Origin of the sequence: Janthinobacterium aestuarii (assembly GCF_046113285.1) — a bacterium.
In the GTDB taxonomy this organism is placed as follows: Bacteria; Pseudomonadota; Gammaproteobacteria; order Burkholderiales; family Burkholderiaceae_D; genus Janthinobacterium.
Map to the genome: position 1 here is coordinate 4,921,551 of NZ_CP142524.1, position 230,686 is coordinate 5,152,236.

At 60.4% G+C, this 230,686-nt stretch carries 185 protein-coding genes and 3 tRNA genes (2 of these 188 only partly in view); 79 read left to right on the forward strand and 109 right to left on the reverse strand.

Annotated elements, in window-relative coordinates; genetic code table 11:
• On the forward strand, nt 1-1,125 hold the 3' portion of the coding sequence (locus OX462_RS22200; RefSeq protein ID WP_409027065.1) for a CHASE domain-containing protein. 723 nt of this gene lie to the left of the window's left edge; only the last 1,125 of its 1,848 coding nucleotides appear in the window; its start codon lies beyond the left edge, outside the window; the stop codon is at nt 1,123-1,125.
• 61 nt (nt 1,126-1,186) lie between these two features.
• The gene (locus tag OX462_RS22205) at nt 1,187-2,026 is read left to right on the forward strand and encodes a glycine-rich domain-containing protein (protein WP_343216245.1); all 840 of its coding nucleotides are present in this window, start codon (nt 1,187-1,189) and stop codon (nt 2,024-2,026) included.
• Between the two features lie 87 nt (nt 2,027-2,113).
• Here OX462_RS22205 and OX462_RS22210 read toward each other — a convergent pair whose 3' ends face one another.
• The 4 genes from OX462_RS22210 to OX462_RS22225 form a co-directional block, all read right to left on the reverse strand.
• Nucleotides 2,114-2,353, reverse strand: coding sequence for a hypothetical protein (locus tag OX462_RS22210; RefSeq protein WP_029496207.1), 240 nt, complete (start codon nt 2,351-2,353; stop codon nt 2,114-2,116).
• A 242-nt stretch (nt 2,354-2,595) separates the two neighbouring features.
• Complete coding sequence (locus OX462_RS22215; RefSeq protein ID WP_070221372.1) at nt 2,596-2,865, reverse strand: hypothetical protein; 270 nt, start codon at nt 2,863-2,865, stop codon at nt 2,596-2,598.
• A gap of 205 nt (nt 2,866-3,070) precedes the next feature.
• Nucleotides 3,071-3,331, reverse strand: coding sequence for a hypothetical protein (locus tag OX462_RS22220; protein WP_070221371.1), 261 nt, complete (start codon nt 3,329-3,331; stop codon nt 3,071-3,073).
• A gap of 83 nt (nt 3,332-3,414) precedes the next feature.
• Nucleotides 3,415-4,332 (reverse strand): SDR family oxidoreductase, encoded by a 918-nt coding sequence (locus tag OX462_RS22225; RefSeq protein WP_409027066.1) that lies wholly within the window; start codon nt 4,330-4,332, stop codon nt 3,415-3,417.
• Nucleotides 4,333-4,344: 12 nt separating this feature from the next.
• Between OX462_RS22225 and OX462_RS22230 the strand changes: the two genes are divergently transcribed.
• The 5 genes from OX462_RS22230 to OX462_RS22250 all read left to right on the forward strand — a co-directional run bounded on the left by OX462_RS22230 (nt 4,345) and on the right by OX462_RS22250 (nt 9,230).
• The gene (locus tag OX462_RS22230; protein ID WP_409027067.1) at nt 4,345-5,370 is read left to right on the forward strand and encodes a CDP-6-deoxy-delta-3,4-glucoseen reductase; all 1,026 of its coding nucleotides are present in this window, start codon (nt 4,345-4,347) and stop codon (nt 5,368-5,370) included.
• Between the two features lie 78 nt (nt 5,371-5,448).
• Complete coding sequence (locus OX462_RS22235; RefSeq protein ID WP_070221368.1) at nt 5,449-6,720, forward strand: MFS transporter; 1,272 nt, start codon at nt 5,449-5,451, stop codon at nt 6,718-6,720.
• Between the two features lie 38 nt (nt 6,721-6,758).
• A complete protein-coding gene (locus OX462_RS22240; protein WP_070221367.1) occupies nt 6,759-7,424 on the forward strand; it encodes a DUF1345 domain-containing protein in 666 nt (221 codons plus the stop codon).
• A 201-nt stretch (nt 7,425-7,625) separates the two neighbouring features.
• Nucleotides 7,626-8,003 (forward strand): HPF/RaiA family ribosome-associated protein, encoded by a 378-nt coding sequence (locus OX462_RS22245; RefSeq protein WP_070221366.1) that lies wholly within the window; start codon nt 7,626-7,628, stop codon nt 8,001-8,003.
• Between the two features lie 261 nt (nt 8,004-8,264).
• A complete protein-coding gene (locus tag OX462_RS22250) occupies nt 8,265-9,230 on the forward strand; it encodes a GGDEF domain-containing protein (protein ID WP_070313668.1) in 966 nt (321 codons plus the stop codon).
• A 1-nt stretch (nt 9,231) separates the two neighbouring features.
• Here the strand turns inward: OX462_RS22250 and OX462_RS22255 are convergent, their stop codons facing one another.
• Nucleotides 9,232-9,861, reverse strand: a complete 630-nt coding sequence (locus OX462_RS22255) for a DUF5610 domain-containing protein (protein WP_227742112.1) — start codon at nt 9,859-9,861, stop codon at nt 9,232-9,234.
• 158 nt (nt 9,862-10,019) lie between these two features.
• Here OX462_RS22255 and sbcB point away from each other — a divergent pair, with 158 nt between their 5' ends.
• Nucleotides 10,020-11,468, forward strand: coding sequence for an exodeoxyribonuclease I (sbcB, locus tag OX462_RS22260; protein ID WP_070313667.1), 1,449 nt, complete (start codon nt 10,020-10,022; stop codon nt 11,466-11,468).
• Nucleotides 11,469-11,612: 144 nt separating this feature from the next.
• Here sbcB and pyrF read toward each other — a convergent pair whose 3' ends face one another.
• Nucleotides 11,613-12,437, reverse strand: coding sequence for an orotidine-5'-phosphate decarboxylase (gene pyrF / locus OX462_RS22265; protein ID WP_409027068.1), 825 nt, complete (start codon nt 12,435-12,437; stop codon nt 11,613-11,615).
• A gap of 157 nt (nt 12,438-12,594) precedes the next feature.
• On the opposite strand from pyrF, the gene OX462_RS22270 reads away from it, so the two are divergent.
• The 5 genes from OX462_RS22270 (at nt 12,595) to OX462_RS22290 (ending at nt 16,373) form a co-directional block, all read left to right on the forward strand.
• Nucleotides 12,595-13,209: a LemA family protein gene (locus OX462_RS22270; protein ID WP_070221362.1), complete on the forward strand. Its 615-nt coding sequence runs from the start codon at nt 12,595-12,597 to the stop codon at nt 13,207-13,209.
• A 1-nt stretch (nt 13,210) separates the two neighbouring features.
• On the forward strand, nt 13,211-14,044 hold the full coding sequence (locus OX462_RS22275; RefSeq protein ID WP_070288586.1) for a TPM domain-containing protein: 834 nt from the start codon (nt 13,211-13,213) through the stop codon (nt 14,042-14,044).
• Nucleotides 14,044-14,565, forward strand: coding sequence for a TPM domain-containing protein (locus OX462_RS22280; protein WP_070312036.1), 522 nt, complete (start codon nt 14,044-14,046; stop codon nt 14,563-14,565). Before OX462_RS22275 ends, OX462_RS22280 begins: the two co-directional genes overlap by 1 nt.
• Before the next feature lie 87 nt (nt 14,566-14,652).
• Complete coding sequence (locus OX462_RS22285; RefSeq protein ID WP_035825332.1) at nt 14,653-15,417, forward strand: SDR family NAD(P)-dependent oxidoreductase; 765 nt, start codon at nt 14,653-14,655, stop codon at nt 15,415-15,417.
• A 542-nt stretch (nt 15,418-15,959) separates the two neighbouring features.
• Complete coding sequence (locus OX462_RS22290; RefSeq protein ID WP_070288585.1) at nt 15,960-16,373, forward strand: VanZ family protein; 414 nt, start codon at nt 15,960-15,962, stop codon at nt 16,371-16,373.
• On the opposite strand, the gene OX462_RS22295 is transcribed toward OX462_RS22290, so the two are convergent.
• A complete protein-coding gene (locus OX462_RS22295; protein ID WP_070312035.1) occupies nt 16,374-16,673 on the reverse strand; it encodes a hypothetical protein in 300 nt (99 codons plus the stop codon). It abuts the gene before it with no gap.
• Between the two features lie 264 nt (nt 16,674-16,937).
• Between OX462_RS22295 and OX462_RS22300 the strand changes: the two genes are divergently transcribed.
• A complete protein-coding gene (locus tag OX462_RS22300; RefSeq protein ID WP_139143856.1) occupies nt 16,938-17,447 on the forward strand; it encodes a hypothetical protein in 510 nt (169 codons plus the stop codon).
• Nucleotides 17,448-17,808: 361 nt separating this feature from the next.
• Here the strand turns inward: OX462_RS22300 and OX462_RS22305 are convergent, their stop codons facing one another.
• The 5 genes from OX462_RS22305 to galT form a co-directional block, all read right to left on the reverse strand.
• Entirely contained in the window at nt 17,809-21,627 is a 3,819-nt protein-coding gene (locus OX462_RS22305) for an NAD(P)-binding protein (protein WP_409027069.1), read from the reverse strand.
• 54 nt (nt 21,628-21,681) lie between these two features.
• Complete coding sequence (locus OX462_RS22310) at nt 21,682-23,418, reverse strand: glycoside hydrolase family 2 protein (RefSeq protein ID WP_070310074.1); 1,737 nt, start codon at nt 23,416-23,418, stop codon at nt 21,682-21,684.
• A 177-nt stretch (nt 23,419-23,595) separates the two neighbouring features.
• Entirely contained in the window at nt 23,596-24,663 is a 1,068-nt protein-coding gene (gene galK, locus OX462_RS22315) for a galactokinase (RefSeq protein WP_409027070.1), read from the reverse strand.
• Nucleotides 24,660-25,766, reverse strand: a complete 1,107-nt coding sequence (locus OX462_RS22320; RefSeq protein ID WP_070218144.1) for a M24 family metallopeptidase — start codon at nt 25,764-25,766, stop codon at nt 24,660-24,662. Before OX462_RS22320 ends, galK begins: the two co-directional genes overlap by 4 nt.
• Nucleotides 25,763-26,866 (reverse strand): galactose-1-phosphate uridylyltransferase, encoded by a 1,104-nt coding sequence (gene galT, locus OX462_RS22325; protein ID WP_070310067.1) that lies wholly within the window; start codon nt 26,864-26,866, stop codon nt 25,763-25,765. The genes OX462_RS22320 and galT overlap by 4 nt, the downstream gene beginning before the upstream one ends.
• Nucleotides 26,867-27,127: 261 nt before the next feature.
• On the opposite strand from galT, the gene OX462_RS22330 reads away from it, so the two are divergent.
• On the forward strand, nt 27,128-28,126 hold the full coding sequence (locus OX462_RS22330; RefSeq protein WP_409027071.1) for an LLM class flavin-dependent oxidoreductase: 999 nt from the start codon (nt 27,128-27,130) through the stop codon (nt 28,124-28,126).
• 171 nt (nt 28,127-28,297) lie between these two features.
• On the forward strand, nt 28,298-29,512 hold the full coding sequence (locus OX462_RS22335; RefSeq protein ID WP_409027072.1) for an MFS transporter: 1,215 nt from the start codon (nt 28,298-28,300) through the stop codon (nt 29,510-29,512).
• A 103-nt stretch (nt 29,513-29,615) separates the two neighbouring features.
• Here OX462_RS22335 and OX462_RS22340 read toward each other — a convergent pair whose 3' ends face one another.
• From OX462_RS22340 to OX462_RS22370, 7 genes are all read right to left on the reverse strand, one after another.
• Complete coding sequence (locus OX462_RS22340; RefSeq protein ID WP_083289991.1) at nt 29,616-30,575, reverse strand: IS110 family RNA-guided transposase; 960 nt, start codon at nt 30,573-30,575, stop codon at nt 29,616-29,618.
• 311 nt (nt 30,576-30,886) lie between these two features.
• A complete protein-coding gene (locus OX462_RS22345) occupies nt 30,887-32,500 on the reverse strand; it encodes a M28 family peptidase (RefSeq protein ID WP_409027073.1) in 1,614 nt (537 codons plus the stop codon).
• Nucleotides 32,501-32,635: 135 nt separating this feature from the next.
• Nucleotides 32,636-33,472, reverse strand: coding sequence for an HDOD domain-containing protein (locus OX462_RS22350; RefSeq protein ID WP_070218149.1), 837 nt, complete (start codon nt 33,470-33,472; stop codon nt 32,636-32,638).
• A 120-nt stretch (nt 33,473-33,592) separates the two neighbouring features.
• The gene (locus OX462_RS22355; RefSeq protein WP_070218150.1) at nt 33,593-34,678 is read right to left on the reverse strand and encodes a BMP family ABC transporter substrate-binding protein; all 1,086 of its coding nucleotides are present in this window, start codon (nt 34,676-34,678) and stop codon (nt 33,593-33,595) included.
• 21 nt (nt 34,679-34,699) lie between these two features.
• Nucleotides 34,700-35,629: an ABC transporter permease gene (locus tag OX462_RS22360; protein ID WP_070218151.1), complete on the reverse strand. Its 930-nt coding sequence runs from the start codon at nt 35,627-35,629 to the stop codon at nt 34,700-34,702.
• Complete coding sequence (locus OX462_RS22365; RefSeq protein WP_409027074.1) at nt 35,622-36,698, reverse strand: ABC transporter permease; 1,077 nt, start codon at nt 36,696-36,698, stop codon at nt 35,622-35,624. Before OX462_RS22365 ends, OX462_RS22360 begins: the two co-directional genes overlap by 8 nt.
• Nucleotides 36,691-38,205 (reverse strand): ABC transporter ATP-binding protein, encoded by a 1,515-nt coding sequence (locus tag OX462_RS22370; protein ID WP_409027075.1) that lies wholly within the window; start codon nt 38,203-38,205, stop codon nt 36,691-36,693. The genes OX462_RS22365 and OX462_RS22370 overlap by 8 nt, the downstream gene beginning before the upstream one ends.
• A 452-nt stretch (nt 38,206-38,657) precedes the next feature.
• Here OX462_RS22370 and OX462_RS22375 point away from each other — a divergent pair, with 452 nt between their 5' ends.
• The 15 genes from OX462_RS22375 (at nt 38,658) to gluQRS (ending at nt 56,319) form a co-directional block, all read left to right on the forward strand.
• Nucleotides 38,658-39,470, forward strand: coding sequence for an outer envelope protein (locus OX462_RS22375; protein ID WP_080753567.1), 813 nt, complete (start codon nt 38,658-38,660; stop codon nt 39,468-39,470).
• Between the two features lie 78 nt (nt 39,471-39,548).
• Nucleotides 39,549-41,390, forward strand: a complete 1,842-nt coding sequence (gene tssF / locus OX462_RS22380) for a type VI secretion system baseplate subunit TssF (protein WP_409027076.1) — start codon at nt 39,549-39,551, stop codon at nt 41,388-41,390.
• Nucleotides 41,354-42,394: a type VI secretion system baseplate subunit TssG gene (gene tssG / locus OX462_RS22385; RefSeq protein WP_409027077.1), complete on the forward strand. Its 1,041-nt coding sequence runs from the start codon at nt 41,354-41,356 to the stop codon at nt 42,392-42,394. The genes tssF and tssG overlap by 37 nt, the downstream gene beginning before the upstream one ends.
• Before the next feature lie 78 nt (nt 42,395-42,472).
• Nucleotides 42,473-44,614 carry a type VI secretion system Vgr family protein gene (locus OX462_RS22390; protein ID WP_409027078.1) on the forward strand — a complete coding sequence of 714 codons (2,142 nt, stop codon included), beginning with the start codon at nt 42,473-42,475 and terminating at the stop codon, nt 44,612-44,614.
• 2 nt (nt 44,615-44,616) lie between these two features.
• Nucleotides 44,617-45,915, forward strand: a complete 1,299-nt coding sequence (locus tag OX462_RS22395; protein ID WP_409027079.1) for a DUF2169 family type VI secretion system accessory protein — start codon at nt 44,617-44,619, stop codon at nt 45,913-45,915.
• Complete coding sequence (locus OX462_RS22400) at nt 45,912-50,906, forward strand: RHS repeat-associated core domain-containing protein (RefSeq protein ID WP_409027080.1); 4,995 nt, start codon at nt 45,912-45,914, stop codon at nt 50,904-50,906. Before OX462_RS22395 ends, OX462_RS22400 begins: the two co-directional genes overlap by 4 nt.
• A complete protein-coding gene (locus OX462_RS22405) occupies nt 50,907-51,362 on the forward strand; it encodes a hypothetical protein (protein ID WP_162995564.1) in 456 nt (151 codons plus the stop codon).
• 60 nt (nt 51,363-51,422) lie between these two features.
• Nucleotides 51,423-51,707, forward strand: coding sequence for a hypothetical protein (locus OX462_RS22410; protein WP_141749852.1), 285 nt, complete (start codon nt 51,423-51,425; stop codon nt 51,705-51,707).
• A 40-nt stretch (nt 51,708-51,747) separates the two neighbouring features.
• The gene (locus OX462_RS22415) at nt 51,748-52,353 is read left to right on the forward strand and encodes a hypothetical protein (RefSeq protein ID WP_141749851.1); all 606 of its coding nucleotides are present in this window, start codon (nt 51,748-51,750) and stop codon (nt 52,351-52,353) included.
• A gap of 77 nt (nt 52,354-52,430) precedes the next feature.
• Nucleotides 52,431-52,907: a hypothetical protein gene (locus tag OX462_RS22420; RefSeq protein ID WP_141749850.1), complete on the forward strand. Its 477-nt coding sequence runs from the start codon at nt 52,431-52,433 to the stop codon at nt 52,905-52,907.
• A gap of 14 nt (nt 52,908-52,921) precedes the next feature.
• Complete coding sequence (locus OX462_RS22425; RefSeq protein ID WP_141749849.1) at nt 52,922-53,242, forward strand: hypothetical protein; 321 nt, start codon at nt 52,922-52,924, stop codon at nt 53,240-53,242.
• The gene (locus tag OX462_RS22430; RefSeq protein WP_141749848.1) at nt 53,226-53,645 is read left to right on the forward strand and encodes a hypothetical protein; all 420 of its coding nucleotides are present in this window, start codon (nt 53,226-53,228) and stop codon (nt 53,643-53,645) included. The genes OX462_RS22425 and OX462_RS22430 overlap by 17 nt, the downstream gene beginning before the upstream one ends.
• Nucleotides 53,646-53,702: 57 nt before the next feature.
• Complete coding sequence (locus tag OX462_RS22435) at nt 53,703-53,903, forward strand: hypothetical protein (protein ID WP_071650130.1); 201 nt, start codon at nt 53,703-53,705, stop codon at nt 53,901-53,903.
• A gap of 508 nt (nt 53,904-54,411) precedes the next feature.
• On the forward strand, nt 54,412-55,263 hold the full coding sequence (locus OX462_RS22440) for a hypothetical protein (RefSeq protein ID WP_409027081.1): 852 nt from the start codon (nt 54,412-54,414) through the stop codon (nt 55,261-55,263).
• Between the two features lie 126 nt (nt 55,264-55,389).
• Nucleotides 55,390-56,319: a tRNA glutamyl-Q(34) synthetase GluQRS gene (gene gluQRS, locus OX462_RS22445; protein WP_409027082.1), complete on the forward strand. Its 930-nt coding sequence runs from the start codon at nt 55,390-55,392 to the stop codon at nt 56,317-56,319.
• A gap of 137 nt (nt 56,320-56,456) precedes the next feature.
• Here gluQRS and OX462_RS22450 read toward each other — a convergent pair whose 3' ends face one another.
• Together OX462_RS22450 and OX462_RS22455 are read right to left on the reverse strand one after the other, a co-directional pair.
• Nucleotides 56,457-58,688 (reverse strand): TonB-dependent receptor, encoded by a 2,232-nt coding sequence (locus OX462_RS22450; protein WP_070218161.1) that lies wholly within the window; start codon nt 58,686-58,688, stop codon nt 56,457-56,459.
• 308 nt (nt 58,689-58,996) lie between these two features.
• Nucleotides 58,997-59,206, reverse strand: coding sequence for a hypothetical protein (locus OX462_RS22455; protein ID WP_070310055.1), 210 nt, complete (start codon nt 59,204-59,206; stop codon nt 58,997-58,999).
• Here OX462_RS22455 and OX462_RS22460 point away from each other — a divergent pair.
• Nucleotides 59,205-61,880 (forward strand): hybrid sensor histidine kinase/response regulator, encoded by a 2,676-nt coding sequence (locus OX462_RS22460; protein ID WP_409027083.1) that lies wholly within the window; start codon nt 59,205-59,207, stop codon nt 61,878-61,880. The genes OX462_RS22455 and OX462_RS22460 overlap by 2 nt on opposite strands.
• Nucleotides 61,873-62,766 (forward strand): class A beta-lactamase, encoded by an 894-nt coding sequence (gene bla / locus OX462_RS22465; protein WP_409027084.1) that lies wholly within the window; start codon nt 61,873-61,875, stop codon nt 62,764-62,766. Before OX462_RS22460 ends, bla begins: the two co-directional genes overlap by 8 nt.
• Here bla and OX462_RS22470 read toward each other — a convergent pair whose 3' ends face one another.
• The 13 genes from OX462_RS22470 to OX462_RS22530 form a co-directional block, all read right to left on the reverse strand.
• The gene (locus OX462_RS22470; protein ID WP_052755885.1) at nt 62,767-63,201 is read right to left on the reverse strand and encodes a DUF695 domain-containing protein; all 435 of its coding nucleotides are present in this window, start codon (nt 63,199-63,201) and stop codon (nt 62,767-62,769) included.
• A gap of 38 nt (nt 63,202-63,239) precedes the next feature.
• Nucleotides 63,240-63,899: a hypothetical protein gene (locus OX462_RS22475; RefSeq protein WP_409027085.1), complete on the reverse strand. Its 660-nt coding sequence runs from the start codon at nt 63,897-63,899 to the stop codon at nt 63,240-63,242.
• 85 nt (nt 63,900-63,984) lie between these two features.
• Complete coding sequence (locus OX462_RS22480; RefSeq protein ID WP_070218167.1) at nt 63,985-64,251, reverse strand: PAAR domain-containing protein; 267 nt, start codon at nt 64,249-64,251, stop codon at nt 63,985-63,987.
• Nucleotides 64,252-64,264: 13 nt separating this feature from the next.
• On the reverse strand, nt 64,265-65,884 hold the full coding sequence (locus tag OX462_RS22485; protein WP_409027086.1) for a type VI lipase adapter Tla3 domain-containing protein: 1,620 nt from the start codon (nt 65,882-65,884) through the stop codon (nt 64,265-64,267).
• Between the two features lie 81 nt (nt 65,885-65,965).
• Nucleotides 65,966-68,236, reverse strand: coding sequence for a Tle3 family T6SS lipase effector (locus tag OX462_RS22490; protein ID WP_409027087.1), 2,271 nt, complete (start codon nt 68,234-68,236; stop codon nt 65,966-65,968).
• 18 nt (nt 68,237-68,254) lie between these two features.
• On the reverse strand, nt 68,255-71,050 hold the full coding sequence (locus tag OX462_RS22495) for a type VI secretion system Vgr family protein (RefSeq protein WP_409027088.1): 2,796 nt from the start codon (nt 71,048-71,050) through the stop codon (nt 68,255-68,257).
• An 81-nt stretch (nt 71,051-71,131) separates the two neighbouring features.
• A complete protein-coding gene (locus OX462_RS22500; RefSeq protein WP_409027089.1) occupies nt 71,132-71,992 on the reverse strand; it encodes a hypothetical protein in 861 nt (286 codons plus the stop codon).
• A 74-nt stretch (nt 71,993-72,066) separates the two neighbouring features.
• Nucleotides 72,067-73,062, reverse strand: a complete 996-nt coding sequence (locus OX462_RS22505) for an extracellular catalytic domain type 1 short-chain-length polyhydroxyalkanoate depolymerase (protein WP_409027090.1) — start codon at nt 73,060-73,062, stop codon at nt 72,067-72,069.
• 124 nt (nt 73,063-73,186) lie between these two features.
• Nucleotides 73,187-75,391 (reverse strand): TonB-dependent receptor, encoded by a 2,205-nt coding sequence (locus OX462_RS22510; protein WP_409027091.1) that lies wholly within the window; start codon nt 75,389-75,391, stop codon nt 73,187-73,189.
• Nucleotides 75,392-75,538: 147 nt separating this feature from the next.
• Nucleotides 75,539-76,348 carry an alpha/beta fold hydrolase gene (locus tag OX462_RS22515; RefSeq protein ID WP_409027092.1) on the reverse strand — a complete coding sequence of 270 codons (810 nt, stop codon included), beginning with the start codon at nt 76,346-76,348 and terminating at the stop codon, nt 75,539-75,541.
• Between the two features lie 116 nt (nt 76,349-76,464).
• Nucleotides 76,465-77,103, reverse strand: a complete 639-nt coding sequence (locus OX462_RS22520) for a TetR/AcrR family transcriptional regulator (protein ID WP_230503576.1) — start codon at nt 77,101-77,103, stop codon at nt 76,465-76,467.
• Nucleotides 77,104-77,210: 107 nt separating this feature from the next.
• Nucleotides 77,211-78,167 carry a bifunctional helix-turn-helix transcriptional regulator/GNAT family N-acetyltransferase gene (locus tag OX462_RS22525; protein WP_409027093.1) on the reverse strand — a complete coding sequence of 319 codons (957 nt, stop codon included), beginning with the start codon at nt 78,165-78,167 and terminating at the stop codon, nt 77,211-77,213.
• Nucleotides 78,168-78,260: 93 nt separating this feature from the next.
• Nucleotides 78,261-78,695 (reverse strand): hypothetical protein, encoded by a 435-nt coding sequence (locus tag OX462_RS22530; protein ID WP_409027094.1) that lies wholly within the window; start codon nt 78,693-78,695, stop codon nt 78,261-78,263.
• Between the two features lie 129 nt (nt 78,696-78,824).
• Between OX462_RS22530 and OX462_RS22535 the strand changes: the two genes are divergently transcribed.
• A complete protein-coding gene (locus tag OX462_RS22535; protein WP_409027095.1) occupies nt 78,825-80,015 on the forward strand; it encodes an Lcl C-terminal domain-containing protein in 1,191 nt (396 codons plus the stop codon).
• Between the two features lie 56 nt (nt 80,016-80,071).
• Entirely contained in the window at nt 80,072-80,590 is a 519-nt protein-coding gene (locus OX462_RS22540) for a hypothetical protein (protein WP_409027096.1), read from the forward strand.
• A gap of 3 nt (nt 80,591-80,593) precedes the next feature.
• Here OX462_RS22540 and OX462_RS22545 read toward each other — a convergent pair whose 3' ends face one another.
• Nucleotides 80,594-81,310 (reverse strand): SDR family oxidoreductase, encoded by a 717-nt coding sequence (locus tag OX462_RS22545; RefSeq protein ID WP_409027097.1) that lies wholly within the window; start codon nt 81,308-81,310, stop codon nt 80,594-80,596.
• Nucleotides 81,311-81,462: 152 nt separating this feature from the next.
• Here OX462_RS22545 and OX462_RS22550 point away from each other — a divergent pair, with 152 nt between their 5' ends.
• The 3 genes from OX462_RS22550 to OX462_RS22560 all read left to right on the forward strand — a co-directional run bounded on the left by OX462_RS22550 (nt 81,463) and on the right by OX462_RS22560 (nt 85,362).
• Nucleotides 81,463-82,767 (forward strand): MFS transporter, encoded by a 1,305-nt coding sequence (locus tag OX462_RS22550; RefSeq protein ID WP_409027098.1) that lies wholly within the window; start codon nt 81,463-81,465, stop codon nt 82,765-82,767.
• Nucleotides 82,768-83,105: 338 nt separating this feature from the next.
• Nucleotides 83,106-84,686 carry an isocitrate lyase gene (locus OX462_RS22555; RefSeq protein ID WP_409027099.1) on the forward strand — a complete coding sequence of 527 codons (1,581 nt, stop codon included), beginning with the start codon at nt 83,106-83,108 and terminating at the stop codon, nt 84,684-84,686.
• 253 nt (nt 84,687-84,939) lie between these two features.
• A complete protein-coding gene (locus OX462_RS22560) occupies nt 84,940-85,362 on the forward strand; it encodes a type II toxin-antitoxin system HicB family antitoxin (protein ID WP_409027100.1) in 423 nt (140 codons plus the stop codon).
• Between the two features lie 89 nt (nt 85,363-85,451).
• Here OX462_RS22560 and OX462_RS22565 read toward each other — a convergent pair whose 3' ends face one another.
• The 4 genes from OX462_RS22565 to OX462_RS22580 form a co-directional block, all read right to left on the reverse strand.
• A complete protein-coding gene (locus tag OX462_RS22565) occupies nt 85,452-85,886 on the reverse strand; it encodes an STY0301 family protein (RefSeq protein ID WP_409027101.1) in 435 nt (144 codons plus the stop codon).
• 10 nt (nt 85,887-85,896) lie between these two features.
• Nucleotides 85,897-86,283 carry a BPSL0067 family protein gene (locus OX462_RS22570; protein ID WP_409027102.1) on the reverse strand — a complete coding sequence of 129 codons (387 nt, stop codon included), beginning with the start codon at nt 86,281-86,283 and terminating at the stop codon, nt 85,897-85,899.
• A 257-nt stretch (nt 86,284-86,540) separates the two neighbouring features.
• Nucleotides 86,541-87,527 carry a hypothetical protein gene (locus tag OX462_RS22575; RefSeq protein ID WP_070291185.1) on the reverse strand — a complete coding sequence of 329 codons (987 nt, stop codon included), beginning with the start codon at nt 87,525-87,527 and terminating at the stop codon, nt 86,541-86,543.
• 467 nt (nt 87,528-87,994) lie between these two features.
• Nucleotides 87,995-88,825, reverse strand: a complete 831-nt coding sequence (locus tag OX462_RS22580; RefSeq protein WP_409027103.1) for an AraC family transcriptional regulator — start codon at nt 88,823-88,825, stop codon at nt 87,995-87,997.
• A gap of 118 nt (nt 88,826-88,943) precedes the next feature.
• Between OX462_RS22580 and OX462_RS22585 the strand changes: the two genes are divergently transcribed.
• A complete protein-coding gene (locus tag OX462_RS22585; RefSeq protein ID WP_409027104.1) occupies nt 88,944-90,383 on the forward strand; it encodes an MFS transporter in 1,440 nt (479 codons plus the stop codon).
• Here the strand turns inward: OX462_RS22585 and OX462_RS22590 are convergent.
• Nucleotides 90,290-90,649, reverse strand: coding sequence for a BPSL0067 family protein (locus tag OX462_RS22590; protein WP_409027105.1), 360 nt, complete (start codon nt 90,647-90,649; stop codon nt 90,290-90,292). The two genes, OX462_RS22585 and OX462_RS22590, sit on opposite strands and share 94 nt — an antisense overlap.
• A 212-nt stretch (nt 90,650-90,861) precedes the next feature.
• On the opposite strand from OX462_RS22590, the gene OX462_RS22595 reads away from it, so the two are divergent.
• The 4 genes from OX462_RS22595 to OX462_RS22610 all read left to right on the forward strand — a co-directional run bounded on the left by OX462_RS22595 (nt 90,862) and on the right by OX462_RS22610 (nt 92,237).
• Nucleotides 90,862-91,137 carry a type II toxin-antitoxin system RelE/ParE family toxin gene (locus OX462_RS22595; RefSeq protein WP_409028774.1) on the forward strand — a complete coding sequence of 92 codons (276 nt, stop codon included), beginning with the start codon at nt 90,862-90,864 and terminating at the stop codon, nt 91,135-91,137.
• Nucleotides 91,134-91,574 carry an addiction module antidote protein gene (locus OX462_RS22600; RefSeq protein WP_409027106.1) on the forward strand — a complete coding sequence of 147 codons (441 nt, stop codon included), beginning with the start codon at nt 91,134-91,136 and terminating at the stop codon, nt 91,572-91,574. The genes OX462_RS22595 and OX462_RS22600 overlap by 4 nt, the downstream gene beginning before the upstream one ends.
• 100 nt (nt 91,575-91,674) lie before the next feature.
• Nucleotides 91,675-91,836 carry a hypothetical protein gene (locus OX462_RS22605; protein ID WP_409027107.1) on the forward strand — a complete coding sequence of 54 codons (162 nt, stop codon included), beginning with the start codon at nt 91,675-91,677 and terminating at the stop codon, nt 91,834-91,836.
• 182 nt (nt 91,837-92,018) lie between these two features.
• Entirely contained in the window at nt 92,019-92,237 is a 219-nt protein-coding gene (locus OX462_RS22610; RefSeq protein ID WP_409027108.1) for a hypothetical protein, read from the forward strand.
• Between the two features lie 451 nt (nt 92,238-92,688).
• Here the strand turns inward: OX462_RS22610 and OX462_RS22615 are convergent, their stop codons facing one another.
• From OX462_RS22615 to OX462_RS22625, 3 genes are all read right to left on the reverse strand, one after another.
• Entirely contained in the window at nt 92,689-93,612 is a 924-nt protein-coding gene (locus OX462_RS22615) for a hypothetical protein (RefSeq protein WP_409027109.1), read from the reverse strand.
• 306 nt (nt 93,613-93,918) lie between these two features.
• The gene (locus OX462_RS22620; protein ID WP_409027110.1) at nt 93,919-95,517 is read right to left on the reverse strand and encodes a DUF6119 family protein; all 1,599 of its coding nucleotides are present in this window, start codon (nt 95,515-95,517) and stop codon (nt 93,919-93,921) included.
• 404 nt (nt 95,518-95,921) lie between these two features.
• Nucleotides 95,922-97,790 carry a hypothetical protein gene (locus tag OX462_RS22625; protein ID WP_409027111.1) on the reverse strand — a complete coding sequence of 623 codons (1,869 nt, stop codon included), beginning with the start codon at nt 97,788-97,790 and terminating at the stop codon, nt 95,922-95,924.
• A gap of 1,481 nt (nt 97,791-99,271) precedes the next feature.
• Here OX462_RS22625 and OX462_RS22630 point away from each other — a divergent pair.
• Nucleotides 99,272-99,577, forward strand: coding sequence for a helix-turn-helix transcriptional regulator (locus OX462_RS22630; protein WP_409027112.1), 306 nt, complete (start codon nt 99,272-99,274; stop codon nt 99,575-99,577).
• 31 nt (nt 99,578-99,608) lie between these two features.
• Here OX462_RS22630 and OX462_RS22635 read toward each other — a convergent pair whose 3' ends face one another.
• From OX462_RS22635 to acs, 5 genes are all read right to left on the reverse strand, one after another.
• Complete coding sequence (locus OX462_RS22635; protein ID WP_409027113.1) at nt 99,609-101,987, reverse strand: NACHT domain-containing protein; 2,379 nt, start codon at nt 101,985-101,987, stop codon at nt 99,609-99,611.
• Between the two features lie 266 nt (nt 101,988-102,253).
• A complete protein-coding gene (locus OX462_RS22640; protein ID WP_409027114.1) occupies nt 102,254-102,928 on the reverse strand; it encodes an Arm DNA-binding domain-containing protein in 675 nt (224 codons plus the stop codon).
• On the reverse strand, nt 102,888-104,177 hold the full coding sequence (locus tag OX462_RS22645) for a tyrosine-type recombinase/integrase (RefSeq protein WP_409027115.1): 1,290 nt from the start codon (nt 104,175-104,177) through the stop codon (nt 102,888-102,890). Before OX462_RS22645 ends, OX462_RS22640 begins: the two co-directional genes overlap by 41 nt.
• A 221-nt stretch (nt 104,178-104,398) precedes the next feature.
• Nucleotides 104,399-104,489 (reverse strand) — tRNA-Ser (locus OX462_RS22650).
• Between the two features lie 213 nt (nt 104,490-104,702).
• Nucleotides 104,703-106,709, reverse strand: coding sequence for an acetate--CoA ligase (gene acs, locus OX462_RS22655; RefSeq protein WP_409027116.1), 2,007 nt, complete (start codon nt 106,707-106,709; stop codon nt 104,703-104,705).
• A gap of 294 nt (nt 106,710-107,003) precedes the next feature.
• On the opposite strand from acs, the gene OX462_RS22660 reads away from it, so the two are divergent.
• From OX462_RS22660 to OX462_RS22675, 4 genes are all read left to right on the forward strand, one after another.
• Complete coding sequence (locus OX462_RS22660) at nt 107,004-107,618, forward strand: YqhA family protein (RefSeq protein ID WP_070291168.1); 615 nt, start codon at nt 107,004-107,006, stop codon at nt 107,616-107,618.
• A gap of 78 nt (nt 107,619-107,696) precedes the next feature.
• A complete protein-coding gene (locus OX462_RS22665) occupies nt 107,697-109,238 on the forward strand; it encodes a fumarate hydratase (RefSeq protein ID WP_086144995.1) in 1,542 nt (513 codons plus the stop codon).
• 66 nt (nt 109,239-109,304) lie between these two features.
• Nucleotides 109,305-110,150 carry a glutamate racemase gene (gene murI, locus OX462_RS22670; RefSeq protein WP_409027117.1) on the forward strand — a complete coding sequence of 282 codons (846 nt, stop codon included), beginning with the start codon at nt 109,305-109,307 and terminating at the stop codon, nt 110,148-110,150.
• 133 nt (nt 110,151-110,283) lie between these two features.
• A tRNA-His gene (locus tag OX462_RS22675) sits at nt 110,284-110,359 on the forward strand.
• Nucleotides 110,360-110,441: 82 nt separating this feature from the next.
• Here the strand turns inward: OX462_RS22675 and OX462_RS22680 are convergent.
• The 3 genes from OX462_RS22680 to OX462_RS22690 all read right to left on the reverse strand — a co-directional run bounded on the left by OX462_RS22680 (nt 110,442) and on the right by OX462_RS22690 (nt 111,890).
• Entirely contained in the window at nt 110,442-110,897 is a 456-nt protein-coding gene (locus OX462_RS22680; protein ID WP_409027118.1) for an STY0301 family protein, read from the reverse strand.
• Between the two features lie 8 nt (nt 110,898-110,905).
• Nucleotides 110,906-111,292: a BPSL0067 family protein gene (locus OX462_RS22685; RefSeq protein ID WP_070291164.1), complete on the reverse strand. Its 387-nt coding sequence runs from the start codon at nt 111,290-111,292 to the stop codon at nt 110,906-110,908.
• A 151-nt stretch (nt 111,293-111,443) separates the two neighbouring features.
• Nucleotides 111,444-111,890, reverse strand: a complete 447-nt coding sequence (locus tag OX462_RS22690; RefSeq protein ID WP_162995554.1) for a response regulator — start codon at nt 111,888-111,890, stop codon at nt 111,444-111,446.
• A gap of 287 nt (nt 111,891-112,177) precedes the next feature.
• Here OX462_RS22690 and OX462_RS22695 point away from each other — a divergent pair, with 287 nt between their 5' ends.
• The 3 genes from OX462_RS22695 to OX462_RS22705 all read left to right on the forward strand — a co-directional run bounded on the left by OX462_RS22695 (nt 112,178) and on the right by OX462_RS22705 (nt 115,980).
• A complete protein-coding gene (locus OX462_RS22695) occupies nt 112,178-114,283 on the forward strand; it encodes a TonB-dependent receptor family protein (RefSeq protein WP_409027119.1) in 2,106 nt (701 codons plus the stop codon).
• Nucleotides 114,284-114,611: 328 nt separating this feature from the next.
• The gene (locus tag OX462_RS22700) at nt 114,612-115,271 is read left to right on the forward strand and encodes an FxDxF family PEP-CTERM protein (RefSeq protein ID WP_070218193.1); all 660 of its coding nucleotides are present in this window, start codon (nt 114,612-114,614) and stop codon (nt 115,269-115,271) included.
• Nucleotides 115,272-115,530: 259 nt separating this feature from the next.
• Nucleotides 115,531-115,980 carry a hypothetical protein gene (locus OX462_RS22705; protein ID WP_409027120.1) on the forward strand — a complete coding sequence of 150 codons (450 nt, stop codon included), beginning with the start codon at nt 115,531-115,533 and terminating at the stop codon, nt 115,978-115,980.
• A 516-nt stretch (nt 115,981-116,496) separates the two neighbouring features.
• Here OX462_RS22705 and OX462_RS22710 read toward each other — a convergent pair.
• The 20 genes from OX462_RS22710 to OX462_RS22805 all read right to left on the reverse strand — a co-directional run bounded on the left by OX462_RS22710 (nt 116,497) and on the right by OX462_RS22805 (nt 142,221).
• Complete coding sequence (locus OX462_RS22710; RefSeq protein ID WP_070311565.1) at nt 116,497-116,880, reverse strand: hypothetical protein; 384 nt, start codon at nt 116,878-116,880, stop codon at nt 116,497-116,499.
• Nucleotides 116,881-117,030: 150 nt separating this feature from the next.
• Nucleotides 117,031-117,603: a hypothetical protein gene (locus OX462_RS22715; RefSeq protein WP_409027121.1), complete on the reverse strand. Its 573-nt coding sequence runs from the start codon at nt 117,601-117,603 to the stop codon at nt 117,031-117,033.
• A 168-nt stretch (nt 117,604-117,771) separates the two neighbouring features.
• Nucleotides 117,772-118,119, reverse strand: a complete 348-nt coding sequence (locus OX462_RS22720; RefSeq protein WP_070311571.1) for an energy transducer TonB — start codon at nt 118,117-118,119, stop codon at nt 117,772-117,774.
• Nucleotides 118,120-118,179: 60 nt separating this feature from the next.
• Nucleotides 118,180-119,934 (reverse strand): methyl-accepting chemotaxis protein, encoded by a 1,755-nt coding sequence (locus OX462_RS22725; protein ID WP_070311563.1) that lies wholly within the window; start codon nt 119,932-119,934, stop codon nt 118,180-118,182.
• Between the two features lie 536 nt (nt 119,935-120,470).
• Nucleotides 120,471-120,932, reverse strand: coding sequence for a hypothetical protein (locus tag OX462_RS22730; RefSeq protein ID WP_409027122.1), 462 nt, complete (start codon nt 120,930-120,932; stop codon nt 120,471-120,473).
• Nucleotides 120,932-121,927: a tRNA dihydrouridine(20/20a) synthase DusA gene (dusA, locus tag OX462_RS22735; RefSeq protein ID WP_409027123.1), complete on the reverse strand. Its 996-nt coding sequence runs from the start codon at nt 121,925-121,927 to the stop codon at nt 120,932-120,934. The genes OX462_RS22730 and dusA overlap by 1 nt, the downstream gene beginning before the upstream one ends.
• 132 nt (nt 121,928-122,059) lie before the next feature.
• Nucleotides 122,060-123,892 carry a translational GTPase TypA gene (gene typA, locus OX462_RS22740; protein ID WP_070223676.1) on the reverse strand — a complete coding sequence of 611 codons (1,833 nt, stop codon included), beginning with the start codon at nt 123,890-123,892 and terminating at the stop codon, nt 122,060-122,062.
• Between the two features lie 254 nt (nt 123,893-124,146).
• Entirely contained in the window at nt 124,147-125,082 is a 936-nt protein-coding gene (truB, locus tag OX462_RS22745) for a tRNA pseudouridine(55) synthase TruB (protein WP_409027124.1), read from the reverse strand.
• Nucleotides 125,083-125,084: 2 nt separating this feature from the next.
• Nucleotides 125,085-125,501 carry a 30S ribosome-binding factor RbfA gene (rbfA, locus tag OX462_RS22750; protein WP_035825200.1) on the reverse strand — a complete coding sequence of 139 codons (417 nt, stop codon included), beginning with the start codon at nt 125,499-125,501 and terminating at the stop codon, nt 125,085-125,087.
• Nucleotides 125,502-125,621: 120 nt separating this feature from the next.
• Nucleotides 125,622-128,480 carry a translation initiation factor IF-2 gene (infB, locus tag OX462_RS22755; RefSeq protein WP_070291157.1) on the reverse strand — a complete coding sequence of 953 codons (2,859 nt, stop codon included), beginning with the start codon at nt 128,478-128,480 and terminating at the stop codon, nt 125,622-125,624.
• Between the two features lie 46 nt (nt 128,481-128,526).
• Complete coding sequence (gene nusA / locus OX462_RS22760; RefSeq protein WP_070222358.1) at nt 128,527-130,092, reverse strand: transcription termination factor NusA; 1,566 nt, start codon at nt 130,090-130,092, stop codon at nt 128,527-128,529.
• On the reverse strand, nt 130,089-130,577 hold the full coding sequence (gene rimP / locus OX462_RS22765) for a ribosome maturation factor RimP (protein ID WP_035828693.1): 489 nt from the start codon (nt 130,575-130,577) through the stop codon (nt 130,089-130,091). The genes nusA and rimP overlap by 4 nt, the downstream gene beginning before the upstream one ends.
• A 344-nt stretch (nt 130,578-130,921) precedes the next feature.
• Nucleotides 130,922-133,000, reverse strand: a complete 2,079-nt coding sequence (gene rluB / locus OX462_RS22770) for a 23S rRNA pseudouridine(2605) synthase RluB (protein ID WP_409027125.1) — start codon at nt 132,998-133,000, stop codon at nt 130,922-130,924.
• On the reverse strand, nt 132,993-133,787 hold the full coding sequence (gene scpB / locus OX462_RS22775; protein WP_070219235.1) for an SMC-Scp complex subunit ScpB: 795 nt from the start codon (nt 133,785-133,787) through the stop codon (nt 132,993-132,995). The genes rluB and scpB overlap by 8 nt, the downstream gene beginning before the upstream one ends.
• A gap of 414 nt (nt 133,788-134,201) precedes the next feature.
• A complete protein-coding gene (locus tag OX462_RS22780) occupies nt 134,202-135,221 on the reverse strand; it encodes a glucokinase (RefSeq protein WP_070219236.1) in 1,020 nt (339 codons plus the stop codon).
• A gap of 378 nt (nt 135,222-135,599) precedes the next feature.
• A complete protein-coding gene (locus OX462_RS22785) occupies nt 135,600-136,562 on the reverse strand; it encodes a VTT domain-containing protein (RefSeq protein WP_409027126.1) in 963 nt (320 codons plus the stop codon).
• 27 nt (nt 136,563-136,589) lie between these two features.
• A complete protein-coding gene (locus OX462_RS22790; protein ID WP_409027127.1) occupies nt 136,590-138,281 on the reverse strand; it encodes an ABC transporter ATP-binding protein in 1,692 nt (563 codons plus the stop codon).
• A 9-nt stretch (nt 138,282-138,290) separates the two neighbouring features.
• On the reverse strand, nt 138,291-139,406 hold the full coding sequence (locus tag OX462_RS22795; protein ID WP_099410271.1) for an ABC transporter permease: 1,116 nt from the start codon (nt 139,404-139,406) through the stop codon (nt 138,291-138,293).
• 9 nt (nt 139,407-139,415) lie between these two features.
• Nucleotides 139,416-140,354, reverse strand: a complete 939-nt coding sequence (locus OX462_RS22800; RefSeq protein ID WP_070219240.1) for an ABC transporter permease — start codon at nt 140,352-140,354, stop codon at nt 139,416-139,418.
• 28 nt (nt 140,355-140,382) lie between these two features.
• The gene (locus tag OX462_RS22805; protein ID WP_409027128.1) at nt 140,383-142,221 is read right to left on the reverse strand and encodes an ABC transporter substrate-binding protein; all 1,839 of its coding nucleotides are present in this window, start codon (nt 142,219-142,221) and stop codon (nt 140,383-140,385) included.
• Between the two features lie 624 nt (nt 142,222-142,845).
• Here OX462_RS22805 and OX462_RS22810 point away from each other — a divergent pair.
• From OX462_RS22810 to OX462_RS22820, 3 genes are all read left to right on the forward strand, one after another.
• Nucleotides 142,846-145,626: a TonB-dependent receptor gene (locus OX462_RS22810; RefSeq protein ID WP_409027129.1), complete on the forward strand. Its 2,781-nt coding sequence runs from the start codon at nt 142,846-142,848 to the stop codon at nt 145,624-145,626.
• 178 nt (nt 145,627-145,804) lie between these two features.
• The gene (locus tag OX462_RS22815; protein WP_409027130.1) at nt 145,805-148,483 is read left to right on the forward strand and encodes a TonB-dependent receptor; all 2,679 of its coding nucleotides are present in this window, start codon (nt 145,805-145,807) and stop codon (nt 148,481-148,483) included.
• 356 nt (nt 148,484-148,839) lie between these two features.
• Nucleotides 148,840-151,683, forward strand: coding sequence for a TonB-dependent receptor (locus OX462_RS22820; protein ID WP_409027131.1), 2,844 nt, complete (start codon nt 148,840-148,842; stop codon nt 151,681-151,683).
• A 75-nt stretch (nt 151,684-151,758) separates the two neighbouring features.
• On the opposite strand, the gene aroG is transcribed toward OX462_RS22820, so the two are convergent.
• Nucleotides 151,759-152,823 (reverse strand): 3-deoxy-7-phosphoheptulonate synthase AroG, encoded by a 1,065-nt coding sequence (gene aroG, locus OX462_RS22825; RefSeq protein ID WP_070219338.1) that lies wholly within the window; start codon nt 152,821-152,823, stop codon nt 151,759-151,761.
• Nucleotides 152,824-153,027: 204 nt separating this feature from the next.
• Between aroG and OX462_RS22830 the strand changes: the two genes are divergently transcribed.
• Nucleotides 153,028-153,213, forward strand: a complete 186-nt coding sequence (locus OX462_RS22830) for a hypothetical protein (protein WP_141750030.1) — start codon at nt 153,028-153,030, stop codon at nt 153,211-153,213.
• A 108-nt stretch (nt 153,214-153,321) separates the two neighbouring features.
• Entirely contained in the window at nt 153,322-156,162 is a 2,841-nt protein-coding gene (locus OX462_RS22835; protein ID WP_409027132.1) for a TonB-dependent receptor, read from the forward strand.
• A 153-nt stretch (nt 156,163-156,315) separates the two neighbouring features.
• Here the strand turns inward: OX462_RS22835 and OX462_RS22840 are convergent, their stop codons facing one another.
• The 4 genes from OX462_RS22840 to OX462_RS22855 form a co-directional block, all read right to left on the reverse strand.
• Nucleotides 156,316-157,275: an IS110 family RNA-guided transposase gene (locus OX462_RS22840; RefSeq protein ID WP_121668350.1), complete on the reverse strand. Its 960-nt coding sequence runs from the start codon at nt 157,273-157,275 to the stop codon at nt 156,316-156,318.
• A 298-nt stretch (nt 157,276-157,573) separates the two neighbouring features.
• Nucleotides 157,574-159,034, reverse strand: a complete 1,461-nt coding sequence (gene tldD, locus OX462_RS22845; RefSeq protein ID WP_070312787.1) for a metalloprotease TldD — start codon at nt 159,032-159,034, stop codon at nt 157,574-157,576.
• Nucleotides 159,035-159,058: 24 nt separating this feature from the next.
• A complete protein-coding gene (locus OX462_RS22850) occupies nt 159,059-159,859 on the reverse strand; it encodes a carbon-nitrogen hydrolase family protein (RefSeq protein ID WP_070291147.1) in 801 nt (266 codons plus the stop codon).
• A gap of 36 nt (nt 159,860-159,895) precedes the next feature.
• Nucleotides 159,896-164,071, reverse strand: coding sequence for a YhdP family protein (locus OX462_RS22855; RefSeq protein WP_409027133.1), 4,176 nt, complete (start codon nt 164,069-164,071; stop codon nt 159,896-159,898).
• 259 nt (nt 164,072-164,330) lie between these two features.
• Between OX462_RS22855 and glnE the strand changes: the two genes are divergently transcribed.
• The 3 genes from glnE to OX462_RS22870 all read left to right on the forward strand — a co-directional run bounded on the left by glnE (nt 164,331) and on the right by OX462_RS22870 (nt 168,485).
• Nucleotides 164,331-167,087 (forward strand): bifunctional [glutamate--ammonia ligase]-adenylyl-L-tyrosine phosphorylase/[glutamate--ammonia-ligase] adenylyltransferase, encoded by a 2,757-nt coding sequence (gene glnE, locus OX462_RS22860; protein WP_409027134.1) that lies wholly within the window; start codon nt 164,331-164,333, stop codon nt 167,085-167,087.
• Nucleotides 167,088-167,183: 96 nt separating this feature from the next.
• A complete protein-coding gene (locus tag OX462_RS22865; RefSeq protein WP_083287269.1) occupies nt 167,184-167,675 on the forward strand; it encodes a cache domain-containing protein in 492 nt (163 codons plus the stop codon).
• Nucleotides 167,676-167,702: 27 nt separating this feature from the next.
• Nucleotides 167,703-168,485, forward strand: a complete 783-nt coding sequence (locus tag OX462_RS22870; protein ID WP_409027135.1) for a YoaK family protein — start codon at nt 167,703-167,705, stop codon at nt 168,483-168,485.
• Between the two features lie 42 nt (nt 168,486-168,527).
• Here the strand turns inward: OX462_RS22870 and gap are convergent, their stop codons facing one another.
• The 3 genes from gap to OX462_RS22885 all read right to left on the reverse strand — a co-directional run bounded on the left by gap (nt 168,528) and on the right by OX462_RS22885 (nt 174,595).
• Complete coding sequence (gap, locus tag OX462_RS22875; protein ID WP_010395244.1) at nt 168,528-169,538, reverse strand: type I glyceraldehyde-3-phosphate dehydrogenase; 1,011 nt, start codon at nt 169,536-169,538, stop codon at nt 168,528-168,530.
• Nucleotides 169,539-169,614: 76 nt separating this feature from the next.
• Entirely contained in the window at nt 169,615-171,612 is a 1,998-nt protein-coding gene (tkt, locus tag OX462_RS22880; protein ID WP_070312784.1) for a transketolase, read from the reverse strand.
• Nucleotides 171,613-171,856: 244 nt separating this feature from the next.
• Nucleotides 171,857-174,595: a TonB-dependent receptor gene (locus OX462_RS22885; protein ID WP_230506616.1), complete on the reverse strand. Its 2,739-nt coding sequence runs from the start codon at nt 174,593-174,595 to the stop codon at nt 171,857-171,859.
• Between the two features lie 524 nt (nt 174,596-175,119).
• Between OX462_RS22885 and OX462_RS22890 the strand changes: the two genes are divergently transcribed.
• Nucleotides 175,120-175,845, forward strand: coding sequence for a 16S rRNA (uracil(1498)-N(3))-methyltransferase (locus OX462_RS22890; protein ID WP_070312782.1), 726 nt, complete (start codon nt 175,120-175,122; stop codon nt 175,843-175,845).
• Nucleotides 175,846-176,019: 174 nt separating this feature from the next.
• Here OX462_RS22890 and OX462_RS22895 read toward each other — a convergent pair whose 3' ends face one another.
• On the reverse strand, nt 176,020-179,019 hold the full coding sequence (locus tag OX462_RS22895; protein ID WP_083287270.1) for a TonB-dependent receptor: 3,000 nt from the start codon (nt 179,017-179,019) through the stop codon (nt 176,020-176,022).
• Between the two features lie 708 nt (nt 179,020-179,727).
• On the opposite strand from OX462_RS22895, the gene OX462_RS22900 reads away from it, so the two are divergent.
• A complete protein-coding gene (locus OX462_RS22900) occupies nt 179,728-180,036 on the forward strand; it encodes a hypothetical protein (RefSeq protein ID WP_139143724.1) in 309 nt (102 codons plus the stop codon).
• Between the two features lie 75 nt (nt 180,037-180,111).
• Nucleotides 180,112-181,743, forward strand: a complete 1,632-nt coding sequence (locus tag OX462_RS22905; protein ID WP_409027136.1) for an NAD(P)/FAD-dependent oxidoreductase — start codon at nt 180,112-180,114, stop codon at nt 181,741-181,743.
• An 86-nt stretch (nt 181,744-181,829) separates the two neighbouring features.
• Here OX462_RS22905 and OX462_RS22910 read toward each other — a convergent pair whose 3' ends face one another.
• The 7 genes from OX462_RS22910 to glnA all read right to left on the reverse strand — a co-directional run bounded on the left by OX462_RS22910 (nt 181,830) and on the right by glnA (nt 192,263).
• On the reverse strand, nt 181,830-184,646 hold the full coding sequence (locus OX462_RS22910) for a TonB-dependent receptor plug domain-containing protein (protein WP_230506618.1): 2,817 nt from the start codon (nt 184,644-184,646) through the stop codon (nt 181,830-181,832).
• A gap of 300 nt (nt 184,647-184,946) precedes the next feature.
• Nucleotides 184,947-186,320, reverse strand: a complete 1,374-nt coding sequence (locus OX462_RS22915) for a GAF domain-containing sensor histidine kinase (RefSeq protein WP_121668575.1) — start codon at nt 186,318-186,320, stop codon at nt 184,947-184,949.
• Between the two features lie 134 nt (nt 186,321-186,454).
• The gene (gene corA, locus OX462_RS22920) at nt 186,455-187,420 is read right to left on the reverse strand and encodes a magnesium/cobalt transporter CorA (protein WP_034760218.1); all 966 of its coding nucleotides are present in this window, start codon (nt 187,418-187,420) and stop codon (nt 186,455-186,457) included.
• A gap of 138 nt (nt 187,421-187,558) precedes the next feature.
• Nucleotides 187,559-189,049 carry a nitrogen regulation protein NR(I) gene (ntrC, locus tag OX462_RS22925; protein WP_409027137.1) on the reverse strand — a complete coding sequence of 497 codons (1,491 nt, stop codon included), beginning with the start codon at nt 189,047-189,049 and terminating at the stop codon, nt 187,559-187,561.
• A gap of 48 nt (nt 189,050-189,097) precedes the next feature.
• Nucleotides 189,098-190,186 (reverse strand): nitrogen regulation protein NR(II), encoded by a 1,089-nt coding sequence (gene glnL / locus OX462_RS22930; RefSeq protein WP_070219257.1) that lies wholly within the window; start codon nt 190,184-190,186, stop codon nt 189,098-189,100.
• Nucleotides 190,187-190,191: 5 nt separating this feature from the next.
• Complete coding sequence (locus tag OX462_RS22935) at nt 190,192-190,701, reverse strand: DUF4124 domain-containing protein (protein ID WP_409027138.1); 510 nt, start codon at nt 190,699-190,701, stop codon at nt 190,192-190,194.
• Nucleotides 190,702-190,847: 146 nt separating this feature from the next.
• Nucleotides 190,848-192,263, reverse strand: a complete 1,416-nt coding sequence (glnA, locus tag OX462_RS22940; RefSeq protein ID WP_070219258.1) for a type I glutamate--ammonia ligase — start codon at nt 192,261-192,263, stop codon at nt 190,848-190,850.
• A 386-nt stretch (nt 192,264-192,649) separates the two neighbouring features.
• Here glnA and OX462_RS22945 point away from each other — a divergent pair, with 386 nt between their 5' ends.
• From OX462_RS22945 to OX462_RS22955, 3 genes are all read left to right on the forward strand, one after another.
• Entirely contained in the window at nt 192,650-193,111 is a 462-nt protein-coding gene (locus OX462_RS22945; RefSeq protein ID WP_070219342.1) for a rhodanese-like domain-containing protein, read from the forward strand.
• Between the two features lie 157 nt (nt 193,112-193,268).
• On the forward strand, nt 193,269-193,619 hold the full coding sequence (locus OX462_RS22950; protein WP_409027139.1) for a type II toxin-antitoxin system RelE/ParE family toxin: 351 nt from the start codon (nt 193,269-193,271) through the stop codon (nt 193,617-193,619).
• Nucleotides 193,616-193,900 (forward strand): helix-turn-helix domain-containing protein, encoded by a 285-nt coding sequence (locus tag OX462_RS22955; protein ID WP_076569079.1) that lies wholly within the window; start codon nt 193,616-193,618, stop codon nt 193,898-193,900. The genes OX462_RS22950 and OX462_RS22955 overlap by 4 nt, the downstream gene beginning before the upstream one ends.
• A 13-nt stretch (nt 193,901-193,913) precedes the next feature.
• Here OX462_RS22955 and OX462_RS22960 read toward each other — a convergent pair whose 3' ends face one another.
• Nucleotides 193,914-195,260, reverse strand: coding sequence for a TAXI family TRAP transporter solute-binding subunit (locus tag OX462_RS22960; RefSeq protein WP_409027140.1), 1,347 nt, complete (start codon nt 195,258-195,260; stop codon nt 193,914-193,916).
• 131 nt (nt 195,261-195,391) lie between these two features.
• Between OX462_RS22960 and OX462_RS22965 the strand changes: the two genes are divergently transcribed.
• Nucleotides 195,392-195,997: a glutathione S-transferase family protein gene (locus OX462_RS22965; RefSeq protein ID WP_409027141.1), complete on the forward strand. Its 606-nt coding sequence runs from the start codon at nt 195,392-195,394 to the stop codon at nt 195,995-195,997.
• Between the two features lie 55 nt (nt 195,998-196,052).
• Here OX462_RS22965 and OX462_RS22970 read toward each other — a convergent pair whose 3' ends face one another.
• From OX462_RS22970 to OX462_RS22995, 6 genes are all read right to left on the reverse strand, one after another.
• A complete protein-coding gene (locus OX462_RS22970; RefSeq protein ID WP_409027142.1) occupies nt 196,053-199,169 on the reverse strand; it encodes a transglycosylase domain-containing protein in 3,117 nt (1,038 codons plus the stop codon).
• 364 nt (nt 199,170-199,533) lie between these two features.
• Nucleotides 199,534-200,319 carry a competence/damage-inducible protein A gene (locus OX462_RS22975; protein WP_409027143.1) on the reverse strand — a complete coding sequence of 262 codons (786 nt, stop codon included), beginning with the start codon at nt 200,317-200,319 and terminating at the stop codon, nt 199,534-199,536.
• Between the two features lie 31 nt (nt 200,320-200,350).
• Entirely contained in the window at nt 200,351-201,178 is an 828-nt protein-coding gene (locus OX462_RS22980) for an EI24 domain-containing protein (RefSeq protein ID WP_409027144.1), read from the reverse strand.
• The gene (locus OX462_RS22985; protein WP_409028775.1) at nt 201,178-202,182 is read right to left on the reverse strand and encodes a sterol desaturase family protein; all 1,005 of its coding nucleotides are present in this window, start codon (nt 202,180-202,182) and stop codon (nt 201,178-201,180) included. The genes OX462_RS22980 and OX462_RS22985 overlap by 1 nt, the downstream gene beginning before the upstream one ends.
• 32 nt (nt 202,183-202,214) lie before the next feature.
• Nucleotides 202,215-203,051 (reverse strand): polysaccharide deacetylase family protein, encoded by an 837-nt coding sequence (locus OX462_RS22990; RefSeq protein WP_409027145.1) that lies wholly within the window; start codon nt 203,049-203,051, stop codon nt 202,215-202,217.
• 11 nt (nt 203,052-203,062) lie between these two features.
• On the reverse strand, nt 203,063-204,034 hold the full coding sequence (locus OX462_RS22995; protein WP_409027146.1) for a YVTN family beta-propeller repeat protein: 972 nt from the start codon (nt 204,032-204,034) through the stop codon (nt 203,063-203,065).
• Nucleotides 204,035-204,231: 197 nt separating this feature from the next.
• On the opposite strand from OX462_RS22995, the gene OX462_RS23000 reads away from it, so the two are divergent.
• From OX462_RS23000 to OX462_RS23010, 3 genes are all read left to right on the forward strand, one after another.
• Nucleotides 204,232-204,588 carry an FKBP-type peptidyl-prolyl cis-trans isomerase gene (locus OX462_RS23000; protein WP_034760263.1) on the forward strand — a complete coding sequence of 119 codons (357 nt, stop codon included), beginning with the start codon at nt 204,232-204,234 and terminating at the stop codon, nt 204,586-204,588.
• Between the two features lie 200 nt (nt 204,589-204,788).
• Nucleotides 204,789-205,043, forward strand: coding sequence for an acyl-CoA-binding protein (locus tag OX462_RS23005; RefSeq protein ID WP_070219266.1), 255 nt, complete (start codon nt 204,789-204,791; stop codon nt 205,041-205,043).
• A gap of 47 nt (nt 205,044-205,090) precedes the next feature.
• On the forward strand, nt 205,091-205,552 hold the full coding sequence (locus OX462_RS23010) for a GNAT family N-acetyltransferase (RefSeq protein WP_409027147.1): 462 nt from the start codon (nt 205,091-205,093) through the stop codon (nt 205,550-205,552).
• A gap of 91 nt (nt 205,553-205,643) precedes the next feature.
• Here the strand turns inward: OX462_RS23010 and proX are convergent, their stop codons facing one another.
• The 4 genes from proX to OX462_RS23030 all read right to left on the reverse strand — a co-directional run bounded on the left by proX (nt 205,644) and on the right by OX462_RS23030 (nt 209,916).
• Entirely contained in the window at nt 205,644-206,702 is a 1,059-nt protein-coding gene (gene proX / locus OX462_RS23015) for a glycine betaine/L-proline ABC transporter substrate-binding protein ProX (protein WP_070219268.1), read from the reverse strand.
• 12 nt (nt 206,703-206,714) lie between these two features.
• Nucleotides 206,715-207,818: a glycine betaine/L-proline ABC transporter permease ProW gene (gene proW / locus OX462_RS23020; RefSeq protein WP_070219269.1), complete on the reverse strand. Its 1,104-nt coding sequence runs from the start codon at nt 207,816-207,818 to the stop codon at nt 206,715-206,717.
• Nucleotides 207,815-209,047 carry a glycine betaine/L-proline ABC transporter ATP-binding protein ProV gene (proV, locus tag OX462_RS23025; RefSeq protein ID WP_070219346.1) on the reverse strand — a complete coding sequence of 411 codons (1,233 nt, stop codon included), beginning with the start codon at nt 209,045-209,047 and terminating at the stop codon, nt 207,815-207,817. The genes proW and proV overlap by 4 nt, the downstream gene beginning before the upstream one ends.
• A 584-nt stretch (nt 209,048-209,631) precedes the next feature.
• The gene (locus tag OX462_RS23030; protein WP_070219270.1) at nt 209,632-209,916 is read right to left on the reverse strand and encodes a polyhydroxyalkanoic acid system family protein; all 285 of its coding nucleotides are present in this window, start codon (nt 209,914-209,916) and stop codon (nt 209,632-209,634) included.
• 217 nt (nt 209,917-210,133) lie between these two features.
• Between OX462_RS23030 and OX462_RS23035 the strand changes: the two genes are divergently transcribed.
• The 4 genes from OX462_RS23035 (at nt 210,134) to OX462_RS23050 (ending at nt 214,076) form a co-directional block, all read left to right on the forward strand.
• Nucleotides 210,134-211,531 (forward strand): gluzincin family metallopeptidase, encoded by a 1,398-nt coding sequence (locus OX462_RS23035; RefSeq protein ID WP_409027148.1) that lies wholly within the window; start codon nt 210,134-210,136, stop codon nt 211,529-211,531.
• Nucleotides 211,532-211,634: 103 nt separating this feature from the next.
• Complete coding sequence (locus OX462_RS23040) at nt 211,635-211,922, forward strand: protealysin inhibitor emfourin (protein ID WP_070219272.1); 288 nt, start codon at nt 211,635-211,637, stop codon at nt 211,920-211,922.
• Between the two features lie 331 nt (nt 211,923-212,253).
• Nucleotides 212,254-212,577, forward strand: a complete 324-nt coding sequence (gene fdxA, locus OX462_RS23045; RefSeq protein ID WP_010395176.1) for a ferredoxin FdxA — start codon at nt 212,254-212,256, stop codon at nt 212,575-212,577.
• Between the two features lie 278 nt (nt 212,578-212,855).
• On the forward strand, nt 212,856-214,076 hold the full coding sequence (locus OX462_RS23050; protein ID WP_070219273.1) for a polyhydroxyalkanoate depolymerase: 1,221 nt from the start codon (nt 212,856-212,858) through the stop codon (nt 214,074-214,076).
• Nucleotides 214,077-214,143: 67 nt separating this feature from the next.
• Here OX462_RS23050 and OX462_RS23055 read toward each other — a convergent pair whose 3' ends face one another.
• The 3 genes from OX462_RS23055 to OX462_RS23065 all read right to left on the reverse strand — a co-directional run bounded on the left by OX462_RS23055 (nt 214,144) and on the right by OX462_RS23065 (nt 218,262).
• Nucleotides 214,144-214,821, reverse strand: coding sequence for a DOPA 4,5-dioxygenase family protein (locus tag OX462_RS23055; protein ID WP_409027149.1), 678 nt, complete (start codon nt 214,819-214,821; stop codon nt 214,144-214,146).
• A 42-nt stretch (nt 214,822-214,863) separates the two neighbouring features.
• A complete protein-coding gene (locus tag OX462_RS23060) occupies nt 214,864-217,395 on the reverse strand; it encodes a TonB-dependent receptor plug domain-containing protein (protein WP_409027150.1) in 2,532 nt (843 codons plus the stop codon).
• 126 nt (nt 217,396-217,521) lie between these two features.
• Nucleotides 217,522-218,262 (reverse strand): substrate-binding periplasmic protein, encoded by a 741-nt coding sequence (locus OX462_RS23065; RefSeq protein WP_409027151.1) that lies wholly within the window; start codon nt 218,260-218,262, stop codon nt 217,522-217,524.
• Between the two features lie 357 nt (nt 218,263-218,619).
• Here OX462_RS23065 and rsxB point away from each other — a divergent pair, with 357 nt between their 5' ends.
• Entirely contained in the window at nt 218,620-219,348 is a 729-nt protein-coding gene (gene rsxB / locus OX462_RS23070; RefSeq protein WP_070219277.1) for an electron transport complex subunit RsxB, read from the forward strand.
• Nucleotides 219,345-219,992 (forward strand): endonuclease III, encoded by a 648-nt coding sequence (gene nth, locus OX462_RS23075; protein WP_409027152.1) that lies wholly within the window; start codon nt 219,345-219,347, stop codon nt 219,990-219,992. Before rsxB ends, nth begins: the two co-directional genes overlap by 4 nt.
• 126 nt (nt 219,993-220,118) lie before the next feature.
• Here nth and proB read toward each other — a convergent pair whose 3' ends face one another.
• The 5 genes from proB to rplU all read right to left on the reverse strand — a co-directional run bounded on the left by proB (nt 220,119) and on the right by rplU (nt 223,537).
• Entirely contained in the window at nt 220,119-221,237 is a 1,119-nt protein-coding gene (gene proB / locus OX462_RS23080) for a glutamate 5-kinase (RefSeq protein WP_070219279.1), read from the reverse strand.
• A gap of 27 nt (nt 221,238-221,264) precedes the next feature.
• Nucleotides 221,265-221,675 carry a hypothetical protein gene (locus OX462_RS23085; protein WP_070219280.1) on the reverse strand — a complete coding sequence of 137 codons (411 nt, stop codon included), beginning with the start codon at nt 221,673-221,675 and terminating at the stop codon, nt 221,265-221,267.
• A gap of 13 nt (nt 221,676-221,688) precedes the next feature.
• A complete protein-coding gene (gene obgE / locus OX462_RS23090; protein WP_034754647.1) occupies nt 221,689-222,798 on the reverse strand; it encodes a GTPase ObgE in 1,110 nt (369 codons plus the stop codon).
• A gap of 114 nt (nt 222,799-222,912) precedes the next feature.
• Nucleotides 222,913-223,185, reverse strand: a complete 273-nt coding sequence (gene rpmA, locus OX462_RS23095) for a 50S ribosomal protein L27 (RefSeq protein WP_070219281.1) — start codon at nt 223,183-223,185, stop codon at nt 222,913-222,915.
• Between the two features lie 40 nt (nt 223,186-223,225).
• A complete protein-coding gene (gene rplU / locus OX462_RS23100; RefSeq protein ID WP_034754730.1) occupies nt 223,226-223,537 on the reverse strand; it encodes a 50S ribosomal protein L21 in 312 nt (103 codons plus the stop codon).
• A 304-nt stretch (nt 223,538-223,841) separates the two neighbouring features.
• Between rplU and ispB the strand changes: the two genes are divergently transcribed.
• Nucleotides 223,842-224,831 carry an octaprenyl diphosphate synthase gene (ispB, locus tag OX462_RS23105; protein WP_070219282.1) on the forward strand — a complete coding sequence of 330 codons (990 nt, stop codon included), beginning with the start codon at nt 223,842-223,844 and terminating at the stop codon, nt 224,829-224,831.
• 60 nt (nt 224,832-224,891) lie between these two features.
• Here the strand turns inward: ispB and arsC are convergent, their stop codons facing one another.
• A complete protein-coding gene (gene arsC, locus OX462_RS23110; RefSeq protein ID WP_099410304.1) occupies nt 224,892-225,314 on the reverse strand; it encodes an arsenate reductase (glutaredoxin) in 423 nt (140 codons plus the stop codon).
• Nucleotides 225,311-225,679 (reverse strand): ArsR/SmtB family transcription factor, encoded by a 369-nt coding sequence (locus OX462_RS23115; RefSeq protein ID WP_227742107.1) that lies wholly within the window; start codon nt 225,677-225,679, stop codon nt 225,311-225,313. Before OX462_RS23115 ends, arsC begins: the two co-directional genes overlap by 4 nt.
• Before the next feature lie 120 nt (nt 225,680-225,799).
• On the opposite strand from OX462_RS23115, the gene OX462_RS23120 reads away from it, so the two are divergent.
• From OX462_RS23120 to OX462_RS23130, 3 genes are all read left to right on the forward strand, one after another.
• Nucleotides 225,800-227,893, forward strand: coding sequence for an AsmA family protein (locus OX462_RS23120; RefSeq protein WP_409027153.1), 2,094 nt, complete (start codon nt 225,800-225,802; stop codon nt 227,891-227,893).
• 54 nt (nt 227,894-227,947) lie between these two features.
• Nucleotides 227,948-228,024, forward strand: a tRNA-Pro gene (locus OX462_RS23125).
• A gap of 128 nt (nt 228,025-228,152) precedes the next feature.
• Entirely contained in the window at nt 228,153-229,547 is a 1,395-nt protein-coding gene (locus OX462_RS23130) for a GntP family permease (protein ID WP_409027154.1), read from the forward strand.
• A gap of 13 nt (nt 229,548-229,560) precedes the next feature.
• Here OX462_RS23130 and OX462_RS23135 read toward each other — a convergent pair whose 3' ends face one another.
• On the reverse strand, nt 229,561-230,686 hold the 3' portion of the coding sequence (locus tag OX462_RS23135; protein WP_409027155.1) for a sodium:solute symporter family protein. Its footprint extends 278 nt past the window's final position; only the last 1,126 of its 1,404 coding nucleotides appear in the window; its start codon lies off the right edge, out of view; it ends in the stop codon at nt 229,561-229,563.

Here is a 230,686-nt window from a genome sequence, read left to right on the forward strand (position 1 = left end):
ACAATGATGCGCAGCGCGCTGGCCGACATGCCGGTGCGTAACGTGCGCCTGACCCTGTTCGATATCGGCCCCCAGGCGCGCGAAGCACTGAACTTGCCGCACGACATGCGTCCCATCTTCGACAGCACGACGGCGGGCATGCATGCGCCGTGGTGGCTGCCCGGCAGTTCGGGCCGCTACCTGAGCAGCACGATGCTGATTGAACACAATGGCCGCGTCTGGCAAGCGCTGTTCAGCGTGCGCAAGAGCGACCTGTATACGCGCTTCGACGCCTTCTTGCCATGGCTGGCCCTGCTGATCGGCTTTGCCAGCGCCATGCTGCTGTACATGCTGTTCCACACGCTGGCGTCGTCGCGCCGGCGCGCCATCCAGATGGCGACGGGCATGACGGAGGAATTGCGCGCCAGCCAGATCCGCCTGCAGCTGTCGCACCAGAAACTGCGCCGGCTGGCGGCCCACGCCGACCAGATCAAGGAAGAAGAGCGCAAGCGCATCGCGCGCGAAATCCACGACGACCTGGGACAAAACCTGCTGGTGCTGCGCATCGATGCGGACATGCTGGCCTCGCGCACGCAGCGCCGCCACCCGCGCCTGAACGCGCGCGCCCGCTCGACCCTGGAGCAGATCGACGCCACCATCAAGAGCGTGCGGCAGATCATCAACGACTTGCGCCCTACCGTGCTGGACCTGGGCGTGAATGCGGCCGTCGAATGGCAGGTGGCGCAATTTCGCCAGCGCACGGGCATCGCCTGCGAAGTGCATGAAAGCCATGGCGACATTTGCCTCAGCGACCAGTGCGCGACGGCCCTGTTCCGTATCCTGCAAGAGTCGCTCAGCAATATTTCCCAGCATGCGAATGCCAGCCGCGTGCAGGTCAAGCTGGAGAAGTGCCGCGATACGGTATCGATGAGCATCAGCGACAACGGCGTGGGCGCGGCCATCGACGGGCGCAACAAGCTGGGCTCGTTTGGCCTGGTGGGCATCGAGGAACGCATCAAGTTGCTGGGCGGCACTTTCTACATCGAAAGCAGCCCCGGCGCCGGCATGAGCGTACACGTCAGCGTACCGCTGGGCGCGGACGCCACCGCGTTTCCCTACCAGGAAGAAAGCCGGGCCAGCAGTTGATCGGCGCCCGCCCGCATGAAGCAAGCTCAGCTTGCATATTTCGTAATTAGATGCAATATTGATGTTGAACAACTCAGCGCCCGCCCGCCATGGGCAGGCATTCCTCGACTACTTGCCAGGAGTACACACCCGCCGCCTTCCCTTGTTTCACCGTATTTCCCACAACGCTCTTTACAAAAGGACATTCATGGATACGAACGACAGTTTCAAAGCAATTGCCGATTTGAATTTGGACGCGATCAAGGTCAAGCTGATGCACCGGGAGTCAGGCGAAGGATGGAGCCTGGAAAAGGCAAATGCGGTGGAATTTGAATACCGCCGCTTCCTGATCCTGATGAAACAGTTTCCGGAGGAAGAAACGGCGCCACTGATGGATGTCGATACTTTCTGGCACTACCACATCCTCGACACCCTGAAATATGCGGCGGACTGCGAGCAGGTGTTCGGTTACTTCCTCCATCACTTTCCGTACATCGGCTTGCGCGGCGAAGACGACGAAGCGGCGCACCATCGCGTGGGCGAGCGCATGAAGCAGTTGTATGAGCAGACGTTCGGAGAAGATTATATCCGCGCAGAAACGGCGTATTCGGGGCGCGCCGTACAGGCGGCGTATTCGGGACGTGCGGTACAGGCAGCGTATTCGGGACGCGCGGTACAAACAGCATTTTCCAGTGCCGCGGTACAGGCCACCGCTTACTCGGGCCGGGCCGTGCAGACGGCGTTTTCCAGTGCGGCCGTGCAGGCGACGGCGTATTCGGGCCGCGCGACGGGCGCTGCCAGCACCGCGTTTTCCAGCGCGCCGGCCTCTCTGACCGCAGCGGTGGTCAAATCGTCTTCGACTGGCCTGGAACTGGGGCGCTTCTATGTCGATCGTCCGGTACTGAACCGCGACCCGCAATAGAACGGCGGAAAACAGATGTGGCTGCCGCACGCGGCAAGCCTGACTTACCCAGACGGCACCTCTCAGTTTGCCGTCTGTCAGGCGCTCTTAGGCAGCCATCAACTCGCGCAGTTCACGAATGCTGAAATCGCTGATTTCATGCATGCGGATGAGGATCGTGGCGCCGATCGGCAAGGTGTTGTGACGAATCTTGCTGATAACAGGTGGCGCCACTTCCAGAGCTCGCGACAAGGCGGCATCGTTTTTCAGTTGCAGCTTGTCGATGATCGCATCGAGGACGCGATTCGGGTTGTAGGTAGGCAAAGAAGTAATTTGTTTGAGAGACATGATCAAAAATCCGTACTTGTTGTATTAGAGCAAAAAGAAGCCGAATGCCTCTTTCGCTATAATTCAGGGTAAACACACTAAAAAGCGCCATCACTTATGCGGCTTTTACGCCACAAACAATATAATACACGCTATTGTTGATTTTTGCGTAACTTAAAGCAAAATTGTGATAATTGAAGAGAATTGACGCACTTGGAATGTGCTAGAGGATAACCCAAATCGGAAAAATTTGCTGCAAGTCATCAATTTTTACAATGAGGAACGCCGCTGCGCATGAGCCAGGCAATCGCCATGAGGGCGCCCAGGCGAGCGATTTCCGTCGATAAATGCCAGCCTTGCGCGACCACGCCGGCCGGGGTGGCCAAAAGGCAGTTGCATGAAAAATCGTCGATGCGGCACCAGGCCAGTTGCCGGCGAATTTCATCGGGCGGCGGCGGCGGCTGCAGCGCACGTTCGCGCCGGCGCATATACGCGCGGACCTGCTCCTTGCTGGGGTGACTCGTAGCTCGCATGGCTCGCTCCTGCTGACGGGAAACAGCGTCGCGCTAATTGTAGATGCCGAGCCCGCCACAAGAGCCCGGACGCGTGACGACATTGCTCACCATATCGCCAGCGCGCCATGACACGTTTGCGCTGCATCAAATGGCACGGTCCCGGCGTTGCGCCGCAGCCCGTGCTGCCCCGCGACCTGACGGCCAGAGGCACAGCACGCCATTTTTATTTCTTTTGCTGACGCACGCGCTGTTGTTGTTTTTCCTGCGTTTGCTGACGGTTCTGCTTGCGCTCGAACAGGGCGACCGCATCTTTCTTGGCTTGCTCCACGGTACGCATTTCCTCATGCGCATCGTGCGGGACAAAAAATTCGGCGTCCTGCGCCGCCACGACCAGCTTGATGGCGGCATCGTCATCGAGGTCGTACAATTCCGTCAGGACGGTGGTGACCTCGTCCAGGTATGCTTCGTAAGTGAGGGTGCTCATGCTGTCTTCCTTAAGTGAGTGGCGCAACGCGGGAACGGCGCGCTGCGCGCCGGCCCAGCAAAGTGCGCAGATAACCGGCCATTTTACCCGATGCGGCCCCCGCCGGCTGCCAGCGCCTGCAAGGCATCGGCCACGCGCGCGTAGCGCAGGCGCACGCCCAGCTCGCGCTTGATGCGCGTATTGTGCAGGCGGCGCGATTCGGACATGAACGACAGCAGCATCGGCGTGACCACTTGCCGCAGCTCGGCACGGGGCAGGCGCGGCGGGCGCGGCAGCCCAAACGTATCGGCCACGGCATCGAAATACTCGGCCATTTTGAGTTCGCTGTCATCGCTGGCGTGATACACGCGTCCCGGCTTGCCATGCCACAAGGCCCGTTCGATGATGCGCGCCAGGTCATCGGCATGGATATGGTTGGTGTACACGTCGTCATCCGCGGCCAGGGCCGGCGTGCCTTCGCGCAAACGTTTCAGGGGCAGGCGGTCTTCCGCATAGATGCCCGGCACGCGCAGGATGGCCACCGTGGCGCCGCGGCGCGCGCCCCAGCCACGCAAGACCTGTTCGGCGTCGACGCGCCGCTTCGCGCGCGCATTGGCGGGCGCCACAGGCCGCGTTTCATCGACCCAGGCGCCGCCGCAATCGCCGTACACGCCGCTGGTACTCACATACACCATGCGGGCATGCTCGGGTAAAATGGCGGCCAGATTGCGCGTGCGCCGGTCCAGCAAGCCCGACGACAGGGGCGGCGCCAGGTGCACCACGTACGGCGCCAGTCCCGCCAGCCGTTTCAGGCTGGCGCGGTCGTCGAGATTGGCCACGATGGGCACGGCGCCGGCCGCGCGCAGCTGCGCGCAGCGGGCCGGCTGGCTGGTGACGGCAAAGACGCGAAAACGCGCGCGCAGCAGGGGCAGCAGCCGCATGCCGACGTCGCCGCAACCGAGGATCAGCAGGCGCGGCAGGCACACCGGCTTGCGCAAAGAGTGCATTAACATATTTTTCATCTCAAGGATTGTATGACTTTTCAAGTTACTGTTCAGCCCAGCGGCCACCAGTTCAGCTGCGAAGCGGACGAAACCGTGCTGGCGGCGGCGATACGCGCCGGCGTGGGCTTGCCGTATGGCTGTAAAAATGGCGCCTGCGGCTCGTGCAAGGGCAAAGTGCTTGCCGGCACCGTCCAGCACAAGGCGCACCAGCAGCGCGCCCTGACGCCGGAAGAGGAAGCTGCCGGCTTTTCCCTGTTCTGCTGCGCCACCACGGAAGCCGACCTCGTCATCGAAGCGCGCGAAGTGGCGGGCAGCAGCGACTACCCGATCAAGAAAATGCCGTCGCGCGTGACCACCATCGAGAAGGTCGCCCCCGACGTCGTCGTGCTGACCCTGCAGTTGCCGGCCAGCGAGCGCCTCAACTACCGCGCCGGACAGTATATCGAAATCATGTTGCGTGACAACAAACGCCGCAGCTACAGCATGGCCAGCGCGCCCGCCGAAGGCGGTCCCGTGACCCTGCACATCCGCCACCTGCCGGGCGGCCTGTTCACCGACCAGGTGTTCGGCACGATGAAGGAGCGCGACATCCTGCGCTTCGAAGGCCCGATGGGCACCTTCTTCCTGCGCGAAGACTCCGACAAGCCCGTCGTGCTGCTGGCCTCGGGCACGGGCTTTGCCCCGCTGAAAGCCATCGTCGAGCACATGATCAGCGAGCGCTCCCCGCGCCCGATCACCCTGTACTGGGGCGGCCGCCGTCCGCACGACCTGTACATGGACGCGCTGTGCCGCCAGTGGGCCGCCGACTTGCCGCAGTTCACCTATGTGCCCGTCGTCTCGGAAGCCTTGCCGGAAGACGAATGGCGCGGCCGCACGGGCTTCGTGCACCAGGCCGTCATCGCCGACTTGCCCGACATGTCCGCATATCAGGTGTATGCCTGCGGCGCGCCCGTGATGGTCGATGCGGCCCACCGCGATTTCGTGCAATTGTGCCGGCTGCCAGCCGACGAGTTCTACGCCGACGCTTTCACGACGGAAGCCGACCTGGCCAAGTAAGCATCCAGACAGCGGGGTGCTGCTGGCGCGGCATCCGCTGCCGTCACCCGCCCCACCCCGCTGTTTCCTGGAAATGTCATGTCTCTCGCTTCTGCCGGCAACGGCTTCAGTATCCTGCGTCACCGCAACTTCGCCTGTTACCTGTCCGCCCGCGTGCTGGGCACGGTCGCCGTGCAGATGCAAAGCGTGGCCATCGGCTGGCAGGTGTACCAGATCACGGGCAGCCTGTTCGACCTGGGCCTGATCGGCCTGGCGCAGTTCGCCCCCTTCCTCGTCTTGATTTTGCCGGCCGGCCACGTGGCCGACCGCTACAACCGCCGCAACATCATCGCCTGGTGCCTGACGGCGCAGCTCGCCTGCGCGCTGGCCCTGCTGGCGTTTACGTTAAGCAATATTTCCATCGTCTGGCCCGTGTTCGCCGTGCTGGTGCTGTTCGGCAGCGCGCGCGCCTTCATGATGCCGGCCACGCAAGCCGTGCTGGTCAACATGGTGCCCACGCAACACTTCAGCCGCGCCCTCGCGCTCAGTTCGTCGAGCTCGCACGTGGCCATCATCCTGGGACCGACCTTGGGCGGCCTGCTGTATTACTTCGGCCCCAAGGTCGTGTATTTGATCTCGTCGGCCTTGCTGGTGCTGTCCGTGCTGCTGATGCGCGCCACCACGCCGGCGCCGCAAGTGGTCAAGCGCGAGCCCGTCAGCTGGCATACCTTGCTCGAAGGCTTGCGCTTCGTCTGGTCGAAACCCATCGTGCTGGGCGCCATTTCGCTCGACCTGTTCGCCGTGCTGTTCGGCGGCGCCACGGCCCTGCTGCCGGCGCTCGCGCACGACGTGCTGCATATCGGCCCCAGCGGACTGGGCTTGCTGCGCACGGCGCCGGGCGCCGGCGCCGCCCTGTGCTCGATCGCGCTGGCCCTCTTTCCCATCACGCGGCGGGTGGGCGCCTGGATGTTCGGCGGTGTGGCCGTCTTCGGCCTGGGCACCCTGGTGCTGGGCAGCACCAGCTATTTCCCGCTGGCCCTGGCGGCGCTGTTCCTGATGGGCGCCGGCGACATGGTCAGCGTCTACATTCGCCACCTGCTGGTGCAGTTCGAGACGCCGGACGAGATTCGCGGCCGTGTCAGCGCCGTCAACGCCGTCTTCATCGGCGCCTCGAACGAGCTGGGCGAATTCGAATCGGGCTTGACGGCCGGCTGGTTCGGCCTGGTGCGCGCCGTGCTCTTCGGGGGCGCCGCCACCCTGGCCGTGACGGGCGTGTGGGCCGTGCTGTTCCCCGTGCTGTCGCGCATGGACCGCTTCCCCCACCACGAAAAGGAAGCGGCCGCCAGGACGCCCACCGCGACCGCAAACTAAAGGCTAAGATGCGCTATTGCCACTGACGAACTTGCACCATGAAAATCACGCTTCCCTTGCACGGCTTCATCCGCAGCCGCCCCCACCTGAGCATGGCCACGGCCATCGGCGTGGCGGTCGGCCTGCTGTTGCCCTCTTCCTGGCAACAGATGACGCGTTTGCTGACGGCGTGGAATGTCGCCGTCTGGTTCTACCTGGCAACGATGGCCTGGATGATGATGCGCGCCAACCATCACAAGGTCAAGGTGATGGCGGCGCGCCAGGATGAGCGGGCCACCACGGTGCTGTCGGCCCTGTCCGTCGCATCCGTGATGAGCCTGGTGGCCATCGTCTCGCAACTGTCTTCGATGAAAGACATGGCGCCCGACGAGCGCGCGCTGCATTACGGCTTGACGATCCTGACACTGGTCGGTTCCTGGTTCCTCGTCGGCACCCTGTTCTGCTTCCACTATGCCCACCTGTATTACCAGGCCGACCCCGCAGTACGCCCCCTGAAGTTTCCCGACGACGAGCAAAACCCCGATTACTGGGATTTTCTGTATTTCGCCTTCACCATCGCCGTGGCCGTGCAAACGTCGGACGTTTCCGTACAGACGCGGCTGATGCGGCAGATCGTGCTGGGGCAATCCGTGCTGAGCTTTTTCTTCAACCTGGTCGTGCTGGGGCTGTCGATCAATATCGCGGCCGGCCTCATCAATGGATAAAGCTGGCGCCGGCTTGAAAAGATTCCGCGAGGAAACTTGACCTGGGTGTAGGGTTAAGCTCATCTTAATCGTGCGCACCCTCTTGAAATACTGGAAAGAGGAGTAAGATAAGTTCCATGCACAGACGTCATGTGCATGAGGCAGCAACCAGGCCGCAGCACGCCTGAGATGGGTTTTTTTTGAATTGACAGGAGTAAGCATATGCAAATCAATATTCATACCGACAGCACCATCGCCAACACCGCTGGACTGAACGAACATGTGCAATCCGTACTTGAAAGCGCACTGAGCCGCTTCCGCGACAACCTGACCCGCATCGAAGTCCATATCAGCGACACGAATGGCCCGAAAGGCGGCGCCGACGATATCCGCTGCGTCATGGAAGCACGCGTTGCTGGCTATCAACCGATTGCCGTGACCGAACAGAACGCCACCGTGCATCAATCCGTTGCCGGCGCCACCGACAAACTGAAACGCGCCATCGATAGCGCCCTGGGCCGCCTGCAAGACAGCAAGCGCCACGCCACCGGCAAGAATGCCGTGATCGATACGGCCGAAGCGGAAGAAACCGCCGAGTAACTCCCCTCCTGCAGGATTTCCAGAGACTGAGGCAGCCGTTCAAGGCTGCCTTTGCACATCTGGAGCCACCTTCCTGCGCGACAACATCCATAGTAGAACAGCAAGCATTTCAACTTATTAACACGGCAATGAAATAATTGTCGTATTTCCCACAGAAAGTGACACCAAGCAAGCCTTTGCCGTTACAGCCAAGGCCGCTTTACGCTATCATGAAGCTACCGGCCCCCTGCTCGCGCGCGCCGGCTTTTTGAAAGTGTGATTGTGGAACAGATCGGCAACTTCGGCGCTTCAGGCTGCAACATCGGCGATTTACAGCTATTTCGCGATGGGGCGGATAGCCAGACGGCCGCCATGCTGGCGCCCTGCCCCGTCATGCGCCTCGAAGCGGGCGAAGCCATTGCCGACACACAGGGCACCAGCCTGTATATCGTCTTGCGCGGTTCGCTGGCCGTGGCCGCCGACATCCACACGGGCATGGATGACGGCACCGTCAGCAAGGTCTTGCCCGGCGAAAGCGTGGGCGAACAATCGGTGCTCGATGAAGCGAGCAACCTGGCCGCCATTTCCGCCCTGGAAGAAACCGACTTGCTGGTGATCGACGCGGCCGTCGTCTGGGAATTGATCGAACAATCGAACGGCCTGGCGCGCAACCTGCTGCGGCTGCTGTCTTTCCGCATCCGCGCCGCCAACGCCCTGCTGCGCCGCCGGCAGAAACTAGGCGAGTTCTACCGCCAGATGTCGATGGTCGACAGCCTGACGGGCTTGTACAACCGCGCCTGGCTCACCGATTTATTGCCGACCATGATAGTCACGGCCCATGCCAGCGGCTCGCCGATGTCGCTGGTGATGATAGACCTCGACCATTTCAAGCGTTTCAACGACACGCACGGCCACCAGGCGGGCGACCAGGCGCTGCGCATTGCCGCGCAAGTGCTGGGCGCGGCCCTGCGGCCCACGGATTTTGCCGTGCGCTATGGTGGCGAGGAAATGATGGTGATCTTGCCCGATACCAGCGAAAACGTGGCCTTGCGGGTCGCCGAACGCTTGTGCGAACGCATGCAGCAAGCCGTCATCTTCGCCGATATGCGCAGCGCGCTGCCGCACATCACGGGTTCCTTCGGCGTGGCCAGCCTGGCGACCGGACAGGACGACGAAGCGCTGATCGCGGCGGCCGACGCAGCTTTGTATCGCGCGAAGGCCGGCGGCCGCAACCGGGTCATGCTGTAGCTCAGGCAGCCTTGCTGTCGGCCGGCTTGGCAGCATCCGGCTTGGCCGCATCATCCTTCTTGCTGCTGTGCGCAGCGATGAAATCCGCATAGCCCTTCTGCACCAGCTCATACGTCTTGTCGATATTGCCGGCGATATCGCCGTTCAGCACTTTCAAGCCGCCCAGGATGTCGCGCGCTTCCTTGAAGCCTTTTTCCATGCCGCCGCTGATGGTGTCCATGAACTTGGTCAGCGCCGTATCGTCGTCCATGCCGGGATTCTGTTTCTTGAACGCGTCAAAAAAACCCGTCGACAGCGAGACGATGCGGCTCGCCGTCGCTTCGGCGCTGTTGTCCTGCGACGCCGCGTTCTGGATCGCATCGTCGCCGTACTGGCCTTTCAGCGCTTCATTGATGTTGGTGATGGCTGTCTTGTACAGCAGCGCCAGCGGTTCGTTCTCGGAACCGATGGACACGTTCAGCGACGCCTGCATGATGGACGCGTTCAATTGCAGCTTGCTGCGGTCATTCACGCTCATTTCAGCGTTGACGCCGTCCTTTTGCTGGACTTTATCGTCCTTGCCGGCAACGCCCGGACTGACGGAAGTCACGGAAGGGGTGGAATTGCCGCCTGCGGCGATGGGAATTGACACGATAGACCTCCTTGAACGGACAATGTATGCCACCATGCGGGAAACGCGATGATGACCATCCTCTCGTGTAGTATCGGCAGGTTTTCAGAAAACTGAAGCGGCGGCTTGTTTTTAGCGGCCCGGATAACCCATTCAGCAACATTAAGTTACGACCATCAATGACTAACCAGACCTTTCTTTGGCACGACTACGAAACCTTTGGCGCCCAGCCGCGCCGCGACCGCCCGGCCCAGTTCGCCGCGATCCGCACGGATGCCGAACTCAACGAGATCGGCGAACCGATCATGTTGTATTGCCAGCCTGCAAATGATTTCCTGCCCGACCCGCAATCGTGCCTGATCACGGGCATCACGCCGCAGCAATGTCTGCAGCTGGGCGTGCCCGAACACCAGTTCGCCGCCACCATCGAAGCGGCCTTTTCGGAACCGGGCACCATCGGCGTCGGCTACAACACCATCCGTTTCGACGATGAAGTCACGCGCTTCCTGTTCTGGCGCAACCTGATCGACCCGTATGCGCGCGAATGGAAGAACCATTGCGGCCGCTGGGACATCCTCGACGTGGTGCGCATGACGCACGCGCTGCGCCCGGAAGGTATTCAATGGCCGAAGCGCGACGATGGCCAGACCAGTTTCAAACTGGAACACTTGAGCAAGGCCAATGGCCTGGCCCACGAAGCGGCACATGATGCGCTGTCCGACGTGCGCGCCACCATCGCCCTGGCACGATTGATCCGCGAAAAGCAGCCGAAACTGTTCGAATTCTGCCTGGCCCTGCACAAGAAGGACCGGGTCGCCAGCGAAATGGGCATGCACCTGGCCGCCGGCGAGCGCCAGCCCTTCCTGCACGTGTCGGGCATGTTCCCCGCCGAACGCGGTTGCCTGGGCGTCGTCTGGCCGCTGGCCACGCATCCGAGCAACAAGAACGAGATCCTCGTCTGGGATTGCGCCTACGACCCGCGCGAACTGTTCGAGCTGGACGCCGACACCATCCGCACGCGTTTGTTCACGCGCAAGGAAGCCATGCCCGAAGGGATGACGCGCCTGCCCGTGAAAAGCGTCCATTTGAACAAGTCGCCCATGCTGGTGGGCAATTTAAAGACCTTGTCGCCGGCCATGGCCGCGCAATGGGGCATCGACGTGGATGCGGCGAAGATCAACGCCCAGCTGGCCGCCGCGGCGCCGAACATGGATGCCATCTGGGCCGAAGTGTTCCAGCGCCCGGGCGCCAATACGGCCCTGGACGTGGATGAGGATTTGTACAACGGTTTCGTCAGCAACGACGACCGCCGCCTGCTCGAATCCTTGCGCCGCGAAACGCCGGCCAAGCTGGCCACGGCCCGCCCCTCGTTTGCCGACGAGCGCCTGCAGGAATTGCTGTTCCGCTACCGTGCCCGCAATTTCCCGCAAACCCTGAGCGAGGCGGAAAGCCTGCGCTGGGAACAGCACCGCGCCGCCCGATTATTCGACGGCGACGGCGGCGCCCGCACCATCGAGATGCTGTTTACGGAAATCGACGTGCTGTCGGAGTCCGTCGATGAGCGGGGGGAAGAGATTCTGGGCGAGCTGTACGATTACGCGGAGATGGTGGCGCCCATGCGCGATTAGTGGCACCTAACCAAACCTACTGCGCGTCGGTATAGGCGGCCTGCGATGCTCACCGTACTTCAGTACGGTTGCGCTTCTCGGCCACCTCTCCCTTCCGCTCGCTACGGTTTTGTCAGGCGCTGTGTGGCTAACTGTATATCATTCTTAAACCGAACGATGCGCATTGATCGCATCGCGCGTTTCGATCGCCACGCGGCGCGCCGCGTCGGCCCAGTCTTCGCCGTCCTGCGGCGTGGCGTAGATGATGGCGCGCGAGGAGCTGATCATCATGCCCATGCCGTTCGCCGTCTGGCCCGCGCCGACGGTGGCGGCGATGTCGCCGCCCTGGGCGCCGATGCCGGGCACCAGCAGCGGCATGTCGCCCACGATGGCGCGCACTTGCGCCAGCTCTTCAGGGAAGGTGGCGCCGACGACGAGCGCGCACTGGCCATTCTTGTTCCATTTCTCGGCCACCAGGCGCGCCACGCGCTGGTACAGCGGTTCGCCGTCCGTGTCGAGAAATTGCAGGTCCGAGCCGCCCGGGTTCGAGGTGCGGCACAGGATGATCACGCCGCGGTCCGACCACGCCAGGTAGGGGTCGAGCGAATCCTCGCCCATGTAGGGGTTCACGGTGACGGCGTCGGCGCCGTAGCGTTCGAACGCTTCGCGCGCGTATTGCGTGGCTGTCGCGCCGATGTCGCCCCGTTTCGCGTCGAGGATCAGCGGGATGTGCGGGTAATTTTCGCGCACGTAACGGCAGATGTCTTCCAGCTGCTTTTCCGCGCCCAGCGCGGCAAAATAGGCGATCTGCGGCTTGAAGGCGCAGGCCAGGTCGGCCGTGGCATCGATGATGCGCGTGCAAAAGGTGGTGATTCCATCGGGCAAGTCGCGCAGCTCGGCCGGCAGTTTCGCCAGGTCAGGGTCCAGGCCCACGCACAGCAGGGAATTATTGGCCGTCCACGCGGCGGATAATTTATTGATGAAATTCACGGCACACCTTCTCTATATTCAGTTGCAAACCCCGTATTGTAACGCGGCGCAGGCCAGGGAAGGCAGGCTGAGGCGGCGGCCGGCGCTTATTAAACCGACATGGCGGGCCGTTTCAGGTATATTTGCCCCACCTCCTTTACTCTGCACGGAACCCATCATGCAAATCACCAATCAATTCACCAAATGGCTGCGCCTGGCCCTGAGCGTCACCGTCCTGGCCGGCATCCTGACGGGCTGCGGCTACAACGACTTCCAGAGCAAGGACGAAGCCACCAAGGCCGCCTGGGGCGAAGTGGTCAACCAGTACCAGCGCCGCGCCGACCTGATCCCCAACCTGGTCAATACCGTCAAGGGCTATGCCACGCACGAGCGCGAAACCCTGGAAGCGGTGACCAAGGCGCGCGCCGCCGCCACCAGTTTCCAGATCACGCCCGAAGTGCTGAACGACCCGGCCGCGTTCGAGAAATTCCAGCAGGTGCAGGGACAGCTGTCGTCGGCCCTGTCGCGCCTGATGGTGGTGTCCGAGAAATACCCGGATTTGAAGGCCGACACCAGCTTCCGCGACTTGCAGTCGCAGCTGGAAGGCACGGAAAACCGCATCACCGTGGCGCGCCAGCGTTACATCGCCGCCGTGCAAGATTACAACGTGCATGCGCGCAGCTTCCCGAACAACCTGACGGCGATGATCTTCGGCTACAAGGTCAAGCCTTCGTTCACGGTGGAAAACGAAAAAGCCATTTCGACCGCGCCGACCGTCAACTTCGGCAAATAAGATGAAAGCCTGGTCTTATCTGGCGGCGCTGGCGACGGCGCTGCTGCTGTGGACAGCCTTGCCCGCCAGCGCGCAGGGCTTGCAGCCTGTGCCGCCGCTGGCGGCGCGCGTGACGGACAACGCCGGCATGCTCGATGACAAGCAGAAAGCGGCGCTGGAAGGCGTGCTGGCCGACTACGAAGCCAAGACGGGCAGCCAGATCGCCGTGCTGCTGGTCAAGAGCACGGAACCGGAAGCCATCGAGCAATACAGCATCCGCGTGACGGATGCCTGGAAGCTGGGCCGCAAGGGCGTCGATGACGGCGTGCTGCTGATGGTGGCGAAGGACAACCCATCGTCCTTGCGCCGTTTGCGCATCGAAGCGGGCCGTGGCGTGCAGGGCGTGCTGACCGATGCGCAATCGAAACGCATCCTGCAAGACGTCATCGCCCCCCATTTCAAGCAAAACGACTATTACGGCGGCCTGGTGGCCGGCATTGGCGCCATCGCTACCTTGCTGAACCAGGAGCAATTTCCCGCACCGGCGCAAAAACAGGCCCCGGCGACCGTGGAAGCGGGCGGCATGACCTTCTGGCTGCCGCTGCTGTTCTTTGGCTTTCTTGTGCTCGTGACCGTGTTCCGCTCGCGCGGCGGGCCGAACCGGCTGCAGCGCGGCAGCAACTGGTCCAGCGGCGCCACGGGCGTCGTGCTGGGCAGCATCTTGAGCCAGGCGCTGAACAACCGCGGTGGCGGCTTCGGCGGCGGTGGCGGTGGTTTTGGCGGTGGCGGTGGCGGCGGTGGTTTCGGTGGCGGCGGCGGCGGTTTTGACGGCGGCGGCGCCTCGGGAGATTGGTAATGACGAAACAACTGACATTCGGACAACGCTGCGGACGCGCTTTAAAACATTTGCGGGGCACGCCCGCGACGGCGCGCCAGGCCTTTCCTGAGCGCACCTTGAAAGCCATCGAAACGGCGATTGCCGACGGTGAAACGATGCACCGGGCGGAAGTGCGCCTGATCGTCGAAGCGGCCCTGACGCCGGGCATGGCTTACCAGGGCGTGAGCAACCGCGAGCGGGCGCGCGAACTGTTCGCCCAGTACGGCGTGTGGGATACGGAAGACAACGTTGGCGTGCTGATCTATATCAACCTGGCCGAACACCAGGTCGATATCGTGGCCGACCGCAACGTGGGCCGGCGCGTGACGCCGGAGCAGTGGCAAGCCGTGTGCCGCACCATGACCAAAGGGTTCAAGGATGGCAATTACCACGACAGCACGCTCGATGCCTTGCAGCAGCTGAATACCTTGCTGCAAAGCCACTTCCCCGCCAATGGGACGCGCGGCAACCAGTTGCCGAACGAACCCATCCTCCTCTGATTCCTGCCCAGGGATTAAAATCTGCCCATTGCCGCGCGGGCTGGTGTTCCTGGCAGCGCGGCCCCCATACCCCGCCGAGGAGCACACATGAAATTAGTCAATAAAACCGCCATCGTCACGGGCGCCACGCAAGGCATCGGCCTGGCTTGCGCCACCCGCCTGATCGCCGAAGGGGCGCAAGTGATGCTGGTCGACATCAAGGAAGAAGGCGCGCAGGCGGCGGCCGCCCTCGGCCCGCAGGCGCGCTTCTTTTGCGCCGACGTCAGCCAGAAAGCGGACGTTGATGCCATGCTGAAGGAAACCCTGGCGCAGTTCGGCCACATCGATATCCTCGTCAACAATGCGGGCGTCACGCATGCGGCCGATTTCCTCGACGTGTGCGAAGACGATTTCGACCGGGTCATGCGCATCAACCTGAAATCGATGTTCCTGTGCGGCCAGGCCGTGGCGCGCGAGATGGTCAAGCGCAACAGCGGCTGCATCATCAATATGTCCAGCGTGAATGCGGAGCTGGCGATCCCGAACCAGGTGCCATATGTGGTGTCGAAAGGCGCCATCAACCAGCTGACCAAGGTCATGGCCCTGAACCTGGCGCCGCACGGCGTGCGCGTGAACGGCATCGGGCCGGGCACCATCCTGACGGAACTGGCCAAGCAGGCAGTGCTGTCGAGCCCGCAGGCGCGCCACACGATTTTGTCGCGCACGCCGCTGGGCCGCTGCGGCGAGCCGGAAGAAGTGGCCGGCATCGCCGCCTTCCTGGCCAGCGACGACGCCACCTACATGACGGGCCAGACCATCTATGTCGATGGCGGACGCATGGCGCTCAACTACACGGTGGCCGTGAAAGAGTGAAACAGACGAGTTATATAAAAAAAGAATAATGCATATCTAAAAAGATCATTAGACACATATCGTGCGACGCAGCATAATGCACCTGTCTCCACTATTCTCCTCCAAGAAAATAGTTTTAAGCCCGCTTTCACCAGCGGGCTTTTTTTTTGCTATTGCTGCTGCAACATGGCCATTCTTGCCATTTCTCACAATCTACCCGTTGATTCTGTCTGCCGCAAAAAAATGTTGCGGCGTGTCATCAGCCCGTCATTTTCGCCCCCTATACTTGCTTCATCTGCTGTACAGGCAACCGATATGCCTGACTACAGACAGGTGTGCCGCCATGGCACACCACTCCCCTTTCATGACCGTGGCGGGCGCCGGCAAGGCGCGCGACAGGGTAAGTACCGAGCAACTCTCAACTCTTGACCCTTTCATTTGGGTTTTTGGCCCGCGCCCCCGCGGGCCTTTTTTTTTCCTGTCCGGCAAGCTCTTGCGCAAAAACACGGTGCCCCGCCACGCCCATGATATTGTGACTGCCTTTCCACCCATCCTGACGCCTCATGCCAGCAGCCTTGTCCGAACTTTGTTTTGCCGACCGCTACGAACGCCTGCGCTACCGCACGGCCCTGCTGTTGTATGTGCTGGTGATTTTGATCGGCGACATCCCCGGCGTGCGCGCGGACGTGGGCCAATATGCATCGGGCGGCGTGCTGCACTCGTTTGGCTATGGCGTGCTGGCCCTGATCCTGTTCAGCGGCACGGCCGGCGGCATGGCCCGCCGGGCGCTGCTGTCGGTGCTGATGGTGGCAGCCATGGGCGCGCTGGACGAATTCATCCAGAGTTTCCTGCCTTACCGCCATGGCGCCGTCAGCGACTGGGTGGTCGATATCACGGCCGCCACGGCCGTGGTGTTGCCGCTGTACTTCCTCTGGCCCGGCATGGCCGCCGCCGCGCTGAAGAAGGCGCGCGGCTGATCAGGGCGCCGCGCCGTCGCCGGCGCTCAGCGCCAGGGGCAACTGGCCTTGCCCGGCCGCGGCCCGGCCGGCGATGCGGCGCAAGGCCGCATGCATCTCGCGCCGGCTGTGCGCTCCCGCCGCGCGCGCCGCATCGCGCCGCATTTCCATCAACTGCTCCGACCGTGACAACCTCGTCAAGGCATGCAGGGCCTGGGTCAGCGCATGGCGGGCGCGCATATCGTTCGCCGTGCCCGGCGCACCATACACCGCAATCACCAACTCATTGATCAGCTTGACGCTAGTGGAATCGGAAGCCATTTATTCTCCTGAGATAAGCAGCGGGAAGGACAGCGGGACAGCGCTGACGCTGTGCACATTCGTACAAGAATGTCTTTTATACCAAGCTCGACAATTGAAGCGCTTGATGTATCTCAATGTGAAATAACAAGGATCGAACATCTTTCCTTCCCTGCTCTCTTACTAGCAGTAGTTACGGCCATGCCTGGCATGCGCCATTGACGCTGACCTCCGCCACACCCTGAAAACCGGGTTACCACTTTGTCAGACCAAGAGGAGAACAAGATGAGAGCAAAAAAAACCATGGCGCTGGCCGGCCTGCTGTGTACGCTGGCCGCCTGCAATTCGAATCCGAACAACACCGGCATGAGCAGTACGAATGGCCGCAGCGGTGAAAGCTACAGCAATACGGCCGGGACGGGCAGCACTTCGACCGGAACCGGGACCGGGACCAGCACCAGCAGCACGATGAGCAATGCCGGCACCGGCAGCGCCGACACGCGTACCTCCTCGGCCAATAACGCCATGAACATGGACGGCAGCCAGACGGGTGTCAGCATCGCCTCTGCCACGGTACAGTCGATCGAGCCAGTGCCGCGCGGAATGGATCAGCGCAGCGGCGACATGCAATCCGGCAGTTCCGGCACAGCGGGCAGCACCTCGGGCAATACGCAGTACCGGGTCACCCTGCGCCTGGACGACGGCAGCACACAAACCCTCATGCAAAACTCCCAGCCCAGCTACCAGATCGGCGATCACGTCAAGGTGGTCAACGGCTTGCTGCAGCGCTACTAGGCATACCGCGTCGCCATGCGCGATAGCGTCCGGGGCTGGCGTTCCGGACGCTGAACGCCAGCGCGACACCGCGCCGCCAGCGTTGTGAGACAGGCAAGGCCGGTATTTCATCCGCCTTGCCTGTTGAATTTCATCTGCCTTGCCTGTTGCCTGTTGCCTGTTGCCTGTTACCTGTTGCCTGTTGCCTGTTGCCTGTTGCCTGTTGCCTGTTGCCTGTTGCGCCTGTTGCGTGTTGCCTTTTCTTGTCTACGCCTTTCCCTGCCTTTCCCCATTTGCGCCTTTTCCCTGTTTGCGCCTTTTCCCTGTTTGCCTATCCATCCTGCGCCGGGAGCGCCGTTCCTGGCTCCCCCGGCGCAAGCGCCTATTCCACCATGCTCACCTTGCGCCGGCTGGCCGCCAGCCCGGCGATCTGTTCCGCCGCTTTTTTCCCGGCCAGGAAGGCATGGTCGGAATTGTAGTATTCCCATTCGCTGTAGCGCCCCGCCAGCACGATATCCTGCGTGGCCAGCCAGGCCTTCACCAGCGCCACATTGGCGGCCCGCGCGTGGTCGTACACGACATAGGCGTAAGGCATGTCCACCTGGTTGGCAGCCAGCAGCCGGTCGTCGTCGCGCAGCAAGCCCACGGCGATGCAATCGGCCATGCAACGGTCGATCAGGGCTTGCCCATCCAGCGGCAACGGTTTCCAGGGCGAATAACTGATCTCGCACGTCAAGCCAAAGCCGCCCGGCGCATTGCAGTGGGGGCTGGCGTTACCTTGCAGGAAAATGCGGTGGAATATCGTCTCTTCCGGGTAGTAAATCCAGTGTTTCTCGCTGATGTTTTCACGTGCCACGCCCAGGTTGACGCAGCGCACGGAAATATGCCGCAAGGCGTGCGCCGCCGCCCGTACCTGCTGCGGCGCCTGCTCGCCGCTCAGGCGCACCAGTTCCGGCAAGAGCATGGTGCTCAGCAAGTGCTGGTAGCGGAAGCGGCGGCCGTCGGCCAGCACGATTACATGCTGGCGCGGCAGGATCTGCACCACCTCGGCGTTGAGCTCCAGCTGGCCTTGCAGATGCGGCAGGAAGCCCGACATCAATGCCTGGAAACCACCGCGCAAGGGATAGCCGAAGCGGGCATTCGGGCCCATCGGCCTGGCCACCGGTTCGAGCGCGCCCTCGATGATGTCTTCCAGGTTCGGCAACGGTACCCGCCCGCCCAGCCACGACGTTTCCATCTCGGCCAGCGGTACAGTCCATAATTTCTTGTTGTAGGGAATGGCGAAATGGCGGGCGATGCCGCTGCCCCATACCTGATGGATGAACTGCTCGAAATTGAGCCCCGCCTGGGGCGGTGCCGCCACGGCATCGTGCGCCTGTTCCAGCCCCGTGCCGCCGTCGGCGCAGCAGTCTTCCACGGCGCAGGCCCCCGCCGCCGCATGGCCCGACACGGCAGGCGCCTTGCCGTAGCGCGCCTCGATGGCTCCCATGATGCATTCCTTGATGACGGCTGGCGGCAAGCCGTACAGCGCGCCCTGGAAAGGATAGCGCGTGTAGACCTGCTTGCTGTACACCCAGGCTTCGCGGTTTTGCCAGTGCAGGTTGGTGCCCAGCAAGGTGCGGTACATGTCGAGCACATAGTCATCGTTGGAAAACATGATGTGGCCCGCATGGTCGAAAGTGAACCCCCGGTCGACGATGGAGCGGCACCAGCCGCCCACCGTGGCATTTTTGTCCAGCAACAAGGTATCGGCGCCCAGGTGATAGGCGGCGCTCAAGCCCGTCGGGCCGGCACCAATGATGGCGCAGGCCACGGCTTGCGGCGCACCGGGCGGATGCAGGAGGTTGACGCCGGCGCCCGGTGCGGCAGCCTGTGCCGTGCTGACGGCGGGCACCGCCTGGCGGGCCCCCTGCGCCGGCGGCGTCGTGTCGAGCAAGTGGCGCATCTGTTCGACCGTGGCATCCCAGGAGGTACCCTCGACGATGGCGCGCATGCCGGCGGCCATGGCCGCGCGCTGCTCCGGCGTCGCGGCCAGCGCCGCCTCGCAGGCGGCAACAAAGGCATCGGGCGTGTCGGCGATGGCCACGATGCCGCCATACGGCACGGCCACGTCGGTGATCGAAGTGCTAACGATGGGCAACTGCGCCGCCATGTATTCCAGCACCTTGGTAGGACTGATGAAGCGGGTCGCCTCGTTCCGGGCGAAGGGCAGCAGGCACACGTCCCAGCCGGCCAGGAAGTGCGGCAGCGCCTGGTACGGCTGCTGGCCCAGGTAATGGATATTTTGCCGCTGCGGCAGGCTGGCCGGGTCGATCTTGAGGATGGGGCCGACGAGCACGATTTGCCAGTCGGGATGGGCATCGGCCAGCGCCGCCACCAGGGCAGGCTCGAAACGCTCGTCGATCACGCCGTAATAGCCCAGCCTGGGACGTCCGATCTCCGCTTGCGCGGGATGGCCGTTGTGGCGGTCCAGCGCCTGTTCGAAGTGCACGGTATCGACGCTGCTGGCGAAGCAATGGACGTTCGCATGGCGCGTGCGTTTCGCCTCGAACAGGCTGGGGCCGCCCGCGAACACCAGTTCGGCGCGCGCCAGCAGGGCCGTTTCGCGCTGCAGTAATTGTCGCGGAGCATTTTTGAATGCGGCCAGTTCATCCATGCAGTCATACACCACCAGGCCCGCGTGCAGGGCCGGCAGCAGCGGCAGCGCCATCGGCGTATAGAACCAGACGATGGGGTCGTCGGCGGGCGTGATCTGGGCCAGCAGCGGTTGCAGCACGGCCAGCTGGTCGTCGTGAAAGCCGGGCGCCCGCACGGCCGTGCGGGGCTGGCACACGGTCACGTTCGGCGCCGGGGTGGACAGCTCCAGCGTGCCCGGCCCGTCATGCCAAACAGGTTCCTCGATGAAGACCACGCGGTAGAACTGCGCCAGCCGCGACAGCAGCTGTTGCGGCCGCTGATACACGAAATTCCAGCGCAGGTGTGAAAAGACGATAATGGTTCGCATGTCAGTTCCTTTCTGCCCCGCCGGGGCAAACGTTGAACAAAGGTGTGCGGTCAGGCGCTGGGCCTGCCGTAGTGCCGCCGCGTAAGGCGGCGAAAGGATGCGCCGCAGCCGCTCCCCTCCCGCCTCTTCCAGGCTGACATCCCACAAGCCGCTGCGGTGCCAGTGGCTGGCATCGTCCCAGTCGGGGCGGTCGATGACGGGATAGATGCAGATACCGCGCAGGTCCGCGCCGTGCTGGACGGCCAGCGCCGCCTCGGCGGCCACGTCGCGTATCCAGGCGCCGCGCCCGCTGCCCACGTGGCTCGTTTCCGCCAGCAGCAGCGGCCGCCCATAGCGCCGCCCCACTTCCAGCAGCAGCTGGTGCAGGGGCATGCGGCGCGGCTCGCCCAGATGCCACCACAGGCGCAGGTTGCTGCCGCTTTCCCACTGGTTGCTGTGGTAGTAGTTCAGGCCGATCAAGTCCAGGTAGCGCGGCGCGCCGCCCAGTTCCGGGGACAGGCGCCCGCACAGCATGTCCCAGGCCTCGAACTGCGAGGCGCGCCAGGCGGCCGCCTGGGCGACCCAGTCCGGCCGTCCCGGCGGCGCGATCACGTGGATCAGGGGATCGCATTGCAGGAAGCGCGCATGCGGGCTGACGGCGCGGATGGCGTCGCAGCCGGCCACGGTGGCGCGCACCAGCTGCCGCTTGCCTTCGTGGCCCGCGTCCGGCCGCTGCATGTTCAGGCACTGGAACATGTGCACCGACAAACCCCAGCTGGTAAACGAGATTTCGTTGACGGGCGAATACACGGGCTTGCTGCCCGCATAGGGCGCGAGAAACTGCGCCGCCGCCCTGCAGTAGCGGGCAAAGCGCGGCACGAAGTCCGGCGAGAACAGGTCGACGTCGGGCGGCCAGCCGTAGTGGCAGAAGGTCCAGTTGACCTGCAGGCCCAGTTCCCGCGCCACGGCGGCGCGCTCCTCGATGCAGGAAAAATCGAAACGGCCGTCGCGCTCGGCCAGGCGCCAGCCTATGCTTTCGCGCACGCTGCGGATACCGAACTGGCGCAGCAGCAGGTAGTCTTCGCGCACCCTGTCCAGGTGGCCCGTGGCGCGGTTCATGTCCAGCGCCTGGCCGCCGTGCGTGACGTGGTCGGCGCCCTCGTAGCCCGCCTGCCAGTAAGTCAGAAACGGCGCTGCCGCGCCATCGGTATCGGCCATGCCTGCTCCTGTTAATGTAGGGACCAGATGAAACTTGTCAGGCCCGGCTTGCGTTCAATTGAGCCGGATATTGCGGGTGGCCGCGCTGAGCAGTTCCAGCGCGGCCTTCGGCGTTCGGTCCGCCGTCAGCAGGCCATTGGTTTCCTGGAACGTGTCGGCGAACTGCGTGTAGCAAAAGCCGCTGAACATTTGCGCCGTATTGACGACCGTCATCAGGCGCCGGTACAGGTCGAGGAAGGCCGCCTCGTTCCCCACGCGCGCATAGCCCCAGGTATCGGTTTCCCCCTGCTCCCGGTCAAAGGCGATGCCGCCAAATTCCGTGAGGACGATGGGCTGGCCCCGGTGCGGAAAACCGTCGAGCGTGAGGATGCGTCCGCCCGGGCGGCGCTGGTCGAACAAGGTGGTGCGGGCCGAATCGCTGATCGCATAGCGTGCCTGCAGGCGTTCCGGATCGCAGTCGTAATCGTGGATGCCGAGGATGTCGGTGGCCGACGCTTCCCAGCCGTCGTTGCCGATCACGGGCCGCGTGGGATCGAGCGTGCGCGTCAGGTGGTACAGCGCCTCGACGGCGTTGCGGTGGGCCTGGATGGCCGTCAGGTTGGGCACGCCCCACGATTCGTTGAACGGCACCCAGACGAGAATGCACGGGTGGCTGTAGTCGCGTTCGATCACGTCCGTCCATTCGCGCACCATGCGCGTGATGGCCTTGCCGGAAAAACGGTAAGTGGACGGCATTTCTTCCCACACCAGCAAGCCCAGGCGGTCGGCCCAGTACAGGTAGCGCGGGTCCTCGATCTTCTGGTGCTTGCGCACGCCGTTGAAACCCATGGCCTTGGCCAGTTCCACGTCGTGCCGCAAGGCCGCATCGGAAGGCGCCGCCAGCAGGGTGTCGGGCCAGTACCCCTGGTCCAGCACCAGGCGCAGCGGATACGGCCGGCCATTGAGCATGAAGCGGTCGCGGTTGATCGCCACCGAGCGCAGCGCCGTGTACGACCTGACCGTGTCGAGCAAGGCGTCGCCATGCCGCAGCGTGACTTCGGCATCGAGCAGGATGGGCCGCTCCGGGCTCCACAGCAGTTCGTTGCGCGAATCGTCGATGCCGGGATCGGACAGGGCGATCTTGCGGCTCGCTTCGTTTTCGATCAGCTTGTACTGGTCGTCGGCCAGCAGATTGTCGCCATGCCAGATGCGCACGCCCACGATGAGATCGTCGTGCAGCTCGCCCATGGCGAACACGTCGCAGCCGATTTCATAGCCCTCGAACACGGGCGTCCAGCGCAGCTTGCCGATGTAGGTGGTGGCCACGCGCTCGATCCACACGCTTTGCCAGATGCCCGTGGTGCGCGGATACCAGATGGAATGGGGCAGCAGTTGCCAGTCCTGCTTGCCGCGCGGCTTGGCCAGGTCGTGCGGATCGTCCTCGACGCGCACCGTCAGCACCTGCGGCCCGTCGGCCAGCAGGGCATGGCTGATGTTGGCAACAAACGGCGTGTGGCCTCCCTCATGCTCGGCCACCACGTGACCGTTCAGCCAGACCTTGGCATGGTAGTCGACGGCGCCGAAATGCAGCAGCACGCAGGGTCCGCCCGGCTGCAGCAGGAAGTCGCGCTGATACCAGCATATGCGGTGAAAACCGCGGTCGCCCACGCCGCTGGCCTGCGATTCCGGCGGAAACGGCACGATGATCTCGTGCGTCCAGCCGATGCCGCCGTCGGGCAGGCGGTAGCGCCGTTCATTGTCGAAGGTGAAACGCCAGGCGCCGTTCAGCGATTGCCAGTTCTCGCGCACCATCTGCGGGCGGGGATAGGCAAAGCCGCCCGCGCCAGGCAGGGCAGTACCGGCCAGGCCGTCATCCGTATGGGGTGGGGAGAGATGGTCATCGAGCATGCCAATTGGATGCATGCGGCATGGGGCAAGTTCCGCCGTATGGGGCTTGGGCGGTGATGCATGAGCAGGATCAAACCATGCTCAGTCGAGCGGAACCAGCATGCGTGCGTGGCGTCCCAAAGCGTTAAAGCGCTGTACCACCGTACGCCCCGCGCTGGCCGCGCATTGCTTGCGGCACAGGGCCACGCAAGCGCCGCCAAAACCGGCGCCCGTCAGGCGCGCGCCGTACACGGCCGACTGCGCCGACAGCAGCGCCACCAGCGCATCGAGCACCGGCAGCGATACCTCGTAATCGTCGCGCAGGCTGGCGTGCGACTGCGCCATCAGCTGGCCGAAGCGCACGGGACCATGCTGGCCGCAAGCCTGCAGCACGCGCAGGTTTTCGCTGACCACGTGGCGCGCGCGGCGGCGGTACGGCTCGGGCAAGCCTTCCACCACGGGCGGCTCGCGCACGTCGCGCAGTGCCGCCACGCCCAGCAGGCGCGCCGCCTGTTCGCACTCGGCGCGCCGCACGTTATAGGCGCTGCCGGCCAGAGTGCGCGGCACGCCGCTGTCGATGACCAGCACCTCGCTGTCATGGGGCAGCGCCAGCAGTTCATGGCGCAGGGTGCGTGCGTCGAGCAGCAGCATGTGATGTTCGTCGGCCAGACTGCATGCCATCTGGTCCATCACGCCGCAATTGACCTGCGCGTAGCGGATTTCCGCCTGCTGCCCCATCAGCGCCAGCGACACGTCATCGATCTGCAGTCCCAGCAACTGGCGCAGCGCGCGCAGCATGGCGATCTCCAGCGCGGCGCTGCTCGACAGGCCGGCGCCCGGCGGCACGTCCGAATCGATATGGCCGCGCACGGCCGGCACCGCGACGCCGCGCTCCTCGAGCAGGCGTATGCAGCCTTCCAGGTAGCGGCCAAAGCCGGGCGGTGCGGCGCTCTGGCGCTCGAAACGCACGAGTTCGTCAAGAGTGGCGGAATAGAACTGGTGATGCCCGTCGGCGGCCAGCGCCAGCATCACCCGCGTGCGCTGCGGCGTGGCGCACGGCAGCATGTAGCCATCGTTGTAGTCCGTATGCTCGCCCAGCAGGTTGACCCGTCCGGGCGCCGAGGCCGCCACCACGGGGACGGCGCCGAAATACGCGTCGGGGGTGATCATTGCACTTCCAGGGTCAGCGGACGCCGCCGTCCCTGCACCGTTGCCGCCGGCCAGTCCGGATCGCAAGTCAGGTTGTGCAGGCGCCCGCCGCTGAGCAGGAAAGTGTCTTCCACCATGCTGCCGGGCAGGCTGGGATGGAAGGCCACGGCCATGCCGTCCTTCAGGGCGATTTCCGTATGCGCGCCGGCGGCCACCTCGGGCGCGCGGTAGCCGGCGATGCCGCCCTGCCGGAATTCCTGCACCGTATCGGGCTGCCCCGCATAGGCATAGGCGCTGTCGAGCGCGTGATACACCATGCTCAGCGCATGCCCCGCCACGCAGGCATCGAGCGCCACCGCTTCGAGCGCCAGGATGGCCGCGTCGGCTTCGCCGATGCCGTCGCGCGCGGGACGGAAACGGCGCTGGCGGCTCAGGCTGGCGCACAGGCCGAAACCTTGCGCGCACAGCGCCAGCACGGCCCGTTCGCCCAGCGGCGACGCGGCGGGCGGCGCGCGCCGGTAGCGCTCGAAGCGCTCGGCGCCGGCCGCCAGGACGTACACGGCATGCAGGCCGCGCGACCACAGGGCGCGGGCGCAGGCGCCAGCCAGCTCCTGCTCGCTCCAATCGGGCCGCGCGGCGCGCAGCGCCTCGCTGGCGGCAGCGGAGGCCAGCCGCCCCACTTCGCGGTAGCGCGCCTGTTCCGGCGCCAGCAAGGGCAAGCGCTCCTCGCGCAGGGCGACGGGCAGGCAGCGCTCGTGCAGGCCGGGCCGGTCGCACAGCACGGGCCGCCCCTGCGCCGCATGCTGCACGAAATGCTCGCGCAATTCGGCCAGCCGGGGTTGCATCCACGGCGTCACTTGCCAGGTCCAGCAGCCGCGCACCTCTTCCTGGCGCAGCCGCTGCGCCTCGGCCGCATCGGTCAGGATGTAGGCCGCATCGCGCGTGACGAGCACCTCGGCACAGCCGCACTCGGCCGTCTGGCAGGTGCTGCCCGACGCGCCGGCCGTGGCCCAGGCGAACCAGTCCACGCCGCGCAGGCGCAACGCGCCGGCCTTTTCCTGTTCCAGCCAGCCACGCATCTGCGCCAGTTTGTGCGCAATTTCCAGTTCGACATTCCAGTTCATGCGATTTCCTCTGCCATTTCCCATGCCACGCGCACTTGCTGCAGCTGCCGCGCCGATTCCTCGGGCAGGGCATCCATGGCGTACATGCCGGCGGCCAGCTCGGTGCCGGCCAGATATTTGAGCCGTTCGCGCGTGCGGTACGGCGGATAAAACTGTGCGTGCAGCTGCGTTTCCGGATGCGCGCGGCCGTCCGGCGGCGCCTGGTACCAGGCCATCAGGTAAGGCATGGCGCGCTGCCACAAGCCGTCGTATTTCAGCAGCACGGTCTTGAGGGCGCGCGCCAGGTCGTCGCGCTGCAATGCCGACAAGGCCGCGAAGCTGTCCGTCTGCCGCAGCGGCATCACCCACGCTTCATACGGATAGCGGGCGCAGGCGGGCACAAAGGCGATCGCCTCCGGTCCCAGGTACAGCAGGCGCGCGCCGCCATCGGCTTCGCGCCGCGCCATGTCCACCAGCAGGGCCTGGCCATGGCTGGCGAAATATGCGTGTTCCTGCTCCAGCATGCGCGCCGGCACGGGCGGCACAAAGGGGTAGGCATAGATCTGGCCATGCGGATGGTGCAGGGTCACGCCCACTTCCGCGCCGCGGTTCTCGAACGGCAGCACGTACGCGATGCCTGGCCGGCTGGCCAGCTGTGCCGTGCGCTCCCCCCACACCTGCAGCAACAAGGCGATGTGGCCGGGCGCCAGCGTGCCCAGCGAGGCGCCGGCATCCTGCGCGAACACCACCACTTCGCAATGGCCGCGGGCGGGCGCCGTGGCGACCGTCAGGTCGGGCGGATCATGGGCATGCGGCGCCAGGGTGGGAAAGCGGTTGTCGAAGACGGCGATATCGTAGTCGCCGGCAGGCAATTCCGTCGGCTGCGCGGCATCGCGCGTGGGCGCCAGCGGGTTGTACCGGGCCGGCGGCAGGAAGGGGCGGCCCTGGCGGTAAGCCGCATACGCCACCCATTCGCCGCGCAAGGGATGCCAGCGCAAGTGCGGATTGGCCTCCTGCGGCTCGGGGAAGGGACTCGGTGCAACGCCGGCGACGACGATGGGACGCCGGCTGTACAGAGTCAGCTGGCGCCCGTCGGGCTTGGCAAGTTGCTTGCAATACATGATGTTTCGCATTCTTAAGACACGAATTCTTAAGACTGGCACTGGCAACAAAAGTTCCACAGTCTGCAAATATTTTCCAGGGTCGCTCAACACCGGTTTCCCGTCGAGACGAGTTTTTTACCGATCAGTACGCAAATTCCCGATTCGCATTATCATGTGCACAGCCTGTCATCCCTGCCGCTTTCAAGGCCGACCCTGTTGTCGTCAGGGGATAGACAAATCGTCCATTGTGATTTTCCACCACGTCCCGATATCGCTACCATGATTCCATTTTCCATACTCGACCTCGCGCCCATCGCCGAAGGCAGCAACGCCAGCCAGTCGTTCAAGAACACGCTGGACCTGGCGCAGCACGGCGAACGCTGGGGCTACAACCGCTACTGGCTGGCCGAACACCACGGCATGCCCGGCATCGCCAGCGCCGCCACGGCCGTCGTCATCGCCCATGTGGCGGCCGGCACCAAGACCATCCGCGTGGGCGCGGGCGGCGTGATGCTGCCGAACCACTCGCCGCTCGTCATCGCGGAACAGTTCGGCACGCTGGAAGCGCTGCACCCGGGCCGCATCGACCTGGGCCTGGGCCGCGCGCCCGGCTCCGACCAGACGACGGCGCGCGCCCTGCGCCGCGACCTGCAGTCCGACGCAGAACAGTTTCCGCAGGACGTGCTGGAATTGATCGACTATATGTCCGACGAGCCGCGCCAGCGCGTGCTGGCCGTGCCCGGCAAGGGCGCGAAAGTGCCTGTATGGATACTCGGGTCGAGCCTGTTCGGCGCCCAGCTGGCCGCCCACCTGGGCTTGCCGTATGCGTTCGCCTCGCACTTCGCGCCGCAGATGATGATGCAAGCCGTGGCCTATTACCGCGAACACTTCAAGCCGTCGAAGCAATTGGCAAAACCGTACGTGATGCTGGGCTTTAACGTCTTCGCCGCCGACACGGATGCCGAGGCGCACTTGCGCGCCACGTCGATGCAACAGGCATTCGTCAACCTGCGCACGGGCCGCCCGTCACGCTTGCAGCCGCCCGTGCCCGGTTACCTGGAACAGCTGGGCCCGCAGGAACGCGCCATGCTCGATTCCGTCCTGTCCTGCACGGCCATCGGCGCGCCGGACACCGTCAAGGCCAAGATGGCCGCCTTCATCGCCGAAACGGGCGCCGACGAACTGATGATCACCTCGCAGATCTTCGAGCACCAGCACCGCCTGCGCTCGTATGAAATCACGGCGCAAGTGCGTGCGGAGCTGGCGCGCGCGCAGTAACTTCACTGTCTTCCTCGGTATTTCCCCAAATACCCTTTTCCCGGCCGTCGGCAACGATCGCCGGGATTTTTTTGCTCGCGTCCAGTCACAAAATCGGCCGCGCCCGGCAAGAAATGCGCAGCCCCGCTATCATGCTGATCCAAAAGCATCATTCCAAGAAAGTTGTACCGCATGAAATCCGCACCCTCGTCCGTCGATGCCAGCACCCTGCTGAGCTCCACCCGCATCCTGTTGTTCGCCCTGTCCGCTGGCGTGCTCGTAGCCAGTCTGTACTATGTGCAGCCGCTCACGTCCATGCTGGCCGCCTCGTTTGGCGTAAGCGTGCCGCAAGCGGGCTACCTGGTCACGGCCACGCAGATCGGCTATGTGCTGGGCATCGTGTTTTTGGTCCCCCTCAGTGACGTACTGAACCGCCGCCAATTGCTGACGTGGATGCTGATTGCCAAGATCGGTGCCCTGCTGCTGGCCGCTACCAGTCAGAACATCATCGTCTTTGCCATCGCCAGCGTCCTGATGGGGATCACGGCCAGCGCCTTGATGGTGGTCACGGCCATGGTGGCGTCGTATGCGCCCGACCACAGCCGGGGCCGCATGGTGGGCACCGTCATGACTGGCTTGTTGTTGGGCATCTTGCTCGCGCGTACCGTCTCCGGTACCGTGTCGCAGATCAGCGGTGGCTGGCGCACCGTCTACGTGCTGGCCGCCATCGTCGTGGCCGCCCTGCTCGTCATGCTGCGCCGCATCCTGCCCAACGAGGCGCCGCGTGGCACGCTGCAATACGGCAAGCTGATGGCTTCCCTGGCCGACATCATCCGCCAGGAACCGTTGCTGCGCCAGCGCGCCCTGTTCTCGGGCCTGGGCCTGGGCACCTTCAGCGTGTTCTGGACGGGCCTGACCTTCCTGCTCAGCGGCGCGCCGTACCACTATTCGGAAATGCAGATCGGCCTGTTCGGCCTGGCGGGCGCCACGGGCGCCTTTGCCGCGAATACGGCGGGCCGCATGGCCGACCGCGGCTATGCGCGCCAGGCCACGTGGCTGCTGGCCGTCGCCTCGATCGCGGGCTGGGCCCTGATCGGCTTCGGCGCCCATTCGCTGGCGCTGCTGTTGATCGGTATCGTGCTGCTGGACATGGGCGTGATGGGTTTGCAAGTGACGCACCAGTCCATCATCTATAAACTGGCTCCGCATGCGCGGGCGCGGGTCACCACCGTCTTCATCGCGGGCGGCTTCATCGGCGCCTCCGCTGGCTCGGCCCTGGCCAGCGCCAGCTTCGCCGCCGGCGGCTGGCCAGCCCTGTGCACGGTCGGCGGCGCCATGCCGCTGTTGCTGCTGATCGTGTGGAGCAAGTACCGGCATACGCAGCGCAGGCTGGAACGGGCGGCTTGATCCGGCGCTGCCGGGCCAACAATGTTGTCGGGTTACGCGCTGGCGCGCTAACCCGACCTACGCACTTGCTCCAAGCGAACAGGCGTAGATACTGTTATCCCCGTCAAGCGGCGTGCAAGGCCGGATCAAATATTTTTCCCGACCTGAGCACGCCGAATGCCACGTGCACCAGCTTGCGCATCATGGCGCCGATGATCAGCTTGGGCGCTTTGCCGGCGTCACGCAGACGCTGACCGAAGCGCTTGCCCCAAGGCGTCTTATGCACTGCCACCATGGCCGGCATGTACAGTGCCTTGCGCAGGAAACTGTGGCCGACCTTCGACATGCGTGGCTTGCCACGCACGCTGGAACCTGACTCGTGCTGGCGCGGATCGAGGCCCGCAAACGCCACCGCCTGCTTGGCGCTGTCGAAGCGCTCAGGATTGGCGTAGTAGGACAGCAGCACGGGAATCGTGCGCTCGCCCAGGCCAGGGATGCTATCGAGCAATTCGCGCTTGCCGCGTAAATCCGGGTCGTCATCGATATGACGGCGGATCGCCAGGATCAGCGCCTTGATCTCGGCGTCGAGCCAGGCAATATGATCCTCGATACCCTGGCGTACCGCCGCGCGCGCCACTTCAAGCCGGTTGCTTTCCTGCTGGCGCATCGCTTGCAAGGCATCGAGGCGCAGCACCAGCGCGCGCAGCGATTGCTCGGCCGGCGATGGCGCCTGCCAGGGCTCTGGCTGGCGTTCATGGGCGAAGTCGGCGATCAGCTGTGCGTCGACCTTGTCGGTCTTGGTGCGCACCAGGCGTGAAGCGCTGAAGGCCTTGATCTGGGCCGGATTGATGACACTGACCACCATGCCAAGTCCAGCGAGATATTCGGCAACCCCTTCCCAATACGTGCCCGTCGCTTCCATGCACACCCTGGGGCTGCCGGCAGCATGCTTCAGCAGCCATGCGTGGAGCGCGGTGAATCCTTGACGGTTGTTCTCGACAACCTTGTTACGATGCTTGCCGTTGGGCAGGCGCAGCGCGCAGTCGAGCTTGGCCTTGGCAACGTCGATTCCTAAATTAAACATGCTGTGGTCCTCTTGCGATCTACCTTGCAAATGCGGGCTAACCGGCATGCCGGTGCCAAAGATACTGTCCGATCTTGACATGGAGGATGGGTAACTGGTGCGAGATCTACGGAGCTGGCTCGGGGCCTAAGGGCGGATACGGCATCCAGTTACCCGGTCTTGATATGCCTACCAAGATTTTGACAGCGGTCGATACCGTTCGCAATACCACGAACGGCATGAGGGGAATAATACAAGGTCGGATTAGCGGGGCCGCCGAGGTGCGGCGAGGCCGCGCGTAATCCGACAACGTTGTTTGCACAGACCACGTCTTATTTCGCGGCCGGCCCGCGCGCCTTGCCAAACGCATCGCCCGCCTTCCAGGCCGGCATTCTGGCCGCATTCGCCACGGCTTGCCCCAGGTTCAAGGTGAATTGCGCCTGCTGCGTCATGCCGGACAGATCCCAGCTGGCGTCGTACTCATCGGTCACCTGATGGTAGCGGGGGCCGTAGGCGGCCGCCTTGGCTTTCGACGCTGCCACGTCCTTGATGTACTCGCGTCCGCCATTGATGGAAAACGCGGGCACGCCCGCCTTGGCAAAGCTGAAATGGTCGCTGCGGAAATAGCCGCCGGCCAGGTCGGGACGCGCGGCAGCAATGTGCATGCCCATGGCTTTGGCGGTTGCCGCCGCCATCGCCCCCAGCTCCGTGCGCTCGCTGCCCTGCGCGCCGATGTCATGCGTGGCGCCCACGAAGTTCAGACTGTCAAGGTTCAGCGCGGCGGCCGTCTTGTCCAGCGGCCACAGCGGATCGGCCGCGTAGGCGGCGCTGCCCAATAGCCCCTGCTCTTCGGCCGCCACCCACAGGAAGATCTGCGTGCGTTTTGCCGGCTTTTTCACCGCTTGCTGCGCCATGGCCAGCAAGCCGGCAATGCCGGAAGCGTTGTCGACGGCGCCGTTGTAGATCGTGTCTCCAGAGTCACCTTGCTTGCCCAGGTGGTCCCAGTGGCCGCTGTAGATGACGGCTTCATCTTTCAATGTCGGGTCGGTGCCCGGCACCATGCCCGCGATATTGAATTGCTCCACCTTGCGCACGATGGACTTCATCTCGCCCGACAGCTTGGCGTTCAAGGCGACGGCCTGGAAATCCTTGTTTTCCGCTTTGACGCGCAAGGCGTCCAGATCTTGCCCGCCCGCAGCAAACAAGCGGCGCGCCGCATCTTCCGCGATCCAGCCTTGCAGAGGCGTGCCGGCCGTGCGGTCCGCCAACTGGAAGCGTTCGCTGCCGCTCCAGCTGTTCTGCACGACGCTCCAGTCGTACGAGGCCGACGGTTTCGTGTGGATCAGCAAGACGCCCGCCGCGCCCTGGCGTTTGGCTTCCTCGAATTTGTAGGTCCAGCGGCCGTAATAGGTCAGCGCCTTGCCGGCGAAGCGGTTCGGATCAAGCGCGGTCGGCTGCGGGTCGTTGACCATCATGACGACGATCTTGTTTTTGACATCGGCGCCCTTGAAATCATTCCAGCCCTCTTCCGGCGCCGTGATGCCGTAGCCGACGAAGACGAGCGGCGCGTCGAAGGTGTGGGCGGCAACGGAGTCGCCCGTGGCCCAGACCCAGTCGGGGCCGAACGCCAGCGGCACGGCCTTGCCGCCGGCCACGGCCTGCAGGCTGCTATCTTGCGGCAAGGATTTCACGCCGGCGATCTGCACGCTCTGGCGGTAACTGTTGCCGCGCACGGGTTGCAGTCCGGCCATCTGCGCCTGGGTTTCCAGGTACGCCACCGTCAGGTCGGCGCCGCGCTGGCCCGTGCCCCGGCCTTCGAGCAAATCATTGGACAGGAAGGCCAGGTGGGCGCGCAAGGGCGCTTCCTGCACCACGGGCAAACCGGTAGCGGCCTGGGCGGAAAACGCCAGCGCAGTCAAGGCCAGGGAAGAAAACAGCTTCTGCATAAGATCCTTTGGATAAGAGGAGACATTCAGTCCGGCGGATGGCCGGGCCGGCGATTGTATGCCATGGGGCAGGCGCGGCAAAATGCGGACGAAAAAAATCCCCGCGGCAAGGCGGGGATGTCGTGGCCGAGTAAATTACACGAGCAAGGCGGCCGCCAGCGATTCGATCTCTTCGGCCGATTCCTCGAGTATCGTGTGCAGAGTGCTGCCGCCGATGCCGAAGTCGATCTTCGCCGCCGCCTGGCGCCGCGCGGCGCTTTCCGGCGGGTGCAGGGGCGAGCCGACGGGCGACAGATCGTTGGCCAGCACCAGGGTCGCGCCCAGGGTGCGGGGCGGGAACGTGCTGCCGCCGTGCCACATGCCTTCCACGGCCTGCAAGACCATGTCGGGCACTTGCAGCTGGCGCAGCACGCCACGGCCGATCAGTTTTTCGCCGTATTCGATCCAGTCTTCGGTATTGTCGTCGAGCAGGCCCGGATATTCCTCGGCGCGCGACAGCAGATAAAAGCCGCCCACCTCGTGCACGATGGCGGCGAACATGGCCGTTTCCACGTCCACGTGCGTGACTTTCCGGGCGATCACCTGGCTCAGCGCGGCCACGTGGGCCGTATGTTCCCACAGCCTGGCCGCCTTGGCGCGCAATTGCGGGTCCGTGATCTGGCTGCCCAGCTGGCGCACGATGACGGATGCCACCATCGATTTCAAGGTGGCAAAGCCCAGGCGCGAAACGGCTGCGCGCACATTGGCGATTTCATTGCCGGAACGGTTGTAGGCGGCCGAGTTGGCCAATGCCACGACCCGCGCCGACAGCAGCGGCTCGGCCATGACCATGCGGGCGGCCGCTTCGATATGGCAATCGGGGTCGTCCAGCGCTTCCTGCAGCTTCAAGGTGGCCTTGACGTTGGCGGGGAACGTCAGCTCGCCCTTGCTCGCTTGCAACGCGATAATCTTGAATACTTCCAGTCTGTCCATGGGTCAATCTCCGGTACGGGCCTATTAGGCTCTGCTGTGTGGGTGGGCCGGGAACGCGCATGTATCCCCGGCCCTGCTCCCGTTTCCGGCAATATTACAGCAAGTTTATACGCAACCCTATTACTTTCCGGAAACTTTCCCTGCCACGCCTTCGACAAAATAATCCATCTTCGTCAGCGCCGCATCGTCGAGCACGCCTTTGTCCAGGCGCACCTTGCCATCGTTATCCTTGATCGGCGCGCTGAAAGGATTGAGCTTACCAGCAACCAAGTCTTTCTCGCGTGCCAATACAAACTGTTTCACGTCGGCGGGCACGGCCGCATTGATGCCTTCCAGCTTGACCATGCCATCCTTGATGCCGCCCCAGGTGCTGCTGGACTTCCACGTGCCGTCCAGCACGGCCTGCGCCTGCTTCGTGTAGTAGTCGCCCCAGTGGTGGGTGACGGCGGCCAACTGCGCCTTCGGCCCGTACTTTTTCATGTCCGAGTGGTAGGCGATCGCATACTTGCCCTTCTCTTCCGCCGCCTGCACCACAGCGGTCGAGTCCGTGTGGTGGGTGACCACGTCGGCGCCCTGGCCGATCAGGGTGATGGCCGCGTCGCGTTCCTTGCCCGGATCGAACCAGCTATTGACCCACACCACTTTCACTTCCGCCTTCGGATCGACGCTACGCATGCCGCGCGTGAAGGCGTTAACTCCCTGCAACACTTCCGGGATGGGGAATGCCGCCACGTAGCCGGCCACGTGGGTCTTGCTCATCTTGCCCGCCAATACGCCAGCCAGATAGCGGCCTTCGTAGAAACGGGCATTCGTGTTGGCCACGTTGACGGCCGTCTTGTATCCCGTCAGATGGATGAACTTCACATTAGGAAATTGTTTCGCCACTTTCAAGGTGGGATTCATGTAGCCGAACGAAGTCGTGATGACCAGCTTGCTGCCCGTTTGCGCCAGGTCGCGGATCACGCGTTCCGCATCGGCGCTCTCCGGCACGTTTTCCACAAACCTGGTGCTGATCTTGTTGCCCAGCGCCTTTTCCATCTCCTTGCGGGCCTGGTCGTGCTGGGTGGTCCAGCCCGCGTCGCCGATGGGGCTGATGTAAACAAAACCGACATTCAATGGAGCGGCGGCCGGCGCGGCGGCCATGGCAGGCATGGCGGACATCAGCGTGGCACTGCAAACGGCGGCGCATAGTAATTTCTTGGACATGGTTTTCCTTGTGGTGAGTGATTAATTTCCGGGATTGAAATTTTTCCCCAGCGAAGCGGGCATGTTGAGCTTGATGTAATTGGCATTGCTGGAAATGAGCACGAGCACAAAGATGGCTGCCAGATACGGCAGCATCGACAGCAGCTGCGACGCGACGGGCACGCCCAGCGCCTGCGCGTGGAACGTCAATATCGTGATGCCGCCGAACAAATAGGCGCCGCCCACCACGCGCGCGGGGCGCCAGGTGGCAAAGGTGGTCAGCGCGAGCGCGATCCAGCCCCGTCCCGCCACCATGCCCTCGACCCACAGCGGCGTGTACACGAGCGACAAAAACGCGCCGGCCAGGCCGCAGCAGGCGCCGCCGAACAGCACGGCCGCCAGGCGGATGCGCCGCACGGGATAGCCGAGCGCATGCGCGGACGCTGGCGACTCGCCCACGGCGCGCAGCACCAATCCTGCCCGCGTGCGGTACAGAAACCAGGCGATGGCCACGCACAGCAAGAGCGACAGATACACCATCGGATGCTGGCGGAACAGGGCCGGCCCCAGCACGGGAATGTCTTCCAATAAAGGGATGCCGAAGCGGCCGTTCTGCAGGCTGTTGCCCACATACTTCAGGCCGATGTACGTGGACGCGCCCGCGCCGAACAGCGATAAAGCCAGACCCGTCGCGTACTGGTTCGTGCCCAGCCACACGGTCAGCCAGGCAAAGAAGCCCGACAGGACCATGCTGGCGCCCGCCCCTGCCAGAAAGCCCAGGGTGGGGCTGCCCGTGTTGACGGCCACGGCAAAGCCCGTGATGGCCGACACCAGCATCATGCCTTCCGCGCCCAGGTTCACCACGCCCGCCTTTTCATTGACGAGCAGCCCCAGCGCGGCGAGCATCAGCGGCGTGCCCGCATTGATGCTGGCGGCAATCAAAGGCGCTATCGTCAGGGCCAGGTTATCCATGTTTCCTCCAGCGCAGTTTGTATTGGATCAGCACGTCGCAGGCGAGCAAGGCAAACAGCAAGATGCCCTGGAACACGCCCGTAATCGCGCTGGGCAAGCCGAGGCGCGATTGCGCCAGTTCTCCGCCGATATAAAACAGGGCCATGACGAAGCTGGAAAAAATCACGCCGACCGGATGCAGCCGCCCCACGAAGGCGACGATGATGGCGGCAAAGCCATAGCCGGGCGAGACCGTGGGCGTGAGCTGCCCCATCGGTCCCAGCACTTCGCACGCACCCGCCAAGCCCGACAGGGCGCCGCAGATCAGCAAGGACGACCACAAGGTCTTACGCGAGGAAAAGCCCGCATAGCGGGCGGCGGCCGGCGCCATGCCGCCCACGCGCAGGCGGAAGCCGGCAATGCTGCGCGACAGATACAGCCAGCCGCCCAGCGAGGCCAGCAAGGCAAACACGATACCCACGTGCAAGCGCGTGTCGCTGATCACCATCGGCAACAGCAAGCCGTCCGACAGCAGTTTCGACTGGGGAAAATTGAAGCCTTCCGGGTCGCGCAGCACGCCGTACACGAGATAGCTGAGCAGCAATTGCGCGATGTAGACGAGCATCAGCGAGACGAGGATTTCGCTGGCGTTGTAGCGGTCGCGCAGCCAGGCCACCAGGCCCGCCCACGCCATGCCGCCCGCCATGCCGGCCAGCAGGGAAATGCCGATGAGGGCCGCGCCGCCCACGCCATCGTCCAGGTACAAGGCGGCCGCGCCGCCGCAGATGGCGCCCAGGGTCAGCTGTCCTTCCGCGCCGATGTTATAGATGTTGGCGCGAAAGCAGATGGCCAGGCCGACGGCGATCAGCAGCAAAGGCGCCACCTTGATACCCAGCTCGGACCAGCCATGCGCGTCGCGCAAGGGTTCGACAAAGAACACGGCCAGGCCCGCCAAGGGATCGTGGCCCAGCGCAACAAACAGCAGCGCGCCGCACAGCACCGTGAGCAGCACGGCCAGCACGGGCGATAGCCACGACATCAGGCGCGACGGTGCAGGACGGGCTTCCAGGCGCAAGGCAAACTTAGCCATGGGCAGCCTCCTGCGGCCACAGCCCGCTCATCCATTGCCCAACGAGATCGACGCTGGCCTCGCCCACGTCCAGCGACGGTGAAATTTTTCCTTTTGCCATCACCAGCAGGCGGTCGCTGATCTCGAACAATTCATCGAGTTCTTCCGAGACGACCAGCAGCGCGCAACCGGCGTCGCGCAGCGCCAGCAATTCGGCGCGGATTTGCGCTGCCGCGCCCACGTCCACGCCCCAGGTCGGCTGCGCCACCACCAGCACCGTGGGCTCGCGCATGACTTCGCGTCCGACTATGTATTTCTGCAAGTTGCCGCCCGACAGGCTGCGCGCCAGCGCCTGCGGCCCGCCCGCCTTCACCTGGAAGCGGGCGATAATGGCGGCCGCCCGCTGCGCGATGACCTTGCGGCGCAGGAAGCCGTGGCGGATGGTGGCGGGGGTCTGCAAGCTCAATAAGACGTTGTCGGCCAGCCCCATGTCGGGCACGGCGCCGCGTCCCAGCCGCTCTTCCGGCACGAAGCCGAAGCCGAGGGCGCGCCGGCGGCCCGGCGGCAAGCGGCCGGCAGGCGTGCCGTTGAGCACGATGCTGGCGGGCGCCGCGCGCAGGTCCTCGCCCGACAGGGCAGCCAGCAATTCCTGCTGGCCATTGCCGGACACGCCAGCGATGCCGACAATTTCTCCCGCGCACACGTCGAAATGGATGTCGATCAATTGCGTGGCGAACGGATGGCTCTTCGGCAAATCCAGCTGCCGCACGCTCAGCATGGCCGCGCCGGGCGCGCGCGCGACGCGCGTGACGGCGGGCGGCTCCGCGCCGATCATCATGCGCGACAGGCTGGCCGCCGACTCTTGCGAAGGGTCGCACACGCCCGCGTTCTTGCCGGCGCGCACCACGGTGCACGTATGGCACAGGGCGCGGATCTCGTCGAGCTTGTGGCTGATGTACAGGATGCTGCAACCTTCGGCCGCCAGCTGGCGCAACGTGCCAAACAGTTTTTCCACGGCGCCCGGCGTCAGCACGGACGTCGGTTCATCGAGGATCAGCAGTTGCGGCTTGGCCAGCAAGGCGCGCACGATTTCCACGCGCTGGCATTCGCCGACGGATAGCGTGTGCACGTGGCGCTGCGGTTCCAGGTCCAGGCCGTACTGGCGCGCTGTGTCTTCGATGCGCTGGGCCAGCTCCGCCATGTTGGTGCCGGCAGGCAAGCCGAGGGCGATGTTTTCCGTGACCGTCAAAGTATCGAACAGGGAAAAGTGCTGGAACACCATGGCGATGCCCAGCGCGCGCGCGGCCGACGGGTTGGCGATCTCGACCTCGCGGCCATTCCACACGATGCGGCCGCCATCGGGCTGCACGGCGCCGTAGATGATTTTCATCAAGGTCGATTTGCCGGCGCCGTTCTCGCCGAGCACGGCGTGAATTTGTCCGGGCGCGACGGTGAGGTCGATGCCGTCATTGGCCACCACGGCCGGATAGCGCTTGCTGATGTCGTGTAATTCCAGGCGTGCCGTCATTGTTTTTTTCGTGCCTCGCTGCGGGGTCGCCGGCATCATCGCCGGTGGAAAAATTCAAGCTCTTGTCTCTATCCTATCGGCATCCGCGGCGCTTGGGGGATGGTGTGGCGGCGCGCATTTCTATTTCCACAAAAAAACAACACCTGTATACAATTTTAAAAAAAATTATCAGCTTTACAGCGGCCGCCTTGCCCCGCAAGGCTGAGAAGGTGCGATGATTATATGCAAGAACTGATAGTAAGTATGCAGATAAGACATATCGCCCAGCGCGGCACTTCTCGCATCATGGATTGAACGGCGCGCAATGCCCCACCGCAGCGCGACATGCGCGCCAGTGGGCTCCCCCCTGCGCCCAGCCATTCCCAGTTCCCGTTTTCCAACACCGCCATCAGGAGCCGAAAGTGCCAAAAACCCTACCTTGTCTGTTGCTCTGCCTCACTACCACCCTCGGCGTGGGCGCGACCGCCCAGGCTGCCGAATGGAGCGATACCGCGCTGAGCTGGCGCGCCGGCAATGACTACCGCGAGCCGTTCAACCCGGACGACATCAAGAAAAACATCTTTGCCATCACGCACGCCAGCGGCTACAAATACGGCAGCAACTTCGTCAATCTCGACTTCCTGATGTCCGACAGCAAGGACCCCGGCGCACTCGGTAAAACGTCCGGCGCGCAAGAGGCCTACCTGGTGTACCGCAACACCATCGACATCGGCAAGGTGCGCGGCAGCGACATCAAGTTCGGCCCCGTGCGCGGCGTGGGCGTGACCCTGGGCTTCGACGTCAACACGAAGAATGACGTCGGCTACAACTCACGCAAGCGCATGCTGGTGGCCGGCCCGACCCTGATGTGGGACGTGCCCGGCTTCTTCAACACCAGCCTGCTGTTGCTGCGCGAAAGCAACGCCCCCAGCGGCGCCTTCCCGCCCATCTCGCAAGTGACGGGCCGCTACACGTATAAAACGCACGCCATGCTGACGGGCGCCTGGGCCATCCCCTTGTCGCCGCTGTTCTCGTTCGAAGGCTTTTTCAACCTCATCGACTCGAAAGGCAAGGATGAAGTGGGGCGCGACACGGCCGTGGAAACAAATATCGACATGCAAGTGATGTACGACGTGGGCGCGGCTCTGGGCAGCGCCAAGAACACCTTCCGCGTGGGCCTGGAATACCAGTACTGGAAGAACAAGTTCGGCAACTCGCCCGCCACCACGGGCAACGTGGGCCAGACGGCGAAGACGCCGATGATACGCGCGGAATACCATTTCTAAGAATCATTGTTTCTCATCAACACCCACCGTCGCGCCTGATGCCAGCATGAAGCTTTCCTGCTGGCGGAGAGCGCGACCGTGGAACAACTGCTGCCGTATTATGAGCGTGAGCTGGGCCTGTTCCGCCAGTACACGCGCGAGTTTTCCAGCCGCTATCCGAAGGCGGCCGGGCGCCTGCTGATCGCCGGCGAGACGTGCGAAGACCCGCACGTCGAGCGCCTGATCCAGTCCGTCGCCCTGCTCACGGCCAGGGTCGCCAAGCGCCTCGACGACGCCTATCCGCAATTCACCCATTCCCTGCTCGACAGCCTGTACCCGCACTATCTGCGGCCCTTTCCCTCATGCTCCATCGTGCGCATCGCGGCAGACGAAGCGCCGGGCGGCGGCCAGCTGGCCCAGGTGGCACATGTGGCGCGCGGCACCGTGTTGCGCTCGCAGCCGGTGCAGGGCGTCGCCTGCAAATTTACCAGCGCGTATGACGTGACCCTGGCGCCGCTGGCTATTTCTCGCCTGCATTTTTCGCCGCTCATCGACGCGCCGCCCGGCCTGCGCCTGCCCGCCGGTGCCAGCGCCCTGCTCAGCATTCAGTTCACCAGCAGCAGCGACAACTACCGCCTGGACCAGGCCGGCTTATCCAGCCTGCGCCTGTTTGCCGATGGCGAACCGTCCGTGCGCGCGGCCCTGCTCGACGCCCTGTTCCTGCGCAGCACGGGCGCGTATGTAGCGCTGGACGAACACAGTCCGTGGCTGGCCGTCGACGGTATGCCGCTGGCGCCGGCCGGCTATGCCGACGACGATGCGCTGATCCCCGTTTCCGCCCGCTCGCACCCGGCCCTGCGCCTGCTGACCGAGTATTTCGCCTTCCCGGAAAAATTCCATTTCATCGATGTCGCCTGGTCCCTGCTGGCCGCCTTGCTGCCGAAACAGTGCCGCCAGTTCACCTTGCACCTGCCGCTCAAAGGCGTGCGCAGCGACAGCCACGAGGCGCGCCTGCTCTCCGGCGTCAGCCGCGACAACCTGCTGCCCGGCTGCACGCCCGTCGTCAACCTGTTTGCCAAGTCCGGCGTGCCGATCCGCCTCACGCACACGGAGCCCGACTACGCGCTGGTGGCCGATGCCACGCATGCGTTTGCCTACGACATCCACAGCATCGAGACCGTCACCCTGGTGCGCAAGGACGAGGCCGGCGAGCGTCTGAGCACCTTCTTGCCGCTGTATTCCACGCTGCAAGGTTCTCAGACTGAGCATGGCCAATACTGGCTGGCGCGCCGCGACGAAGCCGTGGCAGCCGTCAGCCCCGGCCATGAAATGCGCCTGAGCCTGATCGACCCGCAGTTTTCGCCGGGCAGTGCGGCCTGCGCCACCGTTTCGACGCAGCTGCTGTGCAGCAACCGCGACTTGCCCACGCAACTGCACTACGGCTTGCCCGGCGGCGACCTGCTGGCCGAGGACGTGCCCGACGGCATCCCCGCGCGCTTCCTGCGCAAGCCCACGCCCAGCATGCGTTTCCTGGCGGACACGCATTGGCGCCTGATCGCGCACCTGTCGCTCAATTACTCGAGCCTGACGCAGGCTGGCCTGGGCGACTTCCAGAAAATGCTGAGCCTGTACGACCTGCCCCGCTCGCCCACCACGCAACGGCTGATCCAGGGCATCGTCACCCTCGAGCACGGCAGCACGCGCGCGTGGATGCCAACCGTACCGTTTCCCACCCTGATGCCCGGCATCGCCATCCGCCTGGGCATTGACGAGCAAGCCTTCGTCGGCACCAGCATCTCTATTTTTGCCCAGGTGCTGCAGCGCTACTTCGCCCTGAACAGCCAGCTCAACTGCTTTAGCCAATTGACGCTGCTGTCCCATCGCAGCGGCGAGGAAATCCTACGATGCCCAGAACGCAGCGCCGACGCCACGCCAGCGTGATCCAGCAATTGCTCGACGCGCCGCAGCGCTTCGAGTGCTTCCAGGCGCTGCGCCTGCTGCTGGCCTGGCTGGCCGAACACGGCATCGATGAACACACGGCGCTGGCGAAGGTCATGCGCTTCGACAATAGCATCTCGCTGCGCTTTCCCGCCAGCCAGGTCGAGACGCTCACGACAAGCGGCATCGCCGACGCCGATGCCTTGCTGCAAGCGCTGCTGTCGGGTCATGTACACCATATCCACATCACGCCCGCCTTCATGGGCCTGCTGGGTTGCCAGGGCAGCTTGCCCAGCCACTACTCGGAGCGCATTGCCGCCCACCAGTACAGCGAACGCGAGAATAGCCCGCGCGCTTTTCTCGACCTGTTTTCCAGCCGCACCGTCGTTCTGTTTTACCAGGCCTGGCAAAAATACCGCATCGAGCAAGCCGGCCACAGCGGGGACTTCCTGACGCGCCTGCTGGCCCTGGCCGCATGCCGCCCAAGCCAGGACGAGGCCGCCGCCGGCCTGTACAGCGGCTTGCTCCAGCAGCGCAACATCTCGTCCGTCGTCATGGCGCGCATTCTCGCCGACCACTTCGGCGTGCCCTGCCATATCGACGAGGCGACGGGCGCCATGGACGTGCTGGCGCCGCGCGAACAAACGGCGCTGGGCATGGCAAACGCAGTGCTGGGCCAGCGCGCCACCGTCGGCGAGCGCTGCCGCCGGCCCGACCTGGCCGTGCGCCTGCGCCTCGGCCCGCTCACCGCGGAACAGCACGCCGGCTTCCTGCCGCGCGCCCCGGCCAGCGCGGCGCTGCGGCACATGCTGATGCTGTTCCGCCAGCCGCTCGTGCGCTACGACATCGTGCTGGTACTGCGCGCCAGCGATGTGCGGGGAATGGCGTTGACGGCCACCGGGCAAGCTGGCCTCGGCCGCAACAGTTTCCTCGGCGATGCAACAACGCCGCGCCACCGCGATGACATGCATTACGACATGCAATTGATGCCCTCACTCAACGATTGAATCTTGTTGCCGCGCAAAAACGCTTGTGTTCGCTATTGCTACAGTCGGCCAACGATTCCTAACGTGAAGCGATGCACGATGAGCCAGTTCCCCGATACGACGGCGGCATGGACGGCATTAATGGGCGACATGCAGGGCCAGCGCCTGCTGCGCCTGCACTTTCCGCATGGCGACGGCCCTGCCGGCGTCCAGTTCCTGGCCAACAGCCTGGCCGCCAGCGAAAGCCTGTCGCGCGATTTTTCCTATGTGGTGGAAGTATTGTCCGACGACGCCTACATCGCCCTCGACAAAGTGATGGGCAAGATGGTGACCATCGAACTGGTGCGCGAAGACGGCACCTTGCGCTACTTCAATGGCTATGTGTTCGAATTCCGCTTCCTGCGCACGGACGGCGGTTTTGCTTTCTATGAAATGGTGCTGGAACCATGGCTGTCGCACCTGCACTTGCGGCAAAACAATGTCGCTTTCCACGGCTTGACGGTGGCGGCGCTGACGGACAAGGTCTTCGATGACTACCTGATGCGCGACTACAAGCTGGCCGCCAGCGGCCTGGACCCCGCCATCACCTATACATGCCAGCACAACGAGAGCGACCACAACCTGCTGCACCGCCACTGGGAGCAGCTGGGATGGCACTACCGCTACGAACACCGCTTTGACGGCCACACCTTGTGGCTGTCCGACGACAGCACCACCGGCAAGCCCATCGATGGCGATCTGAGCGAAATGCCCTTCCAGCACCAGGCCGGTTCCCTGGAAGACGATGGCGTGCATCAATGGAGCACGGTGCGGCGCATGGCCCCAAACCAAATGACGGTAGCCAGCTTCAATTTCAAGAATCCGCGCAGCGCCCGCGCAAGCCGCGACTCATTGAACCGGCAAGGCGCCGTGCCCGCCCTGGAGGTATATGAAAACACGGGCAGCTACGGTTTTAAAAACATCGATGATGGCGAGCAGCTGGCCCAGCGCCGCATGGAAGAGCGCGATGCCCAGGGTCAGCTGTTCGAGGCGCAGGGCAACGACCGCACGGCGCAACCGGGACGCTGGTTCACCCTGGGCGGGCATTTCGACAGCGCAGCCAGCGAATACCTGATCCTGTCCGTGCACCACTACGCCAGCAACAACTATCAGCAGGGACACGGCGCCACCTCTCACTACAGCAACACATTCACCTGCATCGCCCGTGACATCCCCTGGCGCCCCGGCCGCAACTTCCATAGCCGCGAACCGAAGATCTACGGCGTGCAGACGGCCACCGTGGTCGGGCCGCCCGGCGAGGAAATCCACACGGATGGTTACGGACGGGTAAAGGTGCAATTCCACTGGGACCGACTCGGTACCTTCGACGACAAGAGTTCACCCTGGATACGGGTGATATCGAACTGGGCCGGCCCGAATTTCGGCCACATCAGCCTGCCCCGGGTGGGCATGGAAGTGGCCGTCCAATTTCTCGACGGTAACGTCGCCATGCCCATCATCATCGGCTGCGTCTACAACGCGCGCAACATGCCGCCATGGGAGCTACCGGCCAACAAGACGCAAAGCGGCATGCTGAGCCGCTCGTCAAAAAAAGGTTCCGCCGCGCACGCCAACGCCCTGCGCTTCGAAGACCGCAAGGATGCGGAAGAGCTGTGGCTGCATGCGGAAAAGGACCAGCGCATCGAAGTCGAGCATGACGAATCGCACTGGGTCGGCAACGACCGGCGCAAAACCGTCGACCGCGATGAAACCGTGCACGTCAAGCGCGACCGCACGGAGACGGTGGACCACGATGAAGACATCACCGTGCACAACAACCGCAGGGAGCGTGTGGACCACGACGAACACATCGACATCGGCGACAACCGCCGCGAACACGTGGGCGGCAACGAGCAGGTGCAAATCGACGGCCACCGTTCGGAACGGGTGACCCTGGCCAAGGACGAAACGATCGGCCTGGCCAAGGTGCTGACCATCGGCGCCGCTTACCAGACCACCGTCATCGGCGCCATGAACACCACCGTCGTGCTGGCGCAGGCCGAGCAGATCGGCCTGGCGAAAAGCGTCATCGTCGGCGCCGACAGCACACTCACGGCCACCGATTCGCACACGATGACGGTGGGCACGTCCAGCATCACCATCACGCCGGGACGCATTGAACTGGTTGCCGATGAAATCATCATCCGCGGCAGGTCCAAGGTGCAGATCCACGGCGACGACATCGACAATAATCCGGGCTGACGATGAACGACGCCGGCACAGCCCATTTCAACGTTCCCAACCTGCTCTTCGACAACCGCACGCCGCACGCGGCCAGCCAGTTCGACATGGTCGACCAGTTTGGCGAGGCCTTTCATGTGGTGGTGGCACGCATGGGCTACACGCTCGGCCCGTGCGGCGCCGATGGCGTGGCCAGCCTGCTGCCCATGGCGCGCCAGTCGCCGCTGGCTACGGAAGACCGGCACCTGCACGACGACACGCAGGCGGGCACCGTGCAGGAGAGCGACTTCGCGCCATACAAGCCGCGCTGCGACGTGATCGTCAATGGCGTGGCGCACGCGCCGCGCGGGCAGGCGATGCCGCAATTTCTCGTCAATTTGAAAGTACAGTCAAAAAAGAAGACCCTGATCGACAAGACCTTGCAGGTGTGCGGCGAGCGCGCCTTCCACAAGAAAGCCATCCTCACCCGCCTGGCCCAAGGCTGCGCCCGCGTCGCCACGGCGGGCTTGCTTCGGCCCAATCCGTGGCACTTGTCCACGCCGGAACCGTTCCTGCAATTGCCGCTGCACTATGCCTATGCGTATGGCGGGCAATGCCGCATCGAGGCCGACGACTGCAACGCGGCGAAGCATGATACCTGCCAGGCCAATCCGCTGGGGCGCGGCTTTGCGCGGCACTGGTACCTGGATGCGAAACAGATCAATGAGGTGCCCGCACCGCGCATCACGGATGCATCTCTACCTTGCACGGCCGCCCAGTTCTGGCAAGGCGCGGGCGCCAAAGAGCTGCCCGCGCCGGCGGGGCTGGCCGTTATCGGCCGTGGCTGGCTGCCGCGCCGCGCACTGGCCGGACACATCGTGGAAAAAGACACATGGGGTGCCGACGAAGCCCCCTTGTTACCGGAAGACTTCGATTTCGCGTACTGGAACAGCACGCCGCCCGACCAGCAATGCCCGCACCTGGCGGGACTGGAACAATTTACGCTGACCAATCTGTGCCGCCACGACCATCCGTCGGCCCGCATCGACCCGCGCGGCAACACCGTGCTGCGCTTCGCCCTGCCCCAACAAGTGATGTGCCTGCTGCTGGCGGACAAGAACGACCAGTTGCTCGTCTGGCGCCTGGCCATCGATACGGTGCTGATCGATCCTGAGGCGGCCAGCGTGGAACTGGTGTGGCGCGCCATTGTGCCGGCCGATGCGGGCCAGGTGGAGTCGCGCCTGCTGCACGTGATGGAGCCGGCGCAGATCGCACGGATAGCACTGCTGGAACAGGCCCAGGAAGCACTCGGCAAGGCGGCCGAACAAGGTAAAGACAAATGACGAATGAAACCGTCACCAAAGCCTCGCGCTTCTATTGCGTCAGCCTCAGCCCCGACATTTGCAAGACGCCCGTCGGCTCCAGCACGCCGCCTATTCCCTACAGCATCATCGGTGAATTCTCGGAAGCACAGAACGCCTCGCCCAACGTCAAGTCGCACAGCGAACCCGTCATCCTGCACCAGCGCAGCACCATTCCCACCGTCAAGGGCGACGCGGCCGGCAAGGCGGGCGGCATCAAGAGTGGCACCGTCGGCAAGCAGGTCGACACCAAGGTCGCCAGCCCCATCCACCGCGCCAACGGCGCCAGCCTGGTGCAGATGGGACGCGAAGTATGGATGAATTCGCGCAATACCGTGGGCAAGATTTACGAGCGGGGTGCGGAAGCGGCCAAGCCCGTGCTCAAGGAACTGAAGGCGGCGATACGGGAGGCGGCACACGATTACAAGGATCATGGCTCGAAGAAAATGCATGGCGCCGCCGAAGACCTGGTGGACGCGGGCGGGACCGTCCTGACAGGCAGCGCCGTGCTGGGCGTGGCTGGCGTTGGCGTGGCGGCAACGGGAGTGGGCGCCCCCGTTGCCGCCGCGATGGAAGCGGGGGCGGCAGCAGGCGCCGTTGCCGGCACGGCGACCGTTGCCAGTGGAACGGCAGTGGAAGCCTCTGCCACGGTGCTAGACCAGGCGGCCGATTACATATTGACAGGCAAGACACCAGATCTACTGAGCACCGCTGCGGACATCGGCATGAATGTCGCCGGCAACGTATTGCAGGCGGCAGTATTCAGCAAGGTTCCAGGCGGAAAAATACTGAGCAAGTTCCTGGGCAAAAAGGCGGCGCCGACCATCAACAAGGTCAAGAACAAGCTGGTCGGCAAGAAACCGGACAAGCCGCCCCAAAAATTCGACAAACCGCCCCCGAAAAACGGCGGCGACGACGGCAAGAGCCGTGGCAAGAAAGAACCGAAATCGGAGCCGCCCTCCGACTGCTGCCCGAAAGATAGCGGCCCCGCGAAAAAACCCGTCAAGGGCCGCAAGCCCGTGCATTTCGGTACGGGCCAGGAAATCCTGTACCAGACGGATTTCGCGCTCGAGCGCAGCATCCCCATCGCCTGGACGCGCTGCTACCGCTCCGGCGCCGAATGCGAAGACTGGGGCTTGCTGGGCGCACGCTGGTCCACGCCCTACACCACCAGCCTGTCGTTGAGCGACGCCGGCATCGTGTTGCACGACGACAGCGGCCGCGCCCTGCGCCTGCCTGACCTGGAAGCGGGCCAGCGGCACGATAGCCGCAAGGAAGGTTTTACGCTGACGCGCGACGGCACCGACTCCTTTACCGTGCTGTGGCGCGACGGCAGCAGCGACCGCTACGCGCGCGCTGAAGGCGGCTGGCTGCCGCACGGCTACGACGGCGTCAACGCCATGCTGGCCCCGTCCGCGCCGATTGCCACGCAGCGTTTTGCGCTCGTGCGCAGCGAAGGGCGCGATGGACGCGGCATCAGCATCGACCGTTTCATGGAGGCCAAACCGGGCGAAGTACTGCTGCGCCTGCGCAGCGACGATGGCAGCGTGCTCGAAGCCATGCGCGGCGAGACAGAACTGTCCTGCAGCATCTGCCGGGTTGACGAAGTGCTGGCGGACGGCAGCCGGCTCTGCCATGTCCGCTACGCCTATGCCAGCGAAACGGACGGTAGCCAGCCGCCCTTCGCGCCCCGCTACAACCTGGTCAGCCAGTCGAATGCCTTGGGCGACACGCGCCGCTACAGCTATCGTCACCACCTGCTCACGTCGTGCAGCAGCTACACGGGTTTTACGTACGAGCTGGAATGGATCAGCCTGGACGCGCTGCGCGCCCGCTGGCGCGGCTCGCCATTGAGCGCACAGGAACTGGCGCAGCGCCATCCCGTCACCGTGGCCAACAGCTACCAGGCGCGCGCCATCGCCACGCGCGCCCGGGATGGCAGCGAGCACACGCGCATCAATTACGTGGACAACGACACGAGCCGCGTCACGGAAAACGGCGGCGTCCTCGAATACACCTTCGACGCCAACTGGCTGGTCACCGAAGTGCGCCGCGTGATCGACGGCAAGGCAGCCTCGCTGGGCCGGCGCGAATGGGACCGCGATGGCATGCTGCTGGCCGATATCGACGCCAACGGCGCCGCCACGCGCTACGCCTACGATGCGGCCGGCAACCTGACCCGCAGCACCGATGCCAAGGGGCACAGCAGCAACATCGACTACGACGGCCAGAACCAGCCCGTCGCCTTCACGGATGCGCTGGGCAATATCACACGCCGCGAATACGATGCGGCAGGCCGCCCCGTCAGCATCACCGATGCGCTGGGCCACGTCACGCGCTACCGCTACGACCAGCGCGGCCAGCTGGTGGAACTGGTTGACGCCAGGGGCGGCAGCAAGCATTTTCAGTACAACCGCCAGGGCTGGCTGACCGCCTATACAGATTGCTCCGGCCACACCAGCGAATATGCCTACGATGCACTGGGTCGGCTGGAAACGACCCGCGATGCGCTGGGCCATGCCACCCGCTACGAGTATGACGCGCTGGGCCGGCTGATCCGCCTCACGGCGCCCGATCAAACGCGGGAACAGTATGCCTACGATGCGGACGGCAATCTGGTCTTGCACGAGGATGGCGCCGGCCAGCAGACGCGCTACCGCTACAACGGCCAGGGCTTGCCCGTGGAACGCACGGACGCCATCGGCCAGACGGTGCAGTACCGCTACGATGCCGCACTGCAACTGACGGAATTGATCAACGCCAAGGGTGAAAGCTACCGGCTCGCGTATCACACGGAAGGCTGGCTGACGTCGGAAACGGGCTTCGACGGCAAGCGCACGCAATACAGTTATGACCAGGCCGGCAACCTGAGCGCCACCGAGTGCGGCAAGCAACGCACGGAACTGCTGCGCGACGCGCTCGGTTTGTTATCAGTCAAGACCACGTCGGATGGCGTGGTGCGCTACGCCTACGATGCGCTGGGGCGGCTGACGGGCGTGTCCGCGCCGCAAGCGGAACAGCGTTTCTTCCACGACGCGCTGGGCCAGCTGATAGAAGAGCGCAGCGCATATTTCCTGCAATCCCTGCCCGACGCCGGCAGGCTGCCCAACGCCCCGCGCGCGCAGGACGCCAGCTTTGTCATGACGCACGCCTATGATGAGCTGGGCAACCGCATCCAGACGGTCCTGCCGAACGGCCGCCGCATCGACACCTTGCGCTACGGTTCCGGCCACTGGCATGGCGTGCTGTGGCAAGGCCAGACCGTGGTCGATGTTGAGCGCGACAAACTGCACCGCGAAAAACAGCGCACCCTGGGCAACAGCGGCCTGCTCGCCACGCGCCTGTACGACCCGCAATCGCGGCTCACCCAGCTGACCCTGGCGCGCGGCGCCGACGCACCCGCCCCCGTGCGCGAACGCCGCTTCGAATACGATGCGCAAGGCAACTTGACAACCATTTTTCAGACAGGCGCCACCGCTGGCGGCCCGCTTGGCAAACTCAGCTATACCTACGATCCCGTCGGCCAGCTGCTGGCCGCCGTGCAGCCGGGCCTGGCGGAACGCTTCGCCTTCGACCCCGCAGGCAATCTGGTCGACAAGGCTCCCGCGCCCGGCAACGTCGTGAACAACTATGGCGATACCGAATACGCTTACGACGAGCAAGGCAACGCCACCGGCAAGCGCTTCCATCCTCCAGGCAGGGAGTCGACCTGGAGCGACCTGGAACTGCACTACGACGCCGAAAACCGCCTCAGCCACGCAAGCAGGACGGAACGCCAGTCGCGCCACCGCGCCCGCTACTTTTATGACGCCTTCAGCCGCCGCATCGCCAAGCGGGTAGAAGAAGCGCGCTGGAACAAGCAGCAAGACATCAGCAAAGACCAGCCCGCCCGCACGAGCGCCACCACCACCTTCTTCGTCTGGGACGGCGACACGCTGGCGCAGGAACTTGGACACGAAGAGACGGTCACATACCTGTACGAGCCGGACAGCTTCGTGCCGATGGCCAGGATCGCTTCGCCAGCCTGCCGCCAGGCAAGCGCCGTACATCTGCCACGCGTGGCGCAGTGGGATTTACCCGCCACCCGGCACGATGCCGAACTGCAAGCGGCAATTGCGCAAGAACAGGCGGACAGTGAAGCGCTGCATGCCTCGGCATGGCAGCATACCTTGGCGGCAGCCGACGGCGCGGCAGCGCACGACCGCATCACCTACTACCACTGCGACCACCTGGGCACGCCGCGCGAACTGACGGATGCGCAAGGGAACGTGGTCTGGAGCGGACGCTACAAGGCATGGGGACGCTTGCTGCACGTCGAGGGAGAAATCAAGCAGCCGCTGCGGTTTCAGGGGCAGTATGAGGATGGGGAAACGGGGCTGTTTTACAACCGCTATAGGTACTATGATCCGGATATAGCCAGGTATGTGACGCAAGATCCGGTTGGCTTGCTTGGTGGATTAAATACATATACATATGCACCAAATCCCACTGGCTGGAGTGACCCATTAGGGTTAGCAAAGAAATGTGCAAAAAACACACCATGCAATCCTTGTATTGGTAAAAATCCATCAGCTTCAGCAACAAAATGGCAAGGTAAGCCGCCCTACCCAGGAGTCGATGCATATACAAATATTGTTTTAAAAAAAGGGACTATCTTATATTCCCTTTATCCGTACGGCCCCAAACCCGGAAATTATTACAGCGACAGAATGACACTTATTTCCGCAAATGGAAGCGCATTGGCATACAATAATTTAACGCAAATCTCACATTCCGGAAACACTCCAGGGGCGCGACCGATGAGAGATCAGGTTCAAGCATTCAAACTATCGGAAGATATCTGTGCAGGCACGGGAAAAGCATTGGCAAATACATTACTAGGCGCAGGAGGAGGAAACCAATACTTTATTGATGATTCAGATATACCAAAACTCAAAGCCAACGCAAAAATATTTAAATTTCCGAGGCCGTAAATGAATATAAATAAAAATACTGGAGATATTGAAATAAATGAGAATTTTCACGTAAACAAAAACACATCAATCAAAGAAATAAAAAACATAAATTTTCTTGAAAGCTTTGGGAAAATAAATGAATTTGAAACATATAGCATGCAAAATATTCAATTTCTCAATCTGGAAACAAGAGTAAATCTCAGATTTAAAAATGAAATTCTTTACATTATTGAAATAATCTGGACAGATGGAATCACCAATAGACTTGGCTATGACTCCAGTCACTCGGACATGATCAATGAAAAAAAATATCTAAGTAAGTTAATTTCAAAATCACTAGATCAACCAGCTGAAACATCGACTAAGTACGAGGATTTTTTTTCTTTCTCGTGGGGATACATAATAGTCAAAGCAGATCAAAAATCATCACTTTGCTCAACAATGATAATATATGGCAAAAATACAAACATATGATAGAGAATAAATATTAATTAACAGAGTACTCCAATAAACCTTTCCTATTCCGATGGAGATATGGAAAAACATACACCCAACATAGAAAACTTAGAAGAAAAAATTTCCGGAAAAAATCTTGAAAAATTGCTCGTGGTTTTGGATGAATTCAAAAAAGAACAAAGAAATATTTCAGATTTTGAAATATATATTCAAAACAACAACGAAGATATTAAAATAACTTTCGTACCAAATTTTGCATCCGTCGAAAAAATACTAGGTGGAAAAACATCATTGGGAAGATCCATCACTTATACCATTTCAAAAAAGACGATAAAAATCATCAGTTCAAACTATCATAGATAAAACGAGACTATCAATGAATTAGAATTCATTATAATTAACTATGAAAAAATTGCGTCTGGAAGAAAAATATCTTAAAAGCTTGCGAAAAAAAATTATCGCAAAGAAAACTGCTCCACTTACAAGCAACGAGCTTGATTTTTTTGCTCGCTCGCTCGAACACCAATTTTATTGCGCGGAACTACATCGGATTATCTGGGATATAGCATGGCAAAGTCCGCCAAACGCAGCCATGTTGAAAATTGCAAAAAACATCATCACCATCAATGTATCTGCCGACGACGACAACGTTTTCAATGGCCATATTGAACCTGTATTTAGTTACTACCTACACAACTCACCAAGCCACGAACAAGAGAAAATTCTCGATAGCTTCGAAAAAAGCAAATCCCTGAGATTGCGCATGATTGTGGCCGAATTCCATATGTTAAAAAATCATATTTTTAAAGGTTTGCACATGATGGCAAAAATACTTGATGAAGCCAATACAGATCATGCTATCTCTGATTCAATCTGCATGTGGGTCACACAAAATGGAACTTTGGAACTAAAGAACTCTTTTCTTCATGATGCGACTCAAGAACGGAAAAAAGGAAATATTTCCTATGCAAAAACTCTAGAGTGGATATGCGAAAATCTAATCCGCTAGCGGTCAACGCATAGTTTCCGGTTGGGGATTATCGTATTACCACTCCGTAACCAGGTCATCCGGCAAGGTTTCAAAAAATGAAAAAAGTATCATTTGACACAAAAAATGGTTATCTCCTATTGGACGGCATCATGATGGCGCCACTTAACGAATCTGATTTTATTAAAATTGCAAAAGAAAATGACATTGAAATAGAAGACAACAAAACCAATACTTTCGTGCACAATTTATCAACGTGCGGAAGCTTGAATGAATTTGAGTTTGGCATAAATTTTATCTTTGAAAATTATTGCATGAAGAATGTATGGCTATCGTGGGATGGAGGAAATACCAAAAAATATGGATACAACTCAACGGAAAATCAGTTGATATCCGACAAGAACAACCTGGCCAGATTACTTGCTAAAGTGTTGGAAAAAAATCCTGACGAAGTAAAAAAATCTTTCTCCGCATTCAACTTTCCATGGGGCAGCATTTCAGCTTCAGCATCTATTCAATCCGCGATGGCATCAATTGGAATATCCTGGAATATGCACTATTTTCATACACAATAAATCAAAGGACAAAAATGAAAATTCTTATTTATCCACATAAGGATTTTTTTTCAAGCATGAAGTTTGAAATTAACAAGGGAGCTGATATGCACATTAAGCTATCCAAGGCTTGGAATGCCAAACTAATCACGCCAGAAATAATTAATCTACTGATCAATGAAAATTCATATAAAAAGAGTTGGAAATATGTTTTTTGGATTTTTCTAAATTCAAGTTTCTTCTCCGCTTACTTTTATGCCAAATCAGAAAACTATAAGATAAGCCTGGTTGATGAAAATAATAAACTGATAAAAATTCACAAAATTAAAATTATTGACAATGGATATAATTCGTGATGTCAAATTTGAAGATGGATATTTTTCTGCAAACGAATCAATCATTCTATTTAGAGGGATGAAAAGAAAAAATCTACACTCGATGGATCAAGACTGGGAAGCATGGGTAATGCATGAAGAAGAGGTAATCGCCTACAAAACAAGTTTCAAACTAAAGAAATTGAGAATAATCGTTATTTTTTTTGAGAAAGATGATGGCCCCATAAAATGCTGGGATTTTGGTCCGGAAAATTGCATGGATGGTTTTCAGTCTAAACCAGAAGGAAAATATACAAGAAGAGTGAGACGCTGGTTTCTGGATGATTTTGGCATCGTTCTGCCGCAATCAGGGCCGTGGGGGAAAATAGACGCCTGCCACGATCCACATAATCAAACCACATCAGTTTTTTGCGCCTATCAATAAAACCAATATTAAATTCAGATTACCATATATATGAGTATTTCCGATATAGGACACGAGATGGCAATTTTAAACATACCATCAAATGCTTTCTCGATTGGCGATCCGACTCAGGATGAGAGTCTGTGCATCAGAGAAAAAAATGGATATTGGGAGGTTTTTTATTATGAACGAGGAATAAAAACAGGGCTTCGCTTTTTCAAAGAAGAACATGAAGCCTGTGAAAATTTTTTATTCACAATAAAATCCTGGCTTATGTAATTTGAAAATAATATTTTTCGTATTTATCCTCTATTACAAAAATAACCATGAGACCCATAAAAAGTCACATTTTAGACACTATCAATATAGGAATACTCTGCCTGAATTTTGACGAAGCAAAAGAATTTTACATTGATAATCTCGGATTTTTTATTACGATGGATAGCATCATTCAGTGTAATTCAGGCACCAGTCGCCGTCTGACAATGACACACGAGTCCAACAAAAAATTCTCAATAGAATTCATGCATCCTTCAAAAATTGAGCAAGCACATCGCGTAGGTAGCAAAGGTGGCACGATCAATCTATCACTTTACGAACGAAAAATATTGACACGCTCAAGGAGCGACTGGAAAAAAATGTTTTTTCGTCAATTATGTAGAGGCTCCCTACGCAAGTTTTCTGAACGTCGAAGATCCGATGGGGAACAATATTTGCCTCTACCAACCGTGCTGAATCACTGTAATAATTCATACGAGATGCCTCATTCAAAATTCCGCATAACAGAATGAAAAAATTTGAAATCCCAAGCTATATTTTTGATTTCATTGATGGATTACTGCTCGTCAATGGAGAGATTGCATTATCGAAAAAAACTCCAGCAAACTATTTCATAAATAGCATTATCAATACATTCCACACCAAACCCACAACAACAGGGGCTGGAATGTATATTTTTGATATCAATGGATGGGTAGGCGATTACGTTGTCGAGTTGATTATTGTAAAAGAAAATTTCCCCGAAATAGATTACGTAATAATGCATTACTTTGAAAATAATTCTGTAGGCAACGGCGTGAGTGAATCATCGTTAGTCAAAAAAATTCAAAGAAAGTCTGGCATTCCCGGAAAAATGAAAGGGTTATCAGAAATAATATTTCAATTTCCGTGGGGAAGCGTTATCGTACAACATGACATAAAAACATCCTCATCATGCATAATCTTGCAGTACAAAATAGCCAGAAAATCACCCATCCGATTGAAAATGAATGATAATTGTGAATCACATATCAATATAGATAAATCGATAAAAGTGCAGCAACGAATAATGGAATCCATAAAAAATAGTGATACTTTTTTCCCAAAAACAAGTGAGATACAATGGCTGAATTTATTGAAGAAGCTACCTCGAAGATTAAAAATCTGTCTTCTCAATGAAATTTCTTTTGAAAATGCATTGATAGCAACATATTCTTCAAACTGGCCAGATGAGGGGAGCGTTGTAGCACTGCTGAGTAACAAGTTCAGAACGAAGAAACTCGACAAGGATTTACATTTCCGAGAGCTGAATGACCCGCATTACTGCAATGAAGAAATTTCATATGTTGAAGATAACGTTACACACTTGATTATCAATTAGGCAGCACCTGGAACAACCCAGGATTTGACTTGCCCATCGCCCTGCACGATACTTGCCGCTGTCGCCAAGCTACCGATCCTGCGCAATAAACCATCAGTGCCTGTCACCACCGCCTACACTTACAGCATGCCGTCTCCGAACTCCCCCACCGCTCCCTACATCGGCCGCTTCGCCCCCTCCCCCTCCGGTCCCCTGCACATGGGCTCGCTTGTTGCCGCCATGGCCAGTTATCTCGATGCCAAGGTGCATCAGGGCACATGGCTGCTGCGTATCGAGGACCTGGACTACGACCGCAACGTCGAGGGTGCCGATATGGCGATCCTGGCCACCTTGCAGCGCTGCGGCATGGCGTGGGATGGCGAGGCGACGTGGCAAAGCCGCAGGCTGCCGCTGTACGAGGCGGCGCTGAAGCAGTTGCAGGACGATGGCCTCGTGTATGCGTGCGGCTGTTCGCGCAAGGAGATCCAGGATTCGGTGCTGCAGGCGGGGGCGCCCAAGGGGGGAGTCGCCGTGTATCCGGGCACCTGCCGCCATGGGCTGGCGACGGGCAAGGCGGCGCGGGCCTGGCGGCTGCGCGTGCCGCAGGGGCCGCAAGCCGTGTACGGCTTTACGGACCGCTGGGCGGGTCCGCAGCGGCAAGACCTTGCCAGCGAAGTGGGTGACTTCATCGTGCTGCGCGGCGATGGCTTTTGGGCGTATCAGCTGGCCGTGGTGGTCGACGATGGCGCACAGGGCATCACGCAGGTGGTGCGCGGGGCGGACTTGCTCGACTCCACGCCGCGCCAGCTGTATCTGCAGGATGTGCTGGGATTGCCTCATCCCGGCTTCTTGCACGTGCCTGTCGTCACCAATGACAGCGGCGAGAAACTGTCGAAACAGACAGGCGCCCTCGCCTTCGATACGGGCACCGATGCGGCCGAACTGCTGGCGTCGGCGCTGCTGCCGGCGGCCCGCTTCCTCGGTCTCGACGTGCGCGCCGACGACGTGGAAGACTTCTGGCGGCAAGCCATTCCCGCCTGGGCGCAGCGGCTGGCGCGCCTTCCCGGGCACGCATAAAAAAACCCGCCGCGGCGCGAGCCGGGCGGGTAGCAATGCAGGCGCCAGCACATGGCCGGCGCCTGGAACCGAACACTTAAGAAAACCGTAGCGAGCGGCCGCAAATCACGGCGCGCAGCAGGTTTGCTTATGTGTTCTTAGAAGTTGCCTTTGAATTGCACCCCAAATTGACGTGGCTCATTGATGAAGCCCGTGCGGTTGTTGAAGTCGATGGCACCCGTGATACGCTGGGTGTCGGTGATGTTGCGGCCAAACGCGGCCACTTCATACTTGCCGGCATCCCAGGTGTAACCCACGCGCAAGCCGCCTTCGACCATCGGCTTGCCGGTGAACTCGGTTGCCTCATACAGGAAGAAGTTGATCTTGCTGCGGTAAGCCCAGTCCGTGAAGACGAAGAATTCGCCGTTTTCCATCGGGATCGAATAGCGGCCCGTGGCGGTGATCGTCCACTTCGGCGCTTGCGGCAATGGATTGCCGTCGATGATGGCACGGTTGCCGGTGGTCAGCGGGTCCGTCACGGTGCAACGCGTTTGCGCGCAGGTGGCGATCGACAGGCTCGGGTCCTTGATTTCCGTGAAGTTGTAGCTGCCGCCCAGGGACATCTTCAGGCTCGGCGTGACAAAGCCTTCCAGTTCCAGCTCGGCGCCGCGGCCGTTCGTCTTGGCTGCATTGATCAGGCGCGTGATATTCGACGTGCCGCCCACCACCGTCAGTTGCTGGTTTTTCACCTGGTAGTCATACACGCTGAACGCGACGCGGGCGCGGCGGTTGAACAAATCGGCCTTGATACCCGCTTCGTACGAAGTGATGGTTTCCGCATCGGCAACCGTCACGGACACCTTGTCGCTGGCCGGGGCGATACTTGGTGCGCGGAAACCGGTGGCGATACGGGCGTAAAAGTTCACGTCCTTGTTGTATTTATAGGTGCCGCTCAAGTCCCAGTTGACCTTGGCTTTGCTGACATCGGCGCTGGTCGGGTTGACCTGCACGATGTTGGTCGCTTCCACCGTGTTGAAATCTTTCTTGTCCTTGGTGTAGCGCAAACCGGCGCGCAGCATGAAGTCATCGTTGACGGCGTAGTTGACGGAACCGAACGTGGCCCAGGCCGAGTTCTTCTGGCGGCTGGCCAGGTGCGTGGTCAGCACGTGCGTGTCGGTATCGAAGTTGTCGGTGAAACCGTTGGCATCTTCGTTGAAGTAGTACACGCCTGCCTGCCAGTTCAGCGGACCGGCATTTTTCGATTCGGCGCGGAACTCCTGCGAGTATTGTTTCACGCTGGTGATGCCGCCGGCCGTTTCTACCTGGAAAGGAATGAAGCCGGGGCCCGTCGGCGTGCCGCCGTCGATGTCGCCATGCGACACGTAACTGCCGACCTGTTCAAAGCCGGTGATCGAGTACAACTTGACGCCGTCCAGATCCCAGCTCAGGCGGGCGCTGGCGCCGTTGGTGCGCAGACGCTGGAAATTCGGCGCATTCGTGAACGACTTGTTCGGGTCGAAACCGTCGACGATGTCGTTCGTGCCCTGCTTGATCAGGTTGGCGTAGAAAACGCGCGCGCTGCCCGTGGTGTTGCGCTGGTGCACATTGAACAGGGCGTTGAACGTGGTGTTCGGTGCGTACAGCAATTGCACGCGTTCAGCATGTTCGTTGTAGCCGTCCAGCGCGTTTTTCTGGCCCGTAAATGTGTTGTCGACGTAATCGTCGCGGTGCTGGCGCAGGGTCGAGAAGCGCAGCGCCCATTCTTTGCTCAGCGGCACGTTGACGGCGCCGTCGAAGTTGGTCGTGTTGTGCGTGGCGGCGGAAACGTTGTAATAGCCTTCAACCTTGTCCAGCTTCGGCTTGACGGATTCGAACTTGACCACGCCGGCCGGCGTATTGCGGCCGAACAAGGTGCCTTGCGGGCCGCGCAGTACTTCCACGCCAGCCACGTCGAAAATCGGATAGCCCTTGAGGATGGGATTTTCTTGCACGACATCGTCGTAAATCAGGGAAACAGGTTGCGATGCAAAGATGTTGAAGTCGGTATTGCCGTAGCCGCGGATGTAGAAGCGGGGGAAGGTGCGGCCATTCGACGATTCCACGTTCAGGCTCGGCACTTTGCCGGCCAGCACGCGGATATCCTGGCCGCTGGACACGAGCACGTCGAGCTTCTCGTCGCGCAGCAGCGACACGGAAACGGGCACGTCGCGGATATTTTCCTTGCGGCGCTGTGCCGTCACGGTCACGGTTTCCAGCTGGCTGGCGGCAGGGGTCGTATCAGCAGCGACTTCATCAGCATAAGCCGAGCCGATAGGCAAGGCAGCGGACAGTGCCAGCATAGCAGCGCTTTTGGCGCACAAACGCTTGTGCATCTTGGACATCTTGATCATGTGGTTTCCCAGAAGTTTAAAAAAAGAATTGCGAAATCTGTCTTTCTTGCAACCTGTCTCCGGGTTATATACGGCGCTGGACGATCGTTTGCACCATCACGGTGCAGCAGCGCGAGCGGATGTTCCCCCGCTCTCGGCGTCACTGGCTCTGTCCTGGCTGTCACTCAAGTTGACAGCGGTTCCGGCCGCATCTCTCGGATGTCTGATGAACACCAACTTTTAAGTAAGGCGCCAATTTAATTCAAGCGGCTTATGCGCTGCAAGAATATTGTTATGTAAAATATTTATTCACCAACATAAAAGCCTGACTAGTGGTTATTCAGCCACAATACGCTCAGGAGCTTGCTGTTTTGCCCATTTTCCGGCCCTGGCGCCGCCGTTGCGCCGCGGCGGCGAAATGCTGCCTGCAAGACAGGCTCCGGCCGGTATTTGACTGTAATATCGCCATACTTGACCTTGCCGTGCTGCCCCATCCCAGTGCAGCGGCGGCGCGCCGCACCATTGCCGACCTTATCCATGCCAGAACCGAGCCAGCACAGCCACGACATCATTTCCTCCCCCGCCGCCGCGCAGGCCGCGCATAGGCTGCTGGGCGCCCATTGCGACATCGTCTGGAGCACGAAAACCTTCGGCCAGTTCGATACCGACCAGCCGTCCTGGCGCGCCTTCACGGGCCAGACGGAAGCCGAACTGCGGGGCCGCGGCTGGCTCAATGCCCTGCATCCGGACGACCGCAACTTGCCTTACGTCATGCCGTCGCATCTGACGACCGTGTTCGAGGCGGAATACCGGCTGCGCCACGTCAGCGGCAGCTACCGCAACATGCTCGTGCGCATGCTGCCCGTGCTGGCGCCCGACGGCAGCATCGTTGAATGGCTGGGCTCGCATTGCGACGTGACGCAGCAGCGGCAGACGGAACAGCGGCTGCGCCTGGCCATGCAGGGCGGCCGCATGGGCACGTGGGAAATCGACCTGGGCAGCGGCAGTATGGCCGGCTCCGATGCGTTCAAGGCCAATCTGGGCCTGCCACCTGACAGCCACATCGATTATGCGCAGCTGACGGGTGCCATGCTCGACGGCGATCTGCAGCAATGGCAAGCGGTGGTGCACGCAGCCATTGCCAGCGCCAGCGATTTCGAGATCGATATCCGCGTGCGCTGGCCCGATGGCGCACTGCACTGGGCGCACATGCGCGGCACCTGCGCCAGCGACGGCGCCGGCAACGTGATCGCCCTGTCCGGCATCTCGCTCGACCTGACGGCCAGCAAGCAGAACGAGGAAACCCTGCGCCTGACCCTGGCGGCCGGCGAAGTGGCCACCTGGAACTGGGACATCGTTGCCGACCGCGTGACGGCCGACAGCAATATGGCGCGCCTGTTCCCCGTCAATGCCGATGCGGCCACGGCGGCGCCGTTGGCGCGCTACCTGGACATCATCCATCCCGATGACCGCGAGCAAGTCAGCGCTCAAATTGCACAGGCGCTGCACGCGCACGCACCGTTCGAGGCCAGCTACCGCGTCGCTGCCGGCGATGGTCAGTACCGCTCGGTCATCGCGCGGGGCCGCGCGGAATATGCGCCCGATGGCACCCCCTTGCAATTGCCCGGCGTGCTGCTCGACATCACGCGCCAGAAACAGGTGGAAGATGCGCTACGGCGCAGCGAGGAACGCTACCGCACCCTGATCGAGCTGATGGACCAGGCCTTTTGCGTCATTGAAATGCTGTACGACGAGCAGGGCCGCCCCGTGGACTTCCGCTACCTGGAAGGCAACGCCGCCTTCGTCAAGCAGTCGGGCCTCGACAATGCCATCGGCAAGACCATCCGCAGCTTCGTGCCCGACCATGACCAGCACTGGTTCGACCTGTACGACCAGGTCGTCAAGACGGGCGAGCCCGTGCGCTACGAAAACGAAGCCGTGGCCATGGAACGCTGGTTTGAAGTTTTTGCGGCGCGCCTCGGCGGCCCCGGCAGCCGCCTGCTGACGGTGCTGTTCAGCGACATCAGCGAGCGCAAGCGTTCGGAACAACAGCTGCGCCAGCTGGCCGACAACCTGTCCGAGATGGACCGGCGCAAGACGGAATTCCTCGCCACCCTGGCGCACGAACTGCGCAACCCGCTGGCACCGATCCGCAACGGCTTGCAAATCATGCGCCTGGCCGCCGACAAGCCCGCCACCGTGGCGCGCGTGCGCGACGTGATGGAGCGGCAAGTCAATCAGATGGTGCACCTGGTCAACGACTTGCTGGACGTGGCGCGCATCACGCGGGGCCAGATCGAGCTCAAGCTCGAACGCACGGACTTGAAAACCATCATCGCCAGCGCCGTGGAAACGAGCATGCCGCTGATCGAAGCGAACCATCACCAGTTGCAGGTGACGCTCGACGAGCAGGCGCTGCCGCTCGAGGCCGACCCCACGCGGCTGGCGCAAGTGCTGGGCAACTTACTCAACAATGCCGCCAAGTACACGCCCGCCGGCGGCCACATCGCCTTGCGCGCGGTACGCAACGGCAACGAGGTCTTGATCGAGGTGGAAGACAGCGGCATGGGCATTCCCGCCGAATCGATCGCCACCGTCTTCGACATGTTTACCCAGGTGGGCCAAAACATGGGCCGCGCCCAGGGCGGCCTGGGCATCGGCCTGTCGCTGGTGCGGCGCCTGGCAGAGTTGCATGGAGGCAGCGCCACGGCGGCCAGTCCCGGCGCCGGCCTGGGCAGCACATTTACCGTGCGCCTGCCGCTGCTGAAGGAGGAAGCCAACGCCCCCGCCGCACTGGACGCGCCCGCCCCCGCCGCCAGCGCCCGCCATTTCCGCGTGCTGGTGGTCGACGACAATGTCGATGCGGCCGAAACCCTTGCCGCCGTGCTCGACATGATGGGCCATGCCACGCACGTAGCCCACGATGGCGCGCAGGCCTTGGCCGTGGCGCCGCAATTCTTGCCTGACGTCATCTTCCTCGATATCGGGCTGCCCGGCATGAACGGCTACGAAGTGGCGCGCGCGCTGCGCCGGATACCGGCCGGCGCCAAGGTCGTGCTCGTCGCATTGACGGGCTGGGGCGCCGAAAACGACCGCAGTCAATCGAGCGCAGCCGGTTTCGACCACCATTTGACCAAGCCGGCCAACCTGCTCGCCATCGGCGAACTGCTGGCCACCCTTTCCACTCCAAAAATAGCTACAGACCATGACTGACTCCCCGAACCACGTCCGCCGCACCCTCCTGCTGGCCGCCGGCACCACCCTGCTGTGCCCGGCACCGCTGCTGTTTGCCGCCCCCGCCACCAGCATCGCCGCCGCCCACACGCAACTGGCCGCGCTGGAACAGGCCGCCGGCGGACGCCTCGGCGTTGCCGCCTGGCGCCAGGGCAGCGAACTGCGCGTTGCCTACCGCGCCGACGAACGCTTCCCCCTGGCCAGCACCTTCAAGGCCATGCTGGCGGCCGCCGTGCTGGCCCGCAGCGTCAGCCAGCCGGGCTTGCTGGAACAGCTCGTGCGTTACGAGAAAAAAGAACTGGTCACCTATTCGCCCATCACGGAAAAACATCTGGCCGATGGCATGCGCGTGGCCGAGCTGTGCGCCGCCACGTTGCAGTACAGCGACAATAGCGCGGCCAATTTCCTGATGAAAATATTGGGCGGGCCGCAAGCCGTGACGGCGTTTGCACGCAGCATCGGCAACACGGTATTCCAGCTGGAACGCTGGGAAACGGAACTCAATAGCGCCATCCCCGGCGAAGTGCGCGACACGGCCAGCCCTGCGTCGATGGCGCACAGCTTGCAACAAGTGTTATTGGAAAATAGCTTGCCGGCGCAGCAGCGCCAGCAACTGGACACCTGGATGCGCGGCAACACGACGGGCGACAAGCGCATCCGCGCCGGCGTGCCGGCCGGCTGGCAAGTGGCCGATAAAACGGGCTCGGGCGCCTATGGCAGCGTCAACGACATCGGCGTGGCCTACCCGCCCAGCGGCGCGCCGCTGCTCATCGCCGTGTACTACACCCGCGAACAGAAAAACGCGGACACGAATCAGGACATCATCACGGCCGCCACGCGCATCGTGACGGCCGCATTGGTGTAATTACTTGGGCAGGGCGGCCATAAAGCCGGCATACGTCGACCAGGCCGGATCGGCCGCGCTGCGGATTTCAATCGGGAACTTTGGACGCGGCGCCAGCGCCGTGTTCAGGCGATTGAAGAATTCTTCGCCCGACTGCGTGTAATAAATCCATTCACGCAAGTTTTCGCCCGTCGACACCAGCGCCAGGGTGGCGAAGCCGTCTTCTTCCACCACGGGCGCCAGCGCCGCTTCCAGCTCCTCCATGTGCTCGCGCTCGTTCGGCGCGGGCATGCCCGTTTCATCTTCATAACGCCAGGCGATGATGATGCGGTCCGGCTGCGACGACAGGTCCCAGTCGTCATGGAAGGTGTCGACATAGCGGTAGATGATGGCCATCTCGTCGCTATGCGTGACGATGGTGCCCCAGCTGCGGGCGGAAGTGGAATTTTCGTTCATGGTTGCAATAGTCAAAAAATAAATCGAGGGAGCGCAGCTTACAGCACTGGCGGGCAAGTCACATTCCAGGCGTCATACTGGGCGCCGCTCTTGCGCAGCCAGACGCGGGTGTAGCTGTCGCGGTCGCTCTTGAACACGAGCGCGTAGCGCTCTTCGGCACGCGGTGCGGCGGCGCCCACGTCGACGGCCGCCAGCGTAAACTTGAGCGCGCGCAATGGGGCGCAGGCAGTGTTGCCCGCCATCAATAATCGCGCCCGCTCCAGCAGCGGCTTCTGGTACAGCAACACGCCTTCCAGTTCCACATCGGGAATCCGTTGCAGCATGCGCACGGGTTCGGCCACCGCGCGGCAAGTGCCACGGTCAAGCCAGGCGTAATACTCCATGCCCGCCTCTTGCCAGCGCGCCTGCTTGCCTTCGCCATGCAGCACGAACTTGGTGCGCTGGGTCCGGCACAGCGCGCCATGACCGCGATACGGCGGCGTTTCCACGCTGCCCACCACTTCGCGGCCATGGCCACCGACCACGGGCACGCTCTCGAACACGGTGCGCGTGGCCGGCTCGCCCGGATATTGCTGCGCATAAAACTCCAGCAAGGACGCGCGCTGCTGCGCATCCACCACCGCCTCGGCGGCACTGGCAGAGAGGCAGACAGCCGACACTACACACAGCGCCAAAGGGCGCACGATATATCTGGGCATGGCATTCCTTCAATCGACGTTCAGGGACGGGTATCGCCCAAGCGCCGATTATATAGTTAGCAGGAAATACCAGGAGCGCGCCGCGTCAGGAGGTACGGAAGTTGACGCCGCCAGCCAGCAGCCTGGCGCCGCAGGTAGTGGTGTCGCCTTCAAAGGCGATGGCGATGCCGTTGATGCGATGCCGGGACGAGCCGCTGGCAATCTTGCAGCCTTGGTGCCCCTTGATGGGGCAACTGCACAAGTCCCCGACGCAGGCGACAGCGATACCATTGACCGTGAAGTGCGTGGCGGCACAACTGAGCACCTTGCCGCCATGCGACGTTGCGTCGCCCAAACGGATGACTTTGCGCATGCTACCTCCCGTTCTACTTGCCCGCCGAGCTTTCCAGGATGGCTTCCACCGATGGCGCCACGTAGTTGGCCGGATCGACGGCCGGCGTGATGCGGCTGCGGAAGATATCACCATTGGCATCCTGCTGCTGACGTTTGGCATCCGATGGTGGCGTAATAAAAATAATGCTGGCCTCATTACTGTCGCGTAAATTAATCGCCGCACTGGCGCCGCCATCGCGGTAGCTGCCCATCACGCCGATGGCCATCTGCATGAACCACGTGGCCGCGCCCGTGTTGCCCAGGCGAAGATCAGTATTGATGAACTGCGCGCTCTTGCTGCTGTCGATTTCGGGGCCGCCCTGTGCCGCATAGTCATGCAGCATGCTTTCCAACATCAGCGACTGTTCCGGCTGGTTTCCCGTACCGGCCACGATGCGCGCAGGCCCCTTGCCGCGCTCGGCTTCCGGCAAGGTCTGCAGCGCCTGCTGCCAGCCTGCATTGAATATCTTCTGGCGCGCATCGCGCCGCGTCACGGGCTTGCCTTCCTCATCCGCGAACTTGACGAACACGGGCCTGTGCACGAATCCAAACGAAGGCAATCGGTCGAAGGTTTCCATCTGTTCCCGGTTCCACGGAATGGGGAACCACGGCGTCGGCTTCCAGTCGCGCGGCGGACGATTTTCCCAGGGATTGAGCTTGTCGAAGGTGTGCAAGCCGACGCCACGGATGTCGGGCCGCTGGGCGAAAGCAGCGGCAGCGGCGAGCCATTCGGCGACGGTGGGTTGGCGGGGCATAGAAAAGGAGTTTTCATCCAGTTTTTTGTCCTGTTTTGCCAGAGAATTTTTCAAATCATAGTACATAGACCTGAATTTCTCTTGCACAAACTTATTCTCGGGGTCTTCCCACACATATGGACGCAAAAATTCCACCCTCTTCCTACGAGCCAGGATAAACACGGTTGTGGCATCAGGCATTTCGGGGATATAGTAGCCATCAACCAGCGTCTTCTTATCTCCTGGCTTGCGCCCGCCATCGCGGGTTCCTGGGCTGTCTTCGGAATGCACCAACACATAGGGGACGTCAGGATGACGATCAAAAAAATCAAAAACATCTATCAACAAACGATCCGGTCTCTCGTCTAACTTCCAAGGTGCAATTGAAAAAAGATGAAAGGATAAACCCGTCGTGCTTGCGCCCGCTACCAGACCGGCCATCGGTTCCTCCGCACTGGGTTGCGCGGCGGGATTAAGTATCGGCGAGCCAGCATAAAACGATGGCAAGCCCCAATACAAGGGAGTGAGATTTGCACCGTTTTCCAATGCATCGCAGGCCCTACTACCGCCATCTCCATCCTTGTCATATCCAGTCCAGGGATATTTTTTCGGATCTTGCTCACGTATGCTGGTATAAGCACTTCCCTTTCGCAAGGCTTCCCATAATTTACCCTGCCGGTATTTATCGAGCGTCACACCAAATCCGATCACTTCCAACACATATTCTCGCTCTGATTCCACAGGTATTTTTAGCTGTTGCGCCGTCACCTGTAACGCAATTTCACGTGCCTGGCTCTTCGATAAGGCACTGAGCCATAACAAACCAAAAAATAAAACGACAATAACTATCGATATTCCCAACCACCGAAGCGTCATCATATCTATCACCTATGGGTATGCAGTTCTGGAGAAACGGTAGTCGATCCGAGAAAATTGCTACTGGAGAGGTTCGACAACCATTTATTTTGCTTTTTTTTCGCTCACTACTTTTATGTTTTTGGTTTGTGACACTACAATTTTCCACAACGCCCCTGTTAGCAAGGGCAATCCTGCAGGCAAAATTCCCGTGTTGTAATACTTGATATTGCCGTCAATAACTGTTCGTCGCCACGGTGATTCAGCACTTAAATATGCTGCAAAATCAGCAAGAAAGCTCTCCTCCAGAAGTATTCCCTTTCTAGGTTTTTCTTTCGTCTGTAATCTCTTCACCCGCCAATCCGCCACCGCACATAAATACGCATAAAACTGCGGATCCGAACTAGCCTTGCCGCTGCCAATCGCCACGTCATACGCGGTCACTTGACTATGATTCTTCGCGCTACCGATAATAGAACTATGAAAAGACTTGGCGCTGACCTCCCGCTGCCAGCGCAAGCGTGCCTCATTCGGGCTTTCCTGGATGGTTGCCAAGACATTTCCGTCCGTGTAGCGGGTGGCGGCAATGACGTTGCGTTGATCGAGCGGCCCTTTGCCATCGAGTTTCTTTTCCTTGTTATAGGCAGCCGTCATCAAGGCTAATTCGGCCCCGCGTATGGCTTCATCGCGCTCCGGAAAGCGGCGATAGCCGGCCGGATCCGGGCGATCCTCGACGCTTGTGTGCAGGCCGCTTCCGCTGGTAAGTGCTACTGATGCATCGCAGGGATCGACTTCTTCCACAGGTCCCTGATCTTCAGGTTTACGGTTACGCATCATGGAAGTTTTGGGAATATTGGGCGAATCGATTTGCGAGGTGCCGCGCAAATCGGCCGGCACCGGCTGTTTCAATGTTTCGCCAGTGATGGTGCGTATGCCGTTACGCTGTTCCGTCTTGCTCAACCTGGTATTGATAGGCCAGGCCACCGCCTTGTGTTGCGCACGGTATTTTCGTAATGAAACATCGACGTGTGCCTGTTCGCTTTCTGTCGTGAGACGCAGTGGAAAGTCAAAAGGCGGCGGTTTGCCTACCAACGACACCGTGGTCTTTCCAGTGGCCGGATCCAGCCTGGTCTTGTTGCTGAATATCCGCTGATAAAATCTGCCGCCCAGTTCCGCCAGCGCATTGCGTACCTGCTCGCGTTCCACGATGCGGGTATGTCCAGTAAAAACGCTGTTTCCATCAATGCTGGACGTCTCCTCTTCTTCCATGAGTTCACTTCCCATTGCATAATCCGGCACGCCATCCCACCCCATGCCCTGGATATTATCCAGCGCCACCGTCATGTCTTCGGGACAAAAATACAGATAAACCTTGCGGCGATTGTCGCGGTCCTCTCCGCTCTGCCAGCGGCTGCCGACCATGCCGCGATGCTCATCCTTTTTCAGTTCGGCAAACGGCGGCTGGCAGGCCTGGCCAGTGCCCTTTGCCACACCGGCCACGATATTCGCCAAAGTCTTCAGGCGCGCTCCCATGGTCTGCGCACCACTGAGCAAATGGTAATAAGGCTTCATCGCCGCATCCTCGCCGCCGTCGAACCAGGCCGCGCCTCGCATCAGCAGAGGCAGGCTGTCCACCAGGCTGTATGGCGGATGCGTGAGTATCAAATTATCGGCCGGCGCCAGCCCCTTTTCCATCAGCATGGCTTGGGCCAGCAGCGACAGCAGGCAACCCTGGCTGTGCGCGACGATGCTGACGGTATCGTCAGCATCATAATCGCGGATCATGGAAATGAGCGCGGCCAGACGCTGGGCCGCCAATACCATGTACATGCGGCCAGGCGCCGTCCTCAATGGACGCAAGGCATCGCCCATGGGATCCGCAGGCGCATAGATACCCGGACGCCACATGTCGGGCAAGCTGCTGGTGGCGTTGCCGAAGGGACCGCCTTCCTTGGACAGGTCCTTGTCGAGGCGGTTGCCATAGCGGTCAACAAACTGGCCGTTGATCGTTTTGCATTTCACTCCCACTTCACAGTAGCCCCAGTAAAACGGGATCACGGGGCTGTTGGTATCCTTGGCGATAGTGCGCTTGAAGAACACGGCGTCGGGATCGTCTTCCAGCCTGTCCTTGTCCGCCGCCACAGGCATGCGGTAAGAAGCTGGCGTAAAGCCGCGGCCCAGCCTTTGCGTCAATCCCTCGCACAAGCCATGCTCCACCGCCTTGTAGCTGACGCCCACATCGTTGACGCCGTGAATAACGATGATATTGCCCGGCAAGTTGCGGCGTATTTTCACCTTCTTGCAGACGCTGCGTTCGCAATGCAGGAGCGTCACGTCTTCGCCCACCACGTACGGCACTTTCGGATAGCTGCCCATTGCATTCTCCTGGCGTCATCAATCCTTGTTGTTGAACACTTCGATGGCGGCCAGGTGCATGGCCGCGCGCTCCAGCACCTCCGTCTTGCCGTCCCCGTCGCTGCGGCCATCGGCCGACGAGCCATCTTCCAGCTTCACGGCAAACTGGGCTTGCGGCGCCAGCTGGGGAGCTGGCGGCACGCCATCGGCGGGACTGTCGTCGCCCTCATATTGAAAAATGAATTGCTGGTCGGCCTTGCCCTCGGCAAAGCTTGGTAATTGCACTACCATGCTTTGCGGGTCATTGAAGACGAAATTGGGTGCATTGAAGTTCAGCGGTGACTTGCTGCCGAAGGTGATGCCATCGGCGATGCGGATGAAAGCACCATGCTTGGAAATCAGCACGATTTCATCGGCCATGCCCGTCAGCTTGCCCTCGCTGGCGGTGAGCTTCAAATTTTTCGCCGCGTTGAGGTCCATGTCGTCATGCTGGCTTTGCAGCAGGAACTTGCCATGGTGGGCGATGGCGCGGATGCCGTCCGCATGGGCAAACAGCGAAATGCCCTTGCCTGCGTTCACACTGTAGCGCTGGCCCGCCACCGCTTGCAGATGCTGCTGCGCCACCGTATCGATATTGCTGACGGCATAGCTGATGATGGCCTTCGAACTGGCAAAGCTGATGCCGGCCGGCGCCGTGACGGCAATCGCCGCCGCACCGCCCAGCTCGGCACGGGGCTGCGTATTGCTGCCGCCTTCCCAGCTTTTCAAGCTGTGCTGCAGCTCCTGCTGCGCTTCATCCGTATTCTCCAGCGCCTGATGCGTGGCAGCATAGCTGCCCAGCGAGCGAAACAATTCCAGGCAATTTTCCATCAGCCCCAGATATTCGCTGCGTGCCATGTGCCCGCCGTCGCCGTTCAGGCGCTTCCAGGCCGAAATCAGCATGCCCTTGCCCGCCCGCATCGCCAGTTGCTCATCGGTACGCAGCTCGGCGCCCTCGCCGCGCGCCTCTCCCTGGCCATTGCGCCGGTCCTGCGTCAGCCAGCCCAGGTTGAGCTGGGTGGAGCCATGGTCGCTGGCAAGCTGGGCATTGATTTGCCCATGCACATCATCGAAACGCAGCTGGTTGCCACGTGTGCCCTTGATCTCGCGGCTCTTGATGCCGGACAAATAACGGTTGCCGGGCAAGTCGCCCGCCTTGCTCAATGCGATCGGCAACGCACTGTGGTTGTACAGCTGTCCCACGATGATGGGCCGGTCCGGGTCGCCGCCGAGGAAAGCCAGCAGGACTTCGCTGCCCACGCGGGGCAAGCCCAGATAGCCGCACTGCTGCATGCTGCCAGGCCCGCTTCCCGCCCAGCTCGACGCGACTCTTACCCAGGCCGAATCGGCATCCGTGTCGGAAGCGCCCGTGCCGCCTGCATGCTCATGGTCCACCTTGCGCGTGGCGGGAAAGCGCACCTTGACCCGGCCCATGGCGTCGCAATGAACCTCTTCATTCGCCGGCCCCACCACCACGGCGCTTTGCATGGTAACTGGCGGCAGGTCGATGCGCGTGTCGTAGGCCGGAACGATGGCCACGCCGCGCCGCACAGCGCTCAATTCGATATGCATGCGCAAGGGGCCATCGTCCACCGCCGTCGCCAGTTCGCGCTGCGGCAGCGATGCATCATCGGCCAGCCAGCGATTGCGCGCGAACAAACGCGCCACCCTGGCGGCCAGTTCCCGGGGTAAATTATTCTGCGCCGCCACCTGTAGCGCCGTCACGACAAAATCGCGCTCGGCCGGCGGAAGTGCGTCGATATCGGGATGTTCGGCCAGGCTAAAGTATTCGCCCGGACACAGGTCGCGCACGCTGCCCTCGGCATGAAAACAATGGCTTTCGTAGTCATGCTGCTGCATGGCCAGCATGCCCAGCTGGCACAAGGCATCATGATCGCTCCCCGCACGTGGCGGCAGCACGCGGTAATCATCGAGGCTGGCGGCAACGGCATTGCCATGCATGCCTTGCCGGCCCTGCCCCATGGCGTCGGCAGTCATGAACGGCCGCGCGCGTGGATGTTCCTCATTCCAGCTATGGCGCGTCACCTTGCCCGTCTGCAACTTGCGGACTTCGTTCCACGACGTCAGGGTGTCGCGCTGTTCCGTCGCGCGGTCCGCGTGATAGCGCACGGTATCGGCCATGTTTTTCCGCAAGCCATCGGCATGGTTGAACAGCACCAGGGTATGTGCCGGCTCGGCATGCGCATCCGCATTGCCTTCCGCTCGAAAAAACCAGGCGACGCCGCTGCGCTTGAGCAGGCGCCGGACGAAGGCCGCATCGGACTCATTGTGCTGCATGACAAATTCGCGCTGTGGATACGTCTGTGCCTCGAAGAAATCGGCAAACACATACTGGAAGGCATGCCCCAGCACGGAATTGCTGCGTATCCATTCGTCCAGCAGGATCTTGATGATCTCGATATCCGTGAGGCGCCGGAAAACACGCGTATTGCAGCGCTTTTCCATGATGGCGAAGGCGTCCGTCAGCACCAGCTGATAGCTGGCCAGCGCGCCATCGCTGTCACCGGCACTCGCTTGCGTGACGATGCCGCAGATGCTGCGCAACTTCCCCTGGTCGGTGACGATATCGATAGCGGCGGGCAAGGCGATGAAACTGCTCAGCGGCAAATCCGCATGCGTCGAGACGCACAGCACACGGTATTCGATCCCGCCACAGATGGCCTCGCTTCCGGCGACGCGCTGCGGTATCAGCGCACCGGCGGGCACCTTTGGGGATACGCCCAGGCGCAGGCGCAAGGGACGTTCGCCACCCGATATCGACTCATCACCGTCCATGGCGTTCTCCTCATTCTTACTTGCATTTAATCAAGCTGGAGAAACGACAATGCCATGGGATGGCAAGGAAATACTTGATATTTAGTAAGAATTCGCCAAGGTTCCCAATACTTCCATCAATCTTTGCCGCTTCGCCAGCAGGGTGGGATCAAACGCCGTCCACTGCTGCAGCCGCAACGCATACGCGGGCGCCATCATCCAGCCGAACACCTCCGCCTTGTCTTCCTCGGGACCGTAGGCGGCGTAAAAGCTCACCAGCCCGGGCTGCGGGTGGCCCAGGTTCTGGAAACCCTTGCCGTAGGCCGTGGCGCCGCCCTGGCCGTAGGCTGTGCCAGCCGGGTTCAGGGCCAGCCAGGCAGGGTCGCGGTAATAGAAATCGTTGAACAGCCGGTATTCGATGAAGTGGTAATACTCGTGGTGCACGCGCAGCTCCATGCCGGATGGACACAGGGCGGCCAGCAGGTTGTCGGCGTAGACGACGCTGTCGATGTCCGGCGCCGGCATGGCCAGGCGGCGCTGGCCGTCCACGCTCAAGTCCTTCACCAGCACGACGTGGCGCAAGCCCGTGCGCGCGAAGACGCCGGCCGGGTAGCGCTCCATGGCCGGCAAGACGATGCTGAGCAACAATTGCAGCCCGGCACGGTCCTGCGCCGAGTCACTGAAGGCGTGCGCCTCGCTGCCGGGCATGGACAAGGTCCAGGCGGGCGCCAGCTGCAGCGCCGCCAGGCGCACCGTGGCGATGGCCTGCAGTTGCGCCACGCTGGCGTCCTGTGGCGCGACGGGCGCATAGCGCACGTTCCAGTCGCACTCGCTGCGCATGCTGTCTTGCTGGGCGGCACGCTCGAACGCTTGCGTGTAGGCAGCCGATGGCGCGGACGGGCCGCCGGCGCAAGCGGACAGCAATACAACGGCAAGACAGGACAGCAAACGGCAAGCAGGCATGGGATCTTTCACGGGCATAAAAATGGGGCGCAATTGCTGCGCCCCATTGTACAAGCTGCTAGTTCCTTACAGCATCAGCGCTGGTAATTCTTGAAGAAGTTCCAGCTGATCACGGTGGCGTCCGGGCCCAGCTCATCGCTGAATGGCCAGCCGGGAGGGCCGCCGCTCCACGCGTGGTTCATGCCCTCGATCGTGTACTTTTGCGCGATGACGGCGCCGTTGTGCAGGTAGGTGTCGATGGAGTAGCTGCGGCCGTACGGCACCGTCTGGCGCACGATGCTGTCGGCACGGTAGCGCACGCTGTCATTGTCGAGGCCATCGTCGCCGTAATCGCTGGTTTGCAGGAATTGCTCGATGGTCTGTTCGCCATTGACGGGGTTGACGACGATGTCGGAAGTGCCGTGGAACACCATCGTCGGCATCAGCCGGCGCGGCGAACCGGAGCAGCGCCAGGCATCCTTGCCGCGCACTTTCGGGTCGAAGGAGCTGCCGTTGAACAGCGAATCAGCCGCCGTGACCAGGCCGGTGGCGCCCTTGTACATGCCGCCCGAATGCACCATCACGGCAGCGAACACGTCGGAATAACAGGCGGCCATGATGGACGCCATGGCGCCGCCGGCCGAAATGCCCGTCACGTACACGCGGCTGTCCTGCACCGCATATTTGCTCTTGACCTTGTTCAAGATACCCATCAGCACGGCCGGCTCGCCCGTGCCCCGCTCCTGGTTCAAGGGCAACATGAAGTTCCAGCAGCGCATGGGGTTGGCCGTGACGTTCTGGCGCGGATAGACGACGATGAAGTTTTCACTGTCGGCCAGCTGGTTGTAGCGGCTGACGGCGGCCATGCTGTTCGGCTCGGAACCGCAGCCGTGCAGCATCAGCACCACGGGCAGCGGCGTATTCGGATTGTAATTGCTCGGTAGCCAGACCTGGTATTCGCGCGAGCCCCACAGGCTCGCGTACAGACCGAAGTCCCACTGCCCGGCGGAAGCCGGCAGCGCGGCCAGCAAGCCGCAGGCGGCGATGAGTGCAGATAACAAGTGACGCAGTTGCTGATGCAGATGTGCCATGCCAGTCTCCTGATTATTATTCACGACGAAAACAGCGACAACGACCCGGCTTGACGCACGTCAAGCCGGCACTTCCGACCCGCGAGGCCCGACCCAGCGGGTCCAGCCCCGGCAGTGAAGAACTCTAAAATTTGTAGCCAGCCTTGGCGATGATCTGGCGCGGCGGACCATAGAAACCGTCGAGGATAAACACGGCGGGAATGTTGTAGCCATCCGTGCGGTAGCGCTTATTCCCCAGGTTGCTGCCATGCAAGCTGAAGGTCCAGTTCTTTGGCGCTTCCCACACGACGCCGGCCGTCCAGATGCTGTAGCCGCCCTGCGCCAGGGTTTCGCTCAAGTCCGTCGTCGGATACACCTTGCTGCGATAGCCATAGCCGAGCATGCTGCGCAAGGCACCGCCGAACACGTCGCGGTCCGTGCGCGTCACGTTCAAGCCCACTTGCCGGGCTGGCGTATTGCTGAACTTTTGCGTATCCGCAATGTTCTTGCCGCCGCTCATGAACTCGTCATAGTTGGCATCGAGCAAGGCGAGGAAGCCGTTGACTTCCCACTGGCGATTCGGCCGCCACGAGAATTCGAACTCCGCGCCTTTCACGGTGCCCTTGCCCGCATTCGTGAAGTCGCCATAGAAGCCCGGCACGCCGCCCGGCTGCACATAGCTGGTGAAGACGGACAATTGAATATCCTTGTAGCGGTTGTAGAACAAGGCCACGTTGGCGTCGAAGGTGTCGTCCGGCGCCGCATACTTCATGCCCACCTCCAGCGCGTCGAGTTTTTCATCCTTGTAGGGCCGCGCGGAATCGGGCACCACCAGGTTGTTGGCGCGCACGTTGTAGCCGCCCGACTTGAAGCCGCGCGACAGGTTGCTGTAGAAATTCGTCGTCTTCGACGCTTCATAGCGCACGGAAATTTTCGGCGAGGTATTGCTGACGGATAAGGACTTGTCGAAGTCGGCCGCCGTCTGGATGGGCCGCGTGAAGCCCACATCGGCAAAAGCGCGGTTGAGCACGATGGCGCGCTTTTCCTCGCGCGTATGGCGCAAGCCCGCATTGATGCTCCACACCTTGCCCAGCGGCCAGGTCCAGTCCGTGTACAGCGCCGTGCTGTCCGTCTCCACCGTGCTGACGGCGGTCGTAAACTGGCGCCCCAGGAAGTTGTTGTAGATGCCGCCGCCGGCCGTGCCTTCGAAGCGGTACAGGCCGATCACGCCGGCGCCGTAGTCGCCGCTGTACGAGGCCTGCAATTCCAGGCTTTTCTGTTCGTCGCGCGAATCGCCGAACACGTCGGCAATCGGTTGCGGCAAGCCGTCGAAGTCGATGGTTTGCTCGGACGTGCTGCGCCGCTTGGCGCCGATCACTTTCACGGACCAGTCGTTCGACAAGGTGTAGTTGGCCACCAGCGAACCGCCGCGGTTGTGCGTGAAGTTGTTGCCCGGCATGCCGCTCTGGATATCGTACGCACTGGTGCTGGCGGGACGCTTGAGCGGGTCAAACGCGCTCACGCCCATGCGCTGGAAGCCGCGCACGCCGGACTTGTCGTCCGTGGCGTCCAGGCTCAGCACGACGGTGAGCGGGATGTCCTGCGGAAAGTAGCCGACGGACAGGCGCGCGGCCGTGCTGTCCTGGTCGCTGACCTGTTCGCCGTTAAAGGTGTTGCGGCCGAAACCGTCGCGGTCCAGCTTGGCGGCGGCCAGGCGCGCGCGCCAGGTGCCGCTCTCGTTGGCCAGGTTGAAGGCGGCCTTGAAGTTGCGCTGGTTGTAATTACCGATGCCCACTTCCGCCGAGGCACCGTTTTCCTTCGCCAGGGGGCGCGAAATGTACTTGATGGCGCCGCCGATGGTGTTCTTGCCGTACAGGGTGCCTTGCGGGCCGCGCAGCACTTCGATGCGCTGCACGTCGAACACGTCGAGCAGCGCGCCTTGCGGACGGGCCATGTAGACGTCGTCAAAATAAATGCCCACGCCCGGGTCCACGCCCCAGACGGGGTCGGCCTGGCCCACGCCGCGGATAAACGCGGTCAGGGTGGTATTCGTGCCGCGCGAAGCGTACACGGTCAGGTTCGGCACGCGCTCCTGCAAGTCGGCCAGGTTCTGGATATTCGCCCGTTCCAGGGCCTTGGCGGAAAACGCCGTGACGGCCAGCGGCACGTCCTGCAGCCGTTCTTCGCGGCGGCGGGCAGAGACCGTTACGGTTTCCATGCGTTCTTTTGCGTCGCTGGCTTCCTGAGCGCTGACAGCAGTGGCAGGGCTAGTTTCCTGCGCCTGGGCCTGGGTGGCGAACGCGCCGGCAACGGCGAGGGCGGCGGGCATTAATTTCAAAGCAAGTTTCATAACGTCTCCAATGTCAGGCTTGCTTACCACCAGGGAAGACGGCCGGTTTGCAGAATCGCAAGACGTCACGGTACCCGCGCGCGTGAAGCGAGCACCTGCCCTGCGATGACTGTTTCCCGGCCCCTGCCCGTGCGGCGAGTGGCCTGTTTATTTTGAATGTGTGGCGAGGAAGGACTGCAACAAGGTATTCACACGCTGCGCCTGGTCCAGGGGCGTGGCATGGCGCGAGTTCGCGATGATCTCGATCTCGCACTGCTGAAACTGTGCGGCAAAGGCCCACTTGCTGGCGACGGGCGTGTAATCCTGGTCGGCCGCCATGATGAAGACGGGCATGGCCAGGGCCTGGAAATGGATGTCGATATCCCAGTGGAAAATGGCATCGAGCGCAGCCAGGTAGGCACGCTTGTCCATGCCCGCCATCTGCGTGGCGAAGCGCTCGACCAGGGGCTGCTGTGCCGGATCTGGAAACAGTTTCTTGCCGATGATCTTGCCCATGGCTTTCAGGCCGAAAGTGGCGATCACCGTGCGGCGCAGCCAGTAGGCAAACAGCAAGGACGCGGGTTTGCTGCCCTGGAACGGTTGCGAGTTGATCAGGCACAAACTGGCCACCCGGTCCGGGGCGCGGTTGGCCATTTCCAGGCCCACCATGCCGCCCAGGGAAAAGCCGACGATATGTGCGCGCGGCACCTCGAGCTGGTCCATCAGATTGAAGAGGTCGTTGGCGAAGTCGCCGATCTGCCAATCGCCGTTTGGCGCGGGACTGGCACCATGGCCGCGCAGGTCGGGCACGATCAGCCGATAACTGCTGCCGAGGGCATCGATCTGCGGACGCCAGTCTTCGGCGCAAGAACCGAGGCCGTGCAACAGAAAAATAGGCTCTGACTGCGCAGGATCGCCCTGCTCCCTGCCCAGGTCGAGGTAATGCAATGGAACATCGGATGTCGTGTGACGCCGCATTCTGTCTCCTTGCTGTTGAACATGCTTTGTGTTCAGGTGCAGGAATATGTTTTCCTGCTGTTGGAAAACATAATACGGAATCCGAATTCCGATTTCAAGTTAAATCGCTAAATATCTCAAGTCAGGTAATTTAAAGCAACACGCACCAGTTCATCCTCGAGTGCCGCACCCGACAAAAAGGACAGCGAACCCGTCAAAGTATGCTGGTTCAGGATGCCCAGCAGCACGGGCGGCACGACCATCATCGCCTGCGTGGGGTTCGGGTGGCGGATGCTGGACGACTTGCTGGCCAGCACGGCGACCGTGCGCTGCGAGATCAGATGATTGATCTGGTGCACCCTGTCGCGGAATTGCGCATCCTGCGACGCGCGCGTGATCAAGGCCCGCAAGACGCCGCTGCGCCCGCCATTCACGGCCACGAACATGGCCACCATGGCGCGGATGAAGTCTTCCAGGCTGCGCCCTTCCCACTGGCGCAGTTCCGTCAGGGTCTCGACCTTTTCCACCATGTCGGAAAAAAAGCGCTGCAGCAGCAAGCGGCTCAGGGTGTCCTTGTCGCCCAATAAACGGTAAAAGGTACCGACCGAGGTTTCCGCCAGTCTGGCCAGGTCGGCCACGCCGATTTCATCGAAACGGTTTTCCGCCAACAACTGTTCACCCACCTGCAGCAGGCGTTCGAACGCCTGCTTGCTGCGCGCCTGGGTGGGCTCCGGGGGAACGATCATCTGCGGGAAGGGCATCGGGAAGGAAGGCATGCGGCGTCGGCGTCTCTCGATAGTGGAACCGTGGTTCCGTTATGGGAGCACGTATTGTAACGCGGGAGACGGCCGATGGGGAGCGCCGCGTGGCGCCCTGGCGTGTGCTACCTGCCCTGCCATTCCATGTAGACGTCGGCGCGCTGGTAATGCGCGTCGCCGGCCGGCCGCGCCACGTGGGTAAACCCGCTGCTTTCGTACAGGCGGATGGCGGGCGCCAGCTTGCTGTTCGACTCGAGGAACAGCAGCGTGGCGCCGCTGGCCTCGAAGGCGTCGAAGGCCCGTTCGATCAGCCGGCGCGCAATGCCCAGGCCCTGGCATTCGGGCGTGACGGCCATCTTCGACAGCTCGATGCTATCTCCGCCGGCGCGGATCAGGGCGCAGGTGCCGACGATCTTGCCGTCCAAACGCGCGAGGAAAATCTGCCCGCCATCGTCGAGGATCGAGCGTTGCGGATCGGACAGCACCTTGTCGTCGAGGGCCTCGACATAGAAATAGCGCTCCAGCCATGCGATATTCAGGCGCTTGAAGTCGGCCGCGTAATCGGCGTCGTAATCGATGATTTCCACGGCCGCCCGCTCGCGCTGGCGCCGGCACGCGGCGATCGTCTCGCCAAAGCCCTGCGCCTGCAAGCGCGCTTCGGCCCGGTCCAGGCTGGCCATCAGCTGCGGCGTGCCTTGCTCGAATACCGTATCGACGGCCGCGCGCACGTCGTCCCACAGGGGCGCCATGTTGCGCAGCAAGGCTTGCCCGGCGTCGGACAGCGCCAGCAGGCGGCGCCGCTCATCCCTGGCGTCCGGCAGCTCCGCCACCACGCCGGCATCGAGCAGCTTGCGTCCCAGCTGCACCACCACCGGGTGCGTCTGCCCGATCTGCGCGGCCAGGGCCGTGATCGCCGTGGGGCCGTTGTCGCGCAGTAGCAATAACAAGGGGAAACAGCGTGACGTCAGCTCGACGCCGGCCGCCAGATAGCTGGTATCAACGCCCGCATACAATTGATCGGAAAGACGGCGCAGGCGGCTGGCCAGCATCAGCGAGCCGTAGGTTTGCAAGTTGGAAGACATGTTGAAAGGATATATGTAAGTAGTTACGTATACCCTAACGCAAACGGGCTTTCGGCGTCAAGCGTCGGCGTTTGTTGATCGCTTGTTCATCGCTTATTCATCGTCATCGTCATCGGCCAGCGCCGCCTGCAGCCTGGCCTGGAACACGTTCTCGACCACCTCCCCCAAGCCCGGCCACACTTGTGTCAGCCAGCGCTTGCCGTCCTCGCTCACCTCCACATACGGCGCGTCGCGCGTGGCGCAGGCCCGGCCGATCGCGATGACTTGCTCCGCATCCTCCAGGCCACCGGCGATCATGGCGTCGATGGGCAAGGCGATCAGCCCGGCGGTCAGATGCGGACGCAGCAGGCAGGCTGGGGCGATGATGGCGAACGATGCTTCCACGTAACTCCAGCAGTTGGTGGGCCAGTGGGCAGCCTTGACGGCCTCGAGGAAGGCCGCGTCGCTGAAGGCATCCGGCTGGGCTTGCGCCCGCGCATACAAGGCGGCCAGGGCGACGAGTTGGGGCGGGGAAGTCCAGGTGGGCATCAATCATGATCCAGGCAAAGCCGCACCGGGCTGGCGGCAAAGGCGGACTGTAGCATGTTCAATCAGCACGCTGAAACACCAATGGTCGGGGCATAATCATGGCCGACGCCACTCTCGCCAGCCACAGCCATGCCAACTGCCTTTGAACTCTGGAAAGCCGAATTACTAATTGTGGGCAACATTATCCAGGATGACGATACCTCCACACCGTCCGATGAAGCGCAGCGGCGCTTCCAGCGCTACTGCGCCATGCTCGATGCGCTGACGGGCAAGGAAGGCGCGCACTACGCGCTGGCGATTGTGCAATCCGTGCAGGCCGAGCACGATTACGGCGCCTACCAGACGGCCAGCCGCGCCGCCTGGCGTTTCGGCGAGACGGCGTATTGCACCGCCCTGCTGCACGAACTGCCGCGCCTGATCGCCACCCTGCCCGACTGGGCGGGTGACTTTCTCGTCGGTATCGCCAACGGCGCCGGCACGCCCAACGCCTCGGCCATCACCTGCTTCAACACCCTGCTGGCCGCCGCGCCGCCCGCGCAGCAGGCGCTGATCGCGGCATTTATTGCCACGGAAGAAGACGATGGCTGGTTTGAGCATTGCCCGGGCGTGCTGGGCGCCGCTGCAGGCGAGCACTACGCGGGCGTGATGCCTGGCCAGGACGGTGCCGCCGGCTACCAGTTGTTCCTGCTGCCCGGCGAGGCCGATGCCCTGCCCTGGCAAGCCGCGCTGGACTGGGCCGCGGCGCGCGGCGCCTGCCTGCCGACGCGCAGCGAGCTGGCCTTGCTGCACGCCAACCTGGGCCACGCCTTCCCGGATGCCTGGTACTGGTCGTCGGAAGCGGACGCCATCCTGCCCCGCATGGCGTGGAGCCACGATTTCGACAACGGCACCCAGTACAACTATCGCAAGACTTATTCAGGCCGCGCCTGCGCCGTGCGCCGGGTCACATTGGCGCCATCGGCCGACGCGCCCATCGCCCTGCAGCCGGGCGAACGCTATGCCGGCCTGATCCTCGGCTGGGATGGCGCGCCCGATTACCACCTGGTGCTGCTGCCGGACGAGTACGAGCAGGAGAACCATTCCTGGCAAGCCGCATCCAACTGGGCTGCCAGCCTGGGCCACAGCCTGCCGGATCGGCGCGAGCAGACCTTGCTGTATGCGACATTGAAAGAGGCGTTCCGGCCGAACTGGCACTGGTCAAGCGAGCCTGGCGACATCGAAGGCGAAGCCTGGTGCAAGGATTTCGACACGGGCGTCGCCTACCAGAACGCGCGCGCGTTTGACGGCTACGCGCGCTGCGTGCGCCGGGTGCTTGCTTAGTGCTTGTATAGTGCGCGTTTGCTCAGGCGAGCGTTCCCCAATCATCAAGGAAACCCATGCTGTTATCACTCGACGATCCCATCTGGCCCACCCTGGAAGGCGGCTACCGCATGCCCTACGACGTGGCCGGGGCGCTCAAGGCCATGCAGGCGGGCGAGGACGTCTGGCATGAGCTGTGGGAAGAGCTGCACCACCAGGGCGACGTGGGCGTCGCCTCGTATGCGGCCGTGCCCCAGCTCGTCCAACTGCTGGGCAACGCACCATCGCGCGAGGAAGATTTCTATGCGCTCATCACCCTGATCGAGCTGGAACGCCACCGCAAGCACAATCCGCCGCTGCCGGACTGGCTGGCCGCCAGCTATCAGGCGGCCTGGGCGCAGTTGCCCGCCATCGCCGCGCGCGAGCTGCAGGGCCAGCTGGATCCCGCCATGCTGGAATCCGTGTTCGCCGTGCTGGCCCTGGCCAAGGGCAACTTGCGCCTGGGCGCCCTGCTGCTGCACATGGACTCGTCCGAAGCGGACGAGTGGCTGGAAGAGCGTCTCGGCTGGTCCGAAGTCTATGGCGCAGACGTCTAGCGGCTAGAAACGCTCGTCGCGCAGCGCCGGCAGCACCAGTTCGCGCACGAACGAGGCATTCGACAGGTTCAGCAGCATGCGCACGACGGCGACGACGTCATGCACGGGGATCAGCTCGCCTTCGCCCCGCGCGGCGGCGTCCGCCAGCGGCACGGACAAGCCATCGTAGGTATTCAGATAACCGAGTTGCAGCGCCGTCACGGCCAGGCCCTGTGCGCGGAAACCTTCACGCAAGGCATCGGCGATGCCGTTCAGGGCGAATTTCGAGGCGCTGAACGTCACTTCCGGGCGGCCGCTCTGGCGCAGGCCGGACGTCGAGCCCGTGAGGATCAGCTGCGGCTTGCCGCTGGGCAGCAAGCGCGGCACCAGCCGCTTGAGCAGCAATATCGTTGACGTGATGTTGGTATTGACCATGTCGACGATAGTTTCGTCCGCATCGCCGAGGAAAGCGTAGTCGTCGCTGAAGGCTTTTTCTTCCCACACGCCCAGGTTGTAGATCACCGCGTCCAGCACGGCCGGCGCTGCGTGGGCGATGCGTTCGACCGCCTCCGCGGGTGCGGCCAGGTCCGCCGCGATCCATTGCAGCCGCGTGCCCTGGCCGGCAGGCAAGTCGGCGGGTTGCTGGCGCGATACGCCGATGACGGCATGTCCGTCAGCAAGCAAACCGTCCAACAGCGCGCGCCCCAGGCCCCGGCTGGCGCCCACGATCATGATATGCATACTGTGTCCTTTCCAATGAAGTCAACGCCGATGATAGCGGCGTTGTATTAAGCACAGCTGAGGCTGATCCCCGTACGCCCCGCGTTTACTCACGCGGCGGAAATGCGTATGCTAGATCTGGCAATCTCCGATAACACACAAGAACGAGACACATGCCTACTTCCAACACCGCCGCCATCCACGCCGCAAGCCGTCCCCTCACCCAGCAAGACTATAAAACCCTGTCGCTGGCCGCCCTCGGCGGCGCGCTGGAATTCTACGATTTCATCATCTTCGTCTTCTTTGCCAACGCCATCGGCCAGTTGTTCTTCCCGCCGGAAATGCCGGAATGGCTGCGCTTGCTGCAAACCTTCGGCATCTTCGCCGCCGGCTACGTCGTGCGTCCGCTGGGCGGCATCGTCATGGCCCACTTCGGCGACTTGCTCGGCCGCAAGCGCATGTTCACCTTGTCCATCCTGATGATGGCCGTGCCGACCCTGCTGATCGGCCTGCTGCCGACCTACGCCAGCATCGGCCTGGCGGCCCCGCTGCTGCTGCTGCTGATGCGCATCTTCCAGGGCGCGGCCGTGGGCGGCGAAGTGCCCGGTGCCTGGGTGTTTGTGTCCGAACATGTACCGAGCCGTTTCACGGGCTTTGCCTGCGGCGTGCTGACGGCCGGCCTGACGGTGGGCATCCTGCTCGGTTCGCTCGTCGCGACGGGCCTCAACACCGTCTATACGCCGGCGGAAATCAGCGAGGGCGCCTGGCGCTATCCCTTCCTGCTGGGCGGCATCTTCGGCTTCGGCGCCATGTATCTGCGCCGCTGGCTGCATGAAACCCCCGTCTTCGCGGAAATGCAGCAACGCAAGGCCCTGGCCACGGAAATGCCTTTGAAATCCGTGCTGCGCAGCCACCGCGGCGGCGTCGTCGTATCGATGCTGCTGACGTGGATGCTGTCGGCCGGCATCGTCGTCGTCATCCTGATGACGCCGGCCCTGCTGCAAAAAATCCACCACATCGCCCCACGCACCACCCTGGTCGCCAATACCGTGGCCACCCTGTGCCTGGCCTTCGGCTGCATCATCGCCGGCATGCTGGCCGACCGCCTGGGCGGCAAGCGCGTGATCTTCACCGGTTCCGTGCTGCTGGCCATCAGTACCTATATCTTCTACACCACCGTCGGCAGCCGCCCCGACCTGCTGCTGCCCCTGTACGCGATGACGGGCCTGTTCGTCGGCGTCGTCGGCGCCGTGCCCTACGTGCTGGTGCAGGCGTTCCCGGCCCAGGTGCGCTTCTCGGGACTGTCGTTTTCCTACAACTTGTCGTATGCGATTTTCGGCGGCCTGACGCCCGTGGTCGTGACCCTGATGCTGAAGAACAATGTACTGGGTCCCGCCTATTACGTGATCGGCGTGTGCGTGATCGGCATGTTGACGGCGCTGTTCATCAAGGATCAGCGGCAGACCGTGGGACGCTAAATCAGCCGCCAGCGGCCAAGGCCACCTTCGGGTGGCTTTTTTTTCGCCCAGATTTTGTCGCGCTGCACCAAATTCTGAAAAGACGTTTCACATCGCGGAATTCCGAACAGCAGACTCAGCAATAAATCCTCTCACTTTTTGAAAATTCATTTCACATCATGAAAAATAATAATTAAGCCGTTGAAAAACAAAGACTTAATTTAAGTTATATGTCTTATATAAGACTTGAAGATCGGCGCGAATCGGCCTACTATTTAGTCATGCAGTTTGCTTCGACAAGACGTTGTGGCGCACTCGGCGATTTTCTCAAACATAGCTTTTCTTTTTAGGAGATTCACATGTCCCAATATCAAGACGACATCAAAGCTGTTGCTGGTTTGAAAGACCAACAAGGCAGCGCATGGAACGCCATCAATCCCGAGTCCGCCGCCCGCATGCGCGCCCAGAACAAATTCAAGACCGGCCTGGACATCGCCAAGTACACGGCGAAGATCATGCGTAACGACATGGCTGCCTACGATGCGGACCCATCCAAGTACACCCAGTCGCTCGGCTGCTGGCACGGTTTCATCGGTCAACAGAAGATGATCTCGATCAAGAAGCACTTCAACAGCACCGACCGCCGCTACCTCTACCTGTCCGGCTGGATGGTGGCCGCCCTGCGCTCCGAGTTCGGCCCGCTGCCGGACCAGTCGATGCATGAAAAAACCGCCGTCTCGGCGCTGATCAAGGAACTCTACACATTCCTGCGCCAGGCCGATGCCCGCGAACTGGGCGGCCTGTTCCGCCAGCTGGACGCGGCACAAGGTGCTGAAAAGCAAGCCATCCAGGCCAAGATCGACGGCCACGTCACCCACGTCGTGCCCATCATCGCCGACATCGACGCCGGTTTCGGCAATGCCGAAGCAACGTACCTGCTGGCGAAACAGTTCATCGAAGCGGGCGCCTGCTGCATCCAGATCGAAAACCAGGTGTCCGACGAGAAACAATGCGGCCATCAGGACGGTAAAGTCACGGTGCCGCACGAAGACTTCCTGGCCAAGATCCGCGCCATCCGCTACGCCTTCCTGGAACTGGGCGTGGACGACGGCATCATCGTCGCCCGTACCGATTCGCTGGGCGCCGGCCTGACCAAGCAGATCGCCGTGACGAATGAGCCAGGCGACCTGGGCGACCAATACAATTCCTTCCTCGACTGCGAAGAAGTGTCTGCCGACGCGCTGGGCAATGGCGACGTCATCATCAAGCGCGAAGGCAAGCTGCTGCGTCCAAAACGCCTGCCAAGCAACCTGTTCCAGTTCCGCGCCGGTTCCGGCGAAGAGCGTTGCGTCCTCGATTGCATCACCTCGCTGCAAAACGGCGCCGACCTGCTGTGGATCGAAACGGAAAAACCGCATATCGCGCAAATCGGCGGCATGGTCAGCGAAATCCGCAAGGTCATCCCGAACGCCAAGCTGGTGTACAACAACAGCCCATCGTTCAACTGGACCCTGAACTTCCGCCAGCAGGTCTACGACGCGATGAAAGCGGCAGGCAAAGATGTGTCCGCCTACGACCGTGCCCAGCTGATGAGCGTGGAATACGACCAGACGGAACTGGCATTGGCGGCCGACGAAAAGATCCGCACCTTCCAGGCCGACTCGGCCCGCGAAGCCGGCATCTTCCACCACCTGATCACCCTGCCGACCTACCACACGGCCGCCTTGTCGACCGACAACCTGGCCAAGGAATACTTCGGCGACCAGGGCATGCTGGGCTACGTGGCCGGCGTGCAGCGCAAGGAAATCCGCCAAGGCATCGCCTGCGTGAAACATCAAAACATGTCCGGCTCGGACATCGGCGACGATCACAAGGATTACTTCAGCGGCGAAGCGGCGCTGAAAGCTGCCGGCAAAGACAACACCATGAACCAGTTCTGAGCTTTTGGCTTGACTGTAGAGTGACAAGGCCCGCTTCGGCGGGCTTTTTTGCGTCTGGCCCGCCAGCAGGCGGCAGTTGCGTAGGTCGGCTTAGCGGAACGCGTAAGCCGACATGCACAGGCGCAGGCACTGATTGGTGGCTTGCTTGTTGCGTGCGAATAGCCCGCTTCCTCAAGCTTTTTCTGCATTTTGAACCCTGGTATCGCAGCGATTATGCTGAAATACACACTCAATTAAATCACAGGGAGCGGCCATGTATATCCCCGTTGTCATTTTCAAAGATGAGGCTAGCGTGTACGGTGTAAACGTCCCCGACATCAAAGGCGTCCACTCGTGGGGCGATAGTGTTGAAGACGCGCTCAACAACGTCCGGGTAGCCATCACCAGTCACATCGAGACACTGCTGGAGCTGGACGAACCCGTGGAAATCACGCAAAGCAAGATCGAAGCCCTGCAGGCCAATCCCGAGCATGCGGGCGGCATCTGGGCATTGGTCCACCTCGACCTTGAGAAACTCGATAGCAAACCCGAACGCATCAACATCAGCCTGCCACGCTTTGTGTTGAGCAAGATCGACCGCTATGCGGCGGCGCGGCACAAGACGCGCAGCGGCCTGCTGTCGCGTGCGGCGCTCAGCTTGATCGAGGCCGAAGCCAAGAACGGCGGTGCGCGGTGATGTAAGCGCCGGACTCGGCACCCCGCCTCACAGGCCATCAGGCTTTGCGGTCTGCGATTCACCCAGCAGTACCGCTGATACCAACTCACTTACCGGCAATCGATATCGATCTCGTTCTGCCCGGCCTTGCGGCCTTTCCTGTAGGTGAACTCGCACAGGCTGACACTGTCGTCCATCCTCCGCGACAGCGTGACTTCGCCATGCACGCTATAACTGCATTGCAGCCACTTGCCGTCTGGGCAGGGGCCTTCCAGCCGGTAGCTGAGCGTCGTTCCCCCTTGCTTCGTGCTCTCCCCGCTGGGCACGAGCTGCCCCCTGCGCGCTGGCGCGCCGTCGATCGGCGCCGCGGCGCTCAAGTAAAGCGGGCTGCCGATATACGGCGTCCAGCCGGCCGGCACGGCGTTCAGGCTGATCGACGCCTCGGGCACGCTCTCCGGGCAAGCGTGGGCGGCGGGCATCGCAGCCTGCGTGAGCATAGGGAATAAGCAACAGGCGGCGCCGGTCAACCAACGTTGATGTTGCATGGACACTCCCTTATTCGATGACGAAAAAAGCGTCGGCATTATTGCTGGGGTCGATATGCAAGCCATTCTTGTACGGGCCTTTGGCACGCAAGGTGCGCGAAGTCACGATGCCCGGGCGCTTGCCCGCCCACTGGTCCATGACGAGGATACCGTCCAGCGTCTGTCCCATATACAGGGCCGCGTGATTGCCTTGTTGATGATTCGCATACTTGCCGTTGACGAATATGGCAATGGCCGTGCCATTGCGCAGCAAACGGTTCCCCAGCACTGCCTCGCCCTGCTTCCAGGCCAATGTGGCTGGCGCGCCCGCGTAGTGGCGGACCAGCGCGACGCATTGGTGGTTGCCAACCATGGTGGTTTTTTCCAGGTCGGCGACTTTGGTGCAGGCATAGGGCACGGGACTCTCCGGGGGGGAGAAGCTTACGATACATGCGGGAAACTGTGCGGGGTTTGAGATGGGATAAGGTTTGCGGGGGAATCACAGTGGTGGCAGCGTCCGTGAATTACGCATCCCGCGTCGCTGTGCAGTACATGGGTTGTACAGGACTTCGGTAAGCCGCATATCGTCGACAAAACAGATTATGTATTTGCGCGTACCTTGCTCCCGAAGATATGGCTGTAGTGTCACGCTCGAGCAGACTCAGCACGACATGCTTATGGCCGGGACTTTAACATAACAAAATAGTCAGGTGACTCTTCAGGATCACATTGTGCCAACCGCCTCTTTTCCGCCGGCTTGCGAGCTGGTTCACAACTTGGATCATAAAGCTGACCCGGCCCCAGCACCTGCGCCCATAATTCCTTCTTTCTTTCAGAAATCTGCGTACCAAAAAGCTGTGCGGCTTGTTGATAATTAAGGTGAATATCAACGTCTCGAATCTGATCATCTATCACTGGGCGTGCAATCACCCTGATTTCCTCATTTGTGGCTGGATTGATAATCCTCAGCCTTTTCCATGCATAGTCTGCACCTATTGGTACATTGACATAAAACCGACGTGGCTGATCTGGACCTATTTTGGGAACGCCTGCCCATAGCTTGAGGCCCAGACGTTCAAAGGGAGCCTCCGTTCGCTCCGCCCGTCTCCGTAGTTCGGCGACAGATGGAGCTGCGTCAATTTTTTCCTGCATTTTCTGCGTTCTCTCAAGTATCCCCAACTTCAACTCATTCTTGTCGAGTTTTACTAGCTCGCTCAGAGCACGAGGCAAATCAGTATCAGAAATAGGATATATCTGATGTCTCTTCAGTGCAGCCACTGCCTCTAGCTTTTGCTGCCCCTCCAGCAGATCCTTGATAGATTGTTCCGCTGGTAATTGATAAATGGCGAAAGCTGACAAAGCAAGCATTCCAAACGCCACCACCATGAACGCAGCAAATGCCAGTTTGAGTTTAAGTGCCCTTCCGTGCAGAAGCTGTGTAGCAATCTCAAATCGCCGCGCCAGAGGTAATTTGTCCACATTGACACGAAGCACCTCCAGCACGCCTTCGAGCAATATGCGCCTGTCAGATTCTTTGGCGCTATTGATTAGTACCTCAGTACGTTTAAGCTGGGTGACATAAACCCATGCCACAACGGCAGCAAGGAATGCTACGAGCGTCAGAGGCGAACTCACATAGGTTATCGCTTTCCATACATCCATGGCTGCACCCGTTCCTTGTTGTTATGTGTTCGAACCTCGGCATCCTCAACGATGACATCAAGAAGGCCCTCCCACATCACAAACAGGGATAGATCACCGACGTCTACCCCACATAACTAAAATAGAATTCTTCTTGTAAATAAGGGGAATGGCAATGAGTACTGCTACGTGGGCGCAGCACAATTCATACACTGAAAGGTATGCTCAACACCCACGGCAAGGTATGTGATAGGTCAATAGAAACGGACTTACCTAATTCAACAACCCATGCTTCATGCGGCCTGGACCGATGTTGCAGAGAGCAGCGCCTCTCCTCCGAGCTGCCGAGTTCGACCAATATTGCATGAGAAAACAGGCATGAATATCCCCCCCTGTCATTTTTAAAGATGCTGCCAGCGTGTACGCATCGTCCAAGCGCGTGCCTGCCCGATCTCAATGATGGGAGGCAGCCGATTGATGTCAGTGCTTCAACTGCCGCCAACAGAACGCGCCGCAAAGTATCGTGCCGGGGAGTTGCCGAAGGAACGGCGAAACATGGCGATGAAGTTGCTCGGTGAGGCATAGCCCAGCGTGTCGGCAACATGCGTGACCGAGTCTCCACGCGCCAGCATTTCCAGGGCGTGCGTGAGTTGCGCCTGCTGGCGCCATTGGGCAAAGCTCAGGCCTGTTTCAGCCTGCATCTGACGGCGCAGCGTTCGAGCCGACATCGCGCCCCAATCTGCCCAAGCTTCCAATGTTCGAATCGAACCGGGATCGTCCAGGATCGCCCGAGCGATGCGCTCCAGCCGAGCATTTGTCGGCATTGGCAAGTGCAGCGACTCATGCGGCGCGCGACGGATTTCGTCAAGGATGACGGTAACGATGTGCTCTTGGTCCAGTGCCAGCTGAGCGGACTGGTCCCATTCGGCGGCCCGGCGCACCAATGCGCGCAACACCTCGGTGATGCCGATCACGCAAGGCTGGCTCGGCAAGCACGCACTGGATTTCGGCGTGATGAACACGCTCCAGCCGGCAACAGCACCGCTGACACGTACTTGATGCGGTACCCCTGGCGGCATCCAGCCGGCCCGGTTCGGCGGGAGCAACCACGATCCTTGAGCTGTCCGCACATGGATGAGCCCAGCTTCTACGCAGAACACCTGCCCTCGATGGTGGTGATGCAAACCGTACTCGCGTGTTCCGAGGCGGTACTCGCTGGCCTGATCGTCATTCCCCAACAACGCGATCAGACGAGGGCCATCCGACCACTCGCTGAAGTCGTCTTCCGGTTGCTCATGCTCAGGATTCAGTTTGGCCATTTATCACCATTTTAAGTCCATTTACCGTTATATGACTTTTCATACTGTTCAGCATACTTGGCTCCTACCAAACTTTTAGGCGGCAGTTGCCGCCGTCTTCGTGCTGAAAGGTCAACAAATGTCTATATCTTCCGTACCGGCGATGCCGCCACCGCTGCTGCGCAGTGGCGTATCGACCTGGATTGCTACCTTCGTCGCCTGCGTGTGTGCCTTCATGGTCGTGGTGGACGGTGCCATCGTGAACGTCGCGCTACCGGCGATGCGCGATGACCTGGGTCTGTCACCTGTCCAATTGCAGTGGGTAGTCGACATCTACCTGCTGTTGCTGGGTGGCCTCATGTTGCTCGCTGCACGCGCCAGCGACATCTATGGGCGCCGGCGCCTTCTGTTGTGGGGTTTGACGCTGTTCACTGGAGCCAGCCTGGCAGGTGGCTTTGCGACTTCCGGGAGCATGCTGCTGGCATCGCGCGCAATGCAGGGTTTGGGCGCGTCGGTACTGGCGACCTCACCGCTGGCAGTCATCGTCGCCGCCCATCCCAAGGGGTCGAGTCAGGAACGAGCGATCGGCCTGTGGGCGGCCTGCGCCGCGATGGGCTCCGCCTTTGGCGTGGTCATTGGCGGCTTGCTGACGAGCCTAGCCAGCTGGCGCTGGGTGATGTTCGTCAACATACCTGTCGGTATCGTCCTGGCTGCGGTTGTTGCCGGCTGTCTGCAACCACAGCTCACGGACGACGCCCGGGCGAAGCTCGATGTTCTGGGAGCGTCCACTGTCACCCTGGCGTTGGCCTCGTTTCTCTATGCGATCTCAGAATCGGTACATGCCGGTTGGACATCCAGTACCGTGCTCAGTGCCTTGGCTACCGCGCTGATCATGTTCGTCGCCTTCATCGCAGCTGAATGCCGTTCGGCCCAGCCCCTGATCAATTTCGAAATATTTCGCCTGCGAAACGTAACGATCGGAATGGCTATGGTGTTGAGCCTCGGCGCGGTTCTCACGGTGTCGATGTTCTTTCTGTCGCAGGCGCTGCAGCGGATCGACGGGCGCAGTCCGCTCGACACCGGACTGGCTTTACTGCCAATGGCTTCGGCACTGGCTATCGCATCGATCGCATCACGCTATTTGCGGGACGCTGGCTTTAAACATTTGCCCTTCATTGGCAGCCTCGTGTCGGCAACAGGGCTGATCTGGCTCAATTGGCTACCTGTTCACCCATTGCAGGTCAGCGAATTTCTGCTGCCTACATTGCTGGTCGGCGCTGGCAACGGCTTGGTGATGATGAGTGCCACGCAAGCAGTTCTTGCAGGCGTTCCACGGAAAGACTCGGGTCTTGCAGCAGGACTACAGAACACTGCACGCCAGTTGGGTGGCGCAGTGGGCATAGCAGTACTCGGTGCAGTCGCCCATTCAGTAATGGCGACGCAATTGGCCACCGGGCAACTCCCCCAGGCGGCCGAACTTGCGGGTTACCGGTTCGCATTCTTGATAGCAGGCATCGTCAGCGTTGTCTCGGCAGTTGCGTCGCTCATGCTGAAGCAGGAGCCCGCATCACCAGAGTAGCGAGGAATTTCTTGGCGGCAGATACCGTGCAGGGTCTGCCCCATATACAGGGCCGCGTGATTGCCTTGTTGCTGATTCGCACACTCGCCGAATGTGGCAATGGCCGTGCCCTTGCGGAGCAAACGATTTCCCCGCACTGCCTCGTCCTGCTTCCAGGCCAGGGTAGCTGGAGCGCCCGCGTAATGACTGACCAGCGCGACGCATTGACGGTTGCCGACCATGGCGGTTTTTTCCAGGTCGGCGACTTTGGTGTAGGTGTAGGACATGGGACTCTCCTGGCTTTGTGGGAGAGGCTTGCGATACATGGGGGAAAACTGTGCGGGGTTTGAGATGGGATAAGGTTTGCGGGGAATAAGGCTTACTCAAATTTGGTTGCGCATCTGTAATCGAATGAATACAGTTATCTCAGAAGGGGGTCACAAAAACCAAGCACTTCAGAACTGGTTATCCCAGATTAAGGACGACAAGACCCCAGCACATTGTCCGCCTGGAAAACGGGCTGGGTGACGTGAAGGCAGTTGGTGGTGGCGTGCGTGGATTGCGCATTGATGTAGGGCCAGGTTGGCGTGTCTACTTCATTGAGGTTGAAGGCTACGTGATTGTGTTGCTCGTGGGCGGCAACAAGAGCACCCAGGCTGGCGGTATCAAGAAGGCCAGGCAAATGGTCAACGATTTGAAGAAGTCTGCCGCAGAGAAAACCGTCGCCAAACGGAAAAATAATAGCGCCCGAAACAATACAGGAGGTGCATCATGACTGAGCACAACATCACGCTGTCCGACCTCGAAGGGCTGGATCTGGAAGACTTCGACCCAGCGGAAGACATCATCAGCGATGAAGCCGCCGCCGTCTACATCACGCAAGCGCTGGCAAGCAACGACGCCGCCATATTTGCCGCCGCCATTGGCGATATGGCGCGTGCGCGCGGCATGACCGAAATCGCCAAGGCGGCGGGCTTGGGGCGCGAGAGTCTGTACAAGGCACTGCGCCCGAATAGTCAGCCGCGCATGGAAACCATGACACGCGTACTCGGTGCGCTTGGGGTGAGGCTGGTGGCGGAGGTTGTTGGGTCTGGGAAGGGGGATACGGCTTCGGCCGATAGCGTTGCAATGACTAGTCTGCCGGACAAGCCTGTTGCGAAAAAGGCAGAGGCTGGGAAACAGCGTTCGCGGGGCAAGACGACTTTGGCCTAGCCGGCGACAGCGAAGCCCACAGTTGCCAAGGCCGCGCGAGAGGGGGATTCGAATCATGGCTGAAAACGCGCATGGGTAGCCGATTTCGACGGATATTAACTTGAAGATTGCCCTCAACGATGCCCTTAACAAAAAGTTGCCTACGCCACCACGAATTAATGCAAAAAAACATCCATTCGAGCAAAGGATTGAAAATCCTTGTGTCGGTGGTTCGATCCGCCCCGGGCCACCAAGAATGCTTCAAAAAGAACGCCAACCGTAAGCCCTGTCTCACAAGAGGCAGAATGGTACGGTCCTCGTTTCGATAGCAATTGTCGCTAGAAATCCCCAAAACCAGTCCTTGCAAAATTGGACACACGCCCATAAATTTAGGAGGTCGGTCCTACTACACCCGGCAGCATGTAAGAGAGCAGCAACCTCCAACCTAAAAAATTGGAGGATTACTTGAACAAAATTAATCGCTTGAAGCGGGTCACTGACTCGGTTCTGAAGCATGCCTACAGCAACACCACGATCTACTTAACCATGATTGGAGCATTGTTTAACGAAGACTACGCCACCGCGCTTGCCTGCCTGAAGGCTGTCATCCTCCGAACTGTATTCGGGGCCGCCATTAATCGCATCAAACGACAGAAGGATTTCGATGAAAAACCAAAGACCTAGCACTGCCACCCGTTAAGCTTTTCATGCTCGGAGGTTGAACCTCCAAACCACTGCGCGGCTTAGACAGCGGCACAGAGCGGTAGTGTAGTTAGGGTATTTAGCAATCGACGTGACCTATGATAAATCCACTGTTACCTATGAGAATCGGCAATGATGACCGGCACGAAGTTGTGTGGGCAGAATTGACTCATTGGTTATCACTTTACGAAAATCTCGTCCAGCGTCAACAATACGTTAATGTCGAGGTGAAGGATTCGCCATTTGTTAGTAGCGTACTATTTGTACTGCTTCGTCGACTTGCAGAACTGAGAACGCAAGGCCAGCCGCCTCAGCAGCATATTTTTCTTTGCCCGAAGATTCGTCCAGTACCTAAGCTTGGCCCCAGCGCGCGCGGTCCGCCGTGAATCGTGAAAAACCCAGAGGTTGATCTGCTTACCCTTCAATTTCAAGCTTAATCCTCTGGTCGTTCAAACTCGCCCCCGCAGGTAAGGCATTTGTCCCATTCTGTACTGATCACGTTACCATTGCAGTCAGCGTCAGTACATTCAGTTCGCTCGACATTCTCGGTTTGGTTGCAAATAAAGCAATGCAACTCTTTGCAAGTCGGCGATTTGGTCAAAAGCGTTGCGGAGCGAGACTGAAAACCATCTTCAGCGCAAGTAGAAAAAGTACAGTTCGAACATAGATATGCGCGACGTTTTTTATCAAAGCCAAAATTCTGCAGCACTGACTTTGGTGTCAATAGGTCTTTGATAGCATTAAATTCACGTACAACGCTTACCTCTACGCCCTCTGCAGTCCACAGGTGAGACGCAGACGAATCGGATAGAGCCTCACGCCGAGCATCTACCCATCTGATGGCTGGCATCAGTGAGTTGTAAATTGTTAGTATTTCGTCTACAAGCATCGTAGCGTTCACCTTTAAGTCAGGATTCACGGAGTGCATAATAGAATTGCGCCGTATACTCAGGGCTTCGAAACTTGTCGCGAAATCCTTGTCAAGTGGGGTAGCAGCGCAACCATCATGCAAGCGCACGATATCTTGAGCGTCAACAGTTCGAAACTGCGAGAACGCAATATTGCCATCGGGACCCGGTTTCGGCCATTCTCGCGGGGCATTTAAGATCAATAGAAGAGGGCTTACATCAGCGATTCGACCCTTTAGCAGGAATTCTGCGCCCTGATGCGCAATCGCTAAAGCTGTGGAAAGTTTTGTATTCGACAACTGCCAATAAGCGTCTTCTTCTTCAACATCGATCCAGTCTTTGGCATCCTGTAACTGTGTGAGCAGAACTGCCACGATGTCCCAGGACTGATCCAATAATGCGCACCCAATTGCATCGAAGTCGCTCTTTGTCGGGATATCCTTGATCATCTACACCGCCTTAGTATGTTGCCAATCACTTCCCAACTGAAAAAGCGTTGGGAAGGAATGGTGAAGCGAAAGAAAAAAGCGTTTTCCCTACTCCAAACTACTACGCCAAAATTGAGTAGTGCAAAACGGAAAAACGATTTAAATTCAATTACTTAGAGATTGCTCAAAATCCTGGCAAAGAGGGGGGATTACTATCATGAACGAATCCATTGTGGCGCATAATTATCGGCTATGTTCAGGTTGCCGCATACCCCAAAACATACCCTCAGCGGCGCCGAGACCTTCCGTATTTCACTTTATAAAATTCTAGGTCAAGTCATGTTTCGATATATAAATTCTCGGTTTAAGATTAAAACTTTTCACTAATTTCCGCCAAGCTTCTATTGCCAATAAAAACTGAACTGAATTTATATCCGTAATTTTTTCAACATTGCCTTCAAATACGAACCACAATCCTGCAGAAACCAACTTATGTTCAAAATCAACAGATTTCCTCATTATTAACTCAACCGAGTCTTTTGATTGTTCGATATTATAAATAAGATCATGATTAGCTTCTGATATTTTAACGGAAATTATTTCATTTTCTTTATATAGGTCAGCAATTTCAACCTTATATTTCTGCTTTCCCTCGCTCAATGACCGTATTTGTGTAAGTTGCCGATCCAGCAATTCATAACCATGGTCAGTACATAGTTTTTTATTGAAATAACTTTCTCGATATACCAACTTATCATCAACATCTTCTTTTTCTAAAATCTTCCTTTCCTTATCGGCCTTCCACGCAAGGTAATCTTTTTCGCTCAGATCAACCATTTTAACTAACTCGATGCTCTCAAGCGAGCGCTTAAGATAATCCATGAATATTTGATTGAACTTATACCACTCTCCATTTCGGAGGAAGTAGTATGAATTATCATGGAATATAGGAAGATCTAGGACCTCCTTGAGTCCTTTTGTAAAACTTCCAAGTTCATCATTCTGAAACTGGACTCGAATTGAATTAACATCAACAATATCCCTGTTTTCCTCAAGGAATTCACGAATGGCCGAAATTTCCAACGTGTTTCCGATATTTTTCTTATGATATTTATCTTGACCTGGATTCTTGGCTGACAGTCTATATTCATAGTCGTGAAAGCTAAAGCAAATCGCTACTCCGTGAACAGAAAATTCTTCAACATTTACCTTCCCCTGTTCATCCCTTAGACATGCAAGCAGCAAACCATCTAAATCATACCCCAATTCATTTTCCACCTGTTCAAGTTTTGGCAACTGAATTATTTCGTCCTTAACAGAATGAGCATCAATCTGTTCGAAAACAGATGATAGATTCGACGGATGAATGTCCATATCCATTTGTATGGAATCAGCAAAAATTATATTTTTCTTTCCCCATATTTCCTTATCCGACGCTTTGAGTTTTAAATGGTCTACTGACTCCCCTGGCTCATAACTATCTTTTTGAAATTTCTCGTACGAAGAAACATCTTGTCGTTTGGAACCCGCGAAATATCGACTTTTCTTTAAAAGAATAGTATTTTCGTCAGCCATACGAACTGCTAAATTTATGCCGAAATCCGAACTAATGAACTTAGATAAGTAGAAGTGAGCTTTACCTAAACTGACGGCATATATTCTTTCCTCGTTCTTAGTATCTGAGCAAAGCAGGACGCCAAAATAAAAATAATTTTTAGGTTCTTCTAGTCCATCTTTGAAAAAATCACGGTATGTTTGCCACCACCAAATAGGATTCCCCTCCACCTTTTCAGAAAAGTAAAATTTCATTTCGTATTCTTTAGACTGCAATGTCTTCTGCTCGAAAAGGCCGACCATTTCCAACTTTTGTTTTAGATCATTTAATCGTTCATGACGAATCTTGTATATGTTGTAGGTATTGTGCATAACGACCCTCTCGATTCGCATGATTCCAAAAAAAATTAACAGATGTGATCAGGATAGCATCTTGCCCAGTAGAAAAATACATAAAGTGTCACCGCGAAACGATGCTTGCAACAAAAAATGGCCAATACTTGTCCACCGTCCGCCGCTCAACTGTTCCGAAATTGTGGCAATGCACCATTCAACGCCTGTCAACGCACTCGGGGTCAGGTCCGCCATTTGGACACGGATTGGTGCTGTGGTTGCAGTTGAAGCCCATCGGTCTTTGTCGTCGGCATTGCGTGCTGAGGACGTGCGTTCGTTGGTCTAACTGACCAGGCTTCTGCAGTGCTCAATGTATCAGCCCGTGTCCAAATGGCAGACCTAACCCTATAGGTGCTGCATAGGTGTTATCTAGCCGTAATTAATTATTGGTTTTTTGAAGAATTTATATTTTTTTCTATCAATCGCGCCTCGAGAATCTCCAATCGCCGTTTCAAAGAAGAGTTCTCTTCCGATAATTCGTTCAACTTCACTTCCTCACTACGAAGTTTTTTTGGAATAGAAAGCAACATGTCCAACTCCTCCTTGTAGGGCATAATAGGTTGATATAGACGATCATAAGTTGCACCAATTGCACCTCTAAAAAGTATTAACGTTGGGCTAAAATCTCCAGATGTAAGAACGTGACTAGTTGCGATGCCCGGATATGGGTCTATATAATAAATTTTTGCAAGGCCGATCTGATACGCTTTTTTCGCACACAACTCGCACGGACTCGCTGTCGTAAACAATATTCCACCCTTTAATTTTTGACCTCCGAACTTCGAAATTTGTAAAAATGCATTTTCCTCCGCATGCAATGCACGAGTATGAACTTGATTTTTCTCACCTTCTTTTTCGTTCTGTATATCCTTAAAACAGTAAGCTAAATTTCGTCCATTTTTATTCGCCTTATCGATGATATCCTTCGAAAACTTTGAAACCATTATTCCACGGAATACAGAGTCATTTCTTTCATATTTACTATATGCGACAACGTCGATACCATCAAGAAGATGTGAAGCATTCCGTAATAAACAAGGAACTTGACCAGCAGGAGTATTATTCCAACCAACTGACTTAACCGAATAGTATTCATCAGTAACCACAGCGCCCACCTGTCTTGAAATGCAACCTGAAGACTTTTTGACTGTGTAGGCTATTTGCATACAGGTTTCCATGGAAGTTGGCATAATGAGTCCTGGATGCATCATTAACCCGACATACCAAGCGAGTTGACTCGCAAGCTCACTAGTCCCGTACTGATCAGCCTTTGGGTTATTGATATGGATATCTGCAATTTCGATACATTTTTGAATATTTTGTGAGCTATATTTTTTGCTCCCCATTAGCGAATGTGGATACTCTTTCTTATCCAAATCAGAGATTTGCTGATCAGTAAACTTATGGCTATTCCTAAGATGCGCCAATCTATTCTCATTCTCCGTGTTAATTGATACCAAAAAGAAATCCGGATAACGTTCACGAAGGTATACTGCCTCATATGGATTTCGAATAGCATCTACCACGAGATAACAAGGAATTCCTTTCGTTTTCGCCCAATATCTCGCTGACTTAATTATTCGACTGATGGTTTCCGCGAAAGCAAAAACCTTCTTTGGATTAAAACTAGCATTATCAGCACGACCAGAAGCCCTAACATTATCACCGATTTTTTGATAAATAGATGTGTAGGCACCTGCTGAAATTCTCTTCAAACAATCACGAACACTATTAGAGAAAATTGGCAAATCAATAAAATATAATTGATATGCCGCAAGCTTCTTTGCATTTATATCGCCTATCGACTCTTCCGAACTAATTAAAAAATTAGAAATTTTTGAGTAGAATTCACTATATTCATCCTTAAAGTATCCTATATGATTTTCTACGTCATGTTGATTTTCACGCAATATTTCGCAAACTAGCTTACAAAAATCAGAGAAATCCAGCTCCAAAATATAGCGCGTCAATACCGATCTAATTTGCAACCATTGAAATGGTACCCATTTCTTATCAATATAATTCTTGACTATTTGATATTTTCTCTTTTCATTCCCTATATAATGTGAGTTAGCAGCCTCTGGAATAGGAAGCCGCGAAGAGCTAAGTAGTTCGGCACTGGTGGAGCATCCAGATCCCGTGCGACCAGTCAGGCCTATGACGATAAAGTTGCTGGTATCCTTAAAAACAATTTCCAAGGCCTCAGAAACTTCGTCCAACTCGGCGGCATCTTTAGTGGGTAAAATATTCATTAATGTCCTATTGAGGTAAAGTACGCAACAAACTTCTCTACATTACGGAAAAACTTTATCACATTAACACTTAATTAGGAACAAAAATTATTAACTTGATCATCCATATTCCAATAACCGATTGTTTAGCTCTCTCGGAAAGCCGCAATGTTACACCGAAAATACAGCGCCATCAGTTTTGCAATTTCCCCATCCATCCTACTTGAAGGAGTATTTTAGAACCACTCAAATCATTTTTAATTCTTATTAAAACCCCTGATCAATAGGGATTCTTCTGCGTCAACCTACCAAATCTATACAAGATCGTCGAAGAAATAACTTTGAATATGGATTGTGCTGGTCCAGTTCCAACAAGCTCTTCATTTGCTGTGCCTATTACATGCCGAAAAGGAAATATGAAGAGGTCACCAGGGAAACATAAGCCTCGACTAGGACTGAGAAGACTGATCGAATACGCCTTTGAGATGGGCTGGCTAGGAGAGCAAGGTGCTGCCATTCGGACGCGGACTTACACATAAGGCGCAGTAGGTGCAGTAGGTGCAGTTGGAGCATGCTCATTCGAAAGTCTAAACCGGGAGTTCCGTTGAGCACCGCAGGTGCGAATAAGCAGGTGGGAAGTTAGCTAACCGAAGGTTAGCTAACTTCACCTATCCTGCCCCGCTTCGCGCAGCGACTAAACCACAAAAATCGTCGGACACAACTTCGACCAAACCATTTTTTTACAGGTACGAAAGCAAATTTAGCAGGAATGTATGCCGAAACTAGCACGGTAGTTCCGCCCTGTGCAGCGACTGAAACCCTTTAATCACCGGGTAATACCTCGGTCGAACCATTTTTTTGCAGGTACGAGAGCAGATTTAGCAGGAATGTATGCCGAAAGTAGCACGGTTGATCAGCGGCAATAGGCAGCATCCAAGTGGGAACATTTGACATGCATCTGGGCCGACCTTGATCAATGTCAGCAACAAATTTTCATAGTCTGCTGTACGAGTACTACACGGCAATAGCGCGCTTCTCCTCCGATGGCTGCGCCTTTCCGCATGGACAGAAAGAGATCCCCCTGGAGGCGGTCAAAACGATTGCTGACAGGTATTGATGGCGTGAGATGCCAGCAGTCGCATGCACATGTGGCGGCGATACGGCAACAGGACCAATGAAATCGGGGCCGCGCCAATGCATCTATCGCATGAAGAATGCGCTGTCGATTGCCGAATTTTTAGCTGCTAAAGCTTCCACGAACCCGCTCCTGTGTCCAGCCTTGATCTCACACAAAGTGCGCGGCAGGCTTGATCCAAGTGGCATGGCAGGCCGATTCTTGTTGCACCAGCGATTACGGCATTCGATACTGGCCCCATGTTTTCGAAATAATGATTGCGAGCGCGTCTCGACGAAGGACGAATCGGTCGCAGGGCAAGGCCTGCGGCATATGCCATTCGCCCCGGTGCTGCCGCTGGCATTTTTGATTCACGAAGGGGGACGCCATGAAACCAGCGACAGCCGAATACCTGAAAGAGCGCCGCGTGGAACCTCGCCTGGGTGAAGAGCGCTTCATCCGCCTGGGCGAAGTACTGGCAACCTGCGGCAAGTCGCGCAGCAGCGTTTATGCGGGTATCAAGGAAGGCACCTTCCCTGCGCCCGTCAAGTTGCAGGGACGTTCTTCTGCTTGGCTTAGAAGCGAGGTACTACGGTGGATGCAGTCATGCATTGAAGCTAGCAGACGCACTACCACTATATCCCCAATGACAGACAAATCTGCAAGCACTGGTCTCCGCAAGCGAAACACTTAAAGTGAAATAGTGAATTACTTTCTTTTATCACTCACTCATCGTCTCTTTTTTGTCTTGAGCTGCGCTTTCCTGTCGTTCGGCGCGTACTTTTAACCAATAAAAATTCATCGCCTTTACGTTGATAAATTGACCGGAACTGTCTAGCTCTAATTTTACTCATATTCTTCTCAACCGCATCCAAAGGTATTTCAAACAACTTATTTTCTTTACCTGTGGATAAGCCTATAAAACCTAACGCCCTCATGGATTGAGTAAAAATAGAATGCATTTGCTTGGCATTAATTAAAATCCAATCACCTTTCAATAAGCGCATTTTTCTTGTTTGCTTGGAAATTGATTCAGCTATCGCACCAAATTTATCATCTTTAATTACTATTCCTTTGGAATCCACATTAATTAATTCCTCTTCATATATTTTTGAACCACCACCACTCAATCCAGATAGCATCCTATCCCAAGATTTACTTATAAAAGCAACAGGGTTTAGCAACGAAACTTCAGTATCGTGATATATTATTTCCATAAAAATGTACCCAGCTGCATCTGCAGCATCATTCTCACCAAAGGCAATAACTTTTCCTAACCAAGATTGAAAATCCTTGTTATTGATAGCGAACTTTTTAGAAGCCCAAACAATAAAAATATCAAGCGCAGTCAACTTTAATATTGTTTTTTCCAGAATATTCTCCAGCAATATAGTAGAGGATGAAAGTAGCTCTGTCATCTTTAAACTAACTGGAATTCCTTTTGCATCACTCAATGTCGAGTACATATATGCAAAACAATCATCCTCTTTTGATTCGCGTAAAAAGTCAACAACATCATCGCTCAGTGCTAAGCTAATCTCTTTTAGAGCGCTATGCGATGGCTCACTCAAAGAAATTATGTAAGCGGCCACTAAAAATTCGTGAAATGAACGATGAGCGAAATATAAAAAATTAGAGTCCTTCTCCTCCGTTAAAGAAGAAACTAAATACTCAGTTCTCTTGGATTGATAGTCAATTGCCTGACCATCAGACAAACCATCCAACAATGAATTTGGAACCTCCTCCCTTAAGAAAGTACCTTGAACTCCAGGCCTAGTCCAAGACCACCACGCTAATCCACATAAAAAACTATGCCTATCTGTAGCAGGAATAAAACTTCTTGCTCTTTTTTCCTGGTCTCGATGAATAACCTGCTTAACAAAATCACTATAAAGCCGAAATCTGCTGATTCCTTTAAAAACGTAGTTAGCATCCGCTGCAAGCAGACCTACAATTCGTGTTTGTACAGGGCGCTGTAGTATATCATCATCAATGTCTCTCATTACTTCGGCAATTCTCTTCACCCTAATACTCTTATCGATTAATACATCATTTTTACATTTCAAGAATCCATTGAGAAAAATCCTTTGCTCTTCAGAATTAAAAAATGATAATTTCCTCTCTTCCCACGCGGGGAAATCAAAATTAGAAAATTGCTGTTCACCTATCGACGATAGGCCTCGTATTAACAAACTTCTTGATTCTGATGTAAATGCATTAGGACGCCCCAATAATAATACCTTTGAATTAGGTACGCGGAGCTTATTAAACTCTCGAAAGTTTGCACGAAAATCATGCTCAGTCATCGCGTGTTTCATCTCATCGAAACCATCCAATATTATCAACAACCTCCCTGCTGAATTCAATTGCATAAGAGTTTTATACGAATACCCCTCCAATGAGTATCTCGCCGTAAAATGCTTTCCAAACAATCCCGCAAGTTCGGTTTCGTGCACCACCTGCCCCAATGGCAATAATATTGGTAGACGCTCATTTTCTGGATCGCGCAAGTATCGTAATGCTTGATCCGATGCCAATCGTTTTGCCAAACTACTTTTACCAAGCCCGTAACCACCCAAGATTGCCAATCCTGTATCGCTCGCTAAAGAAGATTTTATCCACACATGAATATTATCAAACGCTGTTCCATCAATATCTTCGAAACGCCCCTCCACATAATACTCATGAATTTCATCAGCAGAAAATTCCTCAGCCAAAGCTTGCACATATGGTTCAAGTCCGACAAGCCAGCCTTCCAACTCTGAAACAGTCATGAATCGTAAATTTCTACTTTTCTCTATATATTGTCTTGATGCAGATTCCACATGATAATTCGAAACAATAAGAAGCAAATTAATATCATTATTTTCCAAAGAAACCTGATAGTCCGCATGAATTTTTGAAAAATCACTTGTTTTCAATGCGCGATTATAGTTTTTACATTCAACTGCGACCTTAACACGCTTCCCAAGCTCCATCATAGTAAAGACAATATCTGCATTCTTCCAGGCAACTTTACCCTCAACATGCGCATCCGGGAACTTACTCTTTAACATAGTAAAAATGTAATCACGGAATGTATCGCCAATATATTTTGAATTCATTTTATTTTGAAAATATAGAAATATAATAAAAAATTGCGCCTTATTTTCACGTCTTCATCAATAAAAATAGCACACCAATTATAGTTAAAAATACAAATCCACTCCCCGAAATTTCTCGCAATATATTACCGAATCTAGAATTTTATAATTTGTACAATCGGGCGATATTTTCCAAAAACAGTTATTGAAAAAAATATTGTGCTAGAACAATAACTCATTTAGGAACTGGTGTCAGCGAAGATTAGAACAACGCACCAATACATAGCTCACCTCCGCCGCTGCGCTACCCTAGCATCCGCCATGGCTTCGATCAAAGCATCTTCATCGATGCCCAATTCAAGGCAGTCGAAGATGATATCGGCGCAGTAGTCATACAGCACGTCAATCACCTCGGCGGCGCGCTCTTTCTGGACTTTCTCCAGCATGGCCAGCATGTCGCTTCGCATTCTTTCATCGGCGGAAACGCGGCTCAGCGCCGGGAAGGCCTGCGCCCGCATCCGTTCCACCGCATGCATACCGACATGGCTTGCGCAGCGCCCAACCTTTCTTCTGTCCATGGCAGGAGGAAGCGGGCGACTTCGCCACAGTCGCTTTGGTAGGCGTATGTGCGCAGCATTGAATTCCGTACGCGGGTCCTGGCCCTCATCGAGCATCTTCCGGGCAGCCAAGCAGCGGCTTCTCGCAAGCTCCGGAGAAACTTCCGGGTAGTGGCCGAAAGTTAGCCTGCCTTCCTTCCGATTTGACTGACGAAATTTCATCCGCCATGCCTTTGTTCCGGTCGGCATGACTTCAACATACAGGCCGTAGCCGTCGAATAACTTGAATGGCTTGTCTCCAGGCTCGGCCTGTATCAGCTGCTGCTCAGTCAGAGGTTCAATTCGTCTTGGCATGGCTGTCTCCTTAACGACGCGGCGCTGGCCACACCAGTTCCAGCGATCCATGATGGCCTGGCTGCGGCGTATCACCGCGTTCCACGGCTTCCAGATAGTCGGCCCACTCCTGCATCATCTTGCGGCGCTCCGACAGGAACTGGGCGCGGTCGTAGGCGCTGGCCACCTTGTCCTTGGGCGCGTGCGCCAGCTGGCGGTCCACCACTTCATGGCGGTAGCCCAGGCGCTCCTTGATGGTGCTCATGGCTAGCGCCCGGAAGCCGTGGCCCGTCATGCGGCCCTTGTAGCCCATGCGGGCCAGCGCCACCAGCAGCGTGTTGTTGCTCAAAGGCTTATCGTGGTCGCGCTGGTTTGGAAACAGGTACGTGCCGCGGCCCGTGATGGTGTGCAGCTGGCGCAGCAAAGCCAGCGCCTGGCGCGAAAGACAAACGTGGTGATTGGTCGTATCCGGATTGACGGTCAGCTTGCCGCGCTTCATGCGCTGCCAGGGAATGATCCACTCACCCTTCTCCAGATCGACTTCGCTCCATGGCGTCTCTATCAGTTCGCTGGTGCGCACGAAAACCAGCAGCATCAGGCGCAGCGCGATGCGCGTCGGCTCGAACATGCGCGCCTCGTTGCGCGCCAGCGCGTCCAGGAAGGCGGGCAATTCATCGGCGTCGATGGCGGCGTAGTGCGAGGCGCGCTTGGTCTTCAGGACGTCCTTCATGTCCACCACCAGGTTGCGGTCCGCCAGGCCGCACTGGATGGCGTAGCTGAATATCTGCGAGCAGACGGCTTTCAGGCGATGCGCAATCTCGGTCGCGCCGCGCTCTTCGATCTTGCGCAGCGTGGCAATCAGTTCGCGGTGCCGGATTTCCGTGATCGGCCTGTCGCCGATGCTTGGAAAAATATCGGCTTCCAGGCGCTGCAGCATGTTCTTGGCAGTACGCTCGCTCCATGTCGGCACCTTGTTCGCGTACCACTCGCGGGCGATTTTCTCGAAGGTATTGGATGCTTTTTCGGCGGCGAGCCGCCTGGCGTCGTCGCGGTACTTGCCGGGGTCGATTCCCTGCAACTGCAAGCGGCGCGCTTCCGTGCGCTTTTCACGCGCCACCATGATCGAAATTTCCGGATAAGGCCCGAAGGTCAGCGTATTTTCCTTGCCGTTCGATTGACGGAATTTCATGCGCCAGATCCGCGAGCCGCTGGGCATCACTTCAACGTACAGGCCGCCGCCATCGAACAGCTTGTATGACTTTTGCCTGGGCTTGGCATTTTTGACCTGGAACTCGGTCAGGGGAGGGATAATCTTGGCCATGGCTGGTCTCCTCAGCATATGCGTCAGAAATTACTTTAGACCGGTGAATGAGGGCTTGGTTGCTAGACTTGGGGTAAGCTGATCTGTATCTAGCTCCGATTTTTACTGGCTGCAGCTGGACAGTACTGGACGCCAGAATACAAAAAAACCGCTTTAGCACGGGCTAAAACGGTTTTTTGTGGACGTTCTTGGACTTCCTTGAACTGGCCAATTTGTATCTTTGGCGGAGAGAGGGGGATTCGAACCCCCGATAGGCTATGAACCTATACACGCTTTCCAGGCGTGCGACTTCAACCACTCATCCACCTCTCCTGCAGGCAATGCGCCTACTTGCTCGCATTGCGTACTATTTCTCGCTTGTCGCGAAGCCGCAGATTATAGCAAAGATTCTACGGACTGCCAAAGTTATTTACCGTGGGGTAAAACATTCAGGCATCGAAAGTAAACCCGGAAGGACTAGGGTCGGCCCCTGAGGGGGCCTGCGTCCCAGTGGGGCGCAGGCCGATCCAGAAGGGACTGACCTTCTTAAGACGCTTCCTTCAGCTGATCCAGGATCGCCGGGTTTTCCAGGGTCGAGACATCTTGCGTAATCGTCTCGCCCTTGGCCAGCACGCGCAGCAGGCGGCGCATGATTTTTCCGGAGCGGGTCTTTGGCAGGTTGTCGCCGAAACGGATTTCCTTCGGTTTCGCGATCGGGCCGATTTCCTTGCCGACCCAGTTGCGCAGCTCCAGGGCCAGCTTCTTCGCTTCCTCGCCTGTCGGACGCGCCTGCTTGAGCACCACGAAGGCGCAGATCGATTCGCCTGTCGTGTCGTCCGGACGGCCCACCACGGCCGCTTCGGCCACCAGCGGGTTGGCCACCAGGGCCGATTCGATTTCCATCGTGCCCATGCGGTGGCCCGACACGTTCAGCACGTCATCGATGCGGCCCGTGATGGTGAAGTAACCGGTGTCCTTGTTGCGGATGGCGCCGTCGCCTGCCAGGTACATCTTGCCGCCCAGCTCTTCCGGGAAGTAGCTGGACTTGAAACGCTCGGGGTTGTTCCAGATCGTACGGATCATCGATGGCCATGGACGCTTCACCACGAGGATGCCGCCCTGGCCGTTCGGCACGTCCTGGCCCGCTTCGTCGACGATGGCGGCCATGATGCCCGGCAATGGCAGGGTGCAGGAACCGGGGACCATCGGCGTGGCGCCAGGCAATGGCGTGATCATGTGACCACCCGTTTCCGTTTGCCAGAAGGTATCGACGATCGGGCATTTCTCGCCACCGATGTTCTTGTAGTACCACATCCACGCTTCTGGATTGATCGGCTCGCCTACCGTGCCCAGCAAACGCAAGCTGCTCAGGTCGTAGTTGCTTGGGTGGACTTTCGGGTCCACGTCGGCCGCCTTGATCAGCGAACGGATGGCCGTTGGCGCCGTGTAGAAGATGCTGACGTTGTGTTTCTTGATGGTTTCCCAGAAACGGCCCGCGTTCGGGTAGGTCGGGATGCCTTCGAACACCACTTGCGTGGCGCCCACGGCCATCGGGCCGTACGCGATGTAGCTGTGGCCCGTCACCCAGCCGATGTCGGCCGTGCACCAGAACACGTCGTCGGGCTTGATGTCGAAACTCCACTTCATCGTCAGCGCGGCCCACAGCAGGTAGCCGCCGCTCGAATGCTGCACGCCCTTCGGCGTGCCCGTCGAGCCGGAGGTGTACAAGATAAACAGTGGATGCTCGGCATCGACCCATTCCGGTTCGCATTGCGCGCTCTGGCCTTCGACCAGGTCGTGCAGCCACGTGTCGCGGCCAGCCACCATCGGCAGGTCGCTGCCCGTGCGTTGATACACGATGACGTTTTTCACGGAGTCGCAGCCGCCCAGCGCCAGCGCTTCGTCGACGATGGATTTCAATGGCAGCTTTTTGCCGCCGCGCAATTGCTCGTCGCCCGTGATGACGGCCACGGCGCCCGCGTCGATGATGCGTTCCTGCAAGGACTTGGCCGAGAAGCCGCCGAACACGACGGAATGGGTGGCGCCGATGCGCGCGCAGGCTTGCATGGCGGCCACGCCTTCGACGGACATCGACATATAGATGATGACGCGGTCGCCCTTGGCGATGCCTTTGGATTTCAGGCCGTTGGCGAACTTGCAGACTTTTTCGTGCAGTTCTTTATAGGTTGCCTTGGTAACGGTGCCGTCGTCCGCTTCAAAGATGATGGCCGTCTTGTCGCCCAGGCCATTTTCGATGTTGCGGTCCAGGCAGTTGTACGACACGTTCAGCTGGCCGTCTTCGAACCATTTGTAGAACGGGGCGTTGTCTTCGTTCAGGGTGCGGGTGAACGGCTTTTTCCAGCTCAGGTTCTCGCGCGCCAGCTTGGCCCAGAAGCCTTCGTAGTCGCGTTCGGCATCGGCCACCATGGCGCGGTAGGCGTCCATGCCGGAAATCGTTGCCTGTGCGGCAAACGCTGCCGACGGTTCAAATACGCGCGACTCTTCCGGTCCCTGCTGCTCGGTGCCCTGCCCTTGGTTCTCTATAGCGGCCATGCTAGTCTCCAGTGTAGTAATTGTTTATTAACACAATATTCCTGCTGTCTTACGGACGCCTTACATGCAGCGTTTTCCCCGATCCATTCTAACCATAATCGCCACCGGCGACGGGCGTCAAGCGCGCGCCGCCCAGCATTCTGGATGGAAAAACTGATAACAAGTCAATTAGTTGGCGTCGCTTTGTGTTTCATCAAGCCCAAGAATCCAAATCGAGGGCATGCGCAGTGATCAGCAGCAAGTGTAAAATGTCGGGCATACCAAAAATTGGTATTTACCCCCAGGAAACTCCAGATGATCGACCACTTACAAAAGCCCAAACATAGCAAACTGCATCCCCTGTCCGCCTTCATCTTCATGTCGCGCTGGCTGCAGCTGCCGCTGTACCTGGGTTTGATCCTTGCCCAATGCGTGTACGTATTTCATTTCTGGGTGGAACTGTCGGACCTGATCGGCGCCGTATTCGGCAATGATGCGGCCCTGCAGCACGTCTTGACGGCCGTGGCCGTACCGGGCGGCGCCCTGCCGACCAAGCTCAATGAAGCGACCATCATGCTGGTGGTCTTGGGCCTGATCGACGTGGTCATGATCTCGAATCTGTTGATCATGGTCATCATCGGCGGCTACGAAACGTTCGTCTCGCGCATGCACCTCGACGACCATCCGGACCAGCCGGAATGGCTGTCGCATGTGAATGCGTCCGTGCTGAAGACGAAGCTGGCGATGGCCATCATCGGCATCTCGTCCATCCACCTGCTGAAGACGTTTATCAACGCCAACTCGTACAAGATCGAAGTGATCATCGCGCAAACGGTGATCCATATGGTCTTCATCCTGTCGGCGATGGCGATTGCGTACACGGACCGCATCATGACGGTGACGCAGAACCAAGCCAGGGCGCCCCACTAAGTTCTGGCGCTCCCATACTGATTAGCAAACAGCAAACAGCATCAAAGTCTTACCCTTCTTATCCACCGCGAGAACACCATGACTGTCATAAAGCAAGAAGACCTGATCGAATCCGTCGCCGCAGCGTTGCAGTACATTAGCTACTACCACCCTGCTGATTACATCGAGCACCTGGCGCGCGCCTATGCGGCCGAGCAAAGCCCGGCGGCAAAAGATGCGATCGCGCAAATCCTGACCAACTCGCGCATGTGCGCGGAAGGCAAGCGTCCTATCTGCCAGGACACGGGTATCGTCAACGTCTTCCTGAAAATCGGCATGGGCGTGCGCTTCGAAGGTTTCAGCGGCACCGTCACCGACGCCGTCAACGAAGGCGTGCGCCGCGCGTACAACTTCGACGACAACAAGCTGCGCGCCTCCATCGTGGCCGACCCGCATTTCGACCGCAAGAACACCAAGGACAACACGCCAGCCGTCGTGCACATGGAACTGGTCGAAGGCAATACCGTCGACGTGAAAGTCGCTGCCAAGGGCGGCGGCTCGGAAAACAAATCCAAGATGATCATGATGAACCCGTCCGATTCACTGGTGGACTGGGTCATGAAGACCGTGCCGACCATGGGCGCCGGCTGGTGCCCGCCCGGCATGCTGGGCATCGGCATCGGCGGCACGGCCGAAAAAGCCATGCTGATGGCCAAAGAGGTGTTGATGGAAGACATCGACATGTTTGAGCTGAAGCAACGCGGCCCGCAGAACAAGCTGGAAGAACTGCGCATCGAGCTGTGCGACAAGATCAACTCGCTGGGCATCGGCGCGCAAGGCCTGGGCGGCCTGACGACCGTGCTCGACGTCAAAATCATGATGCACCCGACGCACGCCGCGTCGAAGCCTGTCGCCATGATCCCGAACTGCGCCGCCACGCGCCACGGCCACTTCGTGCTGGACGGCTCCGGCCCTGCCTACATGACGCCGCCGTCGCTGTCGTCGTGGCCGGAAGTGCACTGGACGCCGGACACGGAAAAATCCAAGCGCGTCGACCTGAACACCCTGACGAAAGAAGAAGTCGCTTCGTGGACGCCGGGCCAGACCTTGCTGTTGAACGGCAAGATGCTGACGGGCCGCGACGCCGCGCACAAGCGCATCCAGGACATGCTGGCCAAGGGCGAAGAATTGCCGGTCGATTTTAAAAACCGCGTGATCTACTACGTGGGTCCCGTCGACCCGGTGCGCGACGAAGCCGTCGGCCCGGCCGGTCCGACGACCGCCACGCGCATGGACAAGTTCACCGACATGATGCTGGAAAAGACGGGCCTGATCGCCATGATCGGCAAGGCCGAACGCGGCCCGGTCGCCATCGAATCGATCCAGAAGCACCAGTCGGCCTATTTGATGGCCGTGGGCGGCGCCGCCTACCTGGTGTCGAAAGCCATCAAGCACGCCAAGGTGCTGGGCTTTGCCGACATGGGCATGGAAGCGATCTACGAATTCGACGTGGTCGACATGCCGGTGACGGTGGCCGTCGATGCGAAGGGTACGTCGGTGCACAACACGGGCCCGAAAGAGTGGCAGGCGAAGATCGAGCAACTCAATAGCGTGAGCAAGATTCCCGTGACGGTTGCTTAAACAAGCTCTACCATAGACGCCGCGCGGCAACACAGCGCGGCGTTTTTTTATCTTCTTCGGCTTTATATGACTTCTATTGCAAGCACTGCCCGCCCAGACGCGCCCATCGGCATTTTTGACTCCGGCGTGGGCGGCCTGTCCGTGCTGCGCCATATCCGCGCGCAGCTGCCGCAGGAAGATTTGATTTACTTTGCCGATTCCGCCTATGCGCCGTATGGCGACAAGACGGAACAGCAAGTGATCGACCGTTCGCTGGCGATCACCGCCTTCTTGTTGCAGCAAGGCGCGAAAGCATTGGTGGTGGCGTGCAACACGGCCACCATCGCCGCCATCAAGGCGCTACGCGCACGCTACCCCGACCTGCCCATCGTCGGCGTCGAACCGGGCTTGAAACCGGCGGCCGCCATCAGCAGCAACGGCAAGATCGCCGTGCTGGCCACGGAACGCGCCTTGCGCGGCGACAAGCTGCTGGCCCTGCGCGAGCAGGTGAGCGCAGCCACAGGCGCCACGTTCATCTTGCAGCCCTGCATAGGCCTGGCCGACCGCATCGAGCAGTGCGAGCTGGGCAACGACCCGCTCGACGCCACCAGCGCCATGCTGGAACGCTACATCGCGCCCATGCTGGAACAAGGCGTCGACACCCTCGTGCTCGGCTGTACGCACTACCCCTTCGTGCAGGACGCCATCGTACGCACGGTGCGCGCGCATACGCAGGAAACGATCACGCTGGTGGACACGGGCGACGCCGTGGCGCGCCAGCTTGCCCGCTTGCTCGACGCGGCAAGCTTACGCCGCATCAACAACAATGCGCCCCAGCTGCAGGGCTACACGACGGCCAAGGTCGAATCCCTGGCGCAAGCCTTCGCCGGCTTGCTGGACTTGCACCCGCCTGTCGAACACCTGTCCGTGTGAGCGAAAACAGGCGTTTTCATGCAATCTTTCGATTCTTTAAAAAAGACTGCATTTAGATTTGCCACTTTGCCGAGTTCTTTGTATAATTCGGCACCTGTTCAGCAAAACAGCTAAACAGGCAAGTAAGACAGTGGTGGCTGTAGCTCAGTTGGTAGAGTCCAGGATTGTGATTCCTGTTGTCGTGGGTTCGAGCCCCATCAGCCACCCCACAGAATAAAGAAGAGCCCGGTTTTCGAACCGGGCTTTTTCTATTTCAGAGCAGGTTTTTATGGCGTAAATCAAACACCATGACTATCTGCACAGGATGGCGATGTTGCGCTCACCGACATGCTCACCTTGCCGATAAGTAAAAGTACAGCTGTCGATACTGTCGTCGAGCCGCATCGCCAAAGTCAGCTGACCCGTGCCGCCGTAACGACAGGCCAGCCATTTCCCCTCCGGAAACTTGCCATCGAGCCGATAAGTATCTACCCAACCTTTTTTCAAGCGCTTTTGCCGGAAGTCCGACAGCTCGCCCAACTGCTCCGGTGGCCCGTTCATCGGCGCCGCCGCATGCAGGTAAAGTGGCGAACCGACATAGCTGGTCCAGCCTTGCGGTACATCGGCAAGCTGCAGCGAACCCTGGGAAATCGATACTGGGCAGGCAACGGGCGCGGCGCTGGCTGTCGATTGCTGGCACGATATGGCCAGCAGTGCCATTGCAGGCCAGCAGATCCGTGCTGCCATTGTCGTTTTTGAGTATGCCATGACCAACCTCATTCAATCACGGAAAATGCATCGGCGTTATCGCTGGCGTGGATGTAATTACCGCGCTTGTCCTTGCCTTGCGAGCGTATCAGCCGCACCGAAATTTCGGTCTTGCCGTCGGCTTTCCATTGGTCTGCAATATAGATCCCGCCTATCGCCTGGCCGATGAACAAGGCGGCATGATTGCCATGTGGTCGGTTCGGGTAACGCCCCCTGACAAATGTGGCGATCGCGGTTCCCGGTTTGATGATGGCGTTCCCCAACACCGCTTCGCCCTCGCGCCAGTTTGCCGTGACTGGCGCGCGAGCATAGTACTGCACCAAAGCGACGCAGTGGCGACTACCGACAACGGGCCTGCCTTTCAACTCGGCGACATTGGAATAAATATAGGGCATGAATCATCTCCTTGAGATAGATGTCATGCCACTCTATGCCGGATCAGGGACGGCGCTTTTAAGCAAGCACAACTGTTTTTCCAATCCCAGGCGCATTCTTGCAAAAAAGCCGGCATGCAGCCGGCCCTCTTCGTCTTTTACTGCAGGATACCTATCCCGCCAGCACCGACTGCACCGTCGTCGCCAGGTCGTCCAGGCGCACGGGCTTGACGAGGAAGTGGCGGAAGCCCACGGCCAGCGCGTCGTCCATGTACATGGGCAGGCTGTGGCCCGTGACGGCGATCAGCACGGCGTTGGCCGTCTCGGGATTGTGGTGCAGGCGGCGGCCGATTTCGATGCCGCTGATGCCGGGCATTTCGATGTCGAGGTAGACGGCGTCGGGCACGCACAGCTTGACTTGCTCGACGGCCATCTGCCAGTTGCGCACCACCACCGCATGGTGGCCCAGCGCTTCGAGCAGCATGGCCAGCGATTCGCCCACTTCCTGGTTGTCGTCGACCACCAGCAGATTCAATTTGCGCGCAGCACTTGCCGGCTGGTCGCCCTGGCGGCGTTCCACGGAGGAATCGCCTGGTGTCGTTTCAGTTGTCTGGCTCATTGTACGTTCACGTCTGACGGCTGCAAAAGCGGCAGTATACAAGAAGCACGCAAAATGCCGCCGCACCCCAGCAATGGTGCCAAGCGGCAATCCAAACTCCTTCCTGTACCGCGCCAGCAACACTTCCCGCCTTTCTCCAGGCAAAGCCCATCCTACGCAGTTTGCGCAATTGACGGATAAAATGAGAATCATTATCATTCTTATCCCCTTGCGCCGGATGTCCACGCCACGATGTTGTCGCGCCGCCCGATTGCCCGCGCAAACATTGTCATTACGGAGATCCATGCATGGCTGCCACACCTGTCACACTGCCCTTTTCGCTGCGCCCGTGCGCGCTGGCCATCGCCCTCGCCTGCCTGGGCGCTCCGCTTGCCGCGCAGGCGCAGGACGCCAATAGCGCTGAGAATGCCGGTCCCATCCTCGAATCGATTCAGGTCAGCAGCAACTTGCTGGGCACCAGCATGGCCGCCAGCACGAAGAATTTCGCGGGCGCCCGCACCGTGGTGCAGAAGGATGACATCGAGAACTCGGGTGCAACCAGCCTCAGCGACGTGATGCGCCGCATTCCCGGCGTGCAGATCAGCGACAATTCGGGCAGCGCGGGCAGCGCCATTTCGCTCAACATCGGTGTGCGCGGACTGGCCGGACGCTATTCGCCGCGCAGCACGGTGTTACTTGACGGCATTCCGATGTCGGTCGCGCCGTATGGCCAGCCGCAACTGTCGTTCGCGCCCGTCAGCCTGGCCAATGTCGAGACGGTCGACGTGGTGCGCGGCGGCGGCGCCGTGCGCTTCGGCCCGCAAAACGTGGGCGGCATCATCAACTTCAAGACGCGCCGCGTGCCCACCGCGCCAGGCATCACGGGCGACGCCACGGTGCGCTACAACACGTACAGCGAAGTGGGCCACAACACGCAGGCCAGCGTCTTTGCCGGTACCCAGCTCGACAGCGGCTTGGGCCTGGCCGTGCTGTATTCCGGCATCCGCGGCAGCGACTGGCGCGTGGGCAGCGATGAAAAAGTCAACGACTTCGCCCTGAAATTCCGCTACGACCTGAGCCCCACGGCCGAGGTGTACGGCAAGCTGTCCTACTACGACGTAACGTCGCGCACGCCGGGCGGCCTGACCGCGGCACAATACAAGCAGGACCCGTTCCAGAACACGCGCCCCACCGACTTCTGGAGCGGCGAGCGCAAGGCCTTCGACATCGGCTACCTGAATGCCATGTCGAACACGCAGGAATTCGAAGTGCGCGCCTACTACAACAAAAGCTCGCGCGAAAGCACCTTGATCAGCGGAAAAAACCTGGGCCACCAGCCGCGCAACTATGAAACGACGGCCATCGAGCCGCGCTACACGCAGCGCTTTATTACCGGCAAGGTCACACAGGACGTCACCGTCGGCTACCGCTACCTGGCCGAGCGCGCCGACGAGGCCATCTACAATGTGATCATCGCCAGCGGCGTGCAACAAAAGCCGACGCGCTTTGCCGACAATGCCACCGATGCGCAGGCCGTGTATATCGATGACAAGATCGCCATCGACGCCTGGCGCATCACACCGGGCGTACGCTACGAACACATCAAGACGGAACGCTTCAACCATTTGCCGGTCGACCAGAAGATCGAACTGCTCAACAACAAGGCCCTGCCCTCGCTGAACGTCGCCTACTTGCTCAATAACAACGTGACCCTGTTCGGCAACTACAACAGCTCGTTTGGCGCCGTGCAAAATACGCAGCTCAATGCGCAGTCGAGCAAGAACCCGCTGCAACCGGAACTGGCGAAAACAGCCGAGCTGGGGGCGCGCTGGAAGAGCGGCCAGCTGTCGGCCGAAGCGACCTTGTTCAACATCAAGTTCGACAACCAGATCCAATCCATCGGCAGCGGCGAGAACGTCGTCTTCTACAACGTGGGCGCCACGCACCACCGCGGCCTGGAAACGGCCGTCGACTACCACTTCGACAAGTCCGGCCCGCTGGCCGGCTTGAACGCCTATGCCACCTACACCTACACCAAGGCAACCTTGCAGGATGGTGCGAACGCGGGCAACGACGTGCCCTTCTATTCGCGCACCACGGATACCGTCGGCGTCCACTATCAGCTGGGCGCCTGGGGTGTTGATTTGTCGAGCAGCCATCAGAGCCGCCAGTTCGCCGACGAAGCGAATACCGTGGCGGAAAACGCGGCCGGCAGCCTGGGCGTCATTCCCGGCTTCCGTACCTGGAACACGCAGGTGAAATGGACAGTGCCGGGCCAGAAGGGCCTGGAACTGGTCGCCGGCGTCAACAACCTCGCCGACAAGCGCTACTTCACGCGCACCTCGGACGGCAACCTGGGCAAGCTGGTGGGCGCGCCGCGCATGGTTTACCTGCAGGGCCGCCTGGCGTTCTGATGCCTGCGCACGCGGGCGCCTATCGAATCGATATGCCGCTACGCACGGCAGTTACCTGAAAAAAACCTGCATCGTTGTTGTTACGATGCAGTTTTTTTACGTCCCGATGTCACAAAAATACCGTGACGCAAGTAACTCCAAGCTTGCGTTCGCCTTGGAGCTTCACAGCAATTCATTCACCATAGAAATTAATTTCCATGTAGACACAAATGATTTCACAATTGCAAATAATTTTAGCGAGCGCGTGTTCTTTTTGTGAGTTTTGGTGATATTCTTTAAATGTCATTTAAGAAATCAAATTATCTTTTAACCAATCAAACGAGAACCCATGAAAACGCCAGCCACCCTCCTGAAGATCGCCGCACTGGCCACCCTGGTCACCGCTGGCGCCGCCAACGCCGCGACCGAACTGGTGGTCAATGGCAGTTTCGAAAACAATGTCATCGCCTCAGCCTGGGCTCCGCTCAGCAGCGTGACAGGCTGGACTTCATCGGCCAGCGGCAATTCGGCCTTTGAAATCCAGAAAGGCGCCACGCAAGGCGGCCAGGGCGGATTCAACCCCGTCGCCGCCAGCGGCACGCAATACCTGGAACTCAATACGGACCGCCTGACGTCGGTATCGCAAGCGATCGCCACCACGGCCGGCAGCACCTATGCGCTGTCGTTTGCCTACTCGGGTCGTCCCGATACGGCGGGCGGCGCGAACAGCCTGATGAATGTCTACTGGGGTTCGACCCTGCTGACGCCAACGGCATTGATCGGCAACACGAGCGGCGTGTGGCAAACCTACAGCCAGAACGTGACCGCACTCGGCTCGTCGAGCCTGCTGCGTTTCGAATCGATCGGCCCCGTCTCCGCACCGACCTATGGTTCCTACCTGGACAACGTCTCGGTGACGGCCGCCGTGCCGGAACCTGAAACCTACGCCATGATGCTGCTGGGCCTGGGCTTGCTGGGTTTCATGGCACGCCGCAAGACAGCCGCCTGAGTCCGGACAGACGCCACGCAACAGCCGTCCCGCCGTTTGGCCGGACGGCTTTTTCTCGTCCGAAGAAGCGTGCACTGCAGCATTAAATGTTGCCCAAAGGAATTAAATTGGCGCTACAATAGCGGGGTATCAAGCAATGCCAAGCATCGCTCCGCCAGGGCCCCTACCCCGCCCTGATCATCAGCACGCATTTTTTGAACAGGATGACTGGCGCTGCCGGACCCGATTGCGCTCCCGGCACGGCCACCACACACGCACCATGTCCGCAGAAAAAACCATTACCGAAACGAGTTCCTACGGCAAGGAAACACCCGTGGGACGTCCCGACATCGATGGCCGCGCCGGCATTTTCGTGCCCACGGCGGAATTCGACATCAGCAACACCACCACCATCCGCAAGGGCGCGGGCATTGTCGGCTTCGGCAACCTCGACGGCACCCTGACCGTGTACTTCGAAGCGAACCGCTTCGACGAAAGCAATCTGCACAAATGGGAACACAAGGCGCGCAAGGCATATGACCGCATGGTCATGGGCGCACCCACGGTGTCGAAGGCGAAGATCGACGCGCGCATGCTGGAACAGGTCGGCATCATCGATGGCATGGGCATCAATCTCAAGCATCCGGAACGCCTGACGCACTGGCTGGCGATTTCGAACGTGCCGGACACGGCGCCGGAAGAGCCGGTGCTGCGCTGGAAAAACCGCTAAGTAATCCTCAGGAAATTATTGTGAAGTTATGACGAATAGAACCGGATGCTATGCAAGGCGCCCGCTGCGACGCAGTGCGAACGCTGCTAGCAGTGGGCAACACCGCAGAGCGCCGGTTATAGAAGTCAGAAATCGCAATAATTTATTGGGGGTTACTTAGGCCGCCGGAGAGCGAGGCGGGGCCTCAGCGACGAGGTGTTGTCCTACATCGTGGCGGACATTCATCCGATGCCCGAGAGCATTTATTCGACCTATGATGAAAGCCTGACAACCCACCTCACACCATTCAGGAGTACGACATGTCCCGCCTCATCCCGATCAGCTTTGGCGCCTTGCAAATAGGTCTGGCAGCGGCGGCGATGTATATCCTGTGCTCGGCGGACGTGCTGCACCAGAGTTCGGTATATTTCCACTGATTCAGCTTCGCGGCGCTGCTCGTCATCGCCAATGAGAAAGCGCGCCGTGCTTTACGAAGCACGACGCGCTTTCTCACGCCAGAAGGACTACGCCCCGCGTCTAGCGGCGGCCGTGGTAGTGTCCATGCCCGCCCCAGCCGCCGCGGCGTCCGCCATAGCGCCCAAAGCCAAACATGAAATCCAGCCCGATCGATACGGGCGGATTGTAATAATACGGTTGCGGCGCGTACACGGGCGCCGGCACATACACGGGCTGCTGCACGTAGACAGGCGACTGCTGCACGTAGACGGGCTCATTCGTGTATTCCACGCGCGGCGCGCTCATCACGCGGCCCGACTGCACCGGCTCGGACGAGACCGTATGCCATTCATAGGGATTGTAGGCCCCCTGCGGCGCGCGCGAACCGTAATACGCGGGCCCGGGCGGGGCCACGACGCAGCCACCCAAAGCGGCCAGCGAAATTACTGCCAACAGGGTTTTCATCGCAATTCTCCTAATATGTACTACCTCGAGTAAGTACTATAAGAAATTACGCCGTGCTTTGCTGTGCTTTTACCGATTGTTACACCCCGACGCACGCCGCAACATGAAATGTGGCAATGGCGCCACAAGCGCCCCGCGCGGCATGTTTCCTCAAATAAATGGAATCGCGCAGCTATCGATGGCCTTGCCGGCGGCATCGTAGCGCTGCACACACACCTGGTAGCGCACGCCGTAATCGAGCTCGACCTGCTCGACCTTGCCATACTTCAATTTCCAGCTGGGCTGCACACGCTGCTTGCCCGCCAGGGCCGCCACGTCCTGCGGTATCGCCATCGCCGTTTGCGTCTCGCCCTGGCGCGCATCCTGGCGCCGCGCCACGTCGATCGCAACGTTCACGGCCAGGGCGACGCCGCCGTCCGCATAGGCCAGCTTCGGCGCGCTGCGCTGCGCCCGCATCACACCCCAGCTGCAAGCCTTGCCGCCGGCCTCGCATTGCTTCAATTGCGCCAGCGGAAAATATTCAGGGGCAATCTTGCCATCCTTGATGGGCCAGCTGGTGCGCACGCCGTCGCGCTTGCCCGTCAGGGGATTGTCCCAGCTCAGGCTGTTGACGACGGCGACGGTCTGCCCCGCCTGCAAGCCCACAGGCGTGCCCAGGGAAGCGCAGGCGGAAAGCAGCAAGCCGGTGGCCGCCAGGGAAGAAAGTGTCAGGATGCGCTGCATGGTAGGCCTCTTGTGGTGGGATATCCCGAAGGTATGTTTCGAGGGTAACAGAATCGGGGGCGGCAGCGCCGTTGGCTGCCGCACATAACAATACGGGCGGCACCCTCGCAGGCGCCGCCCGTAGCGGATACGGTCATGCCGGGAGCCGCGCTCCCGGCAGTGCGTGGATCAGTCCAGCTTCCAGGCGTAGTCGACCTTGGTCCAGGTTTGCGCAGGGGAACCATCCTTGGTGCCCGGCTTGAACTTGCATGCGGACAGGGCCTTGATGGCGGCCTTGTCCAGGTTCTTGAAGCCGCTGCTCTTCTCGACTTTCGAATCGGCAACGCTGCCATCGGCATTGACCAGGAAGGACATCGACACGGTGCCCTGCTCTTCGTTCATCAACGAGGCTTTCGGATAGTCGGCCTTGCAGTTCTTGGCATCGAACGACGCGGGCACCTCGGCAGCGAAGGCTGCGGAAGAAACCGACACCAGCAAGAATGCTGCAACACTCATCAAACGCTTATTCTCAAACATGTGCTTCCCCATGATTATCAGATACGGTAATTACAACTTCCTGTGCGCTGTTGATCGCGCTTAAAACTCTTCCCACTCGTCATTGCTGGTGCTGCCGGCCCCTGCCGCCTTGCGTGGTGCCGCGGCAGCCACGGGAGCGGCCGCTTCGGTCTTGCGGGTCAGCGATTTCACCGGACGCAATGCGGGCGCCGGCTTGCGCACGGCCGCTGGTGCGGCAGCCACGGGGGCCGGCGCCGGCACAGACGCCGCTGCCGGTTTCTGTTCGCCTTCGACCAGCTTGAAGATGCTGACCACGTGCGCCAGTTCGGCAGCCTGGTCCTGCAGGCTTTGCGCCGCGGCGGCTGCCTGTTCCACCAGGGCGGCATTTTGCTGCGTCATGCCGTCCATCTCGATGATCGACAGGTTGACCTGTTCGATGCCGGCGCTTTGTTCCTGGCTGGCACTGGCGATCTCGCTCATGATGTCCGTCACGCGGCGCACGCTGTCGACCACTTCGCCCATCGTCACGCCAGCCTGGCCGACCAGACGCGTACCGCGTTCCGTCTTCTCGGCCGAATCGTCGATGAGGATCTTGATTTCCTTCGCGGCGCCGGCGGAGCGCTGGGCCAGGTTGCGCACTTCGGACGCCACCACGGCAAAGCCGCGGCCTTGCTCGCCGGCACGTGCCGCTTCCACGGCCGCGTTCAGCGCCAGGATATTCGTCTGGAAGGCGATGCCGTCGATCACGCCGATGATGTCGACAATCTTCTTCGCCGACTCGTTGATCGAGCTCATGGTGTCAACCACTTGCGACACCACGGAGCCGCCCTTCAGGGCCACGTCCGACGCGGTCGCGGCCAGCTTGTTCGCTTCGCGCGCATTGTCCGCATTCTGTTTCACGGTCGAGGTCAGCTCTTCCATCGCGGACGCCGTTTTTTCCAGCGCGCTGGCCTGCATTTCCGTGCGCGACGACAGGTCGATATTGCCGTCGGCAATTTCACGCGAGGCCGTGCCGATGGTTTCCGTGCCGACGCGCACCTGGCCGACGATGCCCACCAGGCTGTTGCGCATTTCCTTCATTTCCGCCAGCAGGCTGGAATTGTCCGATGGCTGGGTGTGGATGCCGATCGACAGGTCGCCATTGGCGATGCTGCCGGCGATCGATGCCGTGTAGTCAGGCTCGCCGCCCAGCTGTTTCAGCAGGCCGCGGGTAATCACCAGTGCCGCCGCCACGCCCATCGCCACGGCCAGTACGCCGAGGATGATCATGAACAGCCGCGCGCTGTCGAAGGCCTTGCGGGCATCCGACTGCATCTGTTCATTGAGCTTGTCTTCCAGGGTGGCCAGCTGCTCCAGCGCTTCCATCCATTTTTTCTGCACCGGGCGGATTTCCTTGATCATCACGCGCGTGGCGCCTTCCGCATCGTTGGCCATCCACAGTGCGGATGCCTTGGCGATGGCCGGCATGGCGGCCGCTTCGTATTCCTTGATCGAGGCGAGCAGGGTTTTTTCTTCGGCAGTCGACTCGACGGCGAATTTCTCTTCGAGCTTCTTCTGCGTTTCCTGATAGGTGCTCGTCTGCGTCTTGATACGCGCCATTTCCGGCTCCATATCGCTCGCGTCGGTCATCAGGGTGAGGATGCGCAGCGAGGTGATGCGGTCGCTGACGTTGCCACGCATATCGATCACCAGGCGGGTGACGACATTGTTGACATTGATCACGTGATCGAGACGTTCCTGGATTTGCGCCATGCGCGCGATGCCGAGGACGGTCACGGCCACCAGCAGAACCAGTACCAGGGCGAAACCCAGGCCCAGGCGGGTACCAACCTTCATTTTTGCTAAATTCATTTCGGCTCTTCGTAAATGAAACTATTGATAAGGATTTTTTGCCCGGCACGACAAGACGAAGGCTGCGGTACACCGGTATCCGCCCTTACCCATTGGTATGCTGGCGGTATCCGGCTGCACGCAGCCTGGGGTACTTCCTGGTCCTTCGCCAGCCCTGAAACAGCCAGTGACTGCGAATGCAAACTTGCTCCACACGCTGAATTTTTGACACTGATGATATGAGATCAACATCAAACATTCATATGAGAAATATTTGTCTATAATCAATTATAGGTGTAAATTTTGCCTCAAAGCAAGCAATAAGTACCTGAATAAATGGCAGATTAACTTTCTTCGGGGAAATGGCAACAACGCCGATTCTTGCCTCTTAGAAATGCCCCATGGCAGTGCGGGCGTGCGCCGAAACGGCGCATTTACAACACATGGCGTAGCCATATTGCATCGTTTTGGAAGAGGTGCTCAGAGGAAGGGGGAGTACGGACAATACCACTGCGTAGAAGCAGCGGTATAGACAAGTTGGCTCAGCTGTCCCAGCTGCAATGCATCACATAGGCGTGGCACTCTGTGCCAAAGACAAAGACGCTCCAGATGGCGCCCAATTGCCCGGTCAGGCTGATCTGGCCAGATGATACCAATTGATACCAGCGCGGCTCGCCGCGCAGCAGTTCGACCAGTTCTCGCTCGAAACCGTCATATAAACGCGCATCGAGCGGCTGGCGGTCCGCCTCGCTCATGGGACGAATACGCTCCAGCAACCACTGGCGCGGCGTGCAGGCGATGCCGCTGCACACCACGCTCTCGAGCGGCTGCAAGGACAAGCCCGTCGGCGCAATCCGCAGCGCGCGGCACAAGGCATCGAGCGATGCCTGCGGCGCGACGGGTCCCAGATACTCGCAAAGAAACAAGCTGCCGTCATCCTTCAAGGCGCTGACGGCCAGCAAGTAGCCTTCGATCACGCGCGCAAGGCCGTGGCAGGCGTCCATTACGCGGGCAGCGACAGGCGCGCCGCCGCTTCCAGCAGCAAACGGGGGTCGCCCGAGGCCAGCTTCTTCGAGTCCGACAGGGTCTGGCGGAAGCCGCGCGCGCCGGGCAGATTTTGCATCAGGCCCAGCATGTGGCGCGTGACGCTGTTCAGTTTCAAGCGCCCCGCTTCTTTTTCCAGCTGCGCGCTAATGTACGGAATCATCGCTTCGAGCACCTGTTCGCGCGTTTTCACGGGCGTGTCGTCGCCGTAGTAGCGCTGGTCGAACTGCGCCATCACGTACGGGTTGTGATACGCCTCGCGGCCCAGCATCACGCCATCGAGGTGCTGCAAATGCAGGTCGATCTCGTCCAGGGTCTTGATGCCGCCGTTGATGATGAACTCGAACTGGGGAAAATCGCGCTTCAGGCGGTAGGCGTAATCGTATTTCAGGGGCGGCACTTCGCGGTTTTCCTTCGGACTCAGGCCTTTCAGGATGGCATTGCGCGCATGCACGATAAACGTCTTGCAGCCGGCGTCCGCCACGGTGCCGACGAAGTCGCGCACGAAGTCGTACGATTCGCTGTCGTCGATGCCGATGCGGTGCTTGACCGTGACGTCGATGTCGACCACGTCGCGCATGGCTTTCACGCAGTCGGCCACCAGTTGCGGTTCGGCCATCAGGCAGGCGCCAAACGCGCCTTTTTGCACGCGCTCGGACGGGCAGCCGCAATTGAGGTTGACCTCGTCGTAGCCCCACTGCTCACCGAGCTTGGCGCTGGTGGCCAGGTCTGTCGGGTCGCTGCCGCCCAACTGCAGCGCCACCGGATGCTCTTCCTCGTTGAAGCGCAGGTGGCGCTCCACGTCGCCGTACACGAGCGCGCCCGTCGTCACCATCTCGGTGTAGAGCCAGGTGTGGCGCGTGATTTCGCGGTGGAACTTGCGGCAATGGCGGTCGGTCCAGTCCATCATGGGGGCGACGGACAGGCGGCGGGAGGGCAGGGAGGACGTAGTCATAGGATCAATAAAAACAGGTCAATACACAACAGCTTCTACAAACAACAAACCCGCTGCGCGCATCACCGGTTAAAGTCATGCGGCGCAGCGGGCCGAAAGCGGCATGGACGTCAATCCATGCTCACGCGGGTATTACGCGTCGCGCGACGCTTTTTTACGCTCGTGCTCTTTCAGGAAGCGCTTGCGCAGACGGATCGATTTCGGGGTGATTTCCACCAGTTCGTCGTCCTCGATGAATTCGACTGCGTATTCCAGCGACATCTGGATAGGCGGCACCAGGCGCACCGCTTCGTCGGTACCCGACGAACGCACGTTGGTCAACTGCTTGCCCTTGATCGGGTTGACGACCAGGTCGTTGTCGCGCGAGTGGATACCGATGACCATGCCTTCGTAGACTGGGTCATTGTGCGACACGAACATGCGGCCGCGGTCTTGCAGTTTCCAGATAGCGTAGGCAACGGCGGCGCCGTCATCTTGCGAGATCAGCACGCCGTTACGACGGCCAGCCATTTCGCCACGGGTGTTGTCGACCGGTGCGTATTCATGGAACACGTGGCTCATCAAGCCGGTACCGCGGGTCAGGGTCATGAATTCGCCCTGGAAGCCGATCAGGCCACGCGCCGGGATCAGGTACTCGAGACGCACGCGGCCCTTGCCATCCGATTCCATGTTTTGCAGGTCGCCGCGACGACGGCCCAGTTCTTCCATGACGCCGCCCTGGTTGGCTTCTTCCACGTCGACCGACAGGTTTTCAAACGGCTCGTGGCGCACGCCATCGACCATCTTGAAGACCACGCGTGGACGCGATACGGCCAGCTCGAAGCCTTCGCGACGCATGTTTTCGATCAGAATCGTCAGGTGCAGCTCGCCGCGGCCCGATACTTCAAAGATCGTGTCGTCGTCGGTCGGCGCTACGCGCAGAGCAACGTTGGCTTTCAATTCTTTTTCCAGACGGTCACGCAGTTGGCGCGAAGTCACGAACTTGCCTTCGCGGCCAGCCAGTGGCGAGTTGTTGACCATGAAGTTCATGGTCAACGTTGGCTCGTCGACGGTCAGCATCGGCAGCGCTTCCGGGGTGTCCAGTGCGCACAGGGTCGAACCGATGCCGATTTCGTCGATACCGTTGATCAGGCAAATGTCGCCGGCAACAGCTTCGTCCACCAGCACGCGCTCCAGGCCCTTGAAGTTCAGCACCTGGTTGATGCGGCCTTTGATTGGCGTGGCGCCTGGGCCATTGATGACCAGCACGTCTTGACCAACTTTCACGGTACCGCGGTTGACGCGGCCAATGCCGATCTTGCCGACGTACGACGAGTAGTCCAGCGAGGTGATCTGCATTTGCAGCGGGCCTTCCGGATTGTCGTCACGTACTGGAACGTGTTCCAGGATGGCGTCGAACATCGGCTTCATGTCGCCGCCGCGCACGTCTTCGGTCAGGCCGGCATAGCCGTTCAGGCCGGAAGCGTAAACGATAGGGAAATCCAGTTGCTCGTCGGTTGCGCCCAGCTTGTCGAACAGTTCGAACGTCTGGTTGATGGCCCAGTCAGGACGTGCGCCTGGACGGTCGATCTTGTTGACGATCACGATAGGCTTCAGACCCAGTGCCAGCGCCTTGCGCGTGACGAAACGGGTTTGCGGCATCGGGCCTTCCTGTGCATCGATCAGCAGCAGAACCGAGTCCACCATCGACAGAACACGTTCCACTTCGCCGCCGAAGTCGGCGTGGCCTGGGGTGTCGACGATATTGATGTGGGTGCCTTCGTACTCAACAGCGCAGTTCTTCGACAGAATCGTAATGCCGCGCTCCTTTTCCAGGTCGTTCGAGTCCATGACTCGGGTGTCGACCGCTTGGTTTTCACGGAAGGTGCCGGACTGGCGCAGCAGCTGATCCACCAGCGTGGTTTTGCCGTGGTCAACGTGGGCGATAATGGCGATATTACGAATTGCGCGTTTTGTATTTGACATGGTCGTAGTAGTTACTGAAAAACTGCGGAGTGCGTACAAGGTGTACGAGATACCCGAATGCTAATCTATTTCCGGAACCGCGTAGTATAGCATGTTGCGTTGCAACGCTATCTAAAAATGCTGGCGGCTCCCGCAGTCGGGGACGGATTGTTTAAAAAAGCGACACTGTTTGAAGAGTGCATGCCGGGGTCAGACCCTCAATCCCGCCAACTCAGAGGCTTGCGCCAACGGTCGAGGGGGTCTGACCCCAGCTTTTATTGATGTGCCGTGGCAATGAGCCGTTCGGGCGCCAGGATGCTGTACTCCTGCAACTGGCCCGTGCCCAACAGCTTGCTGTCGTGATACACGCGCACCCTGCCCGGCTCGTTTGGTACGGCAACGTCTTCCTTGCCCAGCGCGATGCGCTGGCCATGCAGGAAACGCTTGGCCAATTCTTCCGTCAGCTGCACGGCGGGGAAACTCGACAATAATGCATCGACGGGCGCCAGCAGACTCAGCGGCGCGGCATGCGCCGTCAGCTCATCGAGGGTCACGACGCCGTCCAAAGTCAGATTGCCCACCTGCGTGCGGCGCAAGGCGTTCAGATGGCCGCCGCAACCGAGGGCATGGCCGATGTCTTCGCCCAGCACGCGGATATACGTGCCCTTGCTGCACATCACGGACAATTTCAGGAACGGGGCTTCGTAGCCGAGGAACTCGAGCTTGTGGATGGTCACCGGGCGCGCTTCGCGCTCCAGGGTGATGCCTGCCCTTGCATACTCATATAGGGGCTTGCCGTCCCTTTTCAAGGCCGAGTACATGGGCGGCGTCTGCAGGATAGGCCCGCGGAACCGCGCCAGCACGGCTTCGATCTGCTCTTGCGTGACGTTGACGTCGCGCGTTTCCAGCACTTCGCCTTCCGTGTCACCCGTATCCGTCGTCTGCCCCAGGTGCACCAGGGTTTCGTAGGTCTTGTCGGCTTCCAGCAAGTCCTGCGAGAACTTGGTCGCCTCGCCAAAGCACAGCGGCAGCAAGCCCGTGGCGAACGGATCCAGGGTGCCCGTATGGCCCGCTTTTTTCGCGTTCAGCACGCGCTTGGCCTTGATCAGGGCATCGTTGCTGGACCAGCCCACGGGCTTATCGAGCAGCAAGACGCCATCGACCAGGTCGCGCACCCGCTTGATGCCCGGTGGTTTCTTCGGACCCGCCACTGTTATTGCTCGTCCGCTTCTGGTTTGACATCCGGCTCGGCGTCGGCCGCGCGCGTGGCATTGGCCTTGTCGATCAGGAGCGACATTTCCATGCCGCGCGAGGTCGAGCTGTCGTGCACGAAATGCAGCATCGGCAGGGTGTGGATGTGCAGGCGCTTGCCCAGCAAGCCACGGATGAAGCCCGAGGCGGCCATCAGGCCTTCGGTGGTGTTCTTGATGGCTTCCTTGCTGTCTTTCAACATCGTGAAAAACACCTTGGCGTGCGCGTAATCGGGCGTGATCTGCACTTCGGTGATGGTGATCATCGTGCCCACGCGCGGGTCTTTCAATTCGTAGGCGACGATCTCAGCCAGATCGCGCTGGATCTGGTCGGCCACGCGCAAGCCGCGCGCTGGCATGGTTTTGCTATGTTTAGCCATGATTTTATGCTGTCCTAAGTGCCGCAGGGCGCATGGGTCAAACGGTTGCCCGTTGACCAATGCGCCCCACGTGTTTGCGCGGACAACGGTATGTCCGCGCGGTTTTCATTGCTGCTGCGATTACAGGGTACGAGCGATTTCCTGGACTTCGAATACTTCCAGCGTGTCGCCAACCTGAATGTCGTTGTAGTTCTTCAGCGACAGGCCGCACTCCAGACCGGCGCGAACTTCTTTCGCATCGTCCTTGAAGCGTTTCAGGGAGTCGATCTCGCCGCTCCACACCACGATGTTGTTGCGCAACAGGCGGACGGAAGAAGCACGCTTGACCACGCCATCGGTGACCAGGCAACCGGCAATCGCGCCGACCTTCGAGACCAGGATAACCTGGCGGATCTCGACTTGGCCGATGACGGTTTCGCGTTTCTCTGGTGCCAACATGCCCGACAACGCCGATTTGATCTCGTCGATCGCATCGTAAATGATGTTGTAGTAGCGAATGTCCACGCCATTCGACTCGGCCAGCTTGCGTGCCTGGGCATCAGCACGGGCGTTAAAGCCGATGATGACCGCTTTCGAGGCGACTGCCAGGTTGACGTCCGATTCCGTGATGCCGCCGACGGCCGCGTGAACCACTTGTACGCGCACTTCGGAGGTCGACAGTTTCTGCAGCGAACCGACCAGCGCTTCTTGCGAACCTTGCACGTCGGTTTTGATGATCAACGGCAAGTTTTTCACTTCGCCTTCGGCCATCTGGTCGAACATGTTTTCCAGTTTCGCAGCTTGCTGTTTCGCCAGTTTCACGTCGCGGAACTTACCTTGACGGAACAGACCGATTTCGCGCGCCTTGCGCTCGTCAGCCATGACGACGACTTCTTCACCGGCAACCGGCACTTCCGTCAGACCCTGGATTTCGACCGGAATCGAAGGACCCGCTTCAGCGATGGACTTGCCGTTCTCGTCCAGCATGGCGCGAACGCGGCCATACGAAGAGCCCGCCAGAATCACGTCGCCGCGCTTCAGGGTACCGGACTGCACCAGGATCGTCGCGACAGGACCACGGCCCTTGTCCAGACGCGCCTCGACTACCAGGCCGCGCGCAGGCGCATCGACCGGTGCCGTCAGTTCCAGCACTTCGGCTTGCAACAGCACTTGTTCCAGCAGATCGTCGATACCCTGGCCCGTTTTGGCCGACACCGGCACGAATGGCGATTCGCCACCGTATTCTTCCGGCACGACTTGTTCGGCGACCAGTTCCTGCGTCACGCGGTCCACGTTGCCGCCTGGTTTGTCGACCTTGTTGATCGCCACCACCAGCGGTACGCCGGCTGCTTTCGCATGGGCAATCGCTTCTTTCGTTTGCGGCATCACGCCATCGTCGGCGGCAACCACCAGAATGACGATGTCGGTTGCCTTGGCGCCACGGGCACGCATGGCGGTAAACGCTTCGTGGCCCGGGGTGTCGAGGAAGGTGATCATGCCGCGTGGCGTATCGACGTGGTAAGCGCCGATATGCTGCGTAATGCCGCCCGCTTCGCCGGAAGCCACCTTGGCGCGACGGATGTAATCGAGCAGCGAGGTCTTGCCGTGGTCGACGTGACCCATGACGGTGACCACCGGTGCGCGTGGCTTGGTTTCGAAGTGCGCGTGTTCGCCCACGTCGGCCAGCAGCGCTTCCGGATCGTCCAGTTCGGCGGCGAACGCCTTGTGGCCCATTTCTTCCACCAGAATCATGGCGGTTTCCTGGTCCAGCACCTGGTTGATCGTGCACATCTGGCCCAATTTCATCAAATGCTTGATGACTTCGGATGCCTTGACGGACATTTTGTGCGCCAGTTCGGCCACGGTGATCGTTTCCGGTACGTGCACGTCCTTGACGACGGCTTCCGTCGGTGCCTGGAAGTTCGATTCACGGTCGTCATGGTGCGTCGGGCGACGGCCCTTCGCGCCACCGCGCCAGCTGTCACGGCCGCCTGGGCCGCTGTTGCCGCGTGGCTTGGGACCACCGGTGGTGCCGCGTTTTTTCGCGTCATCGGACCAGGTGGACGACACATTGGCCGACTTGATGGATTTCTTGTCTGCAACAGCAGGCTTCTTGTCGCCCGGCTTGTCGCCAGGTTTCTTGTCAGCAGGCTTGTGCAGGGTGCCTTCCGGCGCCTTCGGCTTGACGGGAACCGGTACGGGTTCCGGTGCCTTGATGGCGCGGCGTGGCGCGTTCATCATGGCCTTGATCTGGGCAACTTCGTCGGCAACAGCCTTGCGTGCACGCTCGGTGGCTTCCGCTTTGTCAGCGGCTTCCTTGGCGGCAACAGCAGCGGCGGCGGCTTTCTTTTTCGCTTCTTCAGCGGCAGCGGCTTTTTTCGCTTCGGCGGCGGCGTCGTCAACGACAGGCGCAGCGGCGCTGGCGGCAGGCGCGGCGGCAGCTTTGGCTGCCGCTTTCTTCGCTTCCGCTTCCGCTTCTTTCTTCGCAGCCAATTCAGCCTGTTGCGTGGCTTTCGCCTGGGCTTCTTTTTCCGCGTCGAGCTTGGCCAGACGTTCTTGTTTTTCGCGCAGATCGGCTTCCTGGCGGGCGATCAGTTCAGCCTGTTTACGGGCTTCTTCTTCACGGCGCGCCACGTCGGCGGGATCGATCACCGGTGCGGCAGGCGCGGCCGGTTCTGCCGCGACCGGCGCAGCTTCGTCACGCTGGACGAAAGTGCGTTTCTTGCGCACTTCAACCTGGATCGTGCGCGATTTGCCGGTGGCGTCTGCTTGCTTGATCTCAGTCGTTTCCTTGCGGGTCACGGTGATTTTTTTCTTTTCTGTGTCAGCCGCTGCGCCGTGTGTGCGGCGCAGATGATCCAAAAGCTTGTCCTTATCATCTTTCGACAATGGATCTGACGTCGAACTTTTCTCGACGCCGGCAGAACGCAGCTGCGTCAGCAGCAAATCTGCAGGCATCTTCAGTTCGGTGGCAAATTGGGCTACGTTGTTACTCGCCATTCAGTCCTCTTTTCTATGTGTCGCGGAGATGATAAAGATACTCAAATTAAGCCTTTGCGGATTCGGCCAGACTCCATGCCTTGGCTTGCAACGCCTTGGCACGATCGTCGTATTTCGAGTCAACCAACTTCATCTCATCGTCGGTCACATCTTTAAATTCACTTGTAATCAGTTCACGCGCACGGTCCGCAGACAAGGCCAGGATTGCGCCAAATTCGTCGTATGCCAGTGCTGCAAATGCTTCTACGGTCTTGATACCAGCCAGACCCAGCTTGCCGGCGGTGATGCGATCCATGCCTTCCAGATTCACCAACGCCTCGTCCATGCCTTCCAGACCCTCTTCCGAAGCGATCGCTTCGGTCACGAGCGCATCACGCGCACGGGTACGGAGTTCATTGACGGTATCTTCGTCAAACGATTCGATTTCCAGCATTTCGGAAATTGGCACGTAAGCGATTTCTTCCAGACTGGCGAAACCTTCTTCCACCAGAATATCGGCCACTTCCTGGTCGACATCGAGCTTTTCCATGAACAGGATGCGCACGGCAGCCGTTTCCTGGGCAGCTTTGTCAGCCGATTCTTCGGCCGTCATGATGTTGATCTTCCAGCCGGTCAGGTCCGAGGCCAGGCGCACGTTCTGGCCGGAACGGCCGATCGCGATTGCCAGGTTTTCTTCGTCCACGACGACATCCATCGCGTGTTTTTCTTCATCGACCATGATCGACGACACGTTCGCCGGCGCCAGGGCGCCGATGACGAACTGCGCCGGATCTTCCGACCACAGCACGATGTCGACGCGTTCGCCGCCCAACTCGCCGGTCACGGCCTGCACGCGCGAACCGCGCATGCCGACGCAAGTACCGATCGGGTCGATGCGCTTGTCGGCCGTGTAGACGGCGATCTTGGCGCGCACGCCGGCATCGCGGGCTGCGGATTTAATTTCCAGCATGCCTTGCTCGATTTCCGGCACTTCCAGCTCGAACAGCTTCATGATGAATTCCGGCGCGGTGCGCGACAGGATCACTTGCGGGCCGCGCATATTGCGGTCGATGCGCAAGATGTATGCACGCACGCGGTCGCCGATACGCAGATTCTCTTTCGGGATCATCTGGTCGCGTGGCAGACGTGCTTCGATCTTGCCCGATTCGACGATGGCGTCGCCGCGCTCCATGCGCTTGATGGTGCCGGTGACGAGCGAATCGCCGCGTTCCAGGAAGTCGACCAGGATCTGTTCGCGTTCGGCGTCACGCACGCGCTGCAGGACCACCTGTTTGGTATCCTGGGCGAAACGGCGGCCGAATTCAACGGATTCGATCGGTTCTTCGATATGGTCATCGACTTCGATATCGGGAATCTGTTCTTTTGCCTCGAAATGCAGGATCTCCTGATCCGGCAATTGCAGGCCCGCTTCATCGGGCACGACGTGCCAGCGGCGGAACGATTCGAATTCGCCCGTTTCGCGGTCGATCGAAACGCGGATGTCTACTTCACCCTCATACCGTTTCTTCGTGGCTTGCGCCAACGCGAATTCGAGGGCGCCGAAGACGACATCTTTATCGACGTTTTTTTCGCGCGCCAGCGCGTCAACCAATAATAAAACTTCGCGGCTCATGCTTTGCGTCCCTTAAAAACCACCTGCGGCACCAAGCGTGCCTTATCCACATCGGCGAGCGTAAACTCCAACATCGCCGGACCATCCTTACCTTCAAATTCCAACGACAATTTATCGCCCACGGGTTCTTGCAAGATCCCCTGGAACGATTTCCGGTTGTTCGTACCCGGCATCGCCACCATCAGCTTGACGATGATTTCCTGGCCTGCGAAACGGACAAAGTCTTCCAGCTTGCGCACCGGACGATCGAGACCCGGGGAAGAAATCTCGAGACGCTCGTAAGGAACGTTCTCTACCGTCAACACATGCGATAACTGGTGACTGACCGTGGCACAGTCTTCGACCGTGATCGGACCTTTTTCAGCGGCATCGGCGGCGCTGAAATCAATAAAGACGCGCAGCAGCCCGCGCTCGGCACGTTCGACATCAACGAGCTCATAGCCCAGACCTGTAACTGTCTTTTCAATTAATCCCAACTGCTGCAAGAAATTCTCCAGAAATAAGGCCCGTTTTCGGCATGACAGCGCCGCAATAAGCGCCGACAACATGCAAAAACACGCATTCAAGTCATATATGGCCCCTTGCGGAGCCATTACAAACGGTTCAACAAAAAAAAAATGGGCATCTGCCCATCTTCTTGTATTTTCCCAACCAGATGAAAGCACTCCCCACCAAACAACCCTGCGGAGAACTTTTATTAGGCTGCAGATTATAACCTCTTATTAACTTCGCCGCAATGCCGCACACGAGGAGCGGCCCGGCTTACAACAGTTACAAGAGCGCGCGCCCGCGGCAGATCAGCGGGCGCGCAAGAAGAAACTCTTCCCGATTAACCTTTGCTGCGGCGGCGCGGCATGCCATCCATGCCGCCGCGATCCATGCCGCCGCGCGGCTGGCCGCCGGAACGTGCTTGCCCACCGGCACCACCGCCGGCATTGCGGCGCGGACCCGTGTTGGCGAAGCCGAAGGCCGTTTGCAGCGGATCGGGCTGGCGCGGACCGCGCTGCGGCGCGCGGCCTTCGCCACCCGGACGGCCTTGACCCTGGCCTGCCGTACGCGGCGGACGGCCCTGGCCTTGGCCTTGCGCGCCTTCGAACGATGCCGACGAGCGGGGCTGACCCCCCTGGAACGGACCTTGCGGCTGGCCGCGGCCCGGACCACGCGCTTCGCCTGGACGGCCGGCGCCGCCCGGGCGGCCCTGGCCTTGCGGACGGGCAAACTGGCCTTGCGGCTGGCCACGGCGCGGCGCGACAGGGAACGGATCGGCGTTGCGGTTGCTCACATCGATGCGGTTGCCATTCGGCTCGTCATCGCGGCTGGCCTTGCGCGCTTCGCGGCCCTTGGCGGCGCCAGCGGCACGGGGGTCGCCCGATGCCGGCATTTTCTTTTCGATGCCGTAGGCGGTCAGCAGGTCGCGCACGGTGTTTTCATCCATCTCTTCCCAGCGGCCGCGTTTCAGGCCGCTCGGCAGGGTCATGGCGCCGTAGCGGGTACGGATCAGGCGCGAAACGGTCAGGCCGATGGCTTCGAACATGCGGCGCACTTCGCGGTTACGGCCTTCGCCGATCACCACGCGGTACCACTTGTTGATGCCTTCGCCGCCGCCATCGGCGATCTTCGAGAACTGCGCCAGGCCGTCTTCCAGCTCGACGCCGGCCAGCAGCTTCTGGCGCATGCCCTCTTCCAGCTCGCCCAGGGTACGCACGGCGTACTCGCGGTCGATGCCGTAGCGCGGGTGCATCAGGCGGTTGGCCAGGTCACCGGACGTGGTAAACAACAGCAAGCCTTCCGTGTTGAAGTCGAGGCGGCCAACGGCCAGCCACTTGCCCGCCTTCATGGTCGGCAGGCGGTCGAAGACGGATGGACGGCCGTCCGGGTCGTTGTGGCTGACGATTTCGCCGGCCGGCTTGTGGTAGACCAGCACGCGCGGCGGCTTCTTGCTGACGCGGCGCTGGATCAACTTGCCGTTGATGCGCACATGATCGCTCGGCAAGATGCGCTGGCCGATGTGGGCCGGCTCGCCATTCACGGACACGCGGCCCGAAATGATCAGATCTTCCATGTCGCGGCGCGAACCGAGACCGGCTTCGGCCAGTACCTTGTGCAGCTTCGGCGCATCGTCGTCGGACGTCAGGTCGCGGCGCACGGCCGCTTTCTGTACACGGCCCGTGCCGCCTTCTTCACTGTCGAAGGCGTCGGAAGTAACGAACGAGAAGACGGCATCAGCGTCGCTGAGCTTGCCTGGCGCAGCCTGGCGGCCCTTGCCCTTTTTACGGCTCTTGCCGGCATTCTTGCCGGCACCCGGCACGTCGTTGCGGGGACCGCGCGGCAGGCGCGGGCCGGACACGAGGTTGCCTTCGGCATCGAACACGTCGGCGACAGGCGCGGCAGCTTGCTCTGCGGCAGGCGCTGCGGCAACGGCATCGGCTGCCTGCGGCGCTTCGGCGCGCGGCGGCTGGCGCAACGCGCGCTCCGCCTGCACGCCGCGCATCTGGCGCGGACCGCGGGTCGGGCGTGCTTCGGCCGGCTTGTCGACGACGGCTTCCGGCGCCGTTTCAGCGACGGCGGCAGCGGCCTTGGCGGCGGCGCGGGCGCGCGGCGGACGCGGCGCAGGTGCAGCGACGGCTTCGGCAGCCGCTTCAGCGGCGTCAGCCACGGCCTTCAGGGCCGGCTTGGCGCGGGTTTTCTTGGCGGCGGGCGCAGCGTCGGCGGCGACAGCTTCAGCGACGGGCGCATCGGCGGCCACGTCGGCTTTCGTGCGGCGCTTCGGCTTGGCGGCGACAGCGTCGCCAGCCGTGCCGGCAGCAGCCGCGTCAGCTTCGATCTGGGCCTTGGTGCGGCGCTTGGGCTTGGCAACGATGGCTTCGTCGCTGGCGGTTACTGTCTCGGGTGTGTTCGGATTATTCATTCTTCGTTTCTTGGCTGTGCTGACCTGGCGCAGCGTCAACCGTTAGTTCTGGCGCAGGGTCGTGAGTGTAGGCTTCGTCCATGGGCGAAGCATCGGGGCCGGCATCAAGGCTTGCTGTCACATCTACATCTGTCACAGCCGTATTGCTACCTGCACCAAGCTGGGGGACAAGCTCATTGCTTGCCTTGTCAAAATTCTCTTGCAGGGCCGCTTCCAGGGCTTCAAGCCCGTTGCCCTGCATCTCGCTGATTTGCTGCAAAGGCGGCAGCTGGGACAGCGATTGCAAACCCAGATCATCCAAAAACTGCTTGGTGGTGGCCAGCAAGGCCGGCCGTCCCACCACGTCGCGGTAGCCGATGGCATCGACCCAGCCACGGTCTTCCAGCATCTTGATCGTCTGCGAATTGACGGCAACGCCGCGAATTTCCTCGATATCGCCGCGCGTCACCGGCTGGCGGTATGCGATGATGGCCAGGGTTTCCAGGGTCGCCCGCGAATACTTGGGCGGCCGCTCGGGCGTCAACCGGTCGAGATACATCTTCATTTCCGGGCGACTTTGAAAGCGCCAGCCCGAAGCCAGACTGACGATCTCGATGCCGCGCCCTTCCCACTCGTCGCGCAACTCTTCCAGCAATTGCTTGATCGTGTCGGCGCCAACGCCGACACCGCGCACACGACCATTCTCGTCCGCATCGACGAACAGCTTTTTCAGGCTGTGGATCGTCAGCGATTCACGAGCGCACAGCAACGCGGTTTCGAGGACTTTTTTAGCCTCAATTGTATTCATAGCAATTCTGTGCGGATGTGTGTTGCAATTCGTATGCAGAGAAAGAAATCAAAAACGTTCATTTCAACGTAACAGATGGCAGACATCGATAATGACGCCGTGCTGGGTTACTAGTTGAGGCTGTTTTTCCGACGCCTTGGCCGATGCGCGCAAAGCGGGATTAAAGCGGATGCAGTGAAAGTCCTGCCATCCATGGTGCTGGCCTTAATTAACCTTCACTAAGTAACCAGCAATGAAACGATCTCCGGAGCAGCTGCTTTTCCCGTGGCGGCGAACCAGCCAGACAGGAGAGCGACAGTCGTCGTTTCATCCAACGATGCCAATTGTACCTGATAAAAAGCGGAAAAGCGCAAAACCGGGCAAAACACGCGTTTTACCCGGCCCTGGCGCGACACATCGCCCGTACCTCGCGCATCACAGGGAGGCGAGTTTCTCCGAAAGAATGGCCGATGCACCCAGGAAAGCTGGATACTGCGCCGTGATGACGAAGGTCGGTACTTGTGACACATAATTGGCGAAGCGGCCCTTGCGCTCGAAGCGGGCGCGGAAACCGGAACGGTCGAAACGCGCCCCCAGGCGTGGCACGATGCCGCCGCCGATATAAATGCCGCCCAGCGCGCCCAGGGTGACGGCGACGTTGCCCGCCACCGTGCCGAGCATGCAGCAGAACGCTTCGATGACGTCGTCGCACAGCTGGGATTCGCCGGCCAGCGCGCGGCGCGTGATTTCCGCCGCCGGCAAGGCTTCGGCGGGCACGCCCGCGCGGTCGGCCAGGGCGCGGTAGATCAGTTCCAGGCCATCGCCGGAAATCAGGCGCTCGGCCGAGACGTGCTCGTATTCGCGCCAGGCAAATTGCAGGATGCTCACTTCCGTTTCATTGAACGGCGCAAAGCTGACGTGGCCGCCTTCGCTTTGCAGGGCGATCCAGCCGCCGTGCGACGGAATCAGGCCCGACACGCCCAGGCCCGTGCCGGCGCCGATCAGGCCGATGGCCGTGTTCGGACGGGCCGTGCCCGCGCCCACCTGGTGCTTCTGTTCGCTCGACAGCTGCGGCAAGGAACGCGCCAGGGCCGTGAAATCGTTGACCACGTCCAGGGTCGTGAAGCCGCACTCTTCGCGCATGGCGCGGATCGAGAACGACCAGTGGTGGTTCGTCATGCTGAGGAAGTCGCCGTCGACGGGGTTGGCAATGGCGATCACGGCATGGCGCACGGCTTGCCCGCCTGCGGCAGCGATGTGCGGCAGGGCCAGGTAGGCTTGCAGGGCGGCGGACAGACTCGGGTAATCGGCACAGGGCAGCACTTCGACCAGGGTGATGTGGCCGGCGGCCACTTCCAGGGCGAAACGGGCATTGGTGCCGCCCACGTCGGCCAGCAGGCGCGGTCCATCGGCAAAGGCGGAAGTCGGCAGTACGGGAGAAGACGAAGCGCTCATGATTTTAAATGATGAAGTGGGACGCATGGGACGCCAAGCTTAAAGGATGAATGCGCCCGGAGGCAAGCAAAGTTTGTAGTTTAAGTACATCAAAACAAGCCTTTATTGGTAGTTCCACTCCAAATGCAACAGGCAAGGCCAAAGTTACTCGAAAACAATGATTTATAGTAAGTACCTACACTCGCCAGATACACCAAAAGCATGCTGCATAGCAGCAGGAATCGCCTGAAAACAAGAGTATGCCGCAGTTTGCGCAAAGCCGCTTTATATGGGGCGGCGCTGGCGCGGCGCTGCCGTCCTGGCGGCCCCACGACAGCGCTTTCGTATTATTACTACCGGTTTTTACGGTCGGCCTGCGATGCGGCAGGCATGCGCCGATCAGGAGGGCAAGCCTTCGCCCAGCAGGCTGGCGGGTGCCGGCTGGTCCGAGCGGTAGGCGGCATTCCACGCGTCGAGGCCGCCATGCAGGGGCTTGGCCCGGTGAAAGCCGTGCTGGTGCAGCAGCTTGGCCACTTGCGCGGCCGTCACGTCGTTGGGGCAGCTGCAATACACGATGATGTGGCGGTCCTTGTCCATGGCGATCATGGCGGGCACCGGCTCCTTGCCATTGAAGAACAAGGCGCCCGGCACGGCCGGTTCCAGCGCTTGCGCCGTGGCGCTGCGCGCGTCGACCATCAGCGGCTCCTCGCCCTGCTCTATGAGTTCAAGCAATTCATCGATGCCGATGCGCTCGATCTGCAAGGCCTGGCGGAAACGCCGGCGTTCGAGGAATTTGTACAGCAGGAACAAGCCCAGCAAGGCGGCCAGCATCAGCAAGGCCATACTGCCCATGGTGCTGAGCAAGTCCAGCACCTGCTGCACGCTGGCGTGAAAGATCACGCCGACGGCGATGCCGGTGCCGCTCCACAGCAAGGCGCCCAGGCCCGCATACAGGAAGAACAGGCGCGGCGGCGTGCCGAGCGCACCCGACATGGGCGCGGCCACGGTATTGAATCCCGGCACGAACTTGGAGACGATCAGGGCTTTCGGCCCCCAACGCTTGAATTTGTCTTCCGTCTGGCTGACGCAGTAATCGGGCGACAGCGAGATGCGGCACAGCAGCCGCAGGATGCGCTTGCCGAAATGGCGGCCCGCGCGGAACCACGTGAAGTCGCTGATCAGGCAGGCGCCCAGCGCGGCGGCCAGCACCAGCCCCCCATTCATGTCGCCATCGACGGCCAGCGCCCCCGCCACCACGAGGATGGGAAAGGCGGGAATCGGCAGACCGAGCTGCTCCACCAGCACGATGCCAAAGACAATCAGGACACCGTAATGTTCGAGCAGATAAATGAGGTTGGGCATGGCCGCTATCTTACCGTAAAAAGCCCCCTACAACTGCACGCCCTTCGGTATGGCGCTCAACAGGGTGCGCGTGTACGGATGCACGGGATTGCGGTACAGCTCGTCCGAATCGGCCAGTTCCACCACCTGCCCCTTGTGCATCACCATCACCTGGTCGGCGATGTATTTCACCACCGATAAGTCGTGCGAGATGAAGATGTAGGACAGGCCGAATTCATCCTGCAAATCCTGCAGCAGGTTGAGCACCTGCGCCTGCACGGACACGTCCAGCGCCGAGACGGATTCGTCGCACACCAGAATCTCCGGCTGCATGGTCAGGCAACGGGCAATGGCGATGCGCTGGCGTTGGCCGCCCGAGAACTCGTGCGGATAGCGGTGGAAAGCCTGTTCCGGCAAGCCGACTTTATCGAGCAGCCAGTAGGCCTTGGCGATGCGTTCCTTGTCATCGGCACCGATCTTGTGGATGCGCATCGGTTCCAGCAAAATCTGCCCCACCGTAAAGCGGGGATTCAAGGACGCATACGGATTCTGGAAGATGATCTGGATGCGGCGTTTATAGGGCAAATACTCTTTGTTCGGCATGGCAATCAGGTCCTTGCCGTGGAACATGGCCGTGCCACTAGTTGCCTGGTGCAAGCGCAGCAGGGTCAGGCCCACCGTCGTCTTGCCGGAACCGGATTCGCCCACCACGCCCAGGGTTTTTCCGCGCGGCAAAGTGAACGACACGTCCTTGACGGCCTGGAATTCGCGCTTGCCGAACAGGCCTTCGCGCGTATAAAAGCTTTTACTGAGATTATTCACCACCAGCACCGGTTCGTCGCCCGGCGTGTAGCCGCGCGTGCGCTGTTTCATCTCCACGCCGGGGCCCGCCTTGCCTTCCATATAATCAGCGATGACGGGCAAGCGCCACGGGCGCTCGTCCAGCGAAGGCCGACAATGTAGTAATGCTTTGGTGTACGGGTCTTTGGGGCTGTCGAACACTTGCCGCACTTCCCCCGTCTCGCGCACTTCGCCGTGGCGCATGACGATCACTTGGTCGGAGATTTCCCCCACCAGGCCCAGGTCGTGGGTAATGAAGAGCACGGACATCTGGTGTTTCTTTTGCAGCGCCGCGATCAGGTCCATGATCTGCTTCTGGATCGTCACGTCCAGCGCCGTCGTCGGTTCGTCCGCGATCAGCAGTTTCGGCTCGCAGGCGATCGCCATGGCGATCATCACGCGTTGCTGCTGGCCGCCCGACATCTGGCTCGGGTAGGCGTCGATCTTCGTGGCCGGGTCGGGTATGCCCACTTCTTCGAGCAGCGCCAGCGTACGCGCCCTTGCCTGCTTGCGGTTCATGCCCATGTGCTGGCGCAGCACTTCGGCGATCTGGAAGCCGACCGTGAACACGGGATTCAAGGACGACATCGGTTCCTGGAAGATCATCGAGATATCCTTGCCGCACATGGTACGGCGCTCGGCGATCGACAGTTGCAGCAAATCGCGCCCGCCGAAGTGGATGCGCGATTGCGGATCGATGATGGTGCTGTCAGGCGGCAGCAGGCCCATCACGGCCAGCGAGCTGACGGACTTGCCGCTGCCCGACTCGCCCACCAGGGCGACGGTGCTGTTGCGCGGCACGTTGAACGAGATGCCCTTGACGGCTTCGAACGTGGTCTTCTTGTCCAGGCGGAAGGTGACGCGCAGGTCGCGCACTTCCAACAGGTTATTCTGGTCCATGAGCAACTCCTATTTCACTTTGGGGTCGAGCGCATCGCGCAAGGCATCGGTAAACAGCGAGAACGCCGTCACCAGCACGGCCATCGCCGTGGCGGCGGCCGTCAGCTGCCACCATTTGCCCAGGATCAGTTCATTTTGTGCCTCGTTGAGCATGCTGCCCCACGAGACGGTGCCCACCGGCACGCCAAAGCCGAGGAAACTCAGGATCACTTCCGCCTTGATGAAGCCCACCACGAGAATCGACATTTGCACCAAGGCAACGTGACTCACGTTCGGGAAGATGTGCGAAAACATCTTGCGCCAGTGCGAGGCGCCGATGGCGTCGGCCGCCATCACGTATTCGCGCGCCTTGTGCTTGATGTATTCGGCGCGGATCAGGCGGTACGGCCCCGTCCAGCCCGTCAAGCCGAGGATCAGCACGATGGTCAGCACGCCCTTCTGCTGCAGCACGGCCGCCACCGTCAAGATCATCAAAATCGACGGGATCGACGTGAAGATGCTGTAGAACCAGTTGAAGAAATCATCGACGATGCCGCCGAAGTAGCCGGACACGGCGCCAAACAGGGTGCCCAGCACCACGGCCAGCAAGGCCGCCACCAGGCCCACGACGATCGACGTTTCGCCGCCCTTGATGGTTTTCTGCACGATATCGTGACCCCACTTGTCGGCGCCGAAAGGCAAGGTCGCCGCCTTGTGCGCGATCAGCTTTTTCGTCTTGCCCATGCCGGCGCGCAAGGCCGTCAAGTCGTCGGCCAGCGGGTCGGTGACGCCGTACATCTCGACGCCGGCAGATGGATTGCTGCCCATCTGGGCGCGCAGTTCGGCGATATCGTCGGCCAGCGGGTCGAGCACGTTGACTGGCGTGGGCGCGCTGCGCTCGTCGGACTGGGGAATGGCGCCGTCGGCGGCGCCGGCCGCATCCTTGTCGGCGCCGACAAACGTGGGCGGTGCATAGCTGACGGCAACTTCGTCTTCCCAGTTCGCCGCCACCAGGCCGCTGGCAGACGCCAGCACCAGCAGGAAAAATGCGCCGACCACGGCCAGCGATACCATTGCAATCTTGTCGCCGCGCAAACGGCGCCACGCCAGGGCCCACAGGCCGGGCGATGTATGAGGTTTCGACATCGTCTCTTTCTACTTCAGTTGTACGCGAGGATCGACCGCCTGGTACAGCAGGTCGGTGAGCAGGTTGAAGAGCATGGTGGCGGCGGCAACATACACGGTGATCGCCTTGATCACCGGAAAGTCGCTGCGCTCGACGGCCAAAATCACTTCACGCCCGATGCCGGGAATGCCGAAGAAACGTTCCAGCAGGAAAGCGCCGATCAGCAGGGCCGGCAAGTTCGACATCACATAGGTAATGATGGGAATGCCGGCGTTGCGCAGCACGTGGACCCACATGATGCGGCCTTCCTTGAGGCCCTTGGCGCGCGCCGTGCGCACGTAATCCTGGTTGGCCTCGTCCAGCACGAAGGTGCGGAACAGGCGCAGGGTCGGCGCGATCGACACGGCCAGGCCAATCAGGATGGGCAGGGTCGAATAGCGCAGCAGGTTTTCCCAGAAGCTGTCGCCCCAGCCCTGCACGGGGAACAGGCCCAGCTTGTAAGCAAAACCGTACTGGAAGACGATGATGTAGACGAGAATGGAAATCGACATGCCCACCGTGCAGGCAATCATCACCATGCGGTCCGTCAGCGAACCGCGCACGAACGCGATGGCCAGCGCCAGCGCCACGCCGAAAAAGGTTTCCAGCACGGTCAGCGGGATCAGCACCATCATCGACGGGCCCAGACGCGAGGTGATGATGTGCGACACGGACTCGCCCGTGGCCCAGCTTTGACCGAAATCAAAGGTGACGATCTGCTTGATGAAGATCCACAGCTGCACGTAGTACGGCTGGTCGACGCCCAGCTGGCGGCGGATGTTGGCGATGCTTTCCGCACTAGACATCTTGCCGGCCAGGATGTAGGCGGGGTCGCCGCCCACCCAGTTAAACAATATAAACACCAGCAGGACGACGCCCAGCATGGTGGGCAGCATCTGCCACAAGCGGCGCAGGATATAAGCAAACATAATGATTCCTTGTTGTTATAAGCGTCGCTTATTTATTGGCCGAGGCCGCAGGGGCTGGCGCCACCGGCGCGCCCGTGCTGTCGATATCCATATACGCCCATTCCTGGAACAGGATCGGGTGCTTCTTGTAGCCGAGCACCGACTTTTGCGCCAGCATGTTGCGGTAGCGCGCGTAGCCGATCAGGGCGCCCGCATTGACTTCCAGGCGGCGCGCCATCTTGTGGAACAGCTCGTCGCGCTCGGGGCTGGCCGGCATGGCCTGGCTGGCCGCGTACCATTTATCGTACTCGGGGTCCTGGTAGCAGCCGTTGTTGTTCTGGTGCGTGTTGGGGCCGTAGAACAGCTGCATGAAATTGTCGCCGTCCGGATAGTCGGCCAGCCACGGCGCCGTGCGCGTCTGCATCTTGCACTGCTTTTCCGTCTTCAAAATGTCGGAAAAGATCATGCGGTCGTTTTCCATGCGGATGCCCAGCGAGTTGTACGTCTTGCGCCACATTTCCGCCTGCAGCACGCCGTTGGCTTCGTTGCGCGAAGCATAGCGGATCAAGAGCGGCTTGCCGTCCGGCAAAGTACGCCAGCCGTCGGCGCCCTTCTTGTAGCCGAATTTATCGAGCAGCTTGTTGGCCAGCACGGGATCGTATTGCAGCAGGGATTTATAGTGCGGATCGTAGCCGACGACGCCGGGCGGGATCGGATAGTCGAGGCGCTTGGCCTGGCCATTCCAGATGATGCGGATTTCCTCATCGATATTGTGCGCCATGGCAATGGCGCGGCGCAGGGCGATCTTTTCCTTGCTGAAGCCGCCCAGGGTCGGGTCTTCCATATTCCAGTAGTAATAGCTGATTTCCGGGTCCAGCAGGCGTGACAGTTGCACGCCCTTCTCCGCCAGCTCGGGACGCAGCTTGCCGTTCAGCAGCGCTTTCGGCGCCAGCGGGCCATCGAGCCAGAACACGTCCGTGCCGCCGCTCTGGAACGACAGCCAGCGCGACTGGTCTTCGATCATCACGGAAATTTCGATGCGGTCGATGGCGGGAATGCGCTTGCCCTGCATCTGGCGCACGATGCGCTGGTCGTCCGGATCGTCGCCGGCCATGAAATTCCATGTCTCGGGCAAATGCTGGGGGTTGCGGTTCAGGACGATGCGGTTGCCGCGCGTCCATTCGCCCAGGGTGTAATAGCCGGTACCGACGGGATTCGAGCCCACTTCGCCCTTCACGTCGCCGTATTTGTCCACCACTTCGCGCGCCACGGCGGCCGTCGGCACGTAGGCGAGGATCATGGGGAAATTGAAATCGGTCTTGGTCAGCGAGATGCGCAGGGTGTACGGGTCGAGGATTTCCAGTCCCGCCACCTTCTTGCTGTAATCGAGCTTGTTCGACTTGGCCGCGTCCTTGGCCAGGTCGTCCAGCCCCACCACCTTGCCTTCGAACAGCCAGCTGTGCGGCGACGCCAGGCGCGGGTCGAACAGGCGCTTCCACGAATACACGTAGTCGGCCATCGTCAGTTCGCGGCGCTTGCCGCCGAACGCGGCGTCAGGCGTGTACAGGATGCCTTTTTTCAGGCGGATGGTATAGGTCTTGCCGTCGGCCGACACTTCCGGCATGGCGGCCGCCGCGCCGGGCACCACCTTGACGGGGCGCGCCAGGTAGTCATAGGTGTACAGGGTGTCGAAGACGGCCTGCGTGATGTGGTTCGAATACAGGTCGCGCGCGGTGGCCGGATCGAAGCCCGTCTCGGCGGCCGGCAGGATATAGCGCAAGGTTTTGACCGGCGCGGCCGCGGGGGCAGCGTCAACGGCCACGGCCGCCAGCGGCAGGGTGGCCAGGCAGGCGAGCAGCGCCATGCGCCGCATCCATGGTGACTTCATGTAATACCCTTCATCTCGATTATCTGTCGCACCGTATTGGTGCGCTTGTACTGGCTTCCCCCTGGGATACAGGATTCCACCGCCAAAACCAGTCCATCCTCGCAAGATCTATGCCTTGTTCATCGCCAGCCGGACCTGCAAGCAGGCGAGCCGGAAAAAGGCGTAACGATAACGCATATTCCGTTCGCCGGGCGAAAAGCCGCAGCACTGGCGTAGCGTGGCGCCACGCTCACCTGCCTCGCCGGGAGAATCTTCCGCAGCGCAACAAAGACAGGTCGCCGCCATGAAAAACCGGCCTGGCAGTAACCCTTACGGCTTCGAATGACAGCCGTTTTTATCGCAGTACGGAAAATGCGCATCGCAGTGCAACATTGAAATAATTGCAAATATTGAAACACGTCAACATTATAAAAAACACTGTTGTTTCCATGCTGAAAGCGGGTGTGTGCGCGTTGACAAGGTTTCTCGACAAATGGTCTTATCGATCACGACGGCTCACACGATATGCCGTTTGATCCATAGCGATTGCCGACGCAGCAATCTTTATCACCCTGGCAAAGCTGTGCCGCACAAGGGCCGGCCGAGCATACTTTCGGAGTTCTGAGAATGATGATGGAAACAGTGATGTCCCGCTCCGTACGCCTGATTTTTTCGGGTAGCGTAGCAGCGCTCAGCCTGGGCATGATGGCTGCGCCGGCAATGGCGCAAGACGCCAATGTACAACGTGTGGAAATTACAGGATCGAGCATCAAACGGGCTACGGCCGAGACTGCATCGCCGGTACAGCTCATCACCCGCGACGACTTGATGAAATCGGGCAAGGCCACCGTGGCCGAATACCTGCAAACCCTGACCGCCGATGGCGCCGGCTCCCTGCCGACGGGCTTCGGCAACGGCTTTGCCGCCGGCTCCACGGCCATCTCGCTGCGCGGCCTGGGCGCCACCTCGACCCTGGTCTTGCTCAATGGCCGCCGCATGGCGCCGTTCGCGCGCGCCGATGACGGCCAGAAGAGCTTTACCGACCTGTCCACCGTGCCGATGCAGATCGTCGAGCGCATCGAAATCCTCAAGGACGGCGCCTCGTCGACCTACGGCGCGGACGCCATCGCCGGCGTCGTCAACATCATCCTGCGCAAGGACTTCGAAGGCCTGACCCTGAAAGGCGACACGGGCATCTCCGGCGACAGCGACGCCAAGCAGCACCGCGCCTCGCTGACCTTCGGCAAGGGCAACCTGGATACGGATAAATTCAACTTCGTCCTCAATGCCGAGTACAGCAAATCGGACATGCTGATGAACAATGACCGCGCCGGCCGCAAATGGATAGGCAAGGCCGACCTGCGTCCGTATGGCTATGCGATCAACACCCAGTTCGCCGGCGGCTACATCAATGGCAACAACGACGCCAATCCCTCGCCGACGGGCCTGATCCGCGACCCCGTCACCAACAACTATGTGTCCCTGCCCGGCTGCGCCAGCTTGTCCGTGTCTTCGCCGCAAGATCCGAAGGGCGGCTGCCTGTGGCACCACGACCAGTTCCGCTCGATGCAGCCGAAGATCGAATCGATCAACCTGTACACGCGCGGCAGCTGGCAAGTCAATGCCGACACCCAGGTGTATGCGGAGGCGGGCTACTCGAAGCGCGATACGGCCTTCACCCTGATCCCGCCCTCGATCACGCCGACCATCGCCTTCCCGCCGAACGCCACCAGCCCGACTGGCGTCGTCAACTACGGTTCCGGCGCCGGCACCACCATCGTGCTGGCCGCCAACCATCCGCAAAATCCGTATGGCGTGCCGGTGCGCGTGCGTTACCAGGCTTTCGATGCGGGCGCCAGCACGCGCCAGGCCAACAATGAGTTCAACCGCATCGTGCTCGGCGTCAAGGGCAACGCCATGGGCTGGGACTACGATGCCGGCTATACGCACTCGGAATCGAAGCTGCACCTCGATTACAGCAATATGCTGAACATGGCCGTCGTCAAGGATGCCTTGGGCAATCCGAACAGCCAATATTTCCCGTACTACATCGGCGCGCAGGCGGGCAAGAATCCCGCCTCGCTGTACGCAGCCATGGTGACGAACGCCACCTCCGATTCCACCACCAAGCTCGACATCATCGACTTCAAGGCCTCGCGCGAACTGATGCAGTTGCCGGGCGGCGCCCTGGGCCTGGCCGTGGGCGCGGAACACCGCCGCGACAAGCTCGACAATCCTTCGCTGTCGGGCACGCAGGACGGTTCCATCAACTCCAGCTATGTGGCGGCCAAGGGCGACAGCAAGGTCTCGGCCGTGTTCCTCGAAGTGCTGGCGCCCGTCATCAAGACGGTGGAGCTATCGGGCGCCTTGCGTTACGACAAATATGACCGTTTCTCGTCGACCACGCCGAAACTGGGCGCCAAGTGGACACCGGTGAAAACCTTCGCCGTGCGCGGTACGTATTCGGAAGGCTTCCGCGCGCCAGGACCGGCGGAAAGCAATGCCAACTCGCAATCGACGGGCACCTCGACTGTCAGCGATCCCGTGCGCTGCCCGGGCGGCACCCGCCTGCCGGGCGCCAATGCCAGCGATTGCGAACTGCAGGTGGCGGCCGTCAAGATCGGCGACCCGAGCCTGAAGCCGGAAAAGTCCAAGGGCTACACCCTGGGCCTGGTGTGGGATCCGTTCAACGATACCAGCCTGTCGCTCGATGCCTGGAAGATCAAGCGCGAAAACGAGATCAACCCGCTGCCGTACAACGAAGCGGCCGCCCTGCCGACGGCCGTGCGCGCCGACAACAACCTGACCATCAATGGCGTGGTGGTGCCGAACACGGGCACCTTGCTGATCACCAAGGCACCGTATCGCAACTCCAGCTACACGGAGATCAAGGGTATCGACCTGGACGTCAAGCAGCGCGTGCGCCTGGGCGACTACGGCCGCGCCACGTTCGGCCTGACCTGGACCCACATCGCCTCGTGGGTGCGCGCCGAGTCGGCCACCGTGCGCTACCAGTTCGCCGGCACGCATGGCAATTGCGATACCTCCAACTGCGCAGGCACGCCGAAGGACAAGATCAATCTGACCGGCTCGTGGGACATGGGCAACTGGAACGTCAGCGGCGTGCTGAACTACCGTTCGGATATGAAAAATATCAAGTTTGAAGGCGATCCTTGCGCCTCCAAACTGGCGAACGGCACGCCGGCGCCGAACGGTTGCAAGCTCGCCTCGTTCACCACGCTCGACCTGTCGAGCCGCTGGAACGTCAACAAACAGTTGCAATTGTTTGCCTCGATCAACAACGTGACCGACAAGATCGCCCCGCTCGACCCGCTGACCTACGGCGGCATGAGCTATAACCCGATGGATGCCAGCGGCGCCATCGGCCGCTACTTCAAACTGGGCGCCAGCTACAAGTTCTTCTAAGCTGACACCCGTATCCTGACGCAAGGCGGTGAGCAATCACCGCCTTTTTTTCGTCCGCGACTGTGGCGCAAGGCACTCATCCACACGCCTATTGCGCCAGCGCAAACCTTACCTGCTGTGCGCCTGTAAAACTCCCTTGCAGGCCACTTGGCCCATGACCAAGCCACAGGAGTGTCAGATGACGCAAACCCGCAGTCCCTCCCCTACCTTGCGCCTGTTGTGCGCTGCCCTGCTCGGCGCGTATGGCCATGCGGCCATGGCGCAGGACACCGGCGCCGCCGGCGAGCCTCCCGCCATGCAGCGCGTCGAAGTCACCGGTTCCTCGATCAAGCGCCTCGTCTCGGAAACGGCGACACCCCTGTCCATCTTCAAGGCCGAGGATTTCGCCAAACAGGGCCTGACGACGGCCCAGGAAGTGCTCAGCAAGATACCCTCGAATGCGTCCAGCATGGGCAGCGGCAATGCCGTCGGCGGCAATACCAGCGGCTTGCCCACGGGCGGCCAGGCCAGCGCCGACTTGCGCGGCCTGGGCGGCGACAAGACCCTGGTGCTGCTCAATGGCCGGCGCATCGCCAACCATCCGTATGACGGCGCCAGCGTCGACCTGAACATCATTCCGATTGCCGCCCTCGAGCGCGTCGAAGTGCTGCGCGACGGCGCCTCGGCCATCTATGGCACGGACGCCATCGGCGGCGTCATCAACTTCATCACCAAGCGCTCGGTCAACGTCACGAACATCACGGCCGAAGTGGTCGCCCCCGAACACAAGGGCGGCGGCGAGCACCGCATCAACCTGTCGACGGGTTTCGGCAAGCTCGACACGGACGGCTACAATATCTTCGGCGTGCTCGACTACCACAAGCAAAACGTGCTCACGTCGCAGGACCGTGCTTTTTCAGCCACCGGCATCGTCCCCTCGCGCGGCCTGTCCATTACCAGCGGCACGACGTTTCCTGGCAACTACTTCGATGCGGCGGCCAACGGCGGCAATGGCCTGGCCGGCAACCCCTACGCGGCCAGCGGCTGCCTGCCGCCGCTGTCGGTGCCGGCCGTGCCGGCGAACGGCACCTGCCGCCAGGATTACACGCGCCAGATCGACGACTTGCCCGCACAGCAGCAAATAGCCTTCTTCGGCAAGGGCGCCTTCAAGCTGGGCGGCGGCCACCTGGCCACGGTGGAATACCTGCATTCGGAAAACAAGGTGAAGGCACGCACGGCGCCGCCGCCGCAAACGGGCCTGATTCTGCCCATCAGCAGCAAATATTATCCGGGCAATGCGGGCGGCGTACCGGCCCAGCCGGGCTTGTCGGGCCAGCCGCTGAGCGTCAACTGGCGCCCCGTCGAGGCGGGCCAGCGGCAGATCGATTCGGACGGCAAGGCGGACCGCCTGGTGCTGGCCCTCGAAGGCGAGCTGGCCGGCTGGGACTACAAGACGGGCCTGAGCCATGCCATCAGCAAGTCGTCGGAAAAATTCACGAACGGCTATGTGCAGGATGCGGGTTTTGCCGCTGGCGTGCTGAACGGCATCCTCAATCCCTTCGGCGAGCAGGATGCGGCCGGCAAGGCTTACCTGGCCAGCACGGCACTGCGCGGCGAAGTGCAAAGCGCCAAGGTCACCACCACGGGCTTCGACATCAAGGGCAGCCGCGAACTGATGCAGCTGGCCGGCGGCCCGCTGGCCATCGCGCTGGGCGGCGAGGCGCGGCGCGAAAAGGCCGACTTCAACGTCAACCGCGACATCGCCGGCCAGGCTGCCAGTTCCGGTCTGTCGGGCTCGCTGTCGAAGAGCGGTTCGCGGACCATCGAAGCTGTCTTCGGCGAAGTCAACTTGCCGCTGATCAAGGACCTGGAAGTACAGCTTGCCGCCCGCTTCGACCATTACAGCGACGTGGGCAGCACCACCAATCCGAAGCTGGCCCTGCGCTACCAGGCCAGCAGCGCGCTGGTGCTGCGCGGCTCGGCCAGTACGGGTTTCCGCGCGCCCACCCTGTTTGAAAAGAATGCGCCGCCGTCGAAGAACGATACCAACGATACCTATGATGACCCGATTTTGTGCCCCGGCGGCGTGCCGCAGCCCGGTGCCAACCCCTTGCGCGATTGCGACTTGCAGCAGTTCAAGCTACAGGGCGGCAATGAAAAGCTGAAACCGGAAAAATCCACGACCTTTGCCCTCGGCCTCGTGCTCGAACCCGTCAAGGAAGTCACGCTCGCCATCGATTACTGGAACATCCATTTGAAGGACAAGATTTCGTCCTTGCCCGAGCAATCGATCTTCGGCAACTACGAGAAATACAAGGCCTTGTTCCTGCGCAATCCCGATGGTTCGCCCTACGCCATCCTGGACTTGAACGACAATCTCGGCGAAGTGAAAACGGACGGCATCGACGTCAGCCTCAATGCGCGCCTGGCCCGTGGCGCGTATGGCGATGTCAGCGTGTCGGTCGATGGCACGTGGACCCGCAAGTATGACTACCAGAACGAACGGGGCGGCGCCTTCATTGCCAACGTGGGCCGCTACGCGGACAACAATCCCGTGTTCCGCTGGAAACATACGGCCGCGCTGAACTGGCGCATGGGCAACTGGGGCGCCACCGTGTCGCAATCGTTCAAGTCCGGCTACACGGATCAGAATCTGGTGGATCCGCAGTTCCGCCACGATGTGCCGTCGTACAGCCTGCTGAACGTGTCGGGCAGCTACGCGTGGAAAGGCTTGCTGCTGACGGCCGGCGTGAAAAACCTGTTCGACAGGGAACCGCCGTTCTCGAACCAGGGCACCTTGTTCCAGAAAGGTTACGACCCGCGTTACACGGACCCGATCGGGCGCGCCTGGTACCTGCGCGGCAGCTATACGTTTTAAGGGGAATTTTCAGGTCAATAGATAAAACAGGCAGCGCCGGCAACAGCGTGCCAGCAACAGAAAAGCGGCGCCATCAGCTATGATGTGCGCCGTTTTATTTTACGCATCTGAGCAAGGCTGACAAGGGTTCACGATACTTTATTGCTGAAGGATTACAAAAAAAACAGGGAAATGTTGCATTTCGTCCAAAAAGTCCGCGTGAAATTGACAATCTGAATCGTGAATGTTTTGATGAGGGCCCAGAAAATTTACAGAATTTTCATTGGTGGATTTTCAAAAAGGCAAATAAATTGTTGGCAAGCAACAAGTTATTTCAAAATAATTGCCGCCTTTATCACAATAACAAGGAATTTCAGATGATGATAGAAAATGTAATATCGCGGTCGCTGCGCCTGATGTTTGCAGGCGGCATGGCCCTGAGCATGCACGCCGCGTACGCACAAGAAACAACAGATGGCACCATGCAACGCGTGGAAGTCACGGGTTCGAGCATCAAGCGCATCGCTTCCGAAGCGTCGCTGCCGGTGCAGTCGTTCAACCAGAAAGACATCAAGAAAACCGGCGTCACCACGGTGACCGATTTCATCCAGCAAATTCCTGCGATGCAGGGCTTCTCCGTGGCCGCCGATTCGGTGGGCGGCGGCGGCGGCGGCGTCACCACGGCCTCGATCCACGATATCGGCGCGGCCTACACGCTGGTGCTGCTGAACGGCCGCCGTATCGCGCCATCCAATTCCGGCACCACCATCGACCTCAATTCGATCCCCCTGTCGGCCATCGAGCGCGTGGAAGTGCTGACGGACGGCGCCTCGGCCCTGTACGGCGCCGACGCCATCGCCGGCGTGGTCAACTTCATCCTGAAAAAAGGCGCATCGCCGCTGGAAATCAATGCCAAGTATTCGCGTCCTGAAGAAAAAGGCGGCGCCAGCAACTCGATCTCGATCAGCAAGGGCTTCGGCGATATCGACGAAGACGGCTACAGCATCTTCGTGTCGGCCAGCCATGACGAACAAAAATCGCTGAAGGCATCGCAGCGCAGCTTCGCGAAAAGCGGCATCATCAATTTCAACGATCCGAAGACCGGCAAGGCACTGCAATTCATCAACGGTTCCTCGCGCTCGGCCCCTGGCAATGCCACGGTCGATTACAAACGCACCGATGCGAACGGTAATGTGGTCATCAACCCAGAGACCAACAAGCCCTTCATCGACAACGTCAATCTGAACCCGTACGCCCTGGCTCATGGCGGCAAATGCGCCGCCAGCAACATGGATTTCTACGGCGACGGCAACTGCTATTTCGATTCGCCATCGACCATCGAAATCAATCCGGAATCGAAGCGCGACGCCATCTTCAGCTCGGGCACCGTCAAGCTGGGCAAAACCGGCTTCCAGGGCTTCTATGACCTCGCCTACACCGAAGCGCGCGTCGTCGCCAGCATCGCGCCGTACCCGGCCGATTTCTCCGTCGATGTCGGCTCGCCGCTGTTCAACAAATATCTGGCACCGAACCTGACGCCGGCGCAGTTGGCCAACGCCACGGGCGCCGTCGCAAAATACCGCCTGTCGGAAATGGGCAACCGCGTGTACGACTACGGCACCAAGGCCACTCACATCGTCGCCGGCATCGATGGCAATGCATTCGGGTGGGACATCAACTCGGCCGTGACGTACTCGAAAAACAAGCAGACGCAGAAATACGTCAGCGGCTTCCCGCTGGCCGACAAATTCGACGCGCAAGTAGCCGCCGGCAATATCGACCCGTTCGCCTACCCTGTCGGTTCCATGCCGGACGCCATGCGCCAGGCCCTGCTGGGCACGGGCTTCAGCGGCACCTACAACACGCAAACCGTGGAAATGAAGGGCATCGACGGCCGCGCTTCGCGCCCTGTGTTCTCGCTGCCAGGCGGCACGGCCATGCTGGGTGTGGGCGCCGACTACCGCAACACCTCGTACAAGGTGAAGCAGGCCGACGTCGCCAGGCAGGCGCAGATCCTGTTTGACAATGCACAAGTCGACAGCGAATACGCGCGCGACAATGCCGGCGCCTACGCCGAGCTGATGATGCCGATCTCGAAAAAACTGGAAATGACCGGCTCGCTGCGTTATGACCAGATCGGATCCATCGACGACAAGCTGACGGGCAAGACGGTAGGCAAGAAAGAAAACGCCACCACCTGGAAAGTCAGCGGCAAGTATTCCGCCACCAAGAGCCTGATGTTCCGCGCCGCTGCCGGTACCGGCTTCCGCGCCGCCAGCATGCAGGAAATCGCTGGCCCACTGGAAGACTGGGGCGTCACGGGCGGTAACTACCAATGCCCATTGACGGCAGCGAACGGCATGGGCGGCCACCCGCTGGCCGGCTACTGCAGCGGCGTCGGACGCCAGCAGTTCGAAGCCTTCCAGGGCGGCAACCCGGACCTGAAGCCGGAAACGTCGAAGCAATGGAGCATCGGTACCGTGTTCGAGCCGATCGACAGCCTGTCGATGTCGTTCGACCTGTGGAACGTGGAAATCCGCGACCAGGTCACGGCGGTTTCGGAAGGCCTGATCTTCAACGATCCTGCCAAGTACGCCAACCTGTTCACCACCAAGCACATCAGCTCGACGGGCAAGGACGTGCTGGCCATCAAGCTGCTGCCGATTAACATCGGCAAGGTGGAAAACCGCGGTATCGACTACGACTTCACCCACAAGATGAAGCTGCTGGACGGCCGCCTGACGAGCCGCCTGATGGGTACCTACCTGCTGCGTTCGCGCTACACGACGCCGGGCACCGATGATCAATGGGAAACCAGCCTGAATCGCTACGGTTCGAACGACAAGGTCAGCTTCCGCAACATCATCCGCGCCACCACCTCGTATGAGACGGCCAAGTTCACGCATACGCTGAGCGCCAGCTACCGCAACGGCTACACGGACAAGGAACAGACGGCTGACGATTGCGCCGTGATCGTGGCCGGCAGCCCTGGCGAATGCTATGGCATCCAGCTGGAAGTGCCGAGCTACACCACCTTCGACTTCCAGACGGCTTACCGTCCGCTGAAGAACGTGGAAATCACGGGCGGCATCCTGAACCTGTTCGACCGCAATCCGCCGTTCACCCTGCGTAACACGGGTTCGCATCAAGTAGGCTACAACCCATCGTACTCGAGCGCCCTGGGCCGCCAGTTCTATGTGAGCGGTTCCTACAAGTTCTAAGCTTCCTGTCAGCTGAAAACTGAAAAAGCCCGGAAAGCTTAGCTTTCCGGGCTTTTTTTCATGCTGCGCGCCATGTTAGTCCGCGTCGCCCTGCAAGCGGCGCTGCTTCACGGCCGCCGCCAGGTTTTCCAGCACGGCCACGCTGGCGCTCCAGTCGATGCAGCCGTCCGTGACGGACTGGCCATAGATCAATTCCTTGCCGGGTATCAAATCCTGGCGCCCCGCCACCAGATGCGATTCCACCATCACGCCGACGATGCGGCCATCGCCGCCCGCCACCTGGCTGGCGATGTCGGCGCACACGGGGATCTGGTTTTCCGGTTTTTTCGAGCTGTTCGCATGCGAGGCGTCGATCATCAGGCGCGCCGCCAGCCCTTGCGCGGCGATGGCCTTGCACGCCTCGTCCACGCTGGCCGCGTCATAGTTCGGCGTTTTTCCGCCGCGCAAGATGATATGGCAATCCTCGTTGCCGTTGGTCGAGACGATGGCCGAGTGGCCGCCCTTCGTGACGGAAAGAAAATGGTGCGGCTGCGAGGCGGCCTTGATGGCTTCCACGGCGATCTTCACATTGCCGTCCGTGCCATTCTTGAAGCCAACCGGGCACGACAATCCCGACGCCAGCTCGCGGTGCACCTGCGACTCCGTCGTGCGCGCGCCGATGGCGCCCCAGCTGATCAGGTCGGCGATGTATTGCGGGCTGATGACGTCGAGGAACTCGGTACCGGCAGGCAAACCCAGCTCATTGATATCGCGTAACAATTCGCGCGCCATGCGCAAGCCGTCGTTGATGCGGAAGCTGTTGTCCATGTACGGGTCGTTGATCAAGCCCTTCCAGCCCACCGTGGTGCGCGGCTTCTCGAAGTAGACGCGCATGACGATTTCCAGTTCGCCCGCGAAACGCGCGCGCTCCTTGACCAGCAGGCGCGCATATTCCATTGCCGCCTTGGTGTCGTGGATGGAGCAAGGCCCGATCACCACCATCAGGCGGTCGTCCTGGCCATGCAAAATGCGGTGCAGGGCGATACGGGCGCTGGCGGCGGTCTGTCCGGCTTGCTCCGAGCAGGCGAATTCGCGGATCAGGTGGGACGGCGGGGTCAATTCCTTCATTTCGCGAATTCGCAAATCATCGGTGCGGGGCATCATTTTCTCCAAAATTTAAGGATGGGTAAAACATCTGGGTAAAAAAAAACCGCCATCAGTGGCGGTTTTTTAGAATGTGCTGGGGTCTCGTTTTTTGCTGCTACGTGAACCGACCGCTACTCCACCGCCTTTGGGGTTGGAATTGCTAAAGTAAAAATAAGCGGTAAAAAAGTGGCGAGCGAACATGCGAGTCATCCGTAAGTGATGATCGACTATAAACCTAAATCGCAAGGGTTGGCAAGCGTATTTGTCGGCAAAGCCGCATGCCGCTGCCGTTTCACCCTGAAAAACACGCCAAAAAGCGTAAAAAGTTGCGCGCTGCAGGTCCGCACCGGCTGGACAACAACGCTGGGGCCGCCGTGGCGCGCACGCCACGCCAGCCCGTTTTAACCTTGGGAAGCGACGCACTACTGATGTAGATCGAATCTCCGCCAGGCCGCACGGCCAAGACTGCAAGGTGTACCTCACCTTTTTCTGTCTGACCTTCCGGAGACTCGCATGATCTACAAACAATCTGTCCATCCGTTTTCACCGCCACGCATGGGCCTGGCTCTGGCAAGCGCCCTGCTCGCCCTGCCCGTCCTGGCACAGGAAGCGGCTCCCATTGCCCGCGTGGAAATCACCGGCTCGAACATCCGCCGCGCGCAGGCGGAAACGGCGTCGGCCGTGCAAACCCTGAACGCGGCCGACATTGAAAAATCGGGCAAGTCCAGCGTGGCCGAACTGCTGCAGACCCTGGCCGTCGACAACCAGGGCTCCGTGCCCACTACCTTCGGCAACGGCTTTGCCGCCGGCGCTTCCGGCGTGTCGCTGCGGGGCCTGGGCACGGCCTCGACCCTGGTGCTGCTGAACGGGCGCCGCGTGGCGCCATATGGCCTGGCCGACGATGGCCAGAAGGTATTTGCCGACCTGAACATCATTCCCCTGGAAGCGGTGGAACGGGTGGAAATCCTCAAGGATGGCGCCTCGGCCATCTACGGTTCGGACGCCATCGCCGGCGTGGTCAACGTGATCCTGCGGCGCGACTACCAGGGCACGGCCATCAAGGGCAATTACGGCAAAACGAAAGAGTGGGACGGGCGCGATGCGCGCGCCGCCATCACGCACGGCTTCGGCGACATCGACAGCGACCGCTACAACGTGCTGCTGAACCTCGAGTACAGCGAAAAGGCCGCCATCTGGAACCGCGACCGGGCCGGACGGGGCGCCGTCGGCCGCAGCGACTTGCGCGACCAGGGCTTCAGCGCGCAGGAGTCGCTCAGCGGCGCGGGCGCCATCACCACCAACAACGCGGCCGGCAGCGCCGTCAACGGCAATGTGCGCAATCCCGACACGCTCGACTACTACAACCGCGGCAACCTGGCCGGCGTGGGCTTTACGCGCACCTTCCCCGGCGCCGCCTGCGGCAACTTCACCACACATCCGCAGGGCGACCCGGGCGGCGGCTGCCTGACCGATGCCGCGCAGCAATACGGCCAGATCCAGCCCAAGCAAAAGAACATCAATTTCTTCGGCCGCGCCGCCTGGCAACTGACGCCTGCCTTGCAAACGTATGCCGAATTGAACGTGTATCACAGCGAATCGAACTCGGCCACCACGCCTTCGACGGTCAGCGGTTCGGTCGGCTATCCGGGCGGCCCCGTCAGCAATGCCGGCGTGTCGCTCGGTGCTGCGCACCCGGACAACCCGTATTTCGGCACGGCGGCGCGGCTGCGCTACCTGGCGGCCGACGTAGGGCCGCGCCTGTCGGAAGTCGACTCCACCTTCACTCGCTTCGTGGCCGGCATCAAGGGTAGCGTGGCGGGCTGGGATATCGACAGCGCCTTGCTGTACTCGCAGAACAAGGTCTCGAACGACTTGAACGGCTATCTGCAGCGCGACGTCGCCTTCGCCCTGCTCAACCCGACAGCCGCCAATGTGGCGGCGGCCAGCCTGAACCCGGCGTATGCGGCTTTGCCGGCGGGCAGCCTGTGGCGCATCGCGGAAAACGCGGGCCTCAATTCGCCCGCGCTGTACGCGGCCCTGTCGCCGCGCATCTCGAACGACGCCAAGACGCATATCGCACAGATCGACTTCAAGGCCAGCCGCGAGGTGGCCAAGCTCGACGGCGGCGGCCTCGGTGTGGCCGTGGGCGCGGAATTCCGTCACGAAGCGACGGAACTCAAACCCACCACGGGCACGGAACGGGGCAATATCATTGGCCTCGGCTATTCCGCCTACAAGGGCAGCCGCAACGCCTCGGCCATCTATGCCGAAGTGCTGGCGCCCGTGCTGAAAACCGTGGAACTGTCGGGCGCCCTGCGCGCCGACCATTTTACCGACGTGGGCAATTCCTACACGCCGAAAGTGGGCGTGAAATGGACGCCCATACGCGAACTGGCCCTGCGCGGCACCTTTGCCAAGGGCTTCCGCGCTCCAAGCGCGGCGGAAAACGGCGTCGGCGGCCTGGCCGCGTTCTCCACCGCCAGCGATCCGCTGCGCTGCGCGCTGGGCGTGGAAGTGGCCTGCGATCCGGCGCCGATCGCCGTCATCACCTCGCCCAATCCGAACCTGTCGCCCGAACGTTCGCGCAGCTATTCCGTGGGCGCCGTGTGGGACCCGCTGCCGCGCAGCAGCATTTCCGTGGACCTGTGGCAAATCCGCCGCAAGAATGAAATCAACCAGGAGCAAACGGATGCGGCCATCGCGGAAGGCCATGTGGCGCGCGACCCGTCCACGGCCACCGGCATTGCCGGCGATCCGGGCGCCATCACGGCCGTGCTGGCCAACTATGTGAATTCGGCGCAGACAACGGTGCGCGGCATCGATATCGACGCCCGCCAGCGCTTCAACCTGGACAACGGCTACGGCAGCCTGACCTTCGATTTGAAGTGGACGCATCTGTACAAATGGCTGCGCACGGAACAGGATGGCACGCAGCGCGATTTTGCCGGTACGCATGGCAATTGCGATGTGTCCAACTGCATGGGCACGCCGGACGACCGCATCAACCTGGGCGCCACCTGGGAACGCCAGAACTGGCGGGTCACGGCCAACGTCAACTACCGCGCGCCGCTCGACAACGTGCTGTTCAAGAATGATCCGGACGGCTGCGCCACGCATTTCGCCGATGGCACGGACGCGCCGCGCGGCTGCCGCATCGCCTCGTTCACCACGGTAGACCTGACAGCCCGCTGGCTGGCCACGCCCAAGCTGGAAGTGTTTGCGACGATACAAAACCTGTTCGACAAGATCGCCCCGCTCGACCCGCTGACCTATGGCGCCACGGGCTACAACCCGCTCGACTACGCGGGCGCGGCGGGACGCTTCATCAGTGCGGGGGTGAAATACAAGTTCTGAAAAATCGGGAGCGTAGGCCGGATTAGCGGGGCGCAGCCACGCGTAATCCGACAACCGTGTGGACGCGGCCGGCAATGGTGTCGGGTTACGCGCCTTGCGCTAACCCGACCTACGCGAGCGCCATGTCAGAGAAAGTAGATACTGTTATCCCCGTCAAGCGGCGTGCAAGGCCGGATCAAATATTTTTCCCGACCTGAGCACGCCGAATGCCACGTGCACCAGCTTGCGCATCATGGCGCCGATGATCAGCTTGGGCGCTTTGCCGGCGTCACGCAGGCGCTGACCGAAGCGCTTGCCCCAAGGCGTCTTATGGACTGCCACCATGGCCGGCATGTACAGTGCCTTGCGCAGGAAACTGTGGCCGACCTTCGACATGCGTGGCTTGCCACGCACGCTGGAACCCGACTCGTGCTGGCGCGGATCGAGGCCCGCAAACGCCACCGCCTGCTTGGCGCTGTCGAAGCGCTCAGGATTGGCGTAGTAGGACAGCAGCACGGGAATCGTGCGCTCGCCCAGGCCAGGGATGCTATCGAGCAATTCGCGCTTGCCGCGTAAATCCGGGTCGTCATCGATATGACGGCGGATCGCCAGGATCAGCGCCTTGATCTCGGCGTCGAGCCAGGCAATATGATCCTCGATACCCTGGCGTACCGCCGCGCGCGCCACTTCAAGCCGGTTGCTTTCCTGCTGGCGCATCGCTTGCAAGGCATCGAGGCGCAGCACCAGCGCGCGCAGCGATTGCTCGGCCGGCGATGGCGCCTGCCAGGGCTCTGGCTGGCGTTCATGGGCGAAGTCGGCGATCAGCTGTGCGTCGACCTTGTCGGTCTTGGTGCGCACCAGGCGCGAAGCGCTGAAGGCCTTGATCTGGGCCGGATTGATGACACTGACCACCATGCCAAGTCCAGCGAGATATTCGGCAACCCCTTCCCAATACGTGCCCGTCGCTTCCATGCACACCCTGGGGCTGCCGGCAGCATGCTTCAGCAGCCATGCGTGGAGCGCGGTGAATCCTTGGTGGTTGTTCTCGACAACCTTGTTACGATGCTTGCCGTTGGGCAGGCGCAGCGCGCAGTCGAGCTTGGCCTTGGCAACGTCGATTCCTAAATTAAACATGCTGTGGTCCTCTTGCGATCTACCTTGCAAATGCGGGCTAACCGGCATGCCGGTGCCAAAGATACTGTCCGATCTTGACATGGAGGATGGGTAACTGGTGCGAGATCTACGGAGCTGGCTCGGGGCCTAAGGGCGGATACGGCATCCAGTTACCCGGTCTTGATATGCCTACCAAGATTTTGACAGCGGTCGATACCGTTCGCAATACCACGAACGGCATGAGGGGAATAATACAAGGTCGGATTAGCCCGGAGGGCGTAATCCGACAACCGTGTTGGCCGCCCCGTGTTCAGCAAAATCAGGCCGTGCCGCCGACCGTGATGCCGTCGAGGCGCAAGGTCGGCTGCCCCACGCCCACGGGCACGCTTTGCCCTTCCTTGCCGCACACGCCCACGCCCGAGTCGAGGCGCATGTCGTTGCCGATCATGGAGACGCGGTTGAGCACGTCCGGGCCGTTGCCGATCAGGGTGGCGCCCTTCACCGGATAGCTGAGCTTGCCGTTTTCGATCATGTACGCTTCGCTGGCCGAAAAGACGAACTTGCCATTCGTGATGTCGACCTGGCCACCGCCGAAGTTGACGGCATACAAGCCGTTTTTCACGGAAGCGAGGATCTCGCCCGGGTCCTGGTCGCCACCCAGCATATACGTATTCGTCATGCGCGGCATGGGCAGGTGGGCGAACGATTCGCGGCGCGCGTTGCCCGTCACGGGCATCTTCATCAGGCGCGCGTTCATCGTGTCCTGGATGTAACCCTTCAGGATGCCGTCTTCGATCAGGGTCGTGCACTGCGTGGGATTGCCCTCGTCGTCGATATTGAGCGAACCGCGCCGGCCGGCCAGGGTGCCGTCATCGACCACGGTGACGCCCTTGGCCGCCACGCGTTCGCCGATGCGTCCCGAAAACGCGGACGAACCCTTGCGGTTGAAATCGCCTTCCAGGCCATGGCCGATCGCTTCGTGCAGCAAGATGCCGGGCCAGCCCGGTCCCAGCACGATGGTCATGGGCCCGGCGGGCGCGGGGCGCGCTTCCAGGTTCACCAGCGCCGAATTGACGGCATCGCTGGCATATTGCTCCAGCACGGCATCGCTGAAATAGTCGTAGCTGAAACGCCCGCCGCCACCGGCCGAGCCCGTTTCGCGGCGGCCATTCTGTTCCGCGATCACGGTCAGCGACACGCGCACCAGCGGGCGGATGTCGGCCGCCAGCACGCCGTCGCTGCGCAGCACCAGCACCACGTCGTACTCGCCGGCCAGGCCCGCCATCACTTGCACCACCCGGGGGTCTTTCGCCCGCGCCATCTTTTCCACGCGCTCGAGCAGCTGCACCTTGGCCGTGGCATCGAGCGAGGCGAGCGGATCGTTGGGCAGGTACAGCGAGCGTCCGCCCTGCGGCTGCATCCGGCCCGCGATCTTGATTCTGCCGGCGCCCGCGCGCGCAATCGTGCGCGTGGCCGCTGCCGCTTCCAGCAGGGCCCGCTCGGAAATGTCATCGGAGTACGCAAACGCCGTCTTGTCGCCGGACACGGCGCGTACGCCCACGCCCTGGTCGATGGAAAAGCTGCCCGTCTTGACGATGCCCTCTTCCAGGCTCCAGCCTTCGCTCTTGGTCGACTGGAAATACAGGTCGGCATAGTCGACCTTGTGCGTAAACATCGTGCCCAGGGCTTTGAGCAGCTTGTCTTCGTCCAGGCCGAAGGGCGTGAGCAGGATATCGCGCGCCACGGCCAGGCTGGACAGATTGGGTTCAAATGGAATCATGGCTATCTTTTCTCAACATTCAATTTACATCGTCCGATGGGTTAGCGCGGGCAGGGACTCGCGCACGCCGGCCAAAAACACCAGGTCGATCTCGCCGCTGACCACGCCCTCGCCTTCCGGCAGCACGGCGATCACTTCGCCCCACGGGTCGATCAGCATGCTGTGGCCCCAGGTGCGGCGGCCGTTCGGATGCAGGCCACCCTGCGCCGAGGCCAGCACATAGCACTGGTTTTCGATGGCGCGCGCGCGCAGCAGCACTTCCCAGTGGGCGCTGCCCGTCGTATGGGTAAACGCGGCCGGCACGACGATCAGCGCGCAATCGCCCATGGCGCGGTACAGTTCGGGAAAGCGCAGGTCATAGCAGATGGACAGGCCGACGCGGCCGAACGGCGTCTCGATAGCGCGTACCTGCGCGCCCGGCACGATGGTGCGCGATTCATTGTACGACTCGGTGCCGCGCGTAAAACCGAACAGGTGGATCTTGTCGTAGCGGCCGGCCGGCTCGCCTTGCGGGTCGTACACCAGCGTGGTGTTCAGGACCTTGCCCTCCTCGCCGGAAATCAGGGGCAAGGTGCCGCCGATCAGCCAGATGCCGTGCTGGCGCGCCATCTGCGCCATGCCATCCTGGATGGGGCCGCTGCCAGGCTGTTCCGCGTGGGCCAGCTTATCCGTTTCCTGCTTGCCCATGATGGCCCAGTATTCGGGCAGCACCACCAGCTGCGCGCCACCGGCGGCGGCCTGCGCCACCAGGCGCCGCGCCGTGGCCAGGTTGTCTTCCACGGAAGGCGAGGAAATCATTTGTACTGCTGCAACTGTATGCATCATTTCACCTCTTGTACATTCGACCTTGCCGAATGGCACTTATTTCGCCACGGCATCGTTCACCGCCGCTGCGGGCATGGCGACAGGTTCCAATTTACCACCATCGAGCTTGGTCACGACGGGCGATTTCCACGGGCCGGCGATCTGCATATGGTAGGTAAGTGCCTTCATCACGGGCGCGCGCAGGAACAATTGCGCCAGGAAACTGCCCAGGCCGATGACGGGATTGACGGCCAGCGCGTACACGAGCGGTCCCGTTCCCAGGTTAAATTCGGGGATCACCACCACGTGCAAATTCGTCGTTTCATTGGCGATATCGGCCGTGCCATCCATCAGCACGGTGGCCGCCACGCCATGCATCTTGAGGTTATCGGTGGTCACTACGCCGCGCTTGATGCTGGCGTTGGCCGTGATGCCGTCGAAGGCCAGGCCTTCGGAAAACACGTCGTGGAAATCGAGTTTCAGCAGGCGGGGCAAGGCTTGCAGGCTGAGTACGCCCAGCAGCTTGGCCGCGCCCGGGTCCTGTTTGAGGAACTGGCCCGATTCCACCTTCATCTCGATCTGTCCCGACAAGGTGGGAATGTCTAGCGAATACGGCAAGCCATTCCAGGCGATATCGCCGCTCAGACGGCCCTTGCCGCGGCGCACCGTGTCGGCAAAGCCGAAGCGGTCGAGCAGCTTGCCCGCATCGACGATATCGAGGCCGAAACGCAGGCTGGTCGTGCTTTGTCCGTCCTTGATGACCCATTTTCCACTGCCGCTCAGCGCGCCATCGGCGTTCGACAGTTGCAGCTTACCCACGCGCCACTCGCGCCCGCCCGCCGCCATCGTGTTATAGGCTTGCAACTCCAGCCGGCCGATCTTCTTGTTGAACAGTTCAAATTGCTCGGCAACGATATCGAGCGAGGGGATCGACTGGGCGCCACTCTTTCCTTCCAGCAAATTCTTGACGTCGTTGGCGGCCGACTCCGGAATGATCAGCGACGACAGGCGCGCCGTCATCTTGCCCAGACCGGACGGCGTTTCCAGCCACGTCACATAGCCCGACACTTGTTTTGCGTCGATATTGGCTTGCCACACATCCTTTTGATGCGTGGCGCCGACCACGACGTTTTCCAGCTTGCGCTCGCCCAGCATCAGTTCGCTGGCACGGGCCGCCATCATGTCCGGCACCACATATTGCGCGATATCGGGCGCATCGTCGGCGGCGCCGCTGTCGCCGGACGCCGGGGCGCTGCCGGCGATCTCGCTGCCGGCGGCGATCCAGCTGTCCACGTCCAGGGTTTTCATGTTGACGTTAAGCATCATGCCGCTATCGGGCTCGGGCGCCGGCACGTTCACGCCGATGCCGCCGCGCACCAGGCGCCAGGCGTCCTTGCCCTGCTTCTGGCGCTGGTAGCGGGCAGCGATGCCGGAGCCGAGCGCGATACGGATATCATCCGTGCGCAGGCCCGCGCCGTTGGCCGCATTGCCCGTCAGGGTGAATTTCACGGGCAGGCTGTCGCCGGCCGGCTTTTTCAGGGGAGCGGGGAAATCCAGGCCCAGGCCCGTCAGCGGCGACTCGACATTGACCACCACCTGGTGGTCGCGCGCCGTAATCAAGCCGTTGTAGCGCGCGCCGCCATTCAAATGTTTCGCCAGGCGCTGCAGCACGGGCGCCGGATAGGTCTTGCGCAAGCCGTCGATGGTCATGTTGCCGGCGATTTTCACTTGAATCGAACTGTCCGCCTGCGTGCCGCCCGAGATGGCCAGCGGCCCGCCCAGCAGGCTGCCATTCAAGCCATTGAGGTTGACGCCCTTTTCGTTGAACTCGATCTTGCCCTGCGTGCCCAGCACGGGCGGCATGTCGTGGAACAGCACCACGTCGTTGCCCGCCAGCTGCAAGCTGCCCTGCACGGTCGACTCGAGCATGCGCTCGATCGGCAAGTGCAGTTTGAGGGCCAGCCTGGCATTGCCCGTCGCCGTCGTTTCGTCCGTGAAATGCTCGATCCAGCCCAGCACGGGGCTGGCCGTCACGTACTTGAGGAATTCCTGCATCGGTCCAGCCGCATTACCTTCAATGTCAAGCAAGGTGTCGAAGACGGTCAGGTCGGGGATCACGGCTTTGACATTCGTCAAGGCCACGCCGCCCGTGGTGGCCGTGTCGCCGCGAATTTCCATGCGCGCCCGCTCGAACACAAAACTGCCCTTGATCTTTTCCGCCTGCGGCCACAGGGGCGCCTTGCCCGCCAGCGGACCGCTTTCCGCAAATTCGCCGGGCGCATAGTTCAGCTTGCCATTCTCGATCTTGCCGGCCACGCGGAAGTCGCCGCGATTGCGCTGGGCGGCATTCCGCTGGGCGGGCGTGTCGGCCTTGAAGGGAAAATGTTCGAGTTCGCCGCGCAGGCGCAGGCTGACATCGTGCGCCATGCCGCCTTCCAGCGCCCCCGTCAGCCAGTGGCGCAGGTGCTCGGGCGTTTGCAGCGGCAGGTAGCGGCCGATGGTGTTGATCTGGAAATTGTCGATCGTGCCCGTCAAATCGACCTGCCCCAGGTTCTTGCCGTCGAGCGGCATTCGGTGCGTGCCTTGCAAGGCGACGCGCAAGCCTTGCTGATTGAAATCGAGCTTGTCCAGGTCGACTCGCAGCATATTGGCCGCTTCAAACGTCCAGCGCGCCTGCATGGCGAATTGTTCGAACGGCAAGGCCGGCTCACTCAAGTACGTGGGCAATTGCAGCACCAGGTCCTGCGCGTCGATGGCAATGGTGCCGCCCTTGTCATTGGCGTCGATGCTGCCGCTGAGCTTATCGAAGCCGGGAATGGCGGGCGAGGCGGCCTGCGCGGGGCTGGTCGCCGTCTTCGCCACGGCCAGGCGCGCCGGCTGCGCATTCAGGCCCAGATCGATGAGCTTGCCGCGCAGACGGTAGCTGGCGGGGGTGGCCATCTCGCCTTCCCATTGCGCTGAAAAATCCTGCAAACGCCCGCGCGGTGCCAGGGCGTCGAGGCGCTGGCGCTGCTGCTCGCCCAGCGGCAGCTTGTCGGCCAGCGCGGCCAGCGTTTGCAAATCGAGCGATTTGGCCGTGATTTCCGTGCGCGCCGGCTTGCGCTTCGTGGCAGCGATGAAACGCTCGGACAAGGTCGTGGGCGGCAGGCTGAGGCCATCGCGGGTTTCCACCGCGAAATTCGTCAACTCCACCTGATGGCCATTCACGCCAAAAGTGGGCTTGCCGTCGGGCACCTGCGCCGACAGCTCTTCTTTGGCCGAAATGCGTCCGCTGACCGACAGCAGGTCGAGCGGCGCGATATGCTCGCCCAGCTGCGCCTGCACCTCGGTCAAGCCCACGTCGGCCGTGAAGCCGGCCAGGCGCGCGTGATCCAGGCTCAGCCAGGCGCGCAGCGCGCCCTTGCCCTGGCTCAGCTCGAACGGGTAATCGAGGTAGCGGCGCCAGGCGGCCAGGTCGGCGTTTTTCAGGTCGGCGTACAGCTCGCCCTTCCACATCGATACATCGGAGATGCGTGTGCTGAAAGGCGGATGCGTGAAGTGAGCGCGCACATCGATGGGCGCGGCCAGGCTGGCGGGCGGCGTGGCCTGCAAGCCCAGCCTGTGGCTGCGCCAGCGGTTGCGCAGCAGCAGATTGACCTGGGACAAAGCCAGCTCCGGCGTGCCGCGCGCTTCGTCCGTCCAGCGCACCTTGCCGTCGCGAATGATGATGTCATGCTGCGACAGCAGCCAGTCGGCGCCCTTGCCATCGCTGCCTTGCGTGCTGTCGATCAACACCCCGGCCACATACAGCTTGCCATCCTTGCTGCGCCGTACGTCCAGGTCGGGCCGCGTGATTTCCAGGGTAGTGAAGCGCACGGAACCGAGCACGCTCCACCACGACACGGTGGCCGATATGCTCGGCAGGCTCAGCGCCTGGCGGCCCGCCTGGTCGCGCAGGGTCACGTCGCCGAAGAAGAGATTGGGCCGCACGCCATGCCAGGAGGCATAAATACGCGCAATGCTGACAGGGTTGCCCAGCGCGCGGCTGGCCGCCCGCTCGATATCGCCTTTGTAATAATCGATATTCGGCAGGATCGCGTAGCGCAGGAATAAAAACAGCACGGCGAAGGCGAAATACGCGAGCAGCACCAGTTTGATGGTAAAACCCAGCACATGGTGGGTGGCCAGGTTGGCCAGGCGATAGGCGGCACGCAGCCGCTGCCAGCGCAGGGCCAAGGGCACATGCTCTGTCACGCTTGCTTCTGGCGGTTTTTGCATCAATAAGCTAATAAACTGGCCCGGCGTCAAATAATGGCAAAAATCGTCTGCATTCGTGGTGCGCGCCTGCATCCTTGCGCTTGCGTCTGAGCAAAGCCTCCCTTACCATCGTTCGGAAGAGCACGCACTACCGGCGGTATTGGGCCGGCGGCACAATTTTACCGCATCCCCCGCCGTTCGCAGCCAAGTTAAACAAGAACATGCACGCAGCATCCACGAGACCCTTACCGATACCATGAGCACACAGCCTTTGATCTCCGCCTCCCGTTTCTACCAGCGCTGGCTGGACGCCGCCCCCGAGCGCGCCGCGCAGGTAGCGCAACTGGTGCGCGCACCATTGGACGGGCTCGACTTTGCCGCCGCGCTGGCCGAGCAATCGAACGCCGCCACGCCGCCGCTGCCGCCCGAGCGGGCCATGCGCCGCCTGCGCAATCTGCTCGTCTGCGGCCTGATCGCGCGCGATCTTGGCGGTCAGGCCGACTTGCATGAAGTCGTCACGGCCATGACGGGCTTTGCCGATTTCGCCATCCGCACGCATGTGGACGCCATCATGGACGAAATGGTGGCCCTGCACGGCATGCCTGTCGGCGAGGAGTCGGGCGAGGAACAGGCTTTGATGGTGCTGGCGATGGGCAAGCAGGGCGGCGGCGAGCTCAACGTCTCGTCGGATATCGACCTGATCTTTGTGTATCCGGAAGATGGCGACACGCAAGTCACCGTAGCGGGCCAGCGCAGCCTGTCCAACCACGAGTTTTTCATTCGCATGGGCAAGAAACTGATCGCCGCCCTGGCCGAGATCACACAGGACGGATTTACTTTCCGCGTGGACATGGCCTTGCGTCCGAACGGCAACTCGGGTCCGCTGGCCGCCAGCCTGGGCATGGTGGAGCAATACCTGATCGTGCAGGGCCGCGAATGGGAGCGCTACGCCTGGGTCAAGGCGCGCGCCGTGACGGGCAAGCCGGAGGATATCGCCGCGCTCGACGCCATCGTGCGGCCCTTCGTCTTCCGCCGCTACCTCGATTTCGGCGTCATCGACGCCATCCGCACCATGCACGGCCAGATCCGCGCCGAGGTCAACCGCCAGGAACGGCTGCATCCAGACCGCAGCAACAACGTCAAGCTGGGCCGTGGCGGTATCCGCGAAATCGAATTCCTCGCGCAAGTATTCCAATTGATACGCGGTGGGCGCGACGCCGAGCTGCGCGAGCGCTCCACGCGCGCCACCCTGCGTACGGTGGCGGACAAGGGCTTGCTGGAACCGGCCATCGTGGAACAGTTGCTTGGTTCCTACACTTTCCTGCGCAACCTCGAACACCGGCTGCAGTATCTTGACGATGCACAGACACACACCCTGCCCGCGAATGACGCCGACCGCCTGGTGGTGGCGCAGATGATGGGCCTGCCCGACGTCGCTACCCTGCTGGCCCGGCTGGAAGCGCACCGCGTGTTTGTCGCCGGCCAGTTCGACGAAATGTTCAGCGACAAGAGCAGCGGCACGCCGCCGGCCGACACGGGCATCGACCCGCAGACGTCGAACGACTGCGCCGCGTCCGACCAGCAGGAAGCCATCGAAGCGCGCTTTGCCGCCATGGGTTTCCATGAACCGGCAGCTTGCGCGCGCCGTTTGCTGGCCACGTGGCAAGCACCGCGCCTGCAATCCCTGCCCGAAGCGAGCCGCACGCGTCTGGTGGCCCTCGTCAATTCCGCCCTGCCCCTGATCACCGATTGCTCCGTGTCCAACGGCAATGCCAGCCAGCTGGCCACCCTGGGCCGGCTGCTCGATTTCCTGGAAGCCATTGCGCGCCGCTCGGCCTATCTGTCATTGCTGACAGAGTACCCGCACACGCTCGAGCGCGTGGTGCGCATGGTGTGCGCCAGCGGCTGGGCCGCCACCTTCCTCACGCAGCACCCGATCCTGCTCGACGAGCTGCTCGATGAACGCATCCGCAACACGGTGCCCGACCCGGCCGCGCTGGCGCTGGACCTGCAGCGCCAGCTCGACGACGCCCCCGGCGACACGGAGCGGCAGATGGATATCCTGCGCGAAATGCACCACGCGCAGCTGTTCCAGTGCCTGGCGCAAGACCTGGCGGGCGACCTGAGCGTGGAAAAACTGGCCGATTACCTGTCGCAGCTGGCCGACATCATCGTCGCCGCCACCGTGCAAGCCGTGTGGCAAACGTTATCTGCGCGCCACCGCGAGGTGCCGAAATTCGCCGTCATCGCATATGGCAAGCTGGGCGGCAAGGAACTGGGCTATGTCTCCGACCTTGACGTCATCTTCCTGTTCGACGACGACGACCAGGAAGCGCCCGGCCTGTACGCCAAGCTTGCGCAGCGTTTCATCACCTGGATGACCTCGCACACTTCGGCCGGCATCCTGTTCGACATCGACATCGCCCTGCGCCCCGACGGCGCCTCGGGCATGCTGGTGTCCAGCGTGCAGGCGTTCGAGCGCTACCAGAGCAGCGCGGCCTGGGTGTGGGAACACCAGGCGCTCACGCGCGCGCGCTTTTGCGCGGGCGACGTCAGCATCGGCAAGCATTTCGAGCGCATCCGCGACACGATCCTGCGCAAGGAACGTCCGGAAAACGGTCCGCTCAAGGGTGAAGTGGTGGCCATGCGCAAGAAGATGCTCGATGCGCATCCTCCCCGTCCCGGCAGCTTTGATCTGAAACAGGATCCGGGCGGCATGATCGACATCGAGTTCATGGTGCAATACCTGGTGCTGCAGCATGCGGCGCAGTATCCGCAGCTGACGGCCAACTCGGGCAATATCGCCCTGCTGCGCCTGTGCGGCGAGCTGGGCCTGATCGACGCCAGCCTGGCCGCTTCGGTTGCCGACGCCTACCGCACGCTGCGCAAGCTGCAGCATCAGCTGCGCCTGCAAGGGCAGGACCTGGCCCGGGTGGAACCGGAGCGGGTGCGCGTGCATGCGGACAACGTGATGCGCCTGTGGCACACGATCTTTCCCGCAACGATTGCATAAGCCCGGCGCCGGCGTATGATACGTACAGGCAACTCCACTTCCCAGTGGTGCCGTACAACAGGCCGCGCCGGGGTTGCCCATACCAGGAGACAGCGTATGAAGACAAGTGTAAAAACGGCAAGTGTAAAAACGGGCATCCACGCCCTCGTTGCCAGTTTCATCCTTTGCGCCATGCCGGCAACGGCATGGGCCGCCCCCAGAGGCAGCGCGGATGAAGCCATCGCCATGACCAAGCGCGCCGTGGCCATGATCAAGGCCGACGGCAAGGAAAAGGCCTTTGCCGCCATTGCCGATCCCGCCAACACCAGCTTCCATGACCGTGACCTGTACATTTATGTGTACGACATGAATGGCGTCACCCTGGCGCACGGCAACAATCCCAAGATGGTCGGCAAGAACCTGATCGACCTGAAGGACAATGAAGGCAAGGCCGTCATCAAGTCGCTGATCGCCACGGCCAGCACGCCGGCCGGACGCGGCTGGGTAGACTTCAAGTGGCCCAATCCCCTGACCAAGGTGGTCGAACAAAAATCCGGCTACATCGAACGGGTCGACAATATGATCGTCGGCTCCGGCATCTATAAATAAGCCACGGCAAGAGGAAAACGCGCCCGCATGCCGCTCCATTACCTGTCCCGTCTGAGCGGATCGGCGCGCGATACGCAAGCCAATCTGCAGCTGGGCTGCGTGCTGGCGCTGGTGGCGGGCGCCGTCAACGCGGGCGGCTTTCTTGCCATCGGCGGCTATACCTCGCACATGACGGGCATCGTCTCGGGCATGGCGGACGACCTGGCGCTGGGCAACGTCACGGTAGCCCTTGCCGCGCTGGGCGCCTGGCTCGCCTTTGTCAGCGGTGCGGCCGTCACGGCCATCATGGTGAACTGGGGCAAGCGGCGCCGGCTGCACAGCCAGTTTGCCGCCAGCCTGCTGCTGGAAGCGGCGCTGTTGCTGCTGTTCGGCCTGACGGGCAATTACCTGGCCGCCATGCCCGACGTGCTGGGCCCCGTCACCATCTTGCTGCTGTGCTTTGTCATGGGCTTGCAGAACGCCATCATCACCAAGATTTCGGGCGCCGTCATCCGCACCACGCATGTGACGGGGCTGTCCACCGACATCGGCATCGAACTGGGCAAGATGGCGTATTACAACCGGCGCCACCTGCCGGACCGCGTGGTCAAGGTCAACCGCGGCAAACTGAGGACGCACAGCCTGCTGATCAGCTGCTTCTTCATCGGCGGCGTCAGCGGCGCCCTGGCCTTCAAGCACATCGGTTTTCCCGCCGCCACCATCCTGCTCGCCGGCGTGCTGACCCTGCTATCGGGCGTGCCCGTGCTGCGCGACTTGCGCGTCTTGTGGCGCTTCTACCGGCGCCGTTTTTATTCGCACAGCCATGAATAAAAAAACGCCCCGAAGGGCGTTTTTTCTTATGCGGTCACAAAATTACTTGGCCGACATCAGTGCGACGGTGGTGTCGAGCATGCGGTTCGAGAAACCCCACTCATTGTCGTACCACGACGATACTTTCACCAGACGGCCCGACACCTTGGTCAGGGTCGAATCGAAGTTCGACGAAGCCGGGTTGTGGTTGAAGTCGATCGAGACCAGCGGTTCGGTCTGGTAGGTCAGGATGCCTTCCAGGGCGCCTTCCGACGCGGCTTTCATCAGCGCGTTGACTTCTTCCACGGTGGTGTCGCGCTTGGCGATGAAGGACAGGTCGACCAGCGACACGTTGATGGTCGGCACGCGGATGGCGAAGCCGTCCAGCTTGCCATTCAGCTCAGGCAGCACCAGGCCCACGGCGGCGGCGGCGCCCGTCTTGGTCGGGATCATGCTCATGGTGGCCGAACGGGCGCGGCGCAGATCTTCATGCATCACGTCGGACAGCACCTGGTCGTTGGTGTAGGCGTGCACGGTGGTCATCAGGCCCGTTTCGATGCCGATGGCGTCGTTCAATGGCTTGACCAGCGGTGCCAGGCAGTTGGTGGTGCACGACGCGTTCGAGATGACGGTGTCGGTCGATTTCAGCACCGAGTGGTTCACGCCGAACACGACGGTCGCATCGACGTCTTTGCCGCCGGGTGCCGAGATGATGACTTTTTTCGCGCCGCCCTTCAAGTGAGCCGAAGCCTTCTCTTTGGTGGTGAAGAAGCCCGTGCATTCCAGCACGACGTCCACGCCCAGCTCGCCCCATGGGATTTCAGCAGGATTGCGCTGTGCGAATACGCGGATCGGATCGCCATTGACGATCATGTTGTCGCCTTCGACGGTGACCGTGCCCGGGAACTTGCCGTGCGCAGTGTCGTAGCGGGTCAGGTGGGCGTTCGATTTGGCATCGCCCAGGTCGTTGATGGCAACGATCTGGATATCCTGTTTCTTGCCGCCTTCGTAGAAAGCGCGCAACACATTACGGCCGATGCGGCCGTAGCCATTGATTGCAACTTTGATCGTCATACTCTGCTCCTGATTAAAAAAGAAGGTACATGCACGCCCCCGGCGACAACATCGCCAGGACCGTTAAAAATCAATATTAGCCAGCGATAACGGCTTTCACCTTGGCGACGACGTTCTCGACCGTGAAGCCGAAGTGCTTGAACAGCACGCCAGCCGGCGCCGATTCGCCGAACGTGTCGATACCGACCACGGCGCCTTCCAGGCCCACGTATTTGTACCAGAAGCTGGTCACGCCCGCTTCGATGGCCACGCGCGGCACACCTTTCGTCAGCACGCTGGCCTTGTAGGCGGCGTCCTGGCGGTCGTAGACATCGGTCGACGGCATCGACACGACGCGCACGTTGATGCCTTCCGAGGCCAGCGCGCTGGCGGCGGCGACGGCCAGTTCCACTTCGGAACCGGTGGCGATCAGGATCGCCTTGGGCTCAAGCACGTCGTTGAGCACATAGCCGCCGCGGTAGATGTTCTCGATCTGTTCGGCGCTACGCTCCTGGTACGGCAGGTTCTGGCGCGAGAAGATCAGGGTCGACGGGCCATCCTTGCGGCGCACGGCGGCGCCCCAGGCGGCAGCCGACTCGACAGTGTCGCATGGACGCCAGTTGTCCAGGTTCGGGATCAGGCGCATCGACGAGACGTGCTCGACCGATTGGTGCGTCGGGCCGTCTTCGCCCAGGCCGATCGAATCGTGGGTAAACACGAAGATCGAACGCAGTTTCATCAGGGCGGCCATGCGCAGGGCATTGCGGCTGTAGTCGGAGAACGTCAGGAACGTGGCGCCGAACGGGATGTAGCCGCCGTGCAGGGTGATGCCGTTCATGATGGCGCTCATGCCGAATTCGCGCACGCCGTAGTTGATGTGGTTGCCAGGCTGGCCCGAACGCACGGCCACGCACTCTTTCCAGTTGGTCAGGTTCGAACCGGTCAGGTCGGCCGAGCCGCCGAGGAATTCCGGCAGCGACGAAGCCAGTGCCTGGATGGCGTTCTGGCTGGCCTTGCGGGTAGCGATGTTTTCTTTCTTCTCGACGCAGGACGCGATGGCGGCGCTCAGGGCCGCTTCGAATGCCTGTGGCAGTTCGCCTTGCATGCGGCGGGTCAGTTCAGCGGCTTGCTGCGGGAATTCGCGGCTGTAGGCGGCAAAGCGCTCGTTCCAGTCCGCTTCCAGCAGGGCGCCCTGCTTCTTGGCGTCCCACGCGGCGTACACGTCGGCCGGCATTTCGAACGGGGCGGCATCCCAGCCGATGTATTCGCGCACGGCAGCGATTTCCTTGTCGCCCAGCGCGGCGCCGTGGACCTTGTCGCCGCCTTGCAGGTTCGGCGAACCCTTGCCGATGATGGTCTTGCAGCAGATCAGGGTTGGCTTCGATGCGGTCTTGGCGGCGGCGATGGCGGCGGCGACGGCGGCCACATCGTGACCGTCGACGGCGCGGATGACGTTCCAGCCGTACGCTTCGAAGCGGGCCGGGGTGTCGTCCGTGAACCAGCCTTCGACTTTGCCGTCGATGGAAATGCCGTTGTCATCGTACAGGGCGATCAGTTTATTCAGGCCCAGGGTGCCGGCCAGTGCGCACACTTCGTGCGAAATACCTTCCATCAGGCAACCATCGCCGACGAAGGCGTAGGTGTAGTGGTTGACGATGTCGTGGCCAGGCTTGTTGAATTCAGCGGCCAGCAATTGCTCCGACAGGGCCATGCCGACGGCGTTGGCAATGCCCTGGCCCAGCGGGCCGGTGGTCGTTTCCACGCCGGGCGTGATATCGACTTCCGGGTGACCCGGGGTTTTCGAATGCATCTGGCGGAAGGCCTTGATGTCATCCATCGACAGGTCGTAGCCCGTCAGGTGCAGCAGCGCGTAGTGCAGCATCGAGCCGTGGCCGTTCGACAACAGGAAACGGTCGCGGTTTTGCCATTTCGGGTTCGCGGGATTGTGGCGATAGTGACCACTCCACAGGGCAACTGCGATCTCGGCCATGCCCATCGGCATGCCTGGATGGCCGGAATTGGCCTTTTGTACAGCGTCCATTGCCAGTGCGCGGATCGCATTGGCCATTTTGGTAGTCGGGAGCGTAGTTGTCATGATGGTGTGGGTCAGTCGCGGAGTTTAAATTCGTTTGCAGCGCAGCTGGGCGCAGTCAGAGCTATGTATTTTACCAGACCAGCAAGGGGAAAAATCAAACCGCGCAACGCGCGCCGCCGCAGCTTGTGCCGCTTGCGCCCGGCAGGGGCGAAAAAAAACCGGGCCAGGCCCGGTTTTTCGCGACGTACGCCGCTGCGGGGCGCGCCGCAAATCGGCCCGCCCCGCCTGTCAGTCCACCCTCACGTCATTTGAAGGAGTACGACGCCGACATGTAGATGTAGCGGCCACGCGGATTGCCGTAGGCGGTGTCGTAGCCGATGTTCGACGATGGATCGAATGCCGGCGCACGGTCGAACACGTTATTGACGCCACCACGCAGCACCAGGTTCTTGAAGCCGCTGTAGGACAGCGAGGCGTCAACCAGGGTCGCGCTCGGGATCATCAGGCCGTTCGCGTACTCGTCGTAGTAAAGGTTGATCGTCGCCGACGGTGTCCGGTCCACGTGGTAATGCGAAGTGAAGTTGGCGCTCGTCGTCGCCGCCCAAGCACCGCGGTCCCAGTTGACACCCAGCTTGGCCAGCAGCTTAGGATAGCCGTATTCACCTGCCTCGCAAGCCGTGTTGTTGGGGCAATTGATCGCCGGATCATCAGGCAGCAGCGTGCGGTTGTAGGACAGCGTGTAGCTCGCCTCGCCGAACACCTTGAAACGCCCCATCTCGGCCGTGCGCAGCGTGTACGACGCTTCGACATCCAGACCGTCGGTGACGACCTTGCTGCGATTGATCAGGCCAACCTGCAGCTGCTTCAGGCGACCTACCAACGGACCCAGCGTCGCGCGCTGGGCGGCGCTCAGCGCGTTATACTTCTCTTGGTCTTCCGCCGTGACGGCATAGCGCGTGACGGCGTCCTTGTACTGACCATCCTCGCCCGCCAACACGGTTTCGTTGTCAAGATTCTCGACGCGATCGTTCCACTTGATATTCCAGTAGGTTAAACCCAGCGTCAGGTTCTTGATCGGTTCGGCGACCACGCCCAGGTTGAACTGCTTCGATTTTTCGGGCTTCAAATCCTTCGTGCCGGACAGCAGAGACAGCGCCGAACCGCTGCAAGCGGTGTCAAAATACGCGTCACCCACGATGCAACGCTTCGGATCCTTGGTCGCGACGAAACCGCCGCGGCCTTCGTTAAAGCGCTGCGACAGTGTCGGCGCGCGGAAACCGGTGCTGTAGCTGGTGCGGAACATCAAGGTCGGCAAGGCGGTCCAGCGCAGGCCAAGCTTCGGGTTGGTGGTACCGCCAGCCAACTGGTAGCGATCATAGCGGACGGCCGCCTGCGCTTCCAGGTTTTTCAGCAGCGGCAGGGCCAACTCGCCGAACACGGCGCCGAGCGACTCAGAGCCGTCGATGCCGCGCAGGGTCGAATAGATGCCGATTGCGCCATCGCGCCAAGCCTGCGACGGATCGTAGCTGAGCTTCTCGCGCTTGTACTCGGCACCGACGGCCACACCGATCTTGCCGCCGGGCAGCTGGCCAAATTCGCTGGAAGCGGTCACCTTGGCAAAGTCCGTCGAGGACTTGGTCTTGGTGTACTGGTCGGCCGTCAGTTCGTTGATGATCTGCTCCGAATTATGGTTGCCGCCGAAGGGGTTGAACTTGCCCTGCGCCAGGTAACTCTGCAATTTATCGTGCATGAAGGAGCCGTACACGCGCGTTTCGCCCTTCTCCTGGCTGTGGCCCACAGACACGGTCCAATCCCAGTTGGCTGCGCGGCCGGTGGCGCCGCCAACCAGCCAGGTGGTGTCAACATTGGTGCCCGTACCACCCTCGGCGGCAGGGAAGAGGCGGCGGATATTGACCGGCACGCCGTAGGTATTGAAAGGGTTGTTCGCCGCCACACGCAGCACGCCGGAGCGGTCGGCATTTTGGATCCAGGCCGGCGAACCTTGGACGCGCGTATCGAAGTGGTTGTAAAACAGATTGGCGAACAGCGACACATCCGGCGTCAAATCCCAGTTCGCCGTGACCGCCCCGCCGTAGCGTGTGGACGGGCGCACCAGGTCTATCGACTCAGCGGCGGAATACATGCAGGAGCTGCGATTCGGCGCAGCCACCCATTCCGGCGCATCCGGATAGGGCTTGCTGTGGGCCGCGTCGCACTCCGGATCGGGCATGCGCTGCGAACCGCCCAGCGATATGGTGCCGGGATCGCGGCCCTTGGCGCCGTACACGCCACCCTGATACAGGCCGCCCTTGTGGCCGGTGAAATCGGTACTGTTCGCCCAATCGCGGTCGACGCCGTGGATAGCCTTGGTTTTTTCGTACGAGGCCGAATACGTCACGTTGAATTTCTGTGCGTCACGGTCGCCGAAACCGCCGGACACGGACACCTTATGGTTTTGCCCGTCGCCATAGGTGGTCGAACCGGTGCTGGCGTCGAGGGTCAAGCCCTGGTAATCCTTGCGCAGGATGAAGTTGATGACGCCGCCGACGGCATCGGTGCCGTAGATGGCCGAGGCGCCGTCCTTGAGCACATCGATGCGCTCGATGGCCGACAGCGGAATGGCGTTCAGATCGACGGAGGTCTGGCCGCTATAATCGTCCGAACCGGACGCCGGCAGGCGATAGCCGTTCAACAGAATCAGGGTCGGCAGACCGCGCAGCGAGACGCTGGTGGCGCCGTTTCGGAAGGAACTCGATGTCGCCAGCTCACCGCCGTTACCGCCAGCAGAAGTCAGGTTGCGCATCAGATCCAGCACCGACGTCGCGCCCGAACGGGCAATCGATTCGCGCGTCATCACGGTGATCGGGGAAATACCTTCGGCTTCGATGCGTTTGATACTCGAACCGGTGATTTCGACGCGCTGCACCTTAGGCACCGGCGCATCGATCGCTTCCTGCGCATGCACGCTCATCGTTGCGACGCCGGCGAACGCGGCCAACGCCAATCTCACCACCTGCACACTCTTTTTTTCGCGAAACATCATAACTTATTCCTTTTCATGATCCCTGATATCACTTGATAAGCGATTAGTTTGTATTTTTATAATCACTTAAATCTCTCATGGTCTTGCGAAAAACTGCAAGGCCCCTCCCGCTACAGTGGCATGCTTGTCCAACCAATTTAAGCTGGCCGCAACGCGCCCGGGGTCATAGGCCCGGGCATTGAAACGTGCGGCGTCTCCCCATGCCATACCGAATCACATCACGGACGACATTGCTGGAAACAATTGATGTCGTTCAACACAACTTGTATAGTCATCAAACCACGCCAAAAGTATCACTGTCAATAATGCAATGATTTATGAAATCAAAAAACAACATTTCGTTTTAGTCAGCTTGTTATCTCCACGCAATTTCCCGTCCCGGATGCGCCGCGCAGGCCCAGCGGCAAGAATTTCCCCCGGCCGCGCGCAGCGGCACTAAAATTGCACTCTCGAGTCGCTGCCGCGCGCGCCCCACCCGCGCGCGGCGCGGCACCTCCCATTGTTTCTCTCCGCCAGGATGTTGCATGCCGCGTTTTTTCTGTCCCCAGCCACTCGCCATAGGCGCCACCATCGCTCTGCCCGACGCCGTCGCCCACCACGTCCATGTGGTGCGCCTTATGCCGGGCGAGGCCATCACCGTCTTCAACGGCGAGGGCGGCGAGTACACGGCTGTCTTGTGCAACGTCGAGAAAAAACGCGCCAGCGCCGAACTGAAGTCCCACACGGCGCGCGAAGCGGAACTGCCCTACGCCGTGACCCTGGCACAAGCGCTGCCGGAAGCGTCCAAAATGGACTGGATCATCGAAAAAGCCATCGAACTGGGCGCGGCCGGCATCGTGCCGCTGGCGGCGCAACGCTGCGTCGTGCGCCTGTCCGCCGAGCGGGCGGAGAAAAAACTGGCCCATTGGCAAGCGATCATCGTGTCCGCATCGGAACAATGCGGGCGCAACCGCCTGGCGCAGCTGGCGCCATTACAAGATTTTAATAGCTGGAGCAGCCAGCAGGATTTACATAAACGCATCATCCTGACGCCGCGTGCGGAGCAGTCGCTGGCCGACTGGGCGCGTCACCAGCCGCCGCAGGCGATCACCGTGATGGTGGGGCCGGAAGGGGGATTTTCGGAAGCGGAAGAAAAGGCGGCCCTGGCCGCCGGCGCCATCGGCCTGGCTATGGGGCCGCGCATCCTGCGCACGGAAACGGCGGGCCTGACGGCGCTGGCCACCTTGGGCGCCTTGTGGGGCGGGATGTAAGCCAGCGTACGACGATCAGGCACCGAGCGTGCCGCCAAAACAAATGCCCCGCAAGCTTTGCAGCTTGCGGGGCATTTTACTGGCATGACTGATGATGCCTTTGCTGTATCCGTCCGTCCGTGCATCCCCGTCTCCGCCGGCTGACGACTGTCAACCGGCAAGGAGGGAATCACATCAGAACTTGTGGCTGTACTGGGCCGACAAGCGCACGGTGCGCGGGCTCGAGTAGGAGTTGACCATGCCGGCGGTCGTGCTGACGGCAGTACCAGCGGCGCTGGTGTTGTAAGCCTCGTCGATCGATTGCGCCACCTGACGGTTGGTTGCGTTCAGCACGTCGACTTTAAACACGATGCCCTTGATCTGCTCTGGCTTGTAGATGAAGTTCAAGTCCAGGCGCATTTCCGTTGGCAGCGTGCCGTAAGCGCCACGGCCGTTCGGGCCGGTTGGGCACAGGAAGAAGATCGAACCGTATTGCGACAAGCCCAAGCCCTGTTGATCCATGGACGCTGGGATATTGCAAGTACGCGACATAGGACGGCCCGTTGCCACCAGCAAGTTGCCACCGACGCCGAACTGGCTCGTGAACTCATAGTAGCCATAGGTTTTCAACTGGTGCGTACGGTTGTTCGGCAACAAGCCGCTGCCGTTGATCATCGTCTCAGGGAAGTCCCATCCCGAGCTGAAGCCCACGTCGGCCTGGCCGTTATCCGACTTGGTCTGACCTTCCTGATTGCCTTCGCTGCGCGACCAGGTGTAGTTCATCTTGCCGTACCAGCCATTGCGCATCGGATGTTCGAGCATGAATTCCAGCGCCGTATAGGTACGCTTGGCTTTTTCCGGGAAGCCGGCATCGGCAGCCGTAATCGTCACCGCGCGCTGTGCACCGTTTGGTCCCACCGGGATCATGAAGGTGTTGTCCTTGCCTGGATTGAACAGGGCGCCGTTCCAGCCATGATCGTCGAAGTACTCTTTTTCAGCGCCTGTCAGCTTGGCCGAAATGGCGCGTGGATCCGAGTAGTCATCGATCGTGTTTTTCAGCTTGCGATAGGTGAACTTGATACCGCCGTTGAAGTCAGGCGTCAGCGCCTTCTCGAAGCCCAGGTTGATCTCGTCCTGGAAGTGGGCCTTCAAGTTGGTCGAAGCCAGCTCATTGGCGCGTTTTTCCTGGCCAAATTCATTGTTAGCCGACACGACATTGCTGATCGGGTTCAAGCCCAGCGGTGCGCCCGTGGTCGGGTTGACGCCCGTGTAGGTGTAGAAGCGGTCGGTGTTCAGCGAAGCGCCGGCAAAACGTACGGCCATGTTGGCCGGCAATTGCATGAAGTAGCGGCCAGCCGTACCGAAGACTTTCAGGGAACCGTCGCCATACACATTCCAGGCCGCATTCAAACGCGGTGCCAGCATGTTTTTCTGTTCCACGAAGGTTTCGCCGATACCGTTCATGTTCTTGAACGACTCATTGCGCAAGCCCAGGGTCACGACCAGGTTTTCGGTGGCCTGATAGCGGTCCTCGATGTATTGCGCCGACTGCTCGACGGTCGGGGTGGAGCCGCCGCGCTGCAGGTTTTCACGCACGTAGTAACCTTGGGTGCCATAACCGCCGCCAGCTGCCGGCGAGATATTGTGGCCAGACAATACGGTGTTCGGATCGGTTTTCAGATACGTCCAGGTACCGCCGCCAGCCGCTTCCGTACCGTTCAGGGCATTGATCTTGTTGTGGTCAAGACCGCCGCGTATCGTATGCTGCTTGGCCAGTTTGTATTCCAGATCCAGGCGATAACCGCGGTTGGTGTCTTGCGCGCCGTCGCGCAGCAGGGCCGAGCTGAAACCCTGCACTTGGCTAGGCGAATAATTCAGGCCTGGTACCTTAAACTCTGGAGAACTAACGACGATTGGACGCAAGCCTGGAATGTAGCCGAACGGATTTTGCTCGCGTTGCGTCTTCGCCTGGCCAACCAGGGCTTGCACGGTCAGATCGTCGGTCACATAGCTGGTCAGCTTGAGGATGTCGATGTTCGAGCCCTGGGCTGCCGCCAGCGCGGCACCGGTGGCGTTGAGGAACAGCACGCCTGCCGAATAGTTCTTGAATCTGGCGCCGCCGTTCTGCACATAGCCGCGCTGCTTGGTGTCGTAGTTGAAGCCGTAGTATTGATCGTTGACATTCGACTCGTCCGAAATGTGCGTGTATTCGAGGCGGTTGTTGTCGGTGATATTCCAGTCGATCTTGGCGATATAACGCGGCACATCGGATTTCTGCACCAGCCAGCCGGTCTGGTTGTTCACTTGGCTGGTCGATGCCAGACGCGCCGTTTCGCGGTCCATCTTGGTAAATTCGCCACCCAGATAGATGAACAGCTTGTCCTTGATCAGCGGGCCGCTGACATAGGCGTTATAGACCTTCTCGGTCAGCTTGTCGCCTTCGCGGTAGTTGTAGATCTTACCATCCGTCTTGGGATTGGCGCCCGTATTCGGGAACATGATGTTCTTGGCTTTGCCGCGCAGCGAATCAGGCGCGTAGGTAAAGCCGGCGCCGAATTCCCAGTTATTCGTACCGCTCTTGGTGGTGATGTTGACCACGCCACCCGTCGAACGTCCGAATTCGGCGCCGTAGCCGCCGGTGATGATTTGCGCTTCAGCAATCGAGCCGAAAGGCAGGGAAGAGTAACCAACCTGATACAGGCTGTTGGTGACGGGGAAACCGTTGATGTACGCCGCATTTTCCGACGCGCTGGAGCCGCCGAAGCTGGCGGCGTTGTTGCCGTAGCGCGAGTCGGCGCGCGTGGTGCCGCCAGCCAATTGCACGATGTTGGCAACCGTAGGCGCCAATGGCAGGGTAGCCAGTTCGCGCGAATTGAAGGAAGAACCGGAGTTGGAACTGGTGACATCGATCGCGCGGCGGCGGCTCGTCACGTTCACGGTTTGCACCTGCTGCAGCGCCACTTCGCTTTCCTGGCCGATGCGCACTTCCACATCCTGCGAGCTGACGACGGAAGAGCCTTTCAGCAGGGTCACCTTGTAGTTGCCAACTGGCAGGGAGGTGATGCGGAAAGTACCGCTTGCATCGGGCGAAATGGTCCGTTTGAAGCCATTGTCAGCACCGACGATCTGCACCGATGCGCTGGCATCCGGCGCGATCTTGCCGATGATATTGCCCGTGGCATTCGACTGTGCCATTACCGTTGGAACAATCGCAGCGCTCAATACCGATGCGCTGAAAGCGATCGTTAATGCACGTGCTATTACAGTTTTTCTCAACATGTCATTCCCTATTTATTTATGAGCGCAGTATTACTGCTTTGGTAAAGGAGTTTATCACTCACACTTATGCGTTTTTGAACGCTTTTTACTCTCATCACCTTGTAATCCCTTCATACAAGGCATCCTCTCGATCCACTTTGCATACGCAAAATAAACAGAATGACACATCGGAACATATTGAAACGGACTGGTCAATAAAATTAGAAAAACTGTTCTGTTGGCGCAACACTTCAATTTATACAAAAAATAGGCGAACAGAAGCGCATCCAGGCTGAATGAAAACACTCGCGGACGATAATCAAATTTACTTGGAATGCCTGCAAACAGTGGCTTTGCACCAATGGCAGCAGAATGCTGCAGGAAGAGTTGTTTCTAAAAAAGATGAATATAAAAAGCCCGGAAAATAAATGACGCGCAAGACGAAATTATTTTACGGGACGAGGTCGGATATATTGCACATCCATCCCGCAATAAATCAATCAGATTTTTTCAGGACAGTTCCATATAAAAACAAATCTCTCGTCATCATCTCAAAAATAAATCCCGCATTCCATTGAGGACGCGACAGCGGCAAGAGGCAGCGCTGCTCATTTCCTTCAATGCGTGCGAAGCAAAGATACAGAATTGCACCTGCAAGAAACAAAACACTATCAAATCACACGCAATGGCAAGGCGTCAACAAAATCAAGCAGCCACAACAAAAAAGCAACACAAATTACGGGGAAAATTTGGCCCCGATTTGCACGCCCCAACAAGGGGCGGCGGATGCACCAGCAACGCGCCGATTTTGCACCAGTTTGTAGCAGCCAGGAAACGCCGCCATATCGCGCCACGGCACGGTGGCGACCATGCGAACAGACGGCACTGCCGCCTGTTACACCCCCGAAAAAAGTCCGGGTAAACGAAGCAGTGAACGATGTGGAGGTAAAATAGCGCCCGGATGCCGTCACGCGGCACCGCACACTCTCCGCTAGATACGGAGCCCGGCAATTTTTAAAAATACACACCATGTTGCGACTCAACGAAGTAAAACTCCCCCTCGAACACGACGAAGCGGCCCTGCCCGCCGCCATTCTGGCGCGCCTCGGCATTGCCGCGGATGAGCTGCTCGGCTTTACCGTCTTCAAGCGCAGCTATGACGCGCGCAAGCGCAGCGCCGTGGTGTTGATTTACTCGCTGCACGTGGACGTCAAGAATGAAGCGGCCGTGCTGGCGCGCCTGGGCCACGATATCCACCTGATGCCCGCGCCCGATACCGACTATAAATTCGTCGCCGGCGGCGAACAGCTGGCCGGCCATACCAATGAACCGCGCCCCATCGTCATCGGCACGGGCCCCTGCGGCCTGTTCGTGGCGCTGATCCTGGCACAGATGGGCTTGCGCCCCCTCATCCTGGAACGGGGCAAGCAGGTGCGCGAGCGCACGGTCGACACCTTCGGTTTCTGGCGCAAGCGCGAACTGAACCCGGAATCGAACGTGCAGTTCGGCGAAGGCGGCGCCGGCACCTTCTCGGACGGCAAACTGTACAGCCAGATCAAGGATCCCAAGCACTACGGCCGCAAGGTGCTGACGGAATTCGTCAAGGCCGGCGCGCCCGAAGAAATCATGTACGTGAGCAAGCCGCACATCGGCACCTTCCGCCTGGTCAAGATGGTGGAAGAAATGCGCGCGAATATCGAACGGCTGGGCGGCGAATACCGCTTCAGCAGCAAAGTGGTCGATCTCGACATCGAGCCGGGCAGCGATGGCGGCCAGGTGCGCGGCGTGGTGCTGGACAATGGCGAAACCATCGCCAGCAACCACGTCGTGCTGGCCATCGGCCACAGCGCGCGCGACACCTTCGAGATGCTGCACCGCCGCGGCGTGTACATCGAAGCGAAACCGTTCTCGATCGGCTTCCGCGTGGAACACCCGCAATCGTTGATCGACAGCTGCCGCTTCGGCCCCAGCGCCGGCCACCCTATCCTGGGCGCGGCCGACTACAAGCTCGTGCATCACGCCAGCAACGGCCGCTCCGTCTACAGCTTTTGCATGTGCCCGGGCGGCACGGTGGTGGCCGCCGCCTCGGAACCGGGCCGCCTGGTGACGAACGGCATGAGCCAGTACTCGCGCAACGAGCGCAACGCCAACAGCGCCATCGTCGTCGGCATCACGCCGGCCGATTACCCGGGCGACCCGCTGGCCGGCATCGCCCTGCAGCGCGAGCTGGAGGAGCGCGCATTTGCCTTGGGCGGCGGCAACTACGATGCTCCAGGACAATTGGTCGGCGACTTCGTGGCTGGCCGCGCCTCGACCGAATTCGGCAGCGTGGTACCGTCGTACAAGCCGGCCGTGCATCTGACGGACCTGGCGCCCTCCTTGCCCGAGTACGCGATCACGGCGCTGCGCGAAGCGTTTCCGGCGTTCAACAAGCAGATCAAGGGTTACTACAAGGCCGACGCCGTGCTGACGGGCGTGGAAACGCGCACCTCGTCGCCGATCCGCATCAAGCGCCGCGACGACGACTTGCAAAGCCTGAATACACGGGGCCTCTTTCCCGCAGGCGAAGGCGCCGGCTATGCGGGCGGCATCCTGTCGGCGGCCGTTGACGGCATCAAGGTGGCCGAGGCGGTGGCGCTGTCGATGGCGGCGCGCCGCTAGGCCGCGCCCTCCCCATACTGCGGCGGGACGAAAAAAAACCGGCACTGAGTTCACAGTGCCGGTTTTTTTATGCCTGCTCCCGCTCTTTAAAACTTGTACGAGGCATTCAGGTAGCCGGTACGGCCGCGCGGATCGTAATAGCGGTCGTCATAGCCGAATTGCTGGCCGCGGTTCGCGCCGGACGTCGATGGCACGAATGGCGGACTCTTGTCGGTCAGGTTCAGCACGCCGGCGGTGAGGACCCAGCTCTTGCTTGGCGTCCACACCGTTTGCCAGTCGAGCGTCGAATAGAAACCGACCTGCATGCGGATCTTTTCCTGGCCCGTCACGGCGCCCGAAGCGTCAAGCACGTCGACCGACGTTTCCTGGTCCTTGTAGCCGGACAGGAAGTTGACCGTCAGCGAGTTGGCCCAGTTGCCCGTTTTCAGGGTATTCGTCCACTGGCCACGCGTGCGGAAAGTCACCGTCCCCAGATCGGCGAAGTTGCCCAGCGCCGAATAATACTTGCCGCCGCGTTCCAGCTGCACATCCTCGCGCAGCATTTGCGTCGCGTTCAGCTGCGACGTGAACAGGCCAATGCCGGAACGGTAACGGGCGCTGATATCGATATCGACACCGGTGGCAAACGACTTGCCCAGATTCTGGTTGTCCGCCAGGAAGGCCAGGTAGGTGGTACCCGTGCCCACGTCCTTGTTGACGCCCCAGGATTTCGGGAAGTTGGACGGATTGCCGAATACCAGCTGTTCGGTCAACTGACCGAAGGAATCGCGGATCTGCACATGCCACAGGTCGGCGCCCAGGGTAATGGCGCTGATCGGCTCGTAACGGAAGCCGATGGTCGCCTGTTTCGATTTCTCAGGCTGCAACTCGCGGTTGCCGCCGGCCAGCTGGTCGTACTGGCGATTGCCTGGCTGGCATTGTGCGTTCAGACGCGTGGCGATCGCCTGCAGTGCCGGCGTGCACGTGTACTTCTCGCTGGTGACACCATAGCCGCGCTGCAGGGCGTTGACTTGCGGCACTGTCGGTGCGTGGAAACCGTTGCCGACAGAGCCGCGGATCAGCAAGGTGGGTGCCGGCGTCCATTTAAAACTGGCCTTGGCCGTGGTGGCGCCACCGAAGTCCGAGAATTCATCGAAACGCAAGGCCGCGCCCAATTCCAGCTCTTTCAGCACAGGCGCGATGACTTCGCCAAAAATGCCCTTCGACGTACGGCTGGCGCTGTACGGCTGGCTGCTGGCCGCATCGCCGAAACGCTGGTCGCACTCCAGTCCTGTCGTGCCGCCGCACAAGGTGCCCTTCACGGGGTCGGCCAGGATGCCTTGCGCAAACGGACTTGGCTTCGCGGAGAATTCTTCGCGATTGATGTTGACTCCCATGCCCAGCATCATCGCGCCGCCAGGCAGTCGGCGCAGTTCCGTCGAGCCATTCAGGTTAATCGTTTGCAGGCGCGAAGTGCCGCCATCCCAGTAACCGGTGTACGCGGCAGCCTTGATGGCTTCCTGTGCCGCGGTGGACTGCTTGCCCGGGCCGACGAAGGGATCGAGCAGGCCGCTCGATGTGAGATTATTGACAGCAATGGCACCAGGATAGCCGGAAATACTGCCTTTTACGCGGCTTTCGGAAAAGTTATAAGCAGCGTTATAGTCCCAACCGGCCAGAATGCCGCGCGTGCCGACCACCACACTGGCAAAATCGGCCGTATCTTTCGAGGTACGCTGGCCCATGTCGAACAGCCGGTAAAAAGCCGTGCTGTCGCCGGTAATACCAGCTGGCACTAAATACTTGTCATGCAGCGGCGTGCCTGCATCGACAGCGATCGCCCCAGGCACGGGGGCGATACGCGAAGTTTGTTTCGTGCGTGACAGCAATACGTCCGCATACACTTCCTGGCCGGCGATCTTGAAGGTGCCCGATGCCATGAAGTTGTCACGCTTGCGCTCCGGATAGATTTCCAGGTCCTTGGTGAAGTCGTAGCCGCAGTAGTCATCGACCAGGCCGCTGCCGTCGTTATACGGTTCGATCACGCGGAACGTCTTGTCCGGGCAGGAGCCGTTGGCCTTCTGGTAAGGGCTGATCAGCTGGCCATTGTCATCGGTGGCATTGGCCGGAATCGGGCTGGCCGAAAACTGTTGCTTCTGATAGCGCTTGCCATTGGCCGAGAATTGCACCTTGCCCGTGCTGGCGAACTTGCGGTCGACGGAAGCGAGCTTGTCGCGCTCGTCGTGGCCAAAGGTCAGCACCACGTTGTAGCCATCTTCGTCCAGGTTGCCAAAACCCTTGGTGGCGCTGAGGCGTTTCTCACGCGCACCGTTTTTTGGTGCGGAGTAGCCGATGGACACATCACCGATCGTCGTATCGTGCTTGGTAATGAAGTTGACCACGCCGGCGATCGCATCGGCACCGTACAGGGCGGAGGCGCCATCGGTCAGCAGTTCCACACGCTCGATGGCCGAGATAGGGATCGAATTCAAGTCGAAGCCAGCGGCGAAACCCGTCAGCGTCTGGCCGCCGAACTGGGCCAGGCGCTTGCCGTTCAGCAAGACGAGCGTACGCGTCTCCCCCACGTTATGCACGGAAATACCGGAGAAACCGAAGGTGCTTCCCCCAACCGAGGAACTTTCGCTCGTGGCACCCTGGGCGGAAGAGAGCTTCTTGACCAGATCGGTGACCGAAGTGGCGCCCGATGTGCGGATGGCTTCGGCGGTCAGCACGGTGACCGGCAAGGCGCCTTCGGCAGCGATACGCTTGATCGACGAACCGGTGACTTCAACGCGCTGGATTTGCGCATCGGCGCCCTGCGCATCTTGTGCTACCGCAGACTGCGAGGCAACGGACAAGGCCGCTGCCATACCACCGGCGCAGACGATGCGAACTGCACGAGAGATGACGGTTTCTTTAAGCATGGTGAACCCTTTTTCATTTGTACGGTTATATATGACTCCGGATTTGTTACCCGGATTACACTCGTTCATCTAAAGGAAACGCCTCGCACGGCACCGGATCAGGCGCCGTGAAGTTCGCTGGGACACGTGTACAGAAATGGAACTAGGCAACTAAAAGTCAACTAGACAACTACATAGAATCACGGCAAGAATATGAGTGTCAACAGAACTCAACATGCGTATGGCGTACATACAACATATGAAAAGCAGGGGCGACAAGGGATAAGGCGCGCTCGCGGCTAGCCGCGAGGCCATGCGGCATCAGCTGGCCAGCGGCAGCCTGATTTGTATATGACAGCCGGGAGTGCAGTCGATCGCGCACACCTGGCCGCCCAGTTGCTGCACGATGGTGTAGACAATGTGCATGCCCAGGCCGGAGCCGCCCTGGCCCCGCTTGGTGGTGAAGAACGGTTCAAACATGTGTTCGCGCACGGCCGGCGCCAGGCCGATACCGTCATCGGAGAAGTCCAGCAGCAGCCAGCGCCCGGCGGCGTCTTCCCCCTCCTCCTCGATGCGCGCGCGGATCGTGATGCGCCCCGGGCCGCCTTGCGGATAGCCATGGCGGGCGCTGTTCATCAGCAGGTTCGAGAGGATTTGCGACAGCTTGCCGGCCGCCAGGCGTACCTGGCAATCGGGCGCGATATCGAGTTCCACACCCAGCGCCGCCTTGCGCAGTTCCGGGCTGTGCGCCGACACCAGGCCGTGCACATAATCGTGCAGCGCCAGGTCCGCCACGTATTCGCTGACCTGGTCCACGGCCAGCTGCTTGAAATTGCCGATCAGGTCGGCGGCACGCGCCAGGTTGCGCTCGATCAAGGCCGCCGCGCCTTTCAGGGATTCGGCAATGTCGATCAGTTCGGTGCGGCTGACCTTGGCGCCGCCCAGCAGCTGCACCAGCTGGTCGGCATAGCTGCCCATGCTCGACGCGGCTGTCAGCGCCACGCCGATGGGCGTGTTGACTTCATGCGACACGCCCGCCACCAGCGAGCCGAGGGCCGCCATCTGTTCCTGCTCGATCAGATTGGCCTGCGCCGCCAGCAGCGACTCGGTGCGCACGCGCACGATTTCTTCCAGCTGTTGGGTGCGCTCCTGGTGCTGCAGCTCGGCCGCGCCGCGCGCCGAGAAGATCGACAGCAGCAGCAAGGCCAGCAAGCGCTTGTTTTCATCGATGGGACGCGTGTCGATGGCCGACAGGATGCCCAGGGTCTTGCCATCGGTATCGATCAGCGGCATGCCGACATAGCTTTCCGCATGCATGTCGACCAGGAGGGTATCGAGTGGAAAGCGACGCTGGATATCGCTGCCGTGAAAACACATGCTCTGGCAAGTCACGTCCTGACAAGGCGTGTGCTGCAGGCTGTATTCGATATTCGGCTGGTAGTCATCGCCGCCCCACAGGGCCAGGGTGCGGATGCCTTCGCTGCCATCGTCCATGCGCACCAGCCGCCCGGCGATCACATAGTGCACGTCGAGCGCTTCGGCCAGGTCCTTGACGAGGATGCGCAGGAAGTCGTCGCCACGGGCGTGCGCCGTCGAGGCGGTGATCGAGCGCAGGGCCGCTTCCGCCAGGGTGCGCCGCTGCTCGGGATCGAACAGGGGTTCTTGCGAATTCACATCGAACAACGGAATACTCATGAATGCTCCTGCGCAGCACGGGAAGCGCAGGCAAAGCTGCCGGCGCGGCGATCCTCAGCAAAGGCCCTGGTCAGGGGACTTGCCGCGATTGTACCCCTGGCTATTGTTTAATAATACAGATACGCAGGAAATTTTTATAGCCAGCCGGAACGCTTGAACAAGTAATACATATAACCGCAGACACAGCTCATCACTGCCACGGCGGCCGGATAGCCATAATGCCAGTCCAGTTCCGGCATGAACTTGAAGTTCATGCCCCAGATGCCGGCAAATGCGGTAAACACGGCAAAGATAGCCGCCCAGGCCGCCAACTGCTTGTTCACTTCGCTCTCGTCGATGGCCACCATCGACAGATTCACCTGGATGGCCGTGCTGATCGTATCGCGGATGGTGTCGAGCGTGCCGTTGATGCGCGCCAGATGGTCGTGCACGTCGCGGAAATACTCCTGGGTATCGTGGCACAGCGGCGGCACGCGCCCGCCGTGCAGCTTGCCCACCGCTTCCATCAGGGGCGCCACCACGTGGCGCAAGACCATGACCTTGCGTTTCAATTGATACAGCCGTTCGATATTGTCGCGCTCGGTGCCACGGTCGAAGATACGGTCCTCGATCAGCTCCAGCTCCGATTCGAGCGCGTCGAGCACGGGAAAGTAACGGTCGACGACCGCGTCCATCAGCGCGTACAGCACGAAGGCCGAGCCCTGGCGCAGCAGATGCGGTTCGCGCTCGGCACGCGCGCGGACACCGAGGAAACCTTGCGAGCTGTTGCTGCGCGACGAAAGCACGTAATTGGCACCGACAAAGATATCGACTTCGCCCAGCACCAGTTCATTCTCGACCATTTCCACGGTTTTCACCACGGCAAACAGGGAATCGCCATATTCCTCGATCTTCGGACGCTGGTGGCCCCGCTGCGCGTCTTCCACCGCCAGTTCGTGCAGGCAAAACTCGTGCTGCATCTGTTTCAGCTCGTCCGGCGTGGCGTCGAGCAGGGCCACCCAGACGAAGCAATCGGGGCGCTCGACGTAATCGCTGATATCGTCGATCGGCAAGTCGGCCAGTTTTTTGCCATCCTGGTAGGCCACGCAGTTTATAAGCATACAGTTCCACAATCAAATGAAGACCGGACGAAACAGTCCGGCAGGCGTCAGCTTACCTTATCGCCTGCTGTGGGTGTTGTGGCGTGCAAGGAACACCGCAAGAAAAAGCGGACGGGAGAGTCCCCGTCCGGCAAGGCGTCAATCGTCCTTGGCGCCGTCGATGCCCAGTTCGGATATCTTGCGGGTGATGGTGTTGCGGCCGATGCCCAGGCGCACGGCGGCGTCGTTCTTGCGCCCGTGCGTATGCTTGAGCGCCGTCTTGATCAGGGCCGATTCGAATTGCCGCCCCAGCACGGCCATGACTTCCTGCTGTCCCGCGCCCAGCATGCCGGCCGCCTGCAATTCCAGCAAGCCGATCCAGCCCGGCGGCGCGCCGTTGGCGGGCGCGGCCGCTTCGAAGACCTGGCCGCCCTGCTGGTGAGCAACAGCTGGCGATGCAGTCTCGCCCGCCGCAGCGGTGGCGGCGCCATCGCCCTGCCCCTGCGTCAATTCCAGCGGCAAGTCCTTGATTTCCACCGTCTGGCCCGGCGCCATGACGGTGATCCAGTTGCACAGGTTTTCCAGCTGGCGCACATTGCCGGGCAAATCGAGGCTGCTGAGGAACTGCATCGTCGGTTCGCTCATGCGTTTGGCTTCCACGCCCAACTGGCGCGCACTCTGCACCAGGAAGTGGCGCACCAGGATGGGGATATCCTCGCGCCGCTCCCGCAAACTGGGCAGGCGCAGGCGGATCACATTCAGGCGGTGATACAAGTCTTCGCGGAACAGGCCGTCGCGCACGCGCTGCTCGAGGTTCTGGTGCGTGGCGGTAATGACGCGCACGTTCGCCTTCATGGGCTGATGGCCGCCGACGCGATAGAAATGGCCGTCGGACAGCACGCGCAGCAAACGCGTCTGCAGGTCGAACGGCATGTCGCCGATTTCATCGAGGAACAGGGTGCCGTTCTCGGCCTGCTCGAAGCGGCCCCGGCGGGTCGTCTGCGCGCCCGTAAACGCGCCGCGTTCATGGCCGAACAGTTCGGACTCGAGCAAATCCTTCGGGATCGCCGCCGTGTTCAGGGCGATGAAGGGCTGCGCCGCGCGCGGGCTGTGCTTGTGCAGCGCGCGCGCCACGAGTTCCTTGCCGGAACCGGATTCGCCCGTGATGAGCACCGTCACATTCGATTGCGACAAACGGCCGATGGCGCGGAAGACTTCCTGCATGGCCGGCGCCTGGCCGAGGATTTCCGGCGTTTCCGACGGGCCCGATTCGACGCTGGTCTCGCGCAGGCTTTCTTCCAGCGCGCGGCGGATCAGCTCGACGGCCTTGTCGATGTCAAACGGCTTGGCCAGGTATTCGAAGGCGCCGCCCTGGAAGGCCGCGACGGCCGAATCGAGGTCGGAAAAAGCGGTAATAATGATGACCGGCAGGCCGGGAAAGCGCGACTTGACCGTCTGCAACAGTTCCAGGCCGGACGCGCCCGGCATGCGGATATCGGACACGAGCACTTGCGGCGTGTCAAATTCCAGCGCGGCGATGGCGTCGCGCGCATTGGCAAAACTCTTGGTGGCGAGATTTTCCCGCGCCAGGGCTTTTTCCAGCACCCAGCGGATTGATTCGTCGTCGTCAACTATCCAGATTGGCTTCATTAGTGTGTGCGTCCCGCAATGGATTTCATGGGTGGGATACTGCCTCGCTTATGGCAAGGGGAGAACGATCCTGAAATCGGTGTATCCAGGCCGGCTTTCGCACTCGATCACGCCCAGGTGCTGTTGCACGAAGGTTTGCGCCAAGGTGAGCCCCAGACCGCTGCCGCCTTCCCTGCCCGACACCAGCGGGTAGAAAATCCGGTCGCGGATCTGGGGTGCGATGCCCGGTCCATTGTCAATGATATGCAAGTCTAATGCCAGGTTGTAGCGGACCTTGGCCAGGGTCACCTGGCGCGCCACGCGCGTCTTGAAAATCAGCTCCGCATCGCCCGCTTCGATGCGCTCGGCCAGCGCTTGCGCCGCGTTATGCGCAATGTTGAGCACGGTCTGTATCAGTTGCTCCTTGTCGCCGCGAAACTCGGGAATCGAAGCATCGTAATCGCGCGAAATGGTGAGTCCGCTGGGAAACTCGGCCAGGATCAGGCTGCGCACGCGCTCGCACACTTCATGGATATTCACGTCGCCCACGATGTGCGGGCGGCGGTGCGGCGCCAGCAGGCGGTCGACCAGCGTCTGCAGGCGGTCCGCTTCCTTGATGATGACTTGCGTGTACTCGCGCAATTCGCTCAGGTGCAGGGCCGGCAATTCCAGCTCCAGCAGCTGGGCCGCGCCGCGGATGCCGCCCAGCGGGTTCTTGATTTCATGCGCCAGGTTGCGGATCAGCTCCTTGTTGACCTGGCTCTGGTCGAGGATGCGCTCCTCGCGGTCGAGTTTCAGCTGCTGCACGTTTTCGCGCAGCTCGATCAGCACGCCGTCGCGCGGTGCGTCGAGGGCGCTGACGATGCTGTGCACGCGCAGCGGCTCGCGCCCCAGGCGTTCCAGGCTCAGGTCCTGGCGCAAATCGGAAAATTTATGTTCGAGCGCCTGCGCGCAGATGCCGGCCAGCTCCTCGGGATTGAGGAACAGCGCCATCAGTTTTTGCCGCGACAGCGCCTTTAATGAGCTTTCCAGCAGGTTTTCCGCCGCCGCGTTGGCATAGCTGATGCGGCCGTCGCCGTCGAGCAGAATCACGGCCGAAGCGAGCAGATCAAGGCCTGCCAGGTGGGCCGGGCGGCTGGAATGGTTGTCTAGTGTCATGTGCTTTACCGAATATTCGCGATCTCGCGTTTCAGGGCGTCTATATTTTGCTGCGTGCGGCTGATGTTGTCCTTCAACTGCGCCACCCGTTCCTGGTATTTCGCATAGTTGCGCTCATTGCCCTGGCGCTCGGGCTGCCCGCCGTTAAATTCCAGGCGCTGCGCCGCCAGTTTCTGCTCTTCGCTGCGCAATTCGTCCTGCAGGATCTGGCGCCGGTCCAGGTCGCGCGCGCGCTGCTCGGCGCCATCGACCTTGGGAAACGCGCCGGCGGCAGGCGCCGCCGTGACCGCCGCCTGTGTGGCGGGTCGGGCAGGCGCGCCTGCCAGCGGCGCCGTCTTGCGTGGCGGCTCCGTCAGGGCGCCCGGCAAATCGAGCAGCTGGCAATGCGCGCCAGCCCGCCTGTCCGTGTACGTCTTGTGTCCTTGCGCATCGGCGCACACATATAACTGCCCGTGCGCCTGTGCCGCCGCGCCCAGCAATCCTGCCATCAGCGCCATTCTGTAATGCTTGGTCAATCTCTACTCCTGTCGGCACATGCCGCATCGTTCCTGGGCCGACTATACAACAACGCACTGTGGCGCCATAACAAAAAACGCGGGCAAGACCATCGCCTCACCCGCGTTTTTTTATTCACTACCGGCACGTTGCCGGCGTGGCGCCATTACAGCGAGTAGTACATGTCGAACTCGGCAGGATGCGTGGTCATGCGCATGCGCTGCACGTCCTGCATTTTCAGTTCCAGGTAAGCGTCGATCATCGAATCGCTGAACACACCGCCGCGGGTCAGGAACTCGCGGTCCTTGTCCAGGGCTTCCAGTGCTTCTTCCAGCGAAGCGCACACGGTAGGGATCAGTGCGTCTTCTTCCGGCGGCAGATGGTACAGATCTTTCGAGGCGGCTTCGCCCGGATGGATCTTGTTGGCAACGCCGTCCAGGCCGGCCATCAGCAGTGCGGCGAAGCACAGGTACGGGTTGGCCAGCGGATCCGGGAAGCGCGCTTCGACGCGGCGGCCTTTTGGATTGGCCACGTGCGGGATACGGATCGAGGCGGAACGGTTTTTCGCCGAGTACGCCAGTTTCACTGGCGCTTCGTAGCCTGGTACCAGACGCTTGTACGAGTTGGTGCCCGGGTTGGTGATCGCGTTCAGTGCCTTGGCGTGCTTGATGATGCCGCCGATGTAGTACAGGGCGAAATCGGACAGGCCGGCATAGCCGTCGCCAGCGAACAGGTTTTTGCCATCTTTCCATACGGATTGATGCACGTGCATGCCCGAACCGTTGTCGCCAACGATAGGTTTCGGCATGAAGGTGGCGGTCTTGCCATAGCTGTGCGCCACGTTCCACACCACGTATTTCAGGTTTTGCGTCCAGTCGGCGCGCTCGACCAGGGTCGAGAACTTGGTGCCGATTTCATTCTGGCCGGCGCCGGCCACTTCGTGATGATGTACCTCAACCGGGATGCCCAGCGATTCGAGAATCAGGCACATTTCCGAACGCATGTCCTGGAAGCTGTCCACTGGTGGCACGGGGAAGTAGCCGCCCTTGACGGTAGGACGGTGGCCGCTGTTGCCGCCTTCGATGTCCTTGCCGGTCGACCAGGAACCTTCGTCCGAACCGATCTTGACGAAGCAGCCCGACATGTCGATCTTCCAGCGCACGCTGTCGAAGATGAAGAATTCCGGCTCAGGGCCGAAGTAGGCGGTGTCGCCCATGCCCGACGATTTCAGGTAGGCTTCGGCGCGTTTCGCGATCGAGCGCGGGTCGCGGTCGTAGCCCTTGCCGTCCGACGGTTCGATCACGTCGCACTGCATGAACAGGGTCGTTTCTTCCATGAACGGGTCGATATTGGCCGTGTTTGGATCCGGCAGCAAGATCATGTCGGACGCTTCGATACCTTTCCAGCCAGCGATCGAAGAACCGTCAAAGGCGTGGCCCGACTCGAATTTGTCCATGTCGAAGTGCGACACGGGAACCGTCACGTGCTGCTCTTTACCACGGGTATCAGCAAAGCGGAAATCAACGAATTTGACTTCGTTTTCTTCTACCATCTTCAAGACTTCTGCGGCTGTCATTGCCATGCGTATCTCCTAAATGAATGTGGGGTGAGCCGACCTTAGTGCGTCTGGGCTGATGAAGCGAAGCAAACATTGCGTGCCACCAAAACTCATAAGGATCATAGCAGATTCCATGCCAGCTTCAGAAGAGACCTGGCCGCCAGAGGCAAAAACCGGCTATCCCAATGAAAGTTTTCCCGCCCGCGATTTTCCTGCTGAGTTTGCGTCAAATCAAGAATGCACTATGCAAGTGCGAAAAACGAATAACGCACCATTATCGTGCATTTTGTGCGAATTTCTAAAAAATGCCTCGTTGTGGTGCATTGAGCGTGCAGCATGGCATTCCCGTTTGCGGGGCGCGGATGGCGCACTATAATCGACCATACCTGCCCACTTTCATCGAGGACGCCATGACTACCGCCGCCGACATCCTGACCACTGCCCGCAGCCGGGCCAATGAAGGTACGCCGTATGCCGGCGCCGTGACGCCGCAGGAAGCGTACGCGCTGCTGCAACTGGACGCAGCCGCCAAGCTCATCGACGTGCGCACGAACGCCGAGCGCGACTGGGTCGGCCGGGTCGACATCGCCGATACCCAGCATGGTGCGGTGCAGTGGGCCACCTACCCGGGCGGCGTGCCGAATCCCGATTTCCTCGCGCAGCTGGCGGCCCAGGCCGGCAAAGACGAGGTGCTGCTGTTCCTGTGCCGCTCGGGTGTGCGTTCGCGCCATGCCGCCAAGCTGGCCACCGAGCACGGCTATATCAACTGCTTCGACATCCTTGAAGGGTTTGAAGGCGACAAGGATGCGGACGGCCACCGCAAGCAGATCGGCGGCTGGTGCAAGGCCGGGCTGCCGTGGCTGGGCGCATGACGCTGGCCGCCTGACTATCTGAACAGTGTTTGATCTGGCGGGCCACGCGATGGTCCGCCATCGGCTACAACCATCCATGCGCGCCCGTTTTCTTCCATTGCGGCGCAAATTCTCCTTGAAATAATGTACCTTATATAGTACAACGTAGAGGTGCGTCATGGATGCTTCCGGCTTGCGGCAGATTACCCTGCTGTTCTATGCGAACGGCAATGGCGGCGAACCCGTGCGCGACTGGCTCAAGTCCTTGCCGCTTGAAGAGCGCCATGTGATCGGGCAAGACTTGATGCATGCGCAATGGCGCTGGCCCGTGGGCATGCCCCTGTGCCAGCATCTCGGGCACGGCTTGTCGGAGGTGCGCAGCAGCTTGCCCGGCAACCGCATCGCGCGCGTGCTGATCTGCCATCACGGCGATTGCCTGGTGGCGCTGCACGGCTTTATCAAGAAAACCCGGACGACGCCGGAAGACGACCTGGCGCTGGCCCGCAAACGCTACAAGGAACTGACATGAACGCCACCGCCCCCCATCTCGGCAGCAGCCTCGACGACTTTTTAAAAGAAGAAGGCATCTTCGAGCAAACGCAAACCCGCGCCATCAAGGAAGTGATCGCCTGGCAACTGACGCAGGCGATGCAGGAGCAAGCGATGTCGAAGACGCGCATGGCGGCCCTGTTGCAGACGAGCCGCTCGCAGCTCGACCGCCTGCTCGACCCCGGCAGCGATGTGACGCTCTCCACCTTGGAGCGGGCCGCCGCGCTGCTTGGGCGCAAGCTGTCGGTCACCCTCGTTTAAGCGAGTTAAGCGTTCAGGCCGCTTCGCCTGCCTCGGGATGCTCGCCCATCAAGGTCAATATGCGCTTGCGCACGAAATTGATATGGCTGCGCAAGCCATACAGGCCATCGGCAAACGACAGGGGAATCGAGATCTGGTTGACCATGTCCTCGATCTGGTCCAGCCGCTTCAATTGCTCCGCATACACCTGTGCGCGCTGCGCTTGCGGCACGTCTTCCAGCGCCTGCTCCACCGTGCGCAACTGGCCGTACCAGCGGTACACGCGCGAGCGGATGCGCCACACGTACAGGGGCGGCACCACGCGCGACAAGGGCAATATCAAGGCACCGAGCGCCACCACCAGCACCCACATGCGGTCGAAGAAATTAGCCAGCCAGAAACTCATATAGCGCTGCAGCACGGGCGCGCCATCCTTGTAGAATTTCAATGCTTCGGGCGCGACAGGAATTTCCGTGTAGCGCGCGGACGGGAATTGCCCCTGCTGCTGGAACCAGCCCGTGCCGCCGTGAATACTGGCCGCCGCCTGCACGAACAGGTCGACGAGGGCCGGATGCAAGTCTTCGCGCGCCACCAGGGTGGCCGTCGGCGCGATCAAATGATAATCCTGCGCCGGGATGTTTTTGCCCAGGTCGACTATGCCGCGCGGCAAGACCACATGTGTGAGGAATGGCAGGCGCCGCGTGTACGCCTCCGCTTGCGAAAAATCAAACAGCTTGATGCCCGGCGTTTGCAGCAGCATCTGAATCAGCGGCGCTTCCGGTGCCGAGCTGAACACCAGGCCGTCGATGCGCCCTTCCAGCAGCTCCACCGTGGCGGGCGTGTTTTGCAAGGCACTCACGGTCAGCTCGCTCGCTTCGACGCCATTCACGGACAGCAACTGCCGGAACAGGCTGGGCACGCCCGTGCCTTCCGGCCCCAGGTTGATCTTCATGCCCTTCAATTGCGTCAGTTCCGTTACCGCCTTGTCTTCGCGCAAGAACAGCCAGACGGGTTCCGTAAACAGGCTGCCCAGGGAGATGAGGCCATGGCGCTCGGCATCGGCGTGCTCGGTCGAGCCGCTTTGCACGAAGGCGATATCGGTCTTGCCCGCATTCAGGCGCTGCAGGTTTTCCTGCGAACCCAGCGATGGCTGCAAGGTCACCTTGATGCCGTGCCTGGCCAGGGTAGCCGCGTATTTCTTGCCGAACTCTTCATACGCGCTGTTGTCCTGCCCCGTCGACAGGCTCACCTGGCGCGGCGGCGCCGGGTCGACCAGCCAGTAAGCAAGCGCGCAGAATGCGCCGACGAGCAGCAAGGTGGGACCGGCAGTGGCGAGGAAATCGCGCACGGAAAAGCGGCTGAACGCGAGGATTTTGGACATGTGGTGGCGCATAGGTTTCATGGGTGGCTACGATGCCAAGAAAACCTCAACTATGCAAGGCACTTTCACATGCGCGGCCTGGCCATTTCCGCTACAGTGGCAGATCGATCACCTGCCCTCTGGAGCCCCGCATGCTGAAAATTCTTGGAAAAGCCGCCTCGATCAATGTCCGCAAAGTCCTGTGGACGTGCGAAGAACTCGACCTGCCCTACGAACGCGAAGACTGGGGCAGCGGCTTTCGCACCACCGACGACCCGGCTTTCCTGGCCCTGAACCCGAACGCCATGGTGCCCGTGCTGGTGGACGGCGACCTGGTGCTGTGGGAATCGAACACGATCTGCCGCTACCTGTGCGCGCAGGCGGGCCGCGACGACTTGCTTCCAAGCACGCCACGCGCCCGCGCGGAAGTGGAAAAATGGATGGATTGGCAAATGGGCGATTTGAACAACAGCTGGCGCTACGCCTTCATGTCGCTGGTGCGCCACAGCCCGGCCCACCAGGATGCGGCGCAGCTGGCAGCCGGTATTGCCGGATGGAACAAGATGATGGGCGTGCTGGAACAGCAGCTGCAGCGCACGGGCGCATTCGTCTGCGGCGAAGCGTTCACCCTGGCCGATATCGTGCTGGGCCTGTCCGTCAAGCGCTGGCTGATGGCTCCGATGCAGCGCCCCGATTATCCGGCCATCGCCGCCTATCGCGCGCGCCTGGAAGATAAAACGGCCGCGTTTGCCGGCTAGCAAGAAAAAACGCCAGCATGGAAGCTGGCGTTTTGCTCAATCCGCATACTGCCGGTTAATTCGTGCACTGCCTGGCCACGCCCTCGGCCGGCGCGGGTGGCTCGATCAGCGGCATCAAACTCGGCGCCAGCGACACCAGCAGTTGCACGGGCAAGGCGCTGGTGAAATCATAGTTCTTCGATTCCGGTCCCCGCACATACGCCGTCATGCTGCCGTAGAAGCGCTCGCCGATATTGAACACAAATGTCGCCGAGCGGTTCACATAGCGCGACTCGATCAGGCGGCCGCCGGCGCCATACACGTCGAAACGCTGGTCGCCCGTGCCCGTCTTGCCGCCCATCGGGATCGGCACGCCGTCGGCGCCGACGAATGCCGTCTTCGCCCGTTTCGCCGTACCGTCCGACACGACTTCGCGGATGGCCTTGGCGACGGCCTTGGCCACGTCCGGCGACAGCACTTGCTCCGCCTCCACCTTGCTGCCCCGCTTGACCATGGTGTCGTACGGCGTGTTGGCGGCGAAATGCATGGAATCGATGCGCACGCTCGGCTTGCGCACGCCATCGTTGATGATGATGCCCATCAATTCGGCCAGCGCGGCGGGACGGTCGGCCGACGCGCCCAAGGTGGTCGCATACGACGGCACCAGCGAATCAAACGGGTAGCCCATCTTCTTCCACTGGCGGTGGATTTCCAGGAAGCCTTCCACTTCCAGCAAATTGGCGATGCGGCGGTCCTGCGCATGCTTGCGGTGCGTGTTGAACAGCCATTTGTAGACTTCCTGGCGTTCCTTTTCGCTGGCCGCCACCATCTGCGTCAGGGTGGAACCTTCATGCTGGCGCAGATACGCCACCATCCACAGTTCCAGCGGATGCACATTGGCCAGATAACCGCGGTCGGCCAAGGACCAGTTTTCCATCGCGTACTGCTGGTACATCTTGGCGACGCGCTCGGGCGGCACTTCGTTTTGCGACGGCAGGTTGGCGTTGAGGAAATCGCCGAATTCCGCCACCGTGCCCTTCGGGTTGACGGTCCGGAAGATGTTCGCCAGGCGCACGGGCGTCGGGCGGATGCTGGCCAATAAAATCTTTTCCTGCTCGTCGACGCTCTTGCCGCGGTACTTCTGATAGAAGCGGTGCAGGAATTCGCGCCCTTCCTTGTCGGCAAAGCGGCTCAGGTACTGGGCGCGGCGCGGATCGTCCGCGTCCGCCAGCAGCGAGGCCGAAGAATCGGGACGCGAGAACATGTAGTAGCGGGCCACGTCGCGCATCAGGCGCACGAACACCAGGTTGGTCGACTGGCGCAGCGCCTGCTGCACCGTCATGATGCGGCTGTCGTCGAGCTTGGAGAAGTTGCCGAAATGGTGCAAGCCGCCGCCCGTGAAGAAGCCTTCGCCCGGATTGCCCGAATATTTGCGTTCCATGGCGGCCGCCAGCATGGCCGGCAAGTTGCGCGCTTCGCCGAGAGGCAAAGGTTTCAGGTAAGCAATCGCCCACTGAGACAGCATGTCCTTGGGATCGACGGCAATCTTGCCCAGCTCGGCGGCGCCCATGCCGCTGTAGCGCTGGTGCAGCTGGTCGATGATGTCCAGGTACGTGACCAGGGTGCGCAGCTTGGCCGTGGAACCGAGGTCCAGCTTGGCGCCTTCGTTGATGTCGAGCGGCTGGTCAAAGTTATCCGTTTGCACGCGCAGCAAGTTGGCCTGCTCGCCCTTTTGCAGCAAGGTAAAACTGTAGACCACGTTGGCGGGGTCGCCATTGCCCAGCATGCCTTTGCCCGTCAGGCCCGCCGCTTTCGCCACTTCCGGGTCGCGCAGCTCGCGCAAGACCTTGGTGACGGCGTTTTGCGCCTGCGCGTCGAGCGTGCTGACCACTTTCAGGTCGAGGCGGTCGAGGTTGTACAAGCGCGGATCGCCGAGCATGGTGGCCAGGTGGTTGCGCACGGCATTCGAGGCCTTGCGCGTAACGAACGAGGTCGACGCTTCCGATTGCACGCCGGACGCCGTCGACGGACGCAGCTTCTCGGCGACGGCCGCATCGCGCAGCTGCGGCGAAATCACGCCCGCCTGCGCCAGCAAACGCAGATGGCTGTTGGTCAATTCTTCCAAGTCGGCGCCGCCGGCCACCAGATAATGGGAAGGACGGCGCTGCGCGATCAGCAGGCTCAGCGCCTGCTTGTAGGCCAGCGCGCTGCCCGGCTGGTCCATTTTTCCACTAAGCAAGGTTTTCACTTCGGCAAACGGACGGCCATACCAGACCCACATGCCGTCGCCGATGCCGTTGACTTCGCCAAAGCCGCTCTTTGCCGACAGCGGCACGGTATTCAAGTAATTGACGACAATCTTGCGCCGCGCTTCCATGGTGTTTTCGCCATCCTGGTATGAGCGCAGGCTGGCCGAAATCATCTGCAGCAGCTTGTCCTGCATGGAACTGGTGCGCCCGTCTTCCGAATGCCGGTATTTTTCGATCTGCGTGGCCAGCGTGCTGCCGCCGCCACCGCGGTGGCCGCCGAACAGGTTCAGCGCCTTGTCGAGGATCGCCTTGCTCAGACGGTCCCATTCCACGGCGGGATTGCGCTTGGGCGTGCCCGGGTCGAGCAATTCGCGGTTTTCGATGAACAGCAGGCTTTGCACGAGCGCGGGCGGCGCTTCGGCAAAGCCGTCGAACATGCGCTCGGGATAGCTGGCCGCGAACAGCGGCGCGGCGCGGCAATCGAGGATGGTCAGCCCGGCGCGATTTTTCTCGTGATAGGTGGCAAAGATGCCACGGTCGACCAGCTGCACCATTTTCGGCGACATGCGCGCCTGCGCCGTGACGGCGTAGTCGCGCGCATTGAGTTTGGTGATGAAGTCGGGCAAGCTGGCATAGCCGAGCCGCTCGTCATACGGGCCGTGCTGCGGATAGCGGATGGCGCCCGCCGGTGCAGGGCCAGGCTCGACCTTGAACGCCAGCTGGCGGTCCAGGCGCGTGAAAAACTCTGCCTGCAGGGCCGACGTGCGCACTTCGCGCATGACGAACCACGCCACGCCGGCGATCAGCGCCAGCACGATGATGGCAAAGATCGGCCAGATGCGCGAACGGCGCTTCTTCGGCGGGCTCGCCGGCGGCGACGCCTCGGGAGCTGGATCAGAGGGGGGCCGCTCTTGCGCGGCCAGATTGACGCCTGTGTCTTTCATGGGATGCTGGGGTAAGGTTGGGTTTGGACGGCGCGGAAAAGGCGGCAGCGATGCCGCTCCGCGCAGGATAAGACGAGGGCCGGCAAGAGCCGGTCACAACAAAACTTGCTTAACATGATGTCCATACCGGTGAATCAAAAAAACACGCTACTGCACAGGCAGGCGACCGCGCGTGCGACACGCAAGGCCCCTGTTCACCATTCCACCACATCGGCATGAAAACGACTGACGAGCGCGCACAAAAATCTTGCTTCATTGAAGATTTTCGCAAAAAAACAACGTCTTGGAACGTACGCTGGCGTACATAGATGCATGGCGGGCTGGACGCCAGCGAAAAAGCCGCCGGCGCCGGACTGGCTGCATCTCAAATGGTGGTGTATTCCGCCTGCAAGGTATCGAGTGCGGCGCGCATCTCGGCAAAGGCAGCCGCCGCTTGCGCGGGCTCGCCCTTGACGCCCAGTTCGATATGCCGGCGCGTCTGCGCATCGCCCACGCTGGGCAGGCTGAACACCTTAATCAGCGGAAACTCCGCTTCCAGGCGCACCATCAGCGGCGTGAGCAAGGATTCGGCCGTTTCATACACGAGCAAGGCATGTTCCGCGTGCGGCACCTGGTTGAACAGGTGGGCGTAATGCGTGTCGAGCACCCATTCGATCATGGGCCAGGACATGACGGGAAAGCCCGGCACGAAATAATGTTCGCGCACGGCAAAGCCGGCAATCTTGTTGTACGGATTCGGAATCAGCTCGGCGCCCTGCACGAATTCCGCCATTTTCAGGCGGTGCAGGTTTTCCGGCGAGTTCAAATCGGCCGGCATGCCCGCCTCCTCGCCCATTTCCGTGATCCGCTGCTGGATATTGAGCTTGCCCTGCGGATGCAGCACCAGCGGCAAGCCCAGCGCATCGGCCGCCGCCTGGCGCGTATGGTCGTCCGGCGTGGCGCCGATGCCGCCAAAGCTGAAGACGATGTCGCCGCTGGCAAAGCTGCGCTTGAGCAAGGCGACCAGGCGGGCCGGCTCGTCGCCCACGTATTCCGCCCAACTCAGCTGCAAGCCGCGCTGCTTGAGCATGCTCACGACTTTCGGAAAATGCTGGTCCGTGCGCTTGCCCGACAGGATTTCGTCGCCAATGATGATCAATCCGATAGCCATGAAACTCCCTCGTAGAATGCAATAAAAATACTCAAGCGTCCGCCGGCGCCACGTCGGTCATGCCGCGTACGCCCCGCAAACGCGCCAGTGCTTCCAGGCAGTAATACTGGAACCACAGACCCGTAAAGATAAAGATCAAGACATACAGCCAGATGGCGAACGCCGCCAGGAAGGGGAAGAACACCACCGACATCACGCCGCCCATCCACAGCATGCCCGGCACGGCGCCGGCCGCGCCGGAGACCATGCCGATGGCCAGCAGCGGCCAGCGCTGCGTGCGCATGATGGCGTGGCGCTCTTCCACGCTGGCGTAATCGGCCATGGCGTCATACGCCATCACGCGGTAGGTCAGCCAGCCCCACAGCACGGCCTGCCCCACCAGTGCGGCCGGCGGAAACGCGTACAGGGGCAGCATGAGCACCCAGACGATGATAAACAGCAGGAACGTCGCCAGCGAAGTGGCGACGCTGCCCAGCAGGCTGCCGCCATGCTTCTTTTCCAGCTGCGGAAAATGCCGCCCGCCGATATGCCGGCCGATGGCCGGCATGGCGAACAGGCCCATGAAGATCAGCGCCGTCAAGATCATCAGCGGCAGCAGCATGAACATGGCGATCAGGGGTACGATCACCGCTTTCAGCATGCCCAGGCCGAAGGCGGCCAGCACCTGGCCGCTGGTGCGGAAGAAGTCATATTGCGTAAACAGCGCATGCAGGCTGTCGATCAGCGGCTGCAAGCCCACATACAGCAGGGCGCCCCACAGGATCAGCGACAGGATGAACGGCGCTATGCTCAGCAGCAATATCCTGCCGTGCAATTGCGACAGGAAAGCACGGCCATACGAATTCAGCACATTACGCATCAACGGCGTCCTTTTCGTTTGATTCTTGCAAATTCCACCATGCGGCGCAGGCCCAGCCATTGCTGCTGCCAGAAGCCGCGGCCATAGTTGCGCCCGGGCCGGCCCACGCCCTGACTGTCGATACGGGCCAGCTGGTCGCGCACGCCCGTGCGCGCATAACCGGCCGAGAAATTCGCGGTGCCCAGCAGCATATCCCAAATCGGCAAGACCACGCCGAAGTTGCAACCGCCCATGCTGCCCTTGCCTTTCGACTCGTGCCCCACGCCGATCGCATGGTGCGTGCGGTGGAAACGGGGCGAGATCAGCAGCCGCTCGCCGATGCGGCCGAAGTGTATCCTCACATTCGCATGCTGCAAGCTTTGCAGGATGCGCGAAATCGACACCAGCAGCACGTACTGGCCCGGAGGTACGCCAATGCCCAGCGCCACCAGCGCCATCACCACGTCGCGCAGGAAGTCGTCGAGCAGGTGGTTGCGGTCATCGCTCCACAAGTTCATGTTTTGCTGGCTGTGATGCAGGCTGTGCAAGCCCCACCACCAGCCGAAATGGTGCGAGGCCCGGTGGTAGCAATAGTCGACGAAGTCCAGTATCACAAAATAAATGATAAAACTGAGCAAGGGACTGATGCCGGGCAACAGCGATTCCAGGTTGAATGGATGGATATTGTCGAAACGCAAGGCGCCTGCCAATGCATCCATCAGCGGATCGAGCGTGAAGAAGACCAGCACGGAAAACAGGCCGATGCGGTGCAGCACCGTGTAAATGAAGTCGTTCCAGCGGGCGCGCGGGTCCGTGATCTTTTGCGCGGGAATCAGGGCTTCGAGCGGGCGCAGCACGAGGAACAGCAGCACCAGTTCGCACAGGCCGATCAGCAGCCACTCCGTGCCCTCGAACGCCTCTTCCGTAAATTCGCCAAAGCCCAGGTGATAGACGAGGGGATTCACCACAGTCTGGAACAGCCAGCCTTGCGCCACGCCAAACGCATCGACCACGGCGTCGATCATCGGGGTGACGAAACTGACGATGTCGGCGGCGATCATGGCTGGCCCTTCTTCCGCGCGTAGGCAGGATGCTCGCGCAGGGTGGCAAAACAGAAACCCTTGTCTTGCAGGCCGGAAATCAAGGCATCGAGGTTGGCGGGCGCCCATGCATCTTTGCGCGACCAGATGCCCATGTGCGCAATGAAAATGTCGCCGCTGTGCAAGTTCGCCAGCGCTTTCTTCAGCAGCATGGCGTTTGGATACTTATCGCTAGGCAATTCATCGCCGGAATACCCCGCCGGCGCCCAGCCCGCATGCTGGTAGCCGCAGGCGCTGCCGGCCGCCAGGGTGCGCGGCGACGTGTAGCCGCCCGGCGCACGCCAGAACGGGTCGAGCTTGCGGCCCGTCAGTTCCTGGAAGCGCGTATCGACGCGGCGCAATTCCTCGCAGAACTGCTGATCCGTCACCGACGCCAATTTGCCGCCGTCCTTGCCGAACTGGGGCTTGACCTGGATCAAGCCGTTGGCCAGATCCTTCTTCCAGTACACATGGTCGAACGTATGCGTGCCGAACGCATGGCCTTCGGCGACCCGGGCTTTCCAGTACGGCGCCCACGACGGGTCGAGCGAATAATCGCCGCGCGTGGTCTTTTCATTGGCCAGGAAGAAGGTTGCTTTCACCTGGCGCTTGTTCAGCACATCGGCGATCAGTTGCGCTTGCGACTGGCTGCCCGTGTCGAACGTCATGTAGATCGTACCCTTGCAGGCGGCCGGCGCTGATGCTGCGGCTGGTGCAGCGGCGGCAGGTGCGGCGGCATGCGCGGACGTCAGCATGGTGCCGGCGCACAGCAGCATGGCGGGCACATGGCCTGTGGAAATCAGGCGTTTCATCATCACACCCGTCATCACATGCGCGGCGAGTGCGTGGCGAAATACACGCCATGGGGCGAGCGGCCCACGGGGATCGTCTTGATCACCTTGCGCGTGGTCAAATCGATCACGGCCACTTTCTTGATCCAGCGCAGGGTGACCCACATGGTCTTGCCATCTGGCGTGATTTCCATGCAGTCCGGGCCACCGGGCACGTTGATGGTGCCCACGTTTTCCAGGGTTTGCTGGTCGATGACGTTGATCGTGTTCGACACGCGATTCGACACGAACGTCATGCGGTTGTCACCGAGCGCGCGGAAATTATGCGTGCCGGCGCCCGCCTTGATGCGCTTGACGGTCTTTTGCGTGCGCCAGTCGATCACTTGCACGTAATCGCTGCCCATGATGCCGACCAGTAAATGCTTGCCGTCGGGCGTCATCGTGATGCCGGCCGGCGCCGGGCCGACGGGCATGGTCCATTTCACCGTCTGCGTGGCCAGGTCGATGGCGCTGACCTGGTTGCTACCCTGCTGCGTGATAAAAGCCATGGTGCTGTCGGCCGTGAAGGCCATGTGGCTGGGCAGCTTCGGCAGCGCGATGCGCTTGGCCAGGGTCAGGTTCTTGCCGTCGTAGCGGTACAGGTCGATGCGGTCCAGGCGCAGCGAATTCGAGATGAACCACTTCTGGTCCGGCGAAAAGCCGATCTGGTAAGGGTCGAGGATGTTGCTGATGCGGCGCTGGATCTGGCCCGACACGGGGTCGAGGAAGATCAGTTCGTTGCCGACGGAGCTGGCGACGATCAGCGACTTGCCGTCCGGCGTCTCCATCAGGTGGTGCGGTTCCTTGCCAACGGCAAAGGTGGACAGGGGGGCGTAGGTTTTCTGGTCCAGCAGTTGCACCGTAGCATCACGGGAATTGAGTACCACCACCACTTCGGCTTGCGCCGTCGATATTGCGGAAACCAGGCACAGCGAGGAAAAAACAAGGCGGCGTAGACTGCGGAACATGGAAGAAATCACTGTTAAATACAAAACATGCATTTTACGTGGAACACCGTATTTATTGTGTGAAATCCCCCCTTAAATACAAGCCGTCGCCAAACCTCGTCGTAACTTCCCCATTTTCCCTGCAGCGGGCCTGGAATGGCGCTTTGCAACTCATTGCTCTACAATCTGAAGCTTTCATCGCCAACACAAGGATTATCATGACCACCACCACTACCGCTTCCGGCCTGCAATACATCGATACCGTCGTCGGCGAAGGCGCTGAAGCGCAAGCCGGCAACAATGTTGTCGTGCATTACACGGGCTGGCTGCAGAACGACGACGGCAGCGCCGGTTCGAAATTTGATTCGAGCAAGGACCGCAACGACCCATTCGAATTCCCGCTGGGCGCCGGCCGCGTCATCCAGGGCTGGGACGAAGGCGTGCAAGGCATGAAAGTGGGCGGCAAGCGCCAGCTGATCATCCCGGCAGCACTGGGCTATGGCGCACGCGGCGCCGGCGGCGTGATTCCACCGAACGCCACCCTGATTTTCGACGTCGAACTGCTGGGCGTATAAGTACCGACTCCGCAGCGCTCGAGCGACTGTACCTGGCGCCGCCCCTGTTCACGCAGCGGCGGCGCTTTTGTTTTGAGTGTGTCCTCTAATGCACGGCGCGCTTTTTTCACTATGATGTCAGGCACTGCAGCACGCACGGTGGCCACTCCGTCGGGCCTGCCGCACTTTTCCAGCGATTCCATCAGCACACAGGAGCCATCATGAGTTTACAAGAGCAATTCGACCAAGCGCAGCTCGATTCCAAGACCCTGTCCGAGCGTCCGGACAATATGACCTTGTTGAAAATCTACGCCTTGTTCAAGCAAGCGTCGAGCGGCGACGCCACGGGCGAGCGCCCTGGCATGACCGACTTCGTCAACCGCGCCAAGTTCGACGCCTGGGCGGCCCTGGCCGGCACGTCGAAGGAAGATGCACAGCAACAATACATCGACCTGATCGAAGACTTGAAGGACTGATCATCCCCCTGCCCCGGCACAGCCCGGGGCAATGTTATTATTTCCGCATGACACCATCACCGATTTCCCTGGCCCACGCCGCCGACCTGCCCCGTTTGTTCGACGTCTGGCACCTGTCCGTACGCGCCACCCACGATTTTCTCGCCGACAGCGATATCGCTTTCCTCATGCCCTTCGTTCGCGATGAGCTGGCCAGAGTGACGGCCGAACGCCTGCTGCACGTGCTACGCGATGCCAACAGTGTCCCGTACGCCTTCCTGTGCGTCGAGCACGCCAAGATCGAGATGCTGTTCGTGCATCCCGATCAACGCGGCAGCGGCGCCGGCCGCACGCTGGTCCAGCACGCCATCGCCAGCTTGCAAGCCACGGCCGTCGACGTCAATGAGCACAACACGCAAGCGCACGGCTTTTACCGCCACCTGGGTTTTATCGGGGAAAGCCGCTCGGAATGCGACCCCTTTGGCAAGCCTTTCCCCATTTTGCACCTGAAACTGGCCGAAAACGGCTGAAAACTCACCAAAAACCACCAAAACAGGCCGTTAACGCAAAAGTGGCTACCAAACCGGTAGCCACTTTTTTTACGCCTGTATCAGCCGTAATTTACTTTTTTGCCGCCGCCAGCGCTTGCGCGATCCAGCCGTCAAACTTTTGCTGGTGGTACTTGATCCAGCCAGCCGTATGGCGCGCTATATCGGCTTGCGTGTTTTCGCCGCGGCGCATGCGCTCGTTCTGCGCATTGATGTCCGCCACGGGCAATTGCATCACCTCGAACAGCTTGGCCGCGGCCGGATTTTTCTGCGCCCAGGCCTTGTTCGATACGATGCGCGCCGTGTTGACGGCAAAACCGTAATCGCTGCCATCGTCGAGGCGGGTATTCACCTTGTCCGGATTGGCCGAGAACGGCACTTTCAGCCAGACCACGTCCTTGCCCGGCACCAGCACGCCACTGACCCAGTACGGCGTCCACGTGTAGTACAGGATCGGTTCGCCGCGCTTGTAGCGGCCCAGGGTGTCGGCGATCAGGGCCGCATAGCTGCCCTGCACGTGCGTTACCGTCTCGCGCAGTTTGTACGCATCCATGTGGTTCTCGATCAGCGCTTCGCAGCCCCAGCCCGGGTTGCAGCCCGTCAAATCGGCCTTGCCGTCGCCATCGTGGTCGAACAGCTTGGCCAGGGTGGGATCGCGCAACTGGTCGATATTCGTGATGTTGTACTTTTCCGCCGTTGCCTTGTCGATCAGATAACCTTGCGCGGCAGGCCCCGCATACTGGCCCGTGCGCGACAGCTTGGCGTCGCCGCCCGCATTGTTATAGAAATCCTTGTGCATCGGGTCCCAGTGCACGGCCATGAAGGTGGCGTCGCCATTGGCGATGGCGATATGCGCGGTCGGGTATTCCACTTCCTTGATCGGCTGCACTTCGTAGCCGAGCTTTTCCAGGGCCTTGTCGACCAGCATGGTCTGGAAGGTTTCTTCCGCAATCGAGCTTTGCAGCGGCTGCACCTTGACGCCCTTGCCGGGCAGCGCGTCAGCCGTTGCGGCCGGCGCCTGCGCCATGGCCAGGCTGGTGGTCAGGGCCATGGCGGCGATGGCCAGGGCGGAAAACAGCTGGAACTTGCGTTGCGATTTTTGCGTCACTTTAAAATTGTCAATTTGATGCATGTAAATCCTTTCTTATTGTGCGTTGGCCAGCGTTGCTTGCTGTTCAACATTATTTTTCTCCGTGTTGCCGCGCACCAGGCGCAGCACGAAACCGGCGGGACCCGTCTGGTACCAGTGGCGCACGCCGCGGCGTGGCTGGCCCATCGCTTGCGTCAAGCGATCCAGGGTGATGGCCAGCAGCACGATACCGAGCCCCCCCACCGTTGCCAGGCCCATGTCCAGGCGGCCGATGCCGCGCAATACCATCTGGCCCAGGCCGCCCACGGCGATCATCGAAGCGATCACGACCATCGACAGCGACAGCATCAGCGACTGGTTGATACCGGCCATGATGGACGGCATGGCCAGCGGAAACTGCACGCGGGTCAACAACTGCCACGGCGAGGCACCGTAGGCGCGGGCCGCTTCGATCAGGTCGGGACGCACCTGGCGGATGCCGAGGTTGGTCAGGCGCACCAGCGGCGGCAGGGCAAAGATGATCGTGACGATCACGCCCGGCGCATTACCGATACCGAACAGCATCACCACCGGCACCAGGTAAACGAAGGCGGGCGTCGTCTGCATGGCATCGAGCAGGGGGCGCAGGATATTCTGTGCACGGTCGCTGCTGGCAAGGAAAATACCGAGCGGCAAGCCGATGGCCAGGCAGAAGGCCAGCGACGTCAACACCAGCGACAGGGTCGTCATGGCTTCCGGCCAGATGCCCAGCATCGACACGAGCAGCAGCGCCAGCACGGTGCCGATGGCCAGGGTGCGGCTCGTAAATTGCCAAGCCAGCAAGCCGATGATGGCGATCACCGTCAGCGACGGGGCCGCCAGCAGCACGCCTTCCACGCCGGACAGCACGCTGTCGATGGGCGCGCGCACGGCCTGGAAGAAGGGGCGAAAATGGGCCACGACCCAGCCCAGGCCCTGGTTGATCCAGCTTTCCAGCGGCAGCGAACCGTCGAAAATCTGCGTCAGATGAAAGCCGGCCGCATGTTCCGGCTGCACGGCGGGTGCGGCGGCGTCGAGCCAGGCGGTGCTGGCGTCGGTGGGCGGCGTCAGCGCCCAGGGATTGATCTGGGCGGCCTGTTCAACAACAGGTTCTACTGTGGAAACGGTGCTTGGGTTCATGCTTGTCCTTTCTGTTGTTGTTCGGCTATGGCTGGCGTGTCGCGGTCGAGGAACTTCAGCAAGGTCGTCTTGCTGATGGCGCCGCGGAAGCTGCCGTCATTGGCCACCACAGGGACGGCGTAAGGCAGTTGCGCCACCTGGCCGAACAGGCCGGCGACGGGCTCGTCTGCATCGATGGTCTGCACGTCGGGCAGATAGGCATGGGCCAGGCCCAGCGGGCCCACATGGCCGTCGAGCGCACTGCGCAGCGAATCGGCCGAGACGACGCCGAGGAACTTGCGCTGCGGATTGACGACATAGGCAAATGCGCGATCCTGCTCTTCCAGCATCGACAGCGCGGCACGCGAACCGCGGCTCGGCGATTCCGACACGACGATCTGGCTCTTGCGGGCAATATCGCTGGCCTTGAAGACGGCCGCCGCATCGACGCCGCGCACGAAGTTGCGCACGTAATCGTTGGCCGGCTTGCGCAGGATTTCTTCCGGCGTGCCCACTTGCACCACGTGGCCATCTTTCATGATGGCGACGCGGTCGCCGATGCGCATGGCTTCGTCGAGATCATGCGAAATGAAGACGATGGTGCGGCGCTTGATTTGCTGCAAACGCAGCAGTTCCGATTGCATTTCCGTACGAATAATCGGATCGAGCGCGGAAAACGCTTCATCCATCAGCAGGATCGATGGATCGCAGGCCAGCGCACGGGCCAGGCCCACGCGCTGCTGCATGCCGCCCGACAATTCGTCGGGATAGCTGGCGCCGTAGCCGTCCAGGCCCACCTGTTCCAGCGCTTGCTGGGCCAGCGCATGGCGCTCGGCCTTGGGCATGCCGGCCAGTTCCATGCCGAAGGCAGTGTTGTCGAGCACGGTAATTTGCGGCAGCAGCGCGAACGACTGGAACACCATGCTGATATCCTTGCGGCGCAGGGCGCGCAGCTGGGCGTCCGGCAAGGTATTGATGTCGTTGCCGTCGATCAGGATGCGGCCGGCGGTGGGCTCGATCAGGCGGTTCAGCATGCGTACCAGGGTCGACTTGCCCGAACCGGACAGGCCCATGATGACGAAAATCTCGCCCGCTTCAATGGTAAAGGTGGCGTCGAAGACGCCGATGGTGCAGTCGGTCTTGGCCAGGATGTCTTGCTTGCTGGCGCCCTGACGGACGAGTTCAAGTGCTTCTTCTGGCTTGTCGCCGAACACTTTGAACACATGGTCGATAATAATTTGTTTTGCCACGATGTGGTTCTCCCTCGATTTGACGAATGGATTGAAACCCAGCAAGCCTGCTAGCTTGCGGCGGGAATCAGCAAACCCTGTTGCGTCGGCTACGCCACGGCGCACAATGCGCACGGGAGCGACAGGAAACAGGGGGTGACACGCGTGTGACCAGCGGATGGCCAAAGCCGGTGCCGGGGTGCCGTGTGCGTGCTAAAAGAGGCTGTGGTTCAGGACTTTTAACAACGCTAGCGCCATGCAAATACATGGCACCAAATGTATTTGACCGAAAAAAATCGACCAAGCTACTTTTAAACTGGATGCGGGTGTAAAACCCGAAGAATTATTCACCACTCAGCGAGCGGAGAGTACTGCGAAGCAGAAGGTGAAACGCGGTGTAGCTGTTGTAAATATGACTCAAGTATAACGCAAAAAGCCATCAAAGTCCAATGGCTTTCCAAATAGAAATGTGCTAGCAATGTTCGCCAGCGTACAGTCGGACGTAAAAAAGGCGAAAAGCGACATGTTTTCATCGTCTTTTCGCCCATCGCCGCGACATGCTCCCTAGCACCAAACAGGGCGCCAGACAAGCGGGCCAAATGCCATCAAACTGCTTCGGTAAACACCTTGCGCATCTTCTCGGCGATCTTGCCTTCAATCGTGGAGGCGAAGGCGCTGAGCATGAAACCCAGCTTGATTTGCAGTTGCGCCTGCTCTTTTTCCAGGGTCAGCGAACCATCGACGCCGCTGCGCTCGAAGCGCAGCACATCGCCATCCCAGGCGCACGCCAGGTCATATTCCTGGGCCAGCTTGTCGGCCACTTGCTGCGCCGCTTCGCGCGCCTTTGCTGCTGTCAGCTTATGTTGCTGAACTATATTTATATCCGCCATCAAACGATCCTTTTATTATAAAAACGGGGCAATACGGCCAGCATCATACCAGCCGCCATGCGGCAGGCACGGCCGCAGCGGGCGCCGGACGGCCAAAAAAGCCCGTCCTTCCCGCGCATCGTTTGCGCGGAATCAAACCGGATGCGCCGAAGCGGGACGACTATTCCAGTTCCAGTTCCAGTTCCAGTTCCAGTTGCGCGTGTCTTGGAGAACTACCATGGACCAGAAAGTCATCGTGCCGGTCGAAGCCGTCCTGACCAAATGCGTGTCCCTGCCCGTCGGCTATGTCCCTACCCCCTCGGCGCCCTACCGCCAGCACCGCAAGAATGCGCAACTGACCCTGCAGCCGGGCCCGCCCCGCCTGACGGAGGCAACGGTGCGCAACCTGGCCGCCGTGCCCGTCGGTTCACGCGTGCTGATCTGGAAGCAAGATCCGTCCGTCAGCGACCTGGGCACCCGTAAAGCCTTTTTGCCCGGGCTGATCCTGCAAGGCCCGCGCGACGCGCGCATCACGTTTGGCGAACCGGGCATCGCGCAAGTCAGCCCGAATGCCTTCGGCGACTTCATCGTCTCGCCCAACACCGACCAGTTCGACGCCGTGCACACGTTTGCCATCGTGCGCATGACGCTCACCATGTACCAGCGCGCGCTGGCCAGCAACGACACGGCGCCGCCCCTGCCCTGGCAATGGAACAGCGCCAGCAATACGGCACCGCTGCGCGTGTTCCCGCATGGCTTGCCCAATGTCATGAATGCGTATTACAGCCGCAGCGACAAGGCACTCAAGTTCGGCGACTTCATCCCCAGCGGCGCCACCGAGCGCGTCTACACCTGCCGCTCGCTCGACATCGTCTCGCATGAAACGGGGCACGCCGTGCTCGATGGCCTCAAGCCGAATTGGCTGCTCAGCAACAATCCGCCGCAAACGGGCGGCTTGCACGAATCGTTTGGCGACCTGACGGCCATCTTCCTGGCCCTGTCGCAGCTGGACCAGGTGGAAGCGGTGATCGCGCAAACGAAGTCCGACCTGCACGATAAAACCTTCCTGGCCGACCTGGCGGAGCAGTTCGGCCTGGCCCTGGGCCGGCCGAATGGCTTGCGCAATGCCGACAATGACATCAAATTGTCGGAAGCGGGCACGGAAGTGCACGCCATCTCGCAAGTGTTTACGGGCGCCATCTACGACATCCTGGCCGACATCTTTGCCCACGAACGCCAGCCCCAGCTGGAAGACGACGCGGCCGTCCTGCACCGCTGCGGCGACTACCTGCGCAGCCTGGTCCTGCGCGCGCTGGTGGCATCGCCCGACCAGGCCGCCACCTATGCCGACGTGGCCGGCCACATGCTGACGATCGCCCAGGCCGATGGCAATGGCGCCTACCTGGACTTTATCCGCAACAGCTTTACCGTGCGTGAAGTGCTCAAGGCCAATGCCATGACGGAGGAGGGGCAAATGACGTTTGTCCCCGATATCGTCGACGAAGACGGCGCCGTGCAAGACCGGCGCGCCTGCTGCGGTACCATGAACCATGCGGAATACAGCGAATCGGACCAGTTGCTCGAAGCGGAGCGCGAAGCGCTGGCCGCCTGGTGCCGCAGTTACGGTCCCCGGTAACCAGTCCCATGCAAGGCAGCGCACCGGCGCGTCCGCTTCAGGCCAGCCGCAGCAGCGGCAGGCCATGACGCGGCCCACACCACCCACAACAGCAAGGAGCAGCATGAAAATTTCAGCCCGCAGCAGCGGCGGCTTTGCCGGCCTGAGCGAACAGTATGAGATCGATACGCAAGCCCATCCCGCTGGCCCCAGGCTGGAAGCGGCACTGGCCAGCAGCGGCTTTTTCACGCAGCCGCAGGCCACGGATGAACACGTGGGCGCCGATATTCCCCGCTGGCAGATCACCGTCGACGCGCCCACCGCGCGGCGCACCATCACGTTTGCCGAGGATGGCAGCGCTGAAAATGCACGATGGCAGCAATTGCTGGCGCAAATACGCGCCAGCGCCTGAGTGTTCCGGCACTTATTTGTGCCGATCTTGATTTGAGTAAAACAAAAACACCACACGTCAAGCCAGCACATCCCCCGCCCTGCTCCCTGCCGCATCGGGCGACTGTCGCGTTCTTGCCGCGTTCTTCATGGCAACGTCCCGGATAGTCGCTGAATTGCCCGCTCTGCGCGGCAATGACACTGCCAAAAAATGAATTTGCTTATATGTATTGTATATAAGCGGGATTTGTGAGAAATAGCGAATTGCCTTAAAATACAATGCTTTGCTTTAGTATGCGCCGCCGAGGTTCCTGCAGGCGCTACAGCACCTCCCCCAAATTGATAGGACTGTTATGACCCACGTTGTCACCGAATCCTGCATCGCCTGTCGCTATACCGACTGCGTCGATGTCTGCCCGGTAGATTGTTTCCGGGAAGGCCCGAACTTCCTGGCAATCGATCCGGACGAATGTATTGACTGCGCCGTCTGCGTGGCAGAGTGCCCGGTGAACGCGATTTTCGCGGAAGAGGACGTGCCGGGCGACCAGCAAGCCTTCATCAAGATCAACGTCGATCTGGCCCGTAACTGGCCTTCGATCACCAAGACGAAGGCTGCCTTGCCGGAAGCGGAGCAATACAAGGACGTCAAGGACAAGCTCGACATGCTGGTGCGCTAAGCGCACGGCAGCTGCGGCGGCAATTCCGGCGGGGATGGATATTCTTCCCCGCAGGGGCGTGGCGGCAAAAAACAGACAAAAAGCAGCGGAAACGCTGCTTTTTTTGCTTTTAAAGCATCGTTGCAGCTCTATCCACGTAACTGTGGCGCGCTGTCACAACTATGCGCAAACAGTGGACCTATGCGCGGTAAAGCACATTTTGTCCTCAACAAATATCGTAAAATTGGATTATGATATTTGAGCCGATATTGGCGCTTGGAATCAAACAAGGACTCTATATGCTTTACCAACTGCACGAACTGCAACGCTCTTTCCTCACTCCGGTGATGCAATGGGCAGACATGTCCTCCAAGTTATTTACCAACCCGGTTTCCCCTCTGGCCCACACCCCGTTTTCGCAACGCATCGCAGCCGGCTACGAGCTGATGTACCGCCTTGGCAAAGACTACGAAAAACCACAATTCGACATCAAATCCGTTCTCGTCCAGGGCGAGAGCGTCGACATCCGCGAACACGTTGTCGTGACAAAACCGTTTTGCCGCCTGATTCACTTCAAAAAAGAAGCCACTGGCTTGCAACAGCCCAAAGTTTTGCTGGTTGCCCCCCTGTCCGGTCACCACTCGACCCTGCTGCGCGATACCGTGCGCGGCTTGCTGGCTGAGCACGATGTCTACATCACCGACTGGACGGACGCGCGCATGGTACCGCTGACGGAAGGCCCGTTCCACCTCGACGACTACATTTATTATGTGCAAGAATTCATCCGCCTGCTGGCGCCTGATTTGCACGTGATTTCCGTCTGTCAACCGACCGTGCCCGTGCTGGCCGCCATCTCGCTGATGGCGACGGCAAAAGATCCGCACATGCCGAAAACCATGACGATGATGGGCGGCCCGATCGACCCGCGCCGCTCGCCGACGCAAGTAAACAACCTGGCGACGGAAAAGAAATTCTCGTGGTTTGAAAACACCGTGATCTACGCGGTGCCGCCGAACTACCCGGGCTTTGGCCGCAAGGTGTATCCGGGCTTCCTGCAGCACGCCGGCTTCATCGCCATGAACCCGGGCCGCCACGCGCAAAGCCACCGCGAGTTCTACATGCACCTGGTGACGGGCGATGACGAGCCGGCGGAAGGCCACCGCCAGTTCTACAACGAGTACAACGCCGTACTGGACATGCCGGCCGAGTACTACCTGGAAACCATTAAAACGGTTTTCCAGGAATTCAGCCTGCCGATGGGCACCTGGAAAGTGGGCGGCCAGCTGGTGCGTCCGCAAGACATCACGAACGTGGCCCTGTTCACCGTGGAAGGCGAACTGGACGACATTTCCGGTGCCGGCCAGACGCAAGCCGCACACGACTTGTGTTCCGGCATCCCTGCCGACATGCAGCAAGACTTCGTGGCGCCGAAATGCGGCCACTACGGTATCTTCTCGGGCCGCCGCTGGCGCGAGATCATTTGCCCGAAGATCGGCGAATTCATCCAGAAACACGGCTGATACACGGCATACCCATCGAAACGCCACGCCAGTTCATACTGGCGTGGCGTTTTCTTTTATGCCCCGCTCATGCCCGTTCGATTTTCACGGTCGGGCGCGTATTGACAAAGATTTGCTCGACCCTTGGCTCGCCCGGTCCCGGTTTCTTCATCGCATAGCCGTTCACGGGCTGCGAACGGTTCACCCACAGCGCGTAATACAGGTGGTCGGCGCGCGGATCTTCCGTATTCGGGTGGATCAATATCGTCAGGCCCAGGCTGTTGAGCTGCAGCCACGGCACGATCACCGGTAACAGGTCATTCGTAAAGCCAAAGTAAAACGACGGCGTCACGTGGGGGCCGCGCGGCTCCAGATTCCAGTCGCCCAGCTCGATCTGGAAGCGCTCGGCCGCCCACTTGCGTATCAGCGCCGCCTTCTGGTAACTGTCTTCGTCAAAATAGATATGCGCGTGATAACTCTCGATATCCGTGTAGGCGCGCGGCTTGCCCGGCAAGGTTTCCTCGCCGGGGCGCACGCTGACGGGGCGCGGCGTGGGCGCCGTATCCGTATGCTCGCCCCATGGACTTTTGCCGGGCGCCGGTTTCGCGCGCTTGACGACGCCCTCCTGTGCCAGGGCCGACCCCGCCAGGCCGGAAGCGGCCAGCGCCGCCACCAGGCCGCCGCCGCGCAAGAGCGTGCGGCGCTGCGGAGAAAGGAGATTCGCCCATTCCAGATCGATGGCGGCGTGTTGTTTTTTGTCAGACATAGGATTTCCTGTTCTTGATGATCGGTAGAGGGATGGGGAAAATCAGAACGAGACGGTGGCGCGGGCGTAGTAATAGCCGCCCAGCACACCCAGCGGTCCCGAGTTGTCATACGCGCCCGTGTACTGCGCCAGGCTGGCGGCGCTGCGCGCTTCGCGCGGCACCTGGTTCGGCTTCTGGTCGAAGACATTGTTGGCGCCCACCGTCACGTTGATGCGCTTGCTGATGTCGTAGCCGATGCTGACATCCGTCACGAAGGCCGCTTTCAGCTGGTAGTCGCCGCCCGTGATGGCGTTCAGGCGCTTGAGCTTGCCGTAGCGCGTCTCGCGTACATTGAATGTCCAGCCGGCTTTTTCATACGCCAGCGTGATGACTTCCTTGTCGCGCGGCGCGCGGTACAGCAAGTCGTACTCGGCCGATTTGCTCAGGGTGCCGATGTTCGGCAAGCCTCGCAGCACGGCGGGAAGGTCCGCCTTGCCCACCAGGCTCGTATGGTTGAGATTCGCCGCCGCCGTCCAGCGCAGCTTGCCATCGGCCACGCGCAGCACATCTTCCGCCGTGAAATCGACGCCGCGGGTGCGCGTATCACCCACGTTGGCAAAGTAATGCGCGACGAGGCCATTGCCCACCGTCAAACCCGCCGAGCGCAGCAGGTTTTCAATGACGCCCGCTTGCGCCGCCGTCAGCGGCCGGCCGCTGCCATCGAGCGCCACGCCCGAGCTGCGGTCGATGCCGATATTCGACGACACGCCCAGGCGGTCGCTGACCTTGATTTGATACGCGTCAACGGCCAGGCGCAGGGTCGGCGTGGGGTTGAAGGTCAGCCCGGCCGACAGATTCGTCGATTTTTCAGGTTTTAACGCTTGCGCGCCCAAGGCCCGCGCGGCAACGGAATTGGGCTGTGCCAGGGTGTAGGGCACGCCCGCATGGTCCGACGTGTTCGAATACGACTGCGTCACCAGGCTAGGTGCATGGAAACCGTTGCTGACGGTGCCGCGCACGGCCACGGCGGGCGTGACGTCATAACGGGCGGACAAACGGCCCGTCGTCTTGCTGCCGAAATCGGAATATTTCTCGGCGCGCAAGGCCGTGTCGAGCAGCCATTGCGGCGTCAGCTTCGCGCCCAGGCCAACGTACGCCGCATAGCTGTGGCGCGCCGTGTCGGACGCATCGACGGGCAGGTAGCCGGCCAATGCCGACGAACCGCTGCCCTGCCAGGAAGCGGGTTCGCCCGGGCTGCGCTGCTGCGTTTCATGCGAGTACTCGAGACCGATGCTGAGATCGGCCGGCTCGCTCAAGCCCAGCTGCACGGGACGGCGTGCGTCCGCATTCGTCGTCGAGCGGCTGTAGCGCTGATTGCCGATGTCAAAATCCGTCTTACCGCCCGGATAGGTCAGCGAGTAGTTGGCCGAGTTTTCCACGCCCACGTCGATATCATCGCGGCCATAGGTGCTGCTGATATCCCAGCTCCAACCGGCCGTCTCGCCCTTGATGCCGCCCGTCAAGGAAAAATCGTTTTCGTTCGTCGTTTCATACGGCGTGAAGCCGTCGGGATACACGGCCAGCAAGCCCTTGTTGTTATTGAAAATGGTATTGGGCAGACGGAAATTCTGCGCCGAGCGGGCATTGCGGTGCGCATACGTGCCGAAGCCGTACAGTTGCACCTCGTTCGACACGTCATAACCGAGGTTAGCGCTGAGCGAGGCGGTCGTGCTTTGCGGCACGCCCGTATTGCGCCAGGGATTGCTGTTGCGCGTCGCTTCGGCCGGGTTCGGCGAGGCGCCGGCCGGCAAGCTGTTGTTCGGCCCCAGTTTGACCAGCTGGCCATCGCTGTTGCGCACGGCCGGATACGACAGGTAGGCGGGATTCAGTCCGAAATTGCGCACGGCAATGCCCTGGCGCTGGACTTCGGCGCCGAAGTGGGCAAAGCCGTGTTCGCCCAGGCGCGTGCCGCCATCGATGCGCGCGGAACCGTTCGTGCCGTCGCCATCGTAGGTGGAACCGAGCTGCGTGCTGAAGCTGCCCTTGTCATCCGCTTTCAGGATGATGTTGATGACGCCGGCGATGGCGTCGGAACCGTAGATGGCGGAGGCGCCGTCGCGCAGGATTTCCACGCGGGCAATGGCACCCGTGGGGATCAGGGCCAGGTCGGTGGCGACGGAGCCGGGAAAGCCATCCTCATTGACGATGGCCGTCGTATGCCGGCGCTTGCCGTTGACCAGCACCAGGGTATGCGAGGGGTCGAGGTTTCGCAACTGGCCCGCGCGCACGATGCTGCCCAGGTCGGGCTGCACGCGGGCCGGCAAGTTAAACGATGGCAAGGCCGTATCGAGCGCGTCGAGCAGGTTCAACTTGCCCGTGGCCTGCAATTGCTGCGCGCTGATCACGTCGATCGGCGCGGCGCTGTTGACCACTGTGCGGCCCGTGCCGCGCGCACCCGTGACGATGACGGTGTCCAGCGGCGCTTGCGCATGGGCCGCGCCAGGCGCTCCCAGCACGAGCACGGCCAACGAGACGGCGTGCGCCAATTGCCGCCGGCGCGGGGCGATATCTTGCTTGTGCATCAATTCCGGCATACGAAAACATCCTTTCAAAGTCGTCAACACAGTGGCTGCAGACTAAAGGATGGACAAACAAACAAGAACGAATGGTTTCGTATTTAGATATTTCGTTTTGGCAACGAACAACAGCGGCGCGCAGTCCTAGGGGGAGGATGGGGCCGTCGCCAGGCTCTGATCGAGCCGCTTCCAGTAATCGCGTTCCAGGCGGGCCGTGTCGATATCGCGGGCCGCCTCGTTGAAGCGCTTTTGCCGCGCCGCCCCCTCGGCATCGCGCTGGAAACACACGTGCACGGGGCGCTCCTTGAAGACGGTATCGATGACGGCGATGCGCTCCCGTTCAGCTTTGCTGAAGTTGCGTCCCATCAGCAAGTGCTGCAGCACATGGCGCTCGATGACGATCACGCGGTAGCGCTTGATCAACAGTTTCTTCAGATTCGTCGCATCGTTCAAGCCCTCTTCCGTCCTCAGCTCGCCGCGCGCCACCATGCCATCGAATTGCTCCCCATTCGAATAACCGGCCACGGTGCCGATGCGCAGCTTGCCCAGATCAGTCAGGGCGGCGCCGGGCACGCCATCCTCCTTCAGGTAGGCAAGCACACCTTGCGTGTTACCAACCGGAACAGAAAAATGACAGAGTTTTTCCCGTTCGGGCGTGCGCCAGACGGCCAGGAAACCGGCGTAACGGGGACTGGCCAGGCCAAACTGCATGGCGCGCTTCCAGGGAAAATACTCATATTTGACGACATAGCCCATGCGTTCGAAGACGGCGCTGACCATGGCGCCCGACATGCCGTCGGCAGGCAGGCTGCGGGAAATAAAGGGAGGCCAGTCTTCCGCCGCGAAGCGGACGATGCGCGAGCTGGCAGCGCCCGGCGCCGCCATGGGAGAGCCAGCCTGCCCGTATGCAAGGGCAAGTGTGGAGTGCATGAATAAACAGAAGGGCAAACCAACTGTCCGGAGGAAACGCATGTTTTGCTCCTATGACCTGGTACGCCTCACAGGGGGCGACAACAGGACTGGCGGTCGGCTTTTTGATTAGTAGCTTGATGAAAATCATGCTCCCACAAAAAAAAGGAATTGCAAAGTTGTTTATTTGCACTTTGACATTCCCAAGGGAAATAAAATACGATTGCGGCGCGCCTGCAACAGCTGGCCCTGGCACCCGCTATCCCCTCCTACAAAACAGGTTTTTACTTGTGCGCGGCCCAGATGGCCGATAATGACGTTTTACCGTGGAAGATGACCGTGCCGCACCCTGCCCCTGCCTCACTTGCCGACCAGATCGAAGACTTGCTGCCGCAAACACAATGCACCAAATGCGGCTACAACGGCTGCCGCCCGTATGCGGAAGCGATAGCCGCAGGCAGCGCCGACATCAATCAGTGCCCACCGGGCGGCGCGCAGGGCATCGTGCGCCTGGCCGGCTTGCTGGGCAAAAAAGTTATTCCGCTCAATCCCGTCAACGGCCTCGAACGTCCGCGATCTGTCGCCTATATCGACGAATCGCTGTGTATCGGCTGTACCTTGTGCATCCAGGCCTGTCCCGTGGACGCCATCGTCGGCGCCGCCAAGCAGATGCATACGGTAGTGACCAGCCTGTGCACGGGCTGCGACCTGTGCGTGGCGCCTTGCCCCGTCGACTGCATCGTCATGTACCCGGTCAGCGGTGACGCCACGGGCTGGGATGCCTGGAGCCAGATGGATGCGGACGACGCGCGCGCGCGCCACGATTTCCGCACGCAGCGGCTGCGCCGCGAAGCCGAGGCCAACGATGCGCGCCTGGCAGCCAAGGCCGTCGCCAAGATGCAGGAAGTGACGCAGGAAGTGCCGGTCACGCCAGATGAACTGGCGGAAAAGGAGCGCAAGCGCGCCATCATCGCCGCCGCCATGGAGCGCGCGCGCGCCAAGGCCGCCGCCAGCACCCAGACCGAACCGCCCGCCCCCAACACGCCGAAAAAAGACGCATGAACGCTGCCAAACGCCTGGAAATCTTTACGCGCTTCCGCGCCGCCAATCCTTCCCCGAAAACGGAACTCGAATACACGACGCCGTTCGAGCTGCTGATCGCCGTGCTGCTGTCGGCGCAGGCAACAGACGTGTCCGTCAACAAGGCCACGCGCCTGCTGTATCCGGTCGCCAATACGCCGGCCAAGATACTGGCCTTGGGCGTCGACGAGCTGGCCAGCTACATCCGCACCATCGGCCTGTTCCGCACCAAGGCCAAGAACGTCATCGCCACCTGCCAGATCCTGCTCGATCAGCACGGCGGCGAAGTGCCGCGCGACCGCGCTTCGCTGGAAGCCTTGCCCGGCGTGGGCCGCAAGACGGCCAATGTAGTCATGAACACGGCGTTTGGCGAACCGACGATGGCGGTCGACACGCATATCTTCCGCGTCTCGAACCGCACCGGCATCGCGCCGGGCAAGAATGTCGATATCGTCGAGCAAAAGCTGCTCAAATTCGTGCCCAAGGAATTCCTGCACGACGCCCACCACTGGCTCATCCTGCACGGCCGCTACACCTGCACGGCGCGCAAGCCGCAATGCTGGAACTGCATGATCGCCGACCTGTGTGACTACAAGGAAAAATCGCCGGTGCCGGCCGTGGTGTAAAGCAACGACCCGAATAGGGCCGATGGAGTCGCTGCGTAGGTCGGATTAGGCGCAAGGCGCCATAATCCGACGACCTTGTTGGCCGGTGGTGGCGTCGGATTACGCGGCGTTCGCCGCTAATCCGACCTACAACAACACCATATTGTCGCGATGAATCAGCTCATGGCCTTCCATGTAGCCGAGAATCGATTCGATCTCGGTGGACGGCTTGCGCATGATGCGGCGCGCTTCGCCGCTCGTGTAGTTCGACAGGCCGCGCGCCACGGGCACGCCGTGCGCGTCGACGCAGGTGATGACGGCGCCACGGCCGAATTCGCCGTTCACGCCCGTCACGCCGATCGGCAGCAGCGACTTGCCTTCCTGGCGCAGCTTTTGCACGGCGCCCGCATCGAGCACGACAGCGCCGGCCGTATGCAGATGATCGGCCATCCACTGCTTACGCGCCGTCAATTGGCCCGTTTGCGCCAGCAACTGCGTGCCGATCGCTTCGCCCTGGGCGAGGCGGCTGAGCACGTCGCTGTCGCGCCCCCAGGCGATGATGGTATGGGCGCCGGACTTGGCGGCGCGCTTGGCGGCGAGGATTTTCGTCAGCATGCCGCCACGCCCCAGGCTGGAACCGGCACCGCCGGCCATCGCTTCCAGGGCCGGATCGCCGGCGATGCCTTGCGTGATCAGGCAGGCGTTCGGGTCCTTGCGCGGGTCGGCCGAAAACAGGCCGTGCTGGTCCGTCAGGATCACCAGCGCATCGGCCTCGATCAGGTTGGCGACCAGGGCGCCCAGGGTGTCGTTGTCGCCGAACTTGATTTCATCGGTGACGACGGTATCGTTTTCATTGATGATCGGCACCACGCCCAGGCGCAGCAGGGTCGTCAGGGTGGAGCGGGCGTTCAGGTAGCGTTCGCGGTCGGCCAGGTCGGCATGCGTGAGCAGCACTTGCGCCGTGCCAAGGCTGTGGGCGCGGAAGCTGCTTTCATAGATTTGCGCCAGGCCCATCTGACCGACGGCGGCGCACGCCTGCAATTCGTGGATATCGGTGGGGCGCTGCTCGAAACCGAGGCGCAGCATGCCTTCGGCGATGGCGCCGGAGCTCACCAGCACCACTTCCTTGCCGAGGGCGCGCAAGCCGGAAATCTGCGCGGCCCAGCGCGCGATGGCAGCATGGTCGAGTCCGCGGCCATCGTTGGTGACCAGCGAGGAGCCGACTTTGATGATGATGCGGGTAGCTTTTTGAATCACGGAATCCATGGGGCGGCGCTCTTCACTTAATAGACGTCAGCGCGCAGGACGCAGCAGCAGCAAGGCCAGCCCCGCCGTCAACTCCATTGCGCACATGAACAACACAAAACCCTGGGGCAAGCCGAAGCTGATGGCCGCGAACAGACGGCCGGCGGGCTGCGCCAGGACCAACATTGCAGTGATATCGCCGAGGACGGGCAGTTCGCCCTGCCGTGCCGCGAACAGCGCCAGGAGCGCGGTAGCGCCCCAGACACCGACATGGGAAGCGTAGAACTGGCTGTAGCCATCGACGCCGTTGAGGAAGATGCCCATGCCGGCCGCCATTTCATCGGCGAACAGCAGACAGGCGACCGCGCTCAGCCCGTAAGCATACGCGATCAGATGCAATACACGGCGCTGCCACGCTTGCTTGCGTGCGAACGCGGCAGCGACCGTCTGTACCGACATCAGGGTAAGGCGCTTAGTCGAGGATCTTGAAACGCGGATCATCCGGGTCGATCGACGAGATACCGCGTGCTTCTTCGGTCATCTGCGTTTCTTCGGCACGGCTTTCGCTGTGTTTCTTCTCTTCCAGATGCTGGTAGATGGCATTGACCAGTTCCGGGCAACCCTGATGGTTCAGCGCGGAAATCTCGAAGACGGGACCTTTCCAGGCGAAACGCTTGAGGAAGTCCTTGACGATCTTCTTGCGCTCTTCTTCCGGCACCATGTCGAGCTTGTTCAGCACCAGCCAGCGCGGCTTGTCGACCAGCGACTCGTCGTACTTCTTCAATTCCTTGACCAGCGCCTTGGCTTCCTTGACAGGATCGACGTTGGTTTCAAACGGCGCCAGGTCGACGATGTGCAACAGCAGACCCGTGCGCTGCAAGTGGCGCAGGAATTGATGGCCCAGGCCCGCGCCTTCGGAAGCGCCTTCGATCAAGCCGGGAATATCGGCGATCACAAAGCTCTTCTCGTGCGACACGCGCACCACACCCAGGTTCGGGTGCAGGGTGGTAAATGGATAATCGGCAATTTTCGGACGCGCGTTCGAGACGGCCGAAATGAACGTCGATTTGCCGGCGTTCGGCATGCCCAGCAGGCCTACGTCCGCCAGGACTTTCAGTTCCAGGCGCAATTCGCGGCGTTCGCCTTCCTTGCCCTCGCCTTTTTGGCGCGGTGCGCGGTTGGTCGAGGACTTGAAGTGGATATTGCCCCAGCCGCCTTCGCCGCCCTTGGCCAGCATTTCGGTCTGGCCGTGTTCGGTCAGATCGGCCAGGATTTCGCCGCTCGCGTTGTCGATGATCAAGGTGCCAACCGGCATGCGCAGGTGGATGTCATCGGCGCCCTTGCCATAGCAATCTGCGCCACGGCCAGGCTCGCCATTGCGAGCCTTGTGCATTTTGGAGAAGCGGAAATCGACGAGCGTGTTGATATTGCGGTCGGCGACTGCCCAAATGGTGCCGCCCTTGCCGCCATCGCCGCCATCGGGACCGCCGAAAGGCCGGAATTTTTCACGGCAGAAAGAGGCGCAGCCGTTGCCGCCATCGCCCGCGATGACTTCGATTTTTGCTTCGTCGATAAACTTCATAATTTTGCCGCCATAAAACTAAAAAGGCTCTACCTTGGGCAGAGCCTTTCGATTGAAGGCTTGCGCCTTACATCATGCGATCATTGCGGAGCGAACTGGCGCTCCGCCAATGAATTACGCTGGTACTGCTTCGTTTGGTACAACGGTCACGAATTGCTTCGAGCCGGCACCTTTGACAACAAACTTCACTTTGCCCGCGATCAGCGCGAACAACGTGTGGTCCTTGCCCATGCCTACGCCTTCGCCGGCGCGCACTGGGGTGCCGCGTTGACGAATGATGATGCCGCCAGCATTGATAGCTTGGCCGCCGTAGACTTTAACGCCCAGACGCTTTGATTCTGAATCACGGCCGTTTCGCGTTGTGCCGCCGCCTTTTTTATGTGCCATTTAAGACTCCTTGATAGCTGATTAATTCAAACAGCGGCGATTAGCCGTTGATCGAAACGATTTGGATTTCGGTAAAATTCTGGCGATGGCCTTGATGCTTTTGGTAGTGCTTACGACGACGCATCTTGAAAATTTTGACCTTATCATGGCGACCATGCGCCACAACCGTAACCAGTACCGTTGCACCTTCGACCAATGGAGCACCAAACTTGATGCTGTCGCCCGCGCCTACTGCGAGAACTTGATCGATGGTGATTTCGGAACCAATGTCTGCCGGTATCTGTTCTACTTTAAGTTTTTCGCCAGCGACAACTTTGTATTGTTTGCCACCGGTTTTTATGACCGCGTACATGATTTGAAACCTCATCAAATGTTGAAAGAATTTATCCCACTGTCACGCAAAGCAAGCCGTACACAACAGGGGGAACCAGCGATTATACACGGACTGAGAAATTGCGTCAAAAAGTATTCACAAAGCTTGACGATCGTGGTATGTCGACAACCTGACCATCATGTCAGGCTCGCGCCAGGCAGACAGGAAAACGCGCGGCAGTGCCAACAAGATCAAACAATTGCCTTACAGCCATAGGCAAACATCACGCGTGCGCAAGCCTTGTCGTATAATCGCGGCACCCACAATCTAATGCAGGTTCGCCTTGTCTGACGCTAACAAACACGTTAACCAAAACACCATCGTGCAAACGATTGCCGCCGATATGGACGCAGTCAATACGGTGATCCGCCAAAAGCTGCACTCCGATGTCATTCTGATCAACCAGATCGCTGAGTACATCATCAGCGCAGGGGGCAAACGCATCCGTCCCGTGCTGATTTTGCTGGTGGCCAATGCCCACGCCTATCGCGGCACGGCGCACCATGAACTGGCCGCCGTGGTTGAATTCATCCACACGGCCACCCTGCTGCACGACGACGTCGTCGACGAATCGTCGATGCGCCGCGGACGCCAGACGGCCAATGCCCTGTTCGGCAATGCCGCTTCGGTGCTGGTGGGCGACTTCCTGCACTCGCGCTCGTTCCAGCTGATGGTGTCGCTCAATAATATGCGCGTCATGCAAATCCTCTCCGACGCCACCAACGTGATCGCCGAAGGTGAAGTGCTGCAATTGCTGAACATGCACGATCCGGACGTGACGCAGGAAAGCTACCTGAACGTCATCCGCTCGAAGACAGCCAAGCTGTTCGAAGCATCGGCGCAACTGGGCGCCCTGATCGCCGGCGCCAGCGAAGACGATATCGAAGCGGCTGCCGAATACGGCCGCTCGCTGGGCACGGCTTTCCAGCTGATCGACGACGTGCTCGACTATGCAGGCGACGCCGCCGAAATCGGCAAGAACGTGGGCGACGACTTGCGCGAAGGCAAACCCACCATGCCGCTGATCTGGCTGATGGAAAACGGTACGCCGGAACAACGCGAACTGGTGCGCAGCTGCATCGAGCAAGGCGACGAACAGCATTTCGATACCGTCCTGACGGCCATCACCAGCAGCGGCGCCCTCGACTACACGCGCAAGCAGGCGGAAATCGCCGGCCAGCGCGCCGCCGATGCCATCGCCGGCTGGCCCGACAGCATCTACAAGCAATCGATGCTGCAACTGTGCTCGTTTGCCGTGGACCGCAATCACTGATCGCGTTGTACTTATATGCAATACAAAACGGCGCCACTGGCGCCGTTTTTTATACTCCGCTCATTTCACCGGCTTGCCGTCGGCGCCGACCACGGCCTGGCCATCTTCCTTGGCAAATGCCCCTTGCTGCGGCAGCGGCAGGATCTCCAGCACCTTTTCCGACGGCCGGCACAGGCGCACGCCCAGTGCCGTGACGACGATGGGGCGGTTGATCAAAATAGGATGGGCTTGCATGGCGTCCAGCAGGGCCGCATCGCTCAGCTCAGGATTGGCCAGGCCCAGCTCGTCGTACAGGGCGCCCTTGTCGCGCATGACGGCGCGCACGGACAGGCCCGCACGCTCGATCAGGTCGACCAGTTCCTCGCGCGAAGGCGGATGCTTGACGTAATCGATGATGACGGGCTCGACGCCCGTGTTGCGGATCAGGGCCAGGGTGTTGCGCGACGTGCCGCATGCCGTGTTGTGATAAATCGTGATCGTCATGGTGTGATGTCCTTTACATTGGGTTCGCTGACGCAGCAAGGTGCGCCGGCGCAGCAGTTCTCGGTCAGGAAGGCGAGCAAGCCGTTCATGCCCGCATAATTGGCCGCGTAGATGATGGAACGGCCTGCCTTGTTCGCCGTCACCAGATTGGCGTGCGCCAGTTCTTTCAAGTGAAATGACAGCGACGATGGCGCAATCGCCAGCGCGTCGGCAATTTTCGTCGCGGCCATGCCTTCGGGCCCCGCTTGCACCAGCAGGCGGAATACGGCCAGCCGCGATTCCTGCGCCAGCGCAGCCAGGGCCACGATGGCGGAAGCGCTCGTCAGCGGCGTCGCCTGGTTCGCTATTGTCTTTTCATTTTCCATATTTCAATAATAGTCGAATTATTGAATCATTTCAAGCGCGGTGTCTTACGTAACCCAGCGCACCGACTGTCCCGGCCTATCGGTCTACCTTGATGAAAAATCACTGCGATCGGCATTCCCATGACACGCTCAACCCCGCTCAACATCCTCGGCTGGAGCCTCGCCGCCCTGCTTGCCCTCATCGCCATCGTGGCCATCTTCGTGCTGACCTTCGACTGGAACCGCGCCCGTCCCTATATCAACGAAAAAGTGTCGGAAAGCACGGGCCGCAGCTTCGTCATCGGCGGCGACCTGCAGGTGACATGGAAGCAAGGTCTGAAAACGGAACCGGGCTGGCGCCGCTACGTGCCGCGGCCTGTCATCAGCGCCCACGATGTGCGCATGAGCAACCCGGACTGGGCGACAGCCGGCCCGCAACTGGCCAGCGCGAAACGCATCGACCTGGCCATCCATCCCTTGCCCCTGTTGCAGCACCGCGTGGTGCTGACGGACCTGGCGCTCGACGCACCCAATATCGCCTTGCAGCGGCGCGCCGACGACAGCAACAGCTGGACCTTGAAGGATAACGGTCCTTCGGCATGGGACGTGGAAATCCAGCGCATGGCCTTCGCCGACGGCGCCATCCGCTACCTGGACGAAGGCATCGCGCTCGACGTGCAAGCCAAGGTCAGCTCGACGGCGCCCGACGCCACGCCGGGCGATGCGCAGGGCAACGCTCCGGTGCAGAAATACGGCATCGTCTTTACCCTGGGCGGCAGCTACCGCAAGGCGCCCGTGACGGGCGGCGGCAAGGCGGGCGCCGTGCTGTCATTGACCGACAATAACACCGTGTATCCCGTGCAGGCGCAGGCCGTACTGGGCAAGAACAAGGCCAGCATCGATGGCACCCTGACGGACCCGCGCTCGCTGTCCGGCATCGATTTGCAGCTGAGCCTGGCAGGCGCCAGCATGGCCGATCTGTACCCGCTGACGGGCGTGCTGCTGCCGGAAACGCCGGACTACGCCACCAAAGGCCGCCTGCTGGGCAAGAAGGACGGTGCCAGCTGGAACTGGACCTACCAGAACTTCAAGGGCACGGTGGGCCAGAGCGACCTGGCCGGCACCTTGCAATACCTGCCGCGCCGGCCCCGCCCCTTGCTGCGCGGCGAGGTGACGTCGCAGCAGCTGCGCCTGGAAGACCTGGGCCCCGCCATCGGCGCCGACAGCAATGCCAAGAAACAGGCGCGCGGCAAGGCGCCCGTGCAGCCCGACAATAAAGCCTTGCCGGTGGAACAGTTCAATACGGCGAAATGGGATGCGCTCGACGCCGACGTGAAATTTACGGGCAAGAAACTGGTGCGCACGCACGATATCCCGCTCAACGATATCGTCGCCACCATCCGCATGAAAGACAAGGTGCTGAGTTTGACGCCGCTCAATTTCGGCATGGCCGGCGGCGACATCACCTCGAACATCACGCTCGACGGCCGTCAAAAAACCATCGCCGCGCAAGCCAAGGTGGCGGCGCGCCACCTCAAGATTCGCGAACTGTTTCCCAAGCTGCAATCGATGCAAGCGAGCTTCGGTGAAGTGTATGGCGATGCGGCGCTGACGGGCCACGGCAACTCCGTTTCCGCCATGCTGGCCAGCGCGAATGGCGAACTGGCGGCCACCGTCAGCGAAGGCTCCGTCAGCCAGTTCATGCTGGAACTGGCCGGCCTGAACCTGGCCAACGCCGTCTTCGTGAAAATCTTCGGCGACAAGCAGGTGCACCTGAACTGCCTGGCCAGCGATTTCGCCGTCACGAATGGCCAGGCCGACGTGCGCCGCTTCGTGCTCGATACGGACACGGCCGTGGTGAATATCACGGGCAACGTCAACCTGGCAACAGAAACCCTGGACCTCGACGTGCGCCCCCGCACCAAGGGCGCCCGCATCATCACCCTGCGCACGCCGCTGTATGCGAAAGGCACGTTCAAGAACCCGGACGTGGGTCCGCAAAAAGGCCCGCTGGCATTAAAGGCCGGCGCCGCCGTGGCCCTGGCCACCGCCGTCACGCCGCTGGCCGCCCTGCTGCCGCTGGTCAACGTCGACAAGGCACCCGACACGGACTGCGCCGCCGTCATGGCCCAAGCCAACGCCACGCGCAAGGCCCCCACTTCGCCTGCGACGAATGCGCCGGCGAAAAAGGTCAGCGAAGCGGACATCAACAAGGCACAGCAGGAAAAGAAATAGCCCTTGACGCAGCCGCTTGAAACCCGCCCCGCCATCTGCTGTAATAACAGTAAGCGGGGTGTGGCTCAGCCTGGTAGAGCGCTGCGTTCGGGACGCAGAGGCCGGAGGTTCGAATCCTCTCACCCCGACCAGCCGTTTCCCCTTGCTGTGCCGGCTTAAGCTGCCAGTACCTTGACCTGCGCGTTGGTGTGTTGCCGAGAAATATGATATTAATTACATCATTAATGTCCTGATCACTTCTCGCGCAAGGGCCTGACCGATGTCTTTCCTGATAGTTCTGGCCGCACTGGCCTTCCTGATGCTGGCCGCCTACCGCGGCTACAGCGTGATCCTGTTTGCGCCCGTCGCCGCGCTCGGTGCCGTATTGCTCACCGATCCGTCCGCCGTGCCGGCCGTGTTCAGCGGCATCTTCATGGAAAAGATGGTGAGCTTTATCAAGCTGTATTTCCCCGTCTTTTTGCTTGGTGCCGTGTTCGGTAAACTCATCGAGCTGTCCGGCTTTTCCCAGTCCATCGTCATGGCCGCCATCCGCTACATCGGCAGCGCGCGCGCGAATGCCGTGATCGTTGCCGTGTGCGCCGCCTTGACTTATGGCGGCGTGTCGCTGTTCGTGGTGGTGTTTGCCGTGTATCCGTTTGCGGCGGAACTGTACCGCCAGAGCAATATCCCCAAGCGGCTGATGCCGGGCGCCATCGCCCTGGGCGCGTTCTCGTTCACCATGGACACCTTACCGGGCACGCCGCAAATCCAGAACATCATCCCCACCACTTTTTTCAACACGACCGGCTGGGCCGCGCCATGGCTGGGCACCATCGGCGCCGTGCTGACGGTGATCATGGGGCTGGCCTTCCTGGAATGGCGCCGCCGTTCCGTCATGGCGACGGGCGAAGGGTATGGGGCCGAGGCCGAAAAGGCCACGGCCGACGCGGGCGACTTGCCACATCCGCTGCTGTCGGTGGCACCTCTGGTACTGGTGGGCGTGGCCAACTTTGCGCTGACCAAGCTGATTCCCCACTGGTATGGCGCCAGCTACGTGCTCACCGCCGAGGCCCTGCCGGGCCTGCATGCGCCCGTATCCACGTCGATCGCTTCCGTGACCGGTATCTGGGCCGTGGAAGGCGCCTTGTTGCTGGGGATTTTGCTCGTGTGCGCAACGGCCTTCGGGCGTATCCGCGCCGCTTTTGCCGAAGGCACCAAGGCGGCCGTGGGCGGCGCCCTGCTGGCGGCCATGAATACGGCGTCCGAATACGGCTTTGGCGGCGTCATCGCCGCCCTGCCCGGCTTTCTTGCCGTCAGCAACACCTTGCGCAGCGTGCCCGATCCCCTCGTCAACGCAGCCGTCTCCGTCACGACCCTGGCCGGCATCACGGGCTCGGCCTCGGGCGGCATGAGCATTGCGCTGGCCGCCATGTCGGACAGTTTTATCCAGGCCGCGCAACAGGCGCATATCCCGCTCGAAGTCATGCACCGCGTGGTGGCCATGGCCAGCGGCGGCATGGATACCTTGCCCCACAATGGCGCCGTGATCACCCTGCTGGCCGTCACGGGCCTCACGCACCGCCAGTCCTACCGCGATATTTTCGGCATCACCGTCATCAAGACGGTGGCCGTGTTCCTCGTCATTGCCCTCTATTACATGACGGGACTGGTCTGAGGGTCGGGGCAAACTACAGGCGCGACGACGATGCCGGCTTCGACACAGCGTGCGCCGGCTTGAACAGGTGGCTGATGCCCATGGTCAGCAGCGGGCCGGCCAGCGCCAGGTAGGAACTGTCGACGCCATACGGATTGCCCGCCAGGAACCAGCCGATGGTGGCGATCACGGAAACGATCACGCCGACGAAGGCGCCGCGCGGCGTGCCGAATTTCGGCGCATAGAAGGCCATCAGCACCAGCACGGCCAGGGTGGCGCGCAGGGCCTTGCCGAGGAAGGCGATCATCAGCAGTTTTTCCGCATACAGCGCCAGCACCAGCGGCAGCAGGCCGGCCACGACGATGGCGATGCGCAGGAACATCAGCGATTTCGCGTCATTCTTCGCCTTGTTGTACCAGGGATCATAAAAATCCTTCATGGCCAGGGTAGCCGATGCCAGGGTGGTGGCGGAAATGCCGCCGAACAGGGCGCCGGCCAGGCCGACGATCATGATGCTGGCGGAAAACGCGGGCATGTGGGCGATCAATGTCGGAAACGCGTCGATCGACTTCATGCCCGGATACAGCACGGCGCTGCACATGCCGATCAGGGCCGCCATCAGGCCGAACGGGATCATCAGCGAGGACACGTAATAACAGGCGCGCTTGGCCACGGCAGGGTTGTCCGTGCTGACCAGGGCCTGGATCACGTATTGCGTGGCGAAGATGGAACCGATGCCGCCGATCATCCAGGCGATGATCTGGCCCCAGCCGATCTCGACCCAGTTGAACATCTTGGCGGGCAGCTGCGCCTGCAGCGCACCGATGCCGCCGGAGGCTTCCAGCGCATACGCCAGCGCCAGGATCACGCCCAGGTACTTGACGATGGAGTGGGCAAAGTTCGTGTACACGACCGAGCGCATGCCGCCCAGGCTGACATAGATCACGGTGATGGCGCCGACCAGCAAGATGGCCACCGTTTTGTTGATGTGCAGCACGGCCGCCAGCACGGCGCCGCCGCTCGCATACAGGGCCACGGCGACGATGCTCAGCGCGACGATGGTGAGGATGGACGCCGCATAGCGCACGGGTTCGCCGTACGTTTGCGCCAGGATGCCGGAAATCGTCGACTGCCCGCTTTCCTTGTATTTCTTGACCAGC

Bases quoted from the DNA above. Each gene is read 5' to 3' on its own strand.
- OX462_RS22275 (WP_070288586.1), top strand. From the start codon at position 13,211: ATGAAAGCCTGGTCTTATCTGGCGGCGCTGGCGACGGCGCTGCTGCTG.
- OX462_RS22975 (WP_409027143.1), bottom strand. From the start codon at position 200,319: ATGGCTATCGGATTGATCATCATTGGCGACGAAATCCTGTCGGGCAAG.
- galT (WP_070310067.1), bottom strand. From the start codon at position 26,866: ATGTATTGCAAGCAACTTGCCAAGCCCGACGGGCGCCAGCTGACTCTG.
- glnL (WP_070219257.1), bottom strand. From the start codon at position 190,186: ATGACACTAGACAACCATTCCAGCCGCCCGGCCCACCTGGCAGGCCTT.
- OX462_RS22310 (WP_070310074.1), bottom strand. From the start codon at position 23,418: ATGGTGCGCGAGAACTGGCAATCGCTGAACGGCGCCTGGCGTTTCACC.
- fdxA (WP_010395176.1), top strand. From the start codon at position 212,254: ATGACCCACGTTGTCACCGAATCCTGCATCGCCTGTCGCTATACCGAC.
- OX462_RS22905 (WP_409027136.1), top strand. From the start codon at position 180,112: ATGTTGCGACTCAACGAAGTAAAACTCCCCCTCGAACACGACGAAGCG.
- OX462_RS22910 (WP_230506618.1), bottom strand. From the start codon at position 184,646: ATGCTTAAAGAAACCGTCATCTCTCGTGCAGTTCGCATCGTCTGCGCC.
- OX462_RS22890 (WP_070312782.1), top strand. From the start codon at position 175,120: ATGCCGCGTTTTTTCTGTCCCCAGCCACTCGCCATAGGCGCCACCATC.
- OX462_RS22700 (WP_070218193.1), top strand. From the start codon at position 114,612: ATGAAAACGCCAGCCACCCTCCTGAAGATCGCCGCACTGGCCACCCTG.
- OX462_RS22865 (WP_083287269.1), top strand. From the start codon at position 167,184: ATGAAGACAAGTGTAAAAACGGCAAGTGTAAAAACGGGCATCCACGCC.
- OX462_RS22470 (WP_052755885.1), bottom strand. From the start codon at position 63,201: ATGAACGAAAATTCCACTTCCGCCCGCAGCTGGGGCACCATCGTCACG.
- OX462_RS22510 (WP_409027091.1), bottom strand. From the start codon at position 75,391: ATGAAACTTGCTTTGAAATTAATGCCCGCCGCCCTCGCCGTTGCCGGC.
- OX462_RS22490 (WP_409027087.1), bottom strand. From the start codon at position 68,236: ATGGGCAGCTATCCGAAAGTGCCGTACGTGGTGGGCGAAGACGTGACG.
- OX462_RS22990 (WP_409027145.1), bottom strand. From the start codon at position 203,051: ATGATGAAACGCCTGATTTCCACAGGCCATGTGCCCGCCATGCTGCTG.
- OX462_RS22460 (WP_409027083.1), top strand. From the start codon at position 59,205: ATGCCAGAACCGAGCCAGCACAGCCACGACATCATTTCCTCCCCCGCC.
- OX462_RS22870 (WP_409027135.1), top strand. From the start codon at position 167,703: ATGCCGCTCCATTACCTGTCCCGTCTGAGCGGATCGGCGCGCGATACG.
- OX462_RS22795 (WP_099410271.1), bottom strand. From the start codon at position 139,406: ATGTCGAAACCTCATACATCGCCCGGCCTGTGGGCCCTGGCGTGGCGC.
- tssG (WP_409027077.1), top strand. From the start codon at position 41,354: ATGCCCAGAACGCAGCGCCGACGCCACGCCAGCGTGATCCAGCAATTG.
- OX462_RS23130 (WP_409027154.1), top strand. From the start codon at position 228,153: ATGTCTTTCCTGATAGTTCTGGCCGCACTGGCCTTCCTGATGCTGGCC.
- OX462_RS22810 (WP_409027129.1), top strand. From the start codon at position 142,846: ATGTCCCGCTCCGTACGCCTGATTTTTTCGGGTAGCGTAGCAGCGCTC.
- OX462_RS22725 (WP_070311563.1), bottom strand. From the start codon at position 119,934: ATGAAGGTTGGTACCCGCCTGGGCCTGGGTTTCGCCCTGGTACTGGTT.
- OX462_RS22355 (WP_070218150.1), bottom strand. From the start codon at position 34,678: ATGTCCAAGAAATTACTATGCGCCGCCGTTTGCAGTGCCACGCTGATG.
- OX462_RS22915 (WP_121668575.1), bottom strand. From the start codon at position 186,320: ATGAGTATTCCGTTGTTCGATGTGAATTCGCAAGAACCCCTGTTCGAT.
- nusA (WP_070222358.1), bottom strand. From the start codon at position 130,092: ATGAGCCGCGAAGTTTTATTATTGGTTGACGCGCTGGCGCGCGAAAAA.
- OX462_RS23035 (WP_409027148.1), top strand. From the start codon at position 210,134: ATGGACCAGAAAGTCATCGTGCCGGTCGAAGCCGTCCTGACCAAATGC.
- OX462_RS22390 (WP_409027078.1), top strand. From the start codon at position 42,473: ATGAGCCAGTTCCCCGATACGACGGCGGCATGGACGGCATTAATGGGC.
- gap (WP_010395244.1), bottom strand. From the start codon at position 169,538: ATGACGATCAAAGTTGCAATCAATGGCTACGGCCGCATCGGCCGTAAT.
- OX462_RS22805 (WP_409027128.1), bottom strand. From the start codon at position 142,221: ATGAAGTCACCATGGATGCGGCGCATGGCGCTGCTCGCCTGCCTGGCC.
- OX462_RS22540 (WP_409027096.1), top strand. From the start codon at position 80,072: ATGCTGTTATCACTCGACGATCCCATCTGGCCCACCCTGGAAGGCGGC.
- OX462_RS23005 (WP_070219266.1), top strand. From the start codon at position 204,789: ATGAGTTTACAAGAGCAATTCGACCAAGCGCAGCTCGATTCCAAGACC.
- OX462_RS22480 (WP_070218167.1), bottom strand. From the start codon at position 64,251: ATGCGCAAAGTCATCCGTTTGGGCGACGCAACGTCGCATGGCGGCAAG.
- OX462_RS22230 (WP_409027067.1), top strand. From the start codon at position 4,345: ATGACTTTTCAAGTTACTGTTCAGCCCAGCGGCCACCAGTTCAGCTGC.
- OX462_RS22730 (WP_409027122.1), bottom strand. From the start codon at position 120,932: ATGGACGCCTGCCACGGCCTTGCGCGCGTGATCGAAGGCTACTTGCTG.
- OX462_RS22815 (WP_409027130.1), top strand. From the start codon at position 145,805: ATGACGCAAACCCGCAGTCCCTCCCCTACCTTGCGCCTGTTGTGCGCT.
- OX462_RS23000 (WP_034760263.1), top strand. From the start codon at position 204,232: ATGACCACCACCACTACCGCTTCCGGCCTGCAATACATCGATACCGTC.
- OX462_RS22565 (WP_409027101.1), bottom strand. From the start codon at position 85,886: ATGCAACATCAACGTTGGTTGACCGGCGCCGCCTGTTGCTTATTCCCT.
- OX462_RS22885 (WP_230506616.1), bottom strand. From the start codon at position 174,595: ATGATGTTTCGCGAAAAAAAGAGTGTGCAGGTGGTGAGATTGGCGTTG.
- OX462_RS22415 (WP_141749851.1), top strand. From the start codon at position 51,748: ATGAAAAAATTGCGTCTGGAAGAAAAATATCTTAAAAGCTTGCGAAAA.
- OX462_RS22370 (WP_409027075.1), bottom strand. From the start codon at position 38,205: ATGACGGCACGCCTGGAATTACACGACATCAGCAAGCGCTATCCGGCC.
- OX462_RS22980 (WP_409027144.1), bottom strand. From the start codon at position 201,178: ATGCGTAATGTGCTGAATTCGTATGGCCGTGCTTTCCTGTCGCAATTG.
- OX462_RS23060 (WP_409027150.1), bottom strand. From the start codon at position 217,395: ATGCCGGAATTGATGCACAAGCAAGATATCGCCCCGCGCCGGCGGCAA.
- OX462_RS23115 (WP_227742107.1), bottom strand. From the start codon at position 225,679: ATGGAAAATGAAAAGACAATAGCGAACCAGGCGACGCCGCTGACGAGC.
- OX462_RS22205 (WP_343216245.1), top strand. From the start codon at position 1,187: ATGTTGAACAACTCAGCGCCCGCCCGCCATGGGCAGGCATTCCTCGAC.
- OX462_RS22425 (WP_141749849.1), top strand. From the start codon at position 52,922: ATGAAAATTCTTATTTATCCACATAAGGATTTTTTTTCAAGCATGAAG.
- OX462_RS22665 (WP_086144995.1), top strand. From the start codon at position 107,697: ATGACTGTCATAAAGCAAGAAGACCTGATCGAATCCGTCGCCGCAGCG.
- OX462_RS22395 (WP_409027079.1), top strand. From the start codon at position 44,617: ATGAACGACGCCGGCACAGCCCATTTCAACGTTCCCAACCTGCTCTTC.
- gluQRS (WP_409027082.1), top strand. From the start codon at position 55,390: ATGCCGTCTCCGAACTCCCCCACCGCTCCCTACATCGGCCGCTTCGCC.
- OX462_RS23010 (WP_409027147.1), top strand. From the start codon at position 205,091: ATGACACCATCACCGATTTCCCTGGCCCACGCCGCCGACCTGCCCCGT.
- OX462_RS22635 (WP_409027113.1), bottom strand. From the start codon at position 101,987: ATGAATTCAAAATATATTGGCGATACATTCCGTGATTACATTTTTACT.
- OX462_RS22640 (WP_409027114.1), bottom strand. From the start codon at position 102,928: ATGGATCGCTGGAACTGGTGTGGCCAGCGCCGCGTCGTTAAGGAGACA.
- OX462_RS22615 (WP_409027109.1), bottom strand. From the start codon at position 93,612: ATGATCAAGGATATCCCGACAAAGAGCGACTTCGATGCAATTGGGTGC.
- OX462_RS22600 (WP_409027106.1), top strand. From the start codon at position 91,134: ATGACTGAGCACAACATCACGCTGTCCGACCTCGAAGGGCTGGATCTG.
- OX462_RS22345 (WP_409027073.1), bottom strand. From the start codon at position 32,500: ATGCAGAAGCTGTTTTCTTCCCTGGCCTTGACTGCGCTGGCGTTTTCC.
- OX462_RS22555 (WP_409027099.1), top strand. From the start codon at position 83,106: ATGTCCCAATATCAAGACGACATCAAAGCTGTTGCTGGTTTGAAAGAC.
- OX462_RS22840 (WP_121668350.1), bottom strand. From the start codon at position 157,275: ATGTTTAATTTAGGAATCGACGTTGCCAAGGCCAAGCTCGACTGCGCG.
- rpmA (WP_070219281.1), bottom strand. From the start codon at position 223,185: ATGGCACATAAAAAAGGCGGCGGCACAACGCGAAACGGCCGTGATTCA.
- OX462_RS22215 (WP_070221372.1), bottom strand. From the start codon at position 2,865: ATGCGAGCTACGAGTCACCCCAGCAAGGAGCAGGTCCGCGCGTATATG.
- OX462_RS22560 (WP_409027100.1), top strand. From the start codon at position 84,940: ATGTATATCCCCGTTGTCATTTTCAAAGATGAGGCTAGCGTGTACGGT.
- OX462_RS22970 (WP_409027142.1), bottom strand. From the start codon at position 199,169: ATGAAAGACACAGGCGTCAATCTGGCCGCGCAAGAGCGGCCCCCCTCT.
- OX462_RS22455 (WP_070310055.1), bottom strand. From the start codon at position 59,206: ATGGATAAGGTCGGCAATGGTGCGGCGCGCCGCCGCTGCACTGGGATG.
- OX462_RS22790 (WP_409027127.1), bottom strand. From the start codon at position 138,281: ATGGACCAGAATAACCTGTTGGAAGTGCGCGACCTGCGCGTCACCTTC.
- tldD (WP_070312787.1), bottom strand. From the start codon at position 159,034: ATGATTCCATTTGAACCCAATCTGTCCAGCCTGGCCGTGGCGCGCGAT.
- OX462_RS22680 (WP_409027118.1), bottom strand. From the start codon at position 110,897: ATGGCATACTCAAAAACGACAATGGCAGCACGGATCTGCTGGCCTGCA.
- OX462_RS22660 (WP_070291168.1), top strand. From the start codon at position 107,004: ATGATCGACCACTTACAAAAGCCCAAACATAGCAAACTGCATCCCCTG.
- OX462_RS22580 (WP_409027103.1), bottom strand. From the start codon at position 88,825: ATGGCCAAACTGAATCCTGAGCATGAGCAACCGGAAGACGACTTCAGC.
- nth (WP_409027152.1), top strand. From the start codon at position 219,345: ATGAACGCTGCCAAACGCCTGGAAATCTTTACGCGCTTCCGCGCCGCC.
- OX462_RS22365 (WP_409027074.1), bottom strand. From the start codon at position 36,698: ATGGCTAAGTTTGCCTTGCGCCTGGAAGCCCGTCCTGCACCGTCGCGC.
- OX462_RS22575 (WP_070291185.1), bottom strand. From the start codon at position 87,527: ATGGATGTATGGAAAGCGATAACCTATGTGAGTTCGCCTCTGACGCTC.
- OX462_RS22715 (WP_409027121.1), bottom strand. From the start codon at position 117,603: ATGCAGCGCATCCTGACACTTTCTTCCCTGGCGGCCACCGGCTTGCTG.
- OX462_RS22685 (WP_070291164.1), bottom strand. From the start codon at position 111,292: ATGCCCTATATTTATTCCAATGTCGCCGAGTTGAAAGGCAGGCCCGTT.
- OX462_RS22495 (WP_409027088.1), bottom strand. From the start codon at position 71,050: ATGGACGGTGATGAGTCGATATCGGGTGGCGAACGTCCCTTGCGCCTG.
- OX462_RS22690 (WP_162995554.1), bottom strand. From the start codon at position 111,890: ATGAGCCAGACAACTGAAACGACACCAGGCGATTCCTCCGTGGAACGC.
- OX462_RS23055 (WP_409027149.1), bottom strand. From the start codon at position 214,821: ATGTCTGACAAAAAACAACACGCCGCCATCGATCTGGAATGGGCGAAT.
- OX462_RS23050 (WP_070219273.1), top strand. From the start codon at position 212,856: ATGCTTTACCAACTGCACGAACTGCAACGCTCTTTCCTCACTCCGGTG.
- murI (WP_409027117.1), top strand. From the start codon at position 109,305: ATGACTTCTATTGCAAGCACTGCCCGCCCAGACGCGCCCATCGGCATT.
- OX462_RS22645 (WP_409027115.1), bottom strand. From the start codon at position 104,177: ATGGCCAAGATTATCCCTCCCCTGACCGAGTTCCAGGTCAAAAATGCC.
- OX462_RS22995 (WP_409027146.1), bottom strand. From the start codon at position 204,034: ATGTTCCGCAGTCTACGCCGCCTTGTTTTTTCCTCGCTGTGCCTGGTT.
- OX462_RS22405 (WP_162995564.1), top strand. From the start codon at position 50,907: ATGAATATAAATAAAAATACTGGAGATATTGAAATAAATGAGAATTTT.
- OX462_RS22440 (WP_409027081.1), top strand. From the start codon at position 54,412: ATGAAAAAATTTGAAATCCCAAGCTATATTTTTGATTTCATTGATGGA.
- OX462_RS22780 (WP_070219236.1), bottom strand. From the start codon at position 135,221: ATGAGCGCTTCGTCTTCTCCCGTACTGCCGACTTCCGCCTTTGCCGAT.
- OX462_RS22210 (WP_029496207.1), bottom strand. From the start codon at position 2,353: ATGTCTCTCAAACAAATTACTTCTTTGCCTACCTACAACCCGAATCGC.
- OX462_RS22500 (WP_409027089.1), bottom strand. From the start codon at position 71,992: ATGCCTGCTTGCCGTTTGCTGTCCTGTCTTGCCGTTGTATTGCTGTCC.
- OX462_RS22360 (WP_070218151.1), bottom strand. From the start codon at position 35,629: ATGGATAACCTGGCCCTGACGATAGCGCCTTTGATTGCCGCCAGCATC.
- OX462_RS22630 (WP_409027112.1), top strand. From the start codon at position 99,272: ATGAAACCAGCGACAGCCGAATACCTGAAAGAGCGCCGCGTGGAACCT.
- OX462_RS22590 (WP_409027105.1), bottom strand. From the start codon at position 90,649: ATGTCCTACACCTACACCAAAGTCGCCGACCTGGAAAAAACCGCCATG.
- OX462_RS22335 (WP_409027072.1), top strand. From the start codon at position 28,298: ATGAAATCCGCACCCTCGTCCGTCGATGCCAGCACCCTGCTGAGCTCC.
- OX462_RS22625 (WP_409027111.1), bottom strand. From the start codon at position 97,790: ATGAATATTTTACCCACTAAAGATGCCGCCGAGTTGGACGAAGTTTCT.
- OX462_RS22450 (WP_070218161.1), bottom strand. From the start codon at position 58,688: ATGATCAAGATGTCCAAGATGCACAAGCGTTTGTGCGCCAAAAGCGCT.
- OX462_RS22785 (WP_409027126.1), bottom strand. From the start codon at position 136,562: ATGCCCAACCTCATTTATCTGCTCGAACATTACGGTGTCCTGATTGTC.
- OX462_RS22330 (WP_409027071.1), top strand. From the start codon at position 27,128: ATGATTCCATTTTCCATACTCGACCTCGCGCCCATCGCCGAAGGCAGC.
- acs (WP_409027116.1), bottom strand. From the start codon at position 106,709: ATGGCCGCTATAGAGAACCAAGGGCAGGGCACCGAGCAGCAGGGACCG.
- rplU (WP_034754730.1), bottom strand. From the start codon at position 223,537: ATGTACGCGGTCATAAAAACCGGTGGCAAACAATACAAAGTTGTCGCT.
- OX462_RS22430 (WP_141749848.1), top strand. From the start codon at position 53,226: ATGGATATAATTCGTGATGTCAAATTTGAAGATGGATATTTTTCTGCA.
- OX462_RS22895 (WP_083287270.1), bottom strand. From the start codon at position 179,019: ATGGCACAGTCGAATGCCACGGGCAATATCATCGGCAAGATCGCGCCG.
- OX462_RS22585 (WP_409027104.1), top strand. From the start codon at position 88,944: ATGTCTATATCTTCCGTACCGGCGATGCCGCCACCGCTGCTGCGCAGT.
- OX462_RS22985 (WP_409028775.1), bottom strand. From the start codon at position 202,182: ATGATCGACGCCGTGGTCGATGCGTTTGGCGTGGCGCAAGGCTGGCTG.
- OX462_RS22820 (WP_409027131.1), top strand. From the start codon at position 148,840: ATGATGATAGAAAATGTAATATCGCGGTCGCTGCGCCTGATGTTTGCA.
- typA (WP_070223676.1), bottom strand. From the start codon at position 123,892: ATGTCAAATACAAAACGCGCAATTCGTAATATCGCCATTATCGCCCAC.
- OX462_RS22955 (WP_076569079.1), top strand. From the start codon at position 193,616: ATGAACGCCACCGCCCCCCATCTCGGCAGCAGCCTCGACGACTTTTTA.
- OX462_RS22965 (WP_409027141.1), top strand. From the start codon at position 195,392: ATGCTGAAAATTCTTGGAAAAGCCGCCTCGATCAATGTCCGCAAAGTC.
- OX462_RS22545 (WP_409027097.1), bottom strand. From the start codon at position 81,310: ATGCATATCATGATCGTGGGCGCCAGCCGGGGCCTGGGGCGCGCGCTG.
- proB (WP_070219279.1), bottom strand. From the start codon at position 221,237: ATGGATTCCGTGATTCAAAAAGCTACCCGCATCATCATCAAAGTCGGC.
- OX462_RS22435 (WP_071650130.1), top strand. From the start codon at position 53,703: ATGGCAATTTTAAACATACCATCAAATGCTTTCTCGATTGGCGATCCG.
- rbfA (WP_035825200.1), bottom strand. From the start codon at position 125,501: ATGGCTAAACATAGCAAAACCATGCCAGCGCGCGGCTTGCGCGTGGCC.
- OX462_RS22705 (WP_409027120.1), top strand. From the start codon at position 115,531: ATGTCCGCAGAAAAAACCATTACCGAAACGAGTTCCTACGGCAAGGAA.
- OX462_RS22410 (WP_141749852.1), top strand. From the start codon at position 51,423: ATGGAAAAACATACACCCAACATAGAAAACTTAGAAGAAAAAATTTCC.
- OX462_RS22720 (WP_070311571.1), bottom strand. From the start codon at position 118,119: ATGTTTGAGAATAAGCGTTTGATGAGTGTTGCAGCATTCTTGCTGGTG.
- OX462_RS22420 (WP_141749850.1), top strand. From the start codon at position 52,431: ATGAAAAAAGTATCATTTGACACAAAAAATGGTTATCTCCTATTGGAC.
- OX462_RS22300 (WP_139143856.1), top strand. From the start codon at position 16,938: ATGAGAGCAAAAAAAACCATGGCGCTGGCCGGCCTGCTGTGTACGCTG.
- rluB (WP_409027125.1), bottom strand. From the start codon at position 133,000: ATGAATAATCCGAACACACCCGAGACAGTAACCGCCAGCGACGAAGCC.
- OX462_RS23085 (WP_070219280.1), bottom strand. From the start codon at position 221,675: ATGTCGGTACAGACGGTCGCTGCCGCGTTCGCACGCAAGCAAGCGTGG.
- OX462_RS22270 (WP_070221362.1), top strand. From the start codon at position 12,595: ATGCAAATCACCAATCAATTCACCAAATGGCTGCGCCTGGCCCTGAGC.
- OX462_RS22515 (WP_409027092.1), bottom strand. From the start codon at position 76,348: ATGCGGCGTCACACGACATCCGATGTTCCATTGCATTACCTCGACCTG.
- OX462_RS22320 (WP_070218144.1), bottom strand. From the start codon at position 25,766: ATGAACTGGAATGTCGAACTGGAAATTGCGCACAAACTGGCGCAGATG.
- OX462_RS22945 (WP_070219342.1), top strand. From the start codon at position 192,650: ATGACTACCGCCGCCGACATCCTGACCACTGCCCGCAGCCGGGCCAAT.
- OX462_RS22530 (WP_409027094.1), bottom strand. From the start codon at position 78,695: ATGCCCACCTGGACTTCCCCGCCCCAACTCGTCGCCCTGGCCGCCTTG.
- proW (WP_070219269.1), bottom strand. From the start codon at position 207,818: ATGAACCCAAGCACCGTTTCCACAGTAGAACCTGTTGTTGAACAGGCC.
- OX462_RS22695 (WP_409027119.1), top strand. From the start codon at position 112,178: ATGGCTGCCACACCTGTCACACTGCCCTTTTCGCTGCGCCCGTGCGCG.
- OX462_RS22245 (WP_070221366.1), top strand. From the start codon at position 7,626: ATGCAAATCAATATTCATACCGACAGCACCATCGCCAACACCGCTGGA.
- OX462_RS22220 (WP_070221371.1), bottom strand. From the start codon at position 3,331: ATGAGCACCCTCACTTACGAAGCATACCTGGACGAGGTCACCACCGTC.
- OX462_RS22525 (WP_409027093.1), bottom strand. From the start codon at position 78,167: ATGTCTTCCAACTTGCAAACCTACGGCTCGCTGATGCTGGCCAGCCGC.
- OX462_RS22830 (WP_141750030.1), top strand. From the start codon at position 153,028: ATGATCGACTATAAACCTAAATCGCAAGGGTTGGCAAGCGTATTTGTC.
- bla (WP_409027084.1), top strand. From the start codon at position 61,873: ATGACTGACTCCCCGAACCACGTCCGCCGCACCCTCCTGCTGGCCGCC.
- tkt (WP_070312784.1), bottom strand. From the start codon at position 171,612: ATGACAACTACGCTCCCGACTACCAAAATGGCCAATGCGATCCGCGCA.
- OX462_RS22305 (WP_409027069.1), bottom strand. From the start codon at position 21,627: ATGGCCGATACCGATGGCGCGGCAGCGCCGTTTCTGACTTACTGGCAG.
- OX462_RS22290 (WP_070288585.1), top strand. From the start codon at position 15,960: ATGCCAGCAGCCTTGTCCGAACTTTGTTTTGCCGACCGCTACGAACGC.
- OX462_RS22350 (WP_070218149.1), bottom strand. From the start codon at position 33,472: ATGGACAGACTGGAAGTATTCAAGATTATCGCGTTGCAAGCGAGCAAG.
- obgE (WP_034754647.1), bottom strand. From the start codon at position 222,798: ATGAAGTTTATCGACGAAGCAAAAATCGAAGTCATCGCGGGCGATGGC.
- OX462_RS22485 (WP_409027086.1), bottom strand. From the start codon at position 65,884: ATGATGACGCTTCGGTGGTTGGGAATATCGATAGTTATTGTCGTTTTA.
- OX462_RS22340 (WP_083289991.1), bottom strand. From the start codon at position 30,575: ATGTTTAATTTAGGAATCGACGTTGCCAAGGCCAAGCTCGACTGCGCG.
- OX462_RS22850 (WP_070291147.1), bottom strand. From the start codon at position 159,859: ATGATGCATACAGTTGCAGCAGTACAAATGATTTCCTCGCCTTCCGTG.
- aroG (WP_070219338.1), bottom strand. From the start codon at position 152,823: ATGCCCCGCACCGATGATTTGCGAATTCGCGAAATGAAGGAATTGACC.
- scpB (WP_070219235.1), bottom strand. From the start codon at position 133,787: ATGAATACAATTGAGGCTAAAAAAGTCCTCGAAACCGCGTTGCTGTGC.
- dusA (WP_409027123.1), bottom strand. From the start codon at position 121,927: ATGACTACGTCCTCCCTGCCCTCCCGCCGCCTGTCCGTCGCCCCCATG.
- OX462_RS23120 (WP_409027153.1), top strand. From the start codon at position 225,800: ATGACACGCTCAACCCCGCTCAACATCCTCGGCTGGAGCCTCGCCGCC.
- rsxB (WP_070219277.1), top strand. From the start codon at position 218,620: ATGACCGTGCCGCACCCTGCCCCTGCCTCACTTGCCGACCAGATCGAA.
- glnE (WP_409027134.1), top strand. From the start codon at position 164,331: ATGAGCACACAGCCTTTGATCTCCGCCTCCCGTTTCTACCAGCGCTGG.
- OX462_RS23065 (WP_409027151.1), bottom strand. From the start codon at position 218,262: ATGGCGGCGCCGGGCGCTGCCAGCTCGCGCATCGTCCGCTTCGCGGCG.
- OX462_RS22950 (WP_409027139.1), top strand. From the start codon at position 193,269: ATGGATGCTTCCGGCTTGCGGCAGATTACCCTGCTGTTCTATGCGAAC.
- proX (WP_070219268.1), bottom strand. From the start codon at position 206,702: ATGCATCAAATTGACAATTTTAAAGTGACGCAAAAATCGCAACGCAAG.
- OX462_RS22240 (WP_070221367.1), top strand. From the start codon at position 6,759: ATGAAAATCACGCTTCCCTTGCACGGCTTCATCCGCAGCCGCCCCCAC.
- OX462_RS22285 (WP_035825332.1), top strand. From the start codon at position 14,653: ATGAAATTAGTCAATAAAACCGCCATCGTCACGGGCGCCACGCAAGGC.
- galK (WP_409027070.1), bottom strand. From the start codon at position 24,663: ATGATCACCCCCGACGCGTATTTCGGCGCCGTCCCCGTGGTGGCGGCC.
- OX462_RS22280 (WP_070312036.1), top strand. From the start codon at position 14,044: ATGACGAAACAACTGACATTCGGACAACGCTGCGGACGCGCTTTAAAA.
- sbcB (WP_070313667.1), top strand. From the start codon at position 10,020: ATGACTAACCAGACCTTTCTTTGGCACGACTACGAAACCTTTGGCGCC.
- corA (WP_034760218.1), bottom strand. From the start codon at position 187,420: ATGCTTATAAACTGCGTGGCCTACCAGGATGGCAAAAAACTGGCCGAC.
- glnA (WP_070219258.1), bottom strand. From the start codon at position 192,263: ATGGCAATGACAGCCGCAGAAGTCTTGAAGATGGTAGAAGAAAACGAA.
- infB (WP_070291157.1), bottom strand. From the start codon at position 128,480: ATGGCGAGTAACAACGTAGCCCAATTTGCCACCGAACTGAAGATGCCT.
- OX462_RS22475 (WP_409027085.1), bottom strand. From the start codon at position 63,899: ATGCCCAGATATATCGTGCGCCCTTTGGCGCTGTGTGTAGTGTCGGCT.
- OX462_RS22295 (WP_070312035.1), bottom strand. From the start codon at position 16,673: ATGGCTTCCGATTCCACTAGCGTCAAGCTGATCAATGAGTTGGTGATT.
- OX462_RS22505 (WP_409027090.1), bottom strand. From the start codon at position 73,062: ATGGCACATCTGCATCAGCAACTGCGTCACTTGTTATCTGCACTCATC.
- OX462_RS22835 (WP_409027132.1), top strand. From the start codon at position 153,322: ATGATCTACAAACAATCTGTCCATCCGTTTTCACCGCCACGCATGGGC.
- OX462_RS22800 (WP_070219240.1), bottom strand. From the start codon at position 140,354: ATGTTTGCTTATATCCTGCGCCGCTTGTGGCAGATGCTGCCCACCATG.
- OX462_RS22235 (WP_070221368.1), top strand. From the start codon at position 5,449: ATGTCTCTCGCTTCTGCCGGCAACGGCTTCAGTATCCTGCGTCACCGC.
- OX462_RS22225 (WP_409027066.1), bottom strand. From the start codon at position 4,332: ATGAAAAATATGTTAATGCACTCTTTGCGCAAGCCGGTGTGCCTGCCG.
- OX462_RS23040 (WP_070219272.1), top strand. From the start codon at position 211,635: ATGAAAATTTCAGCCCGCAGCAGCGGCGGCTTTGCCGGCCTGAGCGAA.
- OX462_RS22960 (WP_409027140.1), bottom strand. From the start codon at position 195,260: ATGTCCAAAATCCTCGCGTTCAGCCGCTTTTCCGTGCGCGATTTCCTC.
- OX462_RS22620 (WP_409027110.1), bottom strand. From the start codon at position 95,517: ATGCACAATACCTACAACATATACAAGATTCGTCATGAACGATTAAAT.
- OX462_RS22535 (WP_409027095.1), top strand. From the start codon at position 78,825: ATGCCAACTGCCTTTGAACTCTGGAAAGCCGAATTACTAATTGTGGGC.
- arsC (WP_099410304.1), bottom strand. From the start codon at position 225,314: ATGACGATCACGATTTATCACAACACGGCATGCGGCACGTCGCGCAAC.
- ntrC (WP_409027137.1), bottom strand. From the start codon at position 189,049: ATGAAGCCAATCTGGATAGTTGACGACGACGAATCAATCCGCTGGGTG.
- OX462_RS22520 (WP_230503576.1), bottom strand. From the start codon at position 77,103: ATGCCTTCCTTCCCGATGCCCTTCCCGCAGATGATCGTTCCCCCGGAG.
- OX462_RS22710 (WP_070311565.1), bottom strand. From the start codon at position 116,880: ATGAAAACCCTGTTGGCAGTAATTTCGCTGGCCGCTTTGGGTGGCTGC.
- OX462_RS22400 (WP_409027080.1), top strand. From the start codon at position 45,912: ATGACGAATGAAACCGTCACCAAAGCCTCGCGCTTCTATTGCGTCAGC.
- OX462_RS23030 (WP_070219270.1), bottom strand. From the start codon at position 209,916: ATGGCGGATATAAATATAGTTCAGCAACATAAGCTGACAGCAGCAAAG.
- OX462_RS22550 (WP_409027098.1), top strand. From the start codon at position 81,463: ATGCCTACTTCCAACACCGCCGCCATCCACGCCGCAAGCCGTCCCCTC.